A 228,799-nucleotide genomic window follows, 5' to 3' on the forward strand; every position below is an offset into this window, starting at 1 on the left:
CGGACAGGGAACGTGCTGGCGGTGGGTGCGCCCCGTCCTCGGACCCGAGGGACCACGCATCGAGTACCGCCCGCTGGCGTCCCAACCGGGAGTCGATGACGTGGTCGGGTTGCAGGCGCTGGTCGTCGGCGTGATTCACGGCGTCGTCGCGACTGACCACCCGCTGCCCTCCCTGCCGTGGTCCGCGGCAAAGGAGTCGCTGTACGCCGCGGCGCGTGATGGCCTCGACGCCGATCTGGCGTGGGTCATCCGCGACGGCGACCGGACTACCGACCTCACCGTAATCTACGACGAAGTGTTCGAGCTGGCCCGCCGTGGACTCGAGGACCGCGGACTCGAACCGGCCCACATCGACGAGTTACTCGGGCCCGTCGCGGCCCGGTGGGATGCCCGGACGACCCCCAGCACGTGGAAACGGCGGCAGGTCCGCGACCGGATCGAGGCGGGCGAGGACCTCTCGGACGCGATAACCGGGATGCAACGCGAGTACATCCGACGAGCCGAGGCGACCGATTCCTTCGCCGAGTGGCTCGAATGACCGGTCGCCGTCCCGGGAGGCTTACGTCATCGATGTGAGCGAGAGTACCTGACTCTGTAACCCACACCGGTATCGCCCTGCTGAATCTACTCCCTATATTCAGCACGCCACATCTATCAAATTCTGAGGGATTCTACAGAGCCGAGTTATCGCAACTGTGGATAGATTCTCGCCGGGACAGTCCGGCGAGAATCTATGATGACTTCCGAGAAACTCACTCAGTGGTCGTCTTCGCGCCACTTGTGTTCGCACTCGGTACAGACGAAAAAGCGCGTCTCGGATTCGTCGGCCGAGCGGATCTGTTGCATATACCAGTAGGCTTCGTCGTTGTCACAGTTGGGACAGTTGGCACTCGTGGTGGGCAGGCCGCTGGAGCCGCCGCCGGATTCGATGATCTCCGACTCCTCCTGGGCCTGTGTGGTGACCATCTCGGCCTCCGCGGCCTCGTCACGAAGCGTCTCGTAGCCACACTGCGTGCAGACCCACTTGTCGCCCTCCGTCTGCATCATCGACCCGCATTCGTCGCAGAACTTCATGCTGGCTCGAATCCTGACGCTCGACTGCCTTTAACCCACGGATACGGCGCGTCTACGCGTCGCCGTCCGACTGCCCGGGTTCGCCCACCGCCTCGACCGGGAGGACGTTCTGGAGTTCGGCGTGCAGTTCGTCGGGACCGTGGAAAGCGTCGCTCCCGACTTCGGAGACGAGTTCCCCGAGGTTGGCCTCGCCGTCCGCGAAGGTGACGGTGACGTCGACGAATTCGGCGGCTGCGTCGTCGCGGGTGACCGGGTAGTCGAGTCGCTCGAACGCGGACTCGACTCGGCTCAGTTTCACGCGTTCGCTCATACCCGGTCGTACGACCCCTCGACACTTAGAGGCGTGGGCCCGGCGTGAACAGTTATGGCGAGAATCGAACCATGAGCAATCGCGAGTGTCTAGTGATGGGACTGGGCTGAGTGGAAGTCCAACTACCGGGCGTTTTGAGCGCTGATACTGGCGACTGTAAGTCAATCAAGATACTCGTCACTCCGAGGCGACGAGTATCTTGAAACAGTTACAGCCGCCAGTATGAGTCAGCAGTTCTATCGCTTAGTCCCGCGATAGATCCTCTCTTGTAACTTGCACCTCCGAAACTGGTTAACGAACCACTGTCCGGAGATACTCGAAACAGTCCTCCAGATCAGCGACCGTCACGTCCCCGCGGTCGAGCGTTACGAGATAGCCCGTCTTTCGCCCAGTAGGATCAGTCTGTACGGCGACGAGTGCCTCGTCGAATATGTGGACTGTTCCGGTGAGCTGTCCACATTTGAACTCGCTTTCGAGTCGTTGAGACATTAACTGTCCGAGTGTGATTTCGTCGACGACGCGCTGATCTTCGCGGTCCGTGTAGAGACTTCGGACATCATCTCGCATCCGCGTCTCGAACTCTCCGTTTCGAAAGCTCGTGACTGCCCGGAGTGAGTCCCCATACTGCGTAACGAGTTGTTCCCACGCTTCGTCAACCGGCAACATATCGTCTCCAATCCCCCGCAGCGTCTTTAATATCCCGCCGATTACCGTGTTGGTAGAGTGATGCTTGATGCGGAGCTGTGACCTCTCTCAGGGAGGTCAACTCCGCGATCGGACTTGCGTTGAGAGCAGCACCAATCGGCCGCCGTCGTCTCAGCGGGCATCGTAGACGCCATCGATATCGACCGCCACGCAATCGGCTCGCTGTTGCGTCTTTGAAAGTGCCTGTTCTTGTTTCTCTAAAATCTCGTCTACCTTTTCGATCCGGGTCGTCTCGTCTTTCGGTGGTATGTCCATAATGAATCCGCCGAACATGAAGAGCGCCCGTTCGTACTCTCGACCCTTTCCGTCAGGGCAGGCTTGACTGAATTTCTGGCAGAAGTCTTCGTACTTGGATGGACTGTGGCTCGCTGCGGTGTACAGGTGGTCTCCTTTGCCGCGATGTCCCCACAGATAGACGTATGCATTCCAGACACGACGGTCGTAAATTGGGAATTTCACCGAGTACTGATCCGGTTCGCTTGCCGCCAGATGGAGCAGAAAGGCCGGTGTGACGAGACTCCCCGAGTTTAGAATCTCGTGGTCGCACAGCCGCGAAGACAACGATTCGACTGCGTTTTGCTGGGGGCAGCGGACGTACTCCTCGAAATCCACCTGTTCGATTATCGGCGCTATGTCGTCAAACGGGATGCTTCGATTCAGACCTTTCCAGTTCCAGAGCGACTCGGCCCGATCTAGCAGCTGTGTGCATTCCATCGCATCGCGGTATTTTTCACCGTAGTTGGTGTAGACGGGATACAGCGAGGACCAATAGTCGACATTAAGTCGTGTGGACATACAGTTCACCCGATTCTTTGATCAAATAATTGTAGTGGTGGCCTCAGTATTGCTCACGGAAGACGGTTGTGAGCGAGGGTGAGACGGTCAGGTTCCGGGCCATCGTGCTCGGCCCCTCTCAGAACTCTCGACAAATTATCACAATTGACCGTGGGTGTGACGGGACGAACGGTACCCGTGGTGAGGTTCCAGAATGAAAGTCACCCGGGGTCGATCCTCTAACAGATTCCCGACACTTTGAGGACGCTGTTCCAAGGGCCAGCCCGTGCAGAAAGCTTTTCTCCGGGTATGAGACACAAATCGTCCATGTCCGAGCCCTCCACGTCCGCATCGGGATCGTCACCGTACGATATCTCCACAGTCAATCTCGACGATGACCGCTACGAGGTCAAGCAGTCGGCGGTACGGAACAAGTACACCGTCCGCGACAGTACCGGTGAGGTCGTCCTGCGCGGGAAGCAGAAGATGTTCAAGATGAAAGAGGAGTTCCCGTTCGTAACCGGCGATGGCGAGGACGCGTTCACGGTGAAAGCGGGCGGCATCATGGACGTGGCCGGGAACTACGCAATCACGGATTCGGGGACCGGCAACGAGGTCGTCGTCCTCGACGAGGACTTCTCGTTGTTCGTGGAGAACTGGACGATCCGTGACCCCGAGACGGGGGAAGCGCTGGCGACCATTCGATCGAAGAGCAAACTTTTCGCAGCGCTCCGGCACCTCATCTCCATCGCGAACCTCATTCCGAACAAGTACGAGATATTCGACGCCGACGGCGAGCATGTCGGCGACATCGAGGGACAGCTCTCGCTGCGGGATACCTACACGGTCAGCATCGACGACGCCAGCTCGATCCCGAAAGAGGCGGTCGTCGCCGCCGCGTGTATTCTCGACGCTCTCGAAAACCAGTAATCTGACATCTCGTACGCTGTAGTCTCCGGGTATCATTTCGATAGCTGAAAGGAAGATAGACTATGGGTGGCGACTCTATCAGACGCACAGACGCGCAAGTCGCTCGCAGACCTCGCGTTGCCGCAAACCGGACTCGACAGCAAAGCGACGGCTAACATTAATGTGTACACATACCCATACGCAAAACAGTGGCCTCGAAGAATATCGCGATCAAGGAAGACGTCTACGAGCGGCTCAAGGCGCACAAACGAGGGGGCGAGAGTTTTAGTGAGACCCTCGATCGCCTTCTCCACGAACTCGATTCCGATTGGCGGACGAACGCAGGCTTTCTCACAGACGAGGAGGCCGCCGAACTCGAAGCAGAAGTCGTCCGGGGCCTCGAAGATCTCGGCGAATCGTTCGACGGACTCGGCGACGAGATCGATGAGCGCCTCTCGGGAGAATCGTGAAGCTCGTCGACGCCTCGTTTCTGATCGACTACGCCAAAGGTGACGACGCTGCAATCGCCTACCTGATTACCCACGACGACGAGGAGATCGGCGCGTCGACGATCGTTCTGTCCGAACTCTACCGCGGGCTGATGATCACGCAGGAGATGCCTCAGGAAGAGGCGATGTCGAAGTACGAATGGGTAGAACCGGTGTCGTTCACAAATACGGCCGCCGCGGAAGCGGCCAAAATCTATGCCGAACTACGTGCCGATGGAGAGATGATCAACAAGAGCGATATTTACATCGCCGGGACTGCGCGCTCCCTCGGTGTTCCGCTCGTCGTCGGCGACGACCATTTCAGTTCCATCGACGATTTAGACATCGAAACGTACCGAGGATAGGTCTCCCAGCGGAGGTAGATGATTATCATCCCGACTACGGTAATCATATCGCTAAAAGCGACCAAGAGATGCGACCGATCCGAGAGGCTCAGGGGATGACCTCGATTCACGTCGATGCGCGCCGAAAAACGAGGCGGCGATACATTTTCCAATCACTAGAATAACATGACAGCATGGCCGAGACTGAGTCGCTAAAACGCAGTGCTGGTTACGGTGTGCGATGGGTGTGGTTCATCCTCGTTGGTTTTTTCTGGCGGATTGTTATCACTCTCTCAATCATTCTCGTCGCTCTCGCGCTATTCGCCCCGGTCGCGATGATTGCGGGTGGGGCTGGCGCAGTGGCTGGAGATACCGCTTCCTTCGTCGTTGGGGTCGTCGCCCTCCTCGCGTGGCCAGTCTGTCTGGGCGCTATCGGAGACAAGACGGGTATTGGCTATCCTCGGCTCTCGGTCGATCTCTCGTTCCATTCACCCGAGGAAGACGACGGACTGGACGGACCCAGCGACACTGATACAATCTCGCCAACCACGCCAACTGACGCTGAGAACGAGATTTAATGGCGGACTGCGACCATCCGGGTTGTGACGGCGACGACAACCTTCCGAACACCTGCAACTTCTGTGGGGGGCAGTTCTGCGCCGAGCATCGACTTCCCGAGAAACATTACTGCGTCCCCGAGAAACCCGCGCCGGAGTCCTCCCCCGAGTTTCGAGACAGAGATACTGATACCGACGATCAGCGATCATCGGCCTCACCAGCCGGGACTGGGGGTCAGACCTCAAGTAGAACGCGTGGCCCGTCGAGTCGGGATCCGCCGACTGCGCGTTCTCCAGCCGTCGAAACGAAAGATTCCAGGCGGACGACAGAGGACAAGACCGATATCAGCACAACACTTCGCGATAGCGTTGGTCGGGTGCAATCCAGACTTGCGTACGGAGTCCGCCGACTTCGATACTACGTCTGGCGGACAGTCGGTATCGGTCTGACGCTGACGAAGTACGCGGTAATCTTGGCTGTCATCGCCTTCGCCGTGATCGGGGCCCTCAGTATCGTTCAACCAGGTCTACTGACACCACTATCGGATGCCGGTCTGCCCGTCCCTGATGGTGGAGAATCCTCGCCCACGGGCGTCGAGCAATCTCCTGCAAGCGATGCTGGAGTTGGTGCTGGAACGTCGACGGTGACAGCGACACAGACAGACGAGCGTGCCACAGCAGCCAGCTCCGATTCTCAGCGAGAGCGGATTGAAAACCAGATCCACCAGAAAATCAACGAGCGCCGGGATGCGAACGGTCTCGATCCGATCCCGAAAGACGACCTCCTTCGACAGATCGCCCGATCACACAGTGAAGAGATGGCCCAACAGGGATACTTCGCACACGAATCGCCATCGGGAGAGACCTTCGAGGACCGGTACGATCAATTCGGCTACAACTGCCGAGTTCCGATCGGGAGCGGCCGATATGTGACGGGTGGTGAGAACCTCTGGCGGATGACGGCGTCAACCGAACCATCGGCGGAAACCATCGCGTCGAACGCTGTCCGAGGCTGGATGGAATCGCCCGCTCATCGACGGAACATTCTACGCCCCTATTGGGACGATATGGGAATCGGTGTGTACGTGTTGGATACGGGTGGGGGTGTGGAAATCTACGCGACGCAGAATTTCTGCTGAGTTTGCGCCATCGTCCGGGCGTACTACCTGCTTCAGCACCTCCTCGGCGGCGACGTGTACTGACCGGACACGGTCGGGATGGTGGCCGTGTTCGGCGTCCTCCTCGTCGTGGTCGTCGGCACGGCCACACTGATTCTCGGGGCAGTCGGGCTGAAAGTCGGGGCGCGCGTGCTAGCGACCTGAGCTGCGCTACTCGAAGTCGGGGTCGCGCTTCTCGACGAACGCCGACATCCCTTCGCGCTGATCCGGCGTGCCGAACAGCCCGCTCCAGGCCCGCCGCTCCACGTTCAGGCCCGTCTCGACGCCGCCCTCGTGGAAGGCGTTGAGCGCCTCCTTCGCGGCGTAGAGGGCGTGGCGGGGTTTGGCCGCCAACTCGGCCGCCATCTCGTCGACGTGGTCGTAGAGTTCGTCGTGGGCGACCACCTCACCGATCAGTCCCCGTTCGTGGGCGTCGCTCGCGTCGAGGCGTTCGCCGAAGAAGATCAGCCGGCGCGCCGTCTCGTCGGGAACGAGTCGCTGGAGGAGCTGCGTCCCGCCCCAGCCGGGGATGATCCCGAGGTCGATTTCGGTCTGCCCGATGACGGCGCGTTCGCTCGCCACCCGCAGGTCGCAGGCGAGGGCGAACTCACAGCCTCCGCCGAAGGCGTAGCCGTTGATGGCGGCGATGGTGACGCCGGGGAAGGAGAGCAGGTCGCGGACGATATCCTGCCCGCGTTCGGCGTAGGCGAGCGCTTCGGGCGTGGAGAACTCCTTCATGTATTCGATGTCGGCGCCGGCGATGAACGCCTTGTCGCCGGCCCCCGTGAGGACGAGAACGCGCGCGTCCTCGCTTTCGGCTTCGGCGATGGCGTCGCCGATTTCGTCGAGCGTCTCGGTGTTCATGGCGTTCAACGCGTCGGGGCGGTCGACCGTGAGGCGGGCGACCCCGTCGGCAACGTCGAGCGTAACGGTGTTCCAGGACACGGCCGCTCGGAGGGCGGCCACAGGCGTAAACGTTCGGGGTGGGGCGTGGGGAACCACCCGCGACCGCGTCGTCGTAGTTTTAAGTATCTCGGGGGCTGAAAGACGGCGTCGACGCCCGTCCCCGCGTTCGACGAGAGTGACATGAACTATCAGTGGCTGATCGACCGCGTCGACCACTACATCGTCGACTATTCGCGTACGGTCGTCATCGTCTTCCTGCTCGCGACGGTCGTGTTCAGTGGTGGACTCGGCAGTATCGAGACCGAGAGCGGCCAGCAACAGTTTATTGAGGATTTGCCCTCCTTTCAGGCGTTAGAGGACGTACAACGGGATTTCGGTGCGACGTTCTCGCAGGTCAGCACGACCACGACGCTCGTCCAGAGCGACCAGAACGTCCTCTCGAAGCCCGCACTGCTCGATATGCTCCGCACGCAGGAGCAAGTCGCCGAGAGCGATCCATTACGGGTCGAAGATACGTCGAGTGCGGCCCAGACGGTCGCGCTGACCCTCGATCCGGACGCGACGACGACCGAGGAGCAGATCAGGGCGGTCGAGCGAGCGACGCCGGGCGAAATCGACCGTGCGGTGCGCCGTGCCGCCGACCGACGGGAGAGCTTTCGCTCGCAACTGAGTACGGATTTCAACCGGCGGTCGGCGTCCGCGTCGGCCACGGAGGCGACGGTCACGCATCGCGCCGGACCGGGTGCTGGCAGCGAGGGTGGCCCCGGCGGGGCGTCGGAGTTCCCCGCGAACAAGAAAGAGCGGATCGACCGGATCGTCCGGGCCGAGACGAGCGGATCGACTATCCGCGTCCTCGGGACGGCGCCGGACACGACGACCACGACGCTGACTGTCGTGTTGCCCATCGCGCTCGTCCTGATCGTCATCATGCTGGCCGTCGCGTACCGTGACCTCGTCGACCTCCTGATCGGCCTCGCCGGGATCATTATGACGCTGATCTGGACGTTCGGATTCATCGGCCTCGTCGGCATCCCCTTTGCCGTCCTGCTGATCGCCGTGCCGCCCATCCTCATCGCGGTGGGCATCGACTTCGGTATCCACGCGATCAACCGCTATCGGGAGGAGCGCGTCAAGGGAACGGGTGTCTCGGAGTCGATGCGGCTGACGACCGATCAGGTGAGCGTCGCCTTCTTCATCGTGATGGGCACGTCCGCCATCGGCTTCTTGTCGAACGTGATCAGCGCCTTCCCGCCGACGCGCGATTTCGGCGTCACCGCGGCGGCTGGTATCGTGTTCACGTTCCTCATTTTCGGCATCTTCGTCCCGGCGACGAAGGTGTCCGTGGATCGGCTCCGGGAGACGTATCCGATTCCGACGATCACGCAGACGCCGTTCGGGTCGGAGTCGTCGCCGCTGGGGCGGGCGCTCAGCGGCGGCGTCACCATCGCGGAACGGGCGCCCACGCTGTTCGTCCTCCTCGTCGTCCTCTCGACGGCCGGCGCCGGCGTCTACGCGACCGGCGTCGAGACCGGCTTCAGTCCGGACGACTTCCAGCCCGCCGCCGAGACGCCCGAGTATCTCCAGTATCTCCCCGAGCCGATCCGCCCGCCGGCGGAGTTCGAGTACGTGAAAATCGACAATTTCCGGGACGAGAACTTCGAGCAGGAGGGGCAGGTGTTGATGTACGTCGAGGGACCGATGCGACAGGACACGGCGCTCGAACGGCTCCACCAGGCAGGGAACGACCCTCCACCGACGTTCGTGCGCGAGGGATGGCACGCCGAGTCACGGAGCATCGTGACGCTGATTCGGTCGCACGCGCGGAACGACTCGGAGTTCCAGCGCGTCGTCGAGCGCAACGACCGCAACGACAACGGCATCCCCGACGACGACCTGCCGCAGGTGTACGCGGCGCTGGAGGAGTCGGCCGGTGAGGATCGGGTCGCCGAACTCCTGAGCGAGGAGCGACGGAGCGCGCTCGTCGTCTACACGGTCGACGGCGACGAAGCGGACGACGCGATCACCGACGACGCGTACCGCGTGGCGGGCGACCTGCGATACCGCGCCCAGCCGACGGGGAACTCCGTCATCTTCGACGAGGCGCTGGCGCTCGTGCTGGAGACGGTGATCCAGAGCCTCGTCCTGACGCTCGTCGGCGCGTCGCTGTTCCTGATCCTGATCTACTGGATCGTCGAGGGCCGGCCTTCGCTCGGCATCGCCAACGTTATCCCGATTCTCGTCACCGTCGTCGCGCTCGTCGCGTCGATGCGGCTCTTCGGGATCAAGTTCAACGCGATCAACGGGACGATTCTCGCTATCGCGGTCGGTCTCGGCATCGACTACTCGGTCCACGTCGTCCACCGGTTCGTCGACGAGTACGCGGAGCGGGACCTGTACCCCGCCCTGCGACGGACGGTCGTCGGGACCGGCGGAGCGCTGACCGGGAGCATGCTGACGACGGTGTTCGGCGTCGGCGTCCTCGCGCTCGCGCTCAACCCCGCCGTCGGCGTCTTCGGTATCCTGATCGCCCTCAGCGTGCTGTACGCGTACCTCACCTCGATCATCATCCTCCCGTCGATACTCGTGCTCTGGGCGCGGTTCGTCGACGAGAATGAGGAACGGAACACCGATATGGGGGACGCCCGAACCGCCGGCCGATGACACTGTCGGCAGCGGAACGCGAGCGGCTGGCGGACGTGGTCCGCCTCCAGCCGACGAAGAACAAGGAACTTCAGGAGCGGTGGGGGATGGAGAGCGGCAGCGAGGTCCACAGCTATCTGGAGGAGCACCTGAGCGACTACTACTACCGCAACGAGAACAGCTACATCTGCGCGACGCCGGAGGCGGCCGAACTCACCGGCGTCGATCCCGGCGTCGAGGGCGACGAAGATGGGGTGGAGGTCATCCGCGTCCCCGAACTGGAGGCGCAGGTGTTCGAAGTGGTGGCAGGCCCCGACGAACGCTCCGAGAGCGTCGTGAGCGTCCTCCAGAAGGTCCGCGAGGCGTTCGACGCCGACCCCGAGGTGGACGACGTGCGGGAAGCGCTCCAGAGCCTCCGGCGCAAGGGCGTCGTCGAGGTGGAGTACCGCACGGTCCCGACGTTCAGACTCGCGGTCGAGCGCGACGACGTGACGGTCGAAGTCGTCTAGCGCCGTCGCCGCCGTCGATCAGCCAGCAATCGCTGAATCCCTTTTCCGGGTCCGCCCTCGATGGGCCACCCCTTCGTGCGCCACGCGGGTGGTTCGGGCTGGAATTCGGGACACGACCCCGAACACTCGGCGGCCGTTGGGTGGCGCTCCTTCGCGGCACACCACGGGACGAACGCGCCGGCACGCTCGCGGAGTTCGAACCACCGGCAGTCGGGGCGCATCGTCTCGACGTAGGATCGCCAGCCGTCGCCGTAGGCCCGCTCCGCGATTTCGAGGCGTTTGTCGGCCTTCTCGCTCGCGGAGAGGGACGTGTCGGCCGTCGGATCGAGCGTCGCGGGGTGCCACGCGACGGTCGCCTCGGGGTCACCGTCGAAATCCAGCGCTAACACCCCCGCCTCGACCGGCAGGTCTTCCAGCAGGGCAGGTTCGACCGTCGCGCCCGTGGCGGCGGTGGCGACCCACACCTCGTCGGCCAGCGCCGTCGCCACGTCGTGTTCGAGTTGGTCCGCGAGCGCTCGCGCCGCGCTGGCGTCCAGATCGGGTTTGTTCTCGATGGCGACGATCCGGCGCACCCAGTCGGGGTACGGCGCAATCTGCCGAATCTCGATTCGATTCCCGTCCCGGCGCGTCTCGACGACGCCGCGAGCGTCGGCGCGATGAATCGCCGCGCGGACGTACCGCCACGGATAGCCGGGGTGCGGGAGCGCGTCGCGGTACCACGCCCACTCGGCGGGTGCGTTGCGGACGACGTGGAGGAGGTCGGAGTCGAGCGCTCGGTTACCGAAGGCGGCGCGGGCAGCGAGGGCGGTGGGATCGGCCTCGACGACGACGGTGTCCCAGCGCCGCCGCTGAGTACCGAGTTGCCGGGCGACGACGGGGATAGCGTCGGCGTCGCGGTCGGGTGGCCACGCGTGTTCGGCCCACCGGCAGGTGACGAGTTCGAAGCCGAACTCGGCGTCGCCGGGATAGCTCATACGGGTAGTCGTACGTCAGTACCGCGGCTTCGCCACGGTGTTTCGGCGAGCCAGCGGTACACCGGTACGACTACCCGTATCACTGCCTAGCCGAGATAGGTCCGCTCCTCGCCGGCGTCGGCCTCGGTGGCGAGTTCGTCGAGATAGTCGTGGGCCTGTTCGAGGATTTCGCGGGGACCGTCCTGCGTAATCGTGTTGATCGCCTGCTCGTAGTCGCGCCACTGGAGGTCGCGGTGTTCGTTCGAGAGTTCGGCGCTCGCCTCGAACGACCGGGCGATGAACAGGTGGACCGTCTTGTGGATGGTGTTGCCGCCGGCTTCGAAGACGTAGTCGTACTCCTCGCGGAAGCCGTCGATGAGACGGAAATCCTCGATGCCAGCCTCTTCGCTCACTTCTCTGATCGCAGTCTGCTGAAGCTCCTCGTCGCCTTCGACCCCGCCTTTCGGGAACTCCCAGTCCCCGGGACGGCTCTTCAGGAGGAGATACTCCCGGTGGCCGCGGGTGTCGCGGAAGAGGATGGCTCCAGCACTGGTCGCTTCGACCGTCATTACCGGCAGTAAACGGTCACAACTTATAAAGATTTCAAGGGAAGGAAGCGCCGAGCCAGGACGCGTGTGTTTTTGGGTGTCGAGCGCGCATGGACGGACAACGATGGCCTTCGTCACCAAACTCAGCTTCCAGAGCGGCGACCGGGACGCCCTGGAATCACTCGTGACAGATATCAAACGGATGGTGGAACGCAAGGGCGCCGAGTGCAAGGGTCCTCACTCCGCGCCGCCGGAACGACTCACCGTCCCGCAGTATCGCACGCTCGCACCCGGCGATCAGTTCCCCGCGTGGGACTACACCACCTACACCCGCCGCATGGAGATTCACGGCAACGACGAAGTCGCGCGACGCGTCGGCCACATGGACTTCCCCGACCACGTCCACGTCGAAATCGAGGTGGACCGGAAGAAGCCGATGGGGCACCGGAAGGACTAGTTTTCGTCGACGACGCCGAGCAACTCGCCCCGCCCCGCCCCGTCGACTCTTCGGCGTCGAAGTCGGTGACGCGCAGGCGAACGAGTCGGTCGCCCAGTCCGCGCTCCGCGTCGGGAAGTTGGATGATGGTATCGCCGATCCGCACCTGCGCGACCCCGTCCTCGTAGCCCGTCACGAAGGCCGTGAGTTCGTCGCCCGCAGTGTAGGACAGTCGGTTCGTTCGGAACGTCCATCCCGCAAACAGTTTGCCGAGGTTCATACGCGCGCCACCTCCTCGCTCTGGCGGTCGGGAACGTACTCCAGTCCGTAGCCAGTCCACGCCGCGACGAGGAAGACGGCGACGAGGAACCAGCCGTGGAAGACGTACGGCCACACCGCGGCGGGGTTGGCGGGCATCGCTTCGGTGAACCAGTCGAACTGCTGGGGGAGTTGGATCATCGCCGCGTAGCCCGCGAGGACGCCGCCACCCCACGGGAAGATGTAGCCGAGCGCGGACGTGTTGGCGTCCAAGATGTTGGCTCGGCGGTAGCCGTTGATGTTGAACCGCTGGCCGAGCGTACCGATAAACGGCGCGATGGCGATTTCGGCCGCCGTGTTGATCGTGATCGTCGCGTTGACGATGGCGGTGCCGATGACCATCGTCGTCTCCGCGCGGCGGACGGTCGTCGCGACGTGCTCCAGTAGCCACTCCTCGATGGCGGCGAAGCCGCCGCCGGCGCGCATCACCTGCGCCGCGCCGACGATGAGGAGGACGAGGACTCTCCCGTGGACCGAGTAAAATGGCGCGGAATGTCTCCGCAATACCGGGGCGACAACTTATGCCACCCGCCGCCTGTTGGTGGGGCATGAGCACGACCGACGACCTGATCGACCTGCGACGCGACCTCCACCGCCACCCCGAACCCGCGTGGCGGGAGTTCTACACCACCGCCCGCCTCGTCGACGAACTGGAGACGCGACCACTCGACGAACTCTACGTCGGGCCCGAAGTACTGGCCGAGGAGCGCCGGGGCGTCCCCGACGACGACGAACTCGACGACTGGGCACGGCGAGCGGTCGACGCCGGTGCCCGCGAGGACGTGGTCGACCGACTGGCGGGCGGCTACACCGGCCTCGTCGCCGTCCTCCGGAGGGGTGAGGGGCCGACCGTCGGCCTCCGGGTCGACATCGACGCTCTCCCGATCACCGAGGCCGACGACGGGGATCACGAACCCGCACGCGAGGGCTTCCGCTCCGAGAACGAGGGCTTCATGCACGCCTGCGGCCACGACGCCCACGCCACCGTCGGCGTCGGCGTCATCGACGCCATCGCCGAGAGCGACTTCTCGGGCACGCTCAAAGTGTTCTTCCAGCCGAGCGAGGAGATCGTCTCGGGCGGCGAACCGATGGCCGAAGGGGGCCATCTGGACGACGTGGAGTACTTCCTCGCGCTCCACGTCGGCCTCGACCATCCCACCGGCGAGGTGGTGGCGGGCGTCGACGGCTTCCTCGCACAGCAGCACTTCCGCGCCGACTTTTCGGGCGCCTCCGCCCACGCCGGCGGCCACCCCGAACGCGGCCGCAACGCGGTGCAGGCGATGGCGACGGCCATCCAGAACCTCTACTCCATTCCGCGGCACGACGAGGGTGCCACCCGCGTGAACGCCGGCCTCGTCGGCGGCGGCACCGCCTCGAACATCGTCCCCGAGGACGCCTTCATCGAGGGCGAGGTGCGCGGCGAGACGACCGAGTTGCGGGACTACATGGACGATCACGCCCAGCGTATCCTCCAGTCGGCCGCGGAGATGCACGACTGCGAGGTCGAGGTGGAGTACGGGGGCCGCGCGCCGGGCGGCGAGAGCGACGACGAACTCGCCGGCATCGTCGCGGAGGTGGCTGGCGAGACGGCTGGCGTCGACTCCATCCTCGACAGCGACGACCTCGGCGGGAGCGAGGACGCCACCTACCTCATGCAACACGTCCAAGATCGGGGCGGCCTCGCCTCGTTCGTCTGCGTGGGCACCGACCATCCCGGCGGCCACCACTCGCCCACGTTCGACGTGGACGAGGAGACGATTCGCATCGCTATCGACGTGTTCAGCGGGACGATCGAACGGTTGGGGCGGGAGGCGGTGTGACCGACGGTCACTCCAGCAGGATCGAGAACCCCCACCGTTCCGACGACTCCGGTTCGGCCGCCTCGGAGACGACGGAGATGGTCGTCTCGAAGCGGTACTCGCCGACGGGGAGACAGGCATCTCCGTCCGGCGTCGCGTAGAGGTCGACCGGACGGGCGCTCGACCCGCCGGCCTCGATCTCGAACGTCCGGTACTCCTCGGTCGTGGCGATGCCCTCGTGCAGCCGCCAGCAGTCGGGGTCCGCGGGGTACTCGCCCCCGCCCGGCAGGAGCACGAGTTCGCCCGCGTCGTCCATCACGTACTCGAAGTGGACCGCCCGGCCCTCGCCGACACGAATCGGCTCGTCGGCCGTGCTCGTGAGCACCGTTCGGAGCCCCGGCGGCTGCTCCGGTGTCGCGGCTTCGCGGACGACTTCGATGGCCGGCTGAACCGGGAGGGCCGGGCAGTCGTCGACGGCGACGAGCGTCACACCCGGACCGCCGGTCCCCGCGGGTCGGGTGCCGCTTGCACTATCGCTACAGGAACCGATCCCGTTCGTGTCCGGGGGCGGTTCGCTACTCGACTCCGTCGGGGTCGCCGAGTCCTCGCCGCCGCCGTCGCCGTCGCCGTCGCCGTTGCTCCCACCAGCGCAACCGGCGAGACCGATCAGGAATGCGGGACCGCCGATACGGCGGAGCCATCGTCGTCGCGTCGGATGCATACTTGACAAAGAATTCACACGTATGTAACGTTGTCTCCGATCCTCGTCGCGGGCCATCGACCGGAGTGGCCGGAGCCGGCGGCTAGTACTTCGGCTCCGCGCCCGTCGTCTCGTACACCCGCTCCATCAGCGAATCACGGTTCTCCTGCCACGCCGCGAGCCCGGACGGATCGGACGGGTACGCCTCGTATCGATCGATCAGTTCCTCCGCCAACTGCTTCGTCCGGTAGAAATCGAGGATGGTGCCCCAGTAGCCGAAGCTCTTGACCGCGCTCTTGAGTTTCAGGCCGAAACTCATCGAGGTGGACCCGGAGTAGAGCGCCTCGGCCAGTTTCTCGCCGGGGAGGGCGGCGAGCAGGCCCATCAGGTCGTCCACGTCGACGGCGGTGGAGAGGACGTTGTACACGTCGAGGCCGGCGTAGCGGCCGCCGAAGTGGTCCATGACGCGCTCGTTGTACTCCCAGAGCGCGGCCTCCGTCGGCCCATCGCCGGAGATGGCGTCGACGATGGCCTCGGCGGCGTAGGTGCCGGCGTAGGCAGCGCCCGCGATGCCGCCGCCGGTGGTCGGGTTGACGTGCCCGGCGGCGTCGCCGACGGCGACGAAGCCCGGCGCGACGGCCGAGTCGTAGGGACGGCGAGTGGGGAGGGCGGCGCCGAGTTTGTCTTTCACCTTCGCGCCCCGGAACTCGGGCCGATTCTGGAGGTCACGGCGCAGGTCTTCGACCAGTTTCATCGGCTCCTCGGTCATCTGGAAGCCGAGGCCGGCGTTGATGGTCGTGCTCGTCCGCGGGAAGTACCAGAGGTAGCCCGCGGCGCGCTGGGTCGGCTTGAACACGAGGGCGTCGTCCCACTCGACTTCCTCGGGCACCTCGACGATTTCGCGGTAGGCGGAACAGAACTGCGAGTAGGAGACGTTGGTGTCGAAGGTGGCGTTCTCGAAGTCGACCTTGTCCTGCAGGATGGAGAGGGCGCCGGCGGCGTCGACGGTCACGTCCGCCTCGTAGGTGACGGGGTCACCCTTCCGGATGCCGCGGACGCCGGTGACGCGCGCACCGTCCTGTAACACGGCCTGAACGACCGTGTCGTAGTGGAATTCGGCACCAGCGGTCGACGCGCCCTCGATGATGCGACGGCCGTACTCCCAGCGGTCGATGACGGCGAGTTCGCCCGGAATCGGGATATCGAGCACCGTGTCGTGCTGTGGGAGTTCGAATCGGCCGTGGTCGACGCCGGTGTTGGTGAACGAGGACTGGATCTGTGACTTCGGAATGGAGTCGGGGAAAGCGTCGGCGCCTTTCAGCGCGTCGCCACACGCGATGTGGCCCGCCTCCGACTCGTCTTTCCGCTCGACGACGACGACGTCGAGGCCGGCGCGGGCGGCCGTGGCCGCGGCGTAACACCCGGCGGTCCCCGCCCCGACGACGACGACGTCGTACTCGTGGGTAGTCATTGACAGGGTGTCGCGCCCCCGGTGGGAAAACTCTTTATTCCCGTTTCGTCGGGCGCGAGGCGACGGAACCGGGATCGACTCGGAACTGTCGGAAGACGGCCTACGACGCCCCCTCGACCGCTCGCTCGATCACGGCCCGCGCCTCCGTCACGAGGTCGTCGACCGACTCGCTCTCGGCGTAGAGGCGGACGTAGGGCTCGGTGCCGCTCGGCCGGACGAGCAGCCACGAGCCGTCCGGGCGTTCGAGCCGCACCCCGTGGGCGGTGTCGACGCTCGCCTCGGGGAACGCCTCGGGAAGCGTCGTCCGCAGTCGCTCCATCGCGTCCGCCTTCGCCGGATCGGGACAGGGGACGCTCACCTTCCGATACGGCCGTTCCGTGACGGGCGCGCGGAGGCCGTCGATCCCCTCCGCGGCGACGTGGCGCGCGAAGACGGCCGCGCTGGCGACGGCGTCGATCCACCCGCCGAAGGCGGGGTGGATGTGTTTCCACGGCTCGGCCGCGAAGACGACCGTTCCTCCCTCCTTCCGCACCGCTGCGATCCCTTCGTGGAGCGCGCCGAGGCGGACGCGTTCGACGCGCCCGCCCGCCGCCGTAACGCGCTCGTCGATTCGAGCGGAGGCGTTGGGCGTCGTCACGACCACCGGATCGGCCGCGTCGCTCGCGCGGACGTATCGCTCCGCGACGATGGCGAGGACGGTGTCCTCGTGAACGACCTCTCCGCTGCCGTCGACGATCACGATCCGGTCGGCGTCGCCGTCGTGCCCGATACCGAAGGCGACGTCGCCGTCGGCGACGAACCGGCGGAGCGTGGTGAGCGATTCAGGCGTCGGCTTGCTCTCGCGGCCGGGGAAGTGGCCGTCGACGTTGCCCTCCAGCGTCTCGACGGTCGCTCCGAGGTCGCGGAGGACCGCGGGGGTAGCGAGTGCGCCGACGCCGTTGCCGCAGTCGACGGCGACCGACAGGTCGTCGAGCGGCGCGCCGTATCCGCGCGCGTAGTCGACGACGGCGGCGCGGTAGGCGTCGAGCACCGATTCCTCGTGGCCGTCGCCCCACACGTCCCACGCGACGGGGTCGTGATCGGCGGCCACGCGCTCCTCGATCACGCGCTCCCGGTCCCGGTCGTACTCGACGCCGTCGACGAAACACTTGATGCCGTTGTCACCGGGCGGGTTGTGCGAGGCGGTGAGCATCACGCCGTATCGCCCGCGCGAGGCGAATGCGAGCGCTGGCGTGGGCACGACACCGACGCGGCGGACGGCGGCGCCGCCGGAGCGGACGCCGGCCTCGACGGCGGCCGCGAGCGCCCCGCCCGTGGTCCGGCCGTCGCGGCCGACGACTACCTCACCAGCGTCGCGACCGACCGCCTGCCCGACCGCCACCGCGAGTTCCGGCGTCACCTCGGTCCGTACGCTCCCGCGGATGCCCGCGGTGCCGAACAGGTCCATACCGGCCTTCCGGTACCCACCGATTTGTATCGGTCGGTGACGGCTATCGAAAGCTTCACCGGGGCGCCGGCGGATGGGCCGGTATGTCAGCGGCCGATCCGTCCGGCGGCGAGGGGCACGGCGTCGACGCCGTCGTCCTCGCCGTCGCCGCCGTCACCGCCCTCGCTCTCGCCGCTCGCTTCGTCGGCCTCGGTGCCCGCCCCTTCCACTGGGACGAGGCTCGTGTCGGCTACTGGAGCCTCCGATTCCTCGACACCGGCGCCTTCGAGTACCGTCCCGTCGCCGGCGGACCCTTCCTCTACGTCGTCGAACGGCACGTCTTCGGTCTCGTCGGTACGACGGACGCCACGGCGCGGGCCGTCGTCGCCGTGATCGGCGGGCTATCGCCGCTTGCCGCCCTGCTCTTTCGCCGGACTTCGTCCGGTTCAGCGAGGGACGCCGCTCCTCGATACCGCCTCGACGACGCCGAGACGGTCGCTATGGCGGGATTGCTGGCCGTCAGCCCCGCGCTCCTCTACTACAGCCGGTTCCTCCGGGGCGACCTGCCGCTGGCCGTGTTCGGCCTCGTCGTCGTCGGCTGTACGATTCGCGTCCTGGATACGGACGACACGACGACCGTCCGCCGCGCCCGGTACGTCGGCGCCGCGGCGCTCGGCCTCGCGGCCGCCACGTCGGCCTTTTTCGTCGGCTATCTCGTCTGCTGGCTGGCGGCCGCGGCGCTCACCGTCGATCAGCGCCGCCTCGTCGACACGGGGGCGGACGCCCGCCAGCATCTCGAAACCGCCGTCGGCCGCCTCCGGGGGACGACTCGTTCCGCACTCAGCGCCGTCGGGGTCTTTCTGCTCGTTCACCTGTACTTCTACGCGCCGCGGACGGGCGGGTCGATCCAGCCGTCGCTCGCGACCATCGGGGCGGCGTTCGTGGACACGGCCCGGAAGTTCTACGGCGTGCGCGTCGTCGGACGGCGACAGGGTGGCGAACACCAGTTGCTCCCGTACCTGAGCGCCCACGTGGAGACGCTGCTCGCGGCGTCGGCCGTGGTCGTCGCGCTGGCGGCGGTCGGCTTCCTCGTCGACCGGTACGGCCGAGGGGCGACGCGCCCGGTCGTCGCCTTCCACGCCTACTGGGCTGGCGTCTCCCTCCTCGTCTTCCCGATGATCACCGAGGAGAGCGCGGCGTGGCTGAGCGTCCACACCGTCGCCCCGGCAGTCGTCCCCGCGGCGGCGGCGGTCGGGTTGCTCGTCCGCTACGCCTCGGCGTCCCTGTCCCGGGACGACGCAGTGGGCGTCGCGGTGGCGGCGCTGATCGCGCTCGCAGTGGCAGGACAGCTCGGCGTCGCGGTGATGGGAACGGCCTACGGGCCGACGACGTCCGAGAATCCGCTAGTGCATCACGCCCAGCCGGGTGACGACCTCGACCCCTTCGTGACCGACGTGTCGGCGGCCATCACGGGCAACGAGGGCGTCGACGTACTCTTCTACGGGCCGACGTTCGTGGCGAACTACGACGACGACCCCGACTCCCCACCCGCGAGCGACGCGTGGGGGAACCGACTCCCGCTCCCGTGGTATCTCGAACGGATGGGCGCGGAGACGGGTGGCGTGCGCGACACGTCGGGACTGGCGCGGATGGAGTCGCTCCCGCCGGTGGTCGTCGCGGACGCCAGCCAGCGCTCGACGCTGTCGGCGCAACTGGAGGGCTACGAAGCGAGTACGTACCGCCTGTCGCTCTGGAACCGAGAAGTCGTGGTGTTCGTTCGTTAGCGGAAGCCCATCGCTTCGATCTGTTCCTGATAGCGGTTACGGATGGTAACCTCGGTCACCTGCGCCACGTCCGCCACCTCGCGCTGGGTCTTCTTCTCGTTGCAGAGGAGGGACGCGGCGTAGATGGCCGCGGCGGCGAAGCCGGTGGGCGACTTGCCCGAGAGGAGGCCCTGTTCCGCCGATACGTCGATGATCTCCGTCGCCTTGGCCTGGACCTCCTCGCTGAGGTCGAGGGCGGAGGCGAAGCGGGGCACGAACTGCTTGGGGTCGACGGGTTTGAGTTCGAGACCGAGTTCCTGCGAGATGTAGCGATACGTCCGACCGATCTCCTTCTGCGGGACGCGGGAGACTTCGGCTACCTCGTCGAGCGAGCGGGGAATCCCCTCCTGTCGGCAGGCGGCGTAGAGGGCGGCGGTGGCGACGCCCTCGATGGAGCGGCCACGAATCAGGTCCTCGTTGAGCGCGCGTCGATAGATGACGGAGGCGACTTCGCGGACGGAACGCGGGACGCCGAGCGCGGACGCCATTCGGTCGATTTCGGACAGGGCGAACTGGAGGTTGCGCTCGCCCGCGTCCTTCGTCCGGATGCGCTCTTGCCACTTGCGCAGACGATGCATCTGCGAGCGTTTCTCGGAGGAGAGCGAGCGACCGTAGGCGTCCTTGTCCTTCCAGTCGATCGTCGTCGTCAACCCGCGGTCGTGCATCGTCTCGGTGATCGGCGCGCCGACGCGGGACTTGCTCTGCCGCTCGGAGTGATTGAACGCCCGCCACTCCGGTCCACGGTCGATCTGCCGTTCGTCGATGACCAGTCCGCAGTCGTCACAGACGAGTTCCCCCTGATCCGCGTCCGTGACGATGTTATCTGACCCGCATTCGGGGCAGTCAACGGATTCGTCCGCTTCCTGTTCCGTTTCTTGGCTCCGCTGACGTTGGCGGCTCGGACGTTCCATTATAAGTGTCGTGGCGAACCTGTTATTTAAACCTTTGGCTGGTTACTCCCGTCGGTGCCGCCGAGTCGACGCCGTCGGTGAACTAGTGGGGCGTTGGCCCGATCAGCCTTCGACGGGCTGGGTCGTCTCGGCGCCCTCGTACTTGTTCTCGAACTCCTGGATGAGCTGCCCCATCTTGGCGTACCAGTCGTTGAGCATGCGCTGCAGGTCGTCGGCGATCTTCGAGGGGTCGGTTGGCGAGTAGACGTGGTAGTAGCCACCCTGGTCGTAGTTGACCTGCTCTTTGGTGATGAACCCCGTCTGAAGCAGACGCTGGACGGCCCGGTAGGCCGTCGATCGCTCGCGGTCGACCGCGGCGGCGATTTCGTCGACGGTCAGCGGTTCGTCGGTGTCGACGAGCGCCTGGAAACACTTCCGGTCCAACTGCTTGAGACCGTGGAAACACTCGAGGAGCCCCTCGCACTCCATATCCTGCTGGAGTTGTTCGGACATCGAATCCGGCATTGTATCGGTATTATGTAGGTACTACCCGGTTAAAAGACTTGTGTGAATATTGCACAACTGCCTGCGCGTTGGCTACGACGTGAGCAATCGACACCAGGTGTCGCCGTGGCCGTCGCGGAGGCGGCAGACGGCCGCGAGAACGACGGCGCCGCTGACGAGAACCGTCGCGCCGAAGATGAGGGCGACGGAGACGGTCGCCAGCGCCTCGATGCCGTACGCCGAGCCGACGTGTTTCGTCGCGACGGCGAGACTCCCCGCGAGGAGCATCGCGGCGAAGTAGCCCTTGATCTCGTCGTCGTCGACGAGGCTGGTGGCGCCGGCGCCGATGCGGGCGCCGAGCGCGCTCCCGAGGAGGAGCGTGGCGACGACGGGCAGGGCGACCAGCCCGTCTTTCGCGTAGACGAAGGCACCGTACGCCCCCGAGAGCGTGATCTGAAGGATGTCGGTGCCGACGGCGATGGCGGCGGGCACGCCCAGTCCGTACATCATCGCGGGCATGAGGAGGAACCCGCCGCCGACGCCGAGGAAGCCGGAGAGAATGCCGACGACGAGACCGAGGGCGGCAATGAGCGTCGCGGAGACGCGCACGTCGCCCCGGAGCGTGACCATGGGTGGAATCTCGAGCGCCTGCACGCGTTCGGAGAAGTCGACGCCCGACCCGGCCTCGGACCACGCGTCGCGGAGCGTCACGAGGCCGACAGCGGCCAGTAGGCCGACGTACGTGACGCTGATGACGAGGTCGGCCGACCCCGCCGCGTGGAGCGTGTCGACGACGCGCTTGCCGACCTCGATGCCGACGGTCATGGCGACGATCATGATGCCGGCGAGTTTGTAGTCGACCTGGCCGTGATCGCGGTGTCTGAGCGCGCCGATCACGCTCGTCCCGAAGACGAACGCGAGACCGCTCCCGACGGCGACGCGGGAGGGATACCCCATAACGAGGAGCGCGGGCGTGACGAGGAACGAGCCCCCCATTCCGAAGAAGCCAAAGAGGATACCGATGAGGAGGCCGAAGACGACGAAGAGCGCGAGCATCGTGGGCTCCATCGGTTACTCACCACCGAGCGCACGGCGTACGCTCTCGCCGACGGCCGCGGTTACCGCGCCGTAGCCGATGTAGAGCGCAATCGATTCTCCGAGGACGGCGCCGATGAGGAGGACGGCCCGTGCCGTATCGGGTGCGACGTCGATCATCGGCCGACTCCCACCCCGCCGGATAGTCGTGTGAACTTCATACTATTCTGCATACCATCAGTAGTCGGCGAGAGCATATTAACGCTTTTGGGAATATCGCACAATTCTGTCTGGTGGCTCAGTCGGCGCCAGCCGTCGTGGCGTCGGGCGCCGTCGACCGACTCCGCCAGCGACCCTGCAGGTACGCGCCGAGGAACATGCCGCCGATGGCCCAGAGGATGGCGACGTTGCCGACGCCGAGACTGGCGTAGGCGGCCCCGGGACAGACGCCCGAGAGTCCCCAGCCGACGCCGAAGATGGCGCCGCCGACGAGGACGTTGCGGTCGAACGGTTTCAGGCGTCGCTCGAACCGGTCGCCGGTGAGCGGCGCGCGGCCGAGCAGTCGCGGACCGAGGGCGTACGCGAGGCCGGTGACGGCCGCACCGCCGAACATGACGAAGAGGAGGCCGAAGTCCTCGAACTGGAGGAAGTTCAGCACGACTTCGGGTCGCGCCATGTGGCTGTACGCGAGGCCGAACCCGAACACCAGCCCACCGACGAGGACCAGCGGCATGAACAGCGGATGACGATCCGCCATTACGGCGTCACCCCCAGTGCCGCGACCAGTTGTGCCGTGCCGATGGCGACGAGCAAGAACGTGACGACGCCGGCGATGGACGTACGCGACGCCGAGCCGACGCCACAGATGCCGTGGCCCGACGTACAGCCCTTGCCGATACGAGTGCCGATACCGACGAAGACGCCGCCGAGCAGGAGTCGCCACCATCCCACGTCGGTCGACCACGGCCCACCCTGGAAGACGACGGCGTAGACGCCGGCACCGAGGACGATGCCGAGCGTGAAGACGAGACGCCAGTCGCGCGAGGCGACGTACCGCTGGAACCGAGAGACCCCGGAGACGTACGACAGCGTCGATTCGAGGAACGTGCTCGCGCCGGCGCTGATGCCGGTGCCGAGGTAGATGACGGCGGCGCCGAGACCGACGAGGAGGCCGCCGATGGCGTACCGGGCGACCCCGTTCGGGAAGAGGTCGGCCACCAGCGTCAGCGAGACGGGATCACCCGGCATCAGTCACCGGCGAGCGAGCCCTGACTCGCCGCGCAGTTGTTGGGGCCGAGTTCGAGTTCGAAGGCGTCCTCGTCGTCCACGTCGTTCCGACCGAGGTTCGTGGCGATGATCTCCTCGTAGTTCGCCGGTCGCGGGGGCATATCCGAGAGGATCAGGTCGACGAATTCGTCCGCGTCCATCGTGAGCGCGTCCATCCGTTCCACGAGGTCGCCGAGCGGCGCGGTGTAGGTGCCGTCGTCCGCAGGAACGGCGGCGTCGCTGGCGTGCGACCCGCCGACGAGCGTGTCGTCGGGGAGCGTGAGCACCCGCTCCTGCAGCGACTCGTAGAGCATCCGCGCGGCGTCGGGCGCGCCGTCGGCCCCGTCTTCGAGGTCCGGCCGGGCGACGCTCTCGACGAAGAGGCCGTCACCGGTGGCGAGGAACGACTCGTCGACGAGATACGAGGTCATGCCCGTCGTGTGGCCGGGCGTGTAGACGGCCTCGATGGTCGCGTCGCCGACCGGGAACTGGTCGCCGTCGTCGGCGAGCGTCACCGCGTCGGTGTAGGTCACACCGCGGTCGGCGGCCGGGGCAGGAAGAACGCCCTCGACACCCGCGTCGGCGAGTTCGCGCACGCCCGAGATGTGATCCGCGTGGATGTGCGTATCGAGGGCGTAGACGAGGTCCGCCCCCTGCGCCGCGGCGTCGTCGAGGTAGCGGTCGGTGAAGGCGCGAAGCGGGTCGATCACCGCGGCCTCGTCGCCGTCGACGAGGAGGTACCCGAGACAACCCGAGGACGGGCGCTGGTACTGCCAGAGGGTGCCGGCACCGTCGTAGCCGGTCACTTCGACGGCCTCGTAGATGCGCGCCCAGGCGTTCATCCCGCCGTCGAGGTTGTCGACGTCGTAGCCGCGTTCGGCGAGTTTGCCGCCGACGAACTGGCTGGCGCCGCCCTTCGCACAGACGATCGTGACCGGGCGGTCGTCGGGAATCCGATCGAGCGTCTCGTCGTCGACCTCGTCCTCGAGGAACTCGAAGTACGGGACGTTGATCGACTCGACGTTCTCGCCCTCGATGTGCCACTTGTCGTACTCCGACGCCATGCGCACGTCGAGAAGCGTGATCGCCTCGCCGTTCTCGATGCGCCGGTACAGCGCCTCCGGGTCGACGGTCTCCACGTCGATGTCCAGAGTCGGGAAGTCTTCAGGATCCATGTGTCACCCCAACCTACCCGAGCGACGCACATAAATGTTTGTATAGTAATTCCCACTATACACAATACTACCAATCCAGAACAGCCGTATCACCGCCTCAAAACGCGCATCTACACTGCATCATAAACCACCAGTTAGAGTGTTTCACAAGAACCGCTATTCTTTTAACCTCGGGGAGGGTATTGTGCGTTAGCTCCAATACATACCACGGAGTAGATCACCATGAACACCGAATTCGATATCGCGGAGACGCTCGACGTGAAGGGTGCATCGTGTCCGATGCCAGTCATCAAGACGAGCGAGGCGGTCGGCGACCTCGACGTGGGTGACGTGCTCGAAGTGCTGGCGACGGACGCCGGCAGTATGAGCGACATCGACGGCTGGGCTTCGAGCACCGACGGCGTCGAACTACTCGAGCAGGTCGACGGGGGCGACGTGTACAAACACTACCTGCGGAAGACGGGCGAATGAGCACCGACAGCGCACCGACGGCGGGCGACGGGCCCACGCGCGAGGACCTGCAGGAACAGGTCGAGACGTTGCGCGACCGGGTCGAGAGCCTCGAAGCCGCAGCCGACGACGACGGCCCGAAGAAGATGACGATCGTCGCGACACAGGGGTCGTTCGACATGGCGTACCCGCCCCTGATCCTCGCGAGTACGGCCGCCGCGTTCGGCTGGGACGTAGTCGTCTTCTACACGTTCTGGGGGCTCGACGTCCTCCACGAGAAGAAGTCGCGGAAGCTGAAGCTGTCGGCGGTCGGCAATCCGAACATGCCGATGCCGAACGCCCTCGCGGCGCTTCCCGGGATGGACCGACTGGCGACCCGGATGATGGAGAAGCGGATCGCCGACAACGGCACGGCGACCATCGAGGAGCTGATCGACGTGTCGCTCGATCAGGGCGTCGACCTGCAGGCCTGTCAGATGACGATGGATCTGATGGAGTACGACGCGGACGACTTCTACGACGGCGTCACCGCCGGCGTCGGCGCCGCGACGGCGCTCCAGCACATGGCCGACTCGGACGTGCAGTTGCTCGTCTAACGGGGACGGCCGATATCGTCGCAGAGAGGGCTTCTGAGTCGGAAATACAACGCGGTGAGAATACCCGGCAGACACAAACGTCTACGGCTTTCGAGTGAGGTTGTGACGAGTTACTGGACTACTTCGGTCGACGTCGAGCGCCCGACTGCGACCGACGGATGAACACGCGACAGCTCTTCCTGCTCGGGCTGGTCGCCGTCGCCGTCGTCCTTTCCGGCTCCATCCTCGTCGGGTTTCAACTCTACAAGGGAACGGTCGCGGACCGCCACGAGTCGGAGGTGAGCCACACGGCCGATCAGGTGCGATCGGAACTGGACGCTCGACTCGCTGGGCATCGACAGACCGTCGAACTCTGGACGACGACACCGGCCGTGGCACGGCACGGTAGCGCCAGCCAACGGGCCGCGCTGGTCTCCTTCGTCGACGAGACGGCGTTCGCCGGCGCGTCCGTCATCGCCGCGAACGGGACGATGACGGCCATCGCCGCCGGCCTCCCCGCCGAGCGTCGCCGGAATCTGACCGGGCAGGATTTCAGCGAACGGACGTACCACCAGCGGGCGATGCAGGGCGAGACGTACGTGAGCGCGCCCGTCGAAGCTGAATCGGGCAACTACGTCATCACGATCAGCGCGCCGATCCGACGGGGTGGGCGGATCGTCGGCACGCTCAACGGGGCGTTCCACCTCTCCGACGGCGTGATCTTCGAGTCGATTGCGGCGTCGGTCGGGGAGAGGAAGGGCGTGACCATCCGCGCCAACGACGGGACCGTCATCTACCACAGCGCGCCGACGCCGGAGACGGACCTCACCGTCGCGAACGCGACGCTACGGGAGACCGGGTGGTCGGTGAGCATCCGCGAGAGTCGGTCGGTGATCCGGCCGACCATCCAGCGGACGACGACCCTCCAGTTCGGCAGTCTCATCGTCGTGCTCTGCTCTATCGGTGCGGTGGGCTGGTGGAACTACCGGCGGAACCTCCAGCAGATCGACCCGCTCCTCGACGGCTTCGACGCGCTCGAAGCCCACGAATACGGAACGACCATCGACGTCGGCGGCGCGCCGGAGTGGGAGCGGATCGGCGAGAAGTTCAACGAACTGAGTCACACCCTGGAGCAGTATCTCACCCGGATCGAGCGTCGAGAACGGGCGCTACGGCGGTTCAGCCGGGCGGTCGAAGCCGCCGGCAACGCCGTCTTCATCACCGACACGGACGGCACTATCGAGTACGTCAACCCCGCGTTCTCGGAGATCACGGGATACGACCGGTTGGACGCCGTCGGTGAGACGCCGAACCTCCTCGACTCCGGCGAGATGCCCGACGAGTACTTCGAGGAACTGTGGGCGACGATCCGCGCCGGCGAGGGCTGGGAGGAAGAGATCGTCAACCGGCGGGCGAACGGCGACCTGTATCACGCCAAACAGACCATCGCACCGATCACCGAGGGCGACGGCGACGAAATCGAGGGGTTCGTCGCCGTCCAGATCGACATCACCGAGCGCAAGGAGCGCGAGCGACATCTCCAGGTGCTCGGGCGCGTTCTGCGGCACAACCTCCGCAACGAGATGAGCGTGATTCAGGGACGCGCGCAAGCGATCCGCGCCGAGGCGAACGAGGCGGTCGCCGCGGACGCCGACCGGATCGTCGAGCGGTGCGAACGGCTCCTGAAACTCGGCGATCAGGAGCGGAAGATCGTCGACATCCTCGTCGAGAATCCGGAGCGGACGGCACTCCCGGTCGACACCCTCCTCGGTCGCCCGGTCGCGACAGTTCGGGACGCCCACCCGGAGGCGACGATCACGGTCGACGGTCCCGATATCGACGTGATCGCGATGCCACAGATGGAGACGGCGATGAAGGAACTCCTCACGAACGCGGTCGTCCACAGCGACCAGTCGACACCCGAGGTCACCGTCACCGTGCGCGTCGACGACGGCCGAGTTCGGATCGAGGTGGCCGACGACGGCCCGCGAATCCCCGAGATGGAGCGGCGGATACTCGTTCGAGGGCAAGAGATCGAGCCCCTGTTTCACGGCAGCGGCCTCGGCCTGTGGCTGGTCTACTGGATCGTCACTCGCTCGGGCGGGACGCTGACCTTCCACGAGAACGAGCCCCGTGGCAATCGCATCCGGATCGAGTTACCGGTGGCCGATACTGGAGACAAAGGTATTAGCTCCGACAACTCGTCGCGTGAGACATGAAGGATGCCGCTCAGTCACTCATCGGCGGTATCGGAGACGAACTACAGGACGGGAGCTGAACACGTCCGATTATCGGAAACGATCACCTCGGGCGCACGTTTAAGTTAGCGCCTCGCATAGCGCCGACGAACGATGTCAGGGGACGCCGCGTCGGGGACCGATGGGACGTTCGACGGCCTCCGCCGACGGCTCGTCCGAACCTACGAGATGCTCCGGGGATCGACCCTCGACGTGCGCCCGTTCCGACCGGGCGAGGACGGCCCACTCGCCTCGTTCGACCTTCCGTCGGGGCACGAGGAACTCGATCGTTACTGGGTGAACGCCCCCTTCGCGTACGTCGTCATCACGCACGACCTCGAGGAGAGCAAGAACCGCTATCACGCCGTCGAACCGGATCTGAACCCGTTCGAGGCGACGCTCCGCGACCGGGTGCTGGCGGACATCCGTGACCCCTTGCTCTACCGGGACGACGACGACGGGGCGGCCGACGAGTCGGTCCTCTCGACCGAACTCGAATCGCTGCTCGAGGAGTACGGCGTCGACGTGGACATGCACACCTTCCACAAACTCCTCTACTATCTGCTCCGGGGCTTTCGCGGGTTCGGCCGGATCGACCCCCTGATGCACGACCCACACATCGAGGACGTGTCGTGTGACGGCTACGACCTCCCCATCTTCGTCTACCACGACGAGTACACGGATATTGAAACGAACATCATCTTCGAGGACCCGGAAGAACTCGACAACTACGTCGTCCGGTTGGCCCAGCAGTCGGGTCGGCACATCAGCGTCGGTGACCCCGTCGTCGGGACGACCCTGCCCGACGGCTCCCGGATCGAACTCGCCCTCGGCGAGGAGGTGACACCACGCGGGTCGGCCTTCACCATCCGCCAGTACGCCGACGAACCCTTCACCCCCATCGACCTCATCGACTACGGCACGTTCAACGTCGAGCAGATGGCGTACCTGTGGCTCGCCATCGAACACAACAAGTCTCTCATCTTCGCGGGCGGGACGGCCTCCGGGAAGACCACCTCGATGAACGCCGTGTCGATGTTCATCCCGCCGCGGTCGAAAGTCCTCTCCATCGAGGACACCCGCGAACTCTCGCTGTACCACGACAACTGGCTCTCCAGTGTCACGCGCGAACGCCTCCACGAGGGCGCCGACATCGACATGTACGACCTGTTGCGGTCGGCGCTCCGTCACCGGCCGGAGTACATCATCGTCGGCGAGGTGCGCGGCGACGAGGCCGTCACCCTGTTCCAGGCGATGAACACCGGCCACACCACGTTCTCGACGATGCACGCCGACAGCATCGAGACGGTGATCAACCGGCTCGAGAACGAACCGATCAACGTGCCGCGGGCGATGATCCAGTCGCTCGACCTCCTCTCGATCCAGCGGCTCACCCGCCTCGACGGCGAACGGGTGCGCCGGTCGAGCGCGATCAGCGAGGTCGGCGGCATCGACCAGCGGACGGGTGAACTCGACTACTCCAACGCCTTCACCTGGGACGCCGACACCGACACCTTCGACAAGCAGGACAGCTCCCTCCTCGACGAGATTCAGGACGACCGCGGCTGGACGCGCACCGAACTGCTGGAGGAACTCCGGAACCGGCGGCGATTCCTGACGGCCTTGCAGGACCGCGGCATCACCGATTACCGACAGTTCACCGCCCTCGTCAACGAGTACTACGCCGATCCGGAGCGCGTCCTCGAACGCATCGAGTACGTTGACGACGGAGCCGGACCGTGATCGGACCCCTGCTACCCCTCCTGCTGGTGGTCGTCCTCGCGCTCCCGATACTCCTCATCCCGGTCAGCCGCCGCGCGAACCTGCTCGTCTCGCGGCTGGCCGTCCCCATCTTCGGCGACTACGTCGTCGGGAGCTCCCGACGAGACTGGCAACAGGAGCGCCTGCGAGCGACCCACATCGGCACGACCCACCGCGTGTTCGCCTCGCGGACGCTGCTGATCAGCGGCCTCTCGGGCGTCATCGGCGCCATCCTCGGCGTCTACGTGGCGACGTGGCTGGTCGATCTCTTCTCTATCAGCCGGGCGTCGATCCTCGAAGTCGTCCCCCCGGCGCTCTCCTTTCTCGCTGGACTCACCCGCCTGCAGGATCTGACGCTGCTCGGCCTGTTCGTCCTCTTCCTCTTTTTCGGCGCGACCGTGGGGACGACTCTCGCACTCGGCGTCTACTGGGCGCGGTGGACGTATCTCGACCAGTTGGCGAACGCTCGCGCGAGCGAAATCGAGGCGACGCTCCCGCGGACGATCGCGTTCGTCTACGCGCTCTCCCGGAGTGGCATGCCGTTCCCGAAGGTGCTGGATACGCTCGCCCGCAACGAGGACATCTACGGGGAAGCGGCCCGGGAGGTCGGGGTCGCCGTCCGCGACATGGACACGTTCTCGACGGACATCCTGACCGCGATCCGGCGGACCGCCGATCGGACGCCCAGCGACGGGCTGGCGGAGTTCTCCGACAACCTCGCGAGCGTCCTCGGGAGCGGACGCAACCTCTCCTCGTTCCTCCGCGACCAGTACGAGCGCTATCAGGAGGAAGCGGAGGCCCAGCAGGAGCAGTATCTCGAACTCGTCTCGACGCTCGCGGAGGTGTACGTCACCGTCCTCGTCGCCGGCCCGCTCTTTTTCATCACCGTCCTCGTCGTCATCGGGCTCGTCATCGAGGACACGATCACCATCGTCCGGATCGTCGGCTACCTCGGCATCCCGCTCGCCAGTGCCGGGTTCGTCGTCTACATCGACAGCTTGACTCAGAGCGATACGGCGCTGACGGACGTCAGCCGCGACGCCGCGAGCGCGCTCGACGTAGCCGGCCGAAGCGGGGGCGACGACGACGGCCACTCGACGGCCGTCGCCCGGTCTGACGGCGGCACGGTCATCGGCGCCGGCACCGATGCCTCGTGGCGACGGAACGCCGAGCGTCTCGCCGCCTACGACCGCCTGCGGGAACTCCGCCGGTGGATGCGGGAACCGCTCCGGAGCGTCCTCGAACGGCCGTGGATCAGCTTCGTCGTCACCGTCCCACTCGGTGTGGGGTGGGCGCTCTACCGATCCGTCCCGATCCCACTCGGCCCGTCGGCGCTCCAGACGCTCGACGCTCCGACTATCGAAGCCACCATCTTCGTCATGACCGTCTTCGCCGTCCTGCACGAGGTGCACAAACGGCGCGTGCGCGCCATCGAACGGGCGGTGCCCGACTTCCTCGACCGTCTGGCGAGCGTCAACGAGGCGGGCATGAGCGTCGTCGAGAGCCTCCGACGAGTGGCCGACACCGACCTCGGCGGACTGGAAGGGGAAGTAGACCGCATCTCGAAGGACGTGCGCTGGGGAGCGGACGTGAGCACCGCACTCCGGCGGTTCGCCGCGCGGACGCGCGTCCGGATGGTCGCGCAGGCAGTCACGTTGATCACCAACGCCATGAGTGCGAGCGGCGACATCGCACCCGTTCTCCGCATCGCCGCCGACGAAGCCCAAGAGACCCGGCGCCTCCGACGGCAGCGCCGACAGGAGATGCTCACCTACATCCTCGTCATCTACATCTCCGTGTTCGTCTTCCTCGGCATCATCGCCGCGCTGACCGTGGCGTTCATCCCCGCGGTGCAAGACGCCGGCGGGACGGCAGCCACCGGGAGTACACCCGATGTCGGTACGGGTATCACGGGCGCGTTCACCGGCAGCGAAGTGAACACCGACGCGTACGAACTCCTCTTCTTCCACCTCTCGACCGTGCAGGCCGTCTGTTCCGGCCTCATCGCCGGGCAACTCGCGGAAGGGGGCATCGCCGACGGCGTCAAGCACGCCACCGGGCTACTCGTCCTCACCTACCTCGTGTTCGCGCTCGCGTTGCTTTGATATCCGTCCCCGGCGACGGTCGACCATGGACCGCCCGGCCCCGCACCACACCTACGACCACATCGCGGACCACTTCGCCGCGACGCGGGAGTATCCGTGGCCCGAAATCGAGTCGTTCGTCGACGGCGTCGACCGGGTCGGGCTCGCCCTCGACGTGGGCTGTGGAAACGGCCGCCACGCCGAGGTACTCGCAGCGCATGCCGACCGCGTCGTCGCCCTCGACGCGAGTCGCGGCCTCCTGCGGACGGCGCGGCGCCGGGAGCGCGACCACGGGTTCGACGCCGACCTCGTGCAGGGCGACGCCGCTGCGCTCCCTCTCCGGAACGACTGCGTCGGCCTCGCGGTGTACGTCGCGACCCTTCATCACCTCCGTCCGCGGGCGAGGCGGGTCGCCAGCCTCGACGAACTCGCGCGCGTCCTCGAACCCGGTGGTCGGGCGCTCGTCAGCGCCTGGAGTACCGTTCACGACCGCTTCGACGCCGACGAGGGGTTCGACACGACCGTCGACTGGACGCTCCCCGGCGGCGAGACGGTCCCCCGGTACTACCACATCTACGACCCCGTGGAGTTCGACCGCGACCTCGCGGCGAGCGCACTCGCCGTCCACGAATCGTTCGAATCGAGCGGCAACTGTTACGCGGTGGTCGGGCCGGCCCGGTCTGGATCGAACGCCGCACAGACGTAGTACACTTAACCGGACGGGACCGTTACTCCGCACCGATGACCGACAGCGACCCCACGACGTACGACGTCGCCGTCGTCGGCGGCGGGCCGGCCGGCCTGACCGCCGCGCTCTACACGACCCGTCTCGGCCTCGACACCGTCGTCGTCAACCGCGGCGGCGGCCGCGCCGCGATGATGCAGGAGACGCACAACGTTATCGGAATCACCGAGGACGTGTCGGGCGCGGAGTTCCTGCAGACCGCACAGGAACAGGTGCAGGCCTACGGCGCCGACTACCGCCGCGGGTTCGTGAGCGATATCGACGAGGCGGACGACGGCTTCCGTCTCACCGTCGACGACGGGCACGCCCTCTCCGCCCGGCGGGTCGTCCTCGCGACGGGGTTCAGCGACGAGAGACCCGACCCGCCGCTCCCGCCGACCGGCCGCGGCCTCCACTACTGTCTCCACTGTGACGCCTACATGTTCGTCGACGAACCCGTCTACGTGATGGGCCACGGCGACAGCGCCGCCTACGTCGCCATGATCATGCTCAACTTCACCGACGAGGTGGACCTCCTCCTCCGCGGCGACGACCCCTCGTGGAGCGACGAGACCGACCGCATGCTCCGCGCCCACCCCATCGACGTGATCGATGCGGAGATCACGGGCATGAACCGCGGTCCCGACGGCTGGCTGGAGAGTTTCGAGTTCGAGGACGGCACCACCCGGGAGTACCGTGGCGGCTTCCCCATGTACGGCTCCGACTACAACAACGACCTCGCGGCCGGCCTCGGCTGTGACCGCAACGACGACGGCACCGTCGTCGTCGACGACCACGGCCGCACCAGCGTCGACGGCGTCTACGCCGTCGGCGACCTCGTTCCCGGCCACAACCAGATCCCCGTCGCGATGGGACAGGGAGCGAAAGCCGGCATCGCCATCCACATGGATCTGCGGGCGTTCCCGCGGAGCGTCGAGGAGATAGAGGAACAGGGGCCGGTCGACCCCGCCGAGGTGCCCGCCATGTCCGAGTCACTCCGGGAGACGGCGCGGGCGTTCCGGGAACAGGCGGCTGAGTCGGCGGCAGACGACTGAGTGTCGGGACTCGGCGATAACCGAACATCGCACGGCGGCGCACGCCAAACGTAACTGCCTTATCCCACGACCCTGAAGCCACTCGTGCGCGCCGGTGGTCTAGTGGTAGGACCTGAGCCTTCCAAGCTCATGGCCCGGGTTCAAATCCCGGCCGGCGCAGTTGGTCGCGTTAAGTTAGAGGATGAGGCGTTCGAGTTCTGAGTGTCTATGGCAGAATCCGAACGCCTCAGCAAGTGTATCGAGTGGATCGACTTGTCGTTTGTGGAGCGAGATCGGACTCCCGAGTGGGCGATTCAAGTGGGCATCCGGCGTCATCTCGCAGATATGTCAACGAGGGATGCCAGTCAGTTTCTCGATGAGTTGGGAGTCCAACGCAGTCACATCGCGGCTCACAACTGGGTTCACAAGGCCGAGCTACAGCCGGTTTCGACGGTGAGTGCGGATCAGCTTGCGGTCGACGAGAAAGTGATCCGCATCAACGGCGACGACTACTGGCTGTACGGTGCCGTCGATCCCCAAACGAACGAAATCCTCCATTTCAGGCTGTTTCCAGCGACAACGAAACAGACGACGCGATGGTTTCTGACCGAACTTCATCGACGATATCGGCTAGATGGCGTCGAATTTCTCGTCGATGACGCCGATTACTTGGTGAACGTCCTCGACGAAGACGGGTACCGATTCCAGATGATTTCACACGGGAATCGGAATGCCATCGAACGTGTCTTTTGGGAGATAGAACGACGAACCTCATCGTTCGCAACTAGTTTCAGCCATGTCGAACCGCAGACAGCAGAATCGTGGCTCAAAGCCCTCGCCGTCCGGCACAACTCACGCCAAAGTTAACGCGACCCCTCGGACAGAGTGTAAATCGGCCATTGACCGTCTCCTGATGTTTTGTCTAACGCGTATCATCCGTCAGGAGTATCGAGCCTATCCCGAGTGTAAGTGGCGATCACGAGGCGCCTATTCGAACGAATGGACACCCCTCATCAAGAGTGTAAACGGCGGACGTCGGTTGATTCACCACACCCCTCGTCAAGAGTGTATATCACTCGATCGTTCCAGACAGTCCGAGCGATCGAGACCACACCCCTGATCCAGAGTGTAACTCCTGTCGAATTAAGTATCAATTTTCACTAGATTAGAAGTTGAAAGAAGCGTCGGACGCATGGCAGACACCCCTCGTCCAGAGTGAAAACCAGTCGCGATAGATTGCCTTCTCGATCGAATCAAGCGAATCGTCGAAGTCAGTCTCCTCCACCACCCCCAGTCAAGAGTGAACTGCGATGAAATTCACGAGAGACTGAACGAGATCTCGCAGTAAGGTCACTGGTCGTTATACCTGACCGATGAACGGGAGGCGCGCAAAGTCTGCTCACTCCCTCTTGAGTATCCAGCTGTCACGGTGCTTCCGACAGAGATCACGAGAGTTGGCTCCGTTGACGGTGGAAATGAACTCCTGAAATCTCGGGACATACGTCGAACCAGTGAGAGTTCTCGAGATCCCTCACAGAGAATGGACGACTCTTGCGGTACCCACACACCCCTCGTCCAGAGTGTAACGCCACAGCGATACACGAGGAGGTGCGGAGAAAGTGCCCGACGAAAGACGGAGACGAGACAGAAACCACGGGACTGGAGAGCGATCAACCCACGAAGCACCTCTCCACAAGGATGGTAGTCGCTCCAACCTACCACTTTACTTAGTGTTGTCTAGAAGTTTTATTACTTCCCTCTGCTAACTGTTCTCCAAGTGCATTTAGCACGAGGGAGGACGAAGACGGCATTCGTCCGGTCGATCGTGAACCGCTGCTCGTGATGGTTGGTTCTTTCCTCCCGTCCTCAACCGTGTTGGCGGCTCTATCCGTGCTTTTCTTCTCTCTGCCATCTCGTGGACCTCTGTTTCGTGTGCACGTACCTCCTCCCTCTCACTCTGTTTTCACTCTGGACGAGGGGTGTGTGTGGCCTCTCTCGACTCCCCCGACAAAGGACTCACCGACCATGGATTCTCACTCGTTCATTTTGGATTCACCGGAGCGATGTACTCGTTTTTCCAAGAATCGCCCTCTCGCCATTGCCAGTAGAAGTACCGGTACGATTTATCGGTGGTTTCCTTCGTCGTCTTCACCGTGATGTACGCACCACTCGTCGGGACGTCTTCGTAGTCCTCTGGATCCGTCGAGATCTCGCGCTCGTCCAGCTCCTCGAGTTCTTCCTCATCGACCTCGTCCTCGGCTCGTCGACGTTCGAGTTCTTCCTCCCGCTGTCGATGTTTCCATTCCGCCAAATCAGCCGCGTACGCCGCGACTGCTTCCAACCGTTCCGGGGATTGGTTCTCGAGTGGTTCGCGAAGATACTTCGGCAACTCAGGTGCGGGCGGTTTCTCCGGGACGTCTTCGGTCATAGTTACCCCACGAACGGCGTGTCACATCAATTTGTGGGGTAACTCCAAGATTCGACGACGTACACTCCCCGTTATCGATGTGTAAACTACGCCGTTACTCCGTGTTCCGGCTGATTCCTCGATTTTCGGTCTTCGGCAAACGTGGGTGAACTCCCGAATCGGCAATAACACTCGTTGAGCTAACCGAGGATATCGCTTGGCGTGAACAACGAGAGGTCGTCTCGTTCAGTAGCGGTACTGCGGAGCCCGTCGGAGAACCCCGAGCGACAGAAACAGCAGTAGTGATACGTCAGCTCTTCACCGCCATCCGGCGACCACTGGATCTCTCTTGCCGTCCGCTCGAGATCGGCGAGATCGCTTTCAGTTATCTCTTGTTCGTGTACTTGCACTCGCCGGCGACGAGCGTCCCGTCGCTTCCGAGTCCGACGACGTCGAGTTCGTGATTGCGATGCCACCAGTAGCCGATCCCCTGGTACTGACGATTATCTAAATCACGATTTTGTTAATCGTGATTTTACTCTTGTCTGTACCGATTGCAACTTCTGCGGCATCGAGATTCGATACAGCGATACTCAGTCAGTTCAAGTGATTCGTCTTTCGGCGAAACGCTTACCACCGAATTGGATAGTTCGTCTATCATGGGCGACACGGATTCGTGGGCAGGAGATCTCGATACCGTTCGCGAGCGACTCAAGGTTGTCACCCAGGAGACGCGATTTTCGCTCGTCCAGGACATCCTCGGGCATCCGTCGGGGCTACCGACGCTGAAGGAGTTGGACTACGCCAATCCGAGTCGGAGTCAAACGACGATCCGCCAGCATCTGCAACACCTCGTCGACGCGGGTATCGTCGAGAAAGTCGAACTCTCCGAGGAGCGCCGGCAGAACGATCTGCCGTACACGTTCTACGGGATCAGCGAGGAGGGGCGTCGATTCCTCGAGGAGCACAGGCTCCTGCGTGCCGAGGAGACGCTCCGAGCGATCTACGACCGGGTCGAGAAGACCGCTGAGATCGAGCGCTACGAGTCAGCCCCGCGTCCTGCGCGATGAGTGATTCAGCGATATAGCGTTGATGATATCTGAAGTTACCCCACGAATTGGATTCTATCTCGCGTGGGGTAACTCCTCTCTGTTACTGAGGAGCGAAGCTACCGTTCACAGTGAGGATCATGTCGCTTGGTTGTCCATCAACCCAAATGACCGCCTCTGCTGAGATATTGATCCTGATGTCACCAGGATTGATGATGTCTCTTGGGTCATACATTCGGTAACGTATTTGTTAGTCGCCACTTACTCTTCACCCATCTCGGATGGCTGTCTTGGACGACCTCTCTGGATTCGAGTTTGAGGATTTGATGGAAGACGTGTTCCGCAACCTCGGCTACGAGAATGTCCGCCAGGCTGAACGAACGGCTGACGAGGGTCGAGACATACTGATGGAGGAGGTCGTCGACGGCACCCGTCGAACGGTTGTCGTCGAGTGCAAGCACACGGGAACCGTCGGGCGCCCGGTCGTCCAGAAGCTCCACTCGGCCATCGCCACATTCGATTTCGACGGTCCCAAACGCGGGATGGTCGTCACAACCGGCCGGTTCACGGGGCCTGCCGAGGAGTACGCTGCACGCCTCCAGCAGAACGACGATCCCTATCCCATCGAACTGATCGATGGCGAAGATCTCCGGGAAATAGCGGACGAAATCGGTCTTGACCTCTACAACGGTCGGATCGAGATCCTCTGTAACGAAACACTCCGTCCGTACGATCCAGCAGTAGACGTCGACGCGCCCGTTCAGGAGGCGTTCCGCGACATCGAAAACATCGAGCCCGCCGATCTTCCGGCGCCGCACTCGCAGGTGACCTTTCGGCCGGTGGTCGCGATCACCGCCGACACGAACGCTGTCTTCGAGACGTCGGTGGGCGTCATCCACCGGATCAACGACCGCACACAGTTCGTCGTCCACGCTGAACGCGGACATCCACGGGTGGCCGACGACGACATCGCGACACTGGTGACCGAGAACTTCCACGCGACGGTTGACCTCGATGCCGATCGATTCGAAGACGTGTTCGACGAGATTTCGGAGCGTCGGTTCGGCCAAACCCAAACGGAGTACAAGGAGTGGGCTGTCGACCGCCTTCGGGACTACCACACGACGACGGTAACCTACACTGGCGACAACAACGTCACGTACAACAAAACGTGTGAGCCGAATCTCTCGGACATCTCAGTGCACTCGATTGAGCCGGTGTATCTACCTGAGGTTCGCCATACAACCGAGATACAGGAGTACACCTACCTCTCCGAATACTACGCGGCGGGACCATCGCGAGTGACGACCGAGGATGGAATTCATCGCTGCGTCCACTGCGAGACGAGCGGTGTCGACGAGACGTACACCTACTGTCCGAACTGCGGGGCGGTTGCCTGTGGTAGCCACATCAAGACCGAACGGCTGGAAGGGGAGCCGGTCTGTACGGGCTGTGCGGTCACGGAGCGGTTCGCGCTGAAGACGAAGTACTTCTACGATGAGGAGAATCTCGAGGCGTTCCGCGAGGAGTACGCCGCGATGCCGATTCACGAGAAGGCGATGGAGAACAAGCTCCTCGCTGGAGGCGGCTTGATCACGATGGTGCTGGTCATCCTCGCTCTCCTCGTGCTGGGCGGTCTGGTCTGAGTCGGCGTGTTCTCATGTTGCTCCGCGCCGGTACTATGATCCACTCTTTCCATCAAGTAGTAGAGTCAACGACAATCGCTCGTCACGGATCGGTCACGACGTGTCGCACACACGTTGTTCTCGTGAACCGGCTCCACCGAGAGTCAGCGCGATGTGCCACAGAGCGTGACGATATACGACCCCTCGAACTTGCGGACGTCATTGAGCGTTCCAAAAGTAGTCGACAGAGTTACTCGCATGACTGCTCGCCCGCCTTTCCCCGGAGTTCGACCGCTGCACGCTCGAAGTGTTCCGCGAGGAACGGCGTTCCCGATGTCGCCCGCTCGTCGAGGAATTTGACAGCGTTAGTGACCGCATCAGCGTCGCGTTCCGTGGCGACGACACAGTCGACGTACCCGTCGAGTGCCCGACTGAAGGCACTCGAGAAGTGATCGTACGCACCGTCGACGCGCTCCATGTTGTCGTCGAGCGACTCGACGAGTGCCCGGTAGACGGTCGCCGCTGACGCGTACTGCCCCTGCTCGCGGTACTCGTTCGCGAGGTTGAACCACTGCGTGAAGTCGATAGGCTCGAAGACGACGTCGTATTCTGGGTTCCGCTCCTCGAACCGCCGGTCGATCGAGGTGCGAAGTTCGTCGACCGACCGCCTTGTCGATGCACCGACTCTGGCGAGAAATCGGTCGCGGAGATCCGCATCGGTCACGAGCTCTTCACGCAGGAACGCGCGGAGTTCGTCGACATCGGTACCGTTGAGTGCGGCGTCGAGTCGAGCGCCTTCGTCCGGGGGACGGTCGTCCACACATCGAAGCAACACGGCGACGACGTGCTTGCACGTTCCCGGCCCGTCGTACGGACAGTCGCACCGCGGGGCAAACTCGTCGGCGGCGAGGTCGACACGGACATCGTACTGACGACTGCCGCTCACGACTGCGGTGACGGTGGTGTCGACGCGGTGAATCTCGCGGATACGGCCCTCCGCGAGGTAGCGTTCACCGCGTTCGAAGACCGCGTCCGTGCAGACGCCCCGAACCGTGTCCTCGGTTACGTCCATGTGTGTGGATAGAGTTCCGGCGTGAGCGGATAAAACCGATACGTCGATGTCGCTTTCGCTCCGGATCGGAACATGTTCCTCTGAGAGACCCTACGAAACTATCGCCGTACCGCAGCAACAACACTCGGGCGCGACGGGATACCGCTGCTGCCCGGTCTCGAAGGGTGGATTCCTTCTGTACTCTGGTGGTCGTCTTCCTTACTATACTTTCGACGACGCTCCTACCAAGCAGAGGTGGTTAAGCAACGCACCGTTCTGAACGGCTATTCAATCCGTCTGAGTCAACTACCCCACCCTACTTCGCTCAGTCTGACGACTTCGCTCGTGGAGGGTGGGGCTTGTCCGTGTCCTCGGCCTCGAACCCGTCCGGGTGGGCGGTAAATCCGCCACTCGGCGTCACCGTTCCAGACTTCAGGGCAAGCTGACTGTTGCCCGTCCGCCGAGACGACTGTTGGCCTCGACGGACATAGCGCATCCCGATGTTTTTCGCCGCGTTGTAGTCTGCATTCGCTTCCGACTCGCACTTCTGACAGCAGAAATCGTTTCGAGTCGGGCGATTCTCGTCGGCTGTGAAGCCACACTCTGCGCACCGCGTGGACGTGTACGCCGAGCCCACCTGCTTCACCGAAATCCCTTCCGCTTCGGCTTTGTACTCCACCTGCTCGTACAGTGTTCGGAACGCCCACTTGTGGCCCCACGACCCACCCGTGCGGTCGCGGATGTGGGTCAGATCCTCGAACGCGATCACATCGCACTCGTATCGGAGTGCTTCGTCTACGATGGCGTTCGACGCCCGGTGGAGTACGTCGCGGATGTACCGAAGTTCGCGCCCACTCGACTGTTCCAGCGTTCGGTGGGCGCTTCGGGTCCCGGTCTGCTGGAGTCCGGCGCGTACCTTCTCGAACTCGTGGAGGTCGTGGGCCAACTCCCGCCCGCTAAAGAAGTAGGCAGTGCTGGTGACAGCGAGGTTTTCGATACCGAGGTCAATCCCGAGGACCGTTCCGTCCTCGGCGGTGTTCCGTTCGGCATCGGTCTTGTGTCGGCGGAAACCGATGTGCAAAAAGTAGTCCCCATCACGGGCGGTGAGCGTGCTTTCTGTGGGACTCCACTCGTCGGAGTCAAGATACTGCCGTTGGTAGCCGTCATCGTCGTCGGGCAGAGCAAGGTCACACCGGACGCGGCTCGCTGTGGTGGAAAGCGACACCGTACCGTCGTCAAAAAGCGTCATCGTCCGGGTGTCGTACTTCACCGTGGGTGCGGTGAACGTCGGTTTGCTGACCTTCTTGCCTTTCGAGCGGCGTTCGATACAGCCGGTGATGGCTTGTGCGGCTTGGTGGGTGGCGAGAATCGCGTGCTGACTCCCGAGGTCAGTTTGCTCACGCACGTCGTCGTAGGCGAGGGGTTGTACATCGCTCTTGGCGTTGCACTTGCCCCACGCTATGTCGGTGGCGATCTGGCACCCACGCTTCCACTCGGAGATGGTTTCTTCGAGGAGGTCGCGCTGCTCTCCATCTACCGAGAGTCGGGTGATTGCCGTCCGACGCACGTAGTCGTCTGCCACAGTTTCAATGTAGTACTGTGGCTACTTACAAACAGGTGTTTGTGACAGATACGAACCCGCTTCTCCCCTCCCTGCTCGCTCCCTTCGGTCGTTCCTTGAGGAAGGGGAATCCGCGCTACCGCTTCAGTTGAATACGACATTCAGAACGACGTGACGTACCACGAGATCGAGTGGCTTGATGAGTATCGGCGCCTGTTCATGTCGTCTCTCGAGTAGTTCGACTCGCAGATTGAATTGTCTCTCCGAAATACGTTTGTACAAACGCCTCACCATTTGACGACCCACACTGAAGCGTTCAGAGTTTGTATTCCACTTTCACCGATATACTTATAACTATATCGGTGGAATTGGAATTTATGAGGGGAGCGGAGCTACGAGTTATCGACTGTTTGCGGGATCAGTCCTACTCGGTTGGCGAATTAGCCGATGCAATCGATAAAAGTCAGAGCTGGACGTCAGAGGTCGTTGGCGACCTCGAAAACGCCCATCTTGTAGACCGAACTGACGGCGTCCAATTGGCCACCACATACGAAGCATCACTGCTTGCCGAGCTCCTCGACCGCTACGCACTCGAGAACGTGCTGATAGGGACGAAAGAGGACATTTTGGGTGCGCTGCTCGGCGGTCCGAAGACGATTTCGGAGTTACAAACGAAGGGCTTCGCCAAGTCCACGCTCTACAAGCATTTGAACGAGATCCAGGAGACCGGTGCGATCGCACACACGGACGACGGGTATGCTATCACCGATGACACGCTTCGGTCGTTCCTCGAAGCTAGAACCCGAACGACACCGTTCGAAACCGAATACCGCGCGAACGGCGACCGACTGGTCGCGACGAGCAAGGACACTGTCGATGGGACGCCGACTGCGTTCTCGGCGTTCACTCGCTACGGTGTTGATTATCACCCAGCGAAGACCTACGTCTATCAAGGTGATCGGTCGCTGGGACTCGAAGAGGTTCTGATCCATGCGGTGACCGTCGCTGAGAACAAGAAACAGATGGCGATGGCTGGCGTGTTCTATCTGACGCACCGCGCGACCCTCGACGCCAGCGACCTGTGGCGGCTCGCAAACAGGTGGGAGTGCGTCGAGAAATGGGCAGATCTCTTTGCATACATCGACCAGCGGGAGGTCCACCACGATGAGCTCTTTCTCCCGTGGGAGGAATTCATCGATCTCGCGAACGACTATGGGGTCTATCCGCGCGGCCAACATCCGGAAGATAGCCTTCGACGGGGGCTCGAAGAGCTTGGCGACCACCTGGAGACGCCTGTCGACGTGTATCTTCTCGGAGGCGGCAACCTCATTCTGCGTGGGTTGAAAGATTCGACGAAGGACGTCGACATCGTCGTTGAGGACGGACAGACGTTCTTTGCAATCGCCGAATCGCTCCAGGACCTGGGATACGAGGAGCGTAGTGACTTGGAAGCGGCATACAACCAGCTTGATCCCAGTATTGTGGTGGAGAAGGAAGGGTTTCCACGCTGGGATATTTTCGTGGAGGCGGTCGCCGGCCAGCTCCAGTTGACGCCGGCGATGATCGAGCGGTGCGACCAATCATTCGAGTACGGCAATCTTCACGTACATCTGCTCTCGCTGACCGACATCTTCGTGTTCAAATCGATTACGGAACGCGAAGGAGATCTCGAAGATGCCGCACTGATCGCCAGACAAGCCGACCTCGACTGGGAGAGCATCTTCCAGGAGATCAAGACCCAGGAAGATCGTACTGGCCAATTATTCTCGTTTGCTGTGCTCGATACGCTCGATGTCCTCGACGAGCGACACAATATTGTCTCCCCAATCACGGACCGGCTCGTCTCGTACTGTCTTGAGAACGCGTTGCTCGTCTCACTTGATGCCCCGAAAACCATCGAAGATCTCCGAGAAGAGCTGGATTTCCCCGATCACCAGATCTACAACAAGCTCCGGAAACTCGAAGAGGAAGGACAGCTCACCGTCGATCGTAGCGGTCGGCTCAATACGTACCAGCGAGCTGAATCAACTGACCGGTAACGCTACACCACGAGTATACTCCATGGGTGAGTCGACGACATATGGATCTGAAGGAGACCGTCGATTATCTCGCCGAAAAACTCGATCTGGAGCGGAGCGACTCCGTCCGTGAAGTCGGTCAGTCCGTGGTGATCTCCGGGACTAATGACAGACTATCGCTCCCTATTCTCTGACAATCTCTTCTAATCCGGACGGGGCGCATTCTCGTACTTGACCATCTTCTCGGGTTTGTCGGAGATGGTGTCGTAGATCTGCTGGAGCGTCTCCTCGGCGGCGAGCAGGTTGTGCGTCTTCAGGAATTTCCGACCCTCGTCGGTCAGACCGTAGAACTTCCAGGGATAGTCCTGTCGGCGCTGGTCATCGTCTAGGGCGACTTCCTTGACGATGCCGGCGTTGATGAGCTTCTGGATGTGCTTGTAGACGGTGGCATCGCTCACACTAGGGTTGAGTTCTTCGAGTTCGTACATCGATGGGAGTTGTTGGGGATGGGCGAGAATATCGTTGAGAAGTGAAAACCGGGTCTGCTGTGTAATGAAGTGGACGAGTTCGCGTGGTGTCGTGTCGTCATCATCGCCCAAACTGCGCCCATATCTATGTATTCGACTGAGAGTAGCAAAGTAGTTCACCCTAGAGTAAACTACAGAGACTGCTCACTCTATTCGATGCGTTGCTCGATTCGCGTACTACCCCTCGGCGACGACCTTCTTTCGGAGCGAGTCGAGGCCCTCGCTGCCGGACACAGTGATTCCCTCGGCGAGGATCTCGCGACGTTTTGACCCAGCCTGAGTACGCTCTCGGTGAATTCGACATACGGCTCGAACGCGAATCGGTCGCCGCCGAAGCGGCCGGAACAGTTCGTGGACGACGGCCTCTCGTGGAATGGTCACGCGTCGAGGCGTTGGAGCAATTGCGTGACGTAGGGACTATTCTCCCAGCTACGATGCGGGCTGATCGTCGTAATCAGTGTGTTCGCTTCTTCCGTGGTCAGATACCCGTTCCGGGCGTAGTCGACGATCAGCCGCGGTGTCGGGACGATCCGCGGGCCCTGCAGCACAGCGTGAATCAGCGGGAAGTTCGTTCCGCCGAACTCGTCGGTGAGAAACCCGTCCACGGCGAGCGCATTCGCGAGGACGATGCCATCGGTTTCGCCGTCGTCGAGGCCGAACGTGGGCCGGGAGTCTGGCGTCTCGTCGCGCTCGTATGGATCCTCGACCGTGTAGTGGCTGCGGGCTGCGAGGACGTTGTTCGCAGCTGCGCCGTGGATGTCCTGATACTGCGTGATGTCGCGGAGTTCTGTAACGACTTCCGGAGGTACGAACACCTCACACGAGGTGAGGAGATACTGGAACGGATCTGGGGTGGCGGTATCGACGGCCGCGTCGGCTCGGGGAACGCCGAGACCGACGAGTGCGCTGGTGTCGGCAACGACCGTTCGCAGTCGCCGGCCGCTCATCGCTCATCGTCGGCTGCGGGCTCGACTGTCGTCGCGTCGCCATCGTAGACGTCGACGTCGTCGGGGGCAGCGATATCGAGTGGCTCATCCTCGAGATCTGCTTTGAGAAGCCGGAGCCGCTGGGCAGTCTCGGCGCCGACCAACTGCTTGACCGTCTCGAACTCGAGCTGGTCGTCGTAGTACTTGGTCGCGACGAGTTCCTGGAACGTCTCACTATCGGCGGTATCTTCGATGTACTCGCGAATCGCCTCGACAAGCAAATCCGTCCGATCCTTGTCGAAGAGCTCCGCGATCGCATCCAACCGGTCGACGAGGTACTCCGGCGACTGGAAGTGCACTCGTCGCGGATCGTCGCTCGCACTCATTCTATGTGCAAGTTCTGCACATAGGTGCATAACGGTTTCGGCGACTGCACAGAGCTTGCACATCAAAGCACTTGGAACAGGACTCGCTCACGCCAGTCTCAGCAGTTTTCCTGGGCGTTCAGTTCGTCGAGAAACCAACTGGCTGCCGTTGCGATCCGAACGCCGTCGACGTTACGCAATTCGAGGTCATTCGTGGCGGTCCGGAACGGTTCGTTGTCGACGAGGGTGCGGTGGATGACAGGGGTGCCGCACGCGGGGCAATCCATAGTCGTCCCAAGGGGTGCCTGTCTGTTGAAGATAGTGAAGCAATGAGACCGTTACACACGGTAACCGGATAGTGTCGGGTACAAGGGTATCTAGTGGTAACTGAGAACGGGAGACGACAGCCTCCGTGTTAGGGCTCTTCAAGCAACGAGCACGTCCCCGACTCGTCGAACGATGGCAGGCGCGGCGGCCGCGAAGCGGTTCGCAACGGCGTACTGCGCGTAGAGGTAGCGTCCGGGCGAAGAGACGGTGTCTTCGCGGATGTCTCTATCGGCGTTCCGAATCGGATTGCGAGCGTAGACGGCGAGACGGCGTGCAAGAAGCGCAGGTGATGTGTCGAGAAGGGCGCGGAGCTCCTCAACGGCGGCGGTACGTTCCGCCTCGATCGGATCGATCGATTCGGGGACACTGTATGCACCGTCCGAAATGATATCCATCGCGTCAGCGAGGGCACGATCCGCGGCGAGTGCCCGCATCGCGGAGACGATGGCGAGTGTGTCTCGGCCGTCGTCGTGGTCCTCAACAGCCATTTTCGCGCCGCTCCATCGACTACGCGCGAGTTCTTCGAGCAGTTTCGCGGCTACGGTGTTCTCGATATTGCGCTCGACTCCGCTCATCAGCGCCTCGCGGTCGGGGGCGTCCACGTGCGAATCGATGTCCGAGACGAGGGTGTCCGCGACGCGCGAGAACCGATTCCCGTAGTCGCGCTGGTCGTTGAGCGTCGCCACATAGTGCTCCCGAAGACGGCGGGCGTCTGCGGTGTACGCGCGACCCCACTCGATGTTCTGTGCGAGTTCGGCAACGTGCAGAACGGTGTTCTCGTACTCGTGGCGTCGGTTTGCTTCGGTGAGTCGGATGCCGGTGCGACCCCAACCCACGATGCGAGCGTGTTCGGTGAGTGCGCCTACTGGGTCGTCGGACGGGCCAACGTATCGGTAGTCGTCGAGGAACGCCCCGGCGTCGTGATGATGGCGGTCGCGACGTGCGGCGATATCCGCCGCGGTGAGGTCGCCGTCGAACGCGGCGAGACCGGCGTGGACGAACATCGCCTCCGAGCGCGGATACGTCAGACCGGCGAGTGCATCGATGCGCGTGGATTCATCGTCGTTCTGGGCGAGGGCTGCGCGGGCCGAATCGCGTTCGCGAGCGAGGCGATGGCGGACGACTCCGTTCGGAACCTCTGAGATCTCCGTGTCCGGGTCTTCGAGGAGCGAATGGACACGCTCGCGGGCGGAGGTGAGGTGCGCTGACGTTGGCTGGACGGGGATTGCGGCGGCCATTCGCGGTAGATCACTGGGGAGTGTCGCGAGCGCCGACTCGTCGTACTCGACGGTCTCCTCACTCGACAGGGGATTCAGCTCACTACAGCCCGCGAGCGTGCCAATGAATGCAGTACCGGTGGCGGCGAGCAGCGAGCGACGGGTGTGTCGACTCACGCCGACTCACTCCCGTTGCGGTAGCGTTCGGGAATCGGATCGCAGCTACCGCCACTCCCGAGGGAGAAGCCGCCGTACTCGCTGCTGGGGAACGGAAGGCGAACGAACGCGGCGACGTGGTCACGCGCACGGCGCTCGCAGGCGGTGTGAGCGTCTCGGATCACTTGACAGAAGTCGACGTCCGGGTCGCCGTCGGGGTCTCTGGTGACGTAATTCAGCTTCAGCCGGTAGCACTCGCCGATCCGCGTCTGGTAGACGAGCACTGATTCGCTCGCGTACGCCGTCTCCGAGATGAGTCGGCGGACGGCCGCGACGTTCGTGGCGCCGTCCGCGAACTCGAACCCCGACGCACCGCTTTCGCTCTCGATCGTGTGAATGGAGAGCGGTTCGGGCGTCGCCGACGTCTCCTCTGCATTCCCCGCGTCACCGGTATCTTCGCGTGGCGCGACGACGGGTGGGCGCTCGCCAGTCGAGCGTGTCATCGCAGCGGTATAGTCGGTGACGAGCGTCCCGCCGTCGGGCGTTGCGCTGTCCGTTTCGGAGGCGTTACAGCCAGCGAACGTGGTGGCGACACTGGTACCCACGCTGGCGAGGAGGGCACGTCTGGAGGGCGTGAGGTCCATCGCGATTCGGCGATAGCCGCGGAGCGACAAGAAGGCTGGCGGTCAGTTCTCGATGTCGGACGACATGCCGGGTTTGGGTGTCTCGACCTTGGTGTCCGTCGCCCGGATCGTGGCTATTCACTCCAGAGAGTCGCGATCCGATCTTCGATCTCGTTGAGCACGAATGCCACTACGTCACGATGGTCGACCGGCCACGTGGTGTCCTCGCCGGGCGTCGCGGCTGTGGGTGGTGGGTGGAAGTGGTCGCGCGTATTGTGGGGATTCGGGTGCCGGTCCCACCGGCACTCCCAAGCGTGGTCTGCGTGTTCCTCTCGATAGTGGAGCTTGAAATCGTCGTTCGTGTACCAGCGAACTGACAGCCGCGCGTCGTCGACGCTCGCCGGATAGTAGGCCGGTGTAAAGACGACGGTGAGCTCGAGGTGACCGCTCGCATCCGTGATGGTCGCTTGAGAGACTTGCCTCGTGGCCTGAATCCGTGTCTGGATGAACTCGAGGATGGGGCGGTCGATGGGAGCGGGACTCCCGCCATCACCTGTCGGTGGTACCATCGAGCAGACTACCCGGAGGCTTGCTCTCGCTCGCCACCCGTGCGTTGCTGGCGGGCACGTTCGTGACGCTCGCGCTCCTCGCGGGCGGTTGCCCAGTCAGCGAGGTCGCCGTACACCTCGTCGATGGTTCGTTCGTCGCTGCTCTCTGTGACGGCGACGGCATCGACTGCGGCCGGTGACGCGGCATCGTACGTCTCCTCGTACTCGGAGATGCGCATCGAGAGTTCACGAACGCGGTCCTGTAGTTCCTCGACGGAGTGATCGGCAGCGAGCTGATTGATACGTCGCCACTCGAAGTACGCATCATTTCGTTCGTAGGTGGTTGGATGACCGTCGTGACGGGTGACGATTCCTAGATTGGCGAACCAGCCCAGATACTTCCGAGCGGTCTTCGGATCGCAGTCGACCTGATCCGCGATGGCCCTCACTGTCGTCGGCTCACGGGTCTGGAGGATAGTTCCGTAGATGCGCTGTTCGACATCGTCGCCACTGAACGGCTCCTCGAAGGATGGCGGGTCATCGGGAGATTCTGTCCCGGCCATACGCAATTTTGCAGAGCTACTGATATAGTTCTTGCTTTCAGGAATAGTATCCGTTACTCGGCGCTTGGCCTCTGTGACGAGTTCCTCGATGTCAGCACCGCTGAGGCCGACAGTATTACTCGCGAGTTGTGCCAGCTGGTCCCCGATGAGTTCGTGTGGAACCCCCTCAATTTCGACTGGAATATCGCGTGATGACTCTCCCGGAAGTCCGATCTCGACGTGCGTCGCGAGTCGCCCAGGCCGAAGAATTGCAGGGTCGATGTCCTCGGGCCGATTCGTTGCGCCGACGACGATCGCCGTTCGATCGTCGGCAGTGAGATGGACGAGCAGCTCGCTGGTGATCTTCCTGTCCTCGGCGTGCGCTCCCCCAGCGCCGACATCGCGACCGCCAAATAGGTGTTCGGCCTCGTCGAGGAAGATCACGCAGGGGCCGACTGCTTCGGCTTCCGCGAAGAGCTGGCGGACCCGCTGAGGCCCTTCGTTGATCCACTTGCTGGTTACGTCTGCAGGCCCTAGCTCAACGAACGGGATATCGAGTTCACCAGCAAGAGTCCGGGCGAACATGGTTTTGCCCGTTCCCGGGGGTCCATAGAAGAGAATTCCTCGCGACGGTTCGATCCCGAACCGATCGTATCGGTCGTCACCCCGTGCCGCTGCTTGGACCGGCTGGAGGACCTCTTCTGCGAGTCGTTCCTTCACTTCGTAATAACCGGCGACGTCGTCGCCGAAGTCGTCGAACTCTGGGAGCCCCGGAGCGAGAAGATCGATCAGGTCGGGCTACTCGGCGACGAGTCACGGTCTGGGGGACGCCGAGCAACGCGTCGAAACGGGGGACGTTGAGTCGGTCATCGCCCACGCAGCCGAGGACGCGACACTGGTAATCGCCGGCGCAAGCGAGCGTGGACTCTTTACTCGACTGGTCAATGGCTCACCAGTCGTCGATCTCGTTGACGACATCGACTGTTCGATTTTGCTGGCCGAGCGTGCCCACGAACGAGGCGTTCTGGATCGTTTACTCGGAAGATAGTCAGCGATAGAACAAATGAAACATCTGATTTGATCGCGTATCCTGCCCTTTCGTACGGATCGTTGTGACTGATCACCGGCGTCCGGTGCGTGAGAAAGAGCGGGATATTTCAACTGGGGATGTAGAACACTACGGAAGATGTATCTCGTGATCGTTGGGGCAGGCGACATCGGCACACCCCTCATCGAAATTGCGACTACCGGGGGCAACGAAGTCGTCGTCATCGAACGCGACGAAGAGCGGGCCGAACGGGCGTCGAGACAGTACGATTGCCTCGTCATCAACGACGATGCCACGATCAAAGATACGTTACAGGACGCGGGTGCCGAACGTGCAGACGCACTCATTTCGACGACCGACCAGGACGCGACGAACATCATGGTCTGCCTGCTGGCACAGGAACTGGACGTGCCAACCATCGTCTCGGTCGTCCACAACCCCGACCACATGAACGTGTTCCGGCAAATCGGCGTCAACACGATGCAGAATCCCCAGCGCCTCATCGCCGAATATCTCTATCGATCGGTCAAGCGTCCGTCTATCGTCGATTTCATGCGTATCGGCGAGCAGGCAGAGGTGTTCGAAATCACCGTCGAGGCCGACGCACCGATCGCGGGCAAGACGTTGCGGGAAGCCGACGAGGCGGGTCTCATCGGCGGCCAGATGTTGATCGTCGCCATCGAGCGCGACGGCGACGGCGAGCCGATCACGCCTCGCGGAAACACGCGCATCGAGGCGGGCGATCTACTCACGGTCTACTCGGGTGAAGGTGCGACACCCGAAGTGACGGATATCTTCGGCCACACCGAGGATCAGAGCTAATATGTCCGGGCGGCACGGCGATTGGCTCTCGACGGATCTGAAGATTATCACGCGAGACATCGGTTCGCTCCTGTTGATGGAAGCCGGACTGATGACCGTCACGACGATCATCGCGCTCGGATTTCGGGAGTTTCACGCCGCGCTCGGTTGTTTGCTCGCGGGCGGGGTGACTGCGGCCGTCGGTGGCCTCGCCAATCGGGGGTTCGTGGACGCGCCCCCGCCCAAAATGAAACATGGAATGGTCATCGCCGCCGGTGGCTGGCTTGCAGTCGCCACGTTCGGGGCACTCCCGTTCCTGTTGACCGCGTGGGTGACGCCACCCGCAGTGATGGATACGTTCGTTCCTCTGGGGACGGACACGAGCGCGTGGGAACCGATCGGCGTCGGCGGCACCACGACGCTGTCCAGTCTCGCCTATTTCCGCAATCCGCTCCACGCGTTCTTCGAGAGCATGAGCGGGTGGACCGGGAGCGGTCTGACGATGGCGATTCACGAACCCTCCCTCCCCCGGGCGATTCAGTGGTGGCGGTCGTTCATCCAGTGGGTCGGCGGCGTGGGCGTCATCGTCCTGACCGTCTCCATTCTCGCGCGACCGGGAAGCGGGAGTTACGCCCTGTATCGGAGCGAAGCGCGCGAAGAGAAGATCCACCCGAGTATCGTCTCTACCGTCCGAACCGTCTGGAAACTCGTCGTCGGGTACACGCTCCTGGCGTTCGTTCTGTTGTTCGGGGCGATCCTCGGGAGCGAGAGCGAGTACGCCGAGTCGCTCCCGCTGTGGGAAGTCGCTTGGCAGGCACTGAACCACGCCATGACCGCCCTCACGACCGGCGGTTTCTCCGTCACGGACAACTCTATCGCGACGTACAACTCCCCGCTCGTCGAGGCGGTACTCCTCCCGATCATGATCCTCGGAGCCATCGCTTTCCCCGTCCACTACGTCGTCCTTCGGGACCGGAAGGTGCGCGAACTGGCCGCCGACCTACAGACACGCTGGCTACTCGTACTCCTCGGACTGGGCGTCGCTTCCCTCTCGCTACAGAACGTGCTATCGGTCCCGTCGACGTCGGGCGCGTTCGCTACCCGATCGTTCCTGTCGTTCTCGGTTCCGGCACTGGACGGGGCGCAACTCGACGCGATTCGGGATTCGACGTTCCAGTGGATCAGTGCGCTAACGTGTACCGGATTCCAGTCGGCGCCGATCGGTCGCTGGCTCGCCGGTGCCAAGGTACTGGTCGTGGGAGCGATGGTCCTCGGGGGTGCTGCCGGCTCCACCGTCGGCGGCATCAAGATCATCCGCGGATACACAATCGCCCGCGGCATCATCTGGCAGTTCTCGCGTGTGTTCCTCCCGACAAACGCCGTCGTAACCGCTCGCATCGGCGACAGAACGCTCGACCGCGAGGTGATGGAACGCGAGTTCAGCGAAGCGGCCATCGTCACGCTCCTGTGGCTCATCGTTCTCGTCACCAGTAGCGTCGTCCTCGTCAACGTCGTCGGACCCGACTTCGGCTACGCCGACGCACTGTTCGAAGTCGCCAGCGCACAGGGCAACGTCGGCCTCTCCACCGGCATCACTGGGCCGGGGATGTCGCCGATCGCCGAAGGGATGTTCGTCCTCAACATGTGGGTCGGCCGGTTGGAGATCATCCCGGTACTCGTGTTCGTCCGTGCCGGACTGTACGGACTGGACCCCTGACACTCGGGCGACGAGTTATCAGAGTGTCTTCCGGTTCATTCGTCGTCGGCACTCACGGAACCCACGAACGTCCAGTGGAGGTGCGTCCCTCCTTCCGGACGGGCTTCCTCACGGACGTGATAGAGGTAGGGACCGTGCGGACAGTCCTCACAGCCGTCGGCACACGAAAACTGCTTCACGACTTCAGTAAACCCATCACGTTCGGTCGCTCGAAGGATATCTTCCCCCGGACCGGGTTCGATCGGAGATGTCGTCTCCTGGTGAAACTGGAGCAGTTCCTGAGCGTGAATGATCGTGTTACGGAGTTCCTCGGGCGTGAGCTGGCCAAGCTCCGACGCAAGCGATTCGGGTAATCCATCCGGAGGAGTCGGTGTGTCCGTAGCGTCAGTCATAGTGAGGGATTCACTCCGGGAACACATAATACGTCGCCACGACCACAGCGGAGGCGTATTCCAGCCTCCACCGAGCCATGACGGATCGACACCTCAGAGCCATTCTGGCGGGAGCGGAGCGGATCGCAGAGCACTACGCCCCAGTCGACGGACTACCCTGAACACGAGTCGCACCGGTGTGCTGTACTCCGGCTCTACGGGGGTGACGCCAAGTCGATTCACGAGACGGTCTCACGTCGAGATCATTAGTAGATCGTGTGCCACAATCGTCCTCGGCAAGGAGCTTCTCACGGACCGAATTGACGGTTGTGCGGACAGCGTCCTCGGTAATCCCTCTGATATATCCCCACGGAGCGACGGTGTACCGTTCGATGAGATGGACGATGCTGTCCGCAACCGTCGACGGTCGAAGACTGATTTGAGGCAGTAGACGCTTGTGATATCCGTCACAATGATGAGTTATGCATCCTGCACAGGAGCTCGAAGAACTCCTCGCTGACGGCGAGGAACTCACCATCGTCTGTCACAACAACCCCGATCCGGACTGTCTCGCGAGCGCGTTCGCGCTGGGCCGAATCGCGATGGCTGCCGGCATCGACGAACACCACATTCTGTACAGCGGTGATATCTCCCATCAGCAGAACCGAGCGTTCGTCAATCTCCTCGACATCGACCTGAAACCCTTCGATCCCGCAGCCGTCCAAGACCGGCCGGAGGGGTCACTGCTCGCGTTCGTCGATCATGCGGTTCCGGGGGCGAACAATCGGGTCCCGGAGGGTACCCCAGTCGACATCGTGATCGATCACCATCCGAACGAGGGTATCGAGGCACGATTCATCGATCACCGCGAGCAAGTCGGCGCGACGGCGACGATTCTGACGGAGTACGTACGAGAGTTGGCCACCGAGATGGACGCCGCCCTCGGGACGGCCCTCCTGTTCGCGATCCGTCGCGAGACGCTCGGGTTCCTCCGCGGCGTGACCAGCGCCGAGTACGACGCTGCGGGCTGGCTCCACGAACACGCGGACGGTGCGTTACTTCGGACCCTCTCGACGCCGTCAATCACCGGGGCGACCGTCGATGCAATCGCGGAGGCGATCACGAATCGGACCGTGCGGGGGTCGGTCCTCATCTCGGGGATCGGTCGGACGAGCGAGCGTGACGCGTTACCCCAGGCGGCCGACTACCTCGCGACCTTGGAGGGCGTCGAGACGGCCATCGTGTTCGGCATCGTGGAGGACGGGGTTCAGCTCTCGGCGCGGTCGACCGATTCTCGGATCCACATCGGTAACGTGCTCGACGGCGCGTTTTCGGATGTCGGCAGTGCCGGCGGCCACCGCGAGATGGCCGGCGGCGAAGTACCGCTCGGTATTTTCGCGGACTATACGACTGACGACACGCAGCTATTCGCAATCGTCGACCAGGTCATGACTGCTCGTCTCGTTGCCGAACTCAATCTCACGACAGAGGCGGAGACACGGACCAAGGCGGACGGCGAAGACGAGTAATGCGGACAGTGTCACTCAGTCTCCGACACCCATCTCCGACCCCCCGCCCGTCGTGGGTGCCATCGGTGGGCGCCGTTGATCGAGCAGTCGCTGGCAGGGGACCGGCTATTATGTTCGTGATCGCCGATACCCGATAATATGGACCAGCGAACACGTCTCACCGCCTACTATCTTCTCATCGTCGTCAGCGTGCTCTCCGGGTTCGTGGTCCTCTACAACTACGGGATGGCCACGTGGGAGGGTCGGCCCCAGCCGTTGTATCGCTCGATCGAGGTCGTCGTTCAGACGGTCACCACCGTCGGGTATGGTGGGGACGCTCCCTGGTCGAGCCCACAGATGAACTACCTCGTCTCACTCATGGCCCTCTCGGGACTCGTCCTCATTTTTGCGGCCCTCCCGGTACTCGTCGTCCCCCTCTTCGAGGACGCGTTCAGATCCAGTGCCTCCTCGTCGGTTCGTGGGATCGATGATCACGTCATCCTCTGTAACTACGGGCCTCGTGAAGAGGTCCTCATCGACGAACTCACCGAACGCGGCGTCGAGTACGTCATTATCGAGGACGATCGGGAGGCGGCGGACCACCTCTACACGTCAGGGTATACGGTGATATTTGGAGATCCCGAATCGGATGTAACACTCCGATCGGCTCGGCTGGAGTACGCCGACGCGCTCATCGCGAACGTCGACGACGAGACGAACCCGAGCGTTCTCCTCTCGGCGCGCGAGATCAACCCCGACGTACGGACGGTCAGCCTGACCGAGGACCCGAATACTGCGGACTATCACCGGTACGCGGGGGCCGACCACGTACTCTCACCCAAGCAAATACTGGGGAAACAGCTCGCGGGCAAAGCGGTCGGCACATTCGATCCGGAAGCCATCGAAGCCGTCGAGATCGACGAGGACTTCGACATCGCGGAGTTCCCGCTGCAGAGCGGGAGCGAACTGATCGGCCAGACCATCGCGGACAGCGGCGTCTTCGAACGGACGGGAGCAGCCATCATCGGGGTGTGGATTCGGGGGACGTTCCACAGTCCACCCCCTCCGGAGGCGCGATTCGACGCCCGAAGTGTTCTCGTTGCGACCGGCAGCGAGGCGGAACTCGATCAATTGAAGGAGATGACCCTCTCCGAAGGCCGTCACTGGCGAGGAGATGTCGTCGTCGCGGGAATGGGTGTCGTTGGACGAACCGTCGCGACCGCACTCTCGAGTACCGTGTTCGAGTACACGACCATCGATCTCGTGGACGGCCCGGCCGTCGACGTGGTCGGCGATGCGACAGAACGAGACGTCCTCCGTGAGGCGGGTATTGTAGATGCTGGCACCATCGTACTCACGCTGGCAGACGATACGGCGGCGATTTACGCGACGTTCGCGATTCGGGAACTGAACCCCGGGATCGAGACCATCGTCCGAGCGAACGAACACGAGAACGTATCGAAGCTGTATCGCGCCGGCGCGGACTACGTACTGTCGCTCGCGGCCGTGAGCGGGCGGATGCTCGCGTCGATCGTCCTCGACGAGGAGATCCTCTCCCCAGGGACGCAACTGAAACTCATCCGGACGACGGCGCCCGGTGCCGTCGGCGAATCGCTCGCCGATGCGGACATCCGTAATCGGACTGGCTGTACGGTGGTCGCCGTCGAACGAAACGGGAGCGTCGTCACCAATCCGGGAGCGTCGTTCGTGATCGAAGCCGGGGACGAACTCGTGGTTGCCGGGATCGACGAGAACATCAGTCGGTTTCAGGCGCAGTTCGTTTGATGGGGCTCTTGTTGGACGATAATGAGACAAGCGCTCCAGAGTGTGTAGCCACCCGGTCGGGTAAGCGGCTCACAGCACGAGGGTAAAGAGGAGGTACGACCCGACGACTGAGAGCGACGGCGTGAGAATCCAGAGAATGACGATTCGGCTCGTCGCTGCCGGGTCGAACAGGCTATCCGCGGTCAGTTCCTCGATTTCCTCCTCGCCGATCGGAGGGATTGACGGGGACCCGTCGGAATGGCCCTCGGTGTCAGGAGGCTCTCCGGACGCGGGGTCGCTCACGGTTGGCCCCCGTACAGCCGGTCGGCGGTTTTATCCGACAGTTGAAACTATTTCTATCGTATGACTGAACAGCCTGCCGACGCCGAGCCAACGGGCAAGAACATCGCCGGCGAGGCGCCCGTCGCGGAGCCGGAAGCCGTCACCGACGACACGACGGTCCACGACGACGACGTCGAACTCGAACGGACCATCGGGTTGGTCGGCGGGCTGGCAATCGGGATCGGGACCATGATCGGAGCGGGTATCTTCGTCTTCCCGGGACTGGCGGCGGCCAACGCCGGCCTCGCGGCCACCCTCTCGTTTGCTATCGGCGGACTGATCGCGTTGCTCGTGGCGCTGCCAACCTCGGAACTCGCCACGGCGATGCCCCGGAGCGGTGGTGGCTACTACTTCATCTCGCGGGGGATGGGGACGGCCTACGGGGCGATCGTCGGGCTGGGGCTGTGGCTGGGTCTGATGTTCGCCTCCGCGTTCTATCTCGTCGGGCTCGGCCACTACGCGAGCGCCGTCTTCGCCGAACTCGGTATCGGACTCCCGTTCAGTCCCGTCATCGGGATCGGACTGCTGTTCGGCGCCGCACTGACGGCATTGAGTATCGGTGGGACGGAGAACACCGCGAAGATTCAGAACGTGGTGGTCGGAATCCTCCTCGTGGTGCTCACAGGCTTTCTCTCGTACGGCGTTCTCGACGCTGTGGGGGTGTTCGGCAGTGGAACCGTTCCGGAGCAGTTCTTTTCGAGAGGGTACTTTCCGGTGTTGACGACCGCGGCACTCGTGTTCACGTCGTATCTGGGGTTCGCCCAAGTCGCGACCGTCGCGGGCGAGATCAAACAGCCGGGTCGGAATCTCCCGCTGGCGATGGTCGGATCGGTCCTGATCGTCACCGTCTTCTACGTCGTGACGATCTTCGTCGCGACCAGTGCGTTCGGAGCCGAGCGGCTGGGCCAGTTCGGGGAGACGGCGATGGTCGAGGTTGCCCGTGACTTCCTCGGACTCCCGGGCGCAGTCGCGATTCTGGGTGCCGGATTGCTGGCGACGTTCTCGAGTGCGAATGCGTCGATTCTCAGTGCCTCGCGGGCGGTGTACGCGCTGAGTCGCGACGCCCTGCTTCCCAGAAAAGCGAGCGAGATCAACCTCCGGTACGGGACGCCACACGTCGCGCTACTCGCCGCCGGTGGCCCGATCCTCGCCCTCGTCGCGACCGGCCAGGTCGAACTGCTCGCGGAGGTCGCCTCGTTCCTCCACCTGATCATGTACGGGCTGATGTGTGTCGCCCTGATCGTGTTGCGACGACGGAGTCCCGAATGGTACGCCCCCAGCTACCGGGTGCCGGGGTATCCCGTGGTCCCGGCCGTGGGGGCGCTCGCGAGCTTCGGACTGATTGCCTTCATGCAGCCCGCGTCGATCGGTATCGGCATCGTGGTGATGCTCGTCTCCTACCTCTGGTACCGTTATTACGCTGGGAACGTGACACTCAAAGGGGATGTCTAACTATGACTGACCGACCATCCATACTCGTCCCGATTCGCGTGCTCGAGGGGGAGTCGATCCCGGAGGGGGTGCCCGATCTCCTCGCGAACGGCCACGTCGTCCTGCTTGGCTACCACGTCATTCCGGAACAGACGGCGACGGGACAGGCACAGATGCAGTTCGAGGACCGGGCCACGGAGCGGCTCGACGAGTACCAGGCGATGTTCGAGGAGGCAGGGGCGACCGTCGAGCGGCGACTCGTGTTCACCCACGACGGCCAGAAGACGATCGACCGGATGACGACCGAGCACGACTGTCTGGCCGCACTCGTTCCGAACGCGACGGGGTCGGTCGAAGACGTACTCGTCGCCGTCCGTGGGACCGTGGGGGTCGACCGCATCGCCCACGTCGTCGCAGGCCTGTTCGGGATGACGGACGCGTCGGTGACGCTATACCACGTCGCCGAACCGGACGAGACGGACGAGGACGTCGGGACACTTCTGGATGGGATAGTGAATCGGCTGAAGGACCTGGGTATGGACGCCTCGAGGATCGAGACGCGCGTCGAGCGCGATCAGGCGGCCTTCGACGCGATCGTCGATGCAGCCGATGCGTTCGACGTCGTCGTCATGGGTGAATCCGACCCCTCACTGGCGACGTTCGTGTTCGGGATGCCGGCCGACCAGGTTGCCGACCGGTTTCTCGGACCCGTCCTCGTGGTTCAGCGCGAACCCTCCGAAGGGACGGAGTGATACCGACCTCGGTGGTCCTGTGGGTGCGGGCTCTCTGTTGGATTGATACGAATGACGTGCTGAATATACACTGAGCCTTGTTTAGACGCGGTGCGGATCACTCTTTCCGATCGTTGTCCGAACAGCGAAATTGGAAAGAGAGGCATTCACAGGCTAATTCTGTTCACCCAACATAGCCACTAACCTACGTCTTCAGGAGCGTCTAAACAAGGCCTATACACTGTATTCAGAATGTACAACAAGCGCGCATATGCCTCTATGATTACGGTTGCTCGGCTTCTACACCAACCGAATCCCTGTAGAGTCTCCTCGGTAATTCCATCCGGGGAGAATACAGCCACTCCGAGAATCGTGACAAAGTCGGATACGTCGTAGTGATATACCTGAGCCAATATTTCAATCAGATAAAGGTTGGTCAGGATTTATATCCATACAGACAGAAAACGCAGCCTATGGAGCATCAGAATCTTCTCGTATTCTTAGAATTCCCCAAGCCGACGCGTCCCTCGCTTGGACTGCTGAAATCTCTCTCGTACATGGATATCACGCTGGTTGGATTTCATTCCACGGTGGATAGCGACGAGTCACAGACGGACCGAGAGGCCGAAATCGAGACGACACTTGAGGAGATCACCGCTAAGTTCGAAGAACAGGGGATGCAGGTTGAGCAGCACGTAGTTACGGGTGACAGTATGATCGAGACCAGAAACGAGTGGGCCAATCGCGACCAGATTGATGGTGTCTTGACTCCCGGCGGTGTCAATACTGTCGGGAGAATTTTGGTCGGTCTCCGAGACACCCGAAACGTTGAAAAAATGGCCGAGTTCATCGATCTTATTGACCGTAAACGAATCATTCACGTTACGCTGTTGCATGTCGCTCCCGAGTCTGAATCCGAGTCCGAATCTGAGGCGACAGTCACCGGTCGTGAAGCGCTCAAGGCCATGAAATCCGAACTCGTAGATCGTGGTGTGAATCCGGCAGTCATCCATCTCCAGATTCAATTGTCCGATGATCCCGAGCACGAACTCGTGACAGCTGCTCGGAATTACGATCTGACGGTTCTTGGGAGGACAGAAGAACCCGGCTTCAAAGATCAAGTGTTCGGTCCGGTTTCGAACCAAATTACTGATCGAGCGCACTCAACGGTGCTGACAGTTACATGACTTATCGAGAACATACAGATTCTATCGTCACTTGATGTTTCTTTCTGATTTCAGTACTGGAAAATTGATTCCGGAGATGTTGTTTGTCTCCAATTGTCTGATTATCGAAATCAGCTCACCATCGGCCGGTAAGTGTCCGCCGTGTGTTCACTCATGACTTCTCTGTCAGACCAGCCGTTCTACTGCATTCGCGCTCTGTATTCAGCACGCCCTTAGCGAACTATCAACAGATGAGGATTTCAACAAAGCCGTTGAATTCCACCTCGTTTGGCTCCCCGGAAGCGACGTCCCCACTCTCGTGGACGGTACCGAAGAATCGTGTACTGCAGAGGTATGCTATGCCGGACTGGGGAACACAGCCGGATTTCGACCGCAAGACCCACTCGGTCACCCCGAGAAATCCCGTGCTCCCGGGTACTGGGTTCCGAGTCGTGATCGCCGGTGGCGGCTACGTCGGATACCACACAGTCCATCGCGGTCGGGTTACGTCATCGCCGATACGGACGAGATTGTAACTGTTTCCCAGTGGTTCGCCAAGATAGTCGGGCGAACCACCGGTACGGACTTACAATAGACCGTATTACTCGTTCCAGAACGCACCGGTGAACATCACGAACACGGGGATGATCTCCAGTCGACCGATCCACATCAGGAAGACCATCAGGAGTTTGCTCGTAGCCGGGAAGTCAAGGTAGCTTCCGAACGGGCCCAGAAATCCGAAGCCCGGACCGATGTTCCCGAGCGTGGCCAGACTCGCACTGACCGCTTCCAGCGTCGTCATTTCGAGGCCGACACGGCCCGCGTCGAGCAGAATGAGCACCGTCGCTACGCCGAAGGTGAGCAGGTACAGGAGGGTAAACCCGTAGATCGCCCTGATGACCTCCTCGTCGACGACGTGGCCGCCGAGGCGAACCGGTTTGATGGCGTTCGGGTGGGCAGTCGTGAACAGTTGCCGGCGAATGGCCTTGATAACGACCAGCCACCGGACGACTTTGACGCCACCTCCCGTGGAGCCGGCCGAGCCACCGATGAACATCGCGAACAACAGGAGGCCCTGTGCGGTCGTCCCCCACTGTGCGAAGTCACTCGTCGCGTACCCCGTGGAGTTCAGGAGCGACGCGACCTGGAACGTGGCTTGGCGAAGCGAGTTCTCGAGCGCACCCTCGGTGACGCCGCCGAGTTCCAAGGGCGGAGCCGAGCCGGTGAAGAGAAACCCCCACAGGATGACGATCATCCCGGCGTTCGCACCGAGATAGGCCTGTAGCTCACGATCGCGGAGAAACTCGACGTAGTCGTCCTGCACCAGCAGGTAAAACAGCGCGAAGTTCATCCCCGCGATGAGCATGAAGGGGATGACGACCCACTGAACGGCCGGCGAGAACGCTGCGATGCTGTCGGCCTGCGGGGAGAATCCGCCCGTCGGTAACGTCGTGAAGCCGTGGGCGACGGCGTTGTAGACGTCCATGTTCGGTGCCATCCCGGCGTAGTGGAGGCCGATCAGGATGGCGACGTACAGCGCGGTGAAGCCCAGGTAGAACAGCCAGAGCAGCCGGGCGGTCTCGGCGATTTTCGGCGTCAATTTCTGGAGTTCCGGCCCGGGCGCTTCCGACTCGATCAGTTGTGCGCCGTTGACTGCGGCCTCGGGGAGGATGGCGACCATCAGCACGATGATCCCCATGCCGCCGAGCCACTGGGTGAGTTGCCGCCACATCAACAGCGCGTGAGAGTGCCGTTCGAGCGAGATTGCGCCGAGGACCGTCGCGCCGGTGGTGGTGAAGCCGGACATCGACTCGAACAACGCGTTGACCGGATAGCGGAGCGTCGATTCGGTACCGTACCCGGCGATGACGTACGGAACGGCCCCGACGAGGGCGACGGCCCCCCACGCGAGTGCCACGAAGAGGAGCGCTTCGCGAGCGCCGAGTTGCGGATCGTCGTCGAGGCGTTCCAGCGCGAGGCCGATGACGACTGCGATACCAATCGAGAAGAGGAAGACGACGACATCCTCTCCGTAGAGGAGACCGATAGCCAACGGGACGAGCATGGCGACGGCGAGATACTTGACGACCGTGCCGGTGAACGCAACGCTCTGTCGCCAGTTGACTCGAACCGCCATCACTAGTCACCGTCCATTGTGCCACGTCCTCCCTTCGAATCCGGAAAAATCTCCCGTTCTCACCATGCTCGTCATCGGGATCGACGATGGAGCAGCTACAGTTTACTGCTGGCTTCCTCCAGCGAGTCGATTTCGACGAACACGACCACGTGGTCGCCACGCTCGACGACGGTGTCTCCCCGGGGGATGACCAACGTGCCGTTGCGGGCGATCGATCCGATGACCACCCCATCCGGGAGGTCGGCGACGGATTCGCGGATGGGCCGGTCGACGAGTACGCTCTCTTCGGTGATCTCGATTTCGAGAACTTCCGCACGGTCGGATTCGATGATCGCGACGTTTTCGGCCTGGTATTCGCGAGTGAAGCGTGTTATCTCTTCGGCGGTCGCTTCGCGTGGATTGACTGCCACGTCGATGCCGACCTCCTCGAACAGGTCGACGTACCCGCCCGAATCGACGACTGCGACGGCTCGTTCGGCACCGAGACGTTTGGCGAGGAGGCCGACGAGCAGGTTCTTCTCGTCGTTATCGAGTGCCGCAATGACGATATCGACATCGTCGATGTGTTCCCGTTCGAGGAATTCCCGATCCGTCGCATCGCTCTCCAGTACGGTGGTTCCACTGAGTGCTTCGGCGAGTTCCCGAGCCCTGTCGTGATCCTGCTCGACGAGCCGGGGTTTCAGTCCACGCTCCTGTAAGAGACGAGCAGTGTGGTAGCCGATATCGCCGCCACCGACGACGAGAATGTTGGGAGTTCCGTCGGTGTCGGGTTCGAGTTCGTGCGCGAACGTGTGGATGCTATCGGGACTCCCGATGACGATCACGTCGTCCCCGGGTTCCAAGACCGTCTCCCCGCGAGGGATGATCACCGCGTCCTCACGTAACACGGCGGCGAACGTGAGCGATTCGTAGCGGTCGGCCTCCTCGACGGTCAGGTTGGCGACGGGACTCGATTCCGAAATCTCGAATTCGGCCATCTGAACGAGTCCATCGACGAACATCTCGACGTCCTGTGCCGCCGGTAAGCCGACGATCCGTGCGATGGTTTCGGCAGCCAAGAGATTCGTCGCGACCATGTGATCGATTCCGAACGCACGCTCCGATTGCTGCCACGTTCGCAGGAATTTCGCACTCTTGACCCGGGAGATGGTGAACGCGTCGGTGACTGTCATCGCGGTGCTACAGGTGACGATGTTCGTCTCGTCGTCGTCGGTGCTGGCGATGAGGATGTCTGCGTCCTCGATGTCGGCTTCCTCCAGCGTGTCGAGATCGGTCCCGTCACCCTCGATACCGAGGATATCAGTGTCGTACATCAGCGCCTCGACGCGGTTCCCGTCGATATCGATGACGGCGACATTGTGGGTCTCGGCGAGACTTTCGGCGATGGCCGTCCCGACTTCCCCCGCCCCGACTATCACGACATACATAAGAGATCCCCCACGTCACACATAATCGATTGATTTCTTCGGCGCAGTGAAGTGTATTTCCCTCTGTGGGTGATCGAGGTTCTCTAGCGGTCTCACGAGAGATCACTCCGCATCCAAGCGGGGTTCTGCCCTGACAGTCCCGACCGGGACGAGCGGTGTGCCGTCGAACGCCGTCCCGAGTTCACGCCGGCTGGTTTGTTCGGCGTCCTCGGTTGGTCGTGCTGTGACGGTACACTCAAGCGTGAGGCCGACGAGCGCTGTCTCGGCCACGACGAGTACCGCCTCCATCGGCGTCCCACAGGTCGTACAGGAGAGCGTCTGGATGCTGATGTCGCAGTGATCAACGTGTGGGGCATCCGCTTCGCTCACACGTGTTCCGACCCCACTGACGGCGATATTGATCGTGTCCTGTACCGCGTGGGCGCCTCGAACGAGCCACGGGACCGACAGCGTCACCCAGTACTGTTCGGAGCGGCTCATCGTCTACCCTGCGCTGCTGACTGCTGGTCGATCGGCGTTGTCGTCCGCCTCATCGGCCCGGTCTGGCTCGGTATCGTATATATCACTTAGAAAGCGATGGATCGGCGCCATTCGTTGTGCATCTCGTCTCATCGAGGTTACCCCACGATGGGGAAATGATTAGCCAGCGTGGGGTAACCCGACATCATCATGTGGCGAGCGAACGCCTCGACCCATACTGCATCCGGTCCTTCAGCAGTTACTCCTCGACGACCTCGGCGAACGCGAAGTTCTCGTGCACGGTTTCGATCCGGACGAGCGGCTGCTGGCCGATCTCCGTATCGGGGACAAACACGACGTATCCAGGGCCGACCCGGGCGAGGCCGTCGCCCTGATTGCCGACGTCCTTGATGTCGAGCCGGAGCGTTTCTCCCTCGGTTACTGGCGGGTGGTTCGACGTACGTTCCGTCGAGGTTGCTGGGGTGCTTGTCTCAGCTCTTGGAGTGACATTCCGGGGAGGTTGCGGTTCAGCCCGTCTCTGCGTGGTCTGGACTTCTCCGCCGTCTCGATCCGTGGTCACAGAACTCTCAGGGATCGTAGGACTCGAGGTATTCACGCCAGGGTATACCCCGACTCGATACTCTCTCCGGGTTCGAGTGTCCCGAGTTCGACTTCTTGCTCAGGAACCGTGACGACATACTCTCCATCCCTGGCCTCAACGCGGCCGGTGAACAGACACAGTGGGGTAGACGAGTCCATCGATGCTCGTTTTGAGCGGGTTCGGATTAATTATGATCGGGTCCTGCCTGAACCGTCGTTCGTCCATGGTCTAGTTACCCCACAATACGGAGGTGTGTTCTGTTCGTGGGGTAACTTCTCCGCTTTCCACTCGGCGGATTTGGCCTTGTTGAAAACCTCATCCGGTGATAGGTTTCATCATCCGTGCGAGATACACAGCGCATATTCAGCAGTGGGGCAGGGAAGAATTGGGGGGTGACTGGTATCGGTAGCGTACTGTGCGGATCGTCTCGGAGAGAACCAAACGGTACTTTCCACCCGTGCGTTCGTTCCAGATCCTGCCGCGACCCGTCGGTGATGGCGTACCAGATGGTACCGCAGTGACGGCTGGGCCGAGAAACTAGATTCCGAATTCACTGCCCAGGGTCGCGTACGGTCACTAACCCTTGAGCCATGAGTCGCCGGGCGATCACCACGAGGCCGTTCCCGAACCCCTCACCGAAGATTGCCTGTTCCTCTTTGGATTCAGGCATGATCGAACTCACGAGAAACGCCGACCGGTCGATCAGTACCAACCGGCCGATCGCCGTGTCCTTCTCGGCGGTGTCCTCGCCGTGGAGCCACTCCAGCCCCGAGATAAACGTCGTGGCACCTGGGACGGCCGTCTGAACATGATCTTCAAGGGATGGGGTGAGCGCTCCGATGATTATCTCGACGCCGTCACCGATACCATTTAGCGTGGTGACGAGGTCGTCGGTCAGCAGCGATTCGTCACCGACGACGAGTACGACCTCCTCAGCCGCGTTTTCGATGAGATCGTTTGTCCGATTCTCGATCGCGGTTCGCCCGGACATCGACCACACTTCTTGAACGGGGGATTCGTCGTCCAGGTCCACGATATCGATCGTGGTGAGGGCGTCGTGTAGTCGCTCCACGCGATCATCGTACTGGTCCCGGAGCGTCTCGGTCGCCTCCTCCAGGGATACCGCCCGAAACTGCTGTGGACTGGAGTGTTGGGTTTCGACCAGTCCTTGCACTTCGAGCACTCGAATCGCGTCGTAGATGCGCGTCCGAGGGACCTCGGTCACCTCGCTAAGTTGCTTTGCCGTCCCAGTATTCAGACGGGAGAGGCCAACGAAACACCGCGCCTCGTACTCCTTCAAGCCAAGTTGCTGTAGTACCTCTATCGCCTCATCGATGTTTTCAGAATGTCCAAGGGCGGATTTGGCCATAACATGGCTAGGCCCCCCAAACAGAAAACCCCGTTCACCCAGAAAATCACTCCATTTTGAAATTTCAACCTAATTCGGTTATTTATGGATATATTGAAATAGAAATGTGGGCCGAGAGCTTACATTCGCAAATAGGTTTGAATATTTCAAGCAGTCTCCCGACTATCATTGACCGGTGATCGACCCGTCGTCGCTGTCGTCGTCCTGACCCGCGTCGGGCTCCGTCCGGGGATAGAAGTGATCCCAAGACTGGACCTTCGTCTCGGAGATAATCTCGGAGCTATGCATCGTCATGCCCAGGTCCACCAGTTCGTTGCGAATCTCTTCGATCTCCCCGATCGTACCGGCGACGACCTCGATGTGGACGTTCCGCTCGCCTCCAAGCAAATCGCGGGTAGTCACCACCCCGCGAACGTCGAGGATCTGTTCCCTCAGCGATTCCAGCTTGTTCGGATCGATCGTGCAGACAAACATGATGTGGAGTGGGTAGCCCGCTTGCTCGTAGTTGATCTCGGGGTGGTAGCCCCGGATCACGCCCTCGTCTTCGAGTTTGTCGAGGCGATTCCGGACCGTCGTGGAGGTCACATTCACCTTCTCGGCGATCTCCGTATTGGTCTGACGTGCGTTGAGCTGGAGTTGATGCAGAATGCTCCGGTCCACGTCGTCGAGTAGGATGTCGTCCATTCCATGTCCTTGGACGGGGCGACTGAAAAGTCCCCATGTGCCCTTCAAAGGATTCGCTCTGATCTCCCAGTTACAGGCGCAAACACCTGAACCGGCACCTGTCCTGTGCTGAATGCATCCTCTCTGAGGGACCAGTAAGAAGCGGCAGGGTTGGAAACTGGCTGCTGGCTGTAGTCTGACCGAACTCATGTAGAATCACCCTTCTTACCGTGGATTCATCCTCTGTATCTTGTACGCCACCAGTATCAACTGCTGAGGGTTTCCACTCGGCGGATTTCTTCGGAAAGAGGGGGTTTCTAGGATTCTGAGTCTCGGATAGAGACTCGCTGTACTACAGGTCGCTACTGTTCGGGGGTCACCTTCCTACCAGTCGTCATCGACACTTCAGACCGACCTTGTTCGACAGTCTCGGCGTTCTCCTGCGCCAGCCACCAGTCGGGGGTCCAGTCCGTGCATATGTTCGCGTCTTCAGGCGCAGGTTGATCTGTAGCCACAGTTTGGTATCCTCCTTGGCTGTCGGGATACTGAATTTCAGATGGGTTTAGTTTCACTCCGGATGGATGAGGTATATGCGTCGCCCTGTCGTCGGTGAGGGTACGGCCGATGTCTCTCGTTACGAAGACGCTGGAGCTGCACCTCATCGCCCCCAACGTGCACAAAGAGCTATTCCCCGAACGGTTCAAAGATGTCGACGTAGGCGGTCGTGAAGAGCCGCTGCACAAATTTCAGAGGACCCCTGTGATGAGTGCTATTGGTATCGAGACCAATAGTGCTATGGCATTGGCCTTCGAACCAATAGCTGAGGATGGGCTCGCTGACCGATGACGACCTCGATGGCGTAAGCGAGGGACAGAAGTACCCTGACGGGACTGTAGTCCGCGTGTTCTGCATGCGGACTGACCGCGACGCGTACCCGTCTGGGTGGGCGTACAAGCTCCACTACGGTGCGTCGGAGCCGGACCCGCCCCGCACGCTCGATGATGGGACGATTCGTCGGTATGATAACTCGCACGAGGACACAAAAGGGCACGAACTGCACGTCGCCCCTGACCCCAAACCGGAGATCATCGAATTCCCTGGCATGGTCGAACTCTGGGAACGGTTTTGGAGCGAAATCCCGAAACCCGAACTTGAGGTCACGTGAGGCCATCACCACGGTGATACCCATGAACGATTCCACTCCACCGCTGCATCCGATCGAACGCGAACAGCTTCGGGCTGCGTCGACGCTCGTCGTGACAGTCAAATCGTCCGACGAGTTCCACGACCACGTCACCGACGGCATCGAGTCGCTCGAACAGGGCGATACGGTGGACGCTACGCCGACGCTCTCATTTACCAGCTACGACGACCTCATGGAGACGCTGACGCCGCGTGTCCTCGAACTCATCGAGGCCATTCGTCGGGACGAACCATCCAGCATCAATGAGACTGCCCGGGTCGTTGATCGAGACGTAAAGAACGTCCACGAGGAACTCAGTCGGCTTGCCCAACTGGGAATCATCTTCTTCGAAGAAGATGGTCAGAGCAAGCGCCCGGTCGTCTGGTTCGACGAACTCGTCATCAACCTCCCGTTCGATCCCGACGCTGGAGATACAGCGGCTGCAGCATCGTAGGGGCACACATGCTGTTCGATGACGTAGTTGAGGAAGGACTTGCGATGCACGATCTGTCCGGAAGCGAGAACGCTGAAGACGCAGGCCGAATAGCTGCGATGCTGGACAACTGAACGACTGGTGGTTGAATCATGCCTGACGACACACGCCGTGCGAACGGATCGGTAGTCGGAGATCTCCTCTCAGTCGCAACTCTCCTCGAGAATCCACAGCTGGCAGGTCTGTACGCGTACCTCTATCGTGAAGAGCCTGCGACCGTTCGCGAGGTCATGAACGCGCTCGACTTCTCTCGGGAGACCACTCGGACGTTACTGTCTCGTCTTGAGGAGATGGGCACAGTTGAGACGCCCACTGACGACGAGCCACAGAAGTACCGAGCTCTCGTTGTCCGCGGATCAGGTCGATCGGACCTACACAGTGACGCCGGCGTTGATCGACGCTGTCGGCAGACGAAGTGCAGACGGCGACATCGATACGTACATCGATCGTCACGGACTCGCTGGGCTTACGACGGCGCTCATCTATGCTGTCGATCGGGAACGATCCAGAGTGACACATCGGCTGATGGCCCGTGATCTGGATATCGCCCCGTTGGAAGCCGAGATTACTCTTCAAGCACTTCGTCCAGTCGTCCACGACCACTTCGAGATTGAGGTCGCAGACAGTGGCGATGTATTTGAGTCCGAAAGCAACGCCCCGTGAAGGAAGCTCACACCTTTCCTCGCTATCTGCATATCGACGTTGTAGTAGCCATTTTGACTGTTGCCGAATTACTGGTACCTATTAGATGTGCGAACTGTTCGATGAGACGGCGGCCCGCGTGCTCCTCGCGATCGACCCTGGAGAGTCGATCCGGCAGGTCGCCCAGCATCTCCACACCCCTTACGAGACGGTTCGACAGGCCGTGAATCGACTCGAGGCCGCAGGATATCTCGTCTACGACGACGGCTTGTTAGTCACCGACGAGCACGTCCGCGAGACGGCGCTTACCCTTCTCACCACGAGTGGTGGCGTGAGTCCGCCGTCCATCGAGGAGGCGTACGTCCTCCCGCAGTTCGGCGACTGGCCGTTCGCATTCGCCCGGATCGATGCAGTTTACGTCTGGACGCAAGGTGGCTACCAGGTCGGTCGCGATCCCGACGACTATCCGCTGTTTCTCGCCGTCCGTGAACAGGATGTCGAGGCGTGGCAGGGCTTTTTCGAGCAGTTCGGACTGCCGACGGCGTTCGAGCGACAGCCACGGGACGGACTCGATGGCCCGCTCCAGATCGTCCTTGATCTCCGACCGACGGTGTACAATATTCAGCTATCGCTGCTGATCGCACTCCTCGATTCGTACGAGGGCTCGCTGGCGTCGGATACGTACCAGGAGTATATTGAGACCGCCGGGGAGCTCCTCCGAAAACCAGTGTTGATGATCCAGCTCGCGCTGAAAGATCACGACCGACCAGTAGTTGAGACTGGCGCTCTCAATACACGGCCAGCTGCTCTTGCATTAGAACCGTGATAGAAACGGACCTCAGTCCGCACTCTGTTCGGACGGGTTCGGTCGACTCGCCTGGAGAGGATTTGTCGTTGAGGTCGCAGTTACCAGTCGGAGGAACCGCCCCGCGTTGGTGAGGAGTTTGTTCTCCGCTTTCCGGAGGTGTTCCTCGTACGTCGACTTCGAGACGGATGTCCGGCCAGCAATCTCACGAAGGGATGTCTGCCGTGGTTGCTCGTAGTATCCGCTTTCGAGCGCCAACTGGAGTGCTGCCAGTTGCCGGTCGGTGAGGTCGTCGAACAGCTGATCGACCGGCGTCAGCATACTGTGCGGAATTTGTTTCTCCGCAATCTCGGTTTTCGAGAGGAGTTCGATGTCTCGGTCGGCACGCAGGTCGCCGAGTAATGCCCGGATGTCGTCCTCGTCGAAGGCGATAACAGTGTAGTGTTCCCAGCCCTGTCGATAGATCGTTGGTGACTGGTACAAACAGTTGTGATCCTCGAAGCGGTCGATTATCGACTGTTCGAGGGAACAGAGACACGACTGTGTTACAACGTGGTAGCCGGAGTCGTCGACTGACTCGTGGAGAACCGTCCCGAGACGATCGATGTCATCGAGGAGCTGGTCTGTCGGTGTTTGCTCCGACGAGATCTCCAGCACTTGGCAGTTACTCAACGGCCACTCGCGGATGGTGAGGTCCGGGTGGTGTTCCGATATCGCTCGGTATGGACACTCGTGTTTCACCCGGAGCGACGCCTCGTACAGAGCCATACTGGATATTGTGAATCCTCGAAATTAATGGTGCCGGTCATGTCCGGCAGTACCTATATTCAAACACTCTTCCTACAGATTGGTACCGATGTCAGAGATTGCACCGGATGAACTCAGCAGGCGGTTGCAAACTGACGGCAATGACGTACTCGTTCTAGACATACGTCACCGAGAGGACTTCGAAAACTGGCATATTCCTGGCAGCACGAACGTCGATGTCTACGACCGTCTGGTCAACGAACCAGCCACAGCGAAAGAATCGCTCACGGAGTTGCCCAAACAGAAGGAAATTGTCACTGTGTGCACCGAGGGTGTCGTCTCTCAGACTGCGACGGACGTGTTGCGGGAAATGGGATACGATGCTGCGACCCTCGAAGACGGAATGAGCGGCTGGAGTCGGGTTCATCGACACGCCGCGGTTCCGGTCGATATCGACGGGCAGTTGATACAGGTCGCCCGCCCAGGGAAGGGTTGTCTCTCGCACATCCTCGTCTCGGACGGCTAGGCAGCCGTTTTCGATGCATCCTATTATCTCGACGCCTACGAGACGGTCATCGACGAGTACGACGCCGACCTCGTGGCTGCGCTCGATACACACGCTCATGCTGACCACGTATCCGGCGGTGCAGCCCTCGCTGCCCGTCATAACGTTCCCTACTACCTCCATCCTGCAGACGCACTCGGGATCGATGCGTCTCCACTCGAAGACGGCCAGACCATCACGATCGGCACCGTCGAAATTTCGGTGATCCACACGCCGGGTCACAGCGAAGGGAGCGTCTCGTACTCACAGAGGATAAAGTTTGATCTGGATGTTGCGGACGACTTCCATACTTCATAAGTGCGCGACGTCATCTGACTCGCTATCGGCGAGTTCGTCGGATACCGACAAACAGTCCACAGCCGAGGCGCCGACGCCGGCGATTCAAACCGACGGGCCGGTCGACAGTTCTTCGACGAACGACCCTGCTCTTTGGTGCGGTAATCGTTCTATGACACCCACCTTTGGCCTATACCTCGGTCCGCTCGCAGTCCGGATCGTCGTACCCGTGCTCCGCGAGAACTTTCTTTAAGAGCTGTTTGCGTTCGACTTCGTTTGGGATTACCACCGCGTACACCCCCTCGTCGGAGAACCCGTACTCGCGCACACCAGGTTCCTTCTCGAGCGTCTCCGCGATACTGTCTTTGTCCTTTGCGGCGATGTCGACAACTGCGGTAGCTTTCATTGGCATTGTCTATCATTAAACAATCGTTCGCCGAATAAACATTTCCCTCTTACGTAGTTGGAACGCTCTGAGGCCCTCGCAAGTGTTGATATGTACCTTGGCATCGGCGTATTCGCCGTCACCGTGGACGACGTATTTGCGGTCGACTCGTCGATCAGTCTGCGGCTTTCGCCGGGATCACGTCCCGCTGTTTAGGTCGGTCACCGAATCGTACTCCCGGATCTCGTCGCAGATGGATTCGGGAGTGTCGCCGAGTATCTCGATACGAGCGGTGCCGGTCGTAGTATTCGCTGTGGCCGCGAGAACGCGAAATCACGTGTTGGGGTGCGCTCGGGATAGTTCGCTGATCCAGATTGAATCCGGAATCGTGATCGTGAGTTGTGCGTAGGGCATGGTCAATTGTTGTTCGATTGCTCGATCGCGCTCCCGACCGAGATGATCCGAACTACTCCACACCCTCTATTTTAGGTGCCCCTAAAATAGGTTACCATGAACATATTCGGACCATGTTGAAATGACTGTCTCGAATGTCGGTTCGAATATTGGTCAGTTATACCGTCTCCAAACTTGGGGTTGTTATTGCCACGGGAGTGTCGGTCGTCCGGAGTTGGCGGTAGGGTTCCACATCGTTACGGATTGCCGGTGGCGGATCAGGGATCGCTGCTAGCTTTCGCATTCGGAAGGCATCTGTAAGCGATGATGCCGTCCGTATGCGAGAAGTGTATCGCCCGGTAGAATGGTTTCGTCCCCGTCTAGTGTCCCCCGGAACGACCCGTCAGCACGAATGATACCCAGCGCTATGATGGCGTCAGTATCCTGACTCACTTCCTGAAGCGGTTTGTTCGCGAAACAGTGGCTCTCGCTGACGTGAATTTCGGCGACTCTGTATCCGTCACGAAGTTGGAGGAGCTATCGATACCTCTGCGTATCGAGTGACGTAGTCCGACCGAGCCCCCCACACGATAATTGGCGTGACGAGACGGTCGAACCACCGACTCCTAGCGAACAGGAGTATCGCACTGCCCCCGACCACCAAGTAAGTGAACCTCACTGCATCGCTTCCTCTCTCTCCGGTGAACGACAGGACAAGCGTCACGATACCCGTTATGATTCCCACGTTTCCCAGCAGAATGAGAACTTTGACGATTCGACGACGGTCCGGGGTCGATATCGCATCCTCGGCTTCTTGGGTGGTGAACCCGACACCAGTGAAAGCTGATACTGCCTGAAACGATGCGATATCTGTTGATAGGCCCGTCATCGTCAACGCGATCGTTCCTGTTCGAATAATGATGACCGAGAATGCGAGCACGACGAGGAGGAATATGGCCGCGTACATTCCGACTATACATTCACTCGCTCACATGGCTCTATACTGTTCGGTTCGGACTCCGAGTACGATTCCGAGCGGTCGTTCAGTCCGAACTCGACAGTCGACTATCATAGGAGCGGACAGTTGACTCATATGGGCGCCACCCTCCGGTCGTCGGACGTACTCTCTTCGCCTCGGCCGGATCGGCGTGCCCAGAGCAGGAGCACGACGGGAAGAACGATGACGGAGTTGAGGAAGGCGTAGGTCACGCTAATGGCCATGAGCAGTCCAAACTGCTTGAGTAGCGGCGTGATCGACAGGAAATACAGCGCACCCGCGCCACTGATGGTCGTGAGCATGCTCCCGGCGAGTGCGCCACCGGTGCCACGGAGCGTAACGACCGCCGCGTCGTGGGGGGTTCCGAGCGTCTCCACTTCGTCGACGAAGCGGTGGACGACGTGCACGGCGTAGTCGACACCGATGCCGACGGTGATCGAGAGGACGGTCGCCGTGAGCGTGTTGAACGGGACACCGATCGTTCGCATCGTCCCGACGAGCAGCGTCGTGGTGACGACGATGGGGAACAGCGTCACGACGGCCAGACGTGGGTCGCCGAGCAGCAGGTAGTACACGAGCAGGAGAAATAACGCCGAGAGGATCAGCGCCGCCCCCAAACTGGTGACTGCCGTGGCGAAGATGGCGTCGGCGACACGCTGGAACACGACCGTTCCGCCGGTCTCGACCGCCTCGAATCGGTAGCGGTCGGCCATCTCCGTGGCATCTTCCGTCGTGTCCGCACGGCTAGCGTCGGCCTCGACCGAATACACCACCCGCGCATTGTGATAGTCCTCGGTCAGGTACGACCGCGCCCGGTCGCCGTACGGCGAGGCGAGTAACGTGTCGTAGATGTCGCGGAGGTTATCGTCCGGGACACCGTTCCCGTTTTCGTCGTTCCGTGCGACGAGACGGGCGAATTCGGGCGACTCCTGCGCGTAGTTTCGGATGACGGTGATGATACTCTCGGAGCGAGCGTGGTTGTCCTCGTCGGTAACCAGCGAGTCCGGTGGATCGTCGCCCGCCCGAACCATCGATTCGAGGGCGTGATCACGGTACATCGGCCCCTCGACGTACACTGTGACGGTGTCTCTGTTGCTCGTCTCGAACTGTTCCTCGATGAAGTTGACGTCCCTCGTGGTCGTGTACTCGCCGGGTTGCATCGGTTCAGGGAGGCTGTAGAGGTACGCCGGGAGTTCCTCGGGGGGGAGGAAGTCCTCGTCCTCGAATGAGCTGTCGACGCCAGATCCGTAGTACCCTCCCACCGCGGCGAAGAGGAGGACAGCGACGAGAAACAGGTGTGGGGCTCGGTCCGTGACCGCCAGATGGAGAGGCATGAGTCGGCCGAGCAGCGACCCCTCGGTGCCGAGTGGCTTCGAGCTGAAAGTGGGGAGTCGAGTTTTCGCCCGCTCACGCTCGACGAGGAGTTTCGCCGCGGGGAGGAAGATGCCGAACACCAGCGCGTCGAAGGCGATGCCTACGGCGGCCACCAGCCCGAAGTCGCGTATCATCCCCAGTCCGCTGGTCAGGTTGGCCGAGAAGCCGATGACGGATGTCCCAGTGACGAGGAAGAAGGCCACTAGCAGGTGACGAACCGCCTCGTCCATGGCATCCCGCGTGTCCATCGTTCCCCCGTCGAGTTCCTCGCGATATCGGTTGATCGTGTGGACGCCGAAGTCGACGCCGATTGCGAGCAGCAACGGCGGCAACGAGACCAGCAACTGCGTGAACGGAATGTCGGCCAGCCCCATGAACCCGAAGGTCCAGACGAGCGCCATCGTCAGCGAGACGACGCCCAAAACAAGGTCGTACGGGTCGCGGTACGCGATCGCGAGAAATAACAACAGGAGGATCACGACGGCGGGAATCGTCGCTTTCAGTGAGTCCTGGAGGATCTTCGAGTTCTCGTAACTGATGATCCCACTCCCGAACACGCGGACGTCACCGCCGACGGAGTCGGTGACACGACGTGCCTCCAGCTGGATATCGGACACTTGCGTAGCCTCGCCGCCGGAGCCGACATCCGAACTCTCGACGTAGACGTCGTGGCGAACCACGGCGAGCGTCGACGACGCGTATGCTTCGCGCCGATTAAAGTCGTCGCCGATGGCCAGCGCGAACGAGGGATGGGTGGACGCCCGTCTGACTGCGGCGCGTATCTCGGTGTCGCTGGCCCGCTCGACGACCCGTCTCTGGGCGTCGAGGGTCGTCGCGTCGGGATCGAGTTCTCGGGCGACCAGGTTCGCGACGGACGTACTGTCGGCGACGCGCAGATCCTCGCGCTCCGCGAGGCGCTGCTGAGTTTCGAGCATCCGGAGCAGCCCCTCCCGCGAGAGGACGTTCTCGCCGGTCTGGATGAGTTGGGTCGTATCCTCACCCTGTCCGAACGCGAACTCGAAATCATTCTCCATGCGCTGGTAGGTGCCGTAAGCGGGGACATCCTGGGCGACCTGCTCTGTCCCGGAGGACATCGTGATGTTACCTAAACCGGTGGCGAAGCCCGCGGTGAGAAGCAGGAAGACGATCACCACGGTTCCCGGCCGATCGACGATCCAGGTATCGACGGCGTCGAGGAGCCGTTCGCCGTATCCGGCCATGTCAGCGAAGCCCCCTCAGTGCGTCCCGCTTCCACGCGACGAGAGCGACCATGGCGACACCGACCCCGGCGAGGATCGGCCACGGCACTCCACCATCGCTCGGTTCGGTCACGTCGATCGGCACCCGGTACGTATCCGAGAGCTCGGTGTCGCCGCTCGCGTCCTCGTAGGTGAAGTCGACGGAGACGGGGTAGGTCTTCACGATGATACCGCCGGCCGCTCCGACAGCGAACGTCATCGTCGTCGACTCGCCGGGGGCGAGCTGGCCGACGAACGCCTCGTCGTTGTCGCTGGAGAGCGGATCGTCGGTGAACAGTTTGGCCTCGACGTCGGTGAGCGGCTCCGTCCCCGTGTTCGTTACCTCGAGTTCGACGGTGGTTTGCCCACCGGCGTCGACCGTCGTGGCCACCGGTTCGACTCGGAAGGGGTCCTCCTCGGGGCCGACCTCGACGGGGACATCGATCGGTTCGCTCCGACGCACCTCGCCGCCGGCGTTTCGGTACCGGACGACGAACGACGGCATCCGAGGGCTGGCGTCGGCTTCCTCACCCACGTCGAACTCGAACTGGAACGTCGACGCGTCGCCAGATGCGAGATCACCCACCGCGTACTCGGTTTCGGTCGGCGAGAGCGTCCGGCCCTCGGATGGGTAGACGACGACAGCGTTGTCGACGTCGGTGGGTCCCTCGTTGACGAGCGTCGCCGTCACCGTCCCGTCGTCGCCCACGCTGAGGTTACTCGCTACGTCCCGGACGGCGAACGACTGCTCCGGTCGTACCTCGACGCCGAACTGTAACGGACTCGACCGTTCCGTGATCCCACTCGGGTCTTCGTACTCGACGCCGGCGATCACCGGATAGGACCCAGGAGACACGTCGCGCGACGCGACGGCCTGTACCTCGACTGTGGTCGTTTCACCGGGGTCGAGCGAGGGGACGAACACGTCGGCCGTGGGTTGTGGGGCGGCGTACTCGCCGAATCGAACGGTCGTGTGGTTCGAGCGTAACCGGACGCGTGCGTCCGTCGCGGTCTGTGTCCCCACGTTCTTCAGGCCGAACGACAGCGTTCCCGTGTCGCCTGCAGTGATACTGTCCGATGTTCGGTCGACGATTTCGAACTCCGGCCGGTCCTCGACGACGAGCGTCACGTACTTGATCTCCGATTTCGTGAGGTCGGTGTACTCGACGTCACTGTACCCTGGCGGTCCTCCCGTTTGCCAGTAATGCGCGGCGACCGTGTAGTCGTACTCGACCCGGATCGGAATACGGTACGCTCCCGGAGCAGCGTCGCCGATATCGAGTTTGAACGTTACGGGTCGCTGGAGACCGCCTTCGGGGACGTTCCCGACGAGAGCCTCTCCGGACTTGAGCGTTATCGGGGCGTCGATCCGACCCGAGAGAACGGTCATGCGGACGTTCCGTGCGGTCTTGACTCGCCGTTCCAGATCCGCTGGGCCACCCTGATCGAGACTTCCGTCGTTCGCCACAGAGACCGAGAGGGTGGCTCTAGATTCCGCGGTGACGTGGTTGTCGTGAGCGGACAGTTCGATCGACGGACGTCCGATGACGCTGTACTTGGCTGCCACGGGCATCGACAGTAGCGAGAGCACTAACACGCCAACGAGCACGACCTTGCCAATCCGGCGTGGCTTCTTCATACAACCAGGAGGGGGAGTAAAAAATAGTAGCTTACTTCGAACATGTATGAATGTTATTTTGTTGTTATTTTCTCGCGACGCTCGTCAGTGCCGGTTTCCGTACACGCTGGAACCAGTCCGTAGATAGTCAAGAGGCCGACGTGGGGGCGCCCAGACGACCGATAGTTCGAAGAAAGCGACCAGCGTCGAGAGAGCCACCGTCCTCCCGGTGATCGTTCGTTATTCGACGGCGAGAGCGCTCGTAGACCGTTCAGCTCCTGAGAACATCTCGGTACCATCCTAACATGTTAGCCATAGCTGGTGTGTATTCGTGGCTCGAATCATCCCCGAGGACACGGAGAACGAGCTAATGCCTAGAGCAAAACTGCGGCTTTCGGTTCCGGACGCGGTATGGATTCACGACATCTCGGTCGATCATCCGGCGGTGACGTTCCAAGTCGTCGCCACCCTGTCCAGTGAGGACAATGGGATCGCCTTACTCAAAGTTCGAACTGCGGATCCGCTCCCGATTCTCACCGAGATTCGAGAGCGTGACGACATCACCGACTTCGATCTGTTGTGGAAACGGGACAACGTGACGATGATTCAGATCGAGACGACGAACCCCCTGCTGCTGTTCCCCATCTTGAAAGCTGGTGTTCCACTCCAGACGCCGTTCGAAATCAGCGACGGGACCGCAGTATGGGTGATTACGACGTCGTCGGAACGGCTGTCAGCGCTCGGGACACGACTCGATCAGGCCGGAATCGAGTTCGCCATCGAGTACGTGCACAACGAGCCACCGGATCCGGCCGAGCAGCTCCTTACCGACCGCCAGCGAGAAGTTCTGTTGGCGGCCGCCGCGCAAGGATATTACGAGACCCCTCGACGAATAACGCTCACCGAACTGTCCAACTCGCTCGATATCGCGAAAGCGACCGGGAGTGACGTTCTCCACCGTGCCGAAGGAAAAATCCTGACGTGGTTCATCGAGGAGTATCTCTCGTCGAGCGCGGCGCTCGTTTGAATTCTTCGTCGACAACAGCTCCTGTCCTCGGGAAATGAGTCGGATGATCCCGACGAGCCGAGTATCTCGGTCGTGATAATTCAGCGCGTACACGTTTCAGTGAGCCGTCAGATCGGGTCGGATACCAGCCGCCTCGAAAGGGTAGTGGAGGGGTTCTTGTTCCCCATAAAAATAAGATACAGAACATGTTCGTGGACTCTCCCGTCCGATAAGACTCGAATTACGCACTTATCACCAACACAGGGCGTAGCAATGGGTGTGAGACGAAGACGCATCGACTCGCAGCGAACCTATTGAAAAGAAGATAACATGAAATACCCTTACAACAGACGAACGATTCTGAAGACGATCGGTGCGGGGAGCATCACGACGACGATTGCGGGCTGTTCCGGGAACGGCGGCGACGGTGGTGGCGGCGAAGCTACGGCGACGGCGACGGCGACGGAGTCGGACGGGGAAGCTGGGGAGCCGAACCACGACGTTCCCCACCCCGAGAACGACACCGTCCCCGACGCCGAGGCGACCGGAGAGTCGCTCTCCGGGGGGCAGCGCGAACCCGGCAATCAGTCGGAACCGGACAACGCGAGCGTGATGCTCCAGCACACGCCGAGTGGCGGACAGAGCTGTGGCAGCTGTGCGCTGTACGTCCCGGACGAGAACGGGGACGGATACGGCGCGTGTACGAGTGTCGCCGGGAAGATCCACCCCTGTGACTGGTGTCTCCTGTACACCGAGTACAGCGGTGGCGACTGGGAAAATCCGTGTGAGCAGGTGTGATTCGTTATGACTGATACTGAACCTGACGCAGGCGAGATGCCCGAACCTGACCCGGCTGAGAAGCTGCTGCGGGAACACGAAGCACAACTCGACGAACTGATCGCGGACGTCGAACCCCCCGAAGACGATGCGACGGACGACGGCGTCACTCTGGACCTTCCCGGGCTCACGCTGGGGCGTCGCGACCTCATGAAGACCGGTGCGGCGGTCGGCGTGGCCACCTCGCTGGCCGGCTGTTCGTTCGGCGGCACGGGGGGCGGCAACGGCAACGGCAACGGTGCCTCGACGACCGACCACAAGGTCCCGCCCGGCGAGCACGACGACTACTACGGCTTCTGGAGCGGCGGTCACTCCGGCGAGGTGCGCGTCGTCGGAATCCCCTCGATGCGAGAGCTCCGGCGGATTCCCGTCTTCCAGAAGGACGGTGCGGTCGGCTACGGTCACGACGAGCAGACGAAGGAGGTCCTCCGGGAGGGGGGTGACGTGGGATCCGTCGCCGGCCACGAGTGGGGGGACACCCACCACCCGATCCTCTCGGAGTCCGGTGGCGACTACGACGGTCGGTATCTCTGGATTAACGACAAGGTCTCGGGACGGCTGGCGCGGATCAACCTGAAGTACTTCGAGACGGACGCGATCACGGACATCCCGAACATGCAGGCGTGTCACGGCTGTTCCGTTCAGAGTCCGGATACGAAGTACGTCTACGGCGTCGGCGAGTTTCGGGTGCCCGTCCCCAACGACGGCACGACCGACCCGGACGACGCCGACTCGTACTGGTCGGTCTTCGCGGCGCTCGATCCCGAGTCGATGGAGGTCGTCTGGCAGGTCCGGGTCTCCGGCAACCTCGACAACGCCGACAGTGACAAGGAGGGCAACTGGGCGTTCGCGACGGGGTACAACAAAGAGGAAGCCTTCGAGATCGACGGGATGACCCATGACGACCGTGACAACCTGAAGGCCTTCGACATCGAGGCCATCGAAGCGGCTCTCGATGCTGGCGAAGCAGAGGAAATCAACGGTGTCCCCGTCCTCGACGGACGGCAGGACTCGCCGCTCACCAGCGGCAGCGATCCCATCGTCCACTACATTCCGACGCCAAAGGGTCCCCACGGCTGTGACGTCGAACCTAGCGGAACGTACGTCACGGCCAGCGGGAAGCTCTCACCGACGGTGACGATGGTCGAGATCGACAAAATAAAAGAGGTCGACGATCCCGAAGACGCCATCGTCGGTCAGCCGCGGGTCGGGATGGGGCCCCTGCACACGACTTGGGACGGCCGCGGACACGGGTACACGACCCTGTTCATCGACTCCCAGATCGCGAAGTGGGACATCGAGCAAGCCGTCGAAGCCGAGAAGGGCTCCGAGGAACCGGTCGTCGGAACGATCGATGTCCACTACAATCCGGGGCACCTGCAGGCGGTCGAGGCCGAGACGACGGATCCGGCCGGCGACTGGCTCGTGACCCTGAACAAACTCTCGAAGGACCGGTTCATATCCGTCGGTCCGATCCACCCGGACAACGACCAGCTCATCGCCATTGGCGAGGACGCGGAGACCGAGACGGGCGGGATGGAACTCGTCGCGGACCACCCGGTGCATCCCGAACCGCACGACTGCGTGTTCGCCAGCCGCGACAAGATCTCCCCGAACAACATCTGGGACCGCGAGGATTACGAGGGTGAGAAAGAGTACGTCACGGAAGACAACTCGCGGGTCGAGCGGACCGGCGACAGGTCCGTCGAGGTGTACACGTCGGTCAAGCGGAGCGAGTACGGGCTCCGTGACTTCACGGTGAAGGAGGGCGACGAAGTGACGATAACCGTCACCAACATCGAAAGTAGTCGAGACATCATCCACGGGCTCGCTATCCCGCAGTACGCGATCAATCTCTCGATCGCACCGCAGGACACCCGGAAAGTGACGTTTACCGCCGACGAGCCCGGAATCTACTGGGCCTACTGTACGTACTTCTGTAGTGCACTCCATCTGGAGATGCGCTCGCGGATGATCGTCGAGCCCCGAGACTAACGACTGCACACCATCACGAGCAAACCAATGATACACCAAATGTACCGTCCCGGGTCCAGCGGGTCGCCAAGGCGGGGTGACTAGCATGCAATGGCCAACCCTCGAGGAGTTCATGGAGCTTCGCCGCTCGCTCCCGGTCGTCGCGGCGGTACTGTTCGTCGGGGCGCTCGCGCTGCCGATGTGGGTCATCGGTGTTACGGCCCCGCAGTACCCCGGCGAGGTGTTGTCGATCAAACTCTACGCCTATCCCCGGCTCGTCGGTGATTACTGGGAGATGGCGGAGTTGAACCAGTACGTCGGGTTCTACTATCCGGACCCGGTCTACTGGGAGCCGAACTTCGAGGTGCACGACCGAGCGATCAACGTTCCGGAGTGGTCGTTCGGTTGGGTGGCGTTCGTGCTGGTGTCGGCGCTCAGCGTGTTCGTCGCCCTCGCACCCACGATCGAGAAGCTGAAACGCGGCCTGAAGTGGCAGCTCGTTGGCACCGTTACGGTGTTCACCGTGATGCTGCTGGACATCCAGTACCGGCTCTACCAGGCTGGCCACACCCTCGACCCGGACGCGCCGCTGATGGGCGTCGAGGAGTTCACACCGCCCATCTGGGGGAAATACGAGGTTGCCAACATCACGAGTCACTCCCGGTTCGGTGCCGGGGTCTACCTAGTGATGGTCGCCATCGGACTCCTCGCCGTGGCGTACTACTACCGCGATTCCCCGGTGACGTACGGGGAGCTCGGTGACCGTATTCGGGCGAGAATCGCGACCGTGGGTGGCTCCGACGGCGGGGTCGGGCCGCCCGCCGGGGACGAGGACCCCGCTCATCCGGAGCGATGAACGAGCGTCTCGAATACGGCTTCGCGGTGGTGGCCGTGGCGACAGTAGTCCTCTCTTTAGTGGCCGTCGTCGCCGCACCGACGGCAGCCGAGCGCACGGACGAACTCGATTTCGATCCCGGGGTTCCGGACGAGTACTCGTTTACCCCGCCGACCCAGGACGGAACCGCCGAGGTCGACGGCCAGACGTTCGACTCCGCACAGGCCGCTGTGGTGGCGGCCGAGCCTGGAGAGACGGTCACTCTCCGTGGGCGGCTCGAGGGACCGATCGTCGTGAACGCGTCGGACGTGACGGTGACTAGCGCGCCCGGCACGCTCGCACTCGTCGAGGGGACTGGCGAGGGCGACATCTTGACGATCAACGGACAGAACGTGACGGTCGATCGGGTCTGGGTGCGGAATTCGGGATACGACACCGCCGAGAACGACGCCGGAATCTGGGTCAACGGAACGAACGCGCACGTCGTCGACAGCCGCGTGACCAACACCACGTTCGGCGTCTGGATCGACGGGGTGGACGACGTGCGTCTCGAAAATAACACGATCGTCGGGCGGGAGTCGATCTACCCCTTCTCCAACCGGGGGAACGGGATCCAGATCTGGAAAAGCGACGACTCGGTCATCGCGGACAACCGGATCACGGACGTCAGAGACGGTATCTACTACTCGTGGGCCTCGAACGTCCTCGCCCACGGGAACACGATGTGGGATCTCCGGTACGGCGTTCACTACATGTACTCCGACGACAACACGCTCCGGAACAACCTAGCGTTCGACAACGATGTCGGGTACGCACTGATGGTCTCGAAGGATCTGACGATCGTCAACAACACGGCCATCAACAACACAGGTCAGAGCGGCCACGGTATCCTAGTCAAGAGCATCGACCGGACGGCGATCCGGAACAACACGCTGGTCAGAAATGACAAGGGATTGTACGTCTACAACTCCTTGGACAACGTCGTCACGGGAAACCTCGTGCTCGAAAACCACGTCGGCGTTCACCTGACCGCGGGGAGCGTCCGGGAGGAGGTTCACCACAACAGCTTCATCAAGAACGACGAGCCGGTCCGTGCCGTCATCGGCGAACAGGTGGCTTGGAACGAGAGTGACGAGGGCAACTACTGGTCGGGGGCAAAGCCAGCCGACGTTGACGGGGACGGCGTCAGCGAAGCTCGATATCAGCCGGCAGGTACCGTCGAACGACTCGCCGTACGGGAGCCCCGAGCTCGCCTGTACACGGACAGCCCGGCGTTCGCCGTCATCCGACTCGCGGAGAGTTCGATCCCCGTCATCGAGACGCCCGGCGTCGTCGACCACCATCCGCTGGCAACTCCACCACACGAGGATTGGAGGCGTTACTATGAATGAGATAAACATCGAAAATGTGACGAAAACGTACGGCGATGTAACGTCGCTCGACGGCGTGTCGCTGACGATCCCTTCGGGGTCGACGTTCGGTCTGCTCGGAACCAACGGCGCCGGAAAGACGACCCTGTTTCGACTGCTCGTCGGTCACGAGCATCCGGATACGGGCACGCTCGAAGTCGCAGGACGCTCTCCCGACGAAGGAGCTTCGATCAGACAGCGAGTCGGCTATCTCCCCGAGAACGCAGGATTTCCCGCTTCGTTTACGGGCCGAGAGGTGCTTTCGTTCCACGCCGACATGCGTGGCGTTTCGTCGGCGGTGAAAGACGACCGCATCGCCGACGCACTTGAGACGGTCGGGCTCTCGGAGGCCGCCGATCGTCGTGTCGGCGGCTACTCGAACGGGATGAACCGCCGACTCGGTCTGGCGACGGTGCTGGTCGCCGAACCGCGTGTGCTGCTGTTGGATGAACCGTTCTCCGGGCTGGACCCGATGGGTGTGGACGCACTCAACGGCGTGATCGCCCGGCTCTCGACGGAGACATCGATGACCATCGTCCTCACGTCGCACACGTTGGTCGAAGCCGGACGGGTCTGTGATCGGATCGCCATCCTCGACGATGGTTGCGTCCGAGTTTCGGGGGCGGCGGACGACCTCCGTCGCGCCACGGGATACACCGTGACCGTCCGGTTTCGGGCGGTCGACGAGGACGCACTGTCGCGGGTGGCCGATCGGTTCGTTGAGTCGCCGAACGTCCGAGCTGTCGACCGAACGGACGACGGCTGGCTCCGGGTTCGCTGTGCGCGCGACGAGGTGCTCGACGTGATAACCGCCGCACACGACGGCACCGATGTCGACGGATTCGAGGTCCACGAGCCGGATCTGTACGACGTGTTCCACGACGCCGTCGGGTCGGACGCGGGGATGGAGACGGCCCCACCACCGGCAGCCGGCCGCCAGGAAAGGGGTGGGTAATCGTGGCACACTTCGACAGTGAGGCCGCGTCCGAGCGTGCGGTCGTCGCTACCGCCAGCGACGACGAACCGACCGCGATACCGGGAACTCGGGCCGTGCTCCGAATCGCGACCCGGGAGTATCGGATCGCCGTCCGGAGTCGGTGGGCGCTCGGGCTCACGCTCCTCTTTGCCATCTTCTCGGTCGCTATCGTCGGCTTCGGTACGTCGGAGGTCGGTCCGAATCAGTACGCCGCCGTCGTCGCCAGCCTCGTCGAACTCGGCGTCTATCTCGTCCCACTGGCGGCGTTGACCGTCGGGTACGACACCGTGGTGGGGGCACGCGAGGCAGGATCGCTGGACATGTTGTTCACGCTTCCGGTCTCCCAGGCACAGGTCATCGTCGGGAAGTACCTCGGCCGATTCACGGTTCTTGGGGGGGCGATGGGCATCGGCCTAGGTATCGGCGGCGTGGCCGCGACGTTGATCGGCGGCGTCGGCGGTCTCGGACAGTACGCGCTGTTCGTCCTCGTCTCGATCGTCACCGCTGGCGTCTTCCTCTCCGTGAGTGTCCTCCTCTCGACGATCGCCCGGGAAAAGACACAGGCACTCGGCGGTGCCCTCGTCGCTTGGCTGTGGTTCGTCCTCCTGCATGACCTCGTCGCCATCGGTCTCATCGCGGGGACGACGCTTCCCGGCGGCGCGCTAACCGTGATGGCGCTAACGAACCCCGCGGACGTGTTCCGCCTGCTGGTGCTGAGCCAACTGGAGACGACCACCGGAGGATTCGCAGCGATTCTCACGGAAGCGAGCCTGTCGGTACCGGTGTTGGTGGTCGCGTTGCTCGTCTGGCTCGTCGCCCCCCTAGTCGTAGCGACCGTCGGCATACGCCACCGCCCCCCCTGACCGACAAATGACGTGTTACGTGATGGAATTCGGACCGAAAACGGATCGCGCTCGCTCACCGCGTACGGAAGACCGGCGTTGCCGAGAGATGACTCACACGACAGCCATGAACCACTCACACACCCAGCGACACGACCATGACCAAGGGAGAAAACACTCGACAGCGTCCGAAGACGACGCTCGTCACGATCGGATCGGTCGCCGAGAGTTCCTCCTCGCAGGCGGTGCTGCCGGGACGGCACTCCTTGCCGGCTGTTCTGGCGGGCAGTCGAACGGGGGGCCGCCGCCGGATCCCGTCCCGATCTCCGAAAACGCGGAGTGTGATGTCTGCGGGATGGTGATCAGTGAACATCCCGGACCGAACGGACAGATCTTCTACCGTGAGAACAGCCCGGAGCGCCACGACAACCCGGCACGGTTCGATTCGACGAAGGCGTGTCTATTCCCCTACTACTTCGAGCACGAGCAGCGGGGATGGACGGCAGAGGCCGTCTACGTCACTGATTACTCACGGATCGACTACGAGATCTCGGTCGTCGAGGGGCAGCAGTACATTCAGACGGCCATGGCCCCCGAAACGTTCTCGAACGCGGCAGACGTCGTCTTCGTGGTCGGAAGCGACGTTCACGGTGCGATGGGTGCCGATTTCATTCCCTTTTCTGACGCGGACGAGGGGACGGCGTTCGCCGACGAGTTTGGCGGTCGAACCGTTACGATGGACGACATCACGCCGAAGATGCTGGGCAGATAATCCCGTCTTCGACAACACTCGTGCGTTCGTAGTGAGGCCAAGCCAAGACCGTCGTCGTCATCAAGCTCTGTCCGATGTGGCGGGCCTGTTCGCCCATCGAAGGCGTCTGCGAACTCGACGACCTCGGTACGAACGGCACCGCGTCGGCGGACGACGACCAGATCAGCGGTCGCTCGGAGGTGGCGACCGATGACTGAGACCACGATTCCTGACACGGCTCCCGACGCCGACCCGGACATGACCGTCGACAACCGCGGTCGCGGCTGCGCAAGCGGTATCGCTCGGGTTCAGAGGGCCCTCGAAGACCTGCCGGACGGCGCTGTACTGGTCGTGAAGAGTACCGATCGTCGAGCGAAACAGGAGGAATTCACCATGAGTAAACACGAGTCAACAGCGGCCGACAGTTCGGCACGGACGACTGACGAAACACCTTGGAAGCACCTTGCGAGCGCGGAGCCGATCCGAATCCGCGACCCGCTCGCCGAGGTCCTCGGGATGGTTCCGGACGAAGAACCCCTCGTTGTGACCTTCGCCGACGTGGCGAAGGCGGCCGGCCACGCCTGCCCCGCCGTGGCCGGCGCGTACCGGAGCACGCAGCTCGCCCTCGAACGCCTGTATCCTGACGGGTATCCGGTACGCTCGGATATCGCGGTCACGGTCGGCGGGGATTCGAGCGATTCCGGGCTCGGACCGATGGCGAACGTAATCCGGCACATCACCGGTGCGGCAGACGAGACCGGATTCGCCGGGTTCGGTGGGTTCGGCGGCCGTGATGACCTCCTCTCGTTCGGTGACGTCGACGCATCCGGGCGCGCGTTCCGATTCGAACGGACGAGCACGGATGCGGCAGTCGTCGTCTCGTTCGACCCATCGGCGACCGGCGTTGACCCCGACGACAGCGGCGGGGGAGCGATGGAAACGCTCCCGAGGATCGTCGCTGGTGACGCCGACGCCGACGAAGCGACCGCGTTCCGCGACCGGTGGCACGAACGCGTCCAACGGATCCTCGACGCGCCCGCCGCCGGCGGGCCGTTCACCGTCGAAGAGACCGGGTAACCCACTCGCACCCGTCGGGGTCACGGGTCAGTGCTCCTCGCCGGCGAAGACGTTCGCGGACACCCCTTTTTGTGACGAGAACCGACTATCGCTGGATGACTGATCGGGAGGCCGAGCTTCGCCAACTGGTAGCCGAACTCCGGGAACACGAGGCCGTCGACGACGCGTTTCTCGCGAAGAGCTTCACCGACCGCCTCGTGATCGTCGACATCGGCGATGGCGAAGGCGTGCCGGCGGAGGTGACGGACCGACTCGCCCAATACGACGTCCGCGAACCCGACGAAGCGGACGGGTTCGACGCCGGGGGATCGTTCGCCGGCGACGTGGGCAACGCAACGCGACACCACTTCGTCGACGTCCGGACTCGCGGCTCGCACCAGTCCTACGTCGTGGATGGATACGGATCGTTGTAATTGGTTACCAGCTGCCGCTGTGCCCCGTCATCGACGGCAGCCGGCGCTGATGGACGACAGTCCGTACGAGTGAAGCGAACCCCGACGAGTCCGCGGACCCGTGCGCCAGGTTCGGACGACGACCGTCAGAAGGGTGCGTTCGGGCCCTCCGACGGGGTCGACTCGGCGTCTGCTTTCTTCCCGATGAGCACCCTGAACTCGCCCGGGTCCTGCTGCCGGTACTCCCAGTAGAACGCGTCACCGGCCTCCGCGTCGAACTGGTGATACAGCGGTTTGGGGTCGTGGTCGTTCACGAGGACGAACCCCTCGCCTGCTCCGAGGTCGGCGTAGGCGTCGAAGATCTGCTCGTGCCGTTTCGCGGGCGGGAGATCCCGCACGTCGAGTTCCTCCGTCACCTCCGGTGAGTCACCGGTCGACGCCGGTAAGTCGGACGCCTCGCTCTCCTCTCCGGTGGCCCCCTTCGTGATCCGAACCCGACAGCGGCCGGGTTCGTCCTCGACCACATCCCAAGAGAACGACTCTCCGTATCGCTGTCGGAACTCGCGGTGCAGCGGTCGGGGTTCGTGGGGTGCGATCAGTTCCATCGTCTCCCCATCCGCGATGTTACCGTAGCGGTGGTGGAGCGTCGGGTGTCGTTCCTGTTTCGGTATCTCGCGCACGTCGAACGACGCGACCACGTCGTCGGCCGTCGGTTCGGCCTCCTCGGTCTTGACGACCTCAACGCGCCACTCCTGTGAGTCCCGACTCGCGTACTCCCAGTCGAGGATGTCGCCGCGCGTCGACCGGAGTTCGTGGTACAGCGGCTTGGGGTCGTGGTCGTTTACGAAGACGAACCCCTCGCCGGGAGCGAGACGGTCAAACGTGTCCGTGAGCACCTCGTGACGGCGCTGGGGCGGCATATCCCGGACGTCGAACTCGATCAGTTCGTTCTCGTCGAACGGTTCGCCTTTCGTGACTCGGGTCTCAAGTTCGTCGCCCTGCTGCTCCGATTCCCACTGGAGGTGGTGGTTCCGCTTGATTTGATACTGGTGGAGGAGCACCTCGACATCACGATCCGTGACGAGTGAGACCGACTCACCCGCGTCCGTGTCGTCTAACGTCTCGAAGATTGTTTCTCGTCGGTCACCCTTCTGCACGGGACGAAGATCGAGGTCGATCATCGTTTCGGTGAATGGGGCCCTATCCAATAGGTGCTTTCGCGAATGGCTTCACTGAGGTAGCGCAACTGGTCGAGAGATGCGTTATCTCGGAATCCGATTCGGATACGCCGTCCCAAACCACAGCAGCCGTGCTACTCCGGAGGAGTGCCGTCCACCAGTCCGGAGCGGACTAATCTTGAACTACGAACATTGTTCGGGACAACATTTTCGCGGAACGGTCTGAAACGCAGTTCCGATGGTCGAAAGCTACGACGATCTGCCGTTGGTCTACTCGTGTTCGGGGTGTTCGAGCGCCGCCCAGATGGCGAACGACCTCGCTGTCAGACTCGACCGCGAGCGCCGCGCGGAGATGTCCTGTATCGCGGGCGTCGGTAGCGACGTCGGACCGCTCGTCGACACGGCCACGTCTGGTCGACCGACGCTCGTTATCGACGGCTGTCCGCTGGAATGTGCCCGAAAGAGTCTCGAACAGCACGATGTGACGCCGGACCGCCACGTCAACCTCGCCAAGCGAGGTGTGCCCAAAGAGTACCACGTCGACTACGACGATGAGCGGGCGGCGGAACTGTTCGCCGACCTCGCCGACGAAATCGAGGATATCGAAGTGACCGCCTGATACGAATCGTTGTAACCGTTTCCCGGTCGGTGGTTCGCCGGACCGTCTTGGCGAACCACCAGTAATGACTCACAATAAACTGTATGGATCCCGGAGATAGGATCCGTCGTATCCTGTCGAGAGAAAAGCGGAATGCGGGACTACTTCTTTGGAAGTCGCGCAATGAATTCGTTCTGCCCGACGCGGTCGACAGTGTATCCATCGGCGTCGAACGATTCGATTTCGGCGCTCATCTGGTGATAGAGGGGTTTGGGTTCGTGGTCGTTGATCAGGGTCAGTGCTTCGCCGCTCTCCAACTCCTCGAACGCGTCGAAGATCTTCGGATGTCGTTGCGGCGGCGGTATCTCCCGGAGATCGAGTTGCTGTTCGGCCATTGCAATGACAACGTGGGTTGCGACGCAGGTGACTGTTGCCGCGAAGACATTCGCGAACCCGTTCGTTACTATCGGATGACTAAGATCACGTCGTCCGTTGGCCTCTGAACGTCCAAAGCGTACTCTGTAGCGACTTCCCGAGGAAGTACCCCACGAACGCAGCCAGCAGGCCGCTCTCGGGGCCGCGAAGTACGACACCAACGATACCACAGAGGGCACCAAGGACGATTCCCAGACGGGGTTCGACGGACGACAGCGGGTACACGAGTGTTCGTAGTCACATACCGTCGAGAGTGTTCGTACGAATCGATTCGTCTCGTAAATAGTAGCAGCGCCTCGTGCCGCCGTAGTCTCCGCTATGAGCCGTGAATGAACGCCGCCGCGTCACGACCATATTCGGGCCAATCGTTATTTCGCGAAAATATATATTATCCAATATGTCTCAAGCAGCTTCGACAGTCAAACGTCTAGCTGCAATAAGCGTCATTGCCCTCGTCGTCACGGGTCTCGCAGTGTACGGACCACCGATCGGATTCGCCGGTGACACCGACGATGCCGACGACGACCAAGCCCGACGCTCGGCTGACGCTCCGCTCCGCCCGTCGATAACCAGTGTCGATAGTCGATTCTCCGATGTCACGGGGACGGAAACCGCCGTCAAGAGTGATGTTCGCGTTCGTGTACCGGCGGCGGCACGTGAGGGCGATGTCGTCGTCGACTATGCGGTTGCGATGAACGACGTACAGATGGCGTCGACAGAGCGGCGCGTCGCCATCAATCGGGGTACGACGACCGCTCTCCTGACAACTCGTTTCTCCCACGACCGCATCGTGCTGTGGTGGGTGAATCACATCCGAAACGAGCAGCGGACCGAACGTACTGTCACTGTCTCCTTACGGACTTCGGGCAATACCCCCGACAGGGTCGAGAAGCGCCGAACGATCGAAACGGCGATGCTCTCCGAGTTCAATTCCACGGCAACTCGTCCAGTCGGGAGCAACGTGACCGGCGGACGGTCCTTCCTCTACGTCAAGGAGACCACTGCCCGCTGGGCTTCCATCGACTCGTCGAACAGTCGGATCGAGGTACGGCTGGTCGCATACAATCCGAACGCCTATCCGGTGCCCATCTACGGGTTCGGATATCGGGCGACGATGAACGGCATCGAGATGGGTAAAAGCGTCTCCGAAACGCGGGGTGTCATCCCCCCGAGGTCGAACCGTACCGTTCGCCTGACCGTAACGCTTGACCACGACCGACTCGACGAGTGGTGGCGGACCCACCTCGAACGCGGGGAGACGACGGAGTTTCGTATCGACTTCTCGACGCGGGCCGAAAGCCAATCAGGGGTCGTCCAACTACCCCTCGATTCACTCACGTACACCCATCGTATCGAAACCGAACTGTTCGCCAACCGGACTGGGACCGGCGTACAGACGGCGACAACATCGTCCCGCGTGCTCGGAACACCAGGTGAGTCGACCATATCGGTCGTTGATCTGCGTTAACATCCCCCACCATCGCCCCGAACTCGTTCGGCAGCACGGTTTTGCTAACCGACATACGAATTACATTTTGCAGACCCGACCAGCTCGATGGCATGTCGCTGGCGGATCAGTCGGTGCGAGCGTCGCTACACGGACGTAACGTCGGTTCAGGTCGGCACCACGATGCCCCACCGGTGTGAATCACGCGACCATGTATTCCACGTGCATCCGCCCGCGCGTTCCGCATCGACCAGTTCGCATCGTCCGCCGTGAGCCGTTCATCGCGCCCGAGCTACCGTTCGTTCGTTCCACCACAACGGAGAAGGTAGGACGATGTTCGATCGAAGGACCGTAACGTTCGCTGCGGCAGCGCTACTGGTCGTCGCGTCGCTCTCGCCAGTCGTCGGGCTATCGGCCGCCGCACGCGACCCGGGGGCAGCACAGGAACAACTCGTCACCGAACCGTTCGCCGAGCGGAACCTCCGGAAAGTCGTTCCAGCGGCCGACGAGTTCTCGGATCCGACCGGCCCCTACCGGACGGTGAGAGCGTACGAGGTGGTCGACGGCGAACGCCGCCTCGTCGGCTACGCTTTCCTGACGAGCAACGTCGTCGACACCGTCGGATTCAGCGACCGGCCCGTCGAATTCCTCGTGGGCATCGACACCGAGGGAACCATCACCGGCGTCCAACTGGTCGAACAGCACGAGCCGTTCTTCCAGCGACGGGCGACGCGGACGCGACTTCGCGAACTCGGCGATCAACTCGTCGGCCTCTCGGTCACCCGCGATGTCGTCTTCGAGGATCCGGACGCCGATGAGTACGAGGTTGACGCGATCACGCGTGCAACGGTCACCTCCGAGGTAACCGTCGAGACGATCATGCGCTCTTCACGGCTGGTCGCCCGTCATCAGGAGGTCGTGAGTGACGCGAGCGTCGCGAACGAAACCGACGGGAACCGGACGGGGACGCGGGTCGAACGAGCGGCGGGCGCGAACCGGGGCGAGGTTCGGCGGCTGGCGGTAAGCGAGTCGCTGGAACGGTGGAACGTCAGCGCGAGCGCCCTCGGCGTCTCGACCGACGCAGGCCCTGTCGGGCTCTACGTCACCCCGCTCGACTCCGAACGCACCGGTGACCGGCTGCTCGGGGATCAGCGCCACGACCGCCTCCGTGATCGATGGCCGGGGACGACGTTCGTCTGGATCGGCCTCGACGGCATCCCGGACGGGTGGAACGCCGACACGCTCGCCGTCCGACAGCACGCGCGCCAGTTCGACGCGACGCCGATCCGTCCGTCCGTGCAGGGGGTCGACTGGAGCGCGGTCGTGGTGGTTCGAGCTGACCGATTCGATCCGACGCGACCGTTCGCCGTCGTCGTCACTAGCGACGGACGGACCGTGAGTCGAACGTACATCCCCCCGGGAACTGGGACGGTGGCGGCGCTCGTAGCTCGAACGACGCCCGATTGGCTCCACGAAGTGCGGAGCGCATGGGAGCGTGCGTGGCCCGAGTCGCTGCTACTGGTAGTCGGCCTTTCCCTCGTCGCGGGGCTGTTCGCCCTGCGTCGCCGCCTCCTCGCCACCGAGGGGGTGGATGTCTCGTACGACGCCATCCGCCACATCGTGCTCGCCGTCAGCCTCCTGTTCATCGGCTGGTATCGACCCGCCCAGCCGACGAGTCAGCAACTCGCGGCCTTCGTTCGCGAGATGATCACTTGGCTCACTGGCGGCGGGTTCGACTGGGTGCTCTTCTTCTCGATGCCACTGATTCTCCTCGTACTCGGCTTCTTCGCGCTCACCGTCGTCGTCTGGGGGCGTGGGACGTTTTGTGGCTGGGTGTGCCCGTTCGGTGCACTGTCGGAACTGCTCTACCGGCTCACCCCCTGGGAGCACGAACTTCCTCGCCGGCACCACGAGCGACTGGAGAAGCTCCGCTATCCGCTGTTCGTTCTCATCGTCGTCGGCGTCCTCGTATCGACGAACGTCGGGGCGACACTCGCGAAGGTCGAACCGTTCAAGGCGGCGTTCTACTACTCGCTTGTCAGCAACCCGTTCTACGTCGGGTGGTCCCTACTGCTGGTCGTTGCCGGTGCCGTCGTCTTCCGACCGTACTGCCGGTATCTGTGTCCGCTCGGTGCCGGCCTCTCGTTCGGAAACGTTCTCCAGCAACGGGAGATTCAGCGGTACGACCTCTGTGGGGACTGCGTGAAGTGCCAGACCGACTGCGAGTTTCAGGCCATTCGTGACGACGGCTCGATCGCTCGCCAGCAGTGCTTCCAGTGTTCGGTCTGCGTCGAGAACTACTACGACCCGGACAGCTGCCCCGTCTTGCTCCAGTACGACCCCGAGGACGGCGACTGGAGCGCTGCGTGGGAGGATCCGGCGTTGATCGAGCGGATTCGGCCGGCTGATCGGACTCGCGAGCAACGCCGTATCCTCGCTGTGGATTCGGATGTGAACGACGGGGCTTCGGGATCCGACTCGAACGGCAGCGGCGAATCTACGGATCGTATCGAACGCGACGACATCTCGACGGAGTGGGACGACGATTCGTCGACGCCGACCTGGCCCACCGACACCCGCCACGAGCGGGGTGATGGTGATGCGTGACCTCGATCGGCGGTCGATACTCTCGGCGCTGGCCGGGACTGCGGTCGGGGTGGGACTCCTCGATCGAACATCGTTCACCGGCCGCGACCGAACCGAGGTTCGAAGCGTCCGTCCGATGATGGGGACACTCGTGACGGCCGCAGCGGTCACCACGTCGCCCGATCGAGCCGCAAGCGGGATCGACGCGGCGTTCGCGGAGATGGAGCGGCTGATCGGCGTGTTCTCCCGACATGACGCCGACGCGCAGGTCGCTCGACTGAACGCCTCGGGGACACTTACCGATCCCTCACCGGAACTCGTGTCAGTCCTCCGGACGGCCCGCCGCGTCCACGACCGGACCGAGGGCGCGTTCGATCCGACGGTCCTGCCGGTACTGGCCGACACGTTGAGGGGCGACACAAGCGGGGGATCGGCGGATGCCGTACCGGGATTCGACGAGGTGCGGATTCGGGACGGTGCCGTCCACACGGCCGTCCCCATCACGCTCGACGGTATCGCGAAGGGGTACATCGTCGACCGCGGGTGTGCGACGCTCAGACGCTGGGTCGACGAGGCGATGATCGAAGCCGGCGGCGATATCCGTGCGTTCGGTGGCTCAGAGGGCCGGTGGCATATCGGCATTCACGACCCCCGCGGCGACGGCTATCTGTCGCGGATCCGCCTCCGGAACGGAGCCGTTGCGACCTCCGGGTCGTACGAGGTGTCTCATGGGGAACGTACCAGCGGAGCGGACCCCGTGATTCGACCGGCAACTGCCCGTCGGCCGGAGGAAGACACGTGCGCGAGCGTGGTCTCTTCGACCGCCGAACGGGCCGACGCCCTCTCGACCGCGGCGTTCGTGATGGACGATTCCGCGGCTATGTCGATACTCGAACGGGTCGACGCCGGGGGGATGTTCCTCACCACGAGCGGCGAGTTGATTCGAACCGACTCGTGGCGAGAAATTCCCGGCTGAACGGCCGCGATTCAGCGTCGAACTAAGTCGAATCGGTTCCGGCGGCCGATAGAACTGGCCGCCGACCTACTTCACTCGGTACGCCGGTCCAATTCCTCGACGACTGCCGGAACGACCTCGTGGAGGTTGGCGACGACTACCCAGTCGGCCTTCCCGACGATGGCCGCGTCCGGATCGGTGTTGACTGCGAGAATGTTTTCGGCGCCCTTACAGCCGACCATATGCTGGACGGCACCGCTGATACCGCAGGGGATGTAGATCTCGGGGGCGATCTTGGTTCCGGTCTGGCCGATCTGATCGTCGTGCGGTCGCCACCCTTCGTTGACTGCGGCTCGGGAGGCACCGACCGCGGCGTCGGGGAGTCGCTCTGCGAGTTCTTCGAGTGCCTCGAAATCGCCGTCTGTCCCGCGACCACCGGAAACGACGATGCGGGCCTCGCCCAGTGGGACACCCTCGGTGTCCGACGCCTCGGTGCGCAGGCATTGAACTCGAAGATCACCTGCCTCGAGGTCCGGTGTGAACGGGTTCACATCGGCCGGGTCGTCGTCCGTCGGAGACGCCGACACCTCGTTCGGCGCGACGGTCAGTACTTTCGTGTCGGCGTCGAGTCGCGCGTGTTCGAGGAGCGTCCCGCCCCAGCGCTGGCGGGTGAGTTGGTAGGCGTCGCCATCGGGGTCGACCTCGACGACCTCCGCGGCCATCGTCTCGTCGAGTTTCGCGGCCGCGTGCGCGAGGACCTCCGATCCCCGATCGGTTCCGGGGGCGACGACTGCGTCGGTCCCGGTCCCCTCGGCACACTGGACGACCGTTCGGGCGTACGCTTCGGGCGCATAGTTGTCGAGGTCGTCGTGCTCGACGGCGTTGACGACCGTGGCCCCGTAGACTCCGGCGTCGTGGGCGACGGCCGTTGCCTCCGGGCCGAAGGCAATCGCTTCGAGGGGTTCGTCGACCCCCGTCGCGAGGTCGCGTGCGAGCGTGAGCGTCTGGGCGGAGGCGTCGTCGAGTTCGCCGCCGTCGTGTTCGACGAACGCGAGGACCATCGGTCAGATCACCTCCTGGTCTTCGAGAACGTCGACGACCTCCGCCGCCGCGTCGGGGCTCTCGCCGAGTATCTCGGCCGGGCTGTCGTCGGTTTCCGGAACCTCCAGTTCTATCAGTTCGAGTCCGTCCCGATACCGTTCGGGATCGCGACGGTCGATATCGGCCTTCCGGGCCTGCATCTTCGCACGCATCGAGGGGTACCGTGGCTCGTTCAGTCCCTCCTTGACCGTCACGACAGCCGGGAGATCCACCTCGTAGACTTCGGTGCCACCGGGAATGTCGCGCTCGGCGGTCGCCGTGCCGTCCGTGATATCGAGTCCCTTGACGCCCGTGACACAGGGTAGATCCAGTGCTTCGGCGACGCGGACACCGACCTGATGGTTCGCCGCGTCGGCGGACTCGTTTCCGAACAGGAGGAGATCGAAGTCGGTGTCGTCGGCCTCGACTGCGGATGCGATGGCCCGTGCCGTCGCGGCCGGACCCCATCGCTCCTCGGTTTCGAGCAGGACGCCGTGATCGGCGCCCATCGCGATGGCCGACCGGAGCTGTTCGGTCGCGTCCCCGCTCCCGAGCGTGAGAACGGTAGCACTCCCACCGTGTTCCTCGACCAGTTGGACGCTCTCCTCGATGGCACACTCCTCGTGTGGGCTGACCGTAAATCCGAGCGAACTGGTGTCGATTGCTGTCCGATCCTCCGTCAACACGATTTTCGATCCCGTTTCCGGGACGCGCTTGATTGCGGTGAGTATCTCCATTATCAGTACTGGTTGCGGAACAGTCGGTCGCCGTCGGGATCGAAGACGCCGCCGTGACCGACGACCTCGACATCGACGGGGTACTGCTGGCCGAAGTACTCGGCCCAGAGGCGTTCGCCCTCGGTGGCGTGTTCCGGTGGCAGGTACGCCAACAGGAGATGCTTGCCGACCGAGGGGCCGGTGCCGGCGGACGTGACGTACGAGCGTCGACCGTCGGCGTCGACGAGGACGTTCCCCTCGTCGTCGAGGATCGGCTCGCCGCCGGTCATGAACCGGGGTTGGCCGCCGTCGGGTGCGTGATCCGCGACCGACAGGGTACACAGTGTCGCGGTGTTCTCCTCGTCGAGGGCTTCGGCGTAGGCGTCCTTGCCGATGAAGTCGGCATCCTTCACGCCGTGGAAGTCCAACCCCGCCTCGGCGGGATCGTACTCGATATCGAGTTCGGCACCCATCAGGCGGTACCCCTTCTCCATCCGACCGGTTTCGCCGTAGACGCCGGTGCCGATCGGACGAATGTCGTACTCCCGACCGGCTTCGTAGATGGTCTCCCAGAGCTTCTGGCCCCGGTCCATCGGCGCGTACAGCTCCCAGCCGTACTCGCCGACGTACGAGATGCGGAACGCTTTGGCCGTCACTGGACCGACGGTGATCTCCTTCATGTCCGCGAAATCGAAGGTGTCGGTGGACATCTCCTCTTCGGCGACGTCGTCCATCAGTTCCTGAGCGTTTGGACCCCAGACGCCAAGCGTGCACAGTTCCGAAGAGCGACCGATGAGTTCGGCGTCGCCTTCGAGGTGTTTGGTGAACCACGTCTTGTCCTGCCCGGCGTGGGCGCCGCCGGTGATGACGCGGTAGTGGTTCCGGCCGAGACGGGCAACCGTGAGGTCCGAGACGAACCCGGCGTTCGGCGCGAGTACCGGCGTATAGGCGGATTCACCGATGTCGACGTCCATCTCGGCGACACAGAGTCGCTGCATGTTCTCCATCGCGTCGCTGCCGACGATGTCGAAGATGCCGAACCCGGTGTCACCGATCATCCCCACGTTGTCACGCAGGTGGAGGTGCTCGGCGAGGATGATCTCGGACCACCAGCGGTTGTCCCACTCGTTCGGTCGTCGGAGGTCATCGATCTCGTCCGCGTACTGCTCGACGAGGTCCGCGTTGGACTCGTACCAGCGCGGCCGCTCCCAGCCGCCGGCCTCGAAGAATTCGGCATCGAGGTCTCGCTGGTGGTGGTAGAACGCGCTCGTCCGGAGCGGTCGAATCGACTCCCACTGCTCGCGCGGATGGACGATGCCGTAGATCTTCTGGAACCCTTCGTGGGCGCGCGACTTGACGAACTCCCGGGTCTCGCCGTACTCGTCGAAGCGGGCGACGTGATCGTGGGCGACGATGTCGATGTCGGGGTGGCCCTTCGTCATCCACTTCGAGACCTCGCGGGCGATGGCGGGTGCCTCCTTGATCCAGATCGCGGCACAGGACCAGAGACCGTCCACCTCGGGGATGGGTCCGAGGAGCGGATGACCGTCGGGTGTGACGGATAGGAGGCCGTCGATCGAGTGGCGGATCCCCGCGTCCGGATCGTCGAGGATGTCCGGGACGATCTCGAGGGCGTGCGCCATCGAGTCCTCGAAGGCGTCCTCGGTGAGCGGTGGCTGAGTCGGAGACAGCGGCGACTCCTCGATGGACGGCACGTCGTCGACGTCCCACAGGATCGGTCGATGCTCGTAGGAGCCGACCTCGAGGTCGTTTCCGTGCTGTCGTTCGTACATCTGTGTGTCCATGTCGCGGACGACGGGGTAGTTGATCTCGCCCTCACCCTCCTCGAAGCGCTCGATCGGCCCGACCGAAACCATCTGATGGACGGCTGGTGTCAGCGGGATGTCGACGCCGGCCATATCAGCGATCTTCGGGCTCCAGAGCCCCGCCGCGACGACGACTTCGTCGGCCTCGACGGTGCCGCGGTCGGTCTCGACGGCCTGTATCGTACCGTCCTCGACGTGGAGATCGAGCACCTCCGTATTCGGCGCGGTCCGGAGGGCTCCCTTCTCCTCGGCGTTCTGGCGGTAGAGGTCGGCGGCGCGGAGCGGGTCACACGTGCCAGCGCCCTTGCTGTAGAAGCCACCCTTGATGATCTCGGTGTTGACGTACGGGACGAGTTCCTCAACCTCCGCCGGCGTGAGGAGTTCTGCCTCTTCGCCGAACGCTTTCGCCGAGACGACACGGCGCTTGAGTTCTTCCATCCGCTCTTCGGTTCTGGCAACCTCGATACCGCCGGAGTTGGTGAACACCCCGAACTCCCGGTAGATGTCGCGGCTGTCGGCGGTCAGCCGCGTCATGTCCTTGCTGTGTTCGACCGGGAAAATGAAATTCGACGCGTGGCCGGTGGAGCCGCCGGGGTCCGAGAGCGGCCCCTTGTCGATCAGGAGGATGTCGTCGCGTCCGCGTTCGGCCAGTTCACCGACCAGAGAGCTACCGACGATACCCGCTCCGACGATCACCGTGCCCGCGTTCGAAGGGAAGTCGTTCGCGGTCATCTGGGTTCGGGATTGGGCGCGGGTTCGTTCACCGGGTTGCGTTCCAGTCGTAGGTCGTAGGTGTGCGACTCGGACATCATCCTCATAGCTTCCGCTGCCAACGACAACTAGCTATCCCCGAACTACTGCACACTCTTTTATGCGAACAGGAACAGCAGGAAGGGGACGACGAACAGGAGGACGAACATCGCGAGGAGTCCAAGACTGTAGCTGGCAGCCGTCGCGAGACCGGTGACCCACGCGGGGTGGCTGAACCGATCTAGTGAGGTCATCGTATTGAGGGGTGGCTACGGCTGTCGGACCTATAGTAGTGGCGTCGGCGCGGTCCAGCCATCAATGCTGGCGGGCACACGGCTTGGCGGATCGGAGCCAGTTCGTGCCAACATTTATTCCGAAATTCGAGAATCTTCACTAGTCATGATCGTCCAGGGAGTCGTCACCAGACCCACGTTCTGGGGTATCGGACACGTCGGCGAGATCGTGTTTTACGCCCTCGCCGCTCTCTCGATTCTGGTGTTCGCGTACGGCGTCTACCGACGGATAGACCGATACACTACGGGTCAGCAGGACTGGTTCGACAGACTCGACGAACTACCGAAGCGTATCGTCACTGCGGCCCGAGTCGTCCTCTCGAACCGGACGCTCTTCGATCGGGACACGGTCGGGGGGCTCATGCACGCGTCGATCATGTGGGGATTTCTCACGCTGCTGATCGGGACGACGATTCTCGCCATCGACATGGACATCTACCAGCCCGTCACCGCCTTCCTCGGCGAGGAGCAGTCCTTCTTCGTCGGCGATTTCTACCTTTCGTACTCGCTGGTACTGGACGCGATGGGCCTGCTGTTCGTCGTCGGCCTCAGCGTCGCGCTGTACCGGCGCTACGCCGCCCGGAAGTGGCGACTCTGGGGAAAACACACCGGGCCAGAGGACGACCTCTTCATCTGGGCGCTGTTTCTGCTCGGCGTCGGCGGCTACCTGACCGAAGGGGTTCGCATCCTCGGCACCGGCTTTCCGGCGTTCGAGACGGTGAGCTTCGTCGGCTGGTTCGTCGCCGACGCGCTTGCAGCCGGAGGGATGAGTGAATCGACGGCCGAAGCCGTCTATCCCGTGGTCTGGTGGTCTCATTCCCTGCTTGCGCTCGCGTTCGTCGCTGCGGTGCCGTACGGCAAGCCATTCCACATGCTCTCGTCGTACGCGAACGTCGTGACTCGCGACGAGAAAGCCGGCGTGCGCCTCCCCGGGATTCCAGCCGACCTCGACGCCGACACGGGCGCCGAGGACATCGAGGACTTCACGTGGAAGGAACTGCTCGATCAGGACGCGTGTACGAAGTGTGGCCGGTGTTCGTCGGTCTGCCCGGCGGAATCGTCTGGCCGCCCACTCGATCCCCGGGACGTGATACTCGACCTGAAACAGTACCGAGAGGAACGTGTCGCGGGCGAAGCCGAATCGATCGACATCGTCGCCGATGGCGGGACGAGCGTCATCGCCGCCGAGACGATGGAGTCCTGCATGGCCTGTATGGCCTGTATGGACGCCTGTCCAGTCGAAATCGAGCATCTCAGCTCCTTCACGCGTATGAACCGCCAACTCACGGATCAGGGTGACGTTCGACCGAATATCCAAGATACGTTCGACAACGTCATGCGGACGGGCAACACCTTTGGCGACGCCCCGAGTGCGCGCGGCGACTGGGCCGACGACCTCGACTTCGAGGTCGCGGACGCCCGCGAGACCGACATCGAGTACCTCTGGTACGTCGGCGACTACCCGAGCTACGACGAGCGAAACAAGAAGGTGGCCCGCTCGCTCGCGAGGATCCTCGAACACGCCGACATCGAGTACGGCATCCTCTTCGAGGACGAGAAGTACGACGGCAACGATATCCGCCGGCTCGGCGAGGAGTTTCTCTATATCGACCTCGCGGGCCATCACGTCGAGCAGTTCGAGGCAGTCGATCCGGAGACGATCATCTGTACCGACCCGCACTCGTACAACACGTTCAAGAACGAGTATCCGGAGGTGGAGTTCGCGGAGTTCGCCGAGGATCCGCTGATGGAGTTCGACTACGATGGCGAGTGGAATGCGGAGGGCGAGATCGAGGTCCTACACTGGACCCAAGCCGTCGAACGAATGGTCGTGGACGGGGTACTCAACCTCGCCGGCGACGAACTCGACTACACGGTTACCTACCACGACCCCTGTCACCTCGGCCGCTACAACGACGAGTACGAGGCCCCGCGGGATCTCATCCGTGCGACGGGGGCGACCCTCTCGGAGATGCCCCGCAACCGTAACGACGCCTTCTGCTGTGGGGGCGGCGGTGGCGGCCTCTGGATGGATCACGACGAGGAGACCAAGCCAAGCGAGGAGCGGATGCGCGAGGCACTCGAAGATACGGACGCCGGCGACGATGTCGAGAAGTTCGTCGTCGCCTGCCCGATGTGCATGACGATGTACGAGGATGGACGCAAGACCGGCGGCTACGAGGACGACATCGAAATCGTCGACGTCGCAGAACTGCTCGTCGAAGCCATCGACACCGACACCGATGGAACCCCGGCTACGACCGAGTAGGTGGGATCACTCCCTTTGCGCGTGTCGCACCGCCCGATCGTACGCCTCGTCGGCTCGATCCTCGAGTTCGGCGACACGCCGCTCGATATCGGCGACGAACGCCGGGTCCGCGCTCTGACTCAGGTTGCTCTGCACGGTGAAGAGAGCGGCACGGAACGCCGCGTGAGTTAACATGACGCCGGTGGCGGCGTCGGCCACGGCGGTTCGGTTCCCCGTCGCCGTCACGTCGACCGCCAGTTCGAGGACGGTCAGACACGACTCGGCGATCGTGAGCGGGACGCCGATCGATCGCTTGATTCCCGATTCGTCCGGCTGGCCGTCGGCTCCGCCGAATAGGTCGTCGACGACGCTCGCGTCCGCTTCGGCGAGGTCGAGGAGGTGACCCCGCTGCTCTCGGAGAGCCTCGCGCGCGTCGACTAACTCCGTTGCTCCGTCCGCCTCGACGGTGTGAATACAGACCATCTCGCACAGCGACGCGCCGACCGCACCGACGACTGCGGTGGCCGTCCCGCCGGCCGGTGTCACGCTCTCGGATGCGATTTCGGAGAGGAACCGGTCGAGCGCCTGTCTGTTGGAGTTCACCGTACCTGCGGTTCGCGTTGCCGGCACGTAAGAAGTTCGCGACAGTCCCGTGGGTCGTTTCCATCCGACGATGCCGTCCGTTGGTCACCGGCAAGACCGTGTGGATACGAGTGATGGACCTCGATACTGGACGGTTGCCCGTCCGATCCGAGGAATTCTCTAATTGACACCTCGACGAAGGCAAGTAGCACGCAGCCGTGCAGGTCGGTGGCTCCAGTTGGCTCCACGGCGGCCGCCGCGGCACCACCATCGCCGTTTTCGGTCTGAGCGAGTAACCGACGACCGACTCCCCGTTTTGTGGTCCGTACGATACCGGACGCTCCGAACGAATCAGCAGCCTGTATTTCGGAATCGGTGCTTACTCTTCTGTTTCGTCACCGCCGTCGGTGACTGCCATCTCTTGACGGGACGCGAGCCACGCCCACTCGTTGGTCAGGAGGCCCTGTTCTGCGAGGTTCCAGGGGTCCCCATCACTAACTTTCGGACCCTCCAGCCACGACTGGACGATGTTCACGAGGAATATCAGTTGCCCCACGGCGAGTATGAGTGCTCCCAACGTCGCGGAGCGATGCAGCAGGGTGAACACGTCGACCGGTCCGACTGGCGCCGCGTACGACGCGTATCGCCGGGGCATTCCGGCGTAGCCGAGCAACACCATCGGGAAGAACGTGAGATTCGTCCCAACCATTGTCAGCCAGAAGTGGGCCTTCCCGAGGCGGCGCTGGTACATCCGACCAGCAAACAGAGGGAACCAGTAGTAGATGGCCGCGAAGACGGCGAACGCGATCCCACCCATGATCACGTAGTGGAAGTGCGCGACGACGTGGTAGGTGTCGTGGAGTACCAAGTCGACGGGGATGGCCGCCTCGAAGACGCCGGTGACGCCGCCGATGATGAAGTTCGCGATGAAGCCGATACAGAAGAGCATCGGCGTCGTCAGACGGAGTTCCCCGTTCCACATCGTCGTCATCCAGTTGAACGTCTTTACCGCGGAGGGGATGGCGATGGCGATCGAAACGGCCATGAACGACGCGCGCAGGCGCGGGTCCATACCCGTTGCAAACATGTGGTGGGCCCAAACGCCAAAGGAGAGCACGCCGAGCGCCAGCGTGGAGTAGACCACGAATTTGAACCCGAACAGTCGTCGGCCCGCGAACCGTGGAAGGATCAGGCTGATTAGCCCCATCGGCGGAAGGACGAGGATGTACACTTCGGGGTGGCCGAAGAACCAGAACAGGTGCTGCCAGAGCATCGTCCCGCCCGCTTCGATGGCGAAGAAGCTGGTGCCGAGGTTGCGATCCAAAAGAAGCATGACGAGCGCACTTCCCAGCAGAGGGAACGAGAAGATGATCTGTCCGGATTGGACGAGGACGGTCCACGAGAAGATGTCGAGGTTAGCCCACGTCACTTCCTCGGCGCGCTCGGTGAGGATGGTCACGACGAAGTTGATCGCCCCCATCGTCGCCGAGACGCCGGTGAGATGGAGGCCGAGGAGCATGAGGTCGACGCCGGCGGTAGCCTGGTTGCCACCGCCAGCACCCGTCGACAGCGGCGTGTAGAGCGTCCAGGCGGTCTGGGCGGGAATCACGTCGCCGAGCGGGAAGAAGCCAGCCCAGATGAGCAGCGCACCCGGCGGCAGCAGCCAGAACGCGATGGCGTTGATTCGGGGGAATGCCATGTCGTCCGCGCCGATCAACAGCGGAATGAGATAGTTCGCGAACGCCGCGAGAATGGGTGTCCCAAACAGGAACAGCATGGTGATCCCGTGACTCGTCATCAGGGAGTTGTAGAAGGCGGCATCGAGCAGATCCGATGCCGGCGTCAGTAGCTCCAGTCGCATAAGTAACACCGCGACGCCACCCCACGCGAACGAGAGGACGGCAAAGGTTCCGTACAGCAGCCCGATATCCTTGTGATCGACCGTCGTCAGCCAGCGTGTCAGTCCCGATGGCTTTTCGGTCGTCGTACCGTCGACCGTCCCGTCGCCGTATCCCGCTCCGGTGAGCGTATATGTACGCCAGTTCTCCAGACGAGCCACTACTAGAAAGACACCGATCAGCAACACTCCCATTGCCAGCGTCAGTAGCGGCGATACCTCGACCATGCTGCAAGCACTTCATCCACGATGTATAGGGGTTGTCGGGTACATGTTCGTCCCAAGGACACTGTATCGTTAGCCAGTTTGAGAAGCGAGCAGGTCGTAGAGTTTGGTTGAATCGATTGTGACCGAGAGACGTTCAACGGGCTAATGATTAGATAGAGCGCGCCACGCCGTAGCGGTAGCGAACCACGGGACGGAACCGCTGTCGGTCGGAATCGTTCAGTCACTGAACGAAATCAACGCCAGTGTACCCGGAGGCGATGACATCGATGTCACCCCGTCGTTATCGTGCGATTACGAGCGAAGATCGGCCTCGATAAGCTGTTGTTCGCGTGCTACACGTTGCTCCGGTTCAACACGAGCATTCGCCAACTCGACGCTGAACTTGACGTGTCCTATCGGTCGCTTCGGCGGCGCGTCGAGCGTTCTAGCGAACTGCTCGACGCGCCAGCTATCGATCTCGTTGGCCCGGTCGAAATCGATGAATTCTACGTGACTGCGGGGGCTGACAGGCCGCGATCGCGTGGGCTCTCGAAATGAAGACATTGGTGACTGAACCATCCGCACCACTCCTGGACTCACTCACGAGTCCCCCGTTTAGTCGGGCCCAGTCATCGTTCGACTCGCGCCGATCAAGCTTTAGTGGTTCCAGATGAGTTATTCCAGCGATAACTGATTAATATCTCGTCTATATCATTTCATTCCGATGGGAATGTTTGAATCAACCAATATTTTCACGACTCGGTTCCACAATGATCGGGGTATGAGTGTCTTCAAGACTGGCGCAAGCCGTGCCTGCAAGGTGACCGGATATCTCCGTCGTGGGTTCTCGGCTTCGACCGCTGTTACTATTGGTTTTGCTACCCTCTCAGGTTCAACTCCATTCATTCCGTCGCTCTCGAGTAATCTCTCGTACCTGGCAGTGTAGGGGGAGTTAGGAACGTACTGGTGGAGATACTGTTTTGCTCGCTCGTTGAATCCCGTGTTTACTGGCCCTGGCTCTACGAGGATAACGTCCACCCCGTTTGGATCAACTTCGTGGCGTACAGCCTCGGTTATTGCTACGACAGAGTGTTTAGTTGCTGAATACACACCAAAAAAGGGTAGAGATACTCGCCCTAATAGGGAAGATACGTTAACAATTCTCCCATTATTGTGACGGAGTGTGGGGAGGGCGTGACGTATCACATGTAGCATCCCAAAAACGTTCGTCTGGAAATGCTGCTCAACCGTGTGTGCATCCATATCTTCGATCGCCCCCAGTTCGTAATACCCCGCGCAATTGACTACTACGTCGAGTTCAATATCTGCAATAATATCTTGGACTCGCTCCTCATGAGAAACATCAGCCGCAAATATCTCAATGTCAGATGGCAGCTCCATGAGTCCTTTCTCGTCAATGTCAAGCGCGATGATTGTGTGGCCGTTCGCATAGAGCTGCTCAGCAGCAACCTTTCCAATTCCGGACGCAGCACCTGTGAGTAGTATATTCATGATTTTTGAGGAGTCGAACGCCAGCGGTTTATTTCGCGTACTGTTCGGATCGCGCGAACTCGAAGGGAAGTACCCTGGACTGCATTACGATCAATCGACTCGTTGAGATACTGCTCGGCACATTGGAGGAGTGCCGGATGTGGGGAGACATGTGGCCGACTATCACGGACCATTTCAATAGCCAATTCGAATGAGCGGACGTGCCGTTCAGCGGTGAGGGCCGTCGCCACGACCGTCGGGCTTCGAGAGATTCCTGCTGCGCAGTGGATTAACACTGACCCGCTTGGCCGAAAGAGTGTTCGGGCAGTCTTGACTGCCTCGGTAAATGCACCCTGATCAACTCGTTCGTTATCCTGAAGGGGGCGATGCACCGTTGTTAGAGGTGCTTTGGCGTGAGAGACGGTGAGTACGTGATCGAATCTCCTATCGTGATATCGAGATTCGGCAGCTAACTGATTGCCGAGGTAGAGGTCGTCCGCTACAGGCGCCAAAACAGATCTTTTAAAAGAGTTGATCATCGTCTGATGGTCCACGGATAATAATCACTCGCTACTTAGAGACCCAGGTAACTGTAAACAAGTTATCATCCCCGAGGACGGCTTGGACGCGGCTATGCCACGCCTCTGCGAACACCTTTCGGTCACCCTCATTGGCTGTTCCCTCGATAATGTGCTGGAGATTGCCGAGGGCTGGTCCACCATCGGGAACCTCGCTGACGTGGTAGGTCACCTCGACGGTCTCGCCCGTATCTGTTCGGCGGAATCGGAACGTCGGTGCTGCGCTGTCGGATTCGAATGCGTCGAAGCGCAGGAGATCACGGCGGCCGCCGTAGCCGCCGGCGAGCCCGGCGAACCCGTCTTCCTGGGTTGCGCCGGTCACGTACGAGATGAGCCGTCCCATCACTCCGTACGTGGCGTCATCACGTGATCCCGGGGCAAGCACTTCGACATCGCTCCGGACGGGGAGTTCGTCTGGGTACAGCGCGTCGAGACCCTGCTGTGCGATCCGGTAGGCGCCCGAAGCAGTCGGGCAGGAGTGCCCTGCCACCTTCACGAGGTCCTCGTAGGTGACGACAAACGGCTCGCCTGGTTCGAGGACGACGAGTGCTTCTGCGACGAGATCACGGATTCGGATCGGTTCGACCTCGTATTCAACGGCCCAGTTCGAGTCGGTTCGGTTCGTGTCTATCGGAGTCGTGTTCTGTAACATTAGTTGTGAAGTTTCGAAAGTGGTTATGTGTCTGTGCTGTTAGTACCGCAGCAGGCGCATCCCGTTGCCAATCACGGCGAGGACGCTGGCCTCGTGGACGAGCATCCCCACAGCGAGGGTGACGTAGCTCGTCAGCACGCCCGCAAGCAGCAGCGTCACCACCACGAGGGCCAGCCCGACGTTCTCGAGGACATTCCAGCGGGTCGCTTTGCTGAGTTTCACCGCGTAGGGGATGCGTTCGAGGTCGTCGGCCATCAGCGCGATGTCGGCGGTCTCTATTGCGGTGTCCGTCCCGGCCACACCCATGGCAATGCCAACGTCGGCGGTCGCCAGTGCCGGCGCGTCGTTGATGCCGTCGCCGATCATCGCCACGACCTGGCCGTCAGCCTGATACTCCGTGACGACATCCTGCTTGTCCTCGGGCAGCAACTCGGCGCGGTAGTCGTCAATACCGACCTCCTCGGCGACTGCGGCCGCGACGCGCTCGTTGTCGCCGGTCAGCATCACTGTCTCGATTCCGGCATCCTGCAACTCCGCCATCACTCCCGGCGCGGCGTCGCGCAGTTCATCGTGGAGCGCGATAGCGCCGACCACAGTCCCGTTGAGGACGACATGGATGGCAGTCTCGCCGCGTTCCTCGCGGCCGCGGACGTACTCGGCGACATCGTCCGGGAGGTCGATTCCGCGCTCGTCGAGGAGAGCGCGGTTCCCGACGACGATCTCGCGGCCGTCGTGGTGGGCGACAACGCCCTTGCCAGCGACCACATCGAAATCGTCCGGCTCGGGAAGTGACCGCGTTTCCGTGGCAGGTGATTTGTCGTCTGCCCGGTCAACCGTCATCCCACCGTCGGTCGCGGGCGTCTGGCGGTTCTGGGCCGCATCGAGGATGGCGTCGCCGAGATGGTGTTCGCTCTTCATTTCGGCGATGGCTGCCAAGTCCAGCACCTCGTCGTCATCGGTGTCGAACCCTTCGACGTCGGCGACTGCCGTCTCGCCTTTCGTGAGGGTGCCGGTCTTGTCGAAGGCGATGAGGTCGATCTTGCCGGCCTGTTCGAGGTGCTCGCCACCCTTCATGAGGACGCCGTTCCGGGCGGCGTTGCCGATGGCCGAGACGATGCTGACCGGCGGCCCGATTACCAGCGCACCGGGACAGCCGATGACCAGCAGCGTCAGCGACAGAATCGCGTTCTGGGTGACTGCATATGCGCCGATAGCGAGCACGACAACGGCAGGCGTGTAGTACTTCGCGAACCGGTCGATGAGGCTCTCCGTGGGCGACTGGGCCTCCTGGGCCTCCTCGACACGGCGGATGATGCGTTCGAGCGTCGTATCCGAGCCCGCACCCGTTGTCCGAATTTCTAACGCACCTTCTTGGTTGACAGTCCCGGCGTAAACCTCGTCACCGTCGGCCTTGTGGACGGGCGCGCTCTCGCCAGTAACCGGCGCCTGATTGACGGCGCTCTCGCCGTCGACGACGGTCCCATCGACCGGAATCTTCCCGCCCGGCTTCACGACGACGACTTCGCCCTCCTTGACGTCGCGGGCAGGTACCTCTTGAAGTTCTCCGTCGCGACGGACGGTCGCCGTGTCGGGCGTCATCTCCAGCAGCTCTTGGAGGGCCGTCCGGGTCTTCCGCATGGTCCGCCCCTCCAGGTAGCTGCCGAGGCTGAACAGGAAGACCACAGCTGCGGCCTCCCAGTACTCCCCAATGACGATGGCACCGATGGCGGCCAGCGTCACCAGTGTCTTGATGCCGAGCGTCCGGTTGATAACCTCGTGGTAGGCGGTCTTGGCGATGTCGTAGCCACCCACGATCGCCGCGAGGACGAGGATACCCGCGCTTGCCATGTCGAAACTCGTGAGGTAGCCCAGACTCCAACCGCCCCCGTAGAGGAGGCCACTGGTCGCCGTCACGATGGCTTTCCGGTGCTTCCGGTAGTACTGCGTGAGTGCTTGTCTGTTCATGGTGTTAGGCGGGCTGGGGCGTATAGCCCTGGTTTTCGATGGTCTGTGCGAAGGCGTCGGGATCCGCGACGCTGTCGTCGTACTCGATCTCGACGCGGCCGGTCGTGTAGTGGACTTCGACGTGCTGGACGCCGTTCGTCTGTGTCAGCGCACGTTCGACGTTGCTCGCACACGTCGGACAGTCGAAGTCCATGACGCGGAACTGGGTCGTTTCGGTCATTCTGACTTGCCTCACTCTCACCTACGTCCCTGCTCTCTATAAGTATTAATAAAATGATATGTTTGGGTAGTCGCAGGAGTGGTTTGACCGGTTCAACGACCCGTTTGAATGGTCGCGGCGACCGTCCGTACTTTAAGACACGTCACGAAGGCCAACGTGATGAGCGCCTTCGAATCCGATGTGGAGCTAGCGGACATCGTCGTTCGTGACACTGACGTATCGAGTGCAGTTGACGAGCCAGTTCGAGCGATGATCCTGGATATGCTCGCAGAGCGCGCGATGACGGTCGATGATGTCCACGAGGAGCTTACTACCCGTGGATTCGAGAAAACGACGAACACAGTCCGCCACCACATCAATGAACTACGAGAGGCTGGTCTCGTCGAGATCGAGCGACTGGAGGAACGCCGCGGGGGGACGCTGAAATTCTACCGGGCGAACACTATCGTGCTCTCCTACGCCGTTCCGGAAGAGTCTCGGAGGGAGATCGCCGAAATGGCCGAATGGATGGGCCCGCGGCTGGAGCCGCTTATCGACGAGTTACTCGACGAATATGGCGCAGACATCGAGCGGATCGCCGGCGAGATGACCCCGTGCGAGCACTGCCGACAGCAGAAGTACGAGACGTATCTCCTCCTCACCGTGCTTCGTCGCGGGTTCGTCGACGCGTATGCAGACGAGTAGCGGATATCGCCCGATTCTCGACGGCGCTGCCAACGCCTACGCCCCCTTCGCGGCGGCTGTCGACGTAGCCCGCGACCGCTACCGGACGAACGGGTCGTTACTGGTCCACTGTGAGGCGGGCATCGCCCGAAGTGTGGCAGTCGTTGCGACAACCCTTGCGGCTGAACAGCAGGCACACTCGTTTGAACAGGCGCTCGGACGAATCCGTGAGGTTCGTCCGTCGGCATCCCCGGCCCCGTCCCTCATCAGGCACGCCGAACAGTATCTCGGCGAGTCTATAGACGACGGGGTACTGCGGGGGTCGACCGTCCGCCTCGGCCTGATTCGGATCGCCCAAGCGATGAATCGCTGGCGTTTGCGGTTACAGTGCTCGTGAACGTTCTCGTCACTGGTGCCGCGTCCGGTATTGGCAAGGCCACTACCGAACAGTTACTGGCACACGGATACGACGTGTACGCGATAGATATCGATGGCGACGGCCTCGCCGATCTCCCAGACGATGTTGAGACGTATCGGGCAGACGTTGCCGACGACGAGCGCATCTCTCAAATTCTCACCGAGGTTGCAGTTGATGTCGTGATTAACTGTGCGGGGTATTACGAATTAGGGGCAATCGAAGATATGGACGCGGAAACGATGCGGAATCACTTTCAAACAAACGTGTTCGGGACGCTCAACGTAACGCACCACATGATGTCGAAGTCGTCGTCGTGGCGCCTGGGCCGACAAACACGGGACTCAACGAACGGGCACGACGGGGAGAACGATCACAGATGTGAGGAACGCGTAGGTCACGCTGATGGTCATGAGCAGCCCGAACTGTTTGAGCAGCGGCGTGATCGACAGGAAGTACAATGCGGCTGCGCCGCTGATGGTAGTGAGCATACTTCCGGCCAACGCGCCCCCGTTCCGCGGAGGGTGACGACCGCCGCGCTGTGGGGATCCTCCCGTGCTTCGACCTCGTCACGAACCGGTGGACGACGTGTACCGCGTAATCGATACCGACACCGACGGTTATCGAGAGAATCGTCGCGGTGAGCGTGTTGAACGGGATGGCGAGCATCCGCATTGTCCCGACGAGGAGCGTAGCTGTGACGACGATGGGAAACAGCGTCACGACGGACAGCCGCGGCGCACCGAGCAGCAGGTAGTACACGAGGAGGAGGAACAGTGCCGAGAGGATCAGTGCCGTTCCGAGGCTGGTGACGGCCGTGGCGAAGATGGTGTCGGCGACGCGCTGGAACACCACGGTACCGCCGGTCTCGACGGCGTCGAACCGGTAGCGGTCGGCCATCTCGGTCGCGTCCGCGGTCGTGGCCGCACGGCTGGCGTCGGCCTCGACGGTGTAGACGACGCGTGCGTTGTGGTAGTCCTCGGTCAGGTACGAGCGCGCTCGGTCGCCGTACGGGGACGTTAGGAGCGCGTCGTAGATGTCCCGGAGGTTGTCGTCCGGAACGCCGTTTCCGTTGGCGTCATTCGCCTCGACGAGTCGGGGACATTCGGGTGACTCCCGCGCGTAGGTTCGGTTCTAGAAACCCCAGAGGTACTGGTATAGGAACCGCCGAACTCGGGAGGCAAACCACTCGACGCCGGGGCCCGATACCTAGAGTCCTGCGAAGGTTTTTTGTTAATTCAGCAATATATTACTGTGGGTTCACTTCATGTTCCGATCCACTCGCCGTAAGGTACTCCAGACGCTCGGCGTCACCGGTGCTGCTGGCTCCCTTGCCGGCTGTCCCGCAGCGCCTCAGTCAGACACCGACCCGACACCACAGGTGGACGGAATGCCAAAGGAAGTCGACCGCGTCGCGTCCGATCCCACCGACGTCCCGGATCCGATCGACCGAGACCAGCCAAAGACCCACGACATCACACTCCAAGCCCAGGAGGTCATCGCCCCGATAGAGGAGGGGAACACGTTCCACTTTATGACCTTCGATGGACAGGTACCGGGCCCGATGATCCGGGTGCGCCAGGGGGATACCGTCAACCTCACGTTCGAGAACCTGAAGTCGAGTAACCTCCCGCACAACGTCGACTTCCACGCAGTTTACGGAACCGGCGGTGGGAGCGAGGCGACCGACGCCAATCCCGGCGAGACAAACACGGTAAAGTTCCAGGCCCGCTACCCCGGCGCCTTCATCTACCACTGCGCCGTTCCGAACCTGGACTACCACATCTCCTCGGGAATGTTCGGGATGATCGTCGTCGAACCCGAGGACGGGTTCCCGGAGGTCGACCGGGAGTTCTACCTCGGCCAACACGAGATCTACACCCAGCAACACCACGGCGCCGAGGGACGGCTGAACTTCGACATAGAGGGGATGATGAACGAGGAGCCGACGTACGTCCTGTTCAACGGCGAGAAGTACCCCTACATCCCCGACAAGTACGGCTCTCTGGAGGCCGAAACCGGCGAAACGGTGAGAGTCTTCCTCGTCGTCGGCGGCCCCAACTACTCGTCGAACTTCCACCCGATCGGCAACATCTGGAAGCGAGCCTACCGCGACGGCGCCGTGGTCGACAGTCCCGAGCGGTACGTCCAGACGATGAAGGTGCCACCCGGGAGCTGTATGATCGGCACGATGGACCTGCCGGTACCCGAGCGTATCTACCTCGTCGACCACGCGTTGAGCCGCTACGCCCGGCGAGGCCTGGGTGCCTACCTTGACATCACCGGCGAAGAGCGTCCCGACATCTACGACCCCAGCCCCGACATGGACGCCAGCGAGGACGAAGAGGGACCGTTCTACTGAGCGGATTCAGAAGTAGAGAGCGATCCAGCAGCGAAACCAGTTCGACGTTCTTCGTAGCTCACCAGTCGCCTTCGGGTGGAACAGTGCGATGCGTCCCAGATACTTCACTCGACGATGTCGACGAAGCCTGTGACTGACGAGTGACGAACCACAGTACCGTCCCCGCCAGTAGGATGGCCGTCGTGACGGGGGTCGACCCGACCGCCCAACAACGTCCAGCCTGCTGCCTTGGAAGGGGCGATGGGAGAGGTCGGCGGAGAGAATCGTCCTACATCCGGATGGTTCGTCGAGCGCGGCTACGACTCGCCGAGTGACGGACACAGGCCACCCACGGCGACGAACTCCCCGACGACCGTAATTAATCGCAGATGATTCTTCCCTCGGTTTCTCGGGCCTGTTACCTGAACTCCGGTGAGCGCTCAATTAGCGCCCTGTATGCAGCACGACCGCCGAAATATGTCACCAGATGAGGGTTTCATCAGAGCCACGGATTTCAACTAACATGTCGGTATATCGCTATGGCGGTAATTGAACGAATGTCGGTGGGATCCGAATAACAAGACTGATCGCTTCGACATCCCATGGACCGGACCGTTTCGGCTACACCTTCGAACATGATAGAAGTGGTCCTTACCCGATCCGATGACCAATGTCTTAACAGATGACTATTCCTGCGAGTCACGATCTTCGTCGTGGAATAGCGGATGGGACCGCTATCGCACATCATCGGAGAGAGAAGCGAACAAAGAGGTCACGATCTCGTGGCAGGTATCGGAAGTCGAACGGACAGTTACTGGGTCAACTGTCACAACACCACCGTATACTAATGATGACCGAAACCGAGAGCTCGATATTCACCGTTTCCTCATGGAGGGACTAGCGTCGTGGGACTTCTAGCCAACGCCGTACTTGTCTTCGTTGCGGGATTGATCACCGCCCTAGCGACGGGACTCGGGGCACTCCCGTTCTTTCTCGCCGACGAAATCAGCGATCGCTGGAACGTCGCACTCTGGGGACTTGCTTCCGGGATCATGCTTGCGGCGTCCGTCTTTGGGTTGATCTTCGAGGGACTCCAGGAGGGAACGATCCGTGAGATTGCCTCCGGATTTCTGATTGGCGTTCTCCTCGTCATCGTCAGCCATCGGCTAATCTCGGACGCCGAGGTTGATCCAGGCAAGTACGCCGAGGCTGACTTCAAAAAACTCCTGTTGGTTCTTGGGATTCTCACGGTTCATAGTTTCCCCGAGGGAGTCGCGATCGGTGTTTCGTTCGCGGATCTCAACCTCGGAACCGGGTCTCAGGTTCTCGGCTTCACGGTACCCCTGTTAGCGATCTTTATGACAATCGCCATCTCGATCCACAACATCCCCGAGGGGGTTGCCATCTCGATTCCCCTACGCTCGATGGGCGTTGGCGAGTGGCGGATGGTGGGGTGGGCGGTGTTTTCCAGCCTTCCCCAACCGATCGGTGCGGTAATCGCCTTCTACTTCGTCCGGTTTGCCCGAGAGTTCCTCCCTGCTGGATTCGGATTCGCTGCGGGTGCGATGATCTACCTTGTGCTCTCGGAGTTCATCCCTGAGGCTCTCGATCTAGGAGCGTCCCTTCCCGGTGGGGGACGACGGGAACTCGTTTCGGGAATCGTGGCCGGCGTGCTGTTGATGCTCCCGTTGGCGATCGTCTGAATGCGATCAACCTCGAAGCCATGATCATGATTCGACGGTTGAACACCAATAATTTTGACAGACACTTGCATCGGGTAAATTAGATCGACCGCCGCACATCTCACAGCGACCGGGTTCACAGTCAAAAGTTTATGCCACCTGCCCAACTCCTCGAACAGTACGTCAGTCTCGGAATCTTCGTCCCTTCGCACAGTTATCGAATGTTCCCTCTCGGTAGAGTCGATGTGAGGGATATACCCTCCGTTAGCATGTACCTCTTTTCATAGGGATTAGCGGGGCAATCCATAGTTTTGCGGTAAACTTACTCAGAAGCTGTCAGAAGCAGAAAAATACACCACGCATATTCATCAATCGCACGTGGAAAGGGAGTGGTGGTTAGATTATCCCTTGTATGGGAGAAGCGGACATTCAAAGAAGTCGGGATGGTTCGCCTCGCCTTCGGTAATCGTCACAGCCCCGTCCGGGAGCCCAGCAAGTTCATCGTAAGAGGTGATTGGGAAGTCGATTGCGCTGTCATCGTTGACGGTCACGGTGTGTGACCACCATCGACCGCCGTTGTAGTCAGGGTTTCCCGGCGCAGCTTCCGAGAGGGGAGCGTCTTGGTCCTCGTGCATAATGAAGAACAACTTGTCGAGAGAATCCTTGTTCTTGGGCTCGGGAAGTTCGGTTACGGCCTTGGTCCCCCAACGCTTGCCATCACCCCAAAAGCCAGCTTGAAAGTTCGGCTTCTGAGCAACTGCGGTTCCGGTCACACTCACGCCGAGGGTCAGTCCCCCAACGAGAAGTCCGCCATCCCGAAGCACTCGGCGGCGGGTTGATTTCGGTGTATCTGGTCCTGTCATGTTTACCATGGAGGGCTGCCCCTCCAGGGAGAACCACTCCGAGACGTTAATTAATAATTTTTCAAGATCCGTTCCATGTGTGTATGAAATCCATCTAGAATCTGTATTAATTTGAGTGTGATCGGAGCCATCTCTCTGCTGAATTCAGCCTCTAAGTCTCACACGCTGATTTGCAAGCGTCTGTGATCTGCTACGTTGAAAGGCATGAGTACGTACGCTAATCCCAATCAGCTGCTATGACTTTCAATGGAGCCATTCATTGGGAGAGTTACGTTAACCCGCCGTGGCGCCCGCCGGTACCGCTCGGCGGAGACGGACCGTCTGGACGAGGTAATACGCCCAGAAAATACTGAGTACTATCGCTCCGGCACCGAAAGAGGAGCCAGCCCAGGACTGTTCCTGATAAAAGAATCCGATGCCGAGAACGAGCATAGCGATGTTCCACACCCAGACCATCCACGCCGACACCACTCCCGGCATATTTGGGGCTGAAACCGCATCCGAAATCGCCGTCACGTCGGGAGCGGGTTCGCCCCTCTTGACACCGATGAAGTTGTTCGCGTACAGGAGGAGGCCGGTGAACACGATCGCGAGTGCCCATCCGATGAAGAAGAAGTGAAGCACACCCATCTCGATGTACCGCGGAGCGACCCACTCGACGCCGAAGAACACGAACGGCGACCCCAGCGCCGGCCCGAGGATCCAGAACTGAGCGACGAGGATCCACAGAGCAAGCCCGGATGATGTCCCGGCACGATACGTCTGGATAAGGTTGTACGCGTAGAGCACGAACCCGACGACGAAGAGCACGAGCCCGCCCGCCGTAACGGTCTGTCGAAGCCCTAACCACGGTCCCGTGATCAGTGGGAATATCCCGATTACGAGAAACCAGACGGAATACTTCTTGAGCCGTTCGCTGTGGAGATCGACATCTACCATGCGTGGGAACAGATCATGGAGGGTACCGATCGCCGCGAGTCCGAAGAAACCCCAGCCGTTGGCGTGGATGTGCGCCTCTCGGAGACCGGTCCAGCCGCCAGGGACGGTCCAGACGTGTGCGAACAGGCCGTACGCGTACGTAATGCCCCACAGAAACACGAACGAGGAAACGAGGTAGAGCCCGATACTCGGATCCCACGCGTGATCGCTCTGCATGACCATCTTGAGGAGATACACGAGGAGACCTAGTGCGAGGAGCCAGATGAGGTACACCCCGATGTCGAACGCGAGCGTCATACCGAACGAGCGTCCGTACCAAGCCAAGAAGACGCCGGTGTTCAATCCGATAACGATGAGCCACGGATACCACGATGGCGGCATCGGACGATCGAGTTTTTGCGCTGTGAAGATCGGGACGAATCCGAACAGCAGTTGCGCGAAGGCACCGATCGTCACGATGTGGATGTGGCTCCACGCGATCCACCCTACGCGCGGAACAAGGTCAAGCCATTCGAGTCCGTGATACACCACCAACGCGAGTCCAATCCAGAGGTAGAGATAAGCCGCAATGTAGAGTGGGTTCAGCGACGTGAACCGGTGGGAACTGCTCATTGAGAGCTAGTTGCACGGACAATTGGATAAAATTCATGCTAACATGTAAACTTTCAGCGCTCGTCCCGATGACTCGTCACCCGAAAACTGAGCGGTCGTATTAGTCACACCTATCCCCGAAGAACGTCTTGGTGACAGCGAGTTACGACTCGTCGGGATGAGCGACTTTCAGTATCTAGATTCCCGGTTGCATGAGGAAGGACGAACCGTCTCGCCCCGATTTTCGGAATAGGTCGCTCTACACCCCCTGTGGTTTCACATGTTCGTAAGAATAACTAAGATCGTCGGGAGCAGTTGCTTCTCTCATGGCTGATTCGGCCGTTGGGAGATGGAATATCGGGATCGGATTGGGGCTGATGGTACTGTTCATGCTGTACGGCTTCTTTCTGATCTATATGCGTGACTTTGCTCCGGGTCGAGAGGCGTGGATCGCCGGTGCGAACGTTAGTCCGCACTTCGAGGCCCGTCTCGCGCATGCCCACGGGAACCTGTTTTCCCTGCTCAATATCGTCTTCGGCGCGCTACTCCTGTGGCTTCCCGTTCGCCCACGTCGGGCGCGGTGGATCTCGGTTCTGGCGCTTATCGGACTCCTCATGCCGATCGGCATTCTATCCGAAATCTACCTTGGCCTCCCACCAGTACTGGTCCTACTCGGAGCGGTCTCAATCACAGCAGGGACTGCACTGTTCGCCCTCGAACTCATAGGGATGGATGTGACTGACTCACCACTTTCATGACAGCATCGATTGAATACCAGACAGGTTAGCAGGCATCATTAGTGCGGTCGGGACAGTACTCATACCTGAAGACACAGGACCATCGACGCGGCCTCCAACGAAGAGCTGGTCCGCCGACTCGTCACCGAGGTCTGGAATGAAGGACAGACAGAGGAACTGGACGACCTCCTCGCTCCCGACTTCGTAGGCCGTGGATTCGGCCCGGAGAACCTCGATCGGGATGGGTATGAGGAGTTTGTGATCGAACACCGCGAGATATTTCCGGATCTCGAGTTCGTTCTCGATGACGTAATCTGCGCGGACGATCGGATGGCGAACCGATGGACACGGGTTGGCACACATCAGAAGTTGATCACGGGGATTGAACCGACAGGAAACGGGATTCCGGTATCTGGAATGGCGATCCACCGGCTTACGGACGGTCTGATCGCCGAAGCGTGAAACGCCCGCGACATGGTCGAGATGCTGAAACAACTCAATTTTTCGTAATTAACTCACAAATCTTCTCAACAGCCCGGTTCCTGAGCCGAGACCAGTACCATTTTCAGGAGTCTCAGAAGCGATGTCGTTGCTAACATGTCTGAAGTTAGAATTAAGTCCGGTCGAGTGACATCATTTGTATGATATTCGACGCTTGTCTTGAGATCGGATTGTTCTCTCGGACTCGGGAGTCTTCGCCCTCTGAACTCAGTGCAGTTATCTATCTTCAAACACTCAGGAAGTGATCCTATGAACAACACACACGAGTTCGCAATCACGTGCAGCGAGGTCGGTCAAGCCACTCAGACTACTCATAAAACAAAGCCTGGACCCCCCAGTCATGCCGTGATCCAAACAATCGCCGAGATAGAAGATACTGATCCAACACTTATCGAACCACTGTATACTGCAATCGATCTGGATGTGCTTGATCAACTCTTCCAACGACCGCACCAGAGTAAATCACAATCTAGAGTAGCGGTTTCGTTCTCATATAAGAGATATCATATGAGGGTTACTCGCGCGAGTACAGTCACCGATCATGAGGATAGTACGCACTTACCCCCATGAGTGGTGCTGTTGGGTGAATTTCACCTCTCTACGTTTTCAGAGGAAACTTGACAAATCTGGCCTCACTTCCGTCCCGATGATCAATCCGGCGGCGTTTACCCGCCAGACTGGTTAATGGAGTGGGGACTGTCCTCTAGGTACCGTGGGTTGGCATCCATAGTCGCGTTTGGAGCTGTTCGCACACTCAATCGCCAGGCGGCGTGCGATCGGGTTGCGATCACTTACAAAAGCTACTAAGGCCTCACTCACCTTCTTTCGTCACCACGTCCTGAACCGTCATCAACTCATGGAAGGGTATTCTCGACTTGATAACCACCCGACTCGACGACGATAGGGTCGCGTCCGTTTCGGCTTGCCCCCGAGCGGAGGGCTGCCAGATCGACGATTGCCGGAACGACGGGGAGGTTTTATAAAAGGATGCGCGAGCGGGTAAACAGCACTCCACATCGGGGACGCTTGGAGTCCATGGGGTAATATCACGAACAGCCTCCTTGACGCACGGTGAGTTGAGTGGAAAGACGGGATGCCGGCAAGCAGTGACACCCAGTTGATGGCATCCCATGTAAGAGTTGGAACTCGACCGTCGAAAAGTTAGTTCCGAATAACTTCGAGTAGTCCCAAGTTGGCAATTTTGACGGCCAGTCGATACACATCGATAGCGGGGGGGCACTGACAGCGACATCAGTACCGGACACGATAGCCATATCTCAGACGAAATTTCCGTTGTGGTTGATGCGGATGTTCCGGTCGCGGCCGACATGGGTTATTGTCTACAATATAATTAATACCGGCGTCCGGTTGCTCTACGGCAGTCTCGGTTTGAGAGTCTGACATGGCAAATTGGATCTCCTCACCGGAGGATTTTGGCGGGCCCAAACTAAGCCTCCGGGCGGAGATGTTCGGCCGAGAACACAGGTCACCTCGGTCGGAACCCACCAGCATGGAAACGGTCTCTGTCGTCCGTCCGTTCGATGACGCTGCCGGCCGAATCCGCTCGGTGCTCGACGATCTGACATCGGTACTCGGGGAACGTGGCAAGTCGTCAGGACGACGTAGCGAGAAGCACGGCATCGGAGGGGTGTTCGAGTAGCGATGCCCGAGACGTACGCCGGCCGCGAACCCGTCACGATGCGTCGACACGATCGTCCGTGGATAGCTGACCTCGAAACTGCCGACCACGCCAGCGACCGACAACTAACAGTTACGGAAGCAGTCGACGCCGTCGAGCAAACGTATTCCGGCCGATTCGTCGACCTCGTGACGCCCGAACAGCACGGTCACCCGTCGTCGTATCTCTACGAACCGGTGCGAACAGTGGCACGGAGCGTCGATATCGAGGACGAGGGGCGATGCTCGTGTGGCGGCTACGTCACTCGCGTTGCGGTCGATTGACTGGCGTGATGTCCCTGGGTCAGCTATCTTCGCCACCTCGACGGATGAAAGAAGGCGAGTTAGCAACTGCTAATCGGCCCCCTGTTGGGGCATACGAACATCTCGGGAGATACCCTTTCCGGCGACGATACCATCGGAGTATCTAATGGGCGATCCATCGACTGTCGACGGGACACCGACGAACATCAGGTGGCAATCCATACCGGCAGATACGATCCCGTCCCCAATCGTTCGGGAACTCCCGTATCTCGAACTGAAACTCGAACATCCCACTCTCGAACCCGTCGGCTTCGGTGATCGCTTCTTTCCAGACGTGATTCCGTACCAGTTCGACGGGACACCGCGAGTCTGGTACTGGCGCCCAGCGTTAGCACCGTCGTCGACGGCACGATCGGCGGTGACGTAACGACAAGCTACGTTCGGTCGTACACCGCCCCGGACGTGTCGGTGACCCGTCGAACTGAGACGGCGATCGCACTAACGGTCGCCGGGAGCGAATACACCATCGCGACAGGGGAGCGCCGTCGCATCCGGCTTTCCGAACAACGTGTCGAGCCAGCGGAACACGAGGGTGGTCCGACAACGGTCACCCCGGAACTGGTAGTCCGCTATCCGGGCCGGCGTGAACTCCATCATCCCGCGATGGATACGGACTATCGATTGTTCCCATCGTTCGGCCTCGACTTGGATACACTCCCGAATCCGATATCGGTACCAACCGAAGCCGGTGAACTCGACGATGGGGCGCTCGCGGACGAACTGGGCGTCCACCGTTCCGACCGCCCGTATCCCGAACGCGTCCTCTGGCAGGCGTTCGCGTATACGACGTTCGATCCACGCGACGACACACCACCGGAACTAACGCAGTTGGAGACCGGTCACATCGTTCTCCGAAAAGAGAGTTTTTGAGCGACGTACTCCAGTCGGGAACAGTGCATGAATCGTTGCCTCCTCGCAGTCACTATCGGGCGTCGACGACCTTGACGTGCCATTCGCCGGGCGACGGATTCGTCGTCTCGTACGTGAAGCCTCGATTCTTGAGAACTTCGTAGAGTGGCTCCGGTTCGAAGCTATTTATCACCAGCAACGACGCGCCGTCGTCGAGATCGTCGAGAGCGGCCATAATGGCGTCGAAGGGCGGACCGTCTATCTCGCGGACGTCCAGCCTGTGGTCTGCGTTGCCGTACCGTTTCGAGCGCATATCCGTGTATTGGCGTGCGAACAGCTATATGTACGCCCGATGACGTTCGCGGAACAGGTCGCGAAGTAAACTCCAGAACGAACTGTGACCAACGGCTATTTGATTCGCCCGACAAGGACGGATATGGGCGATCCAGCGTGTTATCGAGCGTATTGTCCGGAGTGTGATCTCCAAGTGACCATCACCGACGACGAATGCCCGGAGTGTGGCACGTATCTACCGCAAGATGACGGTTGAGTAAGGACCCCGGATCCGAAGAGCGGCGGAATCACGAACGGCGCCGTACCGACCGTTCGGACAGTCGATACGCACGGGGTGAAACCTGTCGAACGGAGGGGACAGCATGATCGCAACCGAGATCAGTGGCGACGAGCGACCCCCCGGCGGTCGAGGTGTTTCGGAACGACGCGACGGTCCACGTCCAGACCGGGACAGGTATCGTCTGCGAGGGGGATCGAGAGCATCACGTCGAAACGGGATATCGTCGGGGAAACAAACCTGACTGCAGCGTCGGAGCCGATAACAGTGCGGAACGGGACCCATTATCCGTTACTGCGTCGCCGACTGATGTCGAACACGAATCGGTACGAACCGACGTTCAGTACGACCAATCCGCTCCACAGCCACGAGAATCATGACCACGATCCGTACGCTCACTGACTTAGAGGGACAGCCCCACGCCAACATCTTCCCGAAGGCGGAACCGAAAACGACTGATCCAGACGGCCCTGATGCAGTACCGTAGCAGACCGGACCGTCTCACGGATCCGCTGGAGAGGAAAACGCAGCACGTAAAGATTGGGATTTATCTCCCGATCGGCCGACGATAGCCACATGGGAGCGGGGCTCGCGTCCGGGCGGCTAAGTCTGTGGACCCGATACTTCACCATGGCGAGTGCCCTCTCCTTCGTCGGAACGGAAGCACTGGTGGTGTTCGGGGCGCGTCGGACCCTCGTAGCGACAGTCGCGTTGTTCGGCTTCGTCTGCCCCATGATCTTCGGGATGGCTTACCTCTTGATTCCCTCCTTCGTCGGCCGAACGTTAGTCGACTACCGCCTTCCAGGGGTCCATTTCGTGCTGGCGTATTCGGGGGCTGCCGGCCTGATCGTCGGTCGGATGACCGAAACCTCGGTTCTCACTCGAGCGGGTGTCGTCTGCTGGAGTCTCGGCGTCGCGTTCTTCGTCGCCGTCCTCGCGTGGACCATCGTTCCCGCGCTCCGTGACCGACCCGAGATAGTGACTCGCTCGGGAGATCGACCCCAACGATCGACGCGCCTTGCGACGGCGATGATCCCAGTCTCGATTGGATACCTCGTTTTCGGGACGATCGGATTACTGGGGTGGGCTGGATTCGAGCCTATCCCGGCCGTTCCCTTCCCCGCTGTTGTTCACTACTATGGTGCTGGCTTCGCTGCCCTCCTGATATTCGCGCTGGGAGCACGGCTCATGTCCGGATTCTTTCACGTGACGCCGCCACGAGCAGGCACGTGGATTGTTCTCGTTCCGGGGGCGGTGGGGCCGGGACTGCTCGCCACCTCGTTCTGGACGGGAGTCGCGTTTCGAGTTGGCGCAGTCCTCCAGACAGTCGCGATGGTCGGATACGCCGGTCTGGTAGGGTACGTCTTCTGGCAATCCGAACGGCGTCGGCTGGGACTCTACGGCATTCTCCTCGGTGCTATTGCCGGCGTCGTTGCGACAGGGCTCAACGTGCCGGCAGCGTTCGGGACCGTCGCCCCCGGGCAACTCTCTGCACACGCGACGACCATCATTTCCGGATTTTTCGCGCTTACGATCGTCGGCTACGTGATCCAGTTCTTCGCCCTCACGAGCGGTCGGTTTCCGGGAGCGACAACCCGGGTAGCCGTCGGCACGATGGGGGTGTTGGCAGTCGGATCCCTCTTTCGAGCGGGTGGACTGCTCATCGCTACGCCGGTGTACTCCCGAGGTGGAGCGATCCTCACGCTGTGTGGTGCTGGAGCATACGCGTATCTGGTCGGACGGCGTCTGCTGCGCGAATGAACGGCCTCGGTCTCCCCCCCGTCGTACACTGACGGTCCGCGCGCGATGGTAGCGAGGGAGTCAGCATCGCTATCGTTGCTCACTAACGTCTGATTCATCGGCGGACCGAGGGTTCTGTCGCGGGGCAATCGACCCCAACAGGATCTGTCCCATAGAGTGGGGACTGTGTTTGCGGATGACCTGAAGCATATTCGCAGTAAAGACGACACTCCCGAGGGTTACTACCCCCCCACCGATCCCCAGGATAATCGACGAGAGCTGAAACCAGTCCGAAAGAACGATCAGGAGGGTTCCACCCACCAGCAGGATCGCGTCAGCCGCGGCTAGCCTGTCATCGTAGAGGTCGTCGATCATGGGAACATCCTCGAATCCGAGGCGGTCGCTGTATCGATGAACCCAGATGATGAACGGAATGATGTGGTACAGCGTCCCGACGACGACGAATCCGACAGTCCCGAGGACCAAGAGATGCACCGCGCCTGGCGCCCCGAACAGGGAGGCAGGGGCAGTCGGATCCCGGAGCCACGCTGGGAGAGCGGCGAGCGTCCATGTAGCCAGTCCCGGGACCACGACGGCGTACCGAGTGTGCATCGGCGTCCAGTTGACCTGCATCTCGTAGAGTTTCCGGGCGAGAATAGTACTGAACGCGAGTGCCGCCCCCAACACGAGTACCGCGCCAATCCGGGCCACGACGGCAGTGTCAGCGAATCGACCGAGGGCTAGGAGACCGACGCCGACTGGATGTCCGATCTCTTCGATGGGTCGAAGGTACTCGTCGATACCGTGAAGCTCAGTTTGTGTGAACATCGTCCCCAGTTGGTAGAGCGCGCCGTAGACTGTCGTTAGGACGGCACCGAAGATGGCGAGAGTGGCGTGTGTTGCTACGACATCGGTACGCGTGACTGGGAGGTTCGCAAACACGGGTCTCGTGAGACTGATGGCGAGGAGAAACCCCAGGACGGTGAGCAGAATGAAAAATCCGAGCGAGAGTATGAAGTGACGCTCGGTTACGTCGTAGGACTCGAGCGGAGCCAGTGTCCGGGCGATGTTGTAAACGAACGTCCAGAATCCAGCGAGCATGAGGCCGCCGAAGGGAATCAGCCATACCAACGAGTTGAGTACGAGACCGGCGACGAACCCGGATAGTCCAACAACGACGAGTGTCAGCTGTACACTGGCGAGTCGCCGTGAATAGAGGGTCGCACCCGACCAGACGGGGATGAACTGCGTCATCGCACCCATGATCGTGATGCAGATCCACCCGGCCAACAGAAGATGGACGTGGGCGAGGGTTCCGAATCCGGGAATAGTATCGACGACGACACCAATGCCAACGAGAGTTCCGCCAAGAAGAAACCCGAGTCCGACGACGAAATGTCGTAGCGGGAGCGTCATTGGGGGTTGCTGGTCCGTCTCGATGTTTCCCGGTATTGCGGCCATATGTCACAGTTAAACCGTTGCCTCCCTGACTGTCGTTCCGAATATATTCTCTCGAAAGAGGAGGTGTCATTATCAAATGAGGTGAGTATTCTGTCAGGATCAGAGGATCGCACACGTACACCTGAATCGATTCCTTTGTGCCCATACACCCGTAGGTCAGCTACTAACGGTGTATGAGTGAAAGTTGAAATCCCACTACTCGTTGATCCACCGCGTGGACACGATGGAGGACGTCAGTTATCATAGTAGTATTCTCCATTGGATTTCTGTTCTCGGTCAAGTTGGCTGCCAGGCTTATTGACCCGAGGACGTCCCGTACGCTCATCGCGACGGAACGTAATCTCGAGCGACGAGAGAAACGCGTTCATCCCGTCTCGTACCGATTGTGGTGGATTCGCGTGCCCATGATCTCCGGGGGATCCTTCGAACACGACCAAGCGATCAGCGACCCGATCAATCACGAAGAGGTCGTGATCAACGACGAGGATCGGGTGATCGGTTCGTTTACTAAATCGATGAATCTCGTCAGCGAGGGACACGCGCCGGTCAACGTCCAAAAACGCAGACGGTTCGTCGATGAGATACAGATCGGCATCGCGGGCGAGGCACAGTGCGATACCGACTCGCTGTAGTTCGCCGCCCGAGAGCGAATCGAGAGGTCGGTCGTACAGCACCTCGAGATCGAACGGATCTCGGATCCATGTTTTGAAGCGTCGGGAATGAGTGTCAGTAACCGCTGTGAACTGTTCGTGCACGGTCTCTTGGCTATCCGGCGTCATGTACTGTGGTTTGTACGAGACGGAGAGAGTACCCTGAACAGCCCCGCTGTCAGCTTCAATACTCCCTGCGAGCAGTTTCACGAACGTCGTCTTCCCGAGAGCGTTCTCTCCGACGATGCCAATCGATTCACCCGCGTAGATCTGTCCAGGATCGACTGACAACGCGAATCCCGGGAATTCCTTCTGGAGTCTTGGATACTCGAAGATTGTATCCTCGTTGGGTGACCCACGCTCGCTGGCTGAAGGAAACTCGATAGCATCGCCGCGGATCTGAACGTTCTCCTCGGTTAGATATCCGTCCAGAAACTGATTGATGCCTGCACGAACCGAGAGTCGTTGGGAGACGACCCCGAAGCCACCCGAATCCCCATACAGGATATGGATCCCGTCTGAGAGCAGGTCAAGCATCGCCAGATCGTGTTCGATGACGATCGCTGACGCATCGGTATCCCGGACACGTTCGTGGATCACTTGCGAAACGGTCGACCGCTGTTTGGCATCCAAGAAGGACGACGGTTCGTCGAACAAGTATAGGTCCGCATCGCTCAATAGCGTCGTTGCGATGGCGACGCGCTGTCGTTCACCACCGGAGAGGTCACCTAACGACCGGTCACTGATTGACCGAAGTCCAAGTTCATCGACGAGACGACCCGGGTCGGTCGATCGAGAGGTCAGTCGCTGTCGAACCGTCTCACCGTCCGTATCGGACAGTGAGTCGACTCGTTGGCTTTTGTAGGCCGTTATAACCGATCCGTCACGGAGCCGTTCGAGATGTGTCTGGAGGGTCGTCCCCCGGAACGATTCGATTGCTCTGTCCCAGCTGGCCCCGTCCGGAGTTCCGAAATTCGGCACCAGTTCACCGGCCAGGATACGTAGGGCAGTGGTCTTCCCGATCCCGTTCCGACCGAGAAGGCCGATAACCGAGCCTTCGTCCGGTGCCGGGAGGTTATACAGTCGAAATCCGTTCTCGCCGTATTGGTGAACGAGTTGACCGGTTTCGGAAGGGAGCGGGACGATTCGGATCGCATCGTTTGGGATCTTCTTTTCGATGAGCTTGTGCTCTCGCATCACCTTGCTGTCGTCGATGTGGAGGTCGCCCTCGTCGGTGACGTGAAACCCCTCGTGACCGGATCGATTCAGTGGATCGTATTTGACGGCGATGTTCCGCACCTCGTCGGTAACCTTGTCCTGGTCAATAATTGCGACGTATTCTTCGCTCTGTGTATCGGTAGGAAGGATCATTCGACGGAGATGTCGATGAGTGCCATGTCACCGCCGACCGCGGAGGTAATCGCCTCCTGGAGGTCGGCTCTCGATTCGGGCCGATATCCGTCGATACCGAAGCTCTCGGCGAAGGTGACGAGATCCGGATTGGTTAGTCCGGTTCCAAACGACTCACCCGTATGATCGCGCTGTTTCTTCGAGATAAGTCCATAATCGTTGTCGTTGAATACGATGATGGTGTAGTCACAGCCGGACCGAGTCGCTGTTTCGATCTCGGCGGCATTCATCAGGAACCCGCCGTCCCCAGTCGCCGCGACGACGTTCGCATCGACCGCAAGATCGGCTGCGAGACCGCCAGGAACCGCGATACCCATCGACGCGAGCCCGTTCGAGATGATGCAGGTGTTCGGCTCGTACGTCGGGAAATTCTGTGCGATCGCCATCTTGTGATTCCCGACGTCCGATACGAGCACGTCCTCGGGCGCCATCGCCTCACGTAATACCGGCAGTACACCTTCGACGGTGAACGGAGCCGTCTCCCGTGGAGTCCGGTAGACATCCGAGACGATTCGCTCTCTGAGGTCGGTGAACCACCCTGTCTCGAAGGTCGAACCAGCGGACCGGTACCAATCGGTGAGGTTCCGCAGCGTTCGGCCGCTGTCCGCGATGACCTCGATATCGGGATCATACGCTTCGTACACTTCCGCAGGCTCACTATCGACGTGGACGAGCGGCGCTGCTCCATCGTTCCATTCGGCCGGATCGTGTTCGGCGATATCGTAGCCGACGGTGATGACGAGATCCGATCGTGAGATGGCTACTTCGGCTTCACCATCGGTTCCGGATCCAAGCGTCATCAGCGACTGCTCGTCGGCATCCGACACTGCTCCCTTCCCCATATACGTCGAGACGACTGGGATACCAGTCTCCGTGACGAACTCGCGGAGTTGCGTCGCGGCTTGCGTACGGACGGCCCCGTTTCCAGCAATCACGACCGGTCGCTCCGCCTTTCGTAGGAATTCTTGAACCTGAGCGAGCGTATCGGGATTCGGCGCAGCGAACGGAATTCGGTCACGAGAATCCAGCGGACGCATCTCGGTTTCTTCAGCAGCGACGTCCTCGGGGAGTTCCAGATGTGTCGCCCCAGGTTTCTCGTACTCGGCGACCTTGAATGCCTTCCGGACGGATTCGTGGACAATATCCGGACTATCGAGTTGTGTGTTCCACTTGGTCACTGGTTCGAACGTCCGTAGCACGTCGATAGCCTGGTGGCTCTCCTGGTGGAGCCGTTCGAGTCCGCCCTGTCCAGTTATCGCGACCAACGGACTTTTGTCTAGATGGGCGTCGGCGACACCCGTCAAGAGATTCGTCGCACCCGGGCCGAGCGTCCCGAGACAGACGCCCGCATCGCCAGTCAAGCGGCCGTGTACGTCGGCCATGAACGCGGCACCCTGTTCGTGGCGGACCGGGATGAACGTCACTTCGGAGTCCCGAATGGAGAACAGCAAGTCCTCCAGTTCCTCGCCGGGGATGCCGAACACGTGGTCGACGCCCTCGCGTTCGAGGCAGGCGACCAGCAGATCCGAGGCTTTCATCATTCGACCCACACCGTCTTTCGGTTGACGAACTCCTTGATTCCCGCTTCGGACAGTTCGCGTCCGTAGCCCGAGTCTTTGACGCCGCCGAAGGGAGCCCGAGGATCCGATTTTACCAGCTGATTCACGTAGACACAACCGGCGTCGATACGGCTAGCAATCCGCTTGCCTCGGTCACGATTTTCGGTCCAGATACTCGCCCCGAGCCCGAAGTTCGTGTCGTTGGCTTTGCTGACTGCCTCGTCCTCGTCGGCAACCTCGTAAACTGTGGCAACGGGACCAAACGTTTCGTCGCTGTCGACAGGACACCCCTCGGGGATATCGGTCAGAATCGTGGGTGGGTAAAAGACCCCTTCACGGTCGATCGGTTCACCGCCAGTAACGACCGTTGCCCCAGCGTCAACGCTCTCCGCAACCTGTTCGTGTAACTCCTCCATGAGATCCTGCCGAGCCTGGGGGCCGATATCGGTCTTCTCGTCCATCGGATCGCCGACCACGAACGAGTCAATCTCGTCGACGAATGCATCGAGGAAGTCGTCGTACACGTCCGTATGGACGATGAAGCGCTTCGCAGCGATACACGACTGACCGCCGTTCAGGTTCCGTGCCCACGCGCCGGTCTCGGCAGCAGATCCGATATCGGCGTCGTCCAGCACGATAAACGGGTCGCTCCCACCCAATTCCAGCACCGTCTTCTTGAGATGTTCGCCGGCTGTTGCGGCGACAGCCCGCCCAGCCGGACCACTCCCAGTCAGCGTCGCCCCTCGGACGCGGTCGTCTGCGATGATGTCGTCGACGAGATCCGACGGGATCAGTAGTGACTGGAAGACTCCCTCCGGGTAGCCGGCCTCCCGGAACACGTCTTCGATTGCAAGCGCACACCCTGGCACGTTCGAAGCGTGCTTGAGGAGGCCGACGTTCCCAGCCGTGAGGTACGGAGCGGCGAACCGGAACACCTGCCAGAACGGGAAGTTCCACGGCATCACCGCGAGGACGGGTCCGAGCGGTTCATACTCGGTTTCGACCGTCGATCCGGGAGGGCTCGGGTGGGGATCCGAATCGAGATAGGTACTCGCATACTCTGCATAGTGGTCACAGACCCAGGCACACTTCTCGACTTCCGCAATGGCCTGCGTGATCGGCTTGCCCATCTCCCGAGTCATCGTCTCGGCGTACTCCCGTTTGTTGTCTCGGAGGACCTCACCCGCAGTCGCGAGGAGTTGCTCGCGATCCCGAACCGAACGGGTACGCCAATCGTCGAATGTCTCGGTGGCACGGTCCAGTGCCTCTGTTACGTCGCCCTCGGTGTGTTCTTCATACGTTTCGATCCGAGTTCCGGTTGACGGGTCGACGACATCCATAGGGTCTAGTAAGCCGCGATGCAGACGTATGAATATTCAGACGAATCGAATCCCGAACTCCATTTTACGTCGCGGAGGATAAACGCTGAAATAATACGAATTTGCGATAAATAAGTAGCTTCACCAAGATACTCGGATGAGATCCTATCTGAGGGTGTTGCGCATTCTATGCCGATAATCGAACCGGAGGTGATTCAGCGAGACAACGAGGAAATACAGTCGATTCTCAAAGACCCGTGTCGGTAGTCGTCTCGGGGTCAGTCCGGAGAGCCCAACGCAAGCGGAACGCCTGTGCCAGTTCATAGAGCCACAGGACGATGAGAGCGGTGTACCCGGGGCCGAAGAGATACGCCGACCACGGCTGATCCTGATAGAAGAAGCCGACGCCAACCACCAAGATTGCGATGTTCCACACCCAGACCATCCACGTCGAGATCACCGACGGGATGACTCCATCCGGGAGGAGATCGGTCGCATCAACGGAGGTACTGCCCCCCAAACGTCCTTCGCGCAGGGCAGGGAGATTCCGGAAGTAGAGTAAGAGCCCGGCGAGTGCGATCGGGAGCGCCCATCCCACGAAGAAGAAGTGGAGCGCGCCGTCTTCGATATACGCCGGATCCACCCACTCGACGCCGAACAGCACGAACGGTGCGAACCCCGCCGGCCCGAGCATCCAGAACTGCGCTACTAGGACCGACAACGCGATACCCGACCGGGAGTCTGTCGACCGATACGTCTGGACGAGGTTGTACAGGTACAGTGCAAATCCCGTCGCGAAGAGGACCAGTCCAGTCGCCGTGACTGTCCGGCCCATCCCGATCCAGGGGCCGGTAATCAGTGGAAAGATGCCGGCGACGAAGAACCACGCCGAGTAGTTCCGTAACCTCTCGCTGTAGAGGTCGGTACCGAGCACGCGAGGAAAGAGGTCATAAAGCGTGCCGATAGCCGCGAGGCCGAGGAAGCCCCAGGCGTTGGCGTGGACGTGGGCTTCGCGCAAGCCGAGCCAGCCGCCAGGAACCTGCCAGATGTGGGCGAACAGGCCGTACGCGTACGTGATGCCCCACAGAAACACGAAAACCGACACCAGGTACAGCCCGATTGTTGCGTTCCACGCCCGATCGCTTTGCATAACCATCCGCAGCATCATTACCAGCAATCCGGCGACGAGGAGCCAGATCGCGATGAGTCCGCCATCGAACGCCCAGATGTGACCCCATCCACGTCCGTACCACAGCAGGAGAAATCCACCGTTCAATCCGATGAAATTCAGCCAGTTGTAGTACTTCGAGGGCAGTGGACGATCGAGTTTCCGAGCCGTGAGCTGGGGAAGCATTCCGAACAGGAGCTGCGTGAACCCACCGATCGTCACGAAGTGAATGTGACTCCACGAAACCCAGCCGAGCCGCGGGACCAGATTGAACTGCTCGAGACCGTGATAGACAGCCAATATGAGACCAGCGAGTAGAAACAGCGCACCTGCGAGGTGGAACGGGGTGAACCGAATCGGGTGGCGTGCCATAGTTATACATACGGACGCAGTCCCCAAATGAGTTCTTACAAATTGCATAGGAACTCTCTGAACTTGGGTCGCTATCGGATTGATCTGAAGCCTGTCCTATCGTTTCTCATACTGTTATTTAGTATTCGAATCGAAACACGGTTTTGAAGCATGCTAGGAAGACGAACGTGAAGAGGGGCGTTGTACAGATTGGCTAGAATTTCCGTACGAACTATGGGTTAATTTTCGGGCTATCGCAGTTGGTCTCCCTTCTGATGGGCACGGACGGACGCGTGTCGGAGAACGGTCAGTAACACGTACGTCTCGTACTTCTGTGTCCGACAGTGTTCACAGGGTTGCATGTCCAGAGTAATATCGTCTATAACGTCGGCGTAGTTATCGGTCAACGTGGTCAGAGCATCCTCGATCAGGGGTTGTACCGCGTTAACCATCTCCTCGACGGCAGCGTCGGCCTCATCGGGAAGCGAGTAGGAGAGTACGATCGTGTTTGCACCGTAGTACTTCGTAGTGCCACCGCGGCCCTCCTCGAATCGAACGACGTCAACGAGCCCGGCATCACGCAGTTCGTTGATGTGATGGCGGACGGTGTTCTCGGTACGATCGATGCCCCGGTCGTCGAGTCGCTCGTGAACGTCGGTCGCGGTCAGCGTTTCGTCCACGAGAATATCGAGGATCATTGCCCGTATCGGTTCGTCGATCGCGTCGGAGACACGTGTATCTCGAACCGACTGGCAGGTAGACTACGACGTCGATCCGATCGAAATTCGCGATCCCGTTGCGGAGGCCCTCGGCGTCCTCGAACCGGGCAAGCCGTTCGTCATCACCTACACGGACGCGGTGAAAGAGGCGGGGCACTCCTGTCCGACTGCCTCAGGCGCCTACCGGATCGTCCAGCTCGGGCTCGACGCCCTGTATCCCGACAGCTATCCAGTCCGGAGCGAAATCGAGGTCCAGGCGGCCGGCCCGCGGGACGATGCGACGTACGGCGTGATGAGCCGCATCATCTCGTACGTGACTGGCGCGACCGACGACGATGGATTCAGCGGGCTCGCCGGCGGCTACGGCGGCCGCCGTGATCTCCTGCGCTTCGACGTGTTCGACCCGGACACGGCGGAGCCGACGTTCCGGTTCCGGCGAACCGACACGGGCGAGACCATCGAAGTGATCTACCACGTCAGCGACGTTCCTGACGGTGGACCCGCAATCGGGAATCTCCAGGGGATTCTCGACGGGTCGGCAAGCGACCAGCAACGGGAGGCCTTCGCTGACGCCTGGCACCGCCGGGTACAGGTCGTCCTCAGCGACGGCTCGCTGTTCACCGTCGAAGCGGTGTGAACGCGCCGGTCTACCCCTCACACTCGAAACAAGTTACTGCGGTACACTATCGATCTCCTCGAGCGCCTCAGTAGCGACATCACCGAGTTCTCCGGCCTCGATATGTGAATACCGCTCTCTCACCATCTCCTCCGAATTGTCGAGATACCGGGCGGCGACGGTATATCCGAATGCTCGAACGAGAACTTCACCCATCCCACGCCGGCCGCCGTGGGGCGCCAGATAGTCGTGTTTCGGATGGTCGATGTCGATCTCGGCAGCCTCTGAGAGTCGCTGGAGAATCGACCGTGCGCCGTCCGTCGTAATCGACGGCGGCCGAATATCCTCATCGAGCGCCAGCAAGAGGTCGCGAGCGTATTCTTCACGGCGCTCAGTAATTGCCTCCGGGCGTTCCCCTCGGTCGGCTAGCTCATCCTCGACGAGTTCCGCTAGCGTCCGTTGGTCGAACGTCGGAAACACCGGCCATCGTTCTGTCGGCGGGTCCATCAGTTGGCGGTAGCTTCGCAACGGCGAGATCACCGGGTCGGGAAGACTGGCGGCGTCCCACTGCTGTTTCTTCCGGTAGACGTCCATACTCCCGTCGTCAAGCGACAGGTCCTCCCAGCGGATGCCGCGCCGGCGGGGGTCGTTCGGGTCCCGGAGGAGTTCACCAACGCGGACGGCGGTGTACGCGATGACGAACACCAAAGCCCGGTCACGAGCCGCCTTCAGCGCCGTGTATCGTGCTCGCTGCTTGTTGGGGGGGTCAGTATCTTCCGGAAGTGTCGTGTACGCCTCGACGGCGTCGCGGGCCCGTTCGTCGACGTGACGGGTGAGTGCGTGGCGCTGCTCGGATGTCCAGGCCTGCTGGTCGCCGGGTTTGCGACCATCGTCCTCCGGGAGCGGCGCGGTCGCGCTCGCCCGCTGGGCATAGTGTGCTTCGAGATATCCCTCGTTGACGCACCAGCCACACCACGCAGAGATATAGCGGTAATAGGTTTGTACCGTGTTCTGTTTGAGTCCCCGGTCTCCTCCGAGATGCCGGGCGTACGCCCGGAACACGCGTTCGTCGAGATCGTCGAAGGTCGGCTCCCTGTCGACGTCGTCGGGGACGATCCCGGTCCACTCGTCGTCGCCGCGGTCGCCGGCGGCCCACTCGGCAAACCGCTCGAGTTCGCGAGCGGCGTTCCGTCGGTAGTTCCCGCCGTCGCCACCGCGGCCTTTCCCCTTGTCCTGGAGGTAGCGCTCGAACGACTCGGAAAGTGAAGTCCTCGGGGCCCGTTCCGTCGGTGTATTCCGGTCCATACTCTCTTGAAGTGTTGAAACGTAGTCAGTCACACAGACAGACGCCGCCTTCCCGGATCTGGCTTACTGCGAACTGATGAACAGCGCTGGCGAGATCAGTCATTGCTTCCGCCTGTTCTTGGGTTGGACGCCCGCCGCCGTAATAACTCTCTGTCCGGTTCTCGCTGTAGAGGTCCTTCATCGCCTCTGCAGTCTCCCGCTCAAACAGCCCTATCTGGTGGGAACGTTCGTAGCTGAACTGGTGGTCCTGAAAGTCCTGAAGCGTATCGTTCGTCATCGCAAGCGCGTACGCCGCGATCGACCGTTCAATTGCGCCGAAACAGACCTCGATGACAGCCGTGTAGTACCCATCCTGTGACTGAAGCGTGTCAACGACCTCTAGGAGGCGACACGCTTTCGTCAGCTGTGTCTTCCAGTCTTCGTCGGCACTAATTCCGTCCTCGAACGCTGTTCGACCGCGTCCGACCATCTCAAAGGCATCCTGTGCACGGTCGAGTGCTGCGAGCACAGCTGTCGGGTCCGAGCCGTTACTCATCGGCGGCTCCTTCCTCCAGGAGGAGGTTCTCGACGGTTTCGAAGTCACTCGTCTTGTAGACCGGAATTCCCGAAACGATGATCTCTCGGATATCCTCGGTGTACGCCGGGATCGCCTGAACGGCCTCGACATCGATATCGTAGGCGTATCGGTCACCATCGAACTCCGTATCTTCGAGATCACGGGCAATGGCGTTCGCTTCTCGTTGGCTTTCGGCCCGCCCAGACCGGGTTAGCACCCAGAGATCGATATCGCTCCGTCGGTCAGCCTCGCCCCGAGCCACACTCCCATAGAGGATGATGCCGACGACGTCGTTGATGTTCTCACGAAGCTCCGTAACCGCAGCTTTGACGGGTTGATGATACTCTGGTTGGGGGATCCGAAGGATCGGATCGTCTGGAATCGACAGGCGCTGTCTGTTGATCTTGACGAGTCGCTGGTTGCTTTCGGGCGATTCGACGACCAGATCGTTCGCGATGAGAACGTTTACTGCCCTCCGGACGGACTGGTGTGAGTGACCAATCTGTGTCGCGAGTTCTCGCAGTGAGAAGTCACTGAATCGGTGGTTTGTTAAAAAGAGAAGGACGTCGCTCGTCGCCTTGTGTTTGAATAAAGTCGGATCTGAAGGGGGTATTGAAAGAGAAATAGCTGCCCCAGACGAATTCGTACTATCCGTCTCGCGGTTCATGTGCCGTATCACGGACCACTACTATATAAACATTATACGTGAGTCGAAAACAGCCTAAATATACATCTGCCAGCAACGGATGTGCGGAGAACGAGATGCGTCAACTCTGGCCCTCACTATGCTCGGTCGCTGGGGCTAGAAAATCCTACTCTCGGATGGCAAACCCCACAATTTCGATTCGCCGCTGGAGTTGTTCCCACTCACGCGCAATCTCTCGGCGACGGTCCTCTTCAGTGACGTCGAGTACCTGGTCAGCGATCGTTCCGCGAAGCTGGTTCGGCGATTCGACATCGAACTCGTCCTTCCATCCTCGGATTTGAGCGTTCATCTCGGTGAGCCGTTCGGTGAGGTCTTCGACGGTGTGGTCGCTGTCTCGAAGGCGTATGGCCTCTGTAATCGCTTGACGACGATAATCGGGGAAGTATGTCGTGTGGGCCCCGGTGTCGTCACGGTGGAGGATGCCGTCGTCGACGAGCCGTTCGAGGACGCGCTTGGTCGGACCGTGTGACCAGCCCGCGTTCGACGCGATCCAGTTCGCCGTCCGTGGCTCCGATAGTTGCCGGGCGAACATCCGCACGCGGTCTTCGCCCGTGGTCTGGCGGTCCATGAGGCTCTCGGATTTCGGTTCATCTTCAGTCATACACTATGGTTCACCCACTGTCCGATATATATGGAGATCATTGGTTCTATATCGATCTTGTCCTTCGCAATAGCCACGACCTCGGCTGAGGAGAGTCAAAGAAATCTCGAACCCTGTTCTTGGCGGCTCTACCCTGGGGGAAGCGTCTTCCTGAGCCGATTGCAGCATTCGTGCTTCACCGACGGCGTCGGGGTACTTCAAAGTGGTCGTGATTACCGGCGTAATCAGGACCACCGGTGTCAGAAGTCTCATAACCATATTTCCTATGATAGAAGGGCTCTATCCCCCGAAATTCGGATTTGGCCAACGGTATAAATCATATACCGCTATACCAAAGCCGCGACCTTGGAAGTTGAGACTACAACGGGTATAGCAGGGCTGTAATGCGTGGATTTTGCCGATTTGGTCAGCGGAAACCACCTCAATTCTCTCTCCAAGCGGCCATTCTTGTCACACTTCCAATGGTAAGGGCGAATTTTCGAGACATCCAACAGTGTAACCACTCAGACTGCGCGCTAACCCAGACTGAGTGTCTCTCTATCCGATTCCAGTCTCCTTCTTCAGCAGCGTCAGTGTGTTATCTGCCGTCACCATCGGCGAGTGCTCGTACTCACCGGTCAACGCGACCTGGACGAGCAAGTCGACGGCTCGCCAGATCGAGTACAGCAGGCACGCGAACGCGAAGTAGAAGAAACGAAGCCCGAAATTCTTCGACGTGGTAGCAGCCATGAACCGCTTTATCGATCTGTACCCGCTCTCGATTTCCCACCGATACCCGTACTCAGTGAGGTGCCCACTCCCACAATTCGTCATGAACACCGAGTACTGCCGGTGGTCGTCGTGCTCGGAGTCCTCTTTCCGTCGGTAGATCAGCGTCGTCTCGTGCCATTCGTTCCTCCCGAGGTGAAGCCCGCGGTCGGTCTCGTATCGATCCCGATCTCGTTGGAGCAATCGATTCGCCTGTGCCTTCTCGCTGGTCTGCATCCGTTTCGGGACGACGTAAGACAGCCCGCGCTGGCTGATCATCTCCAGAACGTGCTGGCTATCAAATTCCCGGTCCATCAGCACGTTATCGACGTGAACGAGGTCCTCAGCTGAATCGAGCAAGTCCTCGACGATTTCCAGTCGAGTCTCCCCCTTTCGGACGGGGCGCGCGTCCAGCACGATAGGGACGGCATTGCCGACCAACTGGACCGTCGCCCACTGGTAGGCATACTCGTCGGTCTTCTCCTTCGTGCCGATGATCTCGTCTTCGTGCCCAGTCCTATCACCAGTGAAGGGATCAGCTTCGGTAATGTCGATTGCAACAATCCCAGCTCGGAAGAACTGCTCTGTCTCCGAAACTTCGTTCAGAAGTCTTCCGATGGCCTGTCGGTACATCTCTCGGATCTCCGCAATTGAGAGGTCACGAACTTGCTCGCGATGGGCGTGCCCTAACGGTGTCCGCTCACGAGTTGACTCGTAGGTGAAGCTCCGAGCGCCCTCGTTGGCCGCGAGGCGCTCACGAAGTCCGAGATACGTCTGTAAGTCCCAGTAAGCGTTCTCGTGAATCTCACAGCCCTCACCTCGATCCAGTGAGAATGCCGGGAAGACAACACGACTGACGTGCTCCGTAATTGTTGCCGCTTCGTCAAGGACAGCTTGATCGTCTGGGTCCGATTCGTCCTCTTCGTCACCGTAGGATGGAAGACGCCGTTCTGGTTCGCGTGGGACGGCAACACCCGTGTCCTGGGCTTTGATGAGGATGGTCCGCGCAGCTGTTTCGACGGTACTGCGAAGCTCGGCAGTGAACCGTTCGTGCCAACTGCGCCATAGCGTCGACTGGTTCGGTAGACTCTCCAAGCCTAACTGCTTGCGGAGTGCCGGGCGACACTCGAGATACTCGATCAGCGCTGTTTCGTGTTCCCACCCATGACACTCCTTCAGTATAAATACGCGAAAGAGCGTATCCATCTCGTAGCGAGTCGACCCTGCGTAGCGGTCGTGAGGGCTGAATTTAACGTACGCTAGCGGGAGCGAATAGACGAAGTTCTCGACTGACTCGTGGTGGTCGTGTTTGAACCACGTCTGTGAGACAGTCCGAATATCTGATTCCAGTCCGGCAAGCGAGGACCGATCGTACAGCGGTGTCGAATCGTACACTGGCCACTCAGCATACGGTCGCTGTGCGATTTGCCGAAAGACAGTCCGGTGAGAGTCCTGGGTCACAGCCACTACGGGATGCTGGCCCCGAGACGTTCAAGAATCCGATGTATAGTTATTAGTCGCTCGCGTGATATCCGTCCGCGGAATGGGTTCCTGTGATAATCAGCACGACCGTCGAACGTTCCTCTGCGGTGTTGGCCCGCTACTGCTGGGACTCGGACTCGCTCGTTGTACTTGGTGGTGGAGATGAAGACGACGGCGGAGACAGGGGAAGAGGGCGAAGACGAAGGGGAAGTCGAGAACCTTCGCCGACCGGAGCTGAGAAACACTCCTTCAGTATTTTGCAGGATTGGTGAGATTTCCATCAGAGTTTGGACAACTTCAGTTCCAGACTCAAGCTATCAGGAGAGAACCCACCGAGATGAATATAAGACCTAATGCGTAGAAGATAATGTATCGGTCCCATCTAGTATTCTTTCGTTGATCGATATTCCGATCCACCACTGCAGATTCGATTCTCCCCCTATGCGAAGGACCTCCGACACCGCTTGTACGAACATTTCCCGCACCTCCAACAAAGAGAAGCAGAAGAAGACCAACCAAGAACAATATAAACGAACTATCGAATCCGAATATGAACACAACACCGGTAAAGGTGATTGCCGCTAGAACGATCCCAGAAATTGCCGAACGAACGAGTTTCTTATTCACTGATCTCCGAAATCTCATTGCCAGATGACTCCGCTGGTTCTACTATCTCGTCTGTTCCTTCCGAACTATGATTAATGTTTTCGTATTTTTGTTCTCCCCAAAAGGTAGACATCCGAGAACTATTTTGAATTAGTCCACATACGCCGTTATTACTGAAAATTATTATATTCATCTGCTTATTCCTATCCGCATCTTCATATACTCCGAAACCATATGGAGGAATATTGGTAGCGTCTGTAATCAGAGTAGATTCTTCAATACAACGCTCATCTTCAAACTGCCTCAAAGACTGGATTCCTTCTGGCGGGAGAATAAGCTCTAATGATGAGTCCTCATCGCTAACAAACTGATGAAGATTATCGTATATTCGATAGGTGAGGACTGGGAGTACCAAATGCAGCGACAAGATTGATTCAATCATCTCAAACAGCTTCTTTGCCGGAAGGTCAGGAATTGACTCCGTAGGGACAAATATCTCAGAATCATAAAGTACATTCGGAGGAACCTGCCCAGAGCTATGAATGTCATTTCGGATATCCCATAGCTCTAATGATTTTTTTATAACATCATGGTAGTAGATACAAGTCTGATAGATGAACCGGCCATAGGGATTGAGAGTGTATTGGCTATCATTTTTATTCATCAAACTATATTGTTCTAATTCACGCAAGGCACGATCAACAGTTGAACGTGAGACATCCAGTTGATCAACTAATTGTGGTTTTGTATACGAATCAGTGGAAATCAGCTGGATAATACTTTGACGTTGAATAACTATACTAAGCACTTCTTCCGAGGAGGGCTCCACACGTCGGGGAAACATATTGGATAAATATCACTACAACAACTTATTTGTTCATACAATTAGGATATTTCAGACATGATAATTCTATCACTCCATGAGAGATCTTGTAGTATCTGATTATTCGTTCATGTATCCTCTCTAGAACCAGATTGAGGAACAATCCCAGATCTACAGATACTCGGCCGCTAACACGAGAATTCAGGTCTGAGAATCAAATAGTCAATCAGAGTTAAATTTAATAATAATTACATGAAAGTCTACCCTTCCCCTCACCCTAATCGATGTCTCGTAAAGACCACGAGAGATCGATCGAGGCGTATCGAGAAAGAATATCCAAGGCGATCGGTAGTGGAGGAGGATGTGCAGAAGCCTGGGAAGCCTCACAAGAACAGCGTAATTCAGAAGAGTCCAATCTCAAACGTCGCGAGGTCCTAGAAAAAAGCGCGAAGGCGAGTGCAGGTGGCTTCGCACTAAGTTCTCTCGTGCCCTCTACGGGGGCAAAGATCGCAGACTCACCGCAGTTGGAAACTCAGCTGAATAAAAAAGTCCAAGAGTACAATTCTATGGATGCAGTGGTTGGCGTCCTCGAAGCCAACCTGCAACCAATTCTGGATAGGCTATACGAGGAAGGCCATCTCACCACACGTTCCGCGGTGGAAATGGTCGAAGAACCGTCGCTAGAGACGACCAGTAACACCTTCGTCGAAGCTAACCTTGTTGGAGGAAAAGATGGCCAAAGTGACGTGGGGCTTCCAACAGCATCGGTTCAAGTCAATGCACCTTCTGCGGGCGAAAAGGAAGTCGTCCTCCGCGCACTTCCAGCTGTTGACTCCTACTATGCATTACTAAAAAATCCAGAAGAGCAGGCAGTTCAGACATATGAACTCGTCGAAGCAGATGGGAGCATATACGCCCAATACACAGACTGCTGCTTCAAAAACGATATCTGCTATCTCGGATGTGGGGGGCAAGGATGTTACTGCAACCAGTATACAGTGTATTGTTGCTCCGGATCCTGTACAGAGTGTAGATATGAATTGAACCGGGTGAATTGGTGTAGTGCATGTGGTTCAGACGGTCCATGCAAGGGTAACAATTGTGGGAATTAGAAGGTAGACATCTTCTACATCACACTACGCTTCCTTATTCTTCCTACCATATGCATTGAAACAGTTGGTCTCAACTACTGCTTCACGCAGGAGACGTGCGGGGCGTGCGCAACGCAACGAGAGAAAAACGAAGGCATCGAAGATGCGTATCCGGATGTCGAATTTCGCGAGGTCGACATCCAGACCGATCTGGAGACGGCCGAGGAGTACGGCGTCCGAAAGACGCCAACGACGCTCGTGTATGCGAACGGGGAGCGGACTGACGAGTTCATCGGCATCGTCGACCGGGACGAACTGGAGGAGGCTATCGAACGTGCAGACCAGCAAGCGACCGGACTCACGCAACGGCTCGCCAGCATCGTACGCAGATGACGGAAACCAAACAATCAGATATGAACTACAGTAGACGCCAGTTTCTGGGAGCGCTCGGAGCCGGCACAGTCGCGACCGCGGGACTCACTCGGCCAGTCGCTGCACAGGAGACGCCCGTCGTCAAGATGGGAAACAACTACTTCGACCCGATCGGGCTCTATGTCGACCCCGGCACGACCGTTCGCTTCGAGATAGCTGCCGGAGCACACTCGGCGACGGCCTACGAGAACCGGATTCCATCCGACGCCAGCGCATTCGATAGTGGCGTCATCTCGTCGGGAGGATTCGAGCACACGTTCGAGGAACCGGGCACGTACGACTACTACTGCATCCCGCACAAGTCGGTCGGGATGGTCGGTCGTATCGTCGTCGGTAGTCCCGGTGGCCCGGCCGAGAACAGTCCGATTCCGAACGGCGACGTACCCGACAGCGAAGCGATCGTCGAACAAGGTGCGATAGCGTATGGCTCCAGCACCGGAGGTGGCGAGAACTATGGTGGCGGAACGATGGGTCCCGGGATGGGGTCTGGCTCGGGGATGATGAACGGTCGAAACGGCGGTATGATGAATGGCCGGAACGGCGGCTGGTTTGGCGGGCTGCCGTTCGCCGGCGGGGTACTCGGAATACTCGGACTGGTCGGTGGACTGCTCTACTTGTCACTGGGTCGAGGTGACTCACCTCCCGAGAGTGACGGTTCCGCGATGGAAACCCTCCAACGTCGATACGCACGAGGCGAGATCGACGACGAGGAGTTCCAGCGGCGCCGTGAGCGATTAGTGAAGGATCAAGGGAACTGAAGCCTCTCGAATGCTGTGCGTGTAGAGGGCCCAACGCTCGTTGATCACAAGCCAGTAGCCAATCTCGACGCTAGACGATCCGTGCCGAACCCAAGTATCGTCAACTGAAAGTCACGAGTACAGCGATTTATGCCGATTGCCACCGTACGTTCGAGGAACTAATGGTTCGATGTTACATCTGTGATTCACAGTGCACCAGCGACGAGGAGGTGTTTGTCTGCGAGCACTGCGGATGCTGCTGCCACCAGCACTGTATGGAGGAATACGATACCGATGTCTGCCCGAAGTGCGTTGGAGAGCCGATGATCGGGGCAATCGAATTTTAGCAGTCTAGGCACGCTGCCACCGCTGACAGCCCGGAGTCGAAATATGGATGCCCAGCTGGTGAAATACTTTCTTGACTCTCCCCGTAGCACGGGTATGTCTACAACCGTCGAACTCCCCGACGTCGATGAGACGTGCGCCTACTGTGGGTCGCGTATCTTCGACCACGACCCGATCTGTGTGCGCGACTGTGACGACGTGCGGGTCGCCGACGTACTTCTGCAACTACGCGTGTCTCTCGACCTACGTGGACGAAAATAGCCTGACGACTGGCGACGCCTGTGAGTGGTCGCCCGACGACCCCGACTGCTGTTGAGGGGACCCCTCAAGTCAGGGTAATCACTGGAGCATTACTGGCGTGAGCAACTTTGTGGATGTAGTCGACGAACTTCCCTAGTGGTTCCTCATGTCTACCGAGCGTACCTCCGACGGCCTGCTCCGCATCGTCCTGATCGTCCTCCAGTGATCGTCCTGTTCCCGCTGTTGATGATGGTATTCGCGATGCCGATGATGGGCATGATGGGCTGGTGGTGGGGCGGCGGGATGGCTGGCAGCCTCTCACCGCTGTGGGGCATCGGGATGAGGCTCGTAGTCCTCGTCTCGGAGTGGGAGGGACTCCTCGTGGTAGGTTTTTGTAGAGATCAGGACCGTAATGAGCTGGATACCATGGTTCGGGAACCGAGGGGTCCCCAGAACGAGCATTGGGCGACCTTTCTTTGAGAGCGGATCACTCGCCCAGACGATGTCGCCGCGGTCCAAGTCCTCGAACGCCGTCACTGTACTTCTTCCATCTCGTCGGTCTGGAGTTCCTCGAGATGCTCTTCACCATACTGTTCGTCCGCAGTCTCGTGGTGTCGGTGGAGTCGGTAGGCAGAGTGGAGTCGTTCCTCGTCGTCCGTGATTGCCCAGTACGGGCGCTTGTGTCGCACGAGCTCGCGTTCCTTCAATCGCGAGAGGATTGCGCTAACAGCGTCCGTCTCCAGTCCGAGTTGCTCGGCGATCGTTGCTGCCTTCCACGCACGGTCATCGTGCTCATCGAGGAACTGTACGATCCGCTCGGTGTCATTCCGTTCCTCGAACTCGTCGCCGTCAGCGTTTTCGAACTCGTCGATATCGATGGTTCCGCCTGACATAGAGGAGTGTTGGAATTATTGGAACATAGTTATTTGGTATGTTTGTTATGTTGGGTCAGTTAATTCAGTGTCCAGAGATGCGATATGGAGTCATTCTGAAGGTATGTGACGAGGTGTTCCTTAAGATCGGGCATCCAGTACGCCGCCAATGCATAGGATACAGCGATCGCAGACCTGCACCGGGCCTTCGGGGTGACCGGGTTCAACACGGAACCGCGTGTGCGCTATGAAAGCGTCTCCGACTCGGCGAATGGTGGCTGAGGCGACTCAGCAATCGGGTTCGCTACGATGTGCTGTATCGGAGTGGCTTCGGGGCGAGGAGGCGGTGCTTTCGTAGATGTCCCACCGGGACTCAAAATCAGGTTTCGTACGTAGAGGGCGTACCGAATAACCCCGCATCGTGACCCCCTGGCTCCCCAGGGTGGTGAACCACTAATTTGTAGCTGTACGCACCATTCGGTTATATGCGAGAATACGACCAGGCGATCGGACGTATCGCCGCGTGTTGTTCGGCCGTTGGGGCGTCCTACCGGGGGTATCTGGATCAACGTGGCCGCCAACTGGTCACGATCAACTACCGAAACGGTGTGTTTACGCTAGTCACGTCGCCGTCCGATGGGTACTTCCGCGCGATGTCCGTCCGCCAACTATCGAATCTCGAGGATTTCGACATCACGCGAAGCGAACCAATCGTCGACGTCGAGAACGAACTGACGGACCTGTTCGACAACCTCCAAACAGCCAACATCCGCATCGACTATCTGACCGAGACGGACGAGTCGACGAGCCTCGAATATTTCGACGGCTATCGGACTATGAAGCCGTTGTACGTCTTCGAAGATGGATTCGGACCCAAAGCGTTCGACGAGTCGTTGGCCGAACTCGACCAGATCAGTCGCAAGGCGTTCAATCAGACTCTCGACCGACTAGATGTCGATATCGACCGACCCGAGGAGACGGCTGGAAGCGAAGAGCAACCACAGGAAACCTACGGGCGGGCGTTTCATTAGCGCTTGACAGCGGCTGAATGTGCTGTGTCGAGCACGTTGGGGACGTTATTGAAGCAGTGGGGCACATCTCGAAAACCACAATCGGTGGCAGAGGCACTCGCGAGAGTAAGAGATAGGTCCTCGCAAACGGTCGAAGTGACTCGATACAAATTGGTCCGATAGCTGCATCGACCGAGCCTGAACGGTAACGCACGCTTCTGTCCGGGGTGTGCACTGCTGAAGTCGCTATCCAGTCTTCCACTCAACTACATCGTATGCCCCCGTTAGCTTTGGACCGCGGTTCATGGACACAAAAGAAACTAATTGTTGGGGTAGTAACTTGATCACGAACTAATATGTTTCTGACCCTGATCCAAATCGATGGTATAATACAGGGGATCTTGAGTGCAAATATACCGAAAATTCTGATTCTTCTTGGGGCGGTCTTCCTCATTGGAGCGGCGACTGGTAAGGTGCCGCGATTCGGTGAAATCAGTCAGTACAGGAAATATTTGGCCACCATCGGTGTGGCACTGATAGTTACTGGAGTAATCTATCCGATAGTTGTTCCGGGTCCAAATGATGCTGGAGTGCAGGGCGAAGCCAGTACAGATACCTCTGAGAGGAGGGGCGTGCAGGGTATCGAATTCAATGTGAACATAGAGGAGAAACCGTATGATACCTCTGGAAATCTCCGTTTGGAGGATATGGACTGTCCAGTGTCAGTCACGTTGACTATCGATCTGACCGTAGATGATGGGGTCGATTCCGTCTACTACACAGTGGAGCGAAATGGAGTCGACGATGCGGAAGACACCCTCGAATTTGACGGAGATATCACACGGAGTATCGAATACAACGATACGGTCACTGAGTCAGGCACGTATACATACAGGGTGGAGATTCTCCGCCCTGATAGGAGCGAGGTTAGTGAAGTTCAAGAGGAAATTACGATCATGTGTTCCGAACAGCTACAACCGAAGAGGACTCGCGGCTATACGGGGCCGCGTTTTCGACAAATACCGTCTGGGTCGATCGGCACTCACTCGATCCAAATAATTGGTATATCGGGTAGAGCTACGCTACACGAATAACCCCGCAAGAGTGGTGGTGATGATAACCGTATCCGATGCGCCCTTCCACGTCGCTTCTATATTGTCCGATGAACTGGAGGCGAACGGGGCGGTGTATGTGACTGATGCAGTGCCGCTGGCATCTGTCGTCACGGATGATCTACTGAGTTCGCCCGTCTGACCGCCTACCTCCTGGCTCGACACGGATAGTTCGACGGAGGCACCTTCCACCGGGTCGCCATCTGCATCTTCGGCTGTCACCTCGATGGTCGTGCTACTCATCGGGGACACCTGTGTCTGTTCGGCCGATAAGCGGACCGTGCCTTCACGCGAGGCAACCGAGACACTCTGCTGAGCGGTGTCCATCTGTCCGTCATTATCGGTGACCGTGAATTCGATATCGTGTGTCCCGTCAGTGTCGGCGGTAAACGTGAACGTCTCACCCGACCCACTTGCGACCGTCGTTGCGTCCCTCTCGATCCGCCACTGATACTCTTCGATGGTCCCATCCGGGTCTTCGGAGTCACCCGCGTCGACGGTGATGTCGTCACCCTCTCTCGGTGACGCGGGAGTGACGTCGAACATGGCTATCGGTCGCTTGGATCCAGCGGCGACGGTGAGCGTTTCCGTCGTTCGACCCGTCTTACCGTCGTCATCGGACACAATCAACGTCACCGCGTACGTTCCTTTGCTGAACGTCCTCGTGATCACTTCTCCTGAGTCCAGTTCGGGATTCTGGAACGGTTTTTGGCGAATCTCCCAGGAGTACTCTTGGATGGCTCCATCCGGATCATCAGATTCGCTCGCATCGAGGGTCACTTCCTCACCCGCAACAGGTTCAGCGGGTGTAATATCGAAGGCGGCGGTCGGCGCCTGGGAGTCTTCTACAGTTACGGATCGTCCCGCTTTATCGGTCTGTCCGGAATCGTCCGTAACGATGAGGGTAATCTCGTAGGTACCCGGTGAGCCGCTGAACGTGAACGTCGCCCCGGTCCCTTTTCTCATCACCTCGGTGCCACGCCTCACACGCCACTGGTACTGTTCGATGGTCCCGTCCGGATCATCCGAATCGCTCCCGTCGAGGGTAATCTCCTCGCCGGTCGTCGGGGAATCTGGAGTGACGTCGAACTGGGCAGTCGGAGGCGACCCGCCCTCGATATTGATCGATTTCGTCGCCGTATCCGTGCCTCCATGCTCATCCGTGACGGACAGCGTGACCTCGTACTTCCCCTTCTCGAACGTTCGGGTGACGGTTTCACCCGACGCGAATTCCGATTGGTTGGGTCCCGCTTTTTCGAACTCCCAGTCGTAGCTGGTGATCGAGCCGTCAGGATCGTATGACTCACTGGCGTCGACGGTGAGGTCCTCGCCGGCGATGGGGGATTTGGGTGAGACGGTGAACTCGGCTACGGGCGGTCGGGTGATTGTAAGCGTCCGTGAATGTGAGTCCGTCAGGCCATCTTGATCACGGACGGTGAGCACGACGGAGTAGGTTCCTGTGTTGAACGTCCGTTTCACAGTCTCACCGCTGGCCGTGTAAACCGTCGCCGACGACAGATCCTGAAACTCCCAGTCGTAATTGCGTATCTCACCATCGGGGTCGAGCGAGTGGCTCGCGTCGAACACTACTTGATCTCCCGGGGCGGGGGGAGAATTCGCCTTGATCTTGAACTTCGCTGTCGGAGCTTGAACGGCTGAAACCGAAGCTGAAGTTCGTGCGTTACGGTTGCCCTGATGCACCGTCAATACGATATCAAATTCACCGGGATAAGGGAACGATACGCTGAATGTCTTGCCCGCTCCCTCGGAAATAGGGTCCCCATCGTCGAACACTTCCCAAGAGTATGCGTCTATCGGTGTCCCGGGTGTCTCACCGGTGAACACCACTTCTTCACCAACGACGATCAGATCGTCAGGTGTTCGGATTTTCGGCTCCAGCGCACCCTTCTTCTCTTGAACTGATACTTCGAGTGTGTCGGTGTCCGTCGCCCCGTCGTCGTCAGTCACTGTCAGTTGCACCGAGTACGAACCGGGGTCCTCGAATTCGTGACTGAACGTTTCCCCGGTCGTTTTCCTCACCAACGTCGAATCGTCGTCATCCTCTTTCAACACCTCCCAATCGAAGCGCGTGATCGTGCCATCCGGATCCTGTGACAGCCCGGCGTTGAACTGAACCGATTGGTCCACCGCCGGATCCAGGACGTTGGCATCAACGGCGGCGTTGGGGGGTTGGTTTCCGCGCACTGCGACGGAGATCGAGTCCTCGACGGTGTTGCCTTCGTTATCCGTCACCCGACAACCGACCGTCCGTTGACCAGTTGAGGACCACCGGACCGAGGTCGTATCGTCACCCGAATCGGGGACATCTCCAAACCACTCGTACGTCGAGATAGTGCCATCATCCGGATCGGAGGCGTCAGCAGTGTAGGTAACCCGTGAACCGATGTTGACGCTCTTCGGGCCGGTTACTGATACCGACGGGAGTTCGTCTGCAGTTACCTGGACGGTTATCGTGCTTTCGGCGGTGTTTCCATCATCATCAGTAACGCGGCACCCAATCGTTTTTTGACCGGAGGAGGTCCAGTGAACCGAAATCGTGTCGCTTCCGGGATCAGGTGAATCCGATTCTTCATCGTCGTCTCCATCGCCATCTCGGCCTCTTCTCCCATCATCTCTCCCATCCCGATCTCTTTTCCCATCATCCCTCCCACCCCGACCTCTTCTACCTCGGCCTCCACCCCCACCTCTTCGCAGTGTCCTCATATCCATCGCTTGCACCGACGACTTTTGGGTTTGCTCGAAGGTCCCGAACCACTCGTAAGAGGCTATTGAGTCGCCATCCGAATCTGCCGCCTCAGCAGTGTATGTCACCGACGATCCCACTGTGACTTTTGTCGGACCGTTGATCGACAGCTTCGGTCCGCTGCCTTCGACCCGAACGGTGATCGATGCCTCGGCAGTGTTCCCCTCATCATCGGTCACTCGGCATCCGACGGCTTTTTGACCTGGTGAGGACCATTCGACTGAGATTTTCTCATTCTCAGTATTTTCCACAGCTCCGAACCACTCGTAGGCGGCTATCTCACCTGGCATGCCACGGTCCGGGTCAGTTGCCTCGGCAGTGTAGGTCACCTCGGTGTTGGTAGTTGTTTGTGTTGGGCCGGCAATCGAAACTGTGGGCTCCTGATCTTTGGTCGGTTCTTTACGCGATTTGACTTGGACGGTAAAGGAGTCCTGGGCCGTGTTGCCCTCATCGTCGGTTACTTCGCAGCTGATCGTTCGTTCCCCGGTCGACATCCAGCGGGGTGAGGTGGTTTTGGTGCCGGTGTTCGGGACCGGTCCGGACCAAGTATATGACGCGATTGTTCCTCCGTCGGGATCCGTCTCATCGGCCGTATAAACTACACGCTCACCTTCGATGACTGTCTCCGGTCCCGCTATGGACACAGTTGGTTTCGCTTCGTGGCCCGACTCGTCTATCGATAATTCGACTACGGCCGTATCAGTCGCGCCGGCGTCATCGGTTACAGTAAGTTTTATCGAATAGGTGCCAGCCTGATCGAACGTATGCACCAGTCTCTGATTCGTACTTGTTTTGATGGTCGTCGATTCGGAAGCAGCTTTATCAATTAATTGCCATTCATGCCCGGAGATAGACCCATCGGAGTCGCGTGATTGACGCGAGTAGAAAGTGACTGTCTCGCCCAGTTCCGGGACCGCTGGCTCCACGTCAATGGAAGCTTGAGGGGGTTGATTTTGTACTGCGAGCTCCGTTTGCTCAGTTGTCGAATTTCCATCAGTGTCCGTTACTGTAAGGCGGATTGCATAGGTTCCGGCGGGAAACGTTCTGCTTACCGTTTCGCCGGTGGCCGTCCCGTGGCGCTCTTGATTTTCCGTGTCTGTGAACACCCATTCGTAGTTGGTAATCGACCCATCCGGATCGGTGGATGCAGTCGCATCGAATCGAATGTTTTCGCCGGGGTTCGGCGGATCGGGAGTAATGTCGAAACGTGCAACCGGAGCCTGTTCACCCGCAGCCGGGCTGATGGAGACTTGTTTTGACGTTTTATCCGTCACTCCCTGCTCATTGGTGACCGTCAATTCGATCAGATATTCATCCGAATTATCGAACGTATATGTGATAGTTTCTCCACTGGTACTGTCGATGGGCTCAGGAGTGATCGTCTCCTCGCTTAGCCGATATATGTCCCATTCGTAACTGGAAATCGAACTGCCCGGAGCGGTTGATGTAGACGCATCCAGCGAGATGTCGTCATTGACTGAGGGCGATTTTGGAGATAGACTGAACCGTGCTTCGGGCGGATTCGCCACTGAGAGCGTTTTCGATTTCGTATCTGTTGCCCCATCCTGATCCGTGATCGTAAGTGAAACGGCGTATACTCCCTTGTCGAAGGATTTGGTCACAGTCTTTCCAGAATCGGATTCGGTTCGCTGAGAGCCTTGCTCGGTGAATTCCCAGTCGTAGCTATCGATTTTTCCATTGGGACTGGTGGACCCATCGGCTGTGAATCGAACTTTCTCTTCAGGTAAGGGCTCCGAAGGGGCCATCTCGAACGCCGCCGTTATCTCTCCACTACTCTCAGCGACATTAATGGTTTTTGCCGTGCTACCGGCGTTTCCACTCTCGTCGGTGACAGTCAGGCGGACGGGATACTTACCAGCGCGAGGGAACGTCGTTTTGAAGGTTTCCCCGGATCCCGAATCCAGTTGCTGTGATCCCATGTACGTTTGCCAGGAATATCGTAAACTCTCGCCTTCAGGATCGTACGAACCGCTTCCGTCAAACTGAATCTCCTCACCTGCTTTTGGAGTTTCTGCGGACCAGTCAAACGCGGCAGTCGGTTTTGAGGCTTGTCTTTCCGGAGTTTCGTCGGGGGTTGTAATTTCTATTTCCTTTTCGGCTTCGGCTACAGATGAGCGCCCGATATGTCCGCCTGAGGCACTAATATCAAGTTCGACTGTTTCCCCAGGATCCATTAATAACATAAAGCGCACCCAGCCGCCCCCAGTTTTCACTGGCTCAGGATCTTCCTTTTCACTAACACTAAACACATTCCATATTTTCTTATCTGTTTCATCTAATATCTCCTCAATATCACTCAAATAATTATTATATTGCTGTATTTGATCCTTCACACTCAATATTGTATCCACATACGGGTGTGATCTAACCAGTTCTTCGGCTTCTGCTGCCAAGAGTTGCAATGTCCGATCTCGAATTTGAGACGCTTCGGATGGTATATCATGTGCTGGGTCGAATTGGGCAACGTAGTCGGGATCCTTTTTTGTAATAAATCCTCCTCGAAGTGATTCGGGATACACAACAGAAATATCGAGTGATTGGCAAGAGTCCATATGAATCTGATCTTCCTCGTCAAACTCTTCCGCATACCTACGGAGGGCAGTACCTTGCGCGTATTCAGTCATTACTGCCGCTGTTGTCGCATGTACGTACACCGGCACAGCGTATTCCGAGACAAAATCATTTAGCGGAACGGGGTCATATTTTACGATACTCAAAGTCGTATACACTTTCCCCCATAAGGTATCATATCGATAATGTTGACCTCTCAGTGTGTATCCCGCCTCGGCCAGCGTTCCGGTTTGTGAGAGGTGATCAGTCCCTCCATCGGCGGATATAGCACGCTCCTCTACTTCGGACCAGTCCACATCGTTTGGCAGGTCTTTGTCTGTCATTTTTGTAATTAAATGTCAATAATACTATATTTGTTCAACATTAGCGTCCCATCCTTTGATTTCTTTTTGTAACCTGTCTAGCAACTCCTGTTCCGGCTCACTGAGCGAATCTTTGTTCATCAGTTCCTCTACCCGGTTCAATTTTTGATATTTATTGTACCCCGTCAGCGTCTGCCGGAGGTAATCGATCGCCTCACTCCCGCTCTGTCCTTTGCCGTTCAGTTCGGCGATCAGCTTCGCAACTTTCTGATTGATCTCTTGATCACTGGTCTGTACGTGCTCGCGTTCGACCTCTAACACGGCGTAACTGCTCTCGCTGAGGATTGACCCGTCCGGCTTGGTGACCTTCGTATCCCGATTCAGTCCATACTCACTGTCGTCCGGATTAATACCGGTCCCCCGTTCGAAACAGACCAGATAGCCCGGTTGGAAGAGGTCGTGACCTTCGTTCGGATCCTCGTTGACCTCCAAGGTGATTTTATTATCGATGATTTGGTCGTGCTCGTTGATGTAGTTCACCAGGTTGACCAGCGGTTCGGCCGCGAAGTCGACGTATCCCGCAAACTGTGAGAGGAGCGGATATGTGATCACAGAGGCTGCTTCATCGACGAACTGCGTGACCGAATCCACCAGATCAGAACTGATGTTGTCGACGTCGTACACCTGTAGATGGATGTTCAACTCATCGTACGCGAAGTCATTCGTCGAGAGAATCACGTCATCGAAGAAATCGTCGTACCATCCTGGTTCGATACCGTGTTCCAGATACACCAACCGGTCAATTGGCGGCTGATTGTCGAACTGGAATTTGACCACTATCATCAAGTCGTTCGTCTCACCCATGAAGTCGTGACTCTCGGGAACATTGATACCGCGTAAACTGACGTTCACGGGATCTGCTGTCTGGATGATTTTCTGTTCGGAATAGCCCGTCGTGGGGTGCTGTAAGGCCGATTCTGTCAGATTCTCGCTACAGCCATACCACATAACATAAGGTTAGGAATCCTATATGATTATATATCTAATGTAAATCTGTATATGTTTTTGAACGCTAATAATGTTGTAAAGTGTTTAACCAGGGGCTCGTGGTGTTGGCAGACTTGAAGTAGCTTTCCGAGAATGCTGTGCTAGAGCACGCGTTTCCCTGGAATGTCTTCAGCAGATTGTGAGATTGTTTGAGGTGCGTAAGGGGTAACTTCGGGACGGTTTCTAGTTACAGCGGTAGCGAGGCGAAAGCCCACCCGTTCACGGGTGGGATGAAGCCCACGATTGTGTAGACTCTACACCTGCGTGGATCCCAACGCCCCGAAGTCTCTCGTTGAGGGTGCATATAGGGTGGTTGAAATCATCAATATCTCTCGTACCCGCCTTCTGATCGTCGCCCTCAAGGACGAACTCGAAGAACCCCCAAACAACGAGGGGTTCCGCCGGCAACTGAGCGACGCCTACCTCGATAGCCGTGTCGAATACGATACCGTCGAACGATCCTCGGCCCTGAGGCGGCGATGCGGTTGAAACTTCTCCGAGAATCGATTGACTAAACCGCCGTCATACCAGAACCTGATGACGACTTCTCGAGTGATGATGCTTTCTACAATGGCGAGATTGCCGAATGGACCACTTTGGCTCCGTCAAACTCATCTAACGGCGTCTAAAGGCTGAGGGTTGGTATGTGGCCCATATCGGTATGTGTATACGTCGAGAGTGAACCCCGGTGAAGCGAGAGCGTTTGAATGACTCTCTGTCTCCTTTCACAGGAGTCGAAGGTCGTCCTCAACCGAGACCTCGATCGGATTTCCGGCCTCGTCATGGGTTATGAAGTAGAGGTCGATACGCTCCTCCCCGTCTTCACGCCGAAACACTGGCACGCAGGTCATCGTTTCAGACGACTGCTCATCACATTGCGTTTCGATCCGACGTCGCGTCCATTTTCCCTTCTGTTCGAGGTCGGATCGTGATCGCTGCTGGCTTGTCAGCGTATCGGCGGCGGCGTTGACCACCCGGAGCGAGAATTCGTGAACACTGCTGAAGTCGAAGGGCCCACCAGATTCGGTCAGGCGATCCAGATCCGACATATCGTGTTGGTCGAGGCACAATGCGTGTTCCTCGACGGCTCTGTAGACTGTGAGTGCAGGATACTGTTCGGCGAGTACGTCGTGCAGATAATCGCGAACACACGAGCGATATTCGTCGAGTGAGAACGCTGAGCTATTAGGCGAGATAACTTGCAGTTCGGCTCCGGTCTGGGCGATAGAGCGCGTACGTGGTTTGTTAAGGGGCGTTAGGAATCCCATTCGATCGGTCGTGAGAAGGTACGCGTAACTGAAGAGACGTGACCGGGAGCTACCGCTCTTCACTGGATCCTTCTCCTCTGCATAGTATTTCGAGTCGAGGACGGCTAGTGTCTCGTCCCCTTTTTCTACTGCGTGATCCGGTTGGTGATACACGTTCGACTCGTTCTCGAATGGCTGCACTGTTGGGGAACGTACGGCAGCAATGTTTTCAGTTTGGTCGAGTCGATCGAGGCTTTTGATTACCTCCAACTCGTCTTCGATGACGACCTGTGAGTACTGTTCGAACAGCGATTCCATATTTAAAACGTAGTCGACGACTAACTCGCGGTTATTTTGCATCGCTGGCGTCCCAAGCGAGGATGCCACGATGGCTTTGGCAACTTCGATGGCTTGCCGGTAGTAGTGGCGCTGTTTCGGGAGTTCGTGGAGCGAAAAGTGTCGATACTCGGGGATTCGTCGCCGACCGCTATCCACGCCGAGTCGCTCTAAGTGCCGAACCTCTTGATGCACCTGCGAGAAGATGTGGTAATAGGCCTGATGATCGTACTTGTCCTCATACTGCTGGAAGAGGTGCAGCAAATGGATACCGGCGTAGTGGAGCAGCGAATTGGCGGGGTTGTCGTAGTCGACTTCTTTCAGTAGACAGTGTTGCTGGGCTCGTCCCTCGGCCTGATTCACCAGTGATCGCTCGATATCGATGACCCCACGGGGCTGTTCGAGATCTGCCCGCCGGGTTTCCAATTGGCGCACGAATCCGTTCCGATGGACGTCCTCAAGCCCGTTCAGGTAGTTGATGGCGAGAATCAGGAACACGTCTTGGAGATCGACATCCTCAGTTCGGAATTCGGAGAGTGGGATGCCGTGATACTCGATCGACTGCCTGCGACCATGCACCGCCAGCAGCATATCGAAAATGTGATTCCAGTCGATCTTCGGCTCGATGCGGAGCTTCGAGCGCGGTGTGAGGCTAATGATCCCGACATTGTCCCGGGCCGTCACGTACATCACCGGTTCGTCGAGACGAACCCGAACGACCCGATACTCCTTCTCCCGGTCGTCGAGTGACTTCTGTGTCTTCACGAAGATATTGTCCGCCTCCTGCTCGAACGACGCTCGGCGGAGTTGCTCGCCGATGGATGGTGGACAACCTTCGATTCGGATCTCACCACGCTCCGATATGCTGAACGTCCCCGGCTCGTAAGTGTACGATTCGTCGGGATCGGCGATACTCATTGCTGATACGAACCCATCTGTCGCTGTTCTGCTTGGAGTTCGCGGCTTGCGAGTTCAGTGGCCGGGGAGAGATCGAACGTTTCGAAGGATTTGTTGAGTGCCCGGTAATGCTCCTCGATTTGTTCGATTTGCGGGAAGGCCGCCGAATTCAGGAGTCGCGGAACGATGAAGGTACGGAAGGCCTGACCGACCGCCTCCCCGGGAGCATCCATGTACAGACTCTCGTCTCGAAGTGCCTCACAGAGGAAGATCGTGACATCACGGTAGTGCATCGGTCCGAACCGCATGATCGGGCCACGCGATGCCTGTTCAGAGCCGTTGTTGATCCCGTTGTAATCCGCCTCGAAGAGTTCGAGTAACTCGTCGTTGCTGATCAGAGGGATATCGCCCAAATTGTCGTCGATCCAGCCTTCGAAGAGGGCCCGCCTATCTTCACCCTCGTACTCGTCGAGTTCGACCATCGCGAATCGACGTGTGATCGCGTTATCCAACTCGTTGACCGTGCGGTCGGACATATTCATCGTGCAGATGATGCTAACGTCCTCGTCTAATTCGATCGTCTCGCCGTCGTCGGTCTCTATTAGCGTCTGCTTACGATTCTCGATAGCCGTGTAGAGTGGGCCGAAGATTTGAGAGATATCCGCCCGAGTGATTTCGTCGAGAATAACGGCATACGGGATATCGAAGTCACGAGCGCACTTGACGCCTTCTGAGACAGCTCCAAGTTCAGTTTCGTACCCTAAAGAGCGAACGTCAGTTGACCCCGTGAGCTTTGGACCGATACCGCCAATGATGTCTTTGGCTGTCCACGAGGGCGTCGCAGTGTGGAGCGAAAATCCAACACAGTGTCGAAGCGCGAGTTGTTTTGCGAACGTCGTCTTTCCAGTACCTGTCGGTCCGTAGAGGACGACTGGTTTTCCGGTCCGCAGTGACGTACGGGCGTTTCGCTCTACATCGTCCGGAACGAGTATCGTACTAGGTGTATCATCGCCACGGGTGATGACCGTTCGTTTCAGTTCCTGAGAAGCGTGCGGAGAACGGAGAACGGCCTGCCTGAGTGGGCCGATACCCTGGTCACCCTCGTGGTGGATATCCAATTTTTGTTCGCGAATGAGAAAGTTGAGAACGCTTTCGTCGGCCGCGTTCTCAATCGCTTCGACGACTTGCTCCGGCACGGCACGGAGGACTTCGAGATTCTCCTTGGCGTGATCCACTGTGTAGTCGCCGGCCGAGTTACTCATTTGTCATACCCTGCTGTGCCACCTACATAAAAGAACGTCCGTGAAGAACGTCGTTGTACCATACTGGTATCCTTTTTACCTATCAGCGTGAATCGAGTCAGGGCCTTACAATCGATTTGCTGATCGTGTTTCTTCCCTCGCCTTGATCCACGTCGGGTCGCCTGAGAGTTACACCAGTACGCCCTTGGCTAACTTGGTGAAACGAGGAACCAACATCCATCCGGGTCAGGATTGACGAGGTTGTTCCCAGTGAAATGTATCGACGGTAGGGGGGGCGCAGGTCAGGGAGAGACTGTTCGATCCGAATCCCCGGACTGAAACGTCTTGTTTGATCCGCCTACCCGACGGCTGCCCGGTCGCGTTAACTTTGGCGTGAGTTGTGCCGGACGGCGAGGGCTTTGAGCCACGATTCTGCTGTCTGCGGTTCGACATGGCTGAAACTAGTTGCGAACGATGAGGTTCGTCGTTCTATCTCCCAAAAGACACGTTCGATGGCATTCCGATTCCCATGTGAAATCATCTGGAATCGGTACCCGTCTTCGTCGAGGACGTTCACCAAGTAATCGGCGTCATCGACGAGAAATTCGACGCCATCTAGCCGATATCGTCGATGAAGTTCGGTCAGAAACCATCGCGTCGTCTGTTTCGTTGTCGCTGGAAACAGCCTGAAATGGAGGATTTCGTTCGTTTGGGGATCGACGGCACCGTACAGCCAGTAGTCGTCGCCGTTGATGCGGATCACTTTCTCGTCGACCGCAAGCTGATCCGCACTCACCGTCGAAACCGGCTGTAGCTCGGCCTTGTGAACCCAGTTGTGAACCGCGACGTGACTGCGTTGGACTCCCAACTTATCGAGAAACTGACTGGCATCCCTCGTTGACATACCTGCGAGATGACACCGGATGCCCACTTGAATCGCCCACTCGGGAGTCCGATCTCGCTCCACAAACGACAAGTCGATCCACTCGATACACTTGCTGAGGCGTTCGGATTCTGCCATAGACACTCAGAACTCGAGCGCCTCATCCTCTAACTTAACGCGACCGGCTGCCCTCGGTAAAATTTTATTATTCACCATTCTGGAAATTTAGTTGACGAGTCAAGACGCGGTTGAGACGACAATAAAATCCACTGATCCCCAAGACAATGGATAATCGCGAACTACAGAAGTTGACAGCCAAGAAAATGTTGCAGATCGGTTATACGGATAAAATATTCTTCAAAATGTCCCGGTATTATCATGTGCTTGGTATGGTACTTGATGCGTTCGTTGTTATTATCACTGCGCTCTTGACCGCCGTTCTCTATCTCCGGAATACGCCCGAGACAGTAAACATCGGTCTCGCCATAATGGCATCAATTATTTCCTTTTTCAATACATTTGTCAATTTCGAAAAACGGGCCCTGGAATTCGAAAATGCAGGGGATGCCTACAACAGTCTTCTCAAGGAATTCCGAGATTTCTACAGTCTTGAGTTAACGGGCCAGGACAACACGAATGGGAAGGCAATGGAACGTTTCGAACAATTGAGTAGCAGACAACGCGAATTAAACGAACTCACACCCGCCACAAGTGATCTCATTGCTCGGAGAGTGAAACACGAAGAGGTTATGCAGAGCATCGAAGTACAGGAAGGCGAGCTTAGACCTCTTCTCGAGGATTGACGTCGGATTATTGTTACTTTTGGAATTCCTACTGAGGGTTTGTCGGATTCCACTGACTGCCGAATACCACGATGATGTTCGGTACGCCGTGTTTTAGCACGACTTGGGCACAGTTGTGCGATCCAGATCGTGAAGCCTTGTCCGACAGTGAAGACGCACGTTTATTGCTTTCGTGACAACTTTCAGAGGTACGACCATTCTCGGACACTGAACGTGAGGGTGAAATTTCGCCTCCTCGGGGGCTCTGCGGTTGTTCCGTTAACTAATTTTGGTATAAGGATCTGTGATTCGTGCCGAGTTCAATCCGTTCCATAGAATAGCGTCGTCCACTCGATATCCATGTCCTCATATATTCGATCTAGCCACGTACCATTGTTAATGGCGTGTCTTGATGTCCCAGCGATGTGATCCTGAGTAACCACAATAAAGTATTTGTCATAGATTTCTGCGTCTATTTCGTCATCCTCAGCGGTCCATCCTTGGTTGGGAAGTGAGCCACGGAAAATCAGATGTAGGCCCGTTTTTGAGTAGGAGAGTTCCGCATAGGTCTGGGCACGACGCACGTATTTCCATACTTCCTCATCGATCCGGCCAGTGGTTGGATCGATACAGTTGTCAATGTCTACGACGACGAAATCGTCCCGTTCACGGCTGATAACAACTCCCACCCCTTCCAATTCATCATGTGATGAGGCAGTCTCAACGGCTTCGTCGTAGCTGTACCAGTTTGAAATGTCCTTGTAAGTGACTGTGCGAACACTCCCGGCTTCGATTTCAGCCGGTTTTTTTCTTACGTGACCGTCCTCATCAACCGACGCCCAGCACACCCACCGATCGAGTTTCTTGAGATTATGCAACAAGCCATTGGGCTTTGCTCCTGAGGGTTCGAGGGATCGCATGTGAATCAGACTGAACGTTCCTCCCTTGTTGTTCGTCGTATTGTTGTGTCGTTCATTATGCTCTGTACGACCTGATTTGGGCGGCTGTGGCTTTGAAACCGAGTATCTCGGCGACCGTGGCGAAGGAGTCTCGACAGGCCATACATTGTTGTACACCTTGTTCTTCATTTACTCTGTTCAGACGCATGAATATGGTCGGGTTGAAATACGCCGCAACTGCTTGGTCGACGACCTCCCAGTCTGACTGCTTCGGGAACAGCCAATTGTATACAACGACGAATTTGATGGCGTCAACCAATAGTTCTCGTCCGAGAGAAACGTCGTTGTCCTCCCCAAGTTTCCACGCGTAATGGCTGAGAGCGTCTATAAAGTCGTAGTTTGTTTCGATCGGGAGACTGACCGATGATAGTGCGGCGTCCAAGGCTGCTTCAGCGTCAAACAGTTCCGCAAGCGCGGGAATCGAAAGATGCGTGTCACGTTCTATATTCGTTGGTAGATCGGTCAACTTGGAGAGTACTGCCTGCTCTGCGCTGAAGCGTAGTCGTTGATAATCCTGTTTGTGATGCAAATGTCGCAAGATTGGATAATCGCTGTTGTGCGGTTGATCATCGTTCAGATGAGTGGAGACATGTAAGGGAGCAAATTGTCGCGAAGTGCTGTAAAGTTCCGGAAGCCCGGCAGCATCGACGACATCCATCGTCGCAATCACACGAAACGCCATCGGAACGGGTAACAATTCGTCCCCAACACTGATTCGGCGATCCACACGGCGTTCTATCTCCAAGAGTGTCAATACGTTCCCGAGCTGGGGTATCGGGACAGTCTCAAAGTTCTCTATTAACATCCAGACCGGATGTTCGTGTTCGTCTAGCGAGGCATAACAAGAGTTTACAGCTCGTATGAACGGTCCAACGCTCTCGTTATCACTCGGCGTTGCCAACAATTGCTGGTCATTTAGATCCGGTGTCGCCGTTACTGTCAGGAGATCTGTACAGATTGCCTGCCCAAGTCGCCGAGCGATAGAGTTCTTTTTTGTACCGGTTGGTCCGTATAATAGCAAGCTTCGACCGGCAATGAGGTGGGCTAGGCCGTACTGATAGAGTTCGGGTCGCAGCTCGCCAACTGTTGCCTCCTGCAAAATCACCGCCCCTGGCTCGTCTGCCTCCTGAAGAAGTTCCGTGTCAGGAGTTGGTTGCTGATCGTTTTTGAGGGTGAGTATATCGGTAATTGGCGCTTCGTCAGGTTCTGGGAGTAACTCGGGCTTGGTTTTGTCGGTACCTTCCCCACTCCTTTCGGGTGTGTCATCAGGCGCCTGAACGGAGCCGTCCTCAGCAACCTCAACATAGGTGCCCTCCTCATGTAGAGCGCGTAGTATTTCGTTGGCCTGTTCTGAACTGAACCAGTCCTGCGTGATGTCGAGTGGGAATTTTTCTTTGGGGAGTCTGTATAGTGTGTCCCACGATATCCTCACCTGATACGGATACTGTTCGCCGGCTGCTTCTGGGATGAGGGCCTCTGCAACGTCGGATTCGGCCGTGAACGGCCCGTAAATCAATTGATCCTCGAAATCGTACAGAACGAGTCGATCACCCTTCGACACGTCCAATTTCTGTGGCCGTCCGAACACCTTATATGAAAAGTACAGTTGAAATGTTTTGTCATCACACAAAAATTTCCATATCGCTTCTTCAGAGCCGTCGATATCGTCTTCCGTGTCGCCCTCGGTAGTTCCGTCGTGTGTTGCTTGATCCTCTGCACCTGCCATCGAGAGAATAGCCGTGTATTCGTCCTCGGAAAGTTCAAACAGCGATCCTCTCGCTCTCAGGTTAATTGGGGATGAATCAGCCAGTATTGGATCCTCTTTGATATCGTTCCAATCTACCGCATCGAGCGCTCGCTCGTATTCAATAACAATTCCATCATCTCCAGTCTCCAATCCAGATACGATTTTACCTTCGCTGGTAACTTTTCTCCTGGGTGATGATGTATATATTAGAACTCTATCACCAGGTTTGGCCTTCTCGAAGGCCGAGAATTTTCGCCGTTTGTTCTCGTTATTATTGTACGCCTGATATCGGATTTGGTCGCCCTTCTCAGCGTCCTCGGGATCCCAATAATCAGGATTAGCTGTGAGCCAAAAATAATTAGACGGACTTTCCTCTGAAATATCCGCGTTCATGCTAAGTTGTAATACCAAACTGTACTGATGGCTTCGAACTAATAACTTGTTGGAAAAGAATAATTTGCGCTCTCGACCAGCAGGCCGATGTTATATCACAGCGAAGCGTTCGGTTCAGGCGGTGTCATCAGGCACCCTGCTGACTTGTCTTCCCGCATCTCACCGATTACAAAGGCCACGTGAGTGATATACAACGATCTCACCAGTTTCCGAAACAAGTACCTGACTACTAGGAGGCTTGTGGTTGCGCACGCAACGATCGGAGACCGCATGATCGAAGCGAGCGGTGGAGGACCAGCGTATCAAGTCCTCCTGAGGAAGCGAGTACGGAGCGGAAAATGGGGCGGTAGAGCCTGGGACAGTCAGGCGTCCAATAAAAAGACGAGTTCGCACTGACCTAAGCCGTACACAGCGTGAAGCGAGTGCGGGGTGCCAGACTCGCGGCTGATTGGTTTCCGTTCGTTCCGATACAGAGGTGAACGGGCTCCGTACGCGCTGAGCACACGGAAGCCGTTAGCCAACAGCCCCGCAGCGATATCTGCGGTACGCCGAGCTCCGGAGTCTCCGTTGGCAAGGAACACCGGACTTTGAATCCGGAGGTCGCTGGTTCGATTCTGAACTCTGAGTTGGGGAAGCCACTCTCCCAGGGATCGTACACATCGAAATCGTCGTAGTCCCAGATGACGAGTTTGCTGTCCAGCGTGGCCTCCCAGTTCAGTCTCCCAAACAGGAGATCAGTACGCCGTCGTCCTGGTCAGATGAACCGGTGTCTCGACTGTCTCCCGCATACGGAAGAGTTATACGTCGGTGTCGGTGGGCGGATAGGCGAAGAGATCCGGGCCGAGGTGGCGGATCAATTGAACGAGCGACTCCCCAGTTCGAAGGAGATTCGCTATCGCTACAGCGAGATGAAAAACAGGGGGCGGAAGGAGTCGAATATCGTGAACCGAATCACCGAATCCGGAAGCGACGGGTTACAGATCGAAATGACGCCCAAAACGTCGTACAACTACTGGAAGCGAGTCGCCCGGTCGGTTCGAGACGTCTACATCAAGTTACTATAGAATCGGGACTGGGGCGAATGACGTGGATGAAGCTCTCTATGTTGGGTTTATTCCGGCCTGGAGGTTTTCCGATACTGCCGGTACGCTTCCGCCTACTTCCGTTGTTCCGCAAGTGGTGGGACATGGTGTTTCTCCTCGTCGAAGGACGGCAGTTCTTCAATCATCGGGATGTCCATCACCACCCTAAGGACGCGATCCTCGGGACGTAATTCTCGATTACTCACTCCTTGCCGTGCTCCCTGACTGACTGTCGGACATATGAATTGCTGGGGATACTCCCGCTCCAACTCTTCGAGTATAGTTAGTGTCTATGGTCGGTTGAAATATTATATTTTCAACAGTAACGGCATTTTAAGTACATATCAAAAATCTGAGATATATTCAATAATCTTGTTACCGTAGTTCGTGGTAGTGTGCATAATATGATATCTAAACAACAAGATATTGTATTGATTATTGCGATGACGACCGTACTGGCGATAGCTCCACTCACGATGGCAGGAATTGTTTCAGGTCAGAGTGGTGATCAGCAAGTAGAAGACAAGTATCCTGAGACCTGCCGACCCTTTTCTGAAGTACCCATAGCAGACTTGGGAACAATCAGCGGAACACAGGATTCTTTGGATAGGGACAAGTTCAGAGTGAGATTAGAAGAGGGGCAACGATACACTATTACCACGCGAGTAGCCGATGGACACGGTGGCACAACATTCGATTTTAGCGGACTATCCGGAAATGACGAAAGCAGATTTATTATCCTGAACCATTCGGGAAGTACTGCTGATTCTGAGGTTACAGAATTTGGACCGAGAATCGAGGTCTACCCTCATGCCGATGGAAGTGATGCGTTCTTGTCCATGAGGGTGGATGAGACCATGTTATATTGTTTTTCTGTTATCGGTGGTGATGTAGATACGAATCGATTGTTCGAGTGGGAACTCACGATAACAAATGTCGACGAGGACGAATCAGTAAGTGAGTTGGAAGGACAATCCCAGGGCGACTCGGAGGATGAAGAAACTGTCCAGCAATTACAACGGACTATTGAGCAAAAGGAGCAGCGTATTTCAGAACTAGAATCAGAGGTAGAGGAACTTAAAGATCAAACCGAAGAACTCGAAGCCCAACTTGAGTCCGCTCAAGAGAGCCAAGAAGTCTCACTCGAAATCACCGTCAGACCTGGAGAGGGGCAGAATAACTTCGTGGCGGGAGGAGTAGCGCTTGTGGAGGTAGAGGCTGGGTCTGCCAGTCTAAGTCAGTTGCAAATCGAGTATCGCAGTGGTACTTATGAAGTGGATCAAGATGGACAGATCCGAATTCCGTTAGCAGATACTGGACAGCATGAAATGAAGTTCGTGTACGGGGACACCACTGAGTCAGTGACTCTAAACGTACAACATCAAGATGGCCAGACAAACCAAACGGGCGGGTCTGCCCCAGGTTTCGGTTTCGGAATCGCTATAGCCACTATATTGTGTCTCGGATTGCTATTTCGGCAGATGAGTTGACGATAGCGAATAATCCTATTGGATTTCGTCGACAAGACATCGTCAGAGTGAGTCGGTTGGGATATTCGTATCGGTATCAGGACTCGTCGAACAACGAGCAGTGTCACCGAACGTAGCTGTATACGTCCCAACCGCGAGTGGCGTAATTGATCATACGCCCGTTCGTGATTCCTCGGAGCAACAAACTCCCACTCGGCCGACGCGAGTTCTCTGTAAGAAGACTCTCGATTAGTTCGACTGAGAGCGAATCGACACCTCCATGACCCGCTCCCGACTCCGTGAGAGCGATGGTGCACGACTGTGGTGACTGTTGAGGATCTATCCCCCAGCGGGGCGCTGCCCGGACCGATGATCGTCGAGGTGACGGCTGTCGACTGGGATGCCGGTTCCTCACGGCGTGCAATAGTCGCTCTCGTTGATCACGCTGGAAACGAGTTCAAACTCGTCGATTACGACGGCGCCGAACTAACAATCGACTGGAAGCCGAACCACCGCTATCGCATCTCCGGATGTAATGTCAACAAGGGAGGAGCGGACTATCCCGTCGCGTTGGAACCGAGCAAGCGGACACGCGTCGAGTCGCTCGGACCGAGCGAGGATCATACCTCACTCCTGGTCGTGGGAGATACGCACGTCGGTCGGACGAACCACCCGAAAATGGAGGCGAGGATCGACCCTGTCGAAGCATTCGCCACCGCTGTCGACTACGGAATCGAATGCGGCGTCGACGCCGTCGTCCACGTCGGGGATATCTTTCACGAATCGGCATCGGAGGGGGAGGCGACTGCCGTCGATCAGCGTGTGTTCGCCCTGTTGGAGGACGCCTCGATTCCCTTCTACTACGTCCGTGGGAATCACACCGCTGAACAGGGTGAGGGGGTACTGACGAAACGTCCCCTCGTCTCGAACCTCGATACGGGGGGCGAGCGGATCGGCTCCGACGTGCGTGTGTTTGGCATCGATCATGCCGAGGAGGGTGAACTTCCCTGGAAGAGGCTCTCCTTTCCTAGCCGAGTGAGCGAACCGATCTCCATTCTGGTTGTTCACCAGACCCTGCGTCAGCTATCTGGCCCGACAGCCAAGAGCGTCGACCTCGATCGTATTCAGCGACGGTTCGGCGGCCAGTTCGATCTCGTTGTCTCGGGTCACCACCACGACGCGACGATGGAAACCCGGAGCGGGACGACCGTGATGTACACCGGCGCGGCCGAACGAATGAGTAAGAATCAGGATTCTACCGATAGAGTCGCCTGGCTCGTGACGTCAGCAGGATCCTCGGTAGCGATTGAGCGATACGATATCCCCTGATCGAGTTACACTGCGAGGCTTTCAGCGGTACTGATTCCAGACAATCTACATTAGATAGTTCGCATCACGGACCCCACCCAGAGGTGGTTGGCTGGTCAGGCGTTACGCGAATTTTTCACAGACAAGGGAGTGAAGAGTTCGAGAGCAGTCGAGTGGTCGTCCCGGCTGGCGCCCGCGGTACCGAACGCTCTTCACCCAGACCCAAACATGGCTACTGACCAGCACACGCAGCGACGCGGACGGAGCACCGACTCGACGGACGACGGCATTCCAGCAGCCGACCACGCTCACGTGCCGGCACTCATCGCCGAAGAATTCACACTCCGGTTCGCCGGACTCGCGGACGTCGATGCGGAGGCGGTCCCCGGAAACGATGAGCGTTCACCGGACGCCTGGTGTGGAGACGACGGTGTGACCTCACTCGAGCAGGCCATCGAGGTGCTGCCACGAGCCAGTTCCGGGGAACTCTGGGCAACCAACGAGTTCGTTGAAACCGACGGCGCCGTCGACATCACCGCTATCGAATCGGTTCACGGGCTCGATACGGATGCGCTCGAACAGACGGCCGGACGTTCGCTGGACGAGCTAGCCGCCCAGACCGACGCCGAGCCGATCGTCCCCATCGAGGATCATCAAGACATCATCGACCGGCGACGGAAGGCGCTGTGTGCGCTGGGCTACGATGTCCGGTTCCGCTGGCAGATTGCCTCCGACCGCTACTCGATCATCAATCCGCAAGAAGCCTACCAGCCGATCACCACTGCACTCCAGCGACGGGGTGAAACCGGGGCATTCGGCTGGCTGAGCTACCGCGACTGGGGCGGGCTGCTCAAGCTGTTCATCGTCTGTCCCGGCCTCAAGCAGATCGTCAGCCCGCCTGAGGAGGCGGTCGACATCGACGACGAGAACGATATCGATGCCCTCGGGGGAAGTCGCGTTCGGGAGGCCGAAGCGCCGGATTCAGATTCAGACGGAGATCTAGTGGTGTACGGCGGCTTCGAGACGGGGTACGACTTCCGGGGAACGCAGACGCTGTGGGCGAAGCCGATCCTGTACTTCCCCGATAGCGAAACGATCGTTCCGGATACGGGTCAGCGGTACACGCGCCGGCACTACGGACAGGCGACCAACGCCGATCACGAGCGCGCGAACGACCGGGTACCCATCAGCGAGTGGTGGGCGTCGATCTACGACGACGTCGAGACGCGAATGGTCGATGTCGACGAAACACTCCGGCGGGCCCGGGCGATCACCTACGATTTCGAGGTGCTTCCGTTCTCGGCTGCCGACTGCTACCGATACTGGGGCATCGCCGACACGTACGCCGCTGTCGCGGCTGACCGAGCGACAAGTCTCGCCAATCCCACGTCCCGACCGACGGTGTTCAACCTGCAGCTGTCGTTGTTGATTGCGCTGCTGGAGGAGTACACCGGGTCGTGGGCCTCGAACACATACCAGGAGTATCTCGAGGTGGCTGGCGAATTGCTCCGGACGCCGGCGATGATGATCCAACTGGCCATGCAGGAGCACGACAGGCAGGTCGAAGACGCTGCCGAACGGATCCTCGCAGAGGGCCAGCAGACGTTGAGCGACGCCCTCGAGGACATCGTCGAGATCCCGGGCATCGACGTCGACACCGAGGCCGCGCTCTCGGACCGGGAGGCTCAGCGACTCCACGACCAAGTCCAGCAGCAGCTGGACGACATCTGATTTGAGCAGACTATTGAAATCATCACCCAGTTATGCATTTTGGTGACCGTACTCAATACACAGCACGGCACGCCAATACTGGTCTGTTCGAACTGTGCAGTGGAGAAGTTTGTTTCTCACTATACTTTATTAACCGGACGTGGTTGTCCAGCAACGATGAAAGTTCTTTCATGGAACGTTGATGGAACGTTCCCACCGCAGGGCTCACCAGCTCAGATTACTAATCAAATAAGGTGGTTAGACTCACTTGAAACTCAGCCGGAACTCCTCTTACTGCAGGAGGTCAACCCAAATCGACGTGATCTCTGGCAGGAATTGTTGACCGACCAGCTTGGGTATGAGACTGTGCGAGATACCCTCGATATCGCGGTAGAACAAGGCAATAGCAACGGCCACATCACTGCTATACAGAGCGAATTAGATCTCTTAGAGACCACTACTGGTATTGAATTGAATGAGACCACTACACGAACTGAGTCAGATCGTTCGACAGCGTATCCCGAAAAACTTCTCGTTACCGGTATCGAATACGGAAATACAACTATCGAGGTCTGGAACGTCAGGGCGGTTCCTGGCAGCAGCTACCCCGAAGAAAAACTCACGATCCTTGAACTCGCCTACGAGTACATCGAAGAAGCCGATGAGAAACTTCGTATCCTCGCTGGTGATCTGAACACCCCGCAGCGGGAACTTGCTGACGGCCAAGCCATCACGTACGGCTACCAACGAGACGCTGATCTCCAGCAACGAGGAGTCACCGCGGAACTCAAGATTCTCAAAGGCTTAGGACACTTCGGGATGATTGATGTCTTCCGGGCCCAACACGGGTACGGCGACATCGACTCGCTCTCGGTGAGTCATGATGGTCGACGAATCGATCACCTCTTCGCATCGGAAGACCTCTCTCCGGCCGACTGCTGGTATTCAGAAACTGGAGCCACCCACAGCGACCACGCACCAGTCCTCGCTGTCTTCGATATTTAATGGATGCATCACGTCCATGGTCATCAACATATACTGATTATACGCTCTGCATACAACAGAACAATTCTGTCAGATACTAAGCGATTCATCCGAGGTATTTGACGGTAACACGGGCGCGACATGCGTCCGATTTCGCTCTTCCAATCGAGCGACAGAGGTCCCGAGGATGGCGGTCTGTGCGCCCCGACTCGGTCTCTCCAGAACGACCATGTCATCCACTACTACCGACGACGCGGACAGCCAGCCCGACGAACAGGCCGTCTTGAGCCATCTCGTACGGCGACTCCTTCAGCGCGAAGGCGGCCAGATCCCTCTCGAACGAGTCACCCTCCGGGTGAGCGACTACGTCGACATCGGCGAGCAGGCCGCCGCTGACCTCATCGACGAGGGTGCCGACGCCGGAATCTACACGCTGGAGCGAGGTGCGGGTGGAACGAGAACGATCACCGGGGTTAGCCCGCAGGGACCCGAACCTGACATCATCGTCGCGGCCTTCGGGGCTGCGGCGGACACGCCTGACTTCACCGTCATCAGCGTCGTCACCGAGAGTATCGACAAGGCGTTGCGTGACGCGGGCTACGAGACGTTCAGTTCCCTTGCTGACGCTGGCGCTGACGACCTCACCGGGCTGACCGGAACGCTCACCGAGAGCCGCGCAGCGGCCATCCTCCAGGAGGCACCCCAGCACGTCCCCGTCGGGACTCGCCTTGCGACTGCCGCCGCCCGGCGATACGCGCGTCGGCTCGACGCCGAGACAGACCGTGGTGTGGCCCGGGTCGTCGACCTTGCGACCACCGACATCGCCGTGGGCGAACCGGTCTACCGAACTGCGGGACTCGATCCCGAATACCTCGAGGCGCAGTACGTCAGTGCCGTCGGTCGCAACGCCGACGACCCCGTGGCGACCGGCCTGCACGTTCTCGACGACCCGGACCACCCCGACGTACCAAAGGCCGCGACTCACCCCGAAGCCGGCGACGACGCGCTCCCCGTCGACGACACCGGGCACGTCGTCCCGCCGGCGATCCCGGTCGAACCGCGACTCCAGCTCCCGCTGGATGAATTGCTCGCGAAGAAACTCGCCCGAGGCCTGGTCCCTGTCCGCCTCGTCGGGCCGCGCGGCTCGGGAAAGAACTACCTGATCAAGTACCTCTGCCACGAGACAAACAGAGGATACGTCTCAATCGACTGTGACGAGGCGACCCACACCGAGGACCTGTTCGGGCCGCTGACGCCCACCGAGGACGGCCTGATCGTGCCCCGGACTGGACCCGCCAAGCAGGCACTCCTGAACGGGTCGGTCTTGGTGCTCAACGAGTTCCCGGTGATGCGAGCCGGCGCTGCGATGGCGCTCCATCGCCTGCTCAACGAGGGGAAACTGCTGGTGAAGTCACATGGCGAGCTGGTCGAACCCCATCCGTCGGCGCGGATCGTGATCACGATGAATCCGCCCACCCGGGAGTACCGCGATTCCGAGCCGATGAACTCCGCTACCCGTGGACGGTTTCGGGCGCTGGAGCAGCCCTACATTCAGGACGTCGAGGTCGAACTCGACACGCTTGACGCGCAGGTCAACAGTGGCTCCCGCGTCGTCGATCGTGGGACGCTCCGGAAGATCGTCCAGTTCGCCCACCAGACTCGCCAGAACGAGAACTGGCCGACGCTGTCGACCCGGAACCTCGTGATCGTCTGTGAGCACATCGAGGACGGCGCCGCGCCGAAGGCCGCGGTCAAGAACGAGGTGTGGGCGGTCGCCGTGGTGAACATGTGTGGCTGAAAGATTGATATTTGAGCGAGGGGAACTTCAGGCGTGAAAGGACTGGCCACCCGAACCGTCGTTGGAGCGGTCGCCGCCTTCCTCTTCGCGGGCGTGGTGGCGGCGATGTTCACCCAGGGGCCGCTCTACCAGGCGATAATGCAGGGAGAGAACGAGCTCAGCCAGAGCACCAGTTATACTATCGAGATAGAGGACGGAGATGGATTTACGGCAAAGGAGAGGTTCTCAGATCTCGCGATGTTTGTATACCAGAGGGCCACGAAGGCCGGTTGTGGAGGTTCTGGGTATGTACAGAAGCAGATAGACGGAATAGTGCCTGGGGGCGCTGACTGGGGTGATTCTGGTCAGAATGGATACCCTGCTCTGGAAGACACGTATCTTGGCAAGAATCCTCCCTGTTACGGCGCAACTTCAGCCCAGTTCGACAGTCCTATAGCTGAATTGACCGCAGAGCTTGGAAACGACATGGAGGGGGTATACTCTAGGGAATACTTTAAGGTTGAAACTGAAGAACCGATCAAGCTGACGACAGGATCAGGCACTTGGCTCGAGAAGAAGAGCATAGACGGTGCTGTCAACGCAGGTTACCAGTCTGCAGTATTAGAGGAATGCAAGCCATCTCTGGTCTTCACTCCTACTGCACAGGCCTCTTTTGGTTTGTCGAAGCATCATTATGTTTTCTTTTTTGAGGAGGACGCTTCAGGCAGGAGCTCTTCTTTCTATCCATATACCAGCAAGAGAGTTTACTGTACGGGTCATGGTGCCGCAGCTGGCCCTAATTTAGCGGCAAATGTGATAAACCCGTCCAATCCTCCTCCCGCCCAGGTGATCCTCTGCCCGGGCGACACCGGTTACATACAGACAAACAGGAAAGAACCTCTGTGGGACAGCGAAGTTGGTACGAATCCTAATACTTATCCTCACATCGTGCTGACGGATCTTGGATCCGGAACCGAATGCGAGGGAGTAGCAGACAACCAGCAGTTCTCGGGCACCTCCAGCGGGTCACATCTCTACGTCTATTCCAATGTGGAGGGTGGTGGAACGACCTATCCCGAGGTATTCAACAGCAAGTTCAAGTTGAGAGGTTCAATGGCAGCACCATTCGTAGGAGAAGCATGGGGGGAGACGAAACCCACCAAGCAGAGATGCCAGATCGTGTTCAGGGACCGTGATTGGGGGGCAGTCAAATCTCCAGATGATTATCTGGTCCAGGGTGTTTGGGCTGGCGAAGAGATAGAACAGCAGAGCCTCGCTGACGGAGGTTCCTATCCAGTCTTCCAGGGAGTTTCGCCTGTAAGAAAGTGGGTCGAACACAGTATACCCGGGAATCCGGATACGGAGGGAGAGTTCTCTTCCTCGAATCCGAGAAGCTTTGTCACACTGGATGGATCAGAGCTGTCTAATAACCCGGGAGAGCTGAGGGTGACTTCGGTAGGAGGGGATAATCTGAATCAGATTTACGGAGATCTTCTCTGTGTCCCTGGATCTGCCGGTTCAGACGCAGAGTTCAGACTGTGTACAGATGGAGCTCCTGCAGAAGGCAGCACAGTCACAATTCCCGCAAGCTCCGAGAACCCCTACATGATACAGGACGAGGAATGGAAGTGCGAGGTTGGAAGCGGACGTTACGGCGAGTGGAGGCAAGTTGGTTAATTATTTCTCGAGCGGTTCCTTGACCACCTTGCCGTCTCAACCACGTAGTTAAACTGGTCGAAGCTTCTCTCACCTTCTTCTACCGTCGCATAATCGGCTCTGGTTCTTTCTTCGTCCGGGAAAAGATGAAGTCTTGCTGAATGGTATCCGTCTGAATCCTCTACAGCACTTTCACATTCTGGATTATCGTCGAGCATCGGATTTTCTCCGTCTAGAAGATGTTCTATCTGCCATCCCATCGAACCTAGTATGTCGTCGGTACTGGACTCTCCTACTCCGCGTTGAACGAGAATATAGTTCTCTCCAGGGGCTACTGCGACTTTTCGAGGACCTCTCTTCGCTTGGAAAGTGCCTGTGTAGACCGGAAGACCCTCTATTTCGGTGTTTAAGCTCAAATCAGGCCCCGAACTTATACTTTCGACGTCAGGAACTCCGTTTTCGAGATGGAAGAGGCCTGGTTGAGATCTAGCTTCAAAATATTTTGTTACTTTGTCCCAGAGACCCATTGCATCTAGTACTCTTCCGTTAACGCTCGGATCCACCGTCATGCCGTTTTGCTCGTATCCCTTCCTGTCCAGAACTGAGCCAGTGTACGAATCATTTGAATCCCACCCTGGGAGCTCGATATCGGGGTTTACAAGATCGTCGAGGACAAACATTCCTCTGAGCATCTCGGAGTTGGAGGGATCGTCCGAGATGGGAAACTCTACTGAAGGGGAGGAGCCTTCTGCTGTTGGCTCTCTAGAGGTATCTTCCACATCTGTCGTCCGTTCATTTCCTTCACCGTCTTCTCCACCTTCTTCCTGTCCGCCTTTTGAAGAACATCCCGCCAGACCGGCCGCAGATCCTCCTGCCACTGTTTTTATCATGTTTCTTCTTGTTATTCCATTTTCGCCGGATCCTCCTGACATAAATTCCAAATACCAACCAAACTTTTTTTATTGTTACGGTTAGGTGGTCACCTGCTACTCCGGGATACTTAATTCAGGAGTCCGAAAAGGTCTACGATGAGAAGAAAAGGGATGGAACTCCCGATAAGAACTGTCGCCCTAATAATGCTTGCGATAATGGTGGTGGTCGCGGTGTACATAGGCGAGCCGAACCAGTATCCCGAGGACGCCTACGAGACCCTCGACGATTTCCTGTGACACCTAGCGACCGTTCAGCCTCGGGGAATTCCGTACATAGGCAATCCGTGACGTTGGAACGCCCGAACTCGTTTACCAACCCCACTCAAATTTCGGTGAGACCGAGACTGTATTCGAGTGCGGTATCGACCTCGTCTATCCGCTCTTGCGGAATCGAGCCGAGGTTCTCGGTGATGCGGTGCTCGATAGAGATGGTCCGAATCTGGCTACAGAGCGCGACTGAGTCTTCTCGAAGCGCACACTCCTCGGCTGGGACGAGTACTTCGAACGGGTAGAGCTGCTCGTCGAACGAGGTGGTGAACGGAACAACGATTGTTGTCGGTGCGTTTGCATTCCCGACGTCATTCTGCACGACGAGACACGGTCGCGTTCCACGTTGTTCGGATCCCTGCGTTGGGTCGAGTTCAACGATAACGACATCCCCTCGACGGACAGACAAGGCCATACGCTACCACTCTGGGGCGTCGCCTAGGTGTCCATTAGCCTCTGTCGAGATGCCCTCCAGTTCGTCAGCGAGTTCGCTGGTCCGTTGGGCACGCTGGCGGTACCCCTCAGCCAACTCCTCACGGGTTACCGGTCGTTCGATAACGAGCTTCCCTGCCTCTTCGTGGATCACGACGTCGTCCCCTCCCTTAATTCCGAATCGCTCTCGGAGCTCTTTGGGGATCGTCACTTGGCCTCGCTTCCCGATTTTCCGGCGTTCGCCCTTACTCATGCATATTCATATCTTATTCATACTAAAAAGCCCTTCGGGCGGAAGGTATTGGCATCTTCCACACGGCTGAAACCGTGGGATTCCGCTTGTCACCTGTCACCCCAAGCTTTCGAAGAACTCCCCGATAGTGGGGTATTTCGCGCCAGCGATTTACCAGCCGCAAGGGAGCGAAGAGGTCCGATACCTCCCGTTCCCCATCATGTCCGATACCAGTTCCTCGGTCGACTCGAACGCCCCCGTCGAGAGGTTCACTCCCGACGTCCACGCCCGGGTGCGAGCGTCAGCCGGTCGCGCCGACCGGCTCCAAGCGTTCCTGCAAGGCCATCTCCCGCCCGGCGCCGACGTCGAAGTCGTCCTCACCCCTGCGGTACAGACGGCGGCGGTTCTGCCTGCCGACATCGACGCGCTGGTCAGCAGCGACGCAACCGACCTCGAACGACAACAGGCCGCTCAGTTGCTCGACGGTATCGACGCAGCGTTTCTCGTACTCGTCACGACCGCTCCGGCCCCGCTGGAGCGGGTGCCGCTGAACGACCACCTCACCGCCGACCACGCCCACCAGTTCGGGCTCGCCTTCCACGAACTCCTCCACATCCTCAAGACCGCGATCGCCCCAATCGCCGCGTTGCTTGACGCCGAGGTCGACCCGAAATACCATCAGCACGTCCACGAGCTGATCAACATCGTCGAGGACGGCGCAATCGAGCACGAGGCCATCCACGGCGCGAACTTCAGCGACACTGCCGAGATCCGGCTCGAACTCACCCGTCGAATCCACTCGCAGACTCCCGACGACCTCGGAGACGGGCAGCAGGCACGCCTTTCGTTCTGGGACGCGGTGACCACCGCTCTGTACGACGCCGCGGTGTACCCGACCGGCACCACCGAAGTCCTGCTCGACGGGGACGACGACCGCGTCGGGTTCGTCTCTGAGGCCGACGAAATCGCCTTTCGGTCGGTACAAGATGCGCTGACTCAGCTCGCTGCTGATGCCCTCGCTATTCGAGGTGTCGACCTCGACGACGCGACCCACAGGCACGACAAGACCGCCTCGGTCGAGCGGGCCCGCCGCGTCATCGACACCTGGACGTCGTCGCTCCAGCCGGTCGTCGCAAGCGCCGTCGAGCCAACAGGCGACTCGCAGAGTTATGATGGCGCTGACTCGGGAACTGACAGGCACGACCACTTGTCGCAGGAGGAGGGACCTGCGAGTACTCCCGAGGCAACTGGGGTCTCGGTCGATCGCGAGGCAACAGCGGACCCGTATCAGGACGTGTTCGACCATCCCGCGGTGACGCCGGATTCCGGCATAGATGATACGGACGGCACGGTCAGCTCTCCCGAGCTGGATACCGAGGATTCCACTGGTAATACCGCATCGACTCCAGTCGGCCAGAAGGAGGACGATCAGAAACGTGACCAAGAGCCGTCGATAGCGGACGGCGAATCAGCGTCGCGAGCAGACTCATCCATCGAAAGCAGCGAGGAGCCAGCGGAGCACCCGTCGAGATCCCACGCACTCGCGGCGGCTGTCGAGCGCGCTCGCGAAAATCGGGGCGATTCGGGAGACAGGACTGATCCATCGTCCCCATCAGCTATAATAAATGAACGAGCCACTCCCGACGACCAGTCGGTCCAGACACCACTCGATGCGTTCGACATCGGGGTGACAACCACCGAGTCTGCGGAGACTGACGACCTGAGCGGCCGGTCGGGCGACCCAGGCCCGTCTGGCGAGGATGAACAGATAGAACATCGCGATGGAGATGTCGAGACCGCAGCAACGGACGAACCGGGGCCGGGGCCAGCTCACGAGCGCGTCGAGCGGGCCGCACCGTCGCCGGCCGAGTACGGGCAGGCGCTCGAACACGACCGTGATGTCGCCCGACAAGAGGCGGCCCGAGAGCAGGTCGACCGGGAGGCTGTCGAGCGAGAGCTTCGCGACCTCGGTGACGTCTTTGGTCGGCGGCACCAAGGCGACGAGGACCATCGGGAGGACAGGACCGAGTCATCGACAGAGACGGGTGCAGGCGGGAACGGTGCCGGACTGGAGCGTCTCGACGACGTCGTGTTCGTCCCGGTCAGCGACGACCTCGCCCCACCGGGACAATGGAGCGCGGTCGAGGACGGCGCCGCCCGCGTCGCGCAGGTCCTCGAAAAGGAACTCGCGCTCGAACGGCAGCGGGGAACCCGGAGCGGGCTGACCGCTGGTCGGTACGATACTCGCGCCGGTCATCGGCTCGCCATCGGCGATCCACGGGTCTGTGAAACTCCGACGCCTGGCCGCGAGAAACGCTACGCCCTCGTGCTCGTGCTAGATCGGTCGGGGTCGATGCGCAACGGTAGCCCCCCGAAAATAGAGGTTGCAACACAGGCGGTCGCCCGACTCGCCCTCGCTGCCGAGGAACTGGGGATTCGTGTTGCCATCATCGACTTCATCGACGGTCAGGCTCGCCTTGTGAAGCCGTTCACCGTCGAGTCGCGTCACGTCCAAACGACGCTGCTCGATACTGACTGCGGTGGTGGAACACCGCTAGCCGAGGCAATCGGTCTCGCCCGGACAGTTGTCGAAACACAGCGTGACGACCCACTGATCATCACCGTCACCGACGACCGCCCCAGCGACATCGAGGCGGTCACGCGCGAGCTCCAGGCATCGTACGCTCCGGTGTGTTCGTTGACCATCGCGACCGACTGTGACCCCGGGACGTTAGCGCCTGATGCATCAGCGCTGGCGCCGTACTATGAACGACAGGCGGCGGTCTACGACGTCGGCGCCATCGACGATCGTCTCGACCAGTTTGCGAGTCTCCTCACTGGATTGTGACTCGTGTGCCTTGGATTGGCGAGAGAACAGTCTGAATGGCTCTGTTGGAAATCACCGCAGGAATGACACAAGCGGCGTGCTGATTATAGAGCGTGTAATCAGCACAGCGGTTTCTTTAATTCTGGTCTCGCTCCACTGAATAGCTAGCTTGGAAGTTGCGTGTATTGAGCAAGTCAGAGGTCTGGTTCCTAGTGCAGTATCAGACGCGTAGTCGGGAGAGACGCCCTAGACGCCCGAGAAAGATGGGTGAGCTGTGTGACAGAGGGCCTCCATCCCTCAGTGCGCCCGGTAGCAGCTCTGCGCACTCACACGCGCCGGCCGAAGCAACAGTCTCCGACAAGGGCCCCTTGACCGATCCCTACGCTCCGAGGGGCTGTCGTTTCGACAGGGGGGAGTCCAGTTGATCGGAACGGTTGTAGGAACTACTCCCAATGACGCTCTGGCCCCGATGCAGGATCGTGGTTTTCGGCACTCCCACCGAGAAATCGGAGCAGCTGCAAAGGAGTTGATCTCTCATAGAGCGGCAACGGACCAGCGAGAGCCACTGTATGGGCCAAAGTATTATACTTCTCACAAGTGATTCTCGGTATTGTGCGAAGGTATCGCTGCGAGACGTGCGGCGAACGATTCAACTCAAAGTACAATTTGGAACTTCACGAAGAGGTACGCGATTGCGAACCGGCGGAAACGACCAGCAACGAATCGGACGATGGTCGCGAGCAACGGACGCTTCGAAACGGACGAGTCCATGATGTCGAAGGGGCTGTCTGTACATACGACGAGGATGGCGGCTACGGTTTTCTGACGACTGCCGACCTCGACGGAGAAATAATAGAGGACACTGGGGGGACACACGATATCTTCTTTCACATCTCGGAAGCACAGACAGACTGGGTCGAGGAGGGTGATCGGCTTCGATGCGATGTCGTCGAAGGCGACCGAGGCCTCGAGTGTACGAATATCGAGATCATCGCCCGCGATTCACAGCGAGAATCATACGACCCACCTGCCGACCGTACTAAACGATCCGGGTTCGGTGTTCAGAAAGACGATGGCCAATACGGTGCCGGGAGTAAATCCTCACCAACCGAGAGCAATATCGAGGATTTCGAAGACGAGCGGAAGTTCAGGTAATTACGATTCGACAGTCGACTGTGTTTATTGAGACGCCACAATTTCCACCCCGAGGCCGCACAGACATCCTATGGTCGAATATGGCTCCCTTGTATTCGAATCCGATACTGGCACGATGCACTCGTGCGTCCTCGTAAACGACGAGTTCCAGTCCTGACGTACGTACCGTCGGTAGGCAATACGGCGTCGGAATACCTGCTGGCGACGATGTGAAGACTGATCGCACTTCCAGGGCAGTATGTCAGATCGCCAAACAACGGCTGTACTGGCCGTTCAGGGAGAGCGACCGGTATCAATCGATGCGATAATCTTGTCTTGATCCACCGAAAGCGTTCATCATCCCTACCCACCAGTTCCATCTCGCTGTTGGAGAAAGGTGTCCTGGGGCCATCTTGAGTCTACTGACGACGTATTCGGAATCTATCTCAGGCCCATCCCAGTTTCTCGATTCGGCTGCTGCTTCGCTTTTCAGTTGCAATGCCTTTTGAGAAATTTCACGAGCGACTACACGAGAGCATCCGAACTCCTCGACAATCTGATCCTTCAAGTAATCTCGATCCATATCGGATTTAGATATCAAGTGCGGCTTTAATCTCGTGTAGTGCCTGTCGTGCCTCCTCCCCAACGACGTGTTCTTCCACGTTGATATTAGCGAAGGGGCGCGGCCCACCGAGTGGACCCTCCATTTTCAGGTTATCCGATTGAACAATAATAAGACCCAACCGGAGCGCTTCGCGGGCGGCGGGGTGCTTTTTTGTCTCGAATGCTGCCTGTAACTCCTCCAACGTCTCCGCTCGCAACTGCGTCCCCATCGTAACCTTCTCGCCACCGAACGAGATCTCGGCGAAGGGGCGAGGAATCACTCCCAACGGACCGACGATATCGGGCTCAATATTGGCTTGCCGCGCACCGAGACCGATCAGAATGAGCTTTCGAGCAGTTTTGCTGAGATCTGAGGGCCTCGAATCACCCTCTAGATTAATAGCGACGTTGGCGACGGTATCTTTGAGGCCCTGCTCAATCCGAAGGTTGACCGATTCCTTGTCGCTCATGAGCTTAGTATGCTCTTCCACATCAATAACGTTTCGACATATACCAATACCCCATAGATATATAACTTAGTAACATATAACGATGCGGTATGGATCAGGCAAAGACGATCCTGAAACGGCGCGGGGTTCTCCGGAGTATGGGTATCCTGTTTCCCTCGCTTGCGGGGGGAAGTGAGATGGTTAAGGCACGAAAGAGCGACTCACAGGAGGCAGACAGCCATCAACAGTCGATCGAACAGCTTCTGGGTAGCAGTTGGATCAGTGAGTGGCCAACAGCCAGCGAGGTCCACCGCAGAGATATCGATCCGGATCCAGCGGAGCCTGGATGGGCCTACACTCTCACACAGTCCGCAGAACTGCAGAGTTCGTCGTCTAAGTATGACCCACTATCGGGAGACGATCTTATCGTTGACGGACATTTCGGTCTGTGTGTTGCTGAACGTGATGCGCCGGGAGTAGTGCAGTCCACATTCGATGAGGCGCACCAACAATTTCGGCGGTATAGGAACCGCTATCCCGACCACGTGACGCTGTTCCGGACGAACTCTATCAACGGCTACACGGGGAGTGTGCTTCGGGCACGACCACCTATTGGGTCAGAAACACCCTACAGTCAAGCGTCGTTGGTACAGCAGTTCCCGTGGGGACTCGTCCTGTGGGACTTGCTCTGGGACTCACAGTCTAACGTCTACGACTCGAAGGTCGCCACTCGCCACCACGAGTGGCTTCAAACGCACTTCCAGCGACTCCAGCGACGGCCCACGTTCTGGATCCGGGACCGATGGCAGCAACTCCATGATACAACTGCAACTTCGAAGTTGCTGACCGTCGGCCTGCCGGAAGAGGCAGTTACCGCCCTAGCAGAAGATATGCCGTCGACACTGGTTGAGCGCCGCTCACCGGAGGCACGTGAAACCGCGCAGAGGGACAGTTCTGTAACGTGGTCCCCGGAGACTATTCGGGATGCGTGAGTTCGACTTTCAACTGGTGAGCCGTTCGTACCTATCTACGGGTGAGTTCTCATTCCACCACCCGGATCCTGCCCTCGCTCAACAGGGAGTTGACGGGCTATCGCGGATGCGGCTGAACCTTCAGGCGCCACCGTTGATGCTGACCCGGAATCTCTTCGAGTGTACTGAACTGCTACTCGGAACCTCGGTTCACTGGGAGCGATCGGACCGAGCATTTCAGTTGACAGTTGAGGCATCACTTGGAGTGTCCAGCGCGAAACGGCTCGCAGAGGCCCTAGACAGCGCAGTACGAGATGCCGACGGATTCCAAGGTCGTGATTCGAAAGTAGTGGCGTCGCGTGAAACAGCTATCGACCTCTGGACATGGGAGGTGGAGTGCAAGCAGTCGAGCGGTAATGGACGGATATTCGAACGGGAGGCAGGCGAGATCATCGTTCGCTCCGGTGACGATGCCCAGGTGACGGTGCTGGTCACGTCACCGACAGAACCGGAGATATCGGCATCGGAGGCTATCACTATCGACTCAGAGACCGCGATGGAGTGTGCAACTGCGCTACGGCAAGGAGCGCAAGCGATCCGAATGGCACAGGGTTCCAAGTCCCGTACGATCCCATGGCTGGGATCCTATCGTGGAATGGGCGTCAGTGACGGTGAGGCGACTGGCCCTGCACGAGTCGTTCGGACAACCCTTGGAACGAACTCGGACTGTTCACCTGACGACTTGGTCGGCGCCGAAAATATCGAATCCGGCGAAATCGTGGTGATGGATCAGTACTATCACTCTCTTCGAGATCGACTGGAAGTCGCTGCTGGCTACGTGATTGAGGACGACGTAGCGATGACCGACGCTGGGGCAGTGTTGGCACGGATGTACGACATCCCCGCTATCACGACATGTTCAGGGGTGTGTCGCGATATTACGACAGGAGATCGAGTCGCAGTCCAAGGCGGAACGGGAATCCTCATCCATGAGCTGTGAAGCTCCACAGGCACACAGAGAAAAATATGAACATCGGACGCTGCCGAAGGCTATGACACCGAAATCCGACATCGATACAACCCTACGAGAACGTCAGGCGATAGTTACCACCCTGGCTCACGGATTATGGACGACGATTCGTTCGGTAGTGACGAATTCGAGCAGTATCAACGAAAAGAATTGGACCAGTAGCTACTAGAGATATAATAACAATCGTTTAACAATGCCACGAAGCAGTCCCCCACGCTCAACCGCGATAGCCGACGAGATAGACGTAACGTATGAGATCGAGATGCCGTTTGATTCGAAAAATGCGAAGATCAACCTGATCGGTCGGGATGACGAAGTGGAAGTGCTTATTTCAGATATTCCCGTTCCCAAGGGTTACGGGGATATGGGTGGTAGCGACAAATCCAGAATTAAACGGCACGCTGTAGCGAGGTGGGTCGTCGAGGATGCTGCGCGAGTGATAGAAGAGTACGATTGGGCCACATCAAGCCACGTCTCGCGCCAACGACATCGGTACTTGAGCGATGTCTACTTCTCCTGCGATCGTGAAGAGTTAGACGATGCGGTCATCGCCGCGAAACAATTCCTCACAAGATTAGAGGAAGGCGTACTTGAACACGCTCGGAAGTTCGATTCTACCCTCCAAGAGACGCCCAGTAACGCGCTTGAGTCCAAGTAGGGAAGTGAACTAGAGGCGACACAAGAAGAACCAAGATTGACATCTTGAGCGTCTCGTTCTTCGGGTCCTCGCCGTCGGTATATGATAAAAATCATCCTTTAGACAGACAAAGATTTGGGAGAAATATTCTTCAAAATAATATTGATGTGAGGTATGAGAGACATGCACCCCTGGATTCAGCAGGACCATCGGAATCCGTCAGCTATTGAGAATTTCAACAACCTCGACTGACCAAGTCTCCCGATACGGTCTCGTTCCCGGTTTATCCCCACAGGGGAGTGAGGCCATGACGACACGACGAATTCAATCCAGCAGGGGGAGCCTTCCGCCGCTCTCGCTCCCGCCAGGAGCGCTCGCAAAGACCGATCAGCAGCACCGCTACGACGTCGATGACGAGCCACCGACCATCGAACCGATCGAACATCGCATCCGACTCGATTTTATGTCTGCTGCCCCGATTCGCCGCTCACAACTCCTCGACCAGTACAACCCGTGGACGGCCAATTCCAACGAGGCCGACCCATGGAGAGAGGCAGGCCGGTCGAAGCCACTCGGCTTGCTGTACGCGGAGGAATCGTGTCGGCGAACTCTCGTCGGGGAACGCCGGTACTACGACCGCGTCGAGGCAGACCCGTCGGCGGAGTTGGACGACGTCCCCGCCTTTCTCGCTCACCGGTTATAGATGTGCCGGGAAACTGATAATCCGTCTGCTGCCCTCGAGGAAGAACGAGCACGTCGCGAACGCTGGTACTCGACGATCATTCCATGGATGAACCTCTATCACGTCCTCAAACGTTCCTCGTACGGCTCGCTCCTACCGCCGTCGGTCGGACATAGCGTCGACGCTGGCGAGCTCACCGAGCACAATGCATTCGTCGGGATGGTCGTCGTCGACGACAGGGCTGACATCCGGACGGTCGTACGAGAACACGAGATACCCGGTCGATTCGTTGTTCACGAACGCGAACTCTCCTCGGCCGCCGTCAAGTGTGCACCGTTGCCGAGCGACTTCGGAATCGATCTCCCGGCTCCGCTGTTGGTCGGTGAGTACGCCAGCGGAAGCCGATATCCGCTATTGCCCTGGTCGGACGGGCTGGTCTGCTCGTGCCCCTACAAACACGACCGGCCGTGGCGGGTGCTGTGCAAGCACGAGTTGCTCGCCGCCATCGTCGCCGGCGGAAAAGACTCAATCTTCCTGCCCGTTACTCGAGGACTCGAGGTTCCACATCGAGCGCGCCGGTTTGTGAGCCCGGCAATTGCCAGTCGACACTCGCCTCGGATCGGAGCAGAGCCCTATCGGTGAACTCTCAGCGGAGAGGATGAAATGTGCGGGTCATCTTAGATTACCCCACGCTCCAAGATGTCTGAATTCGTGGGGTAACTCATACGCACGGCAATCTCCCGCGCCCGCCCTCGCCGAACACAGCCCATCGGAGGCGTCCGTCAGCCACGCGTCAGACAGTTTGCGGTTATTTAACGTGAGTAGAGAGCGAATCACCGTCACGAGTGATTCGAGCGTGAGGAATCATGTTTTCAGATGAACCGCGGTCGTTACCCGACTGGATCGAGCGGGGATACGACATCCTCTCGACGGAGATCACGGAAGGCGATCACGACGAGGGAATCCCCCGCAATCGCGCTCGCGAGGAGTTAGTTGCCCACGAGGATTTCCCGGACAATCCGGATGATGCGGACTATGCGATTGACCAGCTTCTGAACTCAGGGTGGCTGTACGAGGTTGCCGGAAACCTTCGAGTCACGATGCCCGAAGAGTAGGCACGACGACGGCCGACCTTGTGGAAAATCGGGGATCTCTTAGTGAGTCGGTCCTATGAGAGTTCGAATACTGGCTATTGAGGGAGACGGGGCGACCCGGGGACGTTCGAGACAGCCTCCCGCGAGAGACGAAAATCCGTCTCAATAATCGTTGAGCCACAGTTAACCACCGTTCTCTAGGCAGAATATCAAGTATCTCTGAGCCAGTAGTTAGGGACTGTGCGCAGTGCGCACACTCTGAATGTTCATGCCCCTGAACGACCGATTATCGGTCTCACAGGGCGATGGACAACCCAACCCACCCCGTGCTGACTGTCGACTCGCTTGATTGCGAGAAGACAGCCGGGACTCCCATCCCAATATTCGAACGCCGAGCGACGGTCGTCGCGGCGTTGGTGATTGGTGCGACGGTCTTCGCTGTCGCCGGTGCCATCTTCCTGTTGGGAGCTGGGGCTTCCCCATCGGAACTCGAGTCGTCGGTGATCGACGATAAACCGCCCAACCACCGGGTGTTCTTCGAGAACCAGCGTGGGCAGATCCTGTGGGTGTATGATGTCTGGGTGGCCGACACGGATTCCGAGCGCTACCAGGGCTTGAGTGGGACCGAGACACTTCCCGCCGATACCGGTCTGCTGTTCGTCTACGACCGGGAGGCCGCCGACCGGGCAATCGTGATGCGTGAGATGCACTATCCAATCGACGTTGTCTTCGTTGATGGATCGGGAACCGTCACGGCGGTTCACTCTCCAGTGCCTGAACCCGGTGTTTCCGACGACGAGCTCACGCACTACTCCGGACGAGCGCGATGGATCCTTGAAATTCCTCACGGAACTGCGGAGCGCCACGCCATCGTCCCAGGAACCTCGATTCAGATTACTGGGCCGACGCATGCGTTCGACCCGCAGTCAGCACTCCATCAGGCAGGTAGCTCGAGATGAAGACACCAACACGATCGTCTTCCGAGACATCCCTGTGGAACTGGCTGTCGCCCCGATCCGGACCTTGTCGCCGCCGTGTGCTGAGTGCCGTCGCAGCTGCCGGGGTCAGCGGGCTCGCTGGCTGTATGAACATCCTCAGTTCTGAAGATCGTCGCAACGAGCCGCCATCGGCAGAGGTTTCAACGACGATCACTCCTGACGAGGATCAAACCTCGACAACGCCATCTGACTCGCTGTCGGTGAGTTCGACGAATACCGACGAACAGTCCACAGCTGAGGCGTCGACGCCTGCGATTCAGACCGACGGCCCGGTCGACAGTTCTTCGAGGAACGACGCCCCCTATGACGATCCCGTCGATGGGCTCGCGTTAACAGGGGTAACTGTCCGGATGGGCGAGGAACGCCAGCGTGACAGTATGCTCCGACTAGACGACCAGCTCTCCGTCGACATTGAAGACAGTCGGTTCGAGATTCGTGGGCGGGGCCACACTGAGTGGGAGTGCGACACCATCAGGCTCAAAACCGTGATCGTCGACGGTCGCCATGCCCGGGTGTACGCTGAGACTCGTGAAGTGGATTCCTGCCGGACTCCGGACAATCCGGCGGGATTGGGTCCGTGGGCGATTTCGTTCAGCATTACGGGACGATTCGAGGGAGGCCGGCCCGACGCACTAACGGCGAGTATTCAGGGCCCCTTCATTCACGACTCGGGCGTGTTCGTCACCGAGCCGCTGTGAGGCTTGTGGATTGATGGACGAATCACTGTTTGCTGGCAGTTTATCCGTGGCAACGGGACGAGGAGGCTGATCAGACGTGGCCTCCAGATAACCGATGACTCATTCCACCAACCAGACGAATCTCTCTAACCGATCATCACGGCCCGGACACGCGTCCCGACAGATCGGTTCGCGAGCAGGACGCGCTCCTGAGAACATCGTTACCCCACGCATCCGAGTAATTCGCTTTTATGGGGTAACGTTAGTCGAACGGAGCGAGCCAATTGAGTTTCTTGAGCGGTACACGTGAGCAGAACGGATGTCGACGGAATTCTCGAGGAACTCCCGCCGGAAACGCTCCTCGAGACTGACCACTTACGACTCATCCGCGCCGGCGTCGCCTGTATGCACGACATCGAGACTGTTCGGGCGTATGTTGCTCACGAGAACCAGCATCGACGTCGGCGTTGGGTACTCCGAATGCTTGCCGATCGTGCTGCGTCGCTTCGGGAACCCGCCCCAGAGAACCACTCATCGTAGGGCCAGACTCATAGTCCATACTGACGAATTGCTATCACATATCAGAAGGTGACGACTGATGGGAGCACATCCACCCAGTGGCGGCGACCGTGATTTCGTGACGATCTTCAAGACCGGCTCGGTCGACCGAGACGACTATCCAGAGTTGACTGAGAATCTGCTCGAAGGGCGGACGCAACTCGCCTCGGAGACTGGATACTTGATGAAATTCGGCGATGTCTCACACCGAGGCCTGACTCCCTTCGATGTCGCGTCACTCCACGACGTTCCTGCGTATCCGCTTCCGGAGACTGCGCTGGAGGCACTCCCGGCCCACGTTCGTGCCGACCTAGAGCGCGACGGCGCCGTCCAGATGTTCGCTGTCTACGATCGGGACCAGCACCGGTTCGAAGACGTCGCCCTCGCCTGGGAGGAGCAGGACTTTCTTGAACGGATCGCCGAACTGGTGGCTGGCGATTGCTCGCTCCATGAAGCGGTCGACTGGACCGTCGTCGAAGAAGCCGACCGCTACACGGGTGCACAGTGGGCTGATATCAGAGGCGTCACCGAGGACGCCGTCCGCTCGAACGTCAATTCTGCCCGAGAGAAGTTGCTTGCCGAAGAAGATCGCGAATCGAGTGGAGAATCGCCCTAGGTTGATTTTCGCTTGCCGATTCCCATCGATATCGACAGCGCGGCGTCCGAAACCACTAGTCTGCCGGTCGCGTCTGCCCCGGCGCCGAGATGCCCGGGAGACTCGGAACGGAGAGGTCGATCCGCCGAAGCAACTGCGCGTTGATCGCGACGATCACCGTACTCAGAGACATCAGAAGCGCACCGATAGCAGGCGACAGCAGAATCCCGATCGGTGCCAACACGCCCGCTGCAAGCGGAATCGCGAAGACGTTGTACCCGGCCGCCCAGACGATGTTCTCCTGCATCTTGCGGTAGCTGGCTGTGCTCAGTTTCACGAGTCGAACGACGTCCATCGGGTTGTTCTGTACGAGGATGACATCAGCCGATTGGACGGTCACGTCCGTCCCGCTGCCGATGGCGATGCCGACGTCAGCCCGGGTCAACGCCGGCGCATCGTTCACGCCGTCGCCGACCATCCCCACCAGCTTCCCCTGATCTTGGAGCTCCTAGACTTTCTCGTCTTTGTCTTCGGGGAGAACCTCTGCGAACACCGTATCGATGCCGAGTTCGTCGGCGACGGCGTCGGCGACGTCCTGGGAGTCCCCAGTCAGCATCGCCACCTCGATCCCCAGTTCGTGGAGGGCGTCGATGACGCGGAAACTCTCCTCGCGGATCACTCGGCCATCGCGAAGGCGGCGATCAACTCCCCGTCGCGAACGAGGTACACCACCGTCTGTGCGTTCTGGCCGGCTTCGTCAGCGAAGCGCTGGAGGTAATCGGGAATCTTGCTGTCGAGTTGGGTCAATAGGTTCGGCCCGCCGACGTACACCTCGTTGCCGTCGACGTTCGCGCGGACTCCTCGCCCTTTGATTGCCTCGAAACTGGACGCATCAGGTGCGCTAAGATCACGCTCGTCAGCTGCTTCGCGGATGGCTCGCGCGATCATGTGCTCGGAATCGCTCTCGACGGCTGCCGCCAGTGTGAGCGCGTCATCCTCGTCGACGCCATCGACGGTCGCCATATCGACGACGCCGTGCTCACCTTCGGTGAGCGTCCCCGTCTTGTCGAAGATGATCGCGTCCAGATTCCGTGCGTCCTCCATCGCGATGCGATCGCGCACGAGCATCCCGTTCCGAGCCGCGAGCGACGTGTTGATCGCGACGACGAGGGGGATGGCGAGTCCAAGGGCGTGTGGGCAGGCGATGACGAGCACCGTGACGACGCGCTCGATGACGGTCGCGTCGAACGAAACCGCGAGCGTCCACGCGATGGCTGTCACGACTGCCGCTCCGAGGGCGACGTAGAACAGCCAGCCAGCCGCGCGGTCGGCCAGCACCTGGGTCTTCGACTTGCTCTGCTGGGCTTCTTCGACGAGCCGCATGATGCCCGCGAGCGTCGTCTCCTCGCCCGTCGCGCCGACGCGGACACGGAGACTGCCGTCGCCGTTGATGGTGCCGCCGATGACCTCGTTGCCGGGCTCCTTCGAGACGGGCTTGGACTCACCCGTGATCATCGCCTCGTTGACATCCGAATCGCCCTTCTCGACGACGCCGTCAGCGGGCACGCTTGCGCCCGGTCGGACGAGTACGAGATCGCCCTCGGAGAGCTCACTAACAGGGACCTCCTCGGTCTCTCCATCGTCAGTGATTCGCTCGGCAGTATCCGGCATCAGTTTCGCCAGTTCGTCGACCGCGCTCGAGGCACGGCGCACGGACCGCATCTCGATCCAGTGGCCGAGCAGCATGATGTCGATCAGCGTGACGAGCTCCCAGAAGAACGCCGACTGCGTGGGGAAGACCACGCTCGCGAGGCTGTAGACGAATGCGACGCTGATCGCCATCGAGATCAGCGTCATCATCCCCGGCGCCCGGTCTTTCAGTTCCGGCACCGCCATCTGGAAGAACGGGATTCCACCATACGCGAACACGACGACTGCGAAGACGGGGTTTATCCACTCGCTTCCCGGGAACGCGGGGACGGAGAATCCGAGCCACTCCTGCAGCATTTCGCTGTACAGGAGGACGGGAATCGATAGGAGCGTGGAGACGAAGAAGCGCCGGCGGAACATCTGCTCGTGGCCTTCGTGCATGCCACCGTGGCCGTCGTGCTGGTGGGAGTCGTGGTCACCAGCGCTCTCCCCGTCAGCGGAATCGGTCTCAGTACTGTGGTCGTAGGGATCGTGTGTGTCCGCCGAGTGGTTTGGAGAGGTATCGGAATCCATCGTGGGCACCTCGGAGCAACTTATTCTCTCTACCTACTCGGTCGAGCGTGAAATATCCCGTCGCCACCCCGGGGCAGGCCGAGACGCTCGATTAACAGCACTCGCTGTCTCCGGGGGTCAATTCACACGCGTCGCCCGCCGTAAGGCTGCTTTCGTCGATGTACACCGAATGACAGGCGTAGTTGCAGAAGTACACGGGCGAGCCACAGTCCGCCTCACAGTCGCGGACACAGATGGGGTCGTGAGCGAAGATACGTGACCACGATATTCGCACTCCAGCGAACACGGACGCGTGGGTACGCACTCCTCGGATTCGGGCTCCTTGCGCTTCCCCCTCGGATCACCAGCAGCGTACGAGGGCTCCCGCCGGATAGCATGAACTTGGGCAGGAAAATCCCGGTCGACGACACCTTCGGAGTAATGTAGCTGAGCCCTGCCTCATCTAGCCGCGGAATCCGAGCAATCGGAGTCCGTTCAGTGAAACGAGGACCGTCGATCCTTCGTGGCCGACCACGGCAAGGGGGAGCGGGATCCCTCTGAGCAGGATCGTGCCGACCATGAGCGCGATCGCACCGAACGCGATGGCGAGATTGACGGTGAGCGTCCGGCGGGTCTTGCGTCCGAGACCGAAGACGTAGGGAATCTTGCTGAGATCGTCACCCATCAATACCACGTCGGCAGTATCGAGCGCGACGTCGGTCCCGGCGCCGCCCATCGCAATCCCGAGCGTCGCGGTCGCCAGCGCCGGCGCGTCGTTGACGCCGTCACCCACCATCGCCACGTTCTCGTATCGATCGACCAGCGCTTCGATGGTCGCCACCTTCTCCTCCGGCAGCAGTTCCGCCTGCACCTCGTCGATACCGACCTCGTCGGCGATCTGCTGGGCGACGCGTTCGTTGTCGCCGGTCAGCATGACGATGTGCTCCACGCCGAGCGAGCGGAGGTCCTCGATCATCTCGGCAGCGCCGGGGCGGATCGTGTCTGTGAACGCAAGCCACCCCAACACGGTGACTCCGTCGCGCTCCTCCCGGGCGACGAGGACGCTCGTTTTTCCCTCCGCCTCTAGCGTTTGAAGCCGATCGAGGCCAGGTTCGAGCCCCTCGATCGCTGCCTCTTCGAGGACAGTCCCGAAGTAACTTCGATTCCCGATGTGGATAGTTCTGTCTTCGACATCAGCCCGGACTCCTTTCCCAGCGACTGACTGAAATCGCTGTGCGTCGGGGACATCAAGTGATCGTTCTTTCGCTGCCGCCACAATTGCACGAGCTAGGTGATGCTCTGATCGGGCCTGTACAGCGGCCGCGAGCGAGAGCAGTCCATCGTCGGTCAATGACCTGTCTGCCGTGCCGTCACGGACGTACACGTCCGTCAACTGCGTATCGCCCTGCGTGAGTGTGCCCGTCTTGTCGAACGCGACTGCGTCGATGTTCGCGGCCGTCTCGACGTGTTCGCCGCCCTTGAACAGGACGCCCTGCCTCCCCCCAGAGGCGATCGCCGACAGCACCGCCGCCGGCGTCGAGATGATGACGGCGCACGGTGAGGCGGCGACCATCAGGGTCATCGCGCGGTAGAACGTGCGGGTGAACTCGCTCCCGAGCGCGAGCGGAACGGCGATCGCTGCGATCGTGAGCCCGAACACGCCGAGGACGTACGGTTGTTCGAGGCGGTCGATGAGCCGCTGTGTCGGGGCTTTCTCGCTCTGGGCCCGTTCGACCATGTGGATGAGGCGACTGATCGCCGACTCGTGGGCCTGTCGCGTGACCTCGATTTCGAGGCTCCCACTCTCGTTGATCGTCCCGCCGAACACCTCGTCGCCGGGTTCCTTCGGCACGGGGACGGATTCGCCGGTGAGCGAGGCCTGATCGACCGTCCCCTCGCCGGACGCAACGACGCCGTCGAGCGGAATCCTGTCGCCGGGGCGGACGACGAACACGTCACCGACGTCGACGTCGTCGATGGGCACGGTGACCTCCTCACCGTCGCGGAGGACCTGTGCCTCGTCCGGCCGCATTTCGACGAGCGACTTGATTGCCCGGCGTGAGCGCCCGATTGCGTAGTGCTGGAGGGTGTTCGACAGTGAAAACAGGAAGAGGAGCATCGCGCCCTCGAACGGGGCACCGATCGAGAGGGCGCCGACCGCGGCGACGATCATCAACAGGTCGATGTCGACCGCACGGTGCCGGAGCGTCTCGATTGCGCCTTTGAGCCCGTACCACCCGCCAAAGACGTATGCGACGCCGTACCCGGCCCACATGAGAATCTGTGATCCCTCGAGCCACCCCGTCACGAGGCCGGTCACCATCCCAAGGAGCGTCAGACCGACGAACGCGGCCTCCTGCCTGAGTTCCGAGCGGGTGCTCACATCGTCCGTTGTCTTCTCAGATTCTTCCTGAATCGTCACGTTCCGGTCGCGGACAGCGTCTCGAATCGTTTCTTCCGAGGTGACGCTCCCGTCGTAGGTAATCCGGGCGTCCCCTGTTCGAAACGAGATGTCGACATCGTAGACGCCGGAGAGATCCTTGAGATGACGTTCGAGTGCTCGCGCTCCCGCGTCGCCACGACCACCTCGTCGTTCGATGTGGACAGTGCACGTCGAGAGAGACCGAGAGTCAGTAACAGCCACGTTCTCGACACCTATGCTGTGGTTTGATTTCACGTTTTATGTGGCCCCACGAGCATTCATCCGGTCCTGATCCGGGACACGAGTTGAAGATATCATCCAATGATCGTCACCGGGATCCGTGCTCGGCGGGTGACTGTCTCGGCGACACTCCCGAGGAACGCCCGGTCGATTCCTGACCGGCCGTGGCTACCCATAACGATCTGATCGATACCATGGTCTTCAGCGTATTCGAGGATCCCTCGAGCAGGTTTCCCGACTTCTGTGATCGTTTCGAGATCGAGATCGTACTCTATCGCGCGATCCGTGGCCGTCGTGTGAATTTTGGTAGCACGTTCTTGGGCGTTATCGTACCAGTCCTCTGCAACTGGCAGGCCACCGACCTCCACGTCGATTACCGAGTCGACCGGATTGATGACGTAAATCGTGGTGATCGTTGCGTCGGGGAAATTCTCGAGAGCGTACGTGAGCGCGCGCTCGGCAAGCGGAGAGCCGTCGACGGCGACGAGAACGTTGTCGGGCATACGCGTGGATTCGAGACGCGTCGAGAAGAGTGTAGTGCCGACAATTCGGCGGCTGGGAGTACGGTTAACTGCGATGTGCCCACAATCGGTAGTATGTCTAGTCTCCGTACATGGATCGACCAGCATCGCCTCCTGAGCTTCGGTGCAATCGCGTACGCGTTCACCTGGACCATCCAGGGCGCACTCGCGTACTCCGGTATGGAAGCCTCCTGGACGCACTCCATTCTGATCGGTTTCGGCGGATTCGGTCCGCCGATTGGCGCGGCGGTCGTCATCTGGGCCTCAGGTGGGAGCCTCCGTACCTGGGTCGGGCAGATGTTCAAGTGGCGGATCGGTGTGAAGTGGTGGGCGCTCGCAATCGGGCTCCCATTCGTCATCCTCTCGCTTGGCGTCTTGTTGTTCGTCGTAGCTGGGGGTCCGATCGACCTCACGGAGTTCGAGTCGCCGTTCATCTACCTGTTCGCGATGGCGTGGGGGACCGTGTGGGGCGGCGGCCAGGAGGATCTCGGTTGGCGTGGCTTTATGCTTCCCATCCTTCAGGACTCGTACAGCGCGCTGGTGTCGAGTGCCATCGTGGGCGTCACGTGGGCCGCTTGGCACCTCCCGCTGTTCCTGAACGCCACGACCACCCACGGCGGCTGGCCGCTCTCCCAGCAGCTCCTCTGGATGGTCTCCATCCTCGCGGGCTCGATCCTCTGGACGTGGATGTACAACAGCACCGGCGGAAGCGTCCTCGCCGTCGCGGTGTTTCACGCCGGTGTCAACGCGATGGGCATCTTTCACCCCGCCGATCCGGCGGCGCTCGTCCCGAACGGTGTGCCGGACCCCTGGCTGAACCTGCTCGCAGAGGTCACGGGCGCGCTCCCGCTCGTGGTGATCGCACTCCTCCTCGTCGTCGTCTACGGTTCGGATCGCCTCGCAAATCGCGACCCGCCAACCCCCCAGGACGCCGGGCTTCCGCCGGAGACCGAAGCGGAAACGGTCACGTGACCCACTGGGTCGTCGGTTAACACGGGCGGGTGACGGTCGCCAACGTATTTGTCGCGACCACACGACTATCCGCCCGTATGGCAGCATCGCTCCCGACCGAATTGATCGGTCGGGTGTCGAAACGAATCGGGTGGTACGTCAACCACGAGAACCTCCTCGTCCGATTCGTCTCCCTGTGGATTGTCGTCGCGAGCGCGTTCACCGCGGCGTGGCTCCTCAGTTACTTCTTCCTTCCCCAGGGGCTGTTACGCGGCGGGAATCCGGGCGCATCTACGGGGTACGCGGGGAGTATCACACGAGAGTTCTTGTGGCTGTTCGGGTGGAACGTCGGCGTCTCCCTGATCGCTATCGGCGCGAACACGCTTCGGTCGGTGAACACGCCGATGGGGTACGTCATCGAGGTCGTCCAGGCGCCCTGGTACGGGGCCGTTTGGGGGACCGGGTCTCTCGCCATCGGGACGGGAGCGCGCATCGTGCCGTCGCCGACCGTACTCGTCGAGCGGAGCGGGCCGATGGAGATCACCGCCATCGTCGCTATTGTCGTCGCTACCAGAGGCGTCATGATCTGGCGCCAGGAGTCAGGCCCACGGTGGCGGGAGGAGTTCGATCGCGTGCAGTCGCCCAGCGACTGGTCGCTGACACGACGCGAGTGGGCACTACTGATCGGTGGATATCTGCTGTTGGCAGTCGCGTGCTACCGCGAGGCGGTCGCGATAGCACAGATCGCCGGGTGAGCGGAACCGCGATCGTGTGACTCCGGATTCGGATGGGTTGTCCCTAATGAATTACGAGAATAGCGAGATGCTGAGCGTGGTCGATAGTCGTTCACAGCGTGACCTGCGCCTCGATTGAGGCCGTAGCCGCACCACGTGAACGCACGGGTCACTACTGGTTTATCATCTCTCCCTCCGTCCTAGCGGTAGATATGTCCTCAACAGCCATCTCGACAGAGGTACAGCAGTCGCTCGTCGCCACCGTCACCACCGAGACTATCCCTGGCCACGAGATTGTGGAGGTGCTCGGTATCGCCCGCGGCAACACCGTCCGCGCACGGAATGTGGGACGCGACATCACCCAGGGACTCCGAAATCTCGCTGGCGGAGAACTCAAGGCCTACTCGACGCTGCTCGCCGACGCTCGGGATCAGGCGATCGAGCGGATGGAAGCGGACGCACTTGAGATGGGAGCGGACGCTGTCGTGAACGTCCGGATGGAAACGTCCGAGGTTACCCAAGGCGCTTCGGAAGTGATCGCCTATGGGACGGCTGTCAAACTCGCCTGAGGAGACTGTCGTGGCCGGCGTCGAGCAGCCGCGGTCGAGTTTGAACCTGCTCGACACTACTCGCGACTGATCCGGTCGGTACTACACGTCGAGAGAACTGAGAGGATGTGCTTGCGGAGCCGATCGGTCGCAAGCGATCCAGTGACGTGTCCGTTCTCCAGTACGGACAGTGGCAGTCCCGCGTAGCCGGGCGCTGTCGGTTGTACTCGATGATGCGGTCGTATCGGGCAAGCAACGGGGAACAATCATCCGTCCCGACGGTACTGAACTCCTCCTCGAAATCGAGTATCTCACGGAGGTAGTCCGGCCGTCTCCGAGCCGGTTCGGCAGTCATCTTCCGATAGACGGACGTGACGAACATCTCGCCCAGCGCCGCCCCGGCGAAGATCGGGACGTATTGGTCGACGGTGTCGAAGCACGCCCGGTGGAGGTTGACCGCCCAGCCACCGAGGCTGAGACCCGAAGCGAGGACCGGACTGCTGGTACGCTTGCTCGCCTCGGTCGCGAGCGCGTCGATGAGACCGACCGAGGCGGCGAGCATCCCCACGAAGTTCTCGAGGTCACCCATTGCTCGGGCGTACTCCGTGTTCGATCCGCCGTGGAACGGGGCCTTGACGGCGATGACGTTGGCCGGGATCGCTTCGTCGGTCGTGACGAACAACCGCCGAAACGAGTTCGAACTGAACCACCCGAAGTCGAACGGTCGCTCGCCACTCCCGTGGTGATAGATAAGCGTCGGATAGTTCGGGCCACGCCATTGCCAAGGCATATACGCCGTCTCGAACGTCCCGATCGGTGTGTCGACGGTCACAGACTGCTCGCCAGCACGACTGAGGTCGTCGACGGTGGCCTCCGATTCACTCGCCACCTCGATGAGCGGTCGTGAGTCGAGCGACCGACCGAAGAACTTCGCATCACGCAGGAGGAGGACACTGACTTGTATGGTTCCGACATCGAGGAGTTCGTGGATGTTCGTCATCTGATTTGGAAGCTTGGTTCGGATGCTCTGTGCGTTCCGGTCGGTTCCCCGGAGTCACACGCCGCGTGTGGTCGACGAATCACGACGCTCCCGCATTTCACGCCGAGCCACTAACCGCCCCCTAGATCGGCTGATCATCGGGGGTGTCCGGAAACTGTTGAACGACTAAGAGCGCTCACGAACGGGAAGCTGTTAGATGGCCCGGCTGTATTTCGAGTCAACTCTTTGTAATTACATCGTGTCGTATCTTGTATGTCCCAGTTGACGCGCAAGACCATCCAGAACGGAGTCATCGGTGGCGTGGTTGGGTCCGCGCTCGGCTTCGTCCCACTCGTCCTCCTCGTCGCGCCACTGTTGGGTGGCGGCGTCGCGGGGTACCTCGAACGCGACGATGCCAAGGGAGGATTAGTCGCGGGTGCCGTCGCTGGGGTGGTCATGGCAGCTCTCAGTACCGTCGTCACGGGCGTGATTCTGTTCACACGCTTCGGCGAGTTACCGTTCGGCCCGGAAACGCCGCTCGCAGGCCTCGGTATCGCTGCACTGCTGTCGCTTGCAGCCACCCTCGGGCAAATCCTCGTTGCGAGCATCGGCGGTGCGCTCGGCAGTCTCCTCGCAGGCGCCCATCTGTCAGAAGACGCTGCGGGTGGAGGTCACGAGCGTAACTGGAGCGTCGTCGTCGGAAGCTTAGTCGCCGGGATCCTGACGTTTGCCGTCGTCACCGTTGTCGTCGCCGTTGTGCTCGAGGCGTTCATCTGGTTGTCGCTGCTCGTCGCCCTTCCAATCGGGTTCATTGCTGGTGCCGGTGTCGCCATACTCGGGTACCGCTACGTCACGCGCGGCCCCGACAGCAGCGTCAACTGGCGTGGTGTCGGTATCGGCGTCGTCGCCGTCGTCGTCGTCTTCGCGTTACTGCTCGGTGGCGTCTACGCGCTGGGCCAGCAACGCGCCGAGCAATCAGAGCAGAGTACCTACGAGTACCAGGTGACGATCGCCACGAACCAGACGCTGACCAACGCGACGTTTTACGTGCCGGTCCCGGAGACGAACGGCGAATCGGAACTCGGCGAGCAGTTCGTCGAGGACGTCCAGTACAGCCGCGAAACCCCCGCAATTCGTGGGGCCGACGACACCCCGGCGCGTGTGAACTTCACCTACGAACTCGTCGACACGGAGCACGGACGGATGCTTGCCATCAGTGCAGACCGTATCGAAGTTCAGCGCGCCTACTACCGTGAGGTGGAGAACGAAACTATGGGATGGCGCGAACCAATCCCTGAGTCGCAGTACGATCCATCGAACCCATCGATGGGGGTGGTCGACGACGGCACTTTCACGTTCTCCGTGACCGCCACAAGCGAGGAGACTATCGATACGGCAGCGCCGTTCGGAACGGAGCCACTGCTCACGCCGCAGTTCAACCGCACGGGGGTCGAGTGCAGGTATGGTCGACAAGAGCGCCACCGCTGCTTCGAGTACGACACCCGCGTGTACGCCACCTACGGGGCACCAGAGGATACGACGGTGTACGTCTCCGCGCAACTCGACGGTCGCAACGAGTGGGTCGCCGGCGAGTGGACGGGCAACGAATACCGCGAGTGGGCCCACACGGAACTGCTGGGCCCGGGCCAAGGCTGGTACGTCGTGCAAGGCGAACTGGAGGTCGGAAGCGGTCGCTATCGGGATTAGTCCCGCGACTTACGATTTCTAATTGTCGTCAAGTGACCTCTTCCAGTACTGTTTTCGGCGGAAGAGCGCGCCGACCAGTTCGAAGACGGGGCCCTGGAACGTCGACACGGCCTGAACGAGCCACGCGGAGGCACCCTCCGTCTTGGCATCGCAGTTGAGACTCGCCGTCCGACGCTATTTATCCCGATTCCGCGTACTATCCACGCATGGACACCAGACTCGCTCTCGCTGTCGGACTCGTCGTCGGTCTGATCGTCGGTGCGGCGGGGGGCGCAGCGGCCGGTGCCGCGCTCATTCCGACTCAGAGCGTCTCCTCGCCGTCGTTCTCGACCTCGGCTGGGACGGGGTGTGTGAGCAACCCCGCGACCGGCGGCTGGGTCGGACAGGTTCCTAACGGAGAGACGCGGACGGTGGCACTCAATTTCACGTTCACACACGACGTGACCGACGTGAACGTTCGGGCGAATCTCACGGAGCCGAGTCCGGGGCACTACCGCTTCACCGTCGAAGTCGCGCCCGGCGACGGGGCGAAGGGCCAGCCCCCGGCGGATTGTACGCCGCGGACCACATTCGACGCACTCGTCTCGCTTCCCGGCGACTTCCGGACGGTAACAGTCGTCCTCGACGGGGCCGTCGTGACGCAAGTCGAGCACCCAGAGGACTCGTTCGCCACGTTCCGCACGCTCTCGGGGAACTACAGCGTGGCCGTCGACGAAGACGGAGCCAGCCGGCTCGACTCGTCGTGACCGACGAATGCCGAGGCGTCGACACAATCGTGGGCGACGCGCGCCCGACGAGCGGCCGGCCCCGCCGCTCACCCGACGAATCCGTGAGCGATGCCCGCAGGGAGGAGCGTCCCGCGCCTGTCGACGAGCCATCCAGTGACGATGCCGACGAGGAACACGACGAGGAGTAGTGGCCACGCTGAGACGGGGTAATACCCGAAATGAGCGAGCGCGAAGACACCCGCTTGTCCGACGATCGCGACGAGACGCCCGTATCGCTCCTGGAGGAGATTCTGGAGAAACCCACGGAACAGCGTCTCCTCCTGGAAGGCGGCGATGGCGAACCCGAAGAACCACCCGAGCAGCAGGTTCACTGCGAGGCCGCTCGCTGCGTCCGCCGCGACGGTCGGAGAGGGGTCGGCACCGACCTCCCCAACCGGAGCGAGTCCGGGGAAAAGCGCAGTGAGGGCGAGCGTGCCTCCGAGGGTGGCGGCGAGCACGAGGACGATACCGGCGACGCCCCAGAGGAGGTCGCCGCGGAGTCGCTGCCGGTCGAACCACCACCGCCGGAGGTCGACGCCCACCCAGCGCGTGAAGCCGAAGTAGACTAGGCCGACCGAGAGGGTCGCGTTAAGTTAGAGGATGAGGCGTTCGAGTTCTGAGTGTCTATGGCAGAATCCGAACGCCTCAGCAAGTGTATCGAGTGGATCGACTTGTCGTTTGTGGAGCGAGATCGGACTCCCGAGTGGGCGATTCAAGTGGGCATCCGGTGTCATCTCGCAGATATGTCAACTAGGGATGCCAGTCAGTTTCTCGATGAGTTGGGAGTCCAACGCAGTCACGTCGCGGTTCACAACTGGGTTCACAAGGCCGAGCTACAGCCGGTTTCGACGGTGAGTGCGGATCAGCTTGCGGTCGACGAGAAAGTGATCCGCATCAACGGCGACGACTACTGGCTGTACGGTGCCGTCGATCCCCAAACGAACGAAATCCTCCATTTCAGGCTGTTTCCAGCGACAACGAAACAGACGACGCGATGGTTTCTGACCGAACTTCATCGACGATATCGGCTAGATGGCGTCGAATTTCTCGTCGATGACGCCGATTACTTGGTGAACGTCCTCGACGAAGACGGGTACCGATTCCAGATGATTTCACACGGGAATCGGAATGCCATCGAACGTGTCTTTTGGGAGATAGAACGACGAACCTCATCGTTCGCAACTAGTTTCAGCCATGTCGAACCGCAGACAGCAGAATCGTGGCTCAAAGCCCTCGCCGTCCGGCACAACTCACGCCAAAGTTAACGCGACCGGCGAGGCCAGCTTGATAACAAACCAAGCGAAATTCCTCTAACTGTATCTAGGGCTTAACGAACTTGGTTTTGTTCAGTTGTCTAAGCGATAGCCGGTCGCCCCCGTGATTTAATCCGCCACTCCACGTAGTCCTGCGGGATGAGACGACGTGCCATACTTCGAACCGGGCTCGTCGCTGGGTCCGTTGCTGTGGCCGGATGCACGCGAGGCCGCGGTGGCCCTGCATTCCAAGAGGGGTTCGAGAACGGGCTGGGGGACTGGCAGGCCAACGCGGCTATCGGGCCGGAGGTGAACATCGAGGAGTTCGAATGGGAGGTGACGGTGTCCGGTGAACAGGCGATGAGCGGGGAGCGGTCGCTTCGCATCTGGAACGAAGGCGACTACGACGATGGTGTCACATGGGTGACCCATCCGGTGCCAGTTCCGTCGGGGGGTGCCGACGAGGCGACGGTCCGAGCACAGATTTGGAGCGAGTCCGAGTCGTTCAATACGCTCCGGGATGCCGTCATGCGTCTCGGCCCCGAACGCCCGGAGACCGAGGAGGAGTTTCCCCATCCCGGCGTGAACACGACTGCGCTGGGCGAAACACCGTATGGAGGCCTTCGTGAACCGCTCTGGCTGGCCGATGGCTGGCGGGAGTACACCTTCGAGTGGACGATGCCGTCGCTTTCGACGGAGACGCTGTACGTCTCGGTGGGAACCAGTGTCATCTGGGAAGGAGACGCGACCCACTACGTCGATGATATCTCCGTCGAGTTCGACTCCGCATGACGACCGTTCCCAACGGAATTATCGGTGATATTCTCGCAGCAGGACTCCTCCGACTGATTGGGGGCGAACAGTCCGTGGACAATGCGACAGCCTCCGGCACCGGTGACCATCCGCAGTCTCGACGGTGGACGGGCGGTCTGAGTATGATCTATGGGGCTGTCGACGGCGGCGCGCTCCTGCTACTCGAGCGGCACGTACTCGGCGTGCTTGCTGTCCCACCCAGTGTACTCGAGGCGCTCGGTACGACTCTTGTCGGACGTAGCGAGCCCAGAACTAATAGGCATCTACGCCACGACACGTGTGTGGTATGAACGGGACTCGGCGGATGATCCTCGCGGTCATCGACAGTAGCCTGACGGCAGGGTGTCTGACCGACGGAGACGGGAACGGCACCACGCCCTCACCAACGCCGAGCAGCGGCGGACCGACGACGCAGAATGGGGGCACGCCGTCACCGATCCCGAGCAGTTGCGACCCGGCCGACGTGAGCCATCCGCCCGTCGTCGAGGAGTCGAACCACCCGGCGATGGGGTACGGAACGAAGCCCCAGGAACTCACTCAACAGTCCGTGGCCGACTATTTGGCGGACTTCGAAACCGCCTACGCCTGGAACCGCATCCTCGACGATCACAGTCCGGTGGCGAGACTTAACATCGATACGACCACACCGTGGAACCCGGAACCCGCCGGTGCGGGGTTCCTCGCGTCGAGTGGGATCGAAACCAGTTACACCCCCGAGGGGAGTGAAGAATCCTCCGAGCGTGCGTATGTGGCGAGCTACTACGTCTCCCCCGACCCGGTCTACCGAGTCCAGACCGAAGCCGAATCGGTCGATCCGCGCTCTCATCCCGACCGTCAACTGGTCCAGTGCGGCACGGACACGAAGAAATAACGTTCCGTCGGTAGACTCGGCCTTGATGAATACGCGCGCCGTATCTTGTACCGCGAGCGTTGACAGGACCCGAATAGACAGACCGTGGGAAGTTTGCTATGACACGCGTTAACCTAATACTACCCCTGAACTCGACACTCGGGGCGGTGGGTTCCGGCTCCACGATTACGACGTATCCAGCCCACCCATTTCGTCGGAGAAACGCTCATCCCGTTCGGTCATCTTCACTTCCAAAGATACTGTGACAGAGTTGTAACACGTGAGGGACAGACAGGGTACCGCCTCCGGACAACGTCGTCCAGTATCGAATCGCTGCTAACCGCTGTACATCAAGACTTCAACTCGCCCACCGTAACCTACCGCTGTTCGGGGAATTCCACGAGACCGGGCTCGTCGTTCAAGCGGCGAGCGTGGCGAGGACCACGCTTTCGGCGGTGACCACGACAAACAGGAGAAATCCCACGAACTGGACAGCCGGTCCGGCAGCCAACGCAACCGTTGAGCGGCGTCCGTCCCAACGGGCGGCCAAAACGAACGCGCCAGCCAGGCTGAGAATAAACCAAAGGAACACACCGGCATCGAGCAGCAAGAACTCCCAGGCTTCGTACGGGCGAGGGAGGCGGGTCCCGATCGCAACGAGAATCGTGAGTAAGCCCGCCGCTGTCGTGCTTACCAGTCCCCAGACTGCAAGCCCGAGCAGACGGCGCCGTCCCGTCGTCGGCCGCCTTCGAACGTAGAGTGCGAGTGCCACGGGTGTGGGAGTCAGCAGATACGCCACGGGCCCCGGACGGACGTTGCTCGTTGCGTCGAGAACGAACACCCCCAAGCCCAGGGCAAAGACGATCACAGCAGGGACGATCGACTGGCGAGGATCGAGCAGTGCTGGAACGGGCCGACCGAGAGCCGAGCCACTCATTCGAGTGTGTCCCCTCGCCGGTCGGTCGTCGTCTCGTTGACGAAGTAGGTGGCTTCGTACGGCTTTCCGTCTGCAATACCGGTGGGTTGACCAGTCCCGTCGTCGCCGAACGTCCAGTAGAATCCGACGCGCACGACGACTTCGTATCCATCACCGCTCTCGGCCACCGAGACGACGCCTGCACCGACGACGATCTCTTGAATACTCTCGGTTTCTTCTTCGACTATCAGGTTATGCCGGTACACTTCTTCGTAGGCGGCGATATACGGACCGGCAGTCTCACCGTCCACCGTGGGCGGGCGGTCGGGATAATCTCTCTGCTTGACGCCGTCGGTCGGAGCAAGCCCGCCGAGACATCCTGAAAGACAGAACAGTCCGACGACTGCGATGGTGGTCAGTGGTCGCAGAGTCATAGGAACGCTACGGTCGTAGTTGTAAAAACGCTACTCGTGTAGAACGAATGAACGATTCGATGTGGGTAGTTACTCCAACACGATCGAGAACACACACGTTCCGGAGGTCCGAGGCTCGGAGTCGCCCGAAACCACCCGTACCGTCGTCGTGTTAGCTGCACACTCCTGTCGTGAATCGGGGCGCATAATACTGTACGCTGTCCGATGTTTTCCCGAGCATGCTCGCCATGGAAGTGTTCCCACTTGGGTGCCAATGACGTCTTTCGGTTCTGAGCGCTGAGAAGTTGCGTATAGAGGGTTCGTTCAGCAAGACGCCCTCCAGAAGTATCTTGTGAACGCGAGGCGGCACTTGTTCATGAACAGACGGGAAACACTCGGTGTGATGGCTTCGGTTGTGGCCGTGATTAGTGGGTGCTCGCAACCGGAAGTCACGGAACGGCCGACGGGGGAGGTCGACATCGCGTTCAGCACCGAAGCGGACCGGGATTATCTCATCCGAGTCGAAGTCGTCGATGCGGACGGGACTCTGGAAGACGAATTCGAAACCGCGTTCCCGCCAGACCAACAGGGAGCCCCAAGTTATTACTCGTCCGGCCTTGCCAACGGCCCGTACACCATCACCATTCAGACGGAAGCCGAACAGGAAACCCTGGAGTGGTCGATCACCGACTGTCCGAGCCTCGAGGTCTCTGTAACTGTACTCGCGGATGGGCAACTGGAGGTCGATCGTACCTGTGCCAGTTCGTGAAGGTCCGAATGGCGCGATGTCGCGTCGGTGATCCGCAACCACTTGCCGACCCGTCGCTACTGACCGATTTGCGCCCTGTATCCAGCACAGTTGCCGAAACACATCTCTGATCGAGGATTTCAACGAGGTCGACGCTTTGAACGACAGTCGTTTCGTTCCCGGATTCGACTTCCTTCGTCGCACCCGAGAACAGGGCCGTGAGCGAGGGCGTCGCGACCGACTGGAGGGTGGCCACGAACGCGCCCTCGAGGGCGTAGATGGTGCCCGTGACGTTCCAGCCGACGAGCCGCGACACTTCGGGCGAGAGGTCTCTGACGACCTTGTTGAACAGGAGGACGCTCGCGAGGAGCGCGATGGGGGCGAGGGTCTCCCGGGGACGGGTCCGGACCTTGGCCGCGAACTGAGAGAGGCCGCCCCGACCGACGACGGTGTCAGTCGTCGCGGCCGTCGCGATCCCCGCCCCCGCGAGGACGGCGGCGGACACGACGACCGACGACGCGAGACTCGCCATCAGGGCATCACCAGGTGACCGTCGTCCGAGTAGCGATACCCCGTGTCGCGAAACGGTCGCGAGCACGCTCGACGTCGAGCGTGCCGTTCTCCCCGGGGAACGGCGTCGGCGGATCGCGCCCGTCCCACCGCAGGTCGCGTGAGCGGACCGGCCGCCGGGCGAGCGGACTCGTGGCGGGATCGGCGTACCCCCGGAACACGTCGTCGACGATGGTGGCCTTGTCGACCAGGTGGGCGATGGCGCGGGCCAGCACGTCGGTAATCTCGTGTTCGTCGCGCTCGCTCCGGGGTACGTCGAGCCAGTCACACGCCTCGTGGGGGAACACCTACGCTCCCGCGTTGACGAGCGTACTCTCCGGGTCGTCGGGTTTTTCCCGGCTGTCCGTCACGCAGCCGCCGTCGGTCGACAGCACGCCGTAGGACGAGGGGTCCGGCCGGTGGACGGCGGCGACGCTCGGCCCGCGCTCGAAGAGCGTCGCCACGTCCGTCGGATCGTAGAGGTTGTCGCCGTTGAGGACGGCGAAGTCGCTGTCGACGTGGGGCGCAGCAGTTCGGACCGCGTCGGCGACGTGGGCGGCGATGGGCCGGTCGCCGGCCGGCAACATCGGCTTCGGAGCAGACGCCGACAGCGGCTGGATTCGCGTGCCTCGGCCAGCGGCGAGAATGACTGCTTGCATCGGTTGGGCCGACGCGTCGTCAGGCCATTATTATACAGCCGCTAAGGTGCGTCGAACGGCGGAATTCGGGGGGTAACCGCCGACGGGGAACCACGGACGCAGGCGGTCAGGTCTCCGAGACGCCACTCGCGGTGACCAGGTCGTCCGCCCGGTCCAGCAGTTCGTCCGCCCGCTCGGCGCTCCGCGCCTCCGCCGTGAGACGGACGAGCGGCTGAGTGCCGCTCGCACGGACGAGAAACCAGCCGTCGTCGACCGTGACGCGGACGCCGTCGGTGTCGTCGACGTCGTCGAACACCGACTCCGCCCGGCGCTTCACCTCCCGAACGACGCGGTCGTTGTCCTCGCAGACGCGGTTCGCCCGGCGGGTGACGTAGCCACCGACCGATTCGAGCAGGCCGGCGAGCGAGCCGGCGTCGTGGACGAGCGCCGCGAGTCGGCAGGCGGCCAGCGGCCCGTCCGGACAGCGCGTCTCGTCGGGCCAGATCCACGCCCCGCTGGGTTCGCCGCCGAAGACGGCTCCTTCCGACACGATCCGTTCCGCGACGAACACGTCGCCCACTTTCGTCCGCGACACCGACGCGCCGAAATCGTCGAGGGCGTCGTCGACGGCGAGGCTCGTATTGAGGGGCGCACAGACCGTCGCGCCGTCGTCCGCCGCCGCGCGGGCGAAGAGCGCGAGCAAGTGGTCGCCGGGGACGAAATCGCCGTGCTCGTCGACCGCCATCATCCGGTCGGCGTCGCCGTCGTGGGCGATGCCGAGGTCGGCCGCCGTCGCCGCGACGAACCGGCACAGATCGGCACACGTCTCCGCCGTCGGCTCGCTGGGACGGCCCGGAAACGTCCCGTCCGGCTGGGCGTTCAGCGTCGTCACGTCGGCACCGAGTTCGCGCAGTGCGTCGGGCGTGACGCTGCCCGCGCCGTTGCCGAGGTCGACGACGACCTGCAGGCCGTCGACCCGATCACAGGCGTCGCGGACGGCCGCGACGTGTCGGTCGTGGGCCGCGTCCCAGCGGCGTTCGGCGCCGACGCCGGCCGCGGCCGACAGATCGTACACCTCTTCCTCGATGCGGCGCGTAATCTCGTCGCGTCGGGGCGCATCGAAGGCCTGCCCCGAGGGGGCGAGCAGTTTCAGGCCGTTGTCCGCCGGCGGGTTGTGCGAGGCGGTGACCGCGACGCCGGCGTCGGCGTCGCGCCACCCGACGCTGCGGGCGATGGTCGGCGTCGACGCCGTCCCCACGTCGATTACGTCCGCCCCACACTCCCGGAGACCGGCCGAGAGCGCGTCCACGAGCATCGCGCCGCTGTCGCGAACGTCACGGCCGACGACGACCCGGTCGTACGACCCGGAGCCCAGCGCCCGCCCGACGGACAGCGCCAGTTCGGCCGTGACCTCGCTTCCGACTGTGCCGCGAATCCCGCTCGTTCCGAACATAGTCGTCCCACGCAGGGAACCACCCTAACTATCCGGTGCTTAACGTCGCCACCGAGCGGTGACAGGGGACCCGAGAACGCGAATCGAGGCCAGCGGTGGGACCACGATCAAATGTCCGGAGCCCGTAGCCGTTCGTCGAAGAAGTCGTCATCCCCACCGCTGGATGCGTCGATAGAGACCGATAGCGGAGCGGCCGGTGATTCGTTCGCTGACAGTCCACACACGCCGAACAGCGCAACCGCTACGCTCTCCGGGGTCGACGACGACGGCGAGAAGTGATTACGTCAGGACGTACTGACAGGCGTCGTCGCGTCCGTTTTCACAGAGTCGTTCGAGCGTGTGGCACGCCCGATCGTTGCCGTCGCTGCACTCCTCACGGAGCAGTACCATGTCCTCTTGCTTCATAATTTGTGACCTCGTACCATGGTAGTAAGTAGCATAGCACTTATAGATTCGGTATACGGCGACGTTCGTGTCGCGGTTCCCCGATACCAAGAGGCGTTACTGCGGGACGTACCGGCAGGCGTCGTCTCGGCCGTCCGCACAGAGCCGTTCGAGCGTCCGGCACGCGTCGTCGCTTCCTTCACTGCACTTTTCGCGGAGTTTCAGCAGCACCACGTCGTCTTGGTCCATGTGTGTTAACCTCAATCATGGCAAGATGTGCCATGGTATTTACGTTTATCGACGAGGCAACACTAGCCACTATCGAGAGTGCGAGTCCCGTGGCTCGGCGGGTAGAACACGATGAATGTGGACGGCGGGATTGCCCGGCGTTCCGAGCCGGGGAATCCCGGTCGCCTCCTCCACCCCGCGATCCTTCGAGCGACTGGCGTCCGGCGATGGGCTGCTCGCTTCCGCGCCTGACCCGGTGCCGCCGACGAACCGCGGCGGAGCGTCCCTGCGGACGCGCGCCGCGGACCGCTGTCCCCGAAGGACGAGGCTTCCACGTTGGCTCCCGGGGCCCGGACCGGTCTGACCGGACGCCCCCGAGTTCGGTCCCCGCTCAAGACCGTAGTGCGGGTGGAAGAGCAGGGCCTAACTGCCCGACCTAGTCCATCTCATCGTATGCCGGTTCCTCTTAAGGGCCTTTCGACTCGCCCACACGCCGACGTGGAGTCGTCGGCCGACGCGAACGACGGCGACAGCGCCGGTGTCGAGGGGTTCTTGCCTCCGGCTCCCGTCGATCCACCGTGACACTGATCGCCGTCGCCGCGATGACCGAGGACCGGATCGTCGCGGACGCGTCCGGCGTCCCCTGGGATCACCCCGAAGACGTCCGTCAGTACAAACGACGCGTCGCCGACGCGCCAGTCATCGTCGGCCGGACGACGTACGAGGGCATGCGTCCCGACCCGCCCGGCCGACGCCAGATCGTCCTCTCACGGTCGGCACCGACCTACCCCGAGGCGACGGCGACCGTGGTCGACGGCGTCGAGGCGGCGCTGGCGGCCGTGGACGAGGGCGAGACGGTCTACGTCATCGGCGGCGGGCAGGTGTACGAGGCCTTTCTCCCACACTACGACACGATGGTGCTCACCGTCGTCGAGGACGAGATCGAACCCACCGCAGAGATGCGATTCTTCCCCGCGTGGGACCGGTCGGCGTGGACCCTGACCCGCACCGACGACTCCTACGACGGCTTCCGGATCGAGTTCTGGGAACGCGACGAATCGACGGCCGACTAATCGAGAACCGCTCGCGCGTAGAGCGCGGCCGCGGCGGCCGTGAGCCCCGTCGCGGCGACGACACCCCACCGAAGTTCCGTGATCCACGACACCGGGAAGCCAAAGAGCGGGTCGAGCGGCGCCGCGAGCGCCCACGAGAGCGCGATGGCGAACGCGACGACGCCGAGAGGGACGGCGATGCCCGCGGCGGTCGTCGGGTCGGTGCGGCCGCGCGCCCCGGCGAGGAAGACGACGACACCGACGAGCGCGAACGCGAGGACGGCGCCGACGCCGAGCGGACCGCTCGTGTAGTACTGAGCCAGTTCGCTCCCCCAGTCGGGAAAGAGGGCGAAGGGGAGGGCGAGTGCGGCGACGACGGCGAGACAGCCGACGATGCCAAGCACGGGGGCGGCCTGCTCGGTGCGCATATCTCACCCTGTCGCCGCCGGCGGGTTAAATGGCTCGTATCCCCCGCGACGCCCACGATGAGCAAGGAATTTAGTCGCGCGCCGTTCAGTTGGGCCAACGTGACCGACATCCACCCGAACCAGCGCGTCGCGATACTCGCGGACGCGCAGAACCTCTATCACTCCGCTCAGAGCCTCTACTCCCGCAATATCGATTACTCGGCGCTCCTCTCGAAAGGCGTCTCGGAGCGCGAACTCGTCCGCGCCATCGCCTACGTCATCCGCGCGGACTCGCCCGAGGAGGAGCGATTCTTCGAGGCACTGCAAGAGATCGGCTTCGAGACGAAGATCAAGGACATCAAGACCTTCGGCGACGGGTCGAAGAAGGCCGACTGGGACGTTGGCATCAGCTTGGACGCCGTGACGCTCGCGAACCACGTCGACGTGGTCGTCCTCTGTACCGGCGACGGCGACTTCTCCCGCCTCTGCTCGCACCTCCGCCACGAGGGCGTCCGCGTCGAAGTGATGGCCTTCGGCTCCTCGACCGCCGACGAACTCGTCGACGCCGCCGACTCCTTCCTCGACCTCGCGGAACGCGAGGAGACGTTCCTGCTGTAGGCTATCGTCGCCGCACCTCGACCACAGCCACGCATTCGATCCGGAGCGCATCGTCGGCCCGACCGCCGAGGAGAGCGACAGTCCCGAAGGCGTACGTACCGTCGTCGAGCGCCTGCACGATGTACGTCGTGTCGTCGGTCCGGGGCGTGGGATGGGGCTGGAGCGACAGCGACCACGTGTATCGCTGCCCGGGGTCGATGGTGCGCCACGCGTCGCTCGTCGATCCCGAGGCGATTCGATCCCAGCCATCTCCCGTCCGGCGGGCGATCCACCAGTCGTGCGGGTCGACCCCGACGGATCGATCCGGATGCTGATCGTGCAAGACGAACTCGACCGTCTCGGCCGACAAATCGTCGGAGTCGGGTTCGAAAACGGGGGTAGAGGCGTTGAGGAAGACGCGGCTCCGGATTCGATCCTCGGACGGCCAGCAGACCGTCCGATCCGGGTCCGCGGCGAACGACGGACAGTTCGGGTCGGCGTCCGGCCGCTCGCCGTCGGTTCTCGAGGTGCCGGTGCCAGTCGCGCGATCACGTCCGTCGCTGCGCGGTGGGGTGATGCCGACACAGCCGGCAGTGGCGGAGAGCGATCCGAGCGTCGCGAGGACCGTGCGGCGCTGCATATTGGTCGGTGATCGCAGAGCGGTATGGGCTTCGTGGATGGTCAAAGAGCCGTATGCGTCACCTACAACTCGTCATCGAGGACTCGCTCCTCGACCGACCGCCCGTTACGACGGTAGAACGCAGTGGCGTAGGTCTGCCGGAAGGCGAAAAACAGCGCCGTCGTCACCGCGGAGACGAGTGCGAGCGCGATCACTTCGGGCGTCGAGAGGCCGAGGCCTGCCCCGGCGAACATATCGGCCATCTGGGGAGCGCCGGCGCCGGCACCCGATCCGGGGCCGCCGGGGCTCATCCCGCCACCGATCGGGCCCGGCGTGTCGCCCGTTCCCGGCCCGCTCGTGAGGAAGCGATAGGCGGCGAAGCCGGAGACGGGGAGCGCGGCGAGACCGCCAAGGACGACCGTAATGACGCTGTAGCCGAGCGTGCTGACGACGTTCCCGCGGACGAAGTCGACGCTGTCGGTGATGGCGTCGACGGGGCCGGCGTCGTCGACGACGACGATGACCGGGTAGAACTGGATGAGAAAGAGCACGACGAGATACGCGAGCGCCAGCAGGACGCCGAGCGCCGCGCCGACGAGGGCGGCCGGGCCGGCGCCGCCACCCCCGGCCACCAGCGCGACGAGGGCGAGGACGATGAACGCGACGCCGAACGCCAGTTGGATACCGAACTCGACGAGCGTGGCGAGCAGGATGTCGACGTACCGATCCTTGCCGGTCGCGGTGAACGCGTCGAAGGCCGTGTCGCCGTCGAGCGCCTCGCGCGCCATCCCGAGGACGCCCGCGAGGACGAACGGCGTCACGAAGAAGGTGACTAGCTGGAGCAGGGCGGGGGCGAGGGGAATGCCCGCTAGCTGGAGGGCGCGCTGGGGGAGGACGACGAGCGCGTACGCGAGACCACCGAGGAAGAGGACCGGGTTGCGCGAGAGTGCCCCGGTCGCTGTACGGAGGGACTGAACCGCTGACATACCCAAGCACGGGCGTAGCGGCCATATAAAACGTGGTGAGACGGCAACGGGAGCGCCGCCAGTTATTACGCCAGCGTGTCGAGACTCGCCCATGCGCGTCAGCGTCATCGGCGGTGGAACGGTCGACGAGGCGGCAGCCGAGCAGGCCCGAGCGGTCGGGCGGCTGCTCGGGGAGCGCGATCACGTCGTCGTCTGTGGTGGTCTCGGCGGCGTCATGGCGGCGGCCTGCGAGGGGGCGCACGCCGCGGGCGGCGAGACGGTGGGTATCCTCCCGACGGCCGACCGCCGCGACGCCAACGAGTACGTCGACACCGCCATCGCGACGGGACTGGGACACGCCCGCAACGCGCTCGTGGTGATGAACGGCGACGCCGTCGTCGCCGTCGACGGCGGGGCGGGGACGCTCTCGGAACTCGGGTTCGCGGGCGTCTTCGACCGACCGGTGGCGGGTCTCGGCACCCACGACGCGCCCGGCGTCGAGGCCGTCGACTCGCCCGCGGAGGCAGTCGATTACGTGGAGTCCGCGTCGTCGTCCCAGCACTGAACGTCGACCGGGACCTTGAGGTCGATCACCGGACTGCCGTCGGCCATGTCGACACCGCCGAGTCGGAGGCGGCCGGCCTCGTGATCGACCGACAGGACCGAACACTCCGAGATGCAGACCGGGTTGGGCCGGGCGGGCGACCGCGACGTGAACACGCCACGGGCGGGGTCGCGATCCAGCGTCAACACCGACCTATCGGCGCGGTCGGCCCACCAGACGACGACAATCCGGTCGCCGTCGAAGCCGGCCAGTCCCTCGCGGTACTCGGGATTGAGGTCGACGACGCCCTCGGCGTCGTCGTGGAAGCCCTGTCGGGGCGCCTCGCTCGTCGTCTCGTAGGGCGTGTAGACGGTGCCGATGGGGTCACACTCCATGTGACGACCACCCGCCGAGGACGCAAAAGGGCACGGGGCGGTGCGGGACCGACGCGTCAGATGCCGGCCTCGGCAGCACCGGTGTCGGAATCGGTCTCGCGGTCGGTCTCGGAATGGGCGTCGGTGTCGTCCCCGAACGCGTCGTCGATCAGCGTCACGTCCGAGAAGACGATTCTGGCCCCGCCGGTGCTCCCCGCGTGTGCCGCGGTCGTCCAGCCGTGCGCCTGTGCGATGGCGTCGACGATGGCCAGTCCCAGCCCCGTCCCGTCGGCGGTCGTGAACTCGTACTCGAAGACCGATTCGCGGTGTTCCGGCGGGATGCCCGGACCGTCGTCCTCGACGTAGAAGCCGTCCTCGTGACGACCGACCGTGATGGTGACGGCCGGGTCGTCGCTCGTCACTTCGCCGTCCGGAGTGCCGTGTTCCACGCTATCCCCGCGAGTGTTCGAGCGGGGAGTGGTCGAGCCGTGCTCCACACTATTCCGAAACAGATTCTCGAAGACGTTCAACAGCCGCGTCCGATCCGCGGACACCGAGACGTGGTCGTCGATGTCGAGGGTGAGCGTCGCGTCGGCGGTGTCGGTCGTCTGCCACGCGCCTTCCGCCACGTCGACCAGCGAGACGCGCTGGCGGTCGTCGATCGTCCGGCCCTCGCGGGAGAGCGTCAGGAGGTCGTCGATGATCCGGTCGATGCGGTCGAGCGACCCGATCACGTGTTCCAGATGGTTCGGATCGTCGTTCTCCAGCGCCAGTTCGGTCCGCCCCCGGGCGACGTTGAGCGGGTTTCGGATGTCGTGCGAGAGGGTGCTCGCGAACCGTTCGAGCTGTGCCTTCTGCCGTTCGAGGTCGCGAATCCGACGCTGGCGGTCGGTTATGTCTCGGACGACGACGGCGTACCCCCGGAGCCGACCGTCCGTGTTCAGTCGGGTTACCGTGACGGAGTACTCGCGTGGTGTCGACCCGTCGTATCGGGTGAACGTGGACACGAACGGCGACGACGTGGTGGTGCCGGTGGGGACGGGATCCGTTCGTCCGCCGTCGGTGCGCGCCTCGTCGTCGAGGAGAGCCGGGAGTACGGTGTCGATTCGCTGGCCTCGATTCCCGCCCAGTTCGGGGAACGTCACGGCGGCGGCGTCGTTGTAGTCGAGGAGGCGGCGCTCGTCGTCGACGACGAGGACCCGTTCGTCGAGCGCCTCGAACACCGCCTCACGGGCGAGCGGGACCACGTCGAACAGCTGATACCGGTACACTGCCCATCCGGCGAGGGCGGCCGTCCAGGCCGAGCCGACGACGAACCCGCCGTCGAGCGGGCCGACGAGCAGTCCCGTGAACCAGAGGCTCGACACGACGAACGGCGAGACGAAGCCGATGAGCAAGACGAGCGTCTGCATCCACCGCCCTTCACGACGGGCGAGAAAGCGATAGCCCAGCATTCCGACGGCGGCGTAGTAGGCGACGAAGGAGGGGAGCGTCAGGAGACCGAACGCCGTCGTCGGCGTGGCGGTCAGGTGTGGTACCGTCGTCCCGACCATCTGATAGCCGTCGCGGGCGAGATGGTGTATCGGATTCGTCACTTCGAGCCCGACGACGACAGCCGCGTAGATGCCGACGCCAGCCAGCAACTGACGGGGAAGGTGGCGGCGATTGTCCGAGAAGGCGAGCGCGAACAGGAAGAACACGACCGGGACGAGCAGACTCAGCCCCGTATGCAGCGCGTAGAACAGAACCGAGAGCGACCGCGTCGGCGCGAGTAGCTCCGCGACGACGAGCAGTCCGAGCGGTGGATGCAGCGCCAACAGGAGGACGAACAGCTGACCCGACAGGTCGAGGTCGGTCGACCACAGCCACGCGGCGACAGCCGTCACGAAGCCACTGGTCAGGAGAATCGCCCCGATGTAGAGCGTCTCGGCGTTCATCCACCCACCGTCTCATACGCTCCGCAGGAGAGGGGGATAATCTTGGTGGTTAGTAAAATACATCTGACGTTTCTCAGCGACCGTTATCGGCGGTCGGCGAGGCGTGAATCGGACGACGTGGACCGGTGGTGGCGACGACGTGTTAGAAATCCGTCACCAGGTCCCGTGGAAGGTGTCGAACGAGAGGGAGTCGAGAGGCTCGTCGCCGACGGCGATGCGGTACTCGCCCGGCGTGAGCATCGGCTTGTGGAACTGCGGACCGTCGTCGGTCGTGATCCGTGGACAGCCCGTGTTGACGAAGGCGTCCATGTCGAAGTTGCGGAGGCGGTCCGGGGTCACCTCGTCCATCGTGATGAGGTAGGTGTCGTCGTTGTCGTTAACGATTTCCTCAGCCATATCCCAGCGCCCCTGCCCGATCTTGGTGCAGAAGATGACGCCCCACTTCTCGGCGTCCATCGCCCGGTGAACGGCGCCGTAGCGTTGCTTCATGAACTTCTCCGTGTCCGCGACGGTGACGACGTTGTTGACGGGGTCAGCGATGACCACCTTCTTGTCCGGGTGCTCCATCGCCAGCCCGAGCGGGTGGAACTTGCCGCCGCCGACGTAGAGCACCTGATCGGCGTCGATATCGGCCGAGGCGTAGTTACAGCCGAGCACCTGCCCCTCGTGGGTGAGGCGGTCGTCGCCCTTGCGGGTGTGGACGTTGTAACCCTCGTCTTCGAGCCACTCCTTCATCTCGTCGAAGCGGTTCATGTGCTGAGCCGTCGTGACGAGACCGACGTCGTCCTCGGGGAGTTCGTCGAGGGCGTCCTCCATCATCGGGAAGGGGTCGACGTTCGAGAACAGGGGGACGTAGATGATCTTGTCCGACTCCTTCATCGGCGAGTGACCGAAGTGGACGAACACGTCCGTCCGGCGCATGAGGTAGGTGTCGAGGTCGCAGGCGCCGTAACAGGGCTGACCGGAGAGCATGTAGGTCACGTCGTCGTCGGTCAGCGCTCGGAGGTCGTCGGCGACGGCGGGGCCGCGCCGTTTCAGCCCCTCGGGGAACTGGAGGCCGACCTTCGTGGCGCCGCGTTCCTCGACCGCCTCGACGATGCGGTCGAGTTCGTAATCCCACTCCCGGTCGTGTTTGAGCGACATCCCCGTGTTTCGGAGATCCCCCTCGGAAGATACGTCCTGACTCATTGCCCGTTCGTTGCCGTCGTGGCCGGTTAAGGGCCGCGCTTCGGGGTGGCGGCTACGCCGACACCTCTCGGCCCGTGATCTGTGAGACGCGCTCGATCGCCTGTGGTGCCAACCGCTCGGAGTAGCCCGCCGCGAACGCGACGAGCAACAGCAGCGCCGGAGAGACGTCGGTAGCGGCGGCGGCGGTAACGTTGACCACCTCCGCCGTGAGCCCGAAATACAGGGCGACTGCGGAGAGGCTCCCGATGAACACGCGGGCGAGCACCACGCCGAGCGGCGTGAAGTTCTGGGGCACCTTCATCGACGTGGCGGTTTTCGAGACGGAGCGCACGCCGAACAGTGACGCCCCGAGTGCACCCAGCAAGGGAACGTAGAGGGCGAACGTCGGGATCGTCACGTCCGCCACCGCGAGCGGGTTCGCTCGCGTCACACCGAGCATGAAGACCGTCAGCGCGACGATGCCGATGCCGAGCAGGTATCGCAACTGCCGCTGGAGGTAGCGCCGTTTGGCGTGGTTGCTCTGGTTGGCCTCGTCGACGAGGTGGCGGGCACGCATCACTGCGCTCACCGGGGGGTGTCGCCGCACCTGCCCGCTCCGGTCGAGCAGGAGGTCGGAGACGGCCTCGCGTCGCCATCCACTCAGTCGATCCATCGCCTCGCGGTGAATCTCCACGGTCCGTTCCCGAACCAGATCCGTCTCCCCGTCGGTCAGCCGGTCGTACGCCGCGTAGACGTAGAGATCGACCCGCCGAGCCGCGTGAAAGCAGACCCAGCCCTGATCGATGTGCCCCCGCTGGAGGTGGCTGGCCGCTCGGTCGAGCAAGGTCTCGACGTGGGTGACGACGTCGCGGTCGACCGCTGGCCCATCGCCACGGGCGGCTTCGAGCCGATCCAGTTCGTCTAGCAGCGCGCCGAACTCCGCGCAGTACGCCGTCAGCGTCCCGTCGAGACGGTCGTATGCCGTCCCGCTTCCGCGGTCGTGCCACCAGTTCCGCAGTCGCTCGGCGGGCCCGGGCGTCGCTCGCGGCGCACACCCACGTAACGCCGCGTCCTCCGTCGCTGGCGGTGTCCCCCGTAACGACTCCTCTCCGTCGGTCGCCGGTGGTGTCTCGGTGACCATACTACAATACAATGACAGGAGAGGAGATAGCCGTTCGCCTCATACGGTTTATTGTAAGTCAGTACCGGTGGTTCGCCGGACTGTTTCGGCGAACCACCGGTACACAGTTACAATAATCCGTATCAGAAGAGGGGGTCGAGATCCTCGTCGCCGTCGTCGGCCTCCCCGCTCCACGTCAGGTCACGTAGCGCCTCGGGGGCGTCGGCGTCGGCTTCGAGTTCCCGCACCCGCTGCTGCGTCTCGACGGCCGTCGCTTTCAGTTCCTCGATCCGGGGCACGTCGCTCACGCCCGAGAGGAGTACCACGGCGGCGACGTAGCCGGAGTCGAGGGGGTAGTCGCCGCCGCGGATCTCCATACTTCCCGTGGTCTCTTCGAGCCAGCGGCGTGCGCGTTCGATCCCGCGTCGGTCGAGATACGCGGGTGGCCCGGCGGCGACGAGCAGGCCGCGTTCGACGCCCGCGAGTTCGCAGGGGAGAGTCAACCGGCCGAGCGCCGCCCGGCGAACCGTCGTGAGGATGCGATTCGTCGAATCGCCCACGTCCGGCGCCGGTTGCCGCCGGGCGAAGAGCCGCGGTTTGGGGCGGTCGACCGCCGTCGCCGCGTAGCCGAGGGTCGAGATACCTCCGCTCCCGAGCGTGTTGATGATCTCGCTGGCGTCGACGACCGACTCGCCGACCGCCTGTCCCTCCTTCACCTCGCCGGCCGAGAAGAGCACGCCGAGGCGGCGGGCGATCTCCGCGTTGAGCCGGTCGTAGCTGGTACGGAGGCTCTCGCCACCCTCGCGCCACGCGTCGTTGTCGAAGAGGAGCAGGTTGTCCACCTGATCCACCAGCGTCACGAACGAGCGTGCGGCGTTGAGCGTGTAGATGTTCCCCTCGGTTCGGCTCGGGAGGATGCCGAGGCCGTAGACGGGTTCGGCGTGTCGCCGCCGGAGTTCGCGAGCGATCACGGGCGCGGCGCCGCTCCCCGTGCCACCGCCGAGACCGGCGATCACGAGGAAGGCGTCGATTTCGTGGACCGCCACGTCGTCGACGGCGCGCATCACTTCGGTCAGGTCGTCGCGCGCCACGTCGGCACCGAGTTCGTTGTCCGCGCCCGTGCCGTGCCCCTTCAACCGTGCGCCGCCGATCAACACCCGACGCTCCAGTGGCGTGGCCTCCAGACCGACGAGGTCCGCCCGCGCAGTGTTGACGGCGATGGCGTCCGCGACGAACCCAACCTCCGCCCGCCGGTCGTACATCATGATCGCCTCCATCACCTTCCCACCGGCCTGCCCGGCGCCGACGAGCGCGAGTTTCATCGACGACGTGTACACGAGCCGAGCGTAAGAATCGCGGGGTCGACCTCACGACCGATACCGGTGGATGGCAATCAGAAAGACCAGCAGGAGGGGGAGTACCGGAGCCGCGACGTCCAGCGGAGCGACGAGCAGGAGGAACGACGCCATCACGACGAACTCGACGGCGACGAGGAGGCTCAGGGTGTCGGCAGGGCTGGGCATCGTCCGAACCGGTCGGACAGGAAAAGTGTAACGTGGTACCAATCACCTATTTTGGTCTGGGTGGGATTGTACGCCCGATGCCCTCCACAGTCACCAACGTCGTATTTAGCGAGCCAGCCGGGCGACTCAACGCGGTCGTGATGTTCTCGGGGGCGCTCGTGTTCGCCAGCCTCTACGCCTACAACGTGCTGCGGGGCGATGCCGCCGCAGCCAACTGGTTACTCGTCATGATCGCCGGGTGTGCGCTGTCCGGTATCGCCGAATCCCTACCGAAAGATCGGCGACAGATGGCCGGGACGCTCCGCGTCACCGCGATTCTCGTCTTTGCCAGTCTGATCGCGAGTGTGATCGTCGCCCCCGAGTTCGTCGTCGGATAGCGGTGGCTCGTCGATACAACCGAACGTGAAGTTTTGCGAGGGAAGAGCGCTCCGAGAGCGGTCTTCCGCATCTTCCGGCGTGCGCCGGAGCGATGCGAGGGAAGGGATTTGAACCCTTGGACCTCTACAGGAGCGGATCTTGAGTCCGCCGCCGTTTCCAGGCTTGGCTACCCTCGCACGCACTGCGGCCGTAGACGACCACGTGGGTTCAAGCCACCGATTTTCCCCGACGAGGACTTCACCGGAACAATTGTGTGTATTAGTAACGTATGCCAGCAGACCGGTCGATGCCACGAGAACGTACCGGGCGACCAGCACCGAACCGCTGACGCGAAACGGACCCGGTGCGGGGTACAACCGAAGCTCCCTTGACCTCCTCCCACTCCTAAAGGGGCGGGATTCCCCGAAGGGGATATTCGGGTTGCGCGTTTCCTCGGCCCGTAAGGACGCTTTCGCGTGGGGCGTCAGCGGTCGCCGTCCGGTTACGACCCCGGACGTGCTTTCCAGCGCGTACAGCCGGGTCAACGCGGCCTTCCTCCCCGGTCACGCCGGGCGTCTGCGAAGCAGACGGTGGAGTATTCAGCCCACGAGGCCGCACGGTTCGCCTCAGCCGAACTGTTAGGCCGTGCATGGTTCTTCCTCCCGTTGGCGGATGTTCTCGGCGGCGTTCAGGTCGGCGTGACGACCACGGTCGCACTTGGGACACGAGAAGTGGTCGCCGTCGCGTGTTCCCTCGGCACCACAGGCCGAACAGCGTTGACTCGTCTCGAACGGATCAACTTCTGTGACGCGAATCCCGGCTTGCTCGGCTTTGTAGATGATGAATTCCTGCAACTGATAGAAGTGCCACGAGTGGACGCCACGCCAGTCGCTCCTAGCTCTGATGCCTTCCAAATCCTCGATTTTCAGCACGGGATTCTCGAACTGCTGTGCCCAGTCAATGAGGCGACGGGAGGCGTTGTGGTTCAGGTCACGAATCCGGCGCTCCTCTTTGTTACCCACGCGGTTGCGTGCGCGAAGCGCACCCGCTTGTTGGAGCGACTCGCGTAGGGAACGATATTTGCGCCGGACGTATTTCGCCTCACGACCGGATACCAGCACCGACTCACCACTCTCGGCGGCGCTCGTGGGATGGATTGTGGAACGTCGTGATGACGGTCGTCGTGGCCACGATTACAATCGTAATATATTATCTGAGATCTGTTAAAACGTGGGAATATCGGGCCTGTCGTGGCCGGTAGTTTGCTCCCCAGTTGTCGGTTTCGTTCCACGGCTAAAGCCGTGGGCCTTCGCCTCGCTACCGCTGTAACGTGGAAACGAGGTGCACGCCCCGACGGTAGACCGCCGCGTCCCAGAACCCGTCCGCCATGGCGGATGGGTGTGAAGGCCAAGTACCGGACCCCGTGTGAGTGGGGTTCGGGAACCTGAACATTCAGCACGGCCGTAGGGGGCGCCGAAAACACCACCCGTCCGGGTCCAAATCGGGGCCTCGGCCCCTCGATATTCTACGACTGCAGAGCGAAGCCTATCTGCCGAGCAGACGAAATCCACCCATAGCGTCGCTGAAGCGGCATGAATACGCAGCGTTAATACGATTCGAGCCGATCTATCTGCGGAGAAACGAGGGATGCCGGAAACGCGACGAACACTTCACAACGCTCTAGATGCGCTGGACGATATCTTCTATATCTACGACGAGCACGGTCGACTGGTGTTCTGGAACGACCACCTCAACGAACTGTTCGATCTGACGGACGAGCAGATAGAGGGAATGATGCCCGCCGAATTCTTTCTCGACGCCGATCAGCCGGCCGTCGAGCGGGCCGTCGAGCGCATCTTCGACGACGGCGAGACGGTCGTCGAGGCCCGCGCCGACACGACGAACGGGCGGATTCGATTCGAACTCACGGGGCGGAAACTGACCGACGACGACGGCAGCGTCCTCGGCTTCTGTGGCATCGGTCGGAACGTAACCGAGCGACGAGAGTGGGAACGCCAACTCGCGGCGCAGAACGACCGGCTCACCGAGTTCGCGACGATCCTCGCTCACGACCTTCGGAACCCGCTGGCCGTCGCCAAGGGGTATCTCGACCGCTATCTGGCGGAGGGCGAAACCGTCGACATCGACCGCGTAACCGACTCGCTCGACCGGATCGAGCGGATCGTCGAGGACGTACTCACCGTCGCCATCGAGGGGCAAGCTGTGACGGACGTACAGCCGGTGGCGCTCGACGCGGTCGCCCGGGACGCGTGGGAGATGGTCGCCATCAACGGCGCCACCCTCGACGTGCGAACGTCGCTCGTCGTCGACGCCGACGCGACACGGGTGCGTCGGTTCTTCGAGAACCTGTTTCGAAACAGTGTGGAACACGGTTCCACAGGCAGTCGGACGGAGTCCGACGATGCGATCGAACACGGCGGTGCCGACGTGACCGTCACTGTCCGCGAGACGGACACTGGCTTCGCCGTCGTCGACGACGGCCCCGGCATCCCCGTCGCGGAGCGCGACCACGTGTTCGACCCCGGTTTCAGCCGCACCACGAACGGGACGGGGTTCGGACTGTACATCGTCCAGACTATCGCGGAAGCACACGGGTGGGCCGTCGCCGTGACCGAGGGTGACGCCGGCGGCGCGCAGTTCGAATTCGCGACGATGCCGGTGATGTCGCTCGACGCCGACGAGACATCGTAGCGCCGACGACGCGGACAGAGCCGAGGGCTTAAACCACTCGTCTCCTAAGGTCGGCCGGAATGTTCGACGACACGGGCCGACGCCGATTTCTCCAGCTCGCCGGCACGGGAGGCGCCCTCTCGATAGCCGGCTGTAGCGCGCTCTCGGAGCACAACGGGAGCGGTGCCGACAGCGGGGCGGGCGGTGGTGGCGAGACCGCCACGGTCACGCTCGCAGTCCAACCCGACCAGCAGTCACTCCAGCAACTCCAGTCCGAGATTCAGTCGAAAGTCGAGTCGGGCGAACTCGACCGTATGCAGGCGCAGGCCGAGTTCCGGCAGCGACGGATCGAACTGACGCAGGACGCGGTCGACACGTTCCGGAACCGCAGCAACGTCTCGGTGAGCGTCGACGACACCGTCAGCGACTTCGGCGTGTTGCTCGTCTCCGGCGACCCCGCTGCACTGGTCGAGACGCTCTCGCTCGCGGAGGTCAGCGGCCTCTTCCCCGCGTCGACGTTCGAACAGGCACAGGCGCAGGCCGAGACCACGACGGACACCGGCACGTCGACGGCGTAACTACGCGACCGAGTCCACGTCCGCGACGGCGGCCGCGATTTCCTCGCCCCACGCCAGCAACGCCTCGTCCTCGCCGAAGGGAGCGACCACCTGCAGGCCGAGCGGCAGGTCTCCCACCCGTCCGCAGGGCACCGTGAGCGCCGGGACGCCGGCGTTGGTCCACGGCAGGTTCATGATCGGGTCGCCAGTGTCGTCGATGCCTTCCGGCGCCGGGCCGGGCGCGGCCGGCGACAGGAGGAGGTCGACACCCGCCTCGTCGGCCCGTTCCCCGATTCGCTCGCGCAGGTCGAGTCGGGCGGCCCGAGCGGCCGACAGTTCGTCGACGCCCACGTCCCGCCCGCGTTCGATCAGGTCGACCGTCTCCGGGGCGTACCCCTCGCCGTACTCGGCGTACCACTCCGCGTGCGTGAGGGCGAACTCCGCGGCCGCCAGCGCGTCGTGGCTGTCGTTCACGTCGTCGATGTCGTCGAGCATCGGGACCCGCCGCACCTCGTAGCCCGCGTCTTCGAGGGCGGCGACGCCGGCTTCGACGCCCGCCCGCCCGGCCTCGGTCGCCTGCTCGACGTACGGACCCTCGACGACACCGAGTACCGGCCGGTCGTCGGGGGCGACCGGTTCCCAGCCGTCACAGAGGACGGAAGCAGTGCGAGCCGCGCCGGCCACGTCGGCCGTGAACGTCCCGACGTGATCCACCGAGGGCGCGAACGGAATCACGCCGTCGAGCGGGATCCGGCCGTAGCTGGGCTTGTAGCCGATGATGCCGCAGAAGGCCGCTGGCCGGATCACGGAGCCGATGGTCTGGGAGCCGAGTGCGAGCGGACAGATGCCGGCGGCGACGGCGGCGGCCGACCCGCTGGACGACCCGCCGGGCGTGTGTCCGAGGTCGTTCGGGTTGCGGGTCGGCGGCGGCGCGAAGTACGCGAACTCGGTCGTGTGCGCCTTGCCGAAGTGGAGCGCGCCGGCGTCGCGGAGGCGGCCGACCGCGGTTGATTCGGGCCCGGTGACGACGGAGGGAGGCACCGACGCCCCGGCCTCGGTGACGAAGCCGTCGACGTGGAAGATGTCCTTGACGGCGACGGGGACGCCGAACAGCGGCGGCCGGCTCTCGGAGTCGTCGTGCCGAGCGGCGAGCGCCGACGCCTCGCGCGTCAGGCGGTTCCGTCGTCCCGTCTCGGGGAGTAGCGCGTGAACGTCGTCGACGGCGTCGCGTCGGTCACACAGGTCCGCGACGAGCGCCGTCGGCTGCCGGTCGCCACCCCGGAGCGCGCGAGCGAGCGGTGCGAGTGGCTGTGGGTCGTACATATCCACTCACGGGGTGCGCGCGGCGCATAACCCTTCGGGAGGGGAAGAAGACGCTACTGGGTCTCTGCCGTCGCATCGGCCGTCCGGCGCTCGACGCCGGTTGCCGGGACGGCGACCCGGTAGAGACCCCACAGCCCGAGGACGGCCAGTCCGGCCAGCACGAGGCCGGTGCGGATGGCCGGGTCGATACCGGGCTGGGCGATCACTTCGCCCGCCTCGTTCGTCGTCGGCGCGGCGCCGTACGGCACCCCGTCGAGAATCTCTACCACACCGAGGACGACGATGCCAGCCAGCAGCAACGTGCTGCTCAGTGCCATCGCCGCCTTGTCGATCATGTCGGTCATCGTGGTGTCACCTCGTTAGCCGAGCAGATGTTTGAGCCGCGGATGGTTCTCGACCAGTTCCAGGCGCTCGAAGACGGCGTCGAGGCCGTAGTACCGGCCGGCGCCGAGGACCAGCAGCGTGACGAACAGCAGCAGGCCCATCAGGTCGCCGTTGACGACGCCGTGGCCGAACTCGGCGTTGCCGACCCAGAAGAACGCCATGAAGATGGCGCCCCCGAAGGACGCGAGTCGGACCAGCGCGCCGGCGATCAGCGCGAGGCCGATGAGCGTCTCCGCGAGGGGGACGATGGCCTCGATGACGCCGGGCATCGTCGTCGCCATCCACACGGCTACCGGGCCGAGGACGGTGCCGCTCATCCCCTGCAGATACCCCGGGCCGGCGGTGAAGTTCAGCCCCGACTCGATCAGTTTCGTCACGCCGGCGTGGAAGAACCACCAGCCGACGACCACCCTGAGGGTGGCGATCCAGACGGGGGCGAACGGCCCGGCACGGCCGAGGTCGAACTCGCCGTCGAGCGGGTTCGAAACGTCGTATGCCATCGTGGACACCTCACGTGTAGGCGTTGGGAAGGCCGATCCAAGTACGTCCCCGCCGATTCCCAGTCTCGGGGAATCGGTCGTGTTCGGCGGTGACGCCGGCGTCCGACTCTCCGAGACCGGATATCGAAGTTCGGGGAGACCGAGACGCCCGATTCCAAACTACACGCTCGACTTCGACCGGTGTGTGGCAAGCGCAATCCAGTTGAATCGACGGCTCGTAGATCGAAAACGATGCACCGGAACGCCGTCGACACCGGGAGGTGGTTCGCGTGACCGTCGTCGAGACGCTGGTGGAGGGGCTGACCCTCGCCGCCGAGATGGGCTGGGAGACGTGGTGGGCGCTCGTCCTCGGGTTCACCATCGCCGGCGCGGTGGAGACGTTCGTCAGCGAGGAGAAGATGTCGGCCGTCCTCGGCGGGCACGGGTGGCGCGAACTCGGCCTCGGCACCCTGTTCGGCGCCGCGTCGTCGTCGTGTTCGTTCGGCGCCGTCGCCACCACCAAGTCCCTGTTCAAGAAGGGGGCGTCGCCGGTCGCCAGTCTCGCCGCCTTCCAGTTCGCCTCGACCAACCTCGTGATCGAACTCGGTCTGGTGATGTGGATTCTGCTCGGGTGGCAGTTCGTGATCGCCGACTACGTCGCCGGCCTGTTCCTGATCGGCCTCCTCGCGCTCACCTTCCGCTACGTCGTCCCCGACGGCTGGTTCGAGACGGCACGGGAACACCTGCGGTCCTCGGAGGGCGTGCGCGATCCTTCCTGTGGGATGGAGGTCGACCCCACCGACGACGACGTGGTCGAACTCGACACCGATGGCGGGACCGAATACTTCTGCTCCGAGTCGTGCAAGTCGGCGTACGTCGAGTCCCAGCAACAAGCGGACGCGACGTGGCGTGACCGCCTGCTGACCCGCGACGGCTGGCGACTCGCCTCGAAGAACACGCTCGGGGAGTGGGACATGCTGTGGACGGACATCGTCGCTGGCTTCCTGATCGCCGGCCTCATCGGCGCCTTCGTCCCCCGGTCGTGGTGGACGACGCTGTTCGGTATCGGCGCCGAAGGCACCCTGACGTGGGTCGTCGCCAGCGCGGTCATCGGCGTCGTCGTCGGCGTCGTCACCTTCGTCTGCTCGGTGGGGAACGTGCCCTTCGCCCTGATCCTCTGGTCGAACGGCATCGCCTTCGGCGGCGTCATGAGTTTCATCTTCGCCGACCTGATCGTGCCGACGATCACGGACGCCTACCGCCGCTACTACGGCCTCCGCATGGCTGCGGTGCTGTTCGTGAGCATCTTCGTGACTGCCGTCGTCTCCGGCGTCGCCATCCACTACCTCTGGTCCGGCCTCGGCCTCGTTCCGCCCGCCGGTGAGGCCGGCGGCACCGCCCCTAGCGGCTACACCACCTACCTCAACGTCGCGTTCACGCTCCTCTTTCTCGGACAGGTGTACGTGGGGTACGTGAGCGACGCGGGCGAGGAGGGGACAGCGGAGACCCACGCCCACTAGACGGCGGCGATCCCCACCGGCTAGCGGTTGCGGCTGACGGGGAACGCCACCCGATCCGGGTGATCGTTGAACCGGTCGAGGATCTCGCGGTAGAGCGTGTTCCGGGCGCGCGTCCCACGGCGCGGATGGACGAGATAGCGCAAGCGGAGTTCGACCCACGACTCATCCTGCACGACGTTGACGGTCGGCCGCTCGTTCACGTCGAGGTCGACCGGCGTCTCGGCGAGGCGCTCGCGGTACTGCTCGACGCCCGCTGCCATCTCGTCGCCGAGGTGATCAGCAGCCGCCTCGGTCATCACGTCGACCGCGAAGTCGAGGTCCGTCTCGTAGGCCACCTGCACGGAGAGTTCGTTCCAGACGTAGGGGACGCCCTCGCCGTGGAAGTTGACGACGTGGGAGGAGAGTACCACGCTGTTGGGGACGGTGACGATCCGACCGGAGGGCTGGTTGCTGGAGACGAGTTCGCCGTCTATCTCCCACACCTCCGTCACGAAGAGGTCGATAGTGGTCACGTCGCCGCGAGTGCTCTCGATGGCGATTCGATCCCCGACCGCGTACGGGCGCTTGATGACGATGTAGAGCCACCCGATGAGGGAAGCGAGTGCCCCCTGGAGCGCGAAGGTGATGGCGAAGCCGACGACGCCCAGCGAGAACAGGACGCTCACCCAGTCGCGGGTGACGATACCGAAGCCAGCGATGATGCCGAGCGCGCCGAACGTGAGTCGGAGGACGTTCCGCACGTTGTGCCGGCGACGCTTGCTCGTGGTGTGGTCGAGCAGGAAGCCGCCGACGAGTCGATAGGCGCCGTACGCGGCCAGCGCGACGGCGGCGACGGACAGCACGAGCAAGGTCGGCGGGCCGATTGCCACGCCGAACAGCGTCTCGTCGACGCCGAACCGACGGACGACGCGGGAACCAGCGTAGAGGAGAACGGCGCCAGCGAGAGCCAACGGCCCGGTGTAGCGCATACCAACACACCGTCGCCGGGGGTCGAAAAACCCGGGGGCCGACGGTTACTCGGTCGCGACGGTGTCGGGGGTCCCCGTCCCATCGAGCGAGAGCGGGTCGCCCTGCCAGTCGACGTCGAGACGGTGCCGGGAGAGGTAGGGGGCGATGTCGTCGCGGGTGACGAGTCCGCGGTATCCGTCGTCGGTCGAGGAGCGGCGCTCCCCTCCATCCACGACCGGCAGCCGCGCCACCCCCGCGTCGCGCATCTGGTCGGCGGCGAGACCGACCGGCGTGGTCGGATCGACCGTCACGACCGGCGTCGACATGAACGACTCGACGAGCGGATTCTCGCCGCCTTCGGCCACGACGGCGACGATATCCGATTCGGTCACGATGCCGACGACGGCGCCGCTCGAATCGCGGACGACGAGCGCACACACGTCGGCCCGTCGCAGGCGAGTCGCCGCCTCGACGGCGGTGGTGGTCGGCGGGACGGTCGGGACGCTCTCGGTCGTGACGGCGGACACGGGCACGTCGATCATGGACGAGTTGTCTCACCGGGCACATTAATAATTATGCCATATATCCACTTATCAGGACAAAGATAGAATTTTTCCAGTCTTATTCGCGTTAAAAGTTTGTATGTATATGATCGATTGGAGTTCTAGTTCTAGAATCTCGTATTCTCTGTGTCGTCTGTCGCCGACACCGCGGACCACAACACAGTTGCGCTCGGATCGCCCTCCCACCAGTATGCTCGATATTGGCGACGAGGCACCCGACTTCGCACTCTCCGATCAGCACGGCGAGACGGTGTCACTCGCGGACTTCCGCGGCCAGCGACTCGTCCTGTACTTCTACCCGCGCGCCGACACCCCCGGCTGTACGACCGAGGCGTGTGGCTTCCGCGACCGCCTCGACGACTTCGCCGCCCGCGACATCGCCGTCGTCGGCGTCAGCGACGACCCGGTCGACGACCTCGCGGCGTTCGCCGAGAAACACGACCTCACTTTCCCACTCCTGTCGGACGAGTCGGGCGACGTGGCCGCCGCGTACGACTCCTACGGCGAGAAGCAGATGTTCGGCCGGACGTTCGACGGCGTGTTCCGGAACACGTACGTGATCGGTCCGGACGGCCGGATCGACCGGGTCTACGAGGGCGTCTCGCCGGATGGCCACGCGGCCGAGATTCTCGACGAAACCTGAATCCGGCGATAAATTGCCCGAGGGTGCCGAAATCGGCGTTTCGCGCCCCTAGTTATTAGTGAATTGAAACTAGTTATAGACGGATGTCTGACAAGAAATTCCGGAAGATACCGATCGGCCGGCGCGAGTTCGTGAAGGCATCGGGCGGCGCCGCGGGGTTGGGAATCGTTCGGCAGGCCACCGGTGCGGGGGGCGGCGACGAGCGGGGCGCGAGCGGGAGTTCGGCGACGTACGTCCCGCTCAACTTCCGAACGCCGGGCGCGCTCTACGAACCCGTACAGGGAACGGGCGTCACGGGGCGGGGTCGGGGCGGGCGGAAGAGTCACGTCGGATTCGTGATCATCCACCAGAGTTTCTCGGTGTTGACGGCGGACCAGATACCGTTCACCAGCGTCTCCATCGGCGAGGAGTTCGCGAAGCGGGGGTATCGGGCGCTCGTCGCCGACACCGAGGCGCGGGCGGGGAGCTACCACATCCACGACATCCTCCCCGACGTGGGGGCGGGGGTTCAGTTCTTCCGTGACCACCCCGACGTGGACACGGTCGTGGTCGTCGGCTACAGTCGCGGCGCGTCGCTCATGTCGTTCTATCAGAACGTCGCCGAGAACGGCGCCAGTGTCGCCCAGAGCGACGACCGCCTGTTCCCGGCACCGGACGATCTCGACGAACAGCCCGCCGCCGACGGTGTCCTCATCCTCGACGGCGTGTTGGGTACCGGGCCGGGCGGAGGGTCACAGCCCGAGGGCTTGCTCGAAGTCGACCCGCAGGTCGTGGACAACGACCCGCAGTCGCTGGACCCGTCGCTGAACGTGTACGCGCCCGAGAACGGGTTCGCACCCGACGGCGCAGCGGACTACAGCGACGCCTTCCTCGAGGAGGTCTTCGACGCGCAGGCGGCGCGGATGAACGCGATGATCGAGGAGGCACAGACGGCGGTGGAGGCCATCGACGGCGGAACCGGCGACTTTCCGGACGACGACGAGTTCCTCGCGGTGAGCATCAACACGCCGGTGGCCGATCTGGACTCCGATCTGCTCGCGCACACGAGCGGCGAGTGGCCGCTCCTCAGCACCGACGGATCGGTATCGGTCCAGCAGGTGCCGTACGTCGGGCCGACGCCCGACGCCCACCCGGAGGTGACCTTCGACGAGAGCCTGCTGACCACGGTCAAGCGATTCCTCAGCACGAGTTCGATCCGTCCGACCGACGACTACCGGATCACCGAGGACTCCATCGAAGGCCTCGACTACGATTCGACCAACGCCGAGGCGCCCGGCAACCTCGAAGGTGTCTCTGCCCCGCTCCTGATCCTGGGGTTCACGGGCGACCGGAACTACCTCGTCCACTGCGAGATCATGATGGAACACGCCGGAAGCAGCGACAAATCGCTCATGTACATCGAGGGGGCGGGCCACGGGTTCGAACCGCTCGACCCACAGCAGTACGGCGACACGGCCGAACTGATCTTCGACACGGTGGACGAGTGGGCCGCGGAGCGGTTCGTGTGACGGCAGAAGACACATGACTGACGCCGAACACGTGCCGGCATGGTCCCGCGACCGACCCTCCCCACCGCCCTGATCGGCGTCGGTCTCGCCCTCCTCCTCGTCTCCACCGCCCCCAGTACCGGCACCACCGACACCGACTACGCCCACCACGTCGAACCCGCCGAGAACGGGGCGCTAGCGTACGGCCTCGAATACGACGAGTCCGACGTACTGGCCTACGAGAACCTCTCCGTGCGGGGACAGCAGGTGTTCGACCGCGCCCGCGCCGACTCGCCGTACGTCGTCGAGAACGAGTCCGCCACCGCGCCCGACTTCTCGTACACGAGCGACAACGTCGCCGTCGGTGAGGGACTCTACCCGGTCCGATACGAGGGCGAGGTCTACTCGCTCCGCACCGAGCGAGAGAGCGGGGGCTTCAACGCCGCGGCGTGGCTGGTCGGTCTCGTGACGCGGGGCCTCGGCGTCGTCTGCGTCGTCGCCGGCCTCGTCCTCGCGGGGTGGCGACGGTACCGTTATAGTAGCGATTGAAAGTCGTTGTTCAGCTGATCGCAGTACGGCGTACGATCGGCTGGGCAAACAGTTTCAATCGCTACTATAGTCGTCCGTGCCGGCGAGCGTCGCGCCTGCGGCCGTCCTCGATTCGCGGCGGTGGAGACAGAACGCGGCGACGACGGCGACCACCGCGGCGCCAGTGGCGATACCGAACGCGACGCGGTAGCCGGTGACGGTGTAGACCCGCGCGCCGTTGATGATCTCGCCCGTCCAGTAGGCGTCGAGGACGGCCCCCATGACGGTCGGCAAGATTGCGGCCCCGACGTAGCCGAGGCTGTTGATGACGCCGGTGACCGTGCCGGCGACGGCCGGTTCGTGGCGCTCCTTCCCGACGGTGAAGACGAGGGCGACGCCGCCGTTGGCGAGGAGGGCACAGAACAGCGCCGCGCCGACGACGGGCAGGGGCGGCACGAGAATCAGGGCGCCGTAGGACAGCGAGAACACGACCGTCGTCGCCACGACGAGTTCCGTCCGCCAGCCGGTTCGATCCGAGAGCGCGCCGAAGGCGGGCGACCCGAGGACGAACCCGACGTTTCCGAGGAGGACGTACGTCGACGCCCGCGCCACCGTGACACCGTAGGTGTCGGCGATGAAGGGGACACCCCACAGGCCGAGGACGGTGAAGTTGACACCGAGGACCAGAAAGAGCAGGAGACCCATCAGCCACGTCTCCACCTCGCCGAGGACGGTGCGGGTGTTGGCGACGATATCGGCGAGGGTGGCGGGGGAGTGATCGGTGTCGTCGACGCCGATATCGGCCCGCGACGGCCGGTCACGGACCGCGGTCGCGACGACGACGGCGACGACGGCCGTGATCATCCCCGTGGCGAGGATGGCGAAGCGCCACCCGACGCGGTCGATGGCCAGCGCTAGCGGCGTCGTCGCGAGGATACCCCCCGCGCCCGCCGCGGCGACGGTGTATCCGGTCATGGTCGCGTACTCGTCCGGCCGGAACCAGTTCGCACAGAACCGAAGTGTGGCGATGTAGAGGACGCTCCCGCCGAAACCGACGACGGCGCGCGCGAGGAAGGCGGCCAGCAGCGTCTCGCTCCACGCGAACCAGACGACTCCGGCCGAGAGGACGGCCAGTCCCGTCGCGCCGACCCACCGCGGTCCGTAGCGGTCGACGACGAGGCCGGCCGGGAGTTGCAAGGCGGCGTAGATGTAGAAGAAGGAGGCGTGAAGCAGTCCCAACTGGGACCCGGTCGCGTCGAAGGTGCGTGCGAGGGAGTCGGCGAGGACGGCCGTCGCCGTCCGGTGGAAGTTGACGAAGAGAAAGCCGGCTGCGAGGAGGGACCACAGGGCGGCTCGTCGCTGCCGAACCGAGAGCGAGACCATACGCCAGGGTGGGGGAAGCGGGGTCAATAGCGTGTTGGAACTGATCGCCGGAAGCGGCCGCAACGTGCGGCGTGGAAGGTCGGATAGGGGGTCAAATAAAAACCACGGAGTGGGTGTGGGGAGAGGGAGCGAACCGGGGCAGTTCGCTCCAGGGTAGCTCCGCTTCGAGTACGGCGTGCCGGTCACGAAGGGGCGCCATCTCCGCGACCCGCACGTGGAGTACAGTCGCGTAATGGTCTTAAAACGACGACCTAACCGCTCGCGTACGGGGGTGAGCGAGCCGATCCGCGGCCGCGCTCGTCGGAAGGCCGTTGGCGGACGGATACGGGGACTACCGAGACGCGCCCCCGCCCCGACGTCCCGTGCCAACGTTTAACAAGGACCGTGGCCTCTACTCCATCGACCACCACGAGCGTCGACCGCCGCCACCGATGCCTGCAAACACCACCCAAGACGCCGACGACGCCCAACCACCCCGGGGTGTCGACCGAACGACCGTTCTGCTGGCCGACGACGACGACGCCTTTCGGGAGAGTCTGGTGCTGTGGCTGGCGGCCGACGAGCGGTGGGACGTCCGCGAAGCCACCGACGGCGAGGAGGCGCTGGCGAAACTGGACGGGGCGGTCGACATCCTCGTTCTCGACCGACGGATGCCGATCCTCTCCGGCCCCGAAGTCGTCGACCGCCTCGACGAGACGGGGTTCGAGGGGTCGGTGATCGTCCTCAGCGCCTTCGAACCCGACGGCCATCTGGACGAGAACGACACGACGATGTATCTGACGAAGCCGGTCGACCGGGAGACGTTCGTCGACGCGCTCACCCGCCGTCGGTGAGGGCTACTCGCGAAGGGTCGGTGCCGGCGGCAGCGCTCGCTTGTGCGACGATGACTGCCACATCTCCGTGAGGCGGTGGACCGTCCCGGCGTCGATATCGGTGTCGGCGGCGATCCGTTCGGGCGGGTGCCCCTCGTCGACGAGTCGGCGCAACACCCGGTCGACGGTCGCGTAGTCGGCGCCGATCTCGCCCTCGTCGGTCTGATCCTCCCAGAGCGCCGCCGTGGGCGTCTTCTCGACGAATCGCTCGTCGAGGTCGATCGCTCGGGCCACCTCGGCCACCTCCGTCTTGTAGAGGTCGAGCATCGGCTGGACGTCGACGGCCGCGTCGCCGTACTTCGTGAAGTAGCCGAGCAGTCGCTCGGACCGGTTGCCAGTGCCGAGCACCAGACAGTCGCGTTCGTTCGCAACGGCGTACGCCAGCACCATCCGCGTCCGAGCGCGGACGTTCCCGAGGGTGAGCCGGGACGCGTCGAACGGGAGTTGGTCGCCGACGGCGTCGACGATGGGCCGGATGGACAGTTCCTCGAACGCGATTCCCCGCTCGCGACAGAGCATCCGAGCGTCGGCCATGTTGGCCTCGTCGTTGGGGCGGCCCGGCATGATCAGGCCCGTCACGGCGTCGGCGCCGACGGCGCGGACCGCGAGCGTCGTCGCGACGGCCGAATCGAGGCCACCGCTGACGCCGACGACGTAGCCATCGGCCCCGGCCGTCGCCAGCTGGTCGGACAGAAACGCCTCCATCCGCTCGACTGCCCGCGACGTGTCCATACCGATCAATCCGGTGGCAGCGGCAAAGGCTCTCCGCCGATCCCACGGCGGTTGTCTCACCTCGCAATCGGGAGGTCGAGTTCGAACACCGTGCCGCGTGGTTCGTTGTCTCGAACGCGGACCTCGCCGTCGTAGTTCTCGACGGCGTCTTTGACGAGGTACAAGCCGAAGCCGCTCCCCTGACTCTCGGTCCCGTGACTCCCCTGCTCGAAGATGGTTTCTCGGCGGTCGTCGGGGATGCCGGGGCCGTTGTCGGCGATCCGAACGCGAACGACGTCGTCCAGCCGTTCGGCGTCGACGGTCACCGAGGGTGTCGGCGCGTCGTTGTGTTCGACGGCGTTGCGGAGCAGGTTCGCGAAGACGTGTCCGAGCAGGTCGTCGGCTTCGACCGCCACCTTCGGAATCGACTCGCGAGTGATCGAAACGTCGGGGTGAGCGTCACGCAACGCGTCGAGATGATCGTCGAGGACGGGACACAACGGGACGGCTTCGAGCGGGTGGTCGTCGGTGAGGACCGACTCCATGTACGTCCGCATCGTCCGGATGAATTCGTGCATCTCGTCGGTGCGACCGAGCGCGACATCGAGGTGTTCCGCGTGGGCCCCCTCGTCGAACGTCACGTCCCGGTCCAGCATCCGGAGTCGGGCTTCGAGCAGGGAGAGGTCACCCAGCAGGTCGTGCCGGAGCGTCCGGTTGACGAAATCGAGGATGTCCCGTTCCTCGCGCAGACGCTCCTCGCGTTCGATCCGCTGGATAGCCTCGTCCAGGTGGCTAGCGAACAGTTCCACGGAGAGGATGTCGCGGTGTTCGACCGGCGCGTCCCACAGGTCGATCCGTCCCCGCCCGCCGATGGAAACGCGTTCGACTGGCTGGACGGCGTCGTCGGTCGGCGTCGCGTGGGTCACGACCGTCGATCCGTCGACGACGACGCGAAACGGCGACCCGTCGAGCGCGTCCCGGAGGGCGCCCTCGACGATGTCGTACGCGGCCTCGCGGTCCGAGGTCGCTTCGAGATTGCTGGCGGTGTG

The 228,799-nt window shown here is 61.0% G+C and carries 220 protein-coding genes, 2 tRNA genes, 1 other RNA gene and 14 pseudogenes (2 of these 237 running past the window's edge); 113 read left to right on the forward strand and 124 right to left on the reverse strand.

The annotated features are described in order from the left end of the window. Positions 1-538: the end of a glutamate--cysteine ligase family protein gene (locus DU502_RS11080; protein ID WP_121919417.1), read on the forward strand. It extends 938 nt beyond the left edge of the window; 538 of the gene's 1,476 nt are visible here — the last part of the coding sequence; its start codon lies off the left edge, out of view; it ends in the stop codon at positions 536-538. Between the two features lie 218 nt (positions 539-756). Here the strand turns inward: DU502_RS11080 and DU502_RS11085 are convergent, their stop codons facing one another. The 4 genes from DU502_RS11085 to DU502_RS11100 form a co-directional block, all read right to left on the reverse strand. Beyond that, positions 757-1,074, reverse strand: coding sequence for a transcription factor S (locus DU502_RS11085; protein WP_121919418.1), 318 nt, complete (start codon positions 1,072-1,074; stop codon positions 757-759). Positions 1,075-1,126: 52 nt separating this feature from the next. Beyond that, entirely contained in the window at positions 1,127-1,384 is a 258-nt protein-coding gene (locus tag DU502_RS11090; protein ID WP_121919419.1) for a DUF5789 family protein, read from the reverse strand. A gap of 291 nt (positions 1,385-1,675) precedes the next feature. Next, positions 1,676-1,873: a hypothetical protein gene (locus DU502_RS11095; RefSeq protein ID WP_124897061.1), complete on the reverse strand. Its 198-nt coding sequence runs from the start codon at positions 1,871-1,873 to the stop codon at positions 1,676-1,678. 327 nt (positions 1,874-2,200) lie between these two features. Beyond that, on the reverse strand, positions 2,201-2,884 hold the full coding sequence (locus tag DU502_RS11100) for a hypothetical protein (protein ID WP_121919421.1): 684 nt from the start codon (positions 2,882-2,884) through the stop codon (positions 2,201-2,203). Positions 2,885-3,190: 306 nt separating this feature from the next. Here DU502_RS11100 and DU502_RS11105 point away from each other — a divergent pair, with 306 nt between their 5' ends. From DU502_RS11105 to DU502_RS11125, 6 genes and pseudogenes are all read left to right on the forward strand, one after another. Then, positions 3,191-3,793: an LURP-one-related/scramblase family protein gene (locus tag DU502_RS11105; RefSeq protein WP_121919422.1), complete on the forward strand. Its 603-nt coding sequence runs from the start codon at positions 3,191-3,193 to the stop codon at positions 3,791-3,793. Positions 3,794-3,981: 188 nt separating this feature from the next. Beyond that, positions 3,982-4,242, forward strand: a complete 261-nt coding sequence (locus tag DU502_RS11110; protein WP_121919423.1) for an antitoxin VapB family protein — start codon at positions 3,982-3,984, stop codon at positions 4,240-4,242. Further along, the gene (locus DU502_RS11115; protein WP_158601135.1) at positions 4,239-4,625 is read left to right on the forward strand and encodes a PIN domain-containing protein; all 387 of its coding nucleotides are present in this window, start codon (positions 4,239-4,241) and stop codon (positions 4,623-4,625) included. The genes DU502_RS11110 and DU502_RS11115 overlap by 4 nt, the downstream gene beginning before the upstream one ends. Positions 4,626-4,798: 173 nt before the next feature. Beyond that, the gene (locus tag DU502_RS11120; RefSeq protein ID WP_121919425.1) at positions 4,799-5,182 is read left to right on the forward strand and encodes a hypothetical protein; all 384 of its coding nucleotides are present in this window, start codon (positions 4,799-4,801) and stop codon (positions 5,180-5,182) included. Continuing rightward, positions 5,182-5,286, forward strand: a pseudogene (locus DU502_RS18865) (AN1-type zinc finger domain-containing protein); the annotation flags it as partial. The gene DU502_RS11120 and the pseudogene DU502_RS18865, both read left to right, overlap by 1 nt. A 252-nt stretch (positions 5,287-5,538) precedes the next feature. Further along, positions 5,539-6,300 (forward strand): CAP domain-containing protein, encoded by a 762-nt coding sequence (locus tag DU502_RS11125; protein WP_166033584.1) that lies wholly within the window; start codon positions 5,539-5,541, stop codon positions 6,298-6,300. A 189-nt stretch (positions 6,301-6,489) separates the two neighbouring features. On the opposite strand, the gene DU502_RS11130 is transcribed toward DU502_RS11125, so the two are convergent. After that, entirely contained in the window at positions 6,490-7,263 is a 774-nt protein-coding gene (locus DU502_RS11130; protein WP_121919426.1) for an enoyl-CoA hydratase/isomerase family protein, read from the reverse strand. 141 nt (positions 7,264-7,404) lie between these two features. On the opposite strand from DU502_RS11130, the gene DU502_RS11135 reads away from it, so the two are divergent. Continuing rightward, positions 7,405-9,885, forward strand: a complete 2,481-nt coding sequence (locus DU502_RS11135; RefSeq protein WP_121919427.1) for an efflux RND transporter permease subunit — start codon at positions 7,405-7,407, stop codon at positions 9,883-9,885. Then, positions 9,882-10,373, forward strand: a complete 492-nt coding sequence (locus tag DU502_RS11140; protein WP_121919428.1) for a DUF5797 family protein — start codon at positions 9,882-9,884, stop codon at positions 10,371-10,373. The genes DU502_RS11135 and DU502_RS11140 overlap by 4 nt, the downstream gene beginning before the upstream one ends. Here DU502_RS11140 and DU502_RS11145 read toward each other — a convergent pair. After that, positions 10,370-11,347, reverse strand: coding sequence for a DUF5787 family protein (locus DU502_RS11145; protein ID WP_121919429.1), 978 nt, complete (start codon positions 11,345-11,347; stop codon positions 10,370-10,372). The genes DU502_RS11140 and DU502_RS11145 overlap by 4 nt on opposite strands. Positions 11,348-11,433: 86 nt before the next feature. Beyond that, entirely contained in the window at positions 11,434-11,895 is a 462-nt protein-coding gene (locus DU502_RS11150; RefSeq protein ID WP_121919430.1) for a bis(5'-nucleosyl)-tetraphosphatase, read from the reverse strand. A gap of 103 nt (positions 11,896-11,998) precedes the next feature. Between DU502_RS11150 and DU502_RS11155 the strand changes: the two genes are divergently transcribed. Further along, positions 11,999-12,331 (forward strand): uS10/mL48 family ribosomal protein, encoded by a 333-nt coding sequence (locus tag DU502_RS11155; RefSeq protein ID WP_121919431.1) that lies wholly within the window; start codon positions 11,999-12,001, stop codon positions 12,329-12,331. Between the two features lie 91 nt (positions 12,332-12,422). Here the strand turns inward: DU502_RS11155 and DU502_RS19205 are convergent. Together DU502_RS19205 and DU502_RS11165 are read right to left on the reverse strand one after the other, a co-directional pair. Further along, positions 12,423-12,590, reverse strand: a pseudogene (locus DU502_RS19205) (DUF7513 family protein); the annotation flags it as partial. Next, positions 12,587-13,090 (reverse strand): annotated as a pseudogene (locus tag DU502_RS11165) (Na+/H+ antiporter NhaC family protein); the annotation flags it as partial. The pseudogenes DU502_RS11165 and DU502_RS19205, both read right to left, overlap by 4 nt. Before the next feature lie 86 nt (positions 13,091-13,176). Here DU502_RS11165 and DU502_RS11170 point away from each other — a divergent pair. Beyond that, positions 13,177-14,448, forward strand: coding sequence for an amidohydrolase (locus DU502_RS11170; protein ID WP_121919433.1), 1,272 nt, complete (start codon positions 13,177-13,179; stop codon positions 14,446-14,448). 7 nt (positions 14,449-14,455) lie between these two features. Here the strand turns inward: DU502_RS11170 and DU502_RS11175 are convergent, their stop codons facing one another. The 3 genes from DU502_RS11175 to DU502_RS11185 all read right to left on the reverse strand — a co-directional run bounded on the left by DU502_RS11175 (position 14,456) and on the right by DU502_RS11185 (position 18,045). Further along, positions 14,456-15,148, reverse strand: coding sequence for a hypothetical protein (locus tag DU502_RS11175; protein ID WP_121919434.1), 693 nt, complete (start codon positions 15,146-15,148; stop codon positions 14,456-14,458). 82 nt (positions 15,149-15,230) lie between these two features. Beyond that, positions 15,231-16,598, reverse strand: coding sequence for a geranylgeranyl reductase family protein (locus DU502_RS11180; RefSeq protein ID WP_121919435.1), 1,368 nt, complete (start codon positions 16,596-16,598; stop codon positions 15,231-15,233). 100 nt (positions 16,599-16,698) lie between these two features. After that, a complete protein-coding gene (locus DU502_RS11185) occupies positions 16,699-18,045 on the reverse strand; it encodes a phosphohexomutase domain-containing protein (RefSeq protein ID WP_121919436.1) in 1,347 nt (448 codons plus the stop codon). Between the two features lie 83 nt (positions 18,046-18,128). Between DU502_RS11185 and DU502_RS11190 the strand changes: the two genes are divergently transcribed. Further along, on the forward strand, positions 18,129-19,808 hold the full coding sequence (locus tag DU502_RS11190) for a flippase activity-associated protein Agl23 (protein ID WP_121919437.1): 1,680 nt from the start codon (positions 18,129-18,131) through the stop codon (positions 19,806-19,808). Here the strand turns inward: DU502_RS11190 and DU502_RS11195 are convergent. The 7 genes from DU502_RS11195 to DU502_RS11220 form a co-directional block, all read right to left on the reverse strand. After that, complete coding sequence (locus DU502_RS11195; RefSeq protein ID WP_114449882.1) at positions 19,805-20,758, reverse strand: transcription initiation factor IIB; 954 nt, start codon at positions 20,756-20,758, stop codon at positions 19,805-19,807. The genes DU502_RS11190 and DU502_RS11195 overlap by 4 nt on opposite strands. A 102-nt stretch (positions 20,759-20,860) precedes the next feature. Beyond that, positions 20,861-21,262, reverse strand: coding sequence for a helix-turn-helix domain-containing protein (locus DU502_RS11200; RefSeq protein ID WP_121919438.1), 402 nt, complete (start codon positions 21,260-21,262; stop codon positions 20,861-20,863). 72 nt (positions 21,263-21,334) lie between these two features. After that, positions 21,335-22,309, reverse strand: a complete 975-nt coding sequence (locus DU502_RS11205) for a sulfite exporter TauE/SafE family protein (protein WP_121919439.1) — start codon at positions 22,307-22,309, stop codon at positions 21,335-21,337. Between the two features lie 3 nt (positions 22,310-22,312). Further along, a complete protein-coding gene (locus DU502_RS18315; RefSeq protein WP_166033671.1) occupies positions 22,313-22,456 on the reverse strand; it encodes a DUF7512 family protein in 144 nt (47 codons plus the stop codon). Between the two features lie 118 nt (positions 22,457-22,574). Next, on the reverse strand, positions 22,575-23,033 hold the full coding sequence (locus DU502_RS11210) for a YeeE/YedE family protein (RefSeq protein ID WP_121919440.1): 459 nt from the start codon (positions 23,031-23,033) through the stop codon (positions 22,575-22,577). After that, a complete protein-coding gene (locus tag DU502_RS11215) occupies positions 23,033-23,524 on the reverse strand; it encodes a YeeE/YedE family protein (RefSeq protein ID WP_121919441.1) in 492 nt (163 codons plus the stop codon). Before DU502_RS11215 ends, DU502_RS11210 begins: the two co-directional genes overlap by 1 nt. Next, on the reverse strand, positions 23,524-24,717 hold the full coding sequence (locus DU502_RS11220) for an MBL fold metallo-hydrolase (RefSeq protein WP_121919442.1): 1,194 nt from the start codon (positions 24,715-24,717) through the stop codon (positions 23,524-23,526). The genes DU502_RS11215 and DU502_RS11220 overlap by 1 nt, the downstream gene beginning before the upstream one ends. A gap of 222 nt (positions 24,718-24,939) precedes the next feature. Between DU502_RS11220 and DU502_RS11225 the strand changes: the two genes are divergently transcribed. The 9 genes from DU502_RS11225 (at position 24,940) to DU502_RS11265 (ending at position 34,449) form a co-directional block, all read left to right on the forward strand. After that, positions 24,940-25,188, forward strand: a complete 249-nt coding sequence (locus DU502_RS11225; RefSeq protein ID WP_121919443.1) for a sulfurtransferase TusA family protein — start codon at positions 24,940-24,942, stop codon at positions 25,186-25,188. Continuing rightward, entirely contained in the window at positions 25,185-25,763 is a 579-nt protein-coding gene (locus DU502_RS11230; RefSeq protein WP_121919444.1) for a DsrE/DsrF/DrsH-like family protein, read from the forward strand. Before DU502_RS11225 ends, DU502_RS11230 begins: the two co-directional genes overlap by 4 nt. 158 nt (positions 25,764-25,921) lie before the next feature. Then, positions 25,922-27,961: a PAS domain S-box protein gene (locus tag DU502_RS11235; protein ID WP_121919445.1), complete on the forward strand. Its 2,040-nt coding sequence runs from the start codon at positions 25,922-25,924 to the stop codon at positions 27,959-27,961. Positions 27,962-28,093: 132 nt separating this feature from the next. After that, positions 28,094-29,722, forward strand: coding sequence for a type II/IV secretion system ATPase subunit (locus DU502_RS11240; protein WP_121919446.1), 1,629 nt, complete (start codon positions 28,094-28,096; stop codon positions 29,720-29,722). Next, positions 29,719-31,845, forward strand: coding sequence for a type II secretion system F family protein (locus tag DU502_RS11245; protein WP_121919447.1), 2,127 nt, complete (start codon positions 29,719-29,721; stop codon positions 31,843-31,845). Before DU502_RS11240 ends, DU502_RS11245 begins: the two co-directional genes overlap by 4 nt. Before the next feature lie 25 nt (positions 31,846-31,870). Beyond that, positions 31,871-32,530 carry a class I SAM-dependent methyltransferase gene (locus tag DU502_RS11250; RefSeq protein WP_121919448.1) on the forward strand — a complete coding sequence of 220 codons (660 nt, stop codon included), beginning with the start codon at positions 31,871-31,873 and terminating at the stop codon, positions 32,528-32,530. A 35-nt stretch (positions 32,531-32,565) separates the two neighbouring features. Continuing rightward, the gene (locus DU502_RS11255; protein WP_121919449.1) at positions 32,566-33,603 is read left to right on the forward strand and encodes an NAD(P)/FAD-dependent oxidoreductase; all 1,038 of its coding nucleotides are present in this window, start codon (positions 32,566-32,568) and stop codon (positions 33,601-33,603) included. Between the two features lie 88 nt (positions 33,604-33,691). Further along, a tRNA-Gly gene (locus DU502_RS11260) sits at positions 33,692-33,762 on the forward strand. A 48-nt stretch (positions 33,763-33,810) separates the two neighbouring features. Next, positions 33,811-34,449: an IS6 family transposase gene (locus DU502_RS11265; protein ID WP_124897062.1), complete on the forward strand. Its 639-nt coding sequence runs from the start codon at positions 33,811-33,813 to the stop codon at positions 34,447-34,449. 1,174 nt (positions 34,450-35,623) lie between these two features. Here the strand turns inward: DU502_RS11265 and DU502_RS11270 are convergent. Together DU502_RS11270 and DU502_RS11275 are read right to left on the reverse strand one after the other, a co-directional pair. Beyond that, on the reverse strand, positions 35,624-36,010 hold the full coding sequence (locus DU502_RS11270) for a hypothetical protein (RefSeq protein ID WP_121921852.1): 387 nt from the start codon (positions 36,008-36,010) through the stop codon (positions 35,624-35,626). Positions 36,011-36,189: 179 nt separating this feature from the next. Further along, positions 36,190-36,491: pseudogene (locus DU502_RS11275) on the reverse strand (DUF234 domain-containing protein); the annotation flags it as partial. Between the two features lie 157 nt (positions 36,492-36,648). Between DU502_RS11275 and DU502_RS11280 the strand changes: the two are divergent. Together DU502_RS11280 and DU502_RS11285 are read left to right on the forward strand one after the other, a co-directional pair. Then, on the forward strand, positions 36,649-37,059 hold the full coding sequence (locus tag DU502_RS11280; RefSeq protein WP_121921853.1) for a helix-turn-helix domain-containing protein: 411 nt from the start codon (positions 36,649-36,651) through the stop codon (positions 37,057-37,059). A 260-nt stretch (positions 37,060-37,319) separates the two neighbouring features. Next, positions 37,320-38,684, forward strand: coding sequence for a restriction endonuclease (locus DU502_RS11285; protein WP_121921854.1), 1,365 nt, complete (start codon positions 37,320-37,322; stop codon positions 38,682-38,684). 229 nt (positions 38,685-38,913) lie between these two features. Here the strand turns inward: DU502_RS11285 and DU502_RS11290 are convergent, their stop codons facing one another. Continuing rightward, positions 38,914-39,735, reverse strand: a complete 822-nt coding sequence (locus DU502_RS11290) for an SWIM zinc finger family protein (protein WP_121921855.1) — start codon at positions 39,733-39,735, stop codon at positions 38,914-38,916. Positions 39,736-40,039: 304 nt separating this feature from the next. Continuing rightward, positions 40,040-41,296 carry an RNA-guided endonuclease InsQ/TnpB family protein gene (locus DU502_RS11295; RefSeq protein WP_121921856.1) on the reverse strand — a complete coding sequence of 419 codons (1,257 nt, stop codon included), beginning with the start codon at positions 41,294-41,296 and terminating at the stop codon, positions 40,040-40,042. 356 nt (positions 41,297-41,652) lie between these two features. Here DU502_RS11295 and DU502_RS11300 point away from each other — a divergent pair, with 356 nt between their 5' ends. Together DU502_RS11300 and DU502_RS18870 are read left to right on the forward strand one after the other, a co-directional pair. Continuing rightward, entirely contained in the window at positions 41,653-43,314 is a 1,662-nt protein-coding gene (locus DU502_RS11300) for a helix-turn-helix transcriptional regulator (protein ID WP_121921857.1), read from the forward strand. 41 nt (positions 43,315-43,355) lie between these two features. Continuing rightward, the gene (locus tag DU502_RS18870) at positions 43,356-43,487 is read left to right on the forward strand and encodes a hypothetical protein (protein WP_277872154.1); all 132 of its coding nucleotides are present in this window, start codon (positions 43,356-43,358) and stop codon (positions 43,485-43,487) included. Positions 43,488-43,496: 9 nt separating this feature from the next. Here the strand turns inward: DU502_RS18870 and DU502_RS11305 are convergent, their stop codons facing one another. The 9 genes and pseudogenes from DU502_RS11305 to DU502_RS18875 form a co-directional block, all read right to left on the reverse strand. After that, the gene (locus tag DU502_RS11305) at positions 43,497-43,892 is read right to left on the reverse strand and encodes a MarR family transcriptional regulator (RefSeq protein ID WP_121921858.1); all 396 of its coding nucleotides are present in this window, start codon (positions 43,890-43,892) and stop codon (positions 43,497-43,499) included. 305 nt (positions 43,893-44,197) lie between these two features. Continuing rightward, entirely contained in the window at positions 44,198-44,767 is a 570-nt protein-coding gene (locus DU502_RS11315; RefSeq protein ID WP_121921859.1) for a hypothetical protein, read from the reverse strand. Next, positions 44,764-45,132, reverse strand: a complete 369-nt coding sequence (locus tag DU502_RS11320; RefSeq protein ID WP_121921860.1) for a ribbon-helix-helix domain-containing protein — start codon at positions 45,130-45,132, stop codon at positions 44,764-44,766. The genes DU502_RS11315 and DU502_RS11320 overlap by 4 nt, the downstream gene beginning before the upstream one ends. A 98-nt stretch (positions 45,133-45,230) precedes the next feature. After that, positions 45,231-45,398 carry a hypothetical protein gene (locus tag DU502_RS18320; protein ID WP_158601204.1) on the reverse strand — a complete coding sequence of 56 codons (168 nt, stop codon included), beginning with the start codon at positions 45,396-45,398 and terminating at the stop codon, positions 45,231-45,233. 138 nt (positions 45,399-45,536) lie between these two features. Continuing rightward, a complete protein-coding gene (locus DU502_RS11325) occupies positions 45,537-46,832 on the reverse strand; it encodes a hypothetical protein (RefSeq protein ID WP_121921861.1) in 1,296 nt (431 codons plus the stop codon). Continuing rightward, entirely contained in the window at positions 46,829-47,455 is a 627-nt protein-coding gene (locus DU502_RS11330) for a hypothetical protein (RefSeq protein WP_121921862.1), read from the reverse strand. The genes DU502_RS11325 and DU502_RS11330 overlap by 4 nt, the downstream gene beginning before the upstream one ends. 113 nt (positions 47,456-47,568) lie before the next feature. Continuing rightward, positions 47,569-48,003 (reverse strand): hypothetical protein, encoded by a 435-nt coding sequence (locus DU502_RS11335; protein WP_121921863.1) that lies wholly within the window; start codon positions 48,001-48,003, stop codon positions 47,569-47,571. An 8-nt stretch (positions 48,004-48,011) separates the two neighbouring features. Continuing rightward, entirely contained in the window at positions 48,012-48,545 is a 534-nt protein-coding gene (locus DU502_RS18705) for a DUF7342 family protein (RefSeq protein ID WP_241966862.1), read from the reverse strand. A gap of 219 nt (positions 48,546-48,764) precedes the next feature. Next, positions 48,765-49,244 (reverse strand): annotated as a pseudogene (locus DU502_RS18875) (AAA family ATPase); the annotation flags it as partial. Positions 49,245-49,710: 466 nt separating this feature from the next. Between DU502_RS18875 and DU502_RS11350 the strand changes: the two are divergent. Continuing rightward, positions 49,711-50,394 carry a potassium channel family protein gene (locus DU502_RS11350; protein ID WP_121921866.1) on the forward strand — a complete coding sequence of 228 codons (684 nt, stop codon included), beginning with the start codon at positions 49,711-49,713 and terminating at the stop codon, positions 50,392-50,394. 1 nt (position 50,395) lies between these two features. After that, positions 50,396-52,090: a potassium transporter TrkG gene (locus DU502_RS11355; RefSeq protein WP_121921867.1), complete on the forward strand. Its 1,695-nt coding sequence runs from the start codon at positions 50,396-50,398 to the stop codon at positions 52,088-52,090. A gap of 35 nt (positions 52,091-52,125) precedes the next feature. Here DU502_RS11355 and DU502_RS11360 read toward each other — a convergent pair whose 3' ends face one another. After that, positions 52,126-52,482, reverse strand: coding sequence for a hypothetical protein (locus tag DU502_RS11360; protein ID WP_121921868.1), 357 nt, complete (start codon positions 52,480-52,482; stop codon positions 52,126-52,128). A 461-nt stretch (positions 52,483-52,943) separates the two neighbouring features. Here DU502_RS11360 and DU502_RS11365 point away from each other — a divergent pair, with 461 nt between their 5' ends. Next, positions 52,944-53,990, forward strand: coding sequence for a DHH family phosphoesterase (locus tag DU502_RS11365; protein ID WP_121921869.1), 1,047 nt, complete (start codon positions 52,944-52,946; stop codon positions 53,988-53,990). 138 nt (positions 53,991-54,128) lie between these two features. Beyond that, positions 54,129-55,754 carry a potassium channel family protein gene (locus tag DU502_RS11370; RefSeq protein ID WP_121921870.1) on the forward strand — a complete coding sequence of 542 codons (1,626 nt, stop codon included), beginning with the start codon at positions 54,129-54,131 and terminating at the stop codon, positions 55,752-55,754. Positions 55,755-55,823: 69 nt separating this feature from the next. Here the strand turns inward: DU502_RS11370 and DU502_RS11375 are convergent, their stop codons facing one another. After that, positions 55,824-56,036, reverse strand: a complete 213-nt coding sequence (locus tag DU502_RS11375) for a hypothetical protein (protein WP_199722772.1) — start codon at positions 56,034-56,036, stop codon at positions 55,824-55,826. A 60-nt stretch (positions 56,037-56,096) separates the two neighbouring features. Between DU502_RS11375 and DU502_RS11380 the strand changes: the two genes are divergently transcribed. From DU502_RS11380 to DU502_RS11390, 3 genes are all read left to right on the forward strand, one after another. Then, positions 56,097-57,527 carry an APC family permease gene (locus DU502_RS11380; RefSeq protein ID WP_121921871.1) on the forward strand — a complete coding sequence of 477 codons (1,431 nt, stop codon included), beginning with the start codon at positions 56,097-56,099 and terminating at the stop codon, positions 57,525-57,527. Positions 57,528-57,529: 2 nt separating this feature from the next. Further along, complete coding sequence (locus DU502_RS11385; protein ID WP_121921872.1) at positions 57,530-58,258, forward strand: universal stress protein; 729 nt, start codon at positions 57,530-57,532, stop codon at positions 58,256-58,258. Between the two features lie 452 nt (positions 58,259-58,710). After that, positions 58,711-59,424, forward strand: a complete 714-nt coding sequence (locus DU502_RS11390; protein WP_121921873.1) for a universal stress protein — start codon at positions 58,711-58,713, stop codon at positions 59,422-59,424. 580 nt (positions 59,425-60,004) lie between these two features. On the opposite strand, the gene DU502_RS11395 is transcribed toward DU502_RS11390, so the two are convergent. From DU502_RS11395 to DU502_RS11420, 6 genes are all read right to left on the reverse strand, one after another. Next, positions 60,005-61,540, reverse strand: coding sequence for a TrkH family potassium uptake protein (locus DU502_RS11395; RefSeq protein WP_121921874.1), 1,536 nt, complete (start codon positions 61,538-61,540; stop codon positions 60,005-60,007). A gap of 95 nt (positions 61,541-61,635) precedes the next feature. Next, the gene (gene trkA, locus DU502_RS11400) at positions 61,636-62,967 is read right to left on the reverse strand and encodes a Trk system potassium transporter TrkA (protein WP_121921875.1); all 1,332 of its coding nucleotides are present in this window, start codon (positions 62,965-62,967) and stop codon (positions 61,636-61,638) included. 102 nt (positions 62,968-63,069) lie between these two features. Next, positions 63,070-63,447 carry a DUF555 domain-containing protein gene (locus DU502_RS11405; protein WP_121921876.1) on the reverse strand — a complete coding sequence of 126 codons (378 nt, stop codon included), beginning with the start codon at positions 63,445-63,447 and terminating at the stop codon, positions 63,070-63,072. A 238-nt stretch (positions 63,448-63,685) separates the two neighbouring features. Continuing rightward, complete coding sequence (locus DU502_RS11410) at positions 63,686-64,006, reverse strand: TRAM domain-containing protein (protein WP_199722773.1); 321 nt, start codon at positions 64,004-64,006, stop codon at positions 63,686-63,688. Positions 64,007-64,577: 571 nt separating this feature from the next. Further along, positions 64,578-65,396, reverse strand: a complete 819-nt coding sequence (locus DU502_RS11415) for a TrmB family transcriptional regulator (protein WP_121921878.1) — start codon at positions 65,394-65,396, stop codon at positions 64,578-64,580. Positions 65,397-65,561: 165 nt separating this feature from the next. After that, positions 65,562-66,080: an Lrp/AsnC family transcriptional regulator gene (locus DU502_RS11420; protein WP_121921879.1), complete on the reverse strand. Its 519-nt coding sequence runs from the start codon at positions 66,078-66,080 to the stop codon at positions 65,562-65,564. Between the two features lie 805 nt (positions 66,081-66,885). Here DU502_RS11420 and DU502_RS11425 point away from each other — a divergent pair. From DU502_RS11425 to DU502_RS11440, 4 genes and pseudogenes are all read left to right on the forward strand, one after another. Continuing rightward, the gene (locus DU502_RS11425; RefSeq protein ID WP_121921881.1) at positions 66,886-67,224 is read left to right on the forward strand and encodes a toxin-antitoxin system TumE family protein; all 339 of its coding nucleotides are present in this window, start codon (positions 66,886-66,888) and stop codon (positions 67,222-67,224) included. 22 nt (positions 67,225-67,246) lie between these two features. Further along, complete coding sequence (locus DU502_RS11430) at positions 67,247-67,696, forward strand: HVO_A0114 family putative DNA-binding protein (RefSeq protein WP_199722774.1); 450 nt, start codon at positions 67,247-67,249, stop codon at positions 67,694-67,696. 131 nt (positions 67,697-67,827) lie between these two features. Continuing rightward, positions 67,828-68,398 (forward strand): annotated as a pseudogene (locus tag DU502_RS11435) (DUF7437 domain-containing protein). A gap of 85 nt (positions 68,399-68,483) precedes the next feature. Further along, positions 68,484-69,203 (forward strand): helix-turn-helix domain-containing protein, encoded by a 720-nt coding sequence (locus tag DU502_RS11440; RefSeq protein ID WP_241966852.1) that lies wholly within the window; start codon positions 68,484-68,486, stop codon positions 69,201-69,203. A 12-nt stretch (positions 69,204-69,215) separates the two neighbouring features. Here DU502_RS11440 and DU502_RS11445 read toward each other — a convergent pair whose 3' ends face one another. Further along, on the reverse strand, positions 69,216-69,950 hold the full coding sequence (locus DU502_RS11445; protein ID WP_121921882.1) for a helix-turn-helix domain-containing protein: 735 nt from the start codon (positions 69,948-69,950) through the stop codon (positions 69,216-69,218). Between the two features lie 88 nt (positions 69,951-70,038). Here DU502_RS11445 and DU502_RS19075 point away from each other — a divergent pair. After that, positions 70,039-70,737 (forward strand): annotated as a pseudogene (locus DU502_RS19075) (rhodanese-like domain-containing protein); the annotation flags it as partial. Positions 70,738-70,960: 223 nt separating this feature from the next. On the opposite strand, the gene DU502_RS11455 reads toward DU502_RS19075, so the two are convergent. The 4 genes from DU502_RS11455 to DU502_RS11470 all read right to left on the reverse strand — a co-directional run bounded on the left by DU502_RS11455 (position 70,961) and on the right by DU502_RS11470 (position 76,796). Next, positions 70,961-71,182 (reverse strand): hypothetical protein, encoded by a 222-nt coding sequence (locus DU502_RS11455; RefSeq protein WP_124897063.1) that lies wholly within the window; start codon positions 71,180-71,182, stop codon positions 70,961-70,963. 886 nt (positions 71,183-72,068) lie between these two features. After that, on the reverse strand, positions 72,069-72,515 hold the full coding sequence (locus DU502_RS11460; RefSeq protein WP_121921884.1) for a hypothetical protein: 447 nt from the start codon (positions 72,513-72,515) through the stop codon (positions 72,069-72,071). A 122-nt stretch (positions 72,516-72,637) separates the two neighbouring features. Then, on the reverse strand, positions 72,638-75,139 hold the full coding sequence (locus DU502_RS11465; protein ID WP_121921885.1) for an efflux RND transporter permease subunit: 2,502 nt from the start codon (positions 75,137-75,139) through the stop codon (positions 72,638-72,640). Between the two features lies 1 nt (position 75,140). Then, the gene (locus DU502_RS11470) at positions 75,141-76,796 is read right to left on the reverse strand and encodes a COG1361 S-layer family protein (protein ID WP_121921886.1); all 1,656 of its coding nucleotides are present in this window, start codon (positions 76,794-76,796) and stop codon (positions 75,141-75,143) included. A gap of 349 nt (positions 76,797-77,145) precedes the next feature. Here DU502_RS11470 and DU502_RS11475 point away from each other — a divergent pair, with 349 nt between their 5' ends. The 12 genes and pseudogenes from DU502_RS11475 to DU502_RS11525 all read left to right on the forward strand — a co-directional run bounded on the left by DU502_RS11475 (position 77,146) and on the right by DU502_RS11525 (position 86,895). After that, the gene (locus DU502_RS11475) at positions 77,146-77,802 is read left to right on the forward strand and encodes a helix-turn-helix domain-containing protein (RefSeq protein WP_121921944.1); all 657 of its coding nucleotides are present in this window, start codon (positions 77,146-77,148) and stop codon (positions 77,800-77,802) included. 309 nt (positions 77,803-78,111) lie between these two features. Continuing rightward, positions 78,112-78,579: a high-potential iron-sulfur protein gene (locus DU502_RS11480; protein ID WP_121921887.1), complete on the forward strand. Its 468-nt coding sequence runs from the start codon at positions 78,112-78,114 to the stop codon at positions 78,577-78,579. Between the two features lie 36 nt (positions 78,580-78,615). Then, positions 78,616-80,613, forward strand: a complete 1,998-nt coding sequence (nosZ, locus tag DU502_RS11485) for a TAT-dependent nitrous-oxide reductase (protein ID WP_199722775.1) — start codon at positions 78,616-78,618, stop codon at positions 80,611-80,613. Between the two features lie 85 nt (positions 80,614-80,698). Continuing rightward, a complete protein-coding gene (locus DU502_RS11490; protein ID WP_121921889.1) occupies positions 80,699-81,448 on the forward strand; it encodes a hypothetical protein in 750 nt (249 codons plus the stop codon). Next, positions 81,445-82,818, forward strand: a complete 1,374-nt coding sequence (nosD, locus tag DU502_RS11495; RefSeq protein WP_121921890.1) for a nitrous oxide reductase family maturation protein NosD — start codon at positions 81,445-81,447, stop codon at positions 82,816-82,818. Before DU502_RS11490 ends, nosD begins: the two co-directional genes overlap by 4 nt. A gap of 16 nt (positions 82,819-82,834) precedes the next feature. Beyond that, the gene (locus DU502_RS11500; RefSeq protein ID WP_241966855.1) at positions 82,835-83,791 is read left to right on the forward strand and encodes an ABC transporter ATP-binding protein; all 957 of its coding nucleotides are present in this window, start codon (positions 82,835-82,837) and stop codon (positions 83,789-83,791) included. Between the two features lie 2 nt (positions 83,792-83,793). Continuing rightward, positions 83,794-84,675, forward strand: a complete 882-nt coding sequence (locus tag DU502_RS11505) for an ABC transporter permease (RefSeq protein ID WP_121921892.1) — start codon at positions 83,794-83,796, stop codon at positions 84,673-84,675. A gap of 88 nt (positions 84,676-84,763) precedes the next feature. Continuing rightward, the gene (locus tag DU502_RS11510) at positions 84,764-85,426 is read left to right on the forward strand and encodes a nitrous oxide reductase accessory protein NosL (RefSeq protein ID WP_158601205.1); all 663 of its coding nucleotides are present in this window, start codon (positions 84,764-84,766) and stop codon (positions 85,424-85,426) included. Between the two features lie 74 nt (positions 85,427-85,500). Further along, the gene (locus DU502_RS18880) at positions 85,501-85,623 is read left to right on the forward strand and encodes a hypothetical protein (protein WP_277872155.1); all 123 of its coding nucleotides are present in this window, start codon (positions 85,501-85,503) and stop codon (positions 85,621-85,623) included. Then, positions 85,616-85,789 (forward strand): annotated as a pseudogene (locus DU502_RS19080) (sulfurtransferase TusA family protein); the annotation flags it as partial. The gene DU502_RS18880 and the pseudogene DU502_RS19080, both read left to right, overlap by 8 nt. 9 nt (positions 85,790-85,798) lie before the next feature. Then, complete coding sequence (locus DU502_RS11520; RefSeq protein WP_394338939.1) at positions 85,799-86,482, forward strand: hypothetical protein; 684 nt, start codon at positions 85,799-85,801, stop codon at positions 86,480-86,482. A 95-nt stretch (positions 86,483-86,577) separates the two neighbouring features. Continuing rightward, on the forward strand, positions 86,578-86,895 hold the full coding sequence (locus DU502_RS11525) for a hypothetical protein (protein WP_121921894.1): 318 nt from the start codon (positions 86,578-86,580) through the stop codon (positions 86,893-86,895). 125 nt (positions 86,896-87,020) lie between these two features. Here the strand turns inward: DU502_RS11525 and DU502_RS11530 are convergent, their stop codons facing one another. After that, positions 87,021-88,055 carry a DUF2249 domain-containing protein gene (locus DU502_RS11530; RefSeq protein WP_121921895.1) on the reverse strand — a complete coding sequence of 345 codons (1,035 nt, stop codon included), beginning with the start codon at positions 88,053-88,055 and terminating at the stop codon, positions 87,021-87,023. 235 nt (positions 88,056-88,290) lie between these two features. On the opposite strand from DU502_RS11530, the gene DU502_RS11535 reads away from it, so the two are divergent. Beyond that, entirely contained in the window at positions 88,291-88,671 is a 381-nt protein-coding gene (locus tag DU502_RS11535) for a putative zinc-binding protein (protein ID WP_121921896.1), read from the forward strand. Between the two features lie 140 nt (positions 88,672-88,811). On the opposite strand, the gene DU502_RS11540 is transcribed toward DU502_RS11535, so the two are convergent. After that, a complete protein-coding gene (locus tag DU502_RS11540) occupies positions 88,812-89,045 on the reverse strand; it encodes a DUF2249 domain-containing protein (protein ID WP_121921897.1) in 234 nt (77 codons plus the stop codon). A 365-nt stretch (positions 89,046-89,410) separates the two neighbouring features. Here DU502_RS11540 and DU502_RS11550 point away from each other — a divergent pair, with 365 nt between their 5' ends. The 3 genes from DU502_RS11550 (at position 89,411) to DU502_RS11560 (ending at position 94,094) form a co-directional block, all read left to right on the forward strand. Next, positions 89,411-90,553: an LEA type 2 family protein gene (locus DU502_RS11550; protein ID WP_124897064.1), complete on the forward strand. Its 1,143-nt coding sequence runs from the start codon at positions 89,411-89,413 to the stop codon at positions 90,551-90,553. Between the two features lie 312 nt (positions 90,554-90,865). Continuing rightward, entirely contained in the window at positions 90,866-93,139 is a 2,274-nt protein-coding gene (locus tag DU502_RS11555; protein WP_121921900.1) for a 4Fe-4S binding protein, read from the forward strand. After that, on the forward strand, positions 93,132-94,094 hold the full coding sequence (locus DU502_RS11560; RefSeq protein WP_158601206.1) for an FAD:protein FMN transferase: 963 nt from the start codon (positions 93,132-93,134) through the stop codon (positions 94,092-94,094). Before DU502_RS11555 ends, DU502_RS11560 begins: the two co-directional genes overlap by 8 nt. 71 nt (positions 94,095-94,165) lie before the next feature. Here the strand turns inward: DU502_RS11560 and DU502_RS11565 are convergent, their stop codons facing one another. The 4 genes from DU502_RS11565 to DU502_RS18885 form a co-directional block, all read right to left on the reverse strand. Further along, entirely contained in the window at positions 94,166-95,134 is a 969-nt protein-coding gene (locus DU502_RS11565; protein WP_121921902.1) for an electron transfer flavoprotein subunit alpha/FixB family protein, read from the reverse strand. Positions 95,135-95,137: 3 nt separating this feature from the next. After that, a complete protein-coding gene (locus DU502_RS11570) occupies positions 95,138-95,890 on the reverse strand; it encodes an electron transfer flavoprotein subunit beta/FixA family protein (protein ID WP_121921903.1) in 753 nt (250 codons plus the stop codon). A 2-nt stretch (positions 95,891-95,892) separates the two neighbouring features. After that, on the reverse strand, positions 95,893-98,427 hold the full coding sequence (locus DU502_RS11575) for a GcvT family protein (protein WP_121921904.1): 2,535 nt from the start codon (positions 98,425-98,427) through the stop codon (positions 95,893-95,895). Positions 98,428-98,564: 137 nt separating this feature from the next. Then, positions 98,565-98,699 carry a hypothetical protein gene (locus tag DU502_RS18885; RefSeq protein ID WP_277872156.1) on the reverse strand — a complete coding sequence of 45 codons (135 nt, stop codon included), beginning with the start codon at positions 98,697-98,699 and terminating at the stop codon, positions 98,565-98,567. Positions 98,700-98,844: 145 nt separating this feature from the next. Between DU502_RS18885 and DU502_RS11580 the strand changes: the two genes are divergently transcribed. Then, complete coding sequence (locus tag DU502_RS11580) at positions 98,845-101,007, forward strand: (Fe-S)-binding protein (RefSeq protein ID WP_121921905.1); 2,163 nt, start codon at positions 98,845-98,847, stop codon at positions 101,005-101,007. 6 nt (positions 101,008-101,013) lie between these two features. Here the strand turns inward: DU502_RS11580 and DU502_RS11585 are convergent, their stop codons facing one another. Together DU502_RS11585 and DU502_RS11590 are read right to left on the reverse strand one after the other, a co-directional pair. After that, entirely contained in the window at positions 101,014-101,589 is a 576-nt protein-coding gene (locus tag DU502_RS11585; protein WP_121921906.1) for a cyclodeaminase/cyclohydrolase family protein, read from the reverse strand. 358 nt (positions 101,590-101,947) lie between these two features. Next, positions 101,948-103,693: a cbb3-type cytochrome c oxidase subunit I gene (locus tag DU502_RS11590; protein ID WP_394338938.1), complete on the reverse strand. Its 1,746-nt coding sequence runs from the start codon at positions 103,691-103,693 to the stop codon at positions 101,948-101,950. A gap of 297 nt (positions 103,694-103,990) precedes the next feature. On the opposite strand from DU502_RS11590, the pseudogene DU502_RS11595 reads away from it, so the two are divergent. Continuing rightward, a pseudogene (locus DU502_RS11595) lies at positions 103,991-104,227 on the forward strand (IS1595 family transposase); the annotation flags it as partial. Positions 104,228-104,383: 156 nt separating this feature from the next. On the opposite strand, the gene DU502_RS11600 reads toward DU502_RS11595, so the two are convergent. Genes DU502_RS11600 through DU502_RS11620 form a run of 5 tightly spaced genes read right to left on the reverse strand, consistent with a single transcriptional unit; the run spans position 104,384 to position 108,578 of the window. Next, complete coding sequence (locus tag DU502_RS11600) at positions 104,384-105,184, reverse strand: SDR family NAD(P)-dependent oxidoreductase (protein ID WP_121921907.1); 801 nt, start codon at positions 105,182-105,184, stop codon at positions 104,384-104,386. Further along, positions 105,181-105,702 (reverse strand): dual specificity protein phosphatase family protein, encoded by a 522-nt coding sequence (locus tag DU502_RS19085; protein WP_121921908.1) that lies wholly within the window; start codon positions 105,700-105,702, stop codon positions 105,181-105,183. Before DU502_RS19085 ends, DU502_RS11600 begins: the two co-directional genes overlap by 4 nt. A 31-nt stretch (positions 105,703-105,733) precedes the next feature. Then, positions 105,734-106,393, reverse strand: coding sequence for a hypothetical protein (locus tag DU502_RS11610; RefSeq protein WP_121921909.1), 660 nt, complete (start codon positions 106,391-106,393; stop codon positions 105,734-105,736). Positions 106,394-106,432: 39 nt separating this feature from the next. Then, positions 106,433-108,358, reverse strand: a complete 1,926-nt coding sequence (locus tag DU502_RS11615) for a heavy metal translocating P-type ATPase (RefSeq protein WP_121921910.1) — start codon at positions 108,356-108,358, stop codon at positions 106,433-106,435. A gap of 4 nt (positions 108,359-108,362) precedes the next feature. Next, the gene (locus tag DU502_RS11620; RefSeq protein ID WP_121921911.1) at positions 108,363-108,578 is read right to left on the reverse strand and encodes a heavy-metal-associated domain-containing protein; all 216 of its coding nucleotides are present in this window, start codon (positions 108,576-108,578) and stop codon (positions 108,363-108,365) included. 159 nt (positions 108,579-108,737) lie between these two features. Between DU502_RS11620 and DU502_RS11625 the strand changes: the two genes are divergently transcribed. The 3 genes from DU502_RS11625 to DU502_RS19090 are packed head-to-tail and all read left to right on the forward strand — an operon-like array spanning position 108,738 to position 110,300. After that, on the forward strand, positions 108,738-109,262 hold the full coding sequence (locus DU502_RS11625; RefSeq protein ID WP_121921912.1) for an ArsR/SmtB family transcription factor: 525 nt from the start codon (positions 108,738-108,740) through the stop codon (positions 109,260-109,262). After that, positions 109,249-109,638 carry a protein-tyrosine phosphatase family protein gene (locus DU502_RS11630; RefSeq protein WP_121921913.1) on the forward strand — a complete coding sequence of 130 codons (390 nt, stop codon included), beginning with the start codon at positions 109,249-109,251 and terminating at the stop codon, positions 109,636-109,638. Before DU502_RS11625 ends, DU502_RS11630 begins: the two co-directional genes overlap by 14 nt. Next, positions 109,635-110,300 carry an SDR family NAD(P)-dependent oxidoreductase gene (locus DU502_RS19090; RefSeq protein ID WP_158601207.1) on the forward strand — a complete coding sequence of 222 codons (666 nt, stop codon included), beginning with the start codon at positions 109,635-109,637 and terminating at the stop codon, positions 110,298-110,300. Before DU502_RS11630 ends, DU502_RS19090 begins: the two co-directional genes overlap by 4 nt. Here the strand turns inward: DU502_RS19090 and DU502_RS19095 are convergent. Further along, positions 110,218-110,694 (reverse strand): annotated as a pseudogene (locus DU502_RS19095) (efflux RND transporter permease subunit); the annotation flags it as partial. The gene DU502_RS19090 and the pseudogene DU502_RS19095 sit on opposite strands and share 83 nt — an antisense overlap. 229 nt (positions 110,695-110,923) lie before the next feature. Here DU502_RS19095 and nirK point away from each other — a divergent pair. Further along, positions 110,924-112,018, forward strand: coding sequence for a copper-containing nitrite reductase (nirK, locus tag DU502_RS11645; RefSeq protein WP_121921915.1), 1,095 nt, complete (start codon positions 110,924-110,926; stop codon positions 112,016-112,018). Positions 112,019-112,902: 884 nt separating this feature from the next. Then, positions 112,903-113,700, forward strand: a complete 798-nt coding sequence (locus DU502_RS11650; RefSeq protein ID WP_121921916.1) for a ZIP family metal transporter — start codon at positions 112,903-112,905, stop codon at positions 113,698-113,700. 380 nt (positions 113,701-114,080) lie between these two features. Here DU502_RS11650 and DU502_RS11660 read toward each other — a convergent pair whose 3' ends face one another. Both DU502_RS11660 and DU502_RS11665 read right to left on the reverse strand, forming a co-directional pair. Further along, on the reverse strand, positions 114,081-114,551 hold the full coding sequence (locus DU502_RS11660; RefSeq protein WP_124897066.1) for a hypothetical protein: 471 nt from the start codon (positions 114,549-114,551) through the stop codon (positions 114,081-114,083). Between the two features lie 264 nt (positions 114,552-114,815). After that, positions 114,816-116,093, reverse strand: a complete 1,278-nt coding sequence (locus DU502_RS11665; protein ID WP_121921918.1) for a hypothetical protein — start codon at positions 116,091-116,093, stop codon at positions 114,816-114,818. Between the two features lie 305 nt (positions 116,094-116,398). Between DU502_RS11665 and DU502_RS11670 the strand changes: the two genes are divergently transcribed. The 6 genes from DU502_RS11670 to DU502_RS18565 all read left to right on the forward strand — a co-directional run bounded on the left by DU502_RS11670 (position 116,399) and on the right by DU502_RS18565 (position 120,181). Further along, positions 116,399-116,830, forward strand: a complete 432-nt coding sequence (locus tag DU502_RS11670) for a hypothetical protein (protein ID WP_199722777.1) — start codon at positions 116,399-116,401, stop codon at positions 116,828-116,830. Positions 116,831-116,986: 156 nt separating this feature from the next. Then, on the forward strand, positions 116,987-117,271 hold the full coding sequence (locus tag DU502_RS19100) for an ester cyclase (RefSeq protein WP_394338940.1): 285 nt from the start codon (positions 116,987-116,989) through the stop codon (positions 117,269-117,271). A gap of 288 nt (positions 117,272-117,559) precedes the next feature. Next, complete coding sequence (locus DU502_RS19105) at positions 117,560-117,880, forward strand: HalOD1 output domain-containing protein (protein ID WP_158601208.1); 321 nt, start codon at positions 117,560-117,562, stop codon at positions 117,878-117,880. 1,092 nt (positions 117,881-118,972) lie between these two features. Next, on the forward strand, positions 118,973-119,272 hold the full coding sequence (locus DU502_RS11680; protein WP_121921920.1) for a CGCGG family putative rSAM-modified RiPP protein: 300 nt from the start codon (positions 118,973-118,975) through the stop codon (positions 119,270-119,272). A 145-nt stretch (positions 119,273-119,417) separates the two neighbouring features. After that, entirely contained in the window at positions 119,418-119,678 is a 261-nt protein-coding gene (locus DU502_RS18560) for a hypothetical protein (RefSeq protein ID WP_199722778.1), read from the forward strand. 41 nt (positions 119,679-119,719) lie between these two features. Next, positions 119,720-120,181: a hypothetical protein gene (locus DU502_RS18565; protein ID WP_199722779.1), complete on the forward strand. Its 462-nt coding sequence runs from the start codon at positions 119,720-119,722 to the stop codon at positions 120,179-120,181. A gap of 52 nt (positions 120,182-120,233) precedes the next feature. On the opposite strand, the gene DU502_RS11690 is transcribed toward DU502_RS18565, so the two are convergent. Next, the gene (locus DU502_RS11690) at positions 120,234-120,473 is read right to left on the reverse strand and encodes a DUF2249 domain-containing protein (RefSeq protein WP_121921921.1); all 240 of its coding nucleotides are present in this window, start codon (positions 120,471-120,473) and stop codon (positions 120,234-120,236) included. A gap of 969 nt (positions 120,474-121,442) precedes the next feature. Between DU502_RS11690 and DU502_RS11700 the strand changes: the two genes are divergently transcribed. Further along, positions 121,443-122,492 (forward strand): hypothetical protein, encoded by a 1,050-nt coding sequence (locus DU502_RS11700; RefSeq protein WP_124897067.1) that lies wholly within the window; start codon positions 121,443-121,445, stop codon positions 122,490-122,492. Positions 122,493-122,561: 69 nt separating this feature from the next. On the opposite strand, the gene DU502_RS11705 is transcribed toward DU502_RS11700, so the two are convergent. From DU502_RS11705 to DU502_RS11730, 6 genes are all read right to left on the reverse strand, one after another. Continuing rightward, positions 122,562-123,932 carry a hypothetical protein gene (locus tag DU502_RS11705; protein ID WP_121921923.1) on the reverse strand — a complete coding sequence of 457 codons (1,371 nt, stop codon included), beginning with the start codon at positions 123,930-123,932 and terminating at the stop codon, positions 122,562-122,564. A 233-nt stretch (positions 123,933-124,165) separates the two neighbouring features. After that, on the reverse strand, positions 124,166-125,953 hold the full coding sequence (locus tag DU502_RS11710) for a ribosome biogenesis/translation initiation ATPase RLI (protein WP_121921924.1): 1,788 nt from the start codon (positions 125,951-125,953) through the stop codon (positions 124,166-124,168). Continuing rightward, complete coding sequence (locus DU502_RS11715) at positions 125,950-127,530, reverse strand: acetolactate synthase large subunit (RefSeq protein ID WP_121921925.1); 1,581 nt, start codon at positions 127,528-127,530, stop codon at positions 125,950-125,952. Before DU502_RS11715 ends, DU502_RS11710 begins: the two co-directional genes overlap by 4 nt. Beyond that, positions 127,530-128,891 carry an NAD-dependent succinate-semialdehyde dehydrogenase gene (locus DU502_RS11720; RefSeq protein WP_121921926.1) on the reverse strand — a complete coding sequence of 454 codons (1,362 nt, stop codon included), beginning with the start codon at positions 128,889-128,891 and terminating at the stop codon, positions 127,530-127,532. The genes DU502_RS11715 and DU502_RS11720 overlap by 1 nt, the downstream gene beginning before the upstream one ends. A gap of 226 nt (positions 128,892-129,117) precedes the next feature. After that, complete coding sequence (locus DU502_RS11725; protein ID WP_121921927.1) at positions 129,118-130,410, reverse strand: hypothetical protein; 1,293 nt, start codon at positions 130,408-130,410, stop codon at positions 129,118-129,120. 230 nt (positions 130,411-130,640) lie between these two features. Further along, on the reverse strand, positions 130,641-131,087 hold the full coding sequence (locus DU502_RS11730) for an ArsR/SmtB family transcription factor (RefSeq protein ID WP_121921928.1): 447 nt from the start codon (positions 131,085-131,087) through the stop codon (positions 130,641-130,643). A 7-nt stretch (positions 131,088-131,094) separates the two neighbouring features. Here DU502_RS11730 and DU502_RS11735 point away from each other — a divergent pair, with 7 nt between their 5' ends. Further along, positions 131,095-131,745 carry a hypothetical protein gene (locus DU502_RS11735; protein ID WP_121921929.1) on the forward strand — a complete coding sequence of 217 codons (651 nt, stop codon included), beginning with the start codon at positions 131,095-131,097 and terminating at the stop codon, positions 131,743-131,745. Positions 131,746-131,778: 33 nt separating this feature from the next. Here the strand turns inward: DU502_RS11735 and DU502_RS11740 are convergent, their stop codons facing one another. The 6 genes from DU502_RS11740 to DU502_RS11770 all read right to left on the reverse strand — a co-directional run bounded on the left by DU502_RS11740 (position 131,779) and on the right by DU502_RS11770 (position 138,556). Then, positions 131,779-133,029 carry a phage integrase SAM-like domain-containing protein gene (locus DU502_RS11740; RefSeq protein ID WP_121921930.1) on the reverse strand — a complete coding sequence of 417 codons (1,251 nt, stop codon included), beginning with the start codon at positions 133,027-133,029 and terminating at the stop codon, positions 131,779-131,781. 25 nt (positions 133,030-133,054) lie between these two features. Then, positions 133,055-133,564 (reverse strand): DNA-binding protein, encoded by a 510-nt coding sequence (locus DU502_RS11745; protein WP_241966859.1) that lies wholly within the window; start codon positions 133,562-133,564, stop codon positions 133,055-133,057. After that, positions 133,557-134,252 (reverse strand): nucleotidyltransferase domain-containing protein, encoded by a 696-nt coding sequence (locus tag DU502_RS11750; RefSeq protein WP_199722780.1) that lies wholly within the window; start codon positions 134,250-134,252, stop codon positions 133,557-133,559. The genes DU502_RS11745 and DU502_RS11750 overlap by 8 nt, the downstream gene beginning before the upstream one ends. A 145-nt stretch (positions 134,253-134,397) precedes the next feature. Continuing rightward, positions 134,398-134,892, reverse strand: a complete 495-nt coding sequence (locus tag DU502_RS11755; RefSeq protein WP_121921931.1) for a DUF7342 family protein — start codon at positions 134,890-134,892, stop codon at positions 134,398-134,400. Between the two features lie 537 nt (positions 134,893-135,429). Further along, positions 135,430-137,106: a transposase gene (locus tag DU502_RS11765; RefSeq protein ID WP_121921933.1), complete on the reverse strand. Its 1,677-nt coding sequence runs from the start codon at positions 137,104-137,106 to the stop codon at positions 135,430-135,432. A 634-nt stretch (positions 137,107-137,740) separates the two neighbouring features. Continuing rightward, on the reverse strand, positions 137,741-138,556 hold the full coding sequence (locus DU502_RS11770; RefSeq protein WP_124897068.1) for a helix-turn-helix domain-containing protein: 816 nt from the start codon (positions 138,554-138,556) through the stop codon (positions 137,741-137,743). 278 nt (positions 138,557-138,834) lie between these two features. Here DU502_RS11770 and DU502_RS11775 point away from each other — a divergent pair, with 278 nt between their 5' ends. The 4 genes and pseudogenes from DU502_RS11775 to DU502_RS11790 all read left to right on the forward strand — a co-directional run bounded on the left by DU502_RS11775 (position 138,835) and on the right by DU502_RS11790 (position 141,471). Continuing rightward, positions 138,835-139,662 (forward strand): hypothetical protein, encoded by an 828-nt coding sequence (locus tag DU502_RS11775; protein WP_124897069.1) that lies wholly within the window; start codon positions 138,835-138,837, stop codon positions 139,660-139,662. Positions 139,663-139,797: 135 nt separating this feature from the next. Next, positions 139,798-140,034, forward strand: coding sequence for a thioredoxin family protein (locus DU502_RS11780; RefSeq protein ID WP_241966866.1), 237 nt, complete (start codon positions 139,798-139,800; stop codon positions 140,032-140,034). 20 nt (positions 140,035-140,054) lie between these two features. Further along, a complete protein-coding gene (locus DU502_RS11785) occupies positions 140,055-140,831 on the forward strand; it encodes a plastocyanin/azurin family copper-binding protein (protein WP_121921935.1) in 777 nt (258 codons plus the stop codon). A gap of 420 nt (positions 140,832-141,251) precedes the next feature. Then, positions 141,252-141,471: pseudogene (locus DU502_RS11790) on the forward strand (hypothetical protein). Positions 141,472-141,731: 260 nt separating this feature from the next. Here the strand turns inward: DU502_RS11790 and DU502_RS18980 are convergent. The 3 genes and pseudogenes from DU502_RS18980 to DU502_RS19210 all read right to left on the reverse strand — a co-directional run. After that, positions 141,732-141,932, reverse strand: a pseudogene (locus DU502_RS18980) (PemK-like protein); the annotation flags it as partial. Continuing rightward, complete coding sequence (locus tag DU502_RS11805; RefSeq protein ID WP_121921936.1) at positions 141,929-142,288, reverse strand: MarR family transcriptional regulator; 360 nt, start codon at positions 142,286-142,288, stop codon at positions 141,929-141,931. The pseudogene DU502_RS18980 and the gene DU502_RS11805, both read right to left, overlap by 4 nt. 120 nt (positions 142,289-142,408) lie before the next feature. After that, positions 142,409-142,540 (reverse strand): DUF7558 family protein, encoded by a 132-nt coding sequence (locus DU502_RS19210; RefSeq protein WP_449271754.1) that lies wholly within the window; start codon positions 142,538-142,540, stop codon positions 142,409-142,411. 212 nt (positions 142,541-142,752) lie between these two features. Between DU502_RS19210 and DU502_RS11810 the strand changes: the two genes are divergently transcribed. Both DU502_RS11810 and DU502_RS11815 read left to right on the forward strand, forming a co-directional pair. Beyond that, positions 142,753-143,298 (forward strand): hypothetical protein, encoded by a 546-nt coding sequence (locus DU502_RS11810; RefSeq protein ID WP_121921937.1) that lies wholly within the window; start codon positions 142,753-142,755, stop codon positions 143,296-143,298. A 335-nt stretch (positions 143,299-143,633) separates the two neighbouring features. Continuing rightward, a complete protein-coding gene (locus DU502_RS11815) occupies positions 143,634-144,371 on the forward strand; it encodes a hypothetical protein (protein WP_121921938.1) in 738 nt (245 codons plus the stop codon). Here DU502_RS11815 and DU502_RS11820 read toward each other — a convergent pair. Both DU502_RS11820 and DU502_RS11825 read right to left on the reverse strand, forming a co-directional pair. After that, positions 144,360-150,068, reverse strand: coding sequence for a PKD domain-containing protein (locus tag DU502_RS11820; protein ID WP_121921939.1), 5,709 nt, complete (start codon positions 150,066-150,068; stop codon positions 144,360-144,362). The genes DU502_RS11815 and DU502_RS11820 overlap by 12 nt on opposite strands. Before the next feature lie 24 nt (positions 150,069-150,092). Beyond that, positions 150,093-151,055 (reverse strand): hypothetical protein, encoded by a 963-nt coding sequence (locus tag DU502_RS11825; RefSeq protein WP_121921940.1) that lies wholly within the window; start codon positions 151,053-151,055, stop codon positions 150,093-150,095. Positions 151,056-151,358: 303 nt separating this feature from the next. On the opposite strand from DU502_RS11825, the gene DU502_RS18735 reads away from it, so the two are divergent. Further along, a complete protein-coding gene (locus DU502_RS18735; RefSeq protein WP_241966861.1) occupies positions 151,359-151,583 on the forward strand; it encodes a hypothetical protein in 225 nt (74 codons plus the stop codon). A 236-nt stretch (positions 151,584-151,819) separates the two neighbouring features. Here DU502_RS18735 and DU502_RS11835 read toward each other — a convergent pair whose 3' ends face one another. The 3 genes from DU502_RS11835 to DU502_RS11845 all read right to left on the reverse strand — a co-directional run bounded on the left by DU502_RS11835 (position 151,820) and on the right by DU502_RS11845 (position 155,836). Next, complete coding sequence (locus tag DU502_RS11835) at positions 151,820-153,595, reverse strand: McrC family protein (RefSeq protein ID WP_121921941.1); 1,776 nt, start codon at positions 153,593-153,595, stop codon at positions 151,820-151,822. Further along, positions 153,592-154,836: an AAA family ATPase gene (locus tag DU502_RS11840; RefSeq protein WP_121921942.1), complete on the reverse strand. Its 1,245-nt coding sequence runs from the start codon at positions 154,834-154,836 to the stop codon at positions 153,592-153,594. Before DU502_RS11840 ends, DU502_RS11835 begins: the two co-directional genes overlap by 4 nt. Positions 154,837-155,197: 361 nt before the next feature. Then, a complete protein-coding gene (locus DU502_RS11845) occupies positions 155,198-155,836 on the reverse strand; it encodes an IS6 family transposase (RefSeq protein WP_124897070.1) in 639 nt (212 codons plus the stop codon). Positions 155,837-156,021: 185 nt separating this feature from the next. On the opposite strand from DU502_RS11845, the gene DU502_RS11850 reads away from it, so the two are divergent. Beyond that, positions 156,022-156,501 (forward strand): SLATT domain-containing protein, encoded by a 480-nt coding sequence (locus tag DU502_RS11850; RefSeq protein ID WP_279432666.1) that lies wholly within the window; start codon positions 156,022-156,024, stop codon positions 156,499-156,501. Positions 156,502-156,800: 299 nt separating this feature from the next. On the opposite strand, the gene DU502_RS11855 is transcribed toward DU502_RS11850, so the two are convergent. Both DU502_RS11855 and DU502_RS11860 read right to left on the reverse strand, forming a co-directional pair. Beyond that, positions 156,801-157,400, reverse strand: coding sequence for a hypothetical protein (locus DU502_RS11855; RefSeq protein WP_124897071.1), 600 nt, complete (start codon positions 157,398-157,400; stop codon positions 156,801-156,803). A 55-nt stretch (positions 157,401-157,455) separates the two neighbouring features. Beyond that, positions 157,456-159,579: an EVE domain-containing protein gene (locus tag DU502_RS11860; protein WP_121922176.1), complete on the reverse strand. Its 2,124-nt coding sequence runs from the start codon at positions 159,577-159,579 to the stop codon at positions 157,456-157,458. 1,486 nt (positions 159,580-161,065) lie between these two features. Between DU502_RS11860 and DU502_RS11865 the strand changes: the two genes are divergently transcribed. From DU502_RS11865 to DU502_RS11890, 6 genes are all read left to right on the forward strand, one after another. After that, positions 161,066-162,151 carry a hypothetical protein gene (locus DU502_RS11865; RefSeq protein WP_124897072.1) on the forward strand — a complete coding sequence of 362 codons (1,086 nt, stop codon included), beginning with the start codon at positions 161,066-161,068 and terminating at the stop codon, positions 162,149-162,151. A gap of 348 nt (positions 162,152-162,499) precedes the next feature. Then, complete coding sequence (locus DU502_RS11870; RefSeq protein ID WP_121922173.1) at positions 162,500-163,459, forward strand: metallophosphoesterase family protein; 960 nt, start codon at positions 162,500-162,502, stop codon at positions 163,457-163,459. A 207-nt stretch (positions 163,460-163,666) separates the two neighbouring features. Further along, on the forward strand, positions 163,667-165,169 hold the full coding sequence (locus DU502_RS11875; protein WP_199722795.1) for a hypothetical protein: 1,503 nt from the start codon (positions 163,667-163,669) through the stop codon (positions 165,167-165,169). Positions 165,170-165,211: 42 nt separating this feature from the next. Next, positions 165,212-166,153 (forward strand): endonuclease/exonuclease/phosphatase family protein, encoded by a 942-nt coding sequence (locus tag DU502_RS11880; RefSeq protein WP_241966881.1) that lies wholly within the window; start codon positions 165,212-165,214, stop codon positions 166,151-166,153. Between the two features lie 208 nt (positions 166,154-166,361). Then, a complete protein-coding gene (locus tag DU502_RS11885; RefSeq protein ID WP_121922178.1) occupies positions 166,362-167,930 on the forward strand; it encodes an AAA family ATPase in 1,569 nt (522 codons plus the stop codon). 33 nt (positions 167,931-167,963) lie between these two features. Next, positions 167,964-169,586 carry a hypothetical protein gene (locus DU502_RS11890; RefSeq protein WP_124897073.1) on the forward strand — a complete coding sequence of 541 codons (1,623 nt, stop codon included), beginning with the start codon at positions 167,964-167,966 and terminating at the stop codon, positions 169,584-169,586. On the opposite strand, the gene DU502_RS11895 is transcribed toward DU502_RS11890, so the two are convergent. After that, positions 169,583-170,497, reverse strand: a complete 915-nt coding sequence (locus DU502_RS11895) for a hypothetical protein (RefSeq protein ID WP_124897074.1) — start codon at positions 170,495-170,497, stop codon at positions 169,583-169,585. The two genes, DU502_RS11890 and DU502_RS11895, sit on opposite strands and share 4 nt — an antisense overlap. A gap of 96 nt (positions 170,498-170,593) precedes the next feature. Here DU502_RS11895 and DU502_RS18335 point away from each other — a divergent pair, with 96 nt between their 5' ends. Beyond that, on the forward strand, positions 170,594-170,734 hold the full coding sequence (locus tag DU502_RS18335) for a hypothetical protein (RefSeq protein ID WP_158601216.1): 141 nt from the start codon (positions 170,594-170,596) through the stop codon (positions 170,732-170,734). An 85-nt stretch (positions 170,735-170,819) separates the two neighbouring features. Here DU502_RS18335 and DU502_RS11900 read toward each other — a convergent pair whose 3' ends face one another. The 3 genes from DU502_RS11900 to DU502_RS18340 form a co-directional block, all read right to left on the reverse strand. Further along, positions 170,820-171,179 carry a type II toxin-antitoxin system PemK/MazF family toxin gene (locus DU502_RS11900; protein ID WP_121922171.1) on the reverse strand — a complete coding sequence of 120 codons (360 nt, stop codon included), beginning with the start codon at positions 171,177-171,179 and terminating at the stop codon, positions 170,820-170,822. 3 nt (positions 171,180-171,182) lie between these two features. Continuing rightward, on the reverse strand, positions 171,183-171,449 hold the full coding sequence (locus DU502_RS11905) for an AbrB/MazE/SpoVT family DNA-binding domain-containing protein (protein ID WP_121922170.1): 267 nt from the start codon (positions 171,447-171,449) through the stop codon (positions 171,183-171,185). 280 nt (positions 171,450-171,729) lie between these two features. Beyond that, a complete protein-coding gene (locus DU502_RS18340) occupies positions 171,730-172,227 on the reverse strand; it encodes a hypothetical protein (protein ID WP_158601215.1) in 498 nt (165 codons plus the stop codon). Positions 172,228-172,314: 87 nt separating this feature from the next. Here DU502_RS18340 and DU502_RS11910 point away from each other — a divergent pair, with 87 nt between their 5' ends. Both DU502_RS11910 and DU502_RS11915 read left to right on the forward strand, forming a co-directional pair. After that, positions 172,315-174,276 carry a VWA domain-containing protein gene (locus tag DU502_RS11910; protein ID WP_158601214.1) on the forward strand — a complete coding sequence of 654 codons (1,962 nt, stop codon included), beginning with the start codon at positions 172,315-172,317 and terminating at the stop codon, positions 174,274-174,276. A gap of 591 nt (positions 174,277-174,867) precedes the next feature. Then, the gene (locus DU502_RS11915; RefSeq protein ID WP_158601213.1) at positions 174,868-175,410 is read left to right on the forward strand and encodes a cold shock domain-containing protein; all 543 of its coding nucleotides are present in this window, start codon (positions 174,868-174,870) and stop codon (positions 175,408-175,410) included. Between the two features lie 292 nt (positions 175,411-175,702). Here the strand turns inward: DU502_RS11915 and DU502_RS11920 are convergent, their stop codons facing one another. After that, positions 175,703-175,972 (reverse strand): hypothetical protein, encoded by a 270-nt coding sequence (locus DU502_RS11920; RefSeq protein ID WP_124897075.1) that lies wholly within the window; start codon positions 175,970-175,972, stop codon positions 175,703-175,705. A 7-nt stretch (positions 175,973-175,979) separates the two neighbouring features. Further along, the gene (locus DU502_RS11925; protein WP_121922167.1) at positions 175,980-176,462 is read right to left on the reverse strand and encodes a hypothetical protein; all 483 of its coding nucleotides are present in this window, start codon (positions 176,460-176,462) and stop codon (positions 175,980-175,982) included. An 89-nt stretch (positions 176,463-176,551) separates the two neighbouring features. On the opposite strand from DU502_RS11925, the gene DU502_RS11930 reads away from it, so the two are divergent. From DU502_RS11930 to DU502_RS11970, 9 genes are all read left to right on the forward strand, one after another. Further along, a complete protein-coding gene (locus DU502_RS11930) occupies positions 176,552-177,433 on the forward strand; it encodes a hypothetical protein (RefSeq protein WP_121922166.1) in 882 nt (293 codons plus the stop codon). Further along, positions 177,426-178,412, forward strand: coding sequence for a PEP-utilizing enzyme (locus DU502_RS11935; RefSeq protein WP_121922165.1), 987 nt, complete (start codon positions 177,426-177,428; stop codon positions 178,410-178,412). Before DU502_RS11930 ends, DU502_RS11935 begins: the two co-directional genes overlap by 8 nt. Positions 178,413-178,635: 223 nt before the next feature. Continuing rightward, complete coding sequence (locus DU502_RS11940; RefSeq protein WP_121922164.1) at positions 178,636-179,100, forward strand: hypothetical protein; 465 nt, start codon at positions 178,636-178,638, stop codon at positions 179,098-179,100. Positions 179,101-179,386: 286 nt separating this feature from the next. Then, complete coding sequence (locus DU502_RS11945) at positions 179,387-179,782, forward strand: hypothetical protein (RefSeq protein ID WP_121922163.1); 396 nt, start codon at positions 179,387-179,389, stop codon at positions 179,780-179,782. Between the two features lie 87 nt (positions 179,783-179,869). Continuing rightward, the gene (locus tag DU502_RS11950) at positions 179,870-180,403 is read left to right on the forward strand and encodes a hypothetical protein (RefSeq protein ID WP_124897076.1); all 534 of its coding nucleotides are present in this window, start codon (positions 179,870-179,872) and stop codon (positions 180,401-180,403) included. Positions 180,404-180,627: 224 nt separating this feature from the next. Beyond that, entirely contained in the window at positions 180,628-180,876 is a 249-nt protein-coding gene (locus DU502_RS11955; protein WP_121922162.1) for a hypothetical protein, read from the forward strand. A 284-nt stretch (positions 180,877-181,160) separates the two neighbouring features. After that, complete coding sequence (locus tag DU502_RS11960) at positions 181,161-181,814, forward strand: DUF192 domain-containing protein (protein ID WP_121922161.1); 654 nt, start codon at positions 181,161-181,163, stop codon at positions 181,812-181,814. Positions 181,815-181,939: 125 nt separating this feature from the next. Next, positions 181,940-182,551 carry a hypothetical protein gene (locus tag DU502_RS11965; protein WP_124897077.1) on the forward strand — a complete coding sequence of 204 codons (612 nt, stop codon included), beginning with the start codon at positions 181,940-181,942 and terminating at the stop codon, positions 182,549-182,551. A gap of 616 nt (positions 182,552-183,167) precedes the next feature. After that, the gene (locus DU502_RS11970) at positions 183,168-183,704 is read left to right on the forward strand and encodes a hypothetical protein (RefSeq protein WP_208020320.1); all 537 of its coding nucleotides are present in this window, start codon (positions 183,168-183,170) and stop codon (positions 183,702-183,704) included. Between the two features lie 55 nt (positions 183,705-183,759). Here the strand turns inward: DU502_RS11970 and DU502_RS11975 are convergent. The 4 genes and pseudogenes from DU502_RS11975 to DU502_RS11990 all read right to left on the reverse strand — a co-directional run bounded on the left by DU502_RS11975 (position 183,760) and on the right by DU502_RS11990 (position 189,050). After that, positions 183,760-185,774, reverse strand: a pseudogene (locus DU502_RS11975) (copper-translocating P-type ATPase). Positions 185,775-185,997: 223 nt separating this feature from the next. Continuing rightward, positions 185,998-186,219, reverse strand: coding sequence for a hypothetical protein (locus DU502_RS18740; protein WP_394338946.1), 222 nt, complete (start codon positions 186,217-186,219; stop codon positions 185,998-186,000). 129 nt (positions 186,220-186,348) lie between these two features. Then, the gene (locus DU502_RS11985) at positions 186,349-188,529 is read right to left on the reverse strand and encodes a heavy metal translocating P-type ATPase (protein ID WP_121922158.1); all 2,181 of its coding nucleotides are present in this window, start codon (positions 188,527-188,529) and stop codon (positions 186,349-186,351) included. 92 nt (positions 188,530-188,621) lie between these two features. Further along, the gene (locus DU502_RS11990; RefSeq protein WP_121922157.1) at positions 188,622-189,050 is read right to left on the reverse strand and encodes a universal stress protein; all 429 of its coding nucleotides are present in this window, start codon (positions 189,048-189,050) and stop codon (positions 188,622-188,624) included. 93 nt (positions 189,051-189,143) lie between these two features. On the opposite strand from DU502_RS11990, the gene DU502_RS11995 reads away from it, so the two are divergent. The 3 genes from DU502_RS11995 (at position 189,144) to DU502_RS12005 (ending at position 191,322) form a co-directional block, all read left to right on the forward strand. Then, on the forward strand, positions 189,144-190,040 hold the full coding sequence (locus tag DU502_RS11995; protein WP_121922156.1) for a CPBP family intramembrane glutamic endopeptidase: 897 nt from the start codon (positions 189,144-189,146) through the stop codon (positions 190,038-190,040). 77 nt (positions 190,041-190,117) lie between these two features. After that, a complete protein-coding gene (locus tag DU502_RS12000; RefSeq protein WP_121922155.1) occupies positions 190,118-190,774 on the forward strand; it encodes a hypothetical protein in 657 nt (218 codons plus the stop codon). Between the two features lie 191 nt (positions 190,775-190,965). Further along, the gene (locus DU502_RS12005; RefSeq protein ID WP_121922154.1) at positions 190,966-191,322 is read left to right on the forward strand and encodes a YbjQ family protein; all 357 of its coding nucleotides are present in this window, start codon (positions 190,966-190,968) and stop codon (positions 191,320-191,322) included. Here the strand turns inward: DU502_RS12005 and DU502_RS12010 are convergent. Next, a complete protein-coding gene (locus DU502_RS12010; RefSeq protein ID WP_199722793.1) occupies positions 191,309-192,301 on the reverse strand; it encodes a hypothetical protein in 993 nt (330 codons plus the stop codon). The genes DU502_RS12005 and DU502_RS12010 overlap by 14 nt on opposite strands. A gap of 252 nt (positions 192,302-192,553) precedes the next feature. Between DU502_RS12010 and DU502_RS12015 the strand changes: the two genes are divergently transcribed. Next, on the forward strand, positions 192,554-193,987 hold the full coding sequence (locus DU502_RS12015; protein ID WP_121922153.1) for a DUF5518 domain-containing protein: 1,434 nt from the start codon (positions 192,554-192,556) through the stop codon (positions 193,985-193,987). A gap of 206 nt (positions 193,988-194,193) precedes the next feature. Continuing rightward, a complete protein-coding gene (locus tag DU502_RS12020; RefSeq protein ID WP_121922152.1) occupies positions 194,194-194,733 on the forward strand; it encodes a hypothetical protein in 540 nt (179 codons plus the stop codon). A gap of 68 nt (positions 194,734-194,801) precedes the next feature. On the opposite strand, the gene DU502_RS12025 is transcribed toward DU502_RS12020, so the two are convergent. After that, the gene (locus DU502_RS12025) at positions 194,802-195,296 is read right to left on the reverse strand and encodes a CPBP family intramembrane glutamic endopeptidase (protein WP_121922151.1); all 495 of its coding nucleotides are present in this window, start codon (positions 195,294-195,296) and stop codon (positions 194,802-194,804) included. A gap of 84 nt (positions 195,297-195,380) precedes the next feature. Between DU502_RS12025 and DU502_RS12030 the strand changes: the two genes are divergently transcribed. The 3 genes from DU502_RS12030 to DU502_RS12040 all read left to right on the forward strand — a co-directional run bounded on the left by DU502_RS12030 (position 195,381) and on the right by DU502_RS12040 (position 197,691). After that, positions 195,381-196,019, forward strand: a complete 639-nt coding sequence (locus DU502_RS12030; RefSeq protein ID WP_124897078.1) for an IS6 family transposase — start codon at positions 195,381-195,383, stop codon at positions 196,017-196,019. A gap of 198 nt (positions 196,020-196,217) precedes the next feature. After that, positions 196,218-196,799, forward strand: coding sequence for a hypothetical protein (locus DU502_RS12035; protein WP_241966805.1), 582 nt, complete (start codon positions 196,218-196,220; stop codon positions 196,797-196,799). A gap of 307 nt (positions 196,800-197,106) precedes the next feature. Further along, complete coding sequence (locus tag DU502_RS12040) at positions 197,107-197,691, forward strand: hypothetical protein (RefSeq protein WP_121920584.1); 585 nt, start codon at positions 197,107-197,109, stop codon at positions 197,689-197,691. A 397-nt stretch (positions 197,692-198,088) separates the two neighbouring features. Here DU502_RS12040 and DU502_RS12045 read toward each other — a convergent pair whose 3' ends face one another. The 9 genes from DU502_RS12045 to ffs form a co-directional block, all read right to left on the reverse strand. Then, on the reverse strand, positions 198,089-198,607 hold the full coding sequence (locus tag DU502_RS12045; RefSeq protein ID WP_121920583.1) for a hypothetical protein: 519 nt from the start codon (positions 198,605-198,607) through the stop codon (positions 198,089-198,091). Beyond that, positions 198,604-199,020 carry a hypothetical protein gene (locus tag DU502_RS12050; protein WP_121920582.1) on the reverse strand — a complete coding sequence of 139 codons (417 nt, stop codon included), beginning with the start codon at positions 199,018-199,020 and terminating at the stop codon, positions 198,604-198,606. Before DU502_RS12050 ends, DU502_RS12045 begins: the two co-directional genes overlap by 4 nt. A gap of 662 nt (positions 199,021-199,682) precedes the next feature. Beyond that, positions 199,683-200,279: a hypothetical protein gene (locus DU502_RS12055; RefSeq protein WP_121920581.1), complete on the reverse strand. Its 597-nt coding sequence runs from the start codon at positions 200,277-200,279 to the stop codon at positions 199,683-199,685. 7 nt (positions 200,280-200,286) lie between these two features. Next, the gene (locus DU502_RS19110) at positions 200,287-200,604 is read right to left on the reverse strand and encodes a hypothetical protein (RefSeq protein ID WP_394338929.1); all 318 of its coding nucleotides are present in this window, start codon (positions 200,602-200,604) and stop codon (positions 200,287-200,289) included. Beyond that, positions 200,605-200,955 carry a sugar phosphate nucleotidyltransferase gene (locus DU502_RS18745; protein WP_394338928.1) on the reverse strand — a complete coding sequence of 117 codons (351 nt, stop codon included), beginning with the start codon at positions 200,953-200,955 and terminating at the stop codon, positions 200,605-200,607. It abuts the gene before it with no gap. 106 nt (positions 200,956-201,061) lie between these two features. After that, positions 201,062-202,387, reverse strand: coding sequence for a phosphoglucosamine mutase (glmM, locus tag DU502_RS12065; protein ID WP_121920580.1), 1,326 nt, complete (start codon positions 202,385-202,387; stop codon positions 201,062-201,064). A gap of 279 nt (positions 202,388-202,666) precedes the next feature. Next, positions 202,667-202,792 (reverse strand): hypothetical protein, encoded by a 126-nt coding sequence (locus DU502_RS18890; RefSeq protein WP_277872146.1) that lies wholly within the window; start codon positions 202,790-202,792, stop codon positions 202,667-202,669. Between the two features lie 96 nt (positions 202,793-202,888). Then, on the reverse strand, positions 202,889-203,020 hold the full coding sequence (locus tag DU502_RS18895; protein ID WP_277872145.1) for a hypothetical protein: 132 nt from the start codon (positions 203,018-203,020) through the stop codon (positions 202,889-202,891). Between the two features lie 115 nt (positions 203,021-203,135). Then, an RNA gene (gene ffs, locus DU502_RS12070) (signal recognition particle sRNA) lies at positions 203,136-203,446 on the reverse strand. Positions 203,447-203,577: 131 nt separating this feature from the next. On the opposite strand from ffs, the gene DU502_RS12075 reads away from it, so the two are divergent. Next, positions 203,578-204,072: a dihydrofolate reductase gene (locus DU502_RS12075; RefSeq protein WP_121920579.1), complete on the forward strand. Its 495-nt coding sequence runs from the start codon at positions 203,578-203,580 to the stop codon at positions 204,070-204,072. Here DU502_RS12075 and DU502_RS12080 read toward each other — a convergent pair. Continuing rightward, positions 204,069-204,479 (reverse strand): DUF7548 family protein, encoded by a 411-nt coding sequence (locus tag DU502_RS12080; RefSeq protein WP_121920578.1) that lies wholly within the window; start codon positions 204,477-204,479, stop codon positions 204,069-204,071. The genes DU502_RS12075 and DU502_RS12080 overlap by 4 nt on opposite strands. A 99-nt stretch (positions 204,480-204,578) precedes the next feature. On the opposite strand from DU502_RS12080, the gene DU502_RS12085 reads away from it, so the two are divergent. Next, positions 204,579-205,076 carry a LabA-like NYN domain-containing protein gene (locus DU502_RS12085; protein ID WP_121920609.1) on the forward strand — a complete coding sequence of 166 codons (498 nt, stop codon included), beginning with the start codon at positions 204,579-204,581 and terminating at the stop codon, positions 205,074-205,076. Position 205,077: 1 nt separating this feature from the next. Here DU502_RS12085 and DU502_RS12090 read toward each other — a convergent pair whose 3' ends face one another. Together DU502_RS12090 and DU502_RS12095 are read right to left on the reverse strand one after the other, a co-directional pair. Next, positions 205,078-205,695 (reverse strand): hypothetical protein, encoded by a 618-nt coding sequence (locus tag DU502_RS12090; protein ID WP_121920577.1) that lies wholly within the window; start codon positions 205,693-205,695, stop codon positions 205,078-205,080. Between the two features lie 62 nt (positions 205,696-205,757). Further along, positions 205,758-206,660 carry a DUF7847 domain-containing protein gene (locus DU502_RS12095; protein WP_121920576.1) on the reverse strand — a complete coding sequence of 301 codons (903 nt, stop codon included), beginning with the start codon at positions 206,658-206,660 and terminating at the stop codon, positions 205,758-205,760. 91 nt (positions 206,661-206,751) lie between these two features. On the opposite strand from DU502_RS12095, the gene DU502_RS12100 reads away from it, so the two are divergent. Continuing rightward, complete coding sequence (locus tag DU502_RS12100; protein ID WP_121920575.1) at positions 206,752-207,204, forward strand: TIGR00725 family protein; 453 nt, start codon at positions 206,752-206,754, stop codon at positions 207,202-207,204. On the opposite strand, the gene DU502_RS12105 is transcribed toward DU502_RS12100, so the two are convergent. The 6 genes from DU502_RS12105 to DU502_RS18345 form a co-directional block, all read right to left on the reverse strand. After that, entirely contained in the window at positions 207,171-207,578 is a 408-nt protein-coding gene (locus tag DU502_RS12105; protein ID WP_121920574.1) for a TrmO family methyltransferase domain-containing protein, read from the reverse strand. The two genes, DU502_RS12100 and DU502_RS12105, sit on opposite strands and share 34 nt — an antisense overlap. A 56-nt stretch (positions 207,579-207,634) precedes the next feature. Next, on the reverse strand, positions 207,635-209,494 hold the full coding sequence (locus DU502_RS12110) for a histidine kinase N-terminal 7TM domain-containing protein (RefSeq protein ID WP_121920573.1): 1,860 nt from the start codon (positions 209,492-209,494) through the stop codon (positions 207,635-207,637). A 153-nt stretch (positions 209,495-209,647) separates the two neighbouring features. After that, positions 209,648-210,682 (reverse strand): diphthamide biosynthesis enzyme Dph2, encoded by a 1,035-nt coding sequence (gene dph2, locus DU502_RS12115; protein WP_121920572.1) that lies wholly within the window; start codon positions 210,680-210,682, stop codon positions 209,648-209,650. Positions 210,683-210,734: 52 nt separating this feature from the next. Continuing rightward, complete coding sequence (locus DU502_RS12120) at positions 210,735-211,802, reverse strand: hypothetical protein (RefSeq protein ID WP_121920571.1); 1,068 nt, start codon at positions 211,800-211,802, stop codon at positions 210,735-210,737. A gap of 122 nt (positions 211,803-211,924) precedes the next feature. Then, positions 211,925-213,103, reverse strand: a complete 1,179-nt coding sequence (locus tag DU502_RS12125) for a tubulin/FtsZ family protein (RefSeq protein ID WP_121920570.1) — start codon at positions 213,101-213,103, stop codon at positions 211,925-211,927. 45 nt (positions 213,104-213,148) lie between these two features. Then, complete coding sequence (locus DU502_RS18345) at positions 213,149-213,304, reverse strand: hypothetical protein (RefSeq protein ID WP_166033676.1); 156 nt, start codon at positions 213,302-213,304, stop codon at positions 213,149-213,151. A 77-nt stretch (positions 213,305-213,381) separates the two neighbouring features. Between DU502_RS18345 and DU502_RS12130 the strand changes: the two genes are divergently transcribed. Further along, complete coding sequence (locus tag DU502_RS12130; RefSeq protein WP_121920569.1) at positions 213,382-213,681, forward strand: hypothetical protein; 300 nt, start codon at positions 213,382-213,384, stop codon at positions 213,679-213,681. Between the two features lie 93 nt (positions 213,682-213,774). Here DU502_RS12130 and DU502_RS12135 read toward each other — a convergent pair. Further along, positions 213,775-213,858: transfer RNA gene (locus tag DU502_RS12135), tRNA-Leu, on the reverse strand. Between the two features lie 441 nt (positions 213,859-214,299). After that, positions 214,300-214,806, reverse strand: a pseudogene (locus tag DU502_RS12140) (RNA-guided endonuclease TnpB family protein); the annotation flags it as partial. Positions 214,807-215,308: 502 nt separating this feature from the next. Here DU502_RS12140 and DU502_RS12150 point away from each other — a divergent pair. Together DU502_RS12150 and DU502_RS12155 are read left to right on the forward strand one after the other, a co-directional pair. Continuing rightward, positions 215,309-216,373, forward strand: a complete 1,065-nt coding sequence (locus DU502_RS12150) for an ATP-binding protein (protein WP_121920567.1) — start codon at positions 215,309-215,311, stop codon at positions 216,371-216,373. A gap of 59 nt (positions 216,374-216,432) precedes the next feature. Next, a complete protein-coding gene (locus DU502_RS12155; protein WP_121920566.1) occupies positions 216,433-216,930 on the forward strand; it encodes a hypothetical protein in 498 nt (165 codons plus the stop codon). On the opposite strand, the gene DU502_RS12160 is transcribed toward DU502_RS12155, so the two are convergent. Genes DU502_RS12160 through DU502_RS12170 form a run of 3 tightly spaced genes read right to left on the reverse strand, consistent with a single transcriptional unit; the run spans position 216,931 to position 219,116 of the window. Then, positions 216,931-218,232 carry an amidase gene (locus DU502_RS12160; protein WP_121920565.1) on the reverse strand — a complete coding sequence of 434 codons (1,302 nt, stop codon included), beginning with the start codon at positions 218,230-218,232 and terminating at the stop codon, positions 216,931-216,933. A gap of 53 nt (positions 218,233-218,285) precedes the next feature. Further along, entirely contained in the window at positions 218,286-218,576 is a 291-nt protein-coding gene (locus DU502_RS12165) for a hypothetical protein (RefSeq protein WP_121920564.1), read from the reverse strand. A 15-nt stretch (positions 218,577-218,591) separates the two neighbouring features. Next, entirely contained in the window at positions 218,592-219,116 is a 525-nt protein-coding gene (locus DU502_RS12170; protein WP_121920608.1) for a DoxX family protein, read from the reverse strand. 269 nt (positions 219,117-219,385) lie between these two features. On the opposite strand from DU502_RS12170, the gene DU502_RS12175 reads away from it, so the two are divergent. Further along, a complete protein-coding gene (locus DU502_RS12175; RefSeq protein ID WP_121920607.1) occupies positions 219,386-220,615 on the forward strand; it encodes a permease in 1,230 nt (409 codons plus the stop codon). A 20-nt stretch (positions 220,616-220,635) separates the two neighbouring features. On the opposite strand, the gene DU502_RS12180 is transcribed toward DU502_RS12175, so the two are convergent. Together DU502_RS12180 and DU502_RS12185 are read right to left on the reverse strand one after the other, a co-directional pair. Continuing rightward, positions 220,636-221,583, reverse strand: coding sequence for a mechanosensitive ion channel family protein (locus tag DU502_RS12180; RefSeq protein WP_121920563.1), 948 nt, complete (start codon positions 221,581-221,583; stop codon positions 220,636-220,638). A gap of 45 nt (positions 221,584-221,628) precedes the next feature. Continuing rightward, positions 221,629-222,105 (reverse strand): CBS domain-containing protein, encoded by a 477-nt coding sequence (locus DU502_RS12185; protein ID WP_121920562.1) that lies wholly within the window; start codon positions 222,103-222,105, stop codon positions 221,629-221,631. A gap of 211 nt (positions 222,106-222,316) precedes the next feature. On the opposite strand from DU502_RS12185, the gene bcp reads away from it, so the two are divergent. The 3 genes from bcp to DU502_RS12200 all read left to right on the forward strand — a co-directional run bounded on the left by bcp (position 222,317) and on the right by DU502_RS12200 (position 224,805). Continuing rightward, positions 222,317-222,769, forward strand: a complete 453-nt coding sequence (gene bcp, locus DU502_RS12190) for a thioredoxin-dependent thiol peroxidase (RefSeq protein WP_121920561.1) — start codon at positions 222,317-222,319, stop codon at positions 222,767-222,769. 83 nt (positions 222,770-222,852) lie between these two features. Then, positions 222,853-224,277 carry a hypothetical protein gene (locus DU502_RS12195; RefSeq protein WP_121920560.1) on the forward strand — a complete coding sequence of 475 codons (1,425 nt, stop codon included), beginning with the start codon at positions 222,853-222,855 and terminating at the stop codon, positions 224,275-224,277. 39 nt (positions 224,278-224,316) lie between these two features. Then, positions 224,317-224,805 carry a hypothetical protein gene (locus DU502_RS12200; protein ID WP_121920559.1) on the forward strand — a complete coding sequence of 163 codons (489 nt, stop codon included), beginning with the start codon at positions 224,317-224,319 and terminating at the stop codon, positions 224,803-224,805. A gap of 54 nt (positions 224,806-224,859) precedes the next feature. Here the strand turns inward: DU502_RS12200 and DU502_RS12205 are convergent, their stop codons facing one another. Continuing rightward, the gene (locus tag DU502_RS12205; protein ID WP_121920558.1) at positions 224,860-226,167 is read right to left on the reverse strand and encodes an MFS transporter; all 1,308 of its coding nucleotides are present in this window, start codon (positions 226,165-226,167) and stop codon (positions 224,860-224,862) included. Between the two features lie 362 nt (positions 226,168-226,529). Between DU502_RS12205 and DU502_RS12210 the strand changes: the two genes are divergently transcribed. Further along, positions 226,530-227,000, forward strand: a complete 471-nt coding sequence (locus DU502_RS12210; RefSeq protein ID WP_124897079.1) for a response regulator transcription factor — start codon at positions 226,530-226,532, stop codon at positions 226,998-227,000. A 3-nt stretch (positions 227,001-227,003) separates the two neighbouring features. Here the strand turns inward: DU502_RS12210 and DU502_RS12215 are convergent, their stop codons facing one another. Further along, complete coding sequence (locus tag DU502_RS12215) at positions 227,004-227,771, reverse strand: NAD+ synthase (protein WP_121920556.1); 768 nt, start codon at positions 227,769-227,771, stop codon at positions 227,004-227,006. Positions 227,772-227,827: 56 nt separating this feature from the next. Beyond that, positions 227,828-228,799, reverse strand: partial view of a sensor histidine kinase gene (locus DU502_RS12220; protein WP_121920555.1) — the 3' portion only. It continues 477 nt past the right edge of the window; the window shows 972 of its 1,449 coding nt (coding positions 478-1,449); its start codon lies off the right edge, out of view; the stop codon is at positions 227,828-227,830.

Source organism: Haloplanus aerogenes (genome assembly GCF_003856835.1).
Classification (GTDB): Archaea; Halobacteriota; Halobacteria; order Halobacteriales; family Haloferacaceae; genus Haloplanus; species Haloplanus aerogenes.

Excerpts from the sequence above, each read along its gene's own strand:
- DU502_RS11085 (WP_121919418.1), bottom strand. The coding sequence starts at position 1,074 with ATGAAGTTCTGCGACGAATGCGGGTCGATGATGCAGACGGAGGGCGAC.
- DU502_RS11090 (WP_121919419.1), bottom strand. The coding sequence starts at position 1,384 with ATGAGCGAACGCGTGAAACTGAGCCGAGTCGAGTCCGCGTTCGAGCGA.
- DU502_RS11095 (WP_124897061.1), bottom strand. The coding sequence starts at position 1,873 with ATGTCTCAACGACTCGAAAGCGAGTTCAAATGTGGACAGCTCACCGGA.
- DU502_RS11100 (WP_121919421.1), bottom strand. The coding sequence starts at position 2,884 with ATGTCCACACGACTTAATGTCGACTATTGGTCCTCGCTGTATCCCGTC.
- DU502_RS11105 (WP_121919422.1), top strand. The coding sequence starts at position 3,191 with ATGTCCGAGCCCTCCACGTCCGCATCGGGATCGTCACCGTACGATATC.
- DU502_RS11120 (WP_121919425.1), top strand. The coding sequence starts at position 4,799 with ATGGCCGAGACTGAGTCGCTAAAACGCAGTGCTGGTTACGGTGTGCGA.
- DU502_RS11135 (WP_121919427.1), top strand. The coding sequence starts at position 7,405 with ATGAACTATCAGTGGCTGATCGACCGCGTCGACCACTACATCGTCGAC.
- DU502_RS11140 (WP_121919428.1), top strand. The coding sequence starts at position 9,882 with ATGACACTGTCGGCAGCGGAACGCGAGCGGCTGGCGGACGTGGTCCGC.
- DU502_RS11145 (WP_121919429.1), bottom strand. The coding sequence starts at position 11,347 with ATGAGCTATCCCGGCGACGCCGAGTTCGGCTTCGAACTCGTCACCTGC.
- DU502_RS11150 (WP_121919430.1), bottom strand. The coding sequence starts at position 11,895 with ATGACGGTCGAAGCGACCAGTGCTGGAGCCATCCTCTTCCGCGACACC.
- DU502_RS11155 (WP_121919431.1), top strand. The coding sequence starts at position 11,999 with ATGGCCTTCGTCACCAAACTCAGCTTCCAGAGCGGCGACCGGGACGCC.
- DU502_RS11170 (WP_121919433.1), top strand. The coding sequence starts at position 13,177 with ATGAGCACGACCGACGACCTGATCGACCTGCGACGCGACCTCCACCGC.
- DU502_RS11175 (WP_121919434.1), bottom strand. The coding sequence starts at position 15,148 with ATGCATCCGACGCGACGACGATGGCTCCGCCGTATCGGCGGTCCCGCA.
- DU502_RS11180 (WP_121919435.1), bottom strand. The coding sequence starts at position 16,598 with ATGACTACCCACGAGTACGACGTCGTCGTCGTCGGGGCGGGGACCGCC.
- DU502_RS11185 (WP_121919436.1), bottom strand. The coding sequence starts at position 18,045 with ATGGACCTGTTCGGCACCGCGGGCATCCGCGGGAGCGTACGGACCGAG.
- DU502_RS11190 (WP_121919437.1), top strand. The coding sequence starts at position 18,129 with ATGTCAGCGGCCGATCCGTCCGGCGGCGAGGGGCACGGCGTCGACGCC.
- DU502_RS11195 (WP_114449882.1), bottom strand. The coding sequence starts at position 20,758 with ATGGAACGTCCGAGCCGCCAACGTCAGCGGAGCCAAGAAACGGAACAG.
- DU502_RS11200 (WP_121919438.1), bottom strand. The coding sequence starts at position 21,262 with ATGCCGGATTCGATGTCCGAACAACTCCAGCAGGATATGGAGTGCGAG.
- DU502_RS11205 (WP_121919439.1), bottom strand. The coding sequence starts at position 22,309 with ATGGAGCCCACGATGCTCGCGCTCTTCGTCGTCTTCGGCCTCCTCATC.
- DU502_RS18315 (WP_166033671.1), bottom strand. The coding sequence starts at position 22,456 with ATGATCGACGTCGCACCCGATACGGCACGGGCCGTCCTCCTCATCGGC.
- DU502_RS11210 (WP_121919440.1), bottom strand. The coding sequence starts at position 23,033 with ATGGCGGATCGTCATCCGCTGTTCATGCCGCTGGTCCTCGTCGGTGGG.
- DU502_RS11215 (WP_121919441.1), bottom strand. The coding sequence starts at position 23,524 with ATGCCGGGTGATCCCGTCTCGCTGACGCTGGTGGCCGACCTCTTCCCG.
- DU502_RS11220 (WP_121919442.1), bottom strand. The coding sequence starts at position 24,717 with ATGGATCCTGAAGACTTCCCGACTCTGGACATCGACGTGGAGACCGTC.
- DU502_RS11225 (WP_121919443.1), top strand. The coding sequence starts at position 24,940 with ATGAACACCGAATTCGATATCGCGGAGACGCTCGACGTGAAGGGTGCA.
- DU502_RS11230 (WP_121919444.1), top strand. The coding sequence starts at position 25,185 with ATGAGCACCGACAGCGCACCGACGGCGGGCGACGGGCCCACGCGCGAG.
- DU502_RS11235 (WP_121919445.1), top strand. The coding sequence starts at position 25,922 with ATGAACACGCGACAGCTCTTCCTGCTCGGGCTGGTCGCCGTCGCCGTC.
- DU502_RS11240 (WP_121919446.1), top strand. The coding sequence starts at position 28,094 with ATGTCAGGGGACGCCGCGTCGGGGACCGATGGGACGTTCGACGGCCTC.
- DU502_RS11250 (WP_121919448.1), top strand. The coding sequence starts at position 31,871 with ATGGACCGCCCGGCCCCGCACCACACCTACGACCACATCGCGGACCAC.
- DU502_RS11255 (WP_121919449.1), top strand. The coding sequence starts at position 32,566 with ATGACCGACAGCGACCCCACGACGTACGACGTCGCCGTCGTCGGCGGC.
- DU502_RS11265 (WP_124897062.1), top strand. The coding sequence starts at position 33,811 with ATGGCAGAATCCGAACGCCTCAGCAAGTGTATCGAGTGGATCGACTTG.
- DU502_RS11270 (WP_121921852.1), bottom strand. The coding sequence starts at position 36,010 with ATGACCGAAGACGTCCCGGAGAAACCGCCCGCACCTGAGTTGCCGAAG.
- DU502_RS11280 (WP_121921853.1), top strand. The coding sequence starts at position 36,649 with ATGGGCGACACGGATTCGTGGGCAGGAGATCTCGATACCGTTCGCGAG.
- DU502_RS11285 (WP_121921854.1), top strand. The coding sequence starts at position 37,320 with ATGGCTGTCTTGGACGACCTCTCTGGATTCGAGTTTGAGGATTTGATG.
- DU502_RS11290 (WP_121921855.1), bottom strand. The coding sequence starts at position 39,735 with ATGGACGTAACCGAGGACACGGTTCGGGGCGTCTGCACGGACGCGGTC.
- DU502_RS11300 (WP_121921857.1), top strand. The coding sequence starts at position 41,653 with ATGAGGGGAGCGGAGCTACGAGTTATCGACTGTTTGCGGGATCAGTCC.
- DU502_RS18870 (WP_277872154.1), top strand. The coding sequence starts at position 43,356 with ATGGATCTGAAGGAGACCGTCGATTATCTCGCCGAAAAACTCGATCTG.
- DU502_RS11315 (WP_121921859.1), bottom strand. The coding sequence starts at position 44,767 with ATGAGCGGCCGGCGACTGCGAACGGTCGTTGCCGACACCAGCGCACTC.
- DU502_RS11320 (WP_121921860.1), bottom strand. The coding sequence starts at position 45,132 with ATGAGTGCGAGCGACGATCCGCGACGAGTGCACTTCCAGTCGCCGGAG.
- DU502_RS18320 (WP_158601204.1), bottom strand. The coding sequence starts at position 45,398 with ATGGATTGCCCCGCGTGCGGCACCCCTGTCATCCACCGCACCCTCGTC.
- DU502_RS11330 (WP_121921862.1), bottom strand. The coding sequence starts at position 47,455 with ATGGACCTCACGCCCTCCAGACGTGCCCTCCTCGCCAGCGTGGGTACC.
- DU502_RS11335 (WP_121921863.1), bottom strand. The coding sequence starts at position 48,003 with ATGGTACCACCGACAGGTGATGGCGGGAGTCCCGCTCCCATCGACCGC.
- DU502_RS18705 (WP_241966862.1), bottom strand. The coding sequence starts at position 48,545 with ATGGCCGGGACAGAATCTCCCGATGACCCGCCATCCTTCGAGGAGCCG.
- DU502_RS11350 (WP_121921866.1), top strand. The coding sequence starts at position 49,711 with ATGTATCTCGTGATCGTTGGGGCAGGCGACATCGGCACACCCCTCATC.
- DU502_RS11355 (WP_121921867.1), top strand. The coding sequence starts at position 50,396 with ATGTCCGGGCGGCACGGCGATTGGCTCTCGACGGATCTGAAGATTATC.
- DU502_RS11360 (WP_121921868.1), bottom strand. The coding sequence starts at position 52,482 with ATGACTGACGCTACGGACACACCGACTCCTCCGGATGGATTACCCGAA.
- DU502_RS11365 (WP_121921869.1), top strand. The coding sequence starts at position 52,944 with ATGCATCCTGCACAGGAGCTCGAAGAACTCCTCGCTGACGGCGAGGAA.
- DU502_RS11370 (WP_121921870.1), top strand. The coding sequence starts at position 54,129 with ATGGACCAGCGAACACGTCTCACCGCCTACTATCTTCTCATCGTCGTC.
- DU502_RS11380 (WP_121921871.1), top strand. The coding sequence starts at position 56,097 with ATGACTGAACAGCCTGCCGACGCCGAGCCAACGGGCAAGAACATCGCC.
- DU502_RS11385 (WP_121921872.1), top strand. The coding sequence starts at position 57,530 with ATGACTGACCGACCATCCATACTCGTCCCGATTCGCGTGCTCGAGGGG.
- DU502_RS11390 (WP_121921873.1), top strand. The coding sequence starts at position 58,711 with ATGGAGCATCAGAATCTTCTCGTATTCTTAGAATTCCCCAAGCCGACG.
- DU502_RS11395 (WP_121921874.1), bottom strand. The coding sequence starts at position 61,540 with ATGGCGGTTCGAGTCAACTGGCGACAGAGCGTTGCGTTCACCGGCACG.
- trkA (WP_121921875.1), bottom strand. The coding sequence starts at position 62,967 with ATGTATGTCGTGATAGTCGGGGCGGGGGAAGTCGGGACGGCCATCGCC.
- DU502_RS11405 (WP_121921876.1), bottom strand. The coding sequence starts at position 63,447 with ATGAGCCGCTCCGAACAGTACTGGGTGACGCTGTCGGTCCCGTGGCTC.
- DU502_RS11415 (WP_121921878.1), bottom strand. The coding sequence starts at position 65,396 with ATGGCCAAATCCGCCCTTGGACATTCTGAAAACATCGATGAGGCGATA.
- DU502_RS11420 (WP_121921879.1), bottom strand. The coding sequence starts at position 66,080 with ATGGACGACATCCTACTCGACGACGTGGACCGGAGCATTCTGCATCAA.
- DU502_RS11425 (WP_121921881.1), top strand. The coding sequence starts at position 66,886 with ATGGGCTCGCTGACCGATGACGACCTCGATGGCGTAAGCGAGGGACAG.
- DU502_RS11430 (WP_199722774.1), top strand. The coding sequence starts at position 67,247 with ATGAACGATTCCACTCCACCGCTGCATCCGATCGAACGCGAACAGCTT.
- DU502_RS11440 (WP_241966852.1), top strand. The coding sequence starts at position 68,484 with ATGTGCGAACTGTTCGATGAGACGGCGGCCCGCGTGCTCCTCGCGATC.
- DU502_RS11445 (WP_121921882.1), bottom strand. The coding sequence starts at position 69,950 with ATGGCTCTGTACGAGGCGTCGCTCCGGGTGAAACACGAGTGTCCATAC.
- DU502_RS11455 (WP_124897063.1), bottom strand. The coding sequence starts at position 71,182 with ATGCCAATGAAAGCTACCGCAGTTGTCGACATCGCCGCAAAGGACAAA.
- DU502_RS11460 (WP_121921884.1), bottom strand. The coding sequence starts at position 72,515 with ATGTACGCGGCCATATTCCTCCTCGTCGTGCTCGCATTCTCGGTCATC.
- DU502_RS11465 (WP_121921885.1), bottom strand. The coding sequence starts at position 75,139 with ATGGCCGGATACGGCGAACGGCTCCTCGACGCCGTCGATACCTGGATC.
- DU502_RS11470 (WP_121921886.1), bottom strand. The coding sequence starts at position 76,796 with ATGAAGAAGCCACGCCGGATTGGCAAGGTCGTGCTCGTTGGCGTGTTA.
- DU502_RS11475 (WP_121921944.1), top strand. The coding sequence starts at position 77,146 with ATGCCTAGAGCAAAACTGCGGCTTTCGGTTCCGGACGCGGTATGGATT.
- DU502_RS11480 (WP_121921887.1), top strand. The coding sequence starts at position 78,112 with ATGAAATACCCTTACAACAGACGAACGATTCTGAAGACGATCGGTGCG.
- nosZ (WP_199722775.1), top strand. The coding sequence starts at position 78,616 with ATGCCCGAACCTGACCCGGCTGAGAAGCTGCTGCGGGAACACGAAGCA.
- DU502_RS11490 (WP_121921889.1), top strand. The coding sequence starts at position 80,699 with ATGCAATGGCCAACCCTCGAGGAGTTCATGGAGCTTCGCCGCTCGCTC.
- nosD (WP_121921890.1), top strand. The coding sequence starts at position 81,445 with ATGAACGAGCGTCTCGAATACGGCTTCGCGGTGGTGGCCGTGGCGACA.
- DU502_RS11510 (WP_158601205.1), top strand. The coding sequence starts at position 84,764 with ATGACTCACACGACAGCCATGAACCACTCACACACCCAGCGACACGAC.
- DU502_RS18880 (WP_277872155.1), top strand. The coding sequence starts at position 85,501 with ATGTGGCGGGCCTGTTCGCCCATCGAAGGCGTCTGCGAACTCGACGAC.
- DU502_RS11520 (WP_394338939.1), top strand. The coding sequence starts at position 85,799 with ATGAGTAAACACGAGTCAACAGCGGCCGACAGTTCGGCACGGACGACT.
- DU502_RS11525 (WP_121921894.1), top strand. The coding sequence starts at position 86,578 with ATGACTGATCGGGAGGCCGAGCTTCGCCAACTGGTAGCCGAACTCCGG.
- DU502_RS11530 (WP_121921895.1), bottom strand. The coding sequence starts at position 88,055 with ATGATCGACCTCGATCTTCGTCCCGTGCAGAAGGGTGACCGACGAGAA.
- DU502_RS11535 (WP_121921896.1), top strand. The coding sequence starts at position 88,291 with ATGGTCGAAAGCTACGACGATCTGCCGTTGGTCTACTCGTGTTCGGGG.
- DU502_RS11540 (WP_121921897.1), bottom strand. The coding sequence starts at position 89,045 with ATGGCCGAACAGCAACTCGATCTCCGGGAGATACCGCCGCCGCAACGA.
- DU502_RS11555 (WP_121921900.1), top strand. The coding sequence starts at position 90,866 with ATGTTCGATCGAAGGACCGTAACGTTCGCTGCGGCAGCGCTACTGGTC.
- DU502_RS11560 (WP_158601206.1), top strand. The coding sequence starts at position 93,132 with ATGCGTGACCTCGATCGGCGGTCGATACTCTCGGCGCTGGCCGGGACT.
- DU502_RS11565 (WP_121921902.1), bottom strand. The coding sequence starts at position 95,134 with ATGGTCCTCGCGTTCGTCGAACACGACGGCGGCGAACTCGACGACGCC.
- DU502_RS11570 (WP_121921903.1), bottom strand. The coding sequence starts at position 95,890 with ATGGAGATACTCACCGCAATCAAGCGCGTCCCGGAAACGGGATCGAAA.
- DU502_RS11575 (WP_121921904.1), bottom strand. The coding sequence starts at position 98,427 with ATGACCGCGAACGACTTCCCTTCGAACGCGGGCACGGTGATCGTCGGA.
- DU502_RS18885 (WP_277872156.1), bottom strand. The coding sequence starts at position 98,699 with ATGACCTCACTAGATCGGTTCAGCCACCCCGCGTGGGTCACCGGTCTC.
- DU502_RS11580 (WP_121921905.1), top strand. The coding sequence starts at position 98,845 with ATGATCGTCCAGGGAGTCGTCACCAGACCCACGTTCTGGGGTATCGGA.
- DU502_RS11590 (WP_394338938.1), bottom strand. The coding sequence starts at position 103,693 with ATGGTCGAGGTATCGCCGCTACTGACGCTGGCAATGGGAGTGTTGCTG.
- DU502_RS11600 (WP_121921907.1), bottom strand. The coding sequence starts at position 105,184 with ATGAATATACTACTCACAGGTGCTGCGTCCGGAATTGGAAAGGTTGCT.
- DU502_RS19085 (WP_121921908.1), bottom strand. The coding sequence starts at position 105,702 with ATGATCAACTCTTTTAAAAGATCTGTTTTGGCGCCTGTAGCGGACGAC.
- DU502_RS11610 (WP_121921909.1), bottom strand. The coding sequence starts at position 106,393 with ATGTTACAGAACACGACTCCGATAGACACGAACCGAACCGACTCGAAC.
- DU502_RS11615 (WP_121921910.1), bottom strand. The coding sequence starts at position 108,358 with ATGAACAGACAAGCACTCACGCAGTACTACCGGAAGCACCGGAAAGCC.
- DU502_RS11620 (WP_121921911.1), bottom strand. The coding sequence starts at position 108,578 with ATGACCGAAACGACCCAGTTCCGCGTCATGGACTTCGACTGTCCGACG.
- DU502_RS11625 (WP_121921912.1), top strand. The coding sequence starts at position 108,738 with ATGAGCGCCTTCGAATCCGATGTGGAGCTAGCGGACATCGTCGTTCGT.
- DU502_RS11630 (WP_121921913.1), top strand. The coding sequence starts at position 109,249 with ATGCAGACGAGTAGCGGATATCGCCCGATTCTCGACGGCGCTGCCAAC.
- nirK (WP_121921915.1), top strand. The coding sequence starts at position 110,924 with ATGTTCCGATCCACTCGCCGTAAGGTACTCCAGACGCTCGGCGTCACC.
- DU502_RS11660 (WP_124897066.1), bottom strand. The coding sequence starts at position 114,551 with ATGGTAAACATGACAGGACCAGATACACCGAAATCAACCCGCCGCCGA.
- DU502_RS11665 (WP_121921918.1), bottom strand. The coding sequence starts at position 116,093 with ATGAGCAGTTCCCACCGGTTCACGTCGCTGAACCCACTCTACATTGCG.
- DU502_RS11670 (WP_199722777.1), top strand. The coding sequence starts at position 116,399 with ATGGCTGATTCGGCCGTTGGGAGATGGAATATCGGGATCGGATTGGGG.
- DU502_RS19105 (WP_158601208.1), top strand. The coding sequence starts at position 117,560 with ATGAACAACACACACGAGTTCGCAATCACGTGCAGCGAGGTCGGTCAA.
- DU502_RS11680 (WP_121921920.1), top strand. The coding sequence starts at position 118,973 with ATGCCCGAGACGTACGCCGGCCGCGAACCCGTCACGATGCGTCGACAC.
- DU502_RS18560 (WP_199722778.1), top strand. The coding sequence starts at position 119,418 with ATGGGCGATCCATCGACTGTCGACGGGACACCGACGAACATCAGGTGG.
- DU502_RS11690 (WP_121921921.1), bottom strand. The coding sequence starts at position 120,473 with ATGCGCTCGAAACGGTACGGCAACGCAGACCACAGGCTGGACGTCCGC.
- DU502_RS11705 (WP_121921923.1), bottom strand. The coding sequence starts at position 123,932 with ATGGCCGCAATACCGGGAAACATCGAGACGGACCAGCAACCCCCAATG.
- DU502_RS11710 (WP_121921924.1), bottom strand. The coding sequence starts at position 125,953 with ATGATCCTTCCTACCGATACACAGAGCGAAGAATACGTCGCAATTATT.
- DU502_RS11715 (WP_121921925.1), bottom strand. The coding sequence starts at position 127,530 with ATGAAAGCCTCGGATCTGCTGGTCGCCTGCCTCGAACGCGAGGGCGTC.
- DU502_RS11720 (WP_121921926.1), bottom strand. The coding sequence starts at position 128,891 with ATGGATGTCGTCGACCCGTCAACCGGAACTCGGATCGAAACGTATGAA.
- DU502_RS11725 (WP_121921927.1), bottom strand. The coding sequence starts at position 130,410 with ATGGCACGCCACCCGATTCGGTTCACCCCGTTCCACCTCGCAGGTGCG.
- DU502_RS11730 (WP_121921928.1), bottom strand. The coding sequence starts at position 131,087 with ATGATCCTCGATATTCTCGTGGACGAAACGCTGACCGCGACCGACGTT.
- DU502_RS11740 (WP_121921930.1), bottom strand. The coding sequence starts at position 133,029 with ATGGACCGGAATACACCGACGGAACGGGCCCCGAGGACTTCACTTTCC.
- DU502_RS11745 (WP_241966859.1), bottom strand. The coding sequence starts at position 133,564 with ATGAGTAACGGCTCGGACCCGACAGCTGTGCTCGCAGCACTCGACCGT.
- DU502_RS11750 (WP_199722780.1), bottom strand. The coding sequence starts at position 134,252 with ATGAACCGCGAGACGGATAGTACGAATTCGTCTGGGGCAGCTATTTCT.
- DU502_RS11755 (WP_121921931.1), bottom strand. The coding sequence starts at position 134,892 with ATGACTGAAGATGAACCGAAATCCGAGAGCCTCATGGACCGCCAGACC.
- DU502_RS11775 (WP_124897069.1), top strand. The coding sequence starts at position 138,835 with ATGTCTCGTAAAGACCACGAGAGATCGATCGAGGCGTATCGAGAAAGA.
- DU502_RS11785 (WP_121921935.1), top strand. The coding sequence starts at position 140,055 with ATGAACTACAGTAGACGCCAGTTTCTGGGAGCGCTCGGAGCCGGCACA.
- DU502_RS11805 (WP_121921936.1), bottom strand. The coding sequence starts at position 142,288 with ATGTCAGGCGGAACCATCGATATCGACGAGTTCGAAAACGCTGACGGC.
- DU502_RS11810 (WP_121921937.1), top strand. The coding sequence starts at position 142,753 with ATGCGAGAATACGACCAGGCGATCGGACGTATCGCCGCGTGTTGTTCG.
- DU502_RS11815 (WP_121921938.1), top strand. The coding sequence starts at position 143,634 with ATGTTTCTGACCCTGATCCAAATCGATGGTATAATACAGGGGATCTTG.
- DU502_RS11820 (WP_121921939.1), bottom strand. The coding sequence starts at position 150,068 with ATGACAGACAAAGACCTGCCAAACGATGTGGACTGGTCCGAAGTAGAG.
- DU502_RS11825 (WP_121921940.1), bottom strand. The coding sequence starts at position 151,055 with ATGTGGTATGGCTGTAGCGAGAATCTGACAGAATCGGCCTTACAGCAC.
- DU502_RS11835 (WP_121921941.1), bottom strand. The coding sequence starts at position 153,595 with ATGAGTATCGCCGATCCCGACGAATCGTACACTTACGAGCCGGGGACG.
- DU502_RS11840 (WP_121921942.1), bottom strand. The coding sequence starts at position 154,836 with ATGAGTAACTCGGCCGGCGACTACACAGTGGATCACGCCAAGGAGAAT.
- DU502_RS11845 (WP_124897070.1), bottom strand. The coding sequence starts at position 155,836 with ATGGCAGAATCCGAACGCCTCAGCAAGTGTATCGAGTGGATCGACTTG.
- DU502_RS11850 (WP_279432666.1), top strand. The coding sequence starts at position 156,022 with ATGTTGCAGATCGGTTATACGGATAAAATATTCTTCAAAATGTCCCGG.
- DU502_RS11855 (WP_124897071.1), bottom strand. The coding sequence starts at position 157,400 with ATGCGATCCCTCGAACCCTCAGGAGCAAAGCCCAATGGCTTGTTGCAT.
- DU502_RS11860 (WP_121922176.1), bottom strand. The coding sequence starts at position 159,579 with ATGAACGCGGATATTTCAGAGGAAAGTCCGTCTAATTATTTTTGGCTC.
- DU502_RS11865 (WP_124897072.1), top strand. The coding sequence starts at position 161,066 with ATGATATCTAAACAACAAGATATTGTATTGATTATTGCGATGACGACC.
- DU502_RS11870 (WP_121922173.1), top strand. The coding sequence starts at position 162,500 with ATGATCGTCGAGGTGACGGCTGTCGACTGGGATGCCGGTTCCTCACGG.
- DU502_RS11875 (WP_199722795.1), top strand. The coding sequence starts at position 163,667 with ATGGCTACTGACCAGCACACGCAGCGACGCGGACGGAGCACCGACTCG.
- DU502_RS11885 (WP_121922178.1), top strand. The coding sequence starts at position 166,362 with ATGTCATCCACTACTACCGACGACGCGGACAGCCAGCCCGACGAACAG.
- DU502_RS11895 (WP_124897074.1), bottom strand. The coding sequence starts at position 170,497 with ATGTCAGGAGGATCCGGCGAAAATGGAATAACAAGAAGAAACATGATA.
- DU502_RS18335 (WP_158601216.1), top strand. The coding sequence starts at position 170,594 with ATGAGAAGAAAAGGGATGGAACTCCCGATAAGAACTGTCGCCCTAATA.
- DU502_RS11900 (WP_121922171.1), bottom strand. The coding sequence starts at position 171,179 with ATGGCCTTGTCTGTCCGTCGAGGGGATGTCGTTATCGTTGAACTCGAC.
- DU502_RS11905 (WP_121922170.1), bottom strand. The coding sequence starts at position 171,449 with ATGAGTAAGGGCGAACGCCGGAAAATCGGGAAGCGAGGCCAAGTGACG.
- DU502_RS11920 (WP_124897075.1), bottom strand. The coding sequence starts at position 175,972 with ATGGATCGAGATTACTTGAAGGATCAGATTGTCGAGGAGTTCGGATGC.
- DU502_RS11925 (WP_121922167.1), bottom strand. The coding sequence starts at position 176,462 with ATGAGCGACAAGGAATCGGTCAACCTTCGGATTGAGCAGGGCCTCAAA.
- DU502_RS11930 (WP_121922166.1), top strand. The coding sequence starts at position 176,552 with ATGGATCAGGCAAAGACGATCCTGAAACGGCGCGGGGTTCTCCGGAGT.
- DU502_RS11935 (WP_121922165.1), top strand. The coding sequence starts at position 177,426 with ATGCGTGAGTTCGACTTTCAACTGGTGAGCCGTTCGTACCTATCTACG.
- DU502_RS11940 (WP_121922164.1), top strand. The coding sequence starts at position 178,636 with ATGCCACGAAGCAGTCCCCCACGCTCAACCGCGATAGCCGACGAGATA.
- DU502_RS11945 (WP_121922163.1), top strand. The coding sequence starts at position 179,387 with ATGACGACACGACGAATTCAATCCAGCAGGGGGAGCCTTCCGCCGCTC.
- DU502_RS11950 (WP_124897076.1), top strand. The coding sequence starts at position 179,870 with ATGAACCTCTATCACGTCCTCAAACGTTCCTCGTACGGCTCGCTCCTA.
- DU502_RS11955 (WP_121922162.1), top strand. The coding sequence starts at position 180,628 with ATGTTTTCAGATGAACCGCGGTCGTTACCCGACTGGATCGAGCGGGGA.
- DU502_RS11960 (WP_121922161.1), top strand. The coding sequence starts at position 181,161 with ATGGACAACCCAACCCACCCCGTGCTGACTGTCGACTCGCTTGATTGC.
- DU502_RS11965 (WP_124897077.1), top strand. The coding sequence starts at position 181,940 with ATGAACATCCTCAGTTCTGAAGATCGTCGCAACGAGCCGCCATCGGCA.
- DU502_RS11990 (WP_121922157.1), bottom strand. The coding sequence starts at position 189,050 with ATGCCCGACAACGTTCTCGTCGCCGTCGACGGCTCTCCGCTTGCCGAG.
- DU502_RS11995 (WP_121922156.1), top strand. The coding sequence starts at position 189,144 with ATGTCTAGTCTCCGTACATGGATCGACCAGCATCGCCTCCTGAGCTTC.
- DU502_RS12000 (WP_121922155.1), top strand. The coding sequence starts at position 190,118 with ATGGCAGCATCGCTCCCGACCGAATTGATCGGTCGGGTGTCGAAACGA.
- DU502_RS12005 (WP_121922154.1), top strand. The coding sequence starts at position 190,966 with ATGTCCTCAACAGCCATCTCGACAGAGGTACAGCAGTCGCTCGTCGCC.
- DU502_RS12010 (WP_199722793.1), bottom strand. The coding sequence starts at position 192,301 with ATGACGAACATCCACGAACTCCTCGATGTCGGAACCATACAAGTCAGT.
- DU502_RS12015 (WP_121922153.1), top strand. The coding sequence starts at position 192,554 with ATGTCCCAGTTGACGCGCAAGACCATCCAGAACGGAGTCATCGGTGGC.
- DU502_RS12020 (WP_121922152.1), top strand. The coding sequence starts at position 194,194 with ATGGACACCAGACTCGCTCTCGCTGTCGGACTCGTCGTCGGTCTGATC.
- DU502_RS12030 (WP_124897078.1), top strand. The coding sequence starts at position 195,381 with ATGGCAGAATCCGAACGCCTCAGCAAGTGTATCGAGTGGATCGACTTG.
- DU502_RS12040 (WP_121920584.1), top strand. The coding sequence starts at position 197,107 with ATGAACGGGACTCGGCGGATGATCCTCGCGGTCATCGACAGTAGCCTG.
- DU502_RS12045 (WP_121920583.1), bottom strand. The coding sequence starts at position 198,607 with ATGAGTGGCTCGGCTCTCGGTCGGCCCGTTCCAGCACTGCTCGATCCT.
- DU502_RS12050 (WP_121920582.1), bottom strand. The coding sequence starts at position 199,020 with ATGACTCTGCGACCACTGACCACCATCGCAGTCGTCGGACTGTTCTGT.
- DU502_RS12055 (WP_121920581.1), bottom strand. The coding sequence starts at position 200,279 with ATGGCGAGTCTCGCGTCGTCGGTCGTCGTGTCCGCCGCCGTCCTCGCG.
- DU502_RS18745 (WP_394338928.1), bottom strand. The coding sequence starts at position 200,955 with ATGCAAGCAGTCATTCTCGCCGCTGGCCGAGGCACGCGAATCCAGCCG.
- glmM (WP_121920580.1), bottom strand. The coding sequence starts at position 202,387 with ATGTTCGGAACGAGCGGGATTCGCGGCACAGTCGGAAGCGAGGTCACG.
- DU502_RS18890 (WP_277872146.1), bottom strand. The coding sequence starts at position 202,792 with ATGAAGCAAGAGGACATGGTACTGCTCCGTGAGGAGTGCAGCGACGGC.
- DU502_RS18895 (WP_277872145.1), bottom strand. The coding sequence starts at position 203,020 with ATGGACCAAGACGACGTGGTGCTGCTGAAACTCCGCGAAAAGTGCAGT.
- DU502_RS12080 (WP_121920578.1), bottom strand. The coding sequence starts at position 204,479 with ATGCGCACCGAGCAGGCCGCCCCCGTGCTTGGCATCGTCGGCTGTCTC.
- DU502_RS12090 (WP_121920577.1), bottom strand. The coding sequence starts at position 205,695 with ATGCAGCGCCGCACGGTCCTCGCGACGCTCGGATCGCTCTCCGCCACT.
- DU502_RS12095 (WP_121920576.1), bottom strand. The coding sequence starts at position 206,660 with ATGTCAGCGGTTCAGTCCCTCCGTACAGCGACCGGGGCACTCTCGCGC.
- DU502_RS12100 (WP_121920575.1), top strand. The coding sequence starts at position 206,752 with ATGCGCGTCAGCGTCATCGGCGGTGGAACGGTCGACGAGGCGGCAGCC.
- DU502_RS12105 (WP_121920574.1), bottom strand. The coding sequence starts at position 207,578 with ATGGAGTGTGACCCCATCGGCACCGTCTACACGCCCTACGAGACGACG.
- DU502_RS12110 (WP_121920573.1), bottom strand. The coding sequence starts at position 209,494 with ATGAACGCCGAGACGCTCTACATCGGGGCGATTCTCCTGACCAGTGGC.
- dph2 (WP_121920572.1), bottom strand. The coding sequence starts at position 210,682 with ATGAGTCAGGACGTATCTTCCGAGGGGGATCTCCGAAACACGGGGATG.
- DU502_RS12120 (WP_121920571.1), bottom strand. The coding sequence starts at position 211,802 with ATGGTCACCGAGACACCACCGGCGACCGACGGAGAGGAGTCGTTACGG.
- DU502_RS12125 (WP_121920570.1), bottom strand. The coding sequence starts at position 213,103 with ATGAAACTCGCGCTCGTCGGCGCCGGGCAGGCCGGTGGGAAGGTGATG.
- DU502_RS18345 (WP_166033676.1), bottom strand. The coding sequence starts at position 213,304 with ATGCCCAGCCCTGCCGACACCCTGAGCCTCCTCGTCGCCGTCGAGTTC.
- DU502_RS12130 (WP_121920569.1), top strand. The coding sequence starts at position 213,382 with ATGCCCTCCACAGTCACCAACGTCGTATTTAGCGAGCCAGCCGGGCGA.
- DU502_RS12150 (WP_121920567.1), top strand. The coding sequence starts at position 215,309 with ATGCCGGAAACGCGACGAACACTTCACAACGCTCTAGATGCGCTGGAC.
- DU502_RS12155 (WP_121920566.1), top strand. The coding sequence starts at position 216,433 with ATGTTCGACGACACGGGCCGACGCCGATTTCTCCAGCTCGCCGGCACG.
- DU502_RS12160 (WP_121920565.1), bottom strand. The coding sequence starts at position 218,232 with ATGTACGACCCACAGCCACTCGCACCGCTCGCTCGCGCGCTCCGGGGT.
- DU502_RS12165 (WP_121920564.1), bottom strand. The coding sequence starts at position 218,576 with ATGACCGACATGATCGACAAGGCGGCGATGGCACTGAGCAGCACGTTG.
- DU502_RS12170 (WP_121920608.1), bottom strand. The coding sequence starts at position 219,116 with ATGGCATACGACGTTTCGAACCCGCTCGACGGCGAGTTCGACCTCGGC.
- DU502_RS12180 (WP_121920563.1), bottom strand. The coding sequence starts at position 221,583 with ATGCGCTACACCGGGCCGTTGGCTCTCGCTGGCGCCGTTCTCCTCTAC.
- DU502_RS12185 (WP_121920562.1), bottom strand. The coding sequence starts at position 222,105 with ATGATCGACGTGCCCGTGTCCGCCGTCACGACCGAGAGCGTCCCGACC.
- bcp (WP_121920561.1), top strand. The coding sequence starts at position 222,317 with ATGCTCGATATTGGCGACGAGGCACCCGACTTCGCACTCTCCGATCAG.
- DU502_RS12195 (WP_121920560.1), top strand. The coding sequence starts at position 222,853 with ATGTCTGACAAGAAATTCCGGAAGATACCGATCGGCCGGCGCGAGTTC.
- DU502_RS12200 (WP_121920559.1), top strand. The coding sequence starts at position 224,317 with ATGGTCCCGCGACCGACCCTCCCCACCGCCCTGATCGGCGTCGGTCTC.
- DU502_RS12205 (WP_121920558.1), bottom strand. The coding sequence starts at position 226,167 with ATGGTCTCGCTCTCGGTTCGGCAGCGACGAGCCGCCCTGTGGTCCCTC.
- DU502_RS12215 (WP_121920556.1), bottom strand. The coding sequence starts at position 227,771 with ATGGACACGTCGCGGGCAGTCGAGCGGATGGAGGCGTTTCTGTCCGAC.